This window comes from Streptococcus sp. SN3, from assembly GCF_030439905.1.
Genome location: NZ_JAQFJF010000003.1, coordinates 287283 through 475937 on the forward strand (window position 1 = coordinate 287283; position 188655 = coordinate 475937).

The 188655-nt window shown below is 43.5% G+C and carries 183 protein-coding genes, 12 tRNA genes, 1 other RNA gene and 4 pseudogenes (1 of these 200 cut by a window edge); 24 read left to right on the forward strand and 176 right to left on the reverse strand.

Features of this window, described 5'->3' with window-relative positions; all coding sequences use genetic code 11:
* Together PCY71_RS08235 and galU are read left to right on the forward strand one after the other, a co-directional pair.
* On the forward strand, positions 1-800 hold the 3' portion of the coding sequence (locus tag PCY71_RS08235; RefSeq protein ID WP_048773874.1) for an NAD(P)H-dependent glycerol-3-phosphate dehydrogenase. 223 nt of this gene lie to the left of the window's left edge; 800 of the gene's 1023 nt are visible here — the last part of the coding sequence; its start codon lies beyond the left edge, outside the window; it ends in the stop codon at positions 798-800.
* Positions 801-816: 16 nt separating this feature from the next.
* Positions 817-1722 carry a UTP--glucose-1-phosphate uridylyltransferase GalU gene (gene galU / locus PCY71_RS08240; RefSeq protein ID WP_002893959.1) on the forward strand — a complete coding sequence of 302 codons (906 nt, stop codon included), beginning with the start codon at positions 817-819 and terminating at the stop codon, positions 1720-1722.
* Between the two features lie 97 nt (positions 1723-1819).
* Here galU and PCY71_RS08245 read toward each other — a convergent pair whose 3' ends face one another.
* The 21 genes and pseudogenes from PCY71_RS08245 to PCY71_RS08345 form a co-directional block, all read right to left on the reverse strand.
* Positions 1820-2503, reverse strand: coding sequence for a rhomboid family intramembrane serine protease (locus PCY71_RS08245; RefSeq protein WP_002902117.1), 684 nt, complete (start codon positions 2501-2503; stop codon positions 1820-1822).
* Positions 2484-3023: a 5-formyltetrahydrofolate cyclo-ligase gene (locus PCY71_RS08250; protein WP_002902115.1), complete on the reverse strand. Its 540-nt coding sequence runs from the start codon at positions 3021-3023 to the stop codon at positions 2484-2486. Before PCY71_RS08250 ends, PCY71_RS08245 begins: the two co-directional genes overlap by 20 nt.
* A 20-nt stretch (positions 3024-3043) precedes the next feature.
* Positions 3044-4177 (reverse strand): N-acetyldiaminopimelate deacetylase, encoded by a 1134-nt coding sequence (locus PCY71_RS08255; protein WP_002902113.1) that lies wholly within the window; start codon positions 4175-4177, stop codon positions 3044-3046.
* Positions 4178-4254: 77 nt separating this feature from the next.
* Positions 4255-4953: a 2,3,4,5-tetrahydropyridine-2,6-dicarboxylate N-acetyltransferase gene (gene dapD, locus PCY71_RS08260; protein WP_048773873.1), complete on the reverse strand. Its 699-nt coding sequence runs from the start codon at positions 4951-4953 to the stop codon at positions 4255-4257.
* 456 nt (positions 4954-5409) lie between these two features.
* Complete coding sequence (locus PCY71_RS08265; RefSeq protein ID WP_048773871.1) at positions 5410-6306, reverse strand: hypothetical protein; 897 nt, start codon at positions 6304-6306, stop codon at positions 5410-5412.
* A 226-nt stretch (positions 6307-6532) separates the two neighbouring features.
* Positions 6533-7422: pseudogene (locus PCY71_RS08270) on the reverse strand (hypothetical protein).
* 72 nt (positions 7423-7494) lie between these two features.
* Positions 7495-8478 carry a hypothetical protein gene (locus PCY71_RS08275; protein WP_002908579.1) on the reverse strand — a complete coding sequence of 328 codons (984 nt, stop codon included), beginning with the start codon at positions 8476-8478 and terminating at the stop codon, positions 7495-7497.
* 72 nt (positions 8479-8550) lie between these two features.
* A complete protein-coding gene (locus PCY71_RS08280) occupies positions 8551-9858 on the reverse strand; it encodes a hypothetical protein (RefSeq protein WP_048773869.1) in 1308 nt (435 codons plus the stop codon).
* Between the two features lie 508 nt (positions 9859-10366).
* Positions 10367-11380 (reverse strand): hypothetical protein, encoded by a 1014-nt coding sequence (locus tag PCY71_RS08285; RefSeq protein WP_048773867.1) that lies wholly within the window; start codon positions 11378-11380, stop codon positions 10367-10369.
* A 30-nt stretch (positions 11381-11410) separates the two neighbouring features.
* Complete coding sequence (locus tag PCY71_RS08290) at positions 11411-12346, reverse strand: hypothetical protein (protein WP_002917805.1); 936 nt, start codon at positions 12344-12346, stop codon at positions 11411-11413.
* Positions 12347-12425: 79 nt separating this feature from the next.
* The gene (locus tag PCY71_RS08295; protein ID WP_002917806.1) at positions 12426-13283 is read right to left on the reverse strand and encodes a hypothetical protein; all 858 of its coding nucleotides are present in this window, start codon (positions 13281-13283) and stop codon (positions 12426-12428) included.
* Between the two features lie 322 nt (positions 13284-13605).
* Positions 13606-13986 (reverse strand): PTS glucitol/sorbitol transporter subunit IIA, encoded by a 381-nt coding sequence (locus tag PCY71_RS08300; RefSeq protein WP_002902105.1) that lies wholly within the window; start codon positions 13984-13986, stop codon positions 13606-13608.
* A gap of 98 nt (positions 13987-14084) precedes the next feature.
* Positions 14085-15065, reverse strand: a complete 981-nt coding sequence (locus PCY71_RS08305) for a PTS glucitol/sorbitol transporter subunit IIB (protein ID WP_009660130.1) — start codon at positions 15063-15065, stop codon at positions 14085-14087.
* A 16-nt stretch (positions 15066-15081) separates the two neighbouring features.
* The gene (locus PCY71_RS08310; RefSeq protein ID WP_002899205.1) at positions 15082-15624 is read right to left on the reverse strand and encodes a PTS glucitol/sorbitol transporter subunit IIC; all 543 of its coding nucleotides are present in this window, start codon (positions 15622-15624) and stop codon (positions 15082-15084) included.
* Entirely contained in the window at positions 15621-16118 is a 498-nt protein-coding gene (locus tag PCY71_RS08315) for a transcriptional regulator GutM (RefSeq protein ID WP_301412523.1), read from the reverse strand. Before PCY71_RS08315 ends, PCY71_RS08310 begins: the two co-directional genes overlap by 4 nt.
* Positions 16118-17944 carry a PTS sugar transporter subunit IIA gene (locus PCY71_RS08320; RefSeq protein WP_301412535.1) on the reverse strand — a complete coding sequence of 609 codons (1827 nt, stop codon included), beginning with the start codon at positions 17942-17944 and terminating at the stop codon, positions 16118-16120. The genes PCY71_RS08315 and PCY71_RS08320 overlap by 1 nt, the downstream gene beginning before the upstream one ends.
* A gap of 62 nt (positions 17945-18006) precedes the next feature.
* Positions 18007-18807 (reverse strand): SDR family oxidoreductase, encoded by an 801-nt coding sequence (locus tag PCY71_RS08325; RefSeq protein WP_301412524.1) that lies wholly within the window; start codon positions 18805-18807, stop codon positions 18007-18009.
* Between the two features lie 182 nt (positions 18808-18989).
* The gene (locus tag PCY71_RS08330; RefSeq protein WP_048773862.1) at positions 18990-20339 is read right to left on the reverse strand and encodes a glucose-6-phosphate isomerase; all 1350 of its coding nucleotides are present in this window, start codon (positions 20337-20339) and stop codon (positions 18990-18992) included.
* Positions 20340-20742: 403 nt separating this feature from the next.
* Positions 20743-20841: signal recognition particle sRNA small type (ffs, locus tag PCY71_RS08335), an RNA gene on the reverse strand.
* Positions 20842-20869: 28 nt separating this feature from the next.
* Positions 20870-21340 carry a tRNA adenosine(34) deaminase TadA gene (gene tadA, locus PCY71_RS08340; RefSeq protein WP_002902098.1) on the reverse strand — a complete coding sequence of 157 codons (471 nt, stop codon included), beginning with the start codon at positions 21338-21340 and terminating at the stop codon, positions 20870-20872.
* Positions 21341-21583: 243 nt separating this feature from the next.
* The gene (locus PCY71_RS08345; protein WP_002920377.1) at positions 21584-22876 is read right to left on the reverse strand and encodes an adenylosuccinate synthase; all 1293 of its coding nucleotides are present in this window, start codon (positions 22874-22876) and stop codon (positions 21584-21586) included.
* A 297-nt stretch (positions 22877-23173) separates the two neighbouring features.
* On the opposite strand from PCY71_RS08345, the gene gshAB reads away from it, so the two are divergent.
* The 3 genes from gshAB (at position 23174) to PCY71_RS08360 (ending at position 27788) form a co-directional block, all read left to right on the forward strand.
* The gene (gene gshAB / locus PCY71_RS08350) at positions 23174-25426 is read left to right on the forward strand and encodes a bifunctional glutamate--cysteine ligase GshA/glutathione synthetase GshB (RefSeq protein ID WP_048773860.1); all 2253 of its coding nucleotides are present in this window, start codon (positions 23174-23176) and stop codon (positions 25424-25426) included.
* A gap of 235 nt (positions 25427-25661) precedes the next feature.
* Positions 25662-26507: a hypothetical protein gene (locus PCY71_RS08355; protein ID WP_002908571.1), complete on the forward strand. Its 846-nt coding sequence runs from the start codon at positions 25662-25664 to the stop codon at positions 26505-26507.
* A 24-nt stretch (positions 26508-26531) separates the two neighbouring features.
* The gene (locus PCY71_RS08360; RefSeq protein ID WP_002908570.1) at positions 26532-27788 is read left to right on the forward strand and encodes a toxic anion resistance protein; all 1257 of its coding nucleotides are present in this window, start codon (positions 26532-26534) and stop codon (positions 27786-27788) included.
* 76 nt (positions 27789-27864) lie between these two features.
* Here PCY71_RS08360 and PCY71_RS08365 read toward each other — a convergent pair whose 3' ends face one another.
* Entirely contained in the window at positions 27865-28683 is an 819-nt protein-coding gene (locus PCY71_RS08365; RefSeq protein ID WP_002908566.1) for an ADP-ribosylglycohydrolase family protein, read from the reverse strand.
* Positions 28684-28801: 118 nt separating this feature from the next.
* Between PCY71_RS08365 and hslO the strand changes: the two genes are divergently transcribed.
* Positions 28802-29674 (forward strand): Hsp33 family molecular chaperone HslO, encoded by an 873-nt coding sequence (gene hslO / locus PCY71_RS08370; protein ID WP_075202731.1) that lies wholly within the window; start codon positions 28802-28804, stop codon positions 29672-29674.
* Positions 29661-30641: a tRNA dihydrouridine synthase DusB gene (gene dusB, locus PCY71_RS08375; protein ID WP_002908560.1), complete on the forward strand. Its 981-nt coding sequence runs from the start codon at positions 29661-29663 to the stop codon at positions 30639-30641. Before hslO ends, dusB begins: the two co-directional genes overlap by 14 nt.
* Before the next feature lie 135 nt (positions 30642-30776).
* Here the strand turns inward: dusB and tnpA are convergent.
* The 10 genes and pseudogenes from tnpA to PCY71_RS08425 all read right to left on the reverse strand — a co-directional run bounded on the left by tnpA (position 30777) and on the right by PCY71_RS08425 (position 39916).
* Positions 30777-31241: pseudogene (tnpA, locus tag PCY71_RS08380) on the reverse strand (IS200/IS605 family transposase).
* A 194-nt stretch (positions 31242-31435) separates the two neighbouring features.
* Positions 31436-32185 carry a DUF6287 domain-containing protein gene (locus PCY71_RS08385; RefSeq protein WP_002908557.1) on the reverse strand — a complete coding sequence of 250 codons (750 nt, stop codon included), beginning with the start codon at positions 32183-32185 and terminating at the stop codon, positions 31436-31438.
* A gap of 161 nt (positions 32186-32346) precedes the next feature.
* Complete coding sequence (locus PCY71_RS08390; protein ID WP_002908556.1) at positions 32347-33135, reverse strand: NUDIX hydrolase; 789 nt, start codon at positions 33133-33135, stop codon at positions 32347-32349.
* Positions 33136-33189: 54 nt separating this feature from the next.
* The gene (gene pnuC, locus PCY71_RS08395) at positions 33190-34005 is read right to left on the reverse strand and encodes a nicotinamide riboside transporter PnuC (RefSeq protein WP_002908554.1); all 816 of its coding nucleotides are present in this window, start codon (positions 34003-34005) and stop codon (positions 33190-33192) included.
* 21 nt (positions 34006-34026) lie between these two features.
* On the reverse strand, positions 34027-35085 hold the full coding sequence (locus PCY71_RS08400; RefSeq protein ID WP_002908552.1) for an AAA family ATPase: 1059 nt from the start codon (positions 35083-35085) through the stop codon (positions 34027-34029).
* Between the two features lie 185 nt (positions 35086-35270).
* Positions 35271-35672, reverse strand: a complete 402-nt coding sequence (locus tag PCY71_RS08405; RefSeq protein WP_002908550.1) for a DUF4430 domain-containing protein — start codon at positions 35670-35672, stop codon at positions 35271-35273.
* Entirely contained in the window at positions 35656-36141 is a 486-nt protein-coding gene (locus PCY71_RS08410; protein ID WP_002908549.1) for a hypothetical protein, read from the reverse strand. Before PCY71_RS08410 ends, PCY71_RS08405 begins: the two co-directional genes overlap by 17 nt.
* Before the next feature lie 42 nt (positions 36142-36183).
* The gene (locus PCY71_RS08415) at positions 36184-36894 is read right to left on the reverse strand and encodes a DUF4272 domain-containing protein (RefSeq protein ID WP_002908547.1); all 711 of its coding nucleotides are present in this window, start codon (positions 36892-36894) and stop codon (positions 36184-36186) included.
* A 127-nt stretch (positions 36895-37021) separates the two neighbouring features.
* The gene (locus PCY71_RS08420; protein ID WP_002908546.1) at positions 37022-39451 is read right to left on the reverse strand and encodes an ATP-dependent Clp protease ATP-binding subunit; all 2430 of its coding nucleotides are present in this window, start codon (positions 39449-39451) and stop codon (positions 37022-37024) included.
* Positions 39452-39916, reverse strand: coding sequence for a CtsR family transcriptional regulator (locus tag PCY71_RS08425; protein WP_002899234.1), 465 nt, complete (start codon positions 39914-39916; stop codon positions 39452-39454).
* A 146-nt stretch (positions 39917-40062) separates the two neighbouring features.
* Here PCY71_RS08425 and PCY71_RS08430 point away from each other — a divergent pair, with 146 nt between their 5' ends.
* Positions 40063-40551, forward strand: coding sequence for a hypothetical protein (locus PCY71_RS08430; protein WP_172633371.1), 489 nt, complete (start codon positions 40063-40065; stop codon positions 40549-40551).
* Between the two features lie 99 nt (positions 40552-40650).
* Here PCY71_RS08430 and tsf read toward each other — a convergent pair whose 3' ends face one another.
* On the reverse strand, positions 40651-41694 hold the full coding sequence (gene tsf, locus PCY71_RS08435; RefSeq protein ID WP_002894014.1) for a translation elongation factor Ts: 1044 nt from the start codon (positions 41692-41694) through the stop codon (positions 40651-40653).
* A 72-nt stretch (positions 41695-41766) separates the two neighbouring features.
* The gene (rpsB, locus tag PCY71_RS08440) at positions 41767-42549 is read right to left on the reverse strand and encodes a 30S ribosomal protein S2 (protein ID WP_002894015.1); all 783 of its coding nucleotides are present in this window, start codon (positions 42547-42549) and stop codon (positions 41767-41769) included.
* A 307-nt stretch (positions 42550-42856) separates the two neighbouring features.
* On the opposite strand from rpsB, the gene PCY71_RS08445 reads away from it, so the two are divergent.
* Together PCY71_RS08445 and PCY71_RS08450 are read left to right on the forward strand one after the other, a co-directional pair.
* Positions 42857-42927, forward strand: a tRNA-Cys gene (locus PCY71_RS08445).
* A 129-nt stretch (positions 42928-43056) separates the two neighbouring features.
* Complete coding sequence (locus PCY71_RS08450) at positions 43057-43749, forward strand: hypothetical protein (RefSeq protein WP_002916678.1); 693 nt, start codon at positions 43057-43059, stop codon at positions 43747-43749.
* A gap of 230 nt (positions 43750-43979) precedes the next feature.
* Here the strand turns inward: PCY71_RS08450 and nusG are convergent, their stop codons facing one another.
* From nusG to pbp2a, 4 genes are all read right to left on the reverse strand, one after another.
* Positions 43980-44516: a transcription termination/antitermination protein NusG gene (gene nusG / locus PCY71_RS08455; RefSeq protein ID WP_002894018.1), complete on the reverse strand. Its 537-nt coding sequence runs from the start codon at positions 44514-44516 to the stop codon at positions 43980-43982.
* A 327-nt stretch (positions 44517-44843) separates the two neighbouring features.
* Positions 44844-45023: a preprotein translocase subunit SecE gene (gene secE / locus PCY71_RS08460; protein WP_002894022.1), complete on the reverse strand. Its 180-nt coding sequence runs from the start codon at positions 45021-45023 to the stop codon at positions 44844-44846.
* A gap of 9 nt (positions 45024-45032) precedes the next feature.
* Positions 45033-45185 (reverse strand): 50S ribosomal protein L33, encoded by a 153-nt coding sequence (rpmG, locus tag PCY71_RS08465; RefSeq protein ID WP_002894024.1) that lies wholly within the window; start codon positions 45183-45185, stop codon positions 45033-45035.
* A 68-nt stretch (positions 45186-45253) separates the two neighbouring features.
* Entirely contained in the window at positions 45254-47482 is a 2229-nt protein-coding gene (pbp2a, locus tag PCY71_RS08470; RefSeq protein ID WP_002894025.1) for a penicillin-binding protein PBP2A, read from the reverse strand.
* 176 nt (positions 47483-47658) lie between these two features.
* Between pbp2a and PCY71_RS08475 the strand changes: the two genes are divergently transcribed.
* Entirely contained in the window at positions 47659-48534 is an 876-nt protein-coding gene (locus PCY71_RS08475; RefSeq protein WP_048773147.1) for an RluA family pseudouridine synthase, read from the forward strand.
* Positions 48535-48608: 74 nt separating this feature from the next.
* Here PCY71_RS08475 and PCY71_RS08480 read toward each other — a convergent pair whose 3' ends face one another.
* The 36 genes from PCY71_RS08480 to PCY71_RS08655 form a co-directional block, all read right to left on the reverse strand.
* A complete protein-coding gene (locus PCY71_RS08480; RefSeq protein ID WP_002908535.1) occupies positions 48609-49583 on the reverse strand; it encodes an acyltransferase in 975 nt (324 codons plus the stop codon).
* A gap of 184 nt (positions 49584-49767) precedes the next feature.
* Positions 49768-50784 carry a UDP-glucose 4-epimerase GalE gene (gene galE, locus PCY71_RS08485; RefSeq protein ID WP_048773142.1) on the reverse strand — a complete coding sequence of 339 codons (1017 nt, stop codon included), beginning with the start codon at positions 50782-50784 and terminating at the stop codon, positions 49768-49770.
* Between the two features lie 452 nt (positions 50785-51236).
* Entirely contained in the window at positions 51237-52646 is a 1410-nt protein-coding gene (locus PCY71_RS08490; protein ID WP_301412525.1) for a lipopolysaccharide biosynthesis protein, read from the reverse strand.
* A gap of 10 nt (positions 52647-52656) precedes the next feature.
* A complete protein-coding gene (locus tag PCY71_RS08495; protein ID WP_048773135.1) occupies positions 52657-53742 on the reverse strand; it encodes an NAD(P)-dependent oxidoreductase in 1086 nt (361 codons plus the stop codon).
* Positions 53723-54445, reverse strand: coding sequence for a 2-C-methyl-D-erythritol 4-phosphate cytidylyltransferase (gene ispD / locus PCY71_RS08500; RefSeq protein ID WP_048773131.1), 723 nt, complete (start codon positions 54443-54445; stop codon positions 53723-53725). Before ispD ends, PCY71_RS08495 begins: the two co-directional genes overlap by 20 nt.
* Positions 54442-55767: an O-antigen polymerase gene (locus tag PCY71_RS08505; RefSeq protein ID WP_048773128.1), complete on the reverse strand. Its 1326-nt coding sequence runs from the start codon at positions 55765-55767 to the stop codon at positions 54442-54444. Before PCY71_RS08505 ends, ispD begins: the two co-directional genes overlap by 4 nt.
* On the reverse strand, positions 55767-56690 hold the full coding sequence (locus PCY71_RS08510) for a phosphorylcholine transferase LicD (RefSeq protein WP_002907804.1): 924 nt from the start codon (positions 56688-56690) through the stop codon (positions 55767-55769). The genes PCY71_RS08505 and PCY71_RS08510 overlap by 1 nt, the downstream gene beginning before the upstream one ends.
* Positions 56691-56695: 5 nt before the next feature.
* Positions 56696-57655, reverse strand: coding sequence for a glycosyltransferase family 2 protein (locus tag PCY71_RS08515; RefSeq protein WP_048773125.1), 960 nt, complete (start codon positions 57653-57655; stop codon positions 56696-56698).
* A 91-nt stretch (positions 57656-57746) separates the two neighbouring features.
* Positions 57747-58547 (reverse strand): glycosyltransferase, encoded by an 801-nt coding sequence (locus PCY71_RS08520; protein ID WP_002908528.1) that lies wholly within the window; start codon positions 58545-58547, stop codon positions 57747-57749.
* 44 nt (positions 58548-58591) lie between these two features.
* The gene (locus tag PCY71_RS08525; RefSeq protein WP_048773120.1) at positions 58592-59452 is read right to left on the reverse strand and encodes an NAD-dependent epimerase/dehydratase family protein; all 861 of its coding nucleotides are present in this window, start codon (positions 59450-59452) and stop codon (positions 58592-58594) included.
* Positions 59453-59458: 6 nt separating this feature from the next.
* Entirely contained in the window at positions 59459-60064 is a 606-nt protein-coding gene (locus tag PCY71_RS08530) for a sugar transferase (RefSeq protein WP_048773115.1), read from the reverse strand.
* Positions 60065-60079: 15 nt separating this feature from the next.
* The gene (locus PCY71_RS08535; RefSeq protein ID WP_002916690.1) at positions 60080-61882 is read right to left on the reverse strand and encodes a nucleoside-diphosphate sugar epimerase/dehydratase; all 1803 of its coding nucleotides are present in this window, start codon (positions 61880-61882) and stop codon (positions 60080-60082) included.
* A gap of 41 nt (positions 61883-61923) precedes the next feature.
* A complete protein-coding gene (locus PCY71_RS08540; protein ID WP_002905547.1) occupies positions 61924-62622 on the reverse strand; it encodes a polysaccharide biosynthesis tyrosine autokinase in 699 nt (232 codons plus the stop codon).
* A gap of 10 nt (positions 62623-62632) precedes the next feature.
* Positions 62633-63328 (reverse strand): Wzz/FepE/Etk N-terminal domain-containing protein, encoded by a 696-nt coding sequence (locus PCY71_RS08545; protein WP_002894051.1) that lies wholly within the window; start codon positions 63326-63328, stop codon positions 62633-62635.
* 7 nt (positions 63329-63335) lie between these two features.
* Entirely contained in the window at positions 63336-64067 is a 732-nt protein-coding gene (gene cps4B / locus PCY71_RS08550; RefSeq protein WP_002905549.1) for a capsular polysaccharide biosynthesis protein Cps4B, read from the reverse strand.
* Complete coding sequence (locus PCY71_RS08555) at positions 64064-65572, reverse strand: LCP family protein (protein WP_048773111.1); 1509 nt, start codon at positions 65570-65572, stop codon at positions 64064-64066. The genes cps4B and PCY71_RS08555 overlap by 4 nt, the downstream gene beginning before the upstream one ends.
* A 203-nt stretch (positions 65573-65775) precedes the next feature.
* Entirely contained in the window at positions 65776-66375 is a 600-nt protein-coding gene (nrdG, locus tag PCY71_RS08560; RefSeq protein ID WP_048773108.1) for an anaerobic ribonucleoside-triphosphate reductase activating protein, read from the reverse strand.
* Positions 66362-66889, reverse strand: coding sequence for a GNAT family N-acetyltransferase (locus PCY71_RS08565; protein ID WP_125342394.1), 528 nt, complete (start codon positions 66887-66889; stop codon positions 66362-66364). The genes nrdG and PCY71_RS08565 overlap by 14 nt, the downstream gene beginning before the upstream one ends.
* Before the next feature lie 9 nt (positions 66890-66898).
* On the reverse strand, positions 66899-67405 hold the full coding sequence (locus PCY71_RS08570) for a GNAT family N-acetyltransferase (protein ID WP_048773748.1): 507 nt from the start codon (positions 67403-67405) through the stop codon (positions 66899-66901).
* 9 nt (positions 67406-67414) lie between these two features.
* Positions 67415-67912, reverse strand: a complete 498-nt coding sequence (locus tag PCY71_RS08575; protein ID WP_048773747.1) for a GNAT family N-acetyltransferase — start codon at positions 67910-67912, stop codon at positions 67415-67417.
* Between the two features lie 52 nt (positions 67913-67964).
* Positions 67965-68105 carry a hypothetical protein gene (locus PCY71_RS08580; RefSeq protein ID WP_002911455.1) on the reverse strand — a complete coding sequence of 47 codons (141 nt, stop codon included), beginning with the start codon at positions 68103-68105 and terminating at the stop codon, positions 67965-67967.
* A gap of 1 nt (position 68106) precedes the next feature.
* Positions 68107-70302 carry an anaerobic ribonucleoside-triphosphate reductase gene (nrdD, locus tag PCY71_RS08585; RefSeq protein WP_048773750.1) on the reverse strand — a complete coding sequence of 732 codons (2196 nt, stop codon included), beginning with the start codon at positions 70300-70302 and terminating at the stop codon, positions 68107-68109.
* Between the two features lie 221 nt (positions 70303-70523).
* Positions 70524-72071: a hypothetical protein gene (locus PCY71_RS08590; RefSeq protein WP_048773746.1), complete on the reverse strand. Its 1548-nt coding sequence runs from the start codon at positions 72069-72071 to the stop codon at positions 70524-70526.
* A gap of 38 nt (positions 72072-72109) precedes the next feature.
* Entirely contained in the window at positions 72110-72253 is a 144-nt protein-coding gene (locus tag PCY71_RS08595; RefSeq protein WP_002899268.1) for a hypothetical protein, read from the reverse strand.
* Between the two features lie 177 nt (positions 72254-72430).
* Positions 72431-73966: a cardiolipin synthase gene (gene cls / locus PCY71_RS08600; RefSeq protein ID WP_048773745.1), complete on the reverse strand. Its 1536-nt coding sequence runs from the start codon at positions 73964-73966 to the stop codon at positions 72431-72433.
* Between the two features lie 194 nt (positions 73967-74160).
* The gene (locus PCY71_RS08605; protein WP_004184397.1) at positions 74161-74640 is read right to left on the reverse strand and encodes an SP_0198 family lipoprotein; all 480 of its coding nucleotides are present in this window, start codon (positions 74638-74640) and stop codon (positions 74161-74163) included.
* 57 nt (positions 74641-74697) lie between these two features.
* Positions 74698-75930, reverse strand: a complete 1233-nt coding sequence (locus tag PCY71_RS08610; RefSeq protein ID WP_002911445.1) for a folylpolyglutamate synthase/dihydrofolate synthase family protein — start codon at positions 75928-75930, stop codon at positions 74698-74700.
* 181 nt (positions 75931-76111) lie between these two features.
* Positions 76112-76423 carry a DUF1292 domain-containing protein gene (locus tag PCY71_RS08615; RefSeq protein WP_002894073.1) on the reverse strand — a complete coding sequence of 104 codons (312 nt, stop codon included), beginning with the start codon at positions 76421-76423 and terminating at the stop codon, positions 76112-76114.
* Between the two features lie 24 nt (positions 76424-76447).
* Entirely contained in the window at positions 76448-76867 is a 420-nt protein-coding gene (gene ruvX, locus PCY71_RS08620; protein WP_002911439.1) for a Holliday junction resolvase RuvX, read from the reverse strand.
* Entirely contained in the window at positions 76867-77133 is a 267-nt protein-coding gene (locus PCY71_RS08625; RefSeq protein ID WP_002894075.1) for an IreB family regulatory phosphoprotein, read from the reverse strand. Before PCY71_RS08625 ends, ruvX begins: the two co-directional genes overlap by 1 nt.
* Positions 77134-77310: 177 nt before the next feature.
* The gene (locus PCY71_RS08630; RefSeq protein ID WP_002894076.1) at positions 77311-77853 is read right to left on the reverse strand and encodes a hypothetical protein; all 543 of its coding nucleotides are present in this window, start codon (positions 77851-77853) and stop codon (positions 77311-77313) included.
* Positions 77854-77958: 105 nt separating this feature from the next.
* Complete coding sequence (locus PCY71_RS08635) at positions 77959-78531, reverse strand: SP0191 family lipoprotein (protein ID WP_002907741.1); 573 nt, start codon at positions 78529-78531, stop codon at positions 77959-77961.
* A 134-nt stretch (positions 78532-78665) separates the two neighbouring features.
* Complete coding sequence (gene spx, locus PCY71_RS08640; RefSeq protein WP_002894078.1) at positions 78666-79064, reverse strand: transcriptional regulator Spx; 399 nt, start codon at positions 79062-79064, stop codon at positions 78666-78668.
* 85 nt (positions 79065-79149) lie between these two features.
* The gene (gene recA / locus PCY71_RS08645; protein WP_002911438.1) at positions 79150-80298 is read right to left on the reverse strand and encodes a recombinase RecA; all 1149 of its coding nucleotides are present in this window, start codon (positions 80296-80298) and stop codon (positions 79150-79152) included.
* Positions 80299-80356: 58 nt separating this feature from the next.
* The gene (locus PCY71_RS08650; RefSeq protein WP_032913342.1) at positions 80357-81613 is read right to left on the reverse strand and encodes a competence/damage-inducible protein A; all 1257 of its coding nucleotides are present in this window, start codon (positions 81611-81613) and stop codon (positions 80357-80359) included.
* Positions 81614-82022: 409 nt separating this feature from the next.
* Positions 82023-82301: a bacteriocin immunity protein gene (locus PCY71_RS08655; RefSeq protein ID WP_223310420.1), complete on the reverse strand. Its 279-nt coding sequence runs from the start codon at positions 82299-82301 to the stop codon at positions 82023-82025.
* 598 nt (positions 82302-82899) lie between these two features.
* Here PCY71_RS08655 and PCY71_RS08660 point away from each other — a divergent pair.
* Positions 82900-83748 carry a helix-turn-helix domain-containing protein gene (locus PCY71_RS08660; RefSeq protein ID WP_125342392.1) on the forward strand — a complete coding sequence of 283 codons (849 nt, stop codon included), beginning with the start codon at positions 82900-82902 and terminating at the stop codon, positions 83746-83748.
* A gap of 9 nt (positions 83749-83757) precedes the next feature.
* On the opposite strand, the gene PCY71_RS08665 is transcribed toward PCY71_RS08660, so the two are convergent.
* Together PCY71_RS08665 and ruvA are read right to left on the reverse strand one after the other, a co-directional pair.
* Complete coding sequence (locus PCY71_RS08665) at positions 83758-84330, reverse strand: DNA-3-methyladenine glycosylase I (RefSeq protein ID WP_125342391.1); 573 nt, start codon at positions 84328-84330, stop codon at positions 83758-83760.
* A 10-nt stretch (positions 84331-84340) separates the two neighbouring features.
* Entirely contained in the window at positions 84341-84931 is a 591-nt protein-coding gene (ruvA, locus tag PCY71_RS08670; protein ID WP_301412526.1) for a Holliday junction branch migration protein RuvA, read from the reverse strand.
* A gap of 169 nt (positions 84932-85100) precedes the next feature.
* Between ruvA and PCY71_RS08675 the strand changes: the two genes are divergently transcribed.
* On the forward strand, positions 85101-85604 hold the full coding sequence (locus tag PCY71_RS08675) for a helix-turn-helix domain-containing protein (protein WP_002911432.1): 504 nt from the start codon (positions 85101-85103) through the stop codon (positions 85602-85604).
* Positions 85588-86109: an RDD family protein gene (locus PCY71_RS08680; protein ID WP_002911431.1), complete on the forward strand. Its 522-nt coding sequence runs from the start codon at positions 85588-85590 to the stop codon at positions 86107-86109. The genes PCY71_RS08675 and PCY71_RS08680 overlap by 17 nt, the downstream gene beginning before the upstream one ends.
* A gap of 35 nt (positions 86110-86144) precedes the next feature.
* Here the strand turns inward: PCY71_RS08680 and mutL are convergent, their stop codons facing one another.
* The gene (mutL, locus tag PCY71_RS08685; RefSeq protein ID WP_032913341.1) at positions 86145-88088 is read right to left on the reverse strand and encodes a DNA mismatch repair endonuclease MutL; all 1944 of its coding nucleotides are present in this window, start codon (positions 88086-88088) and stop codon (positions 86145-86147) included.
* A gap of 184 nt (positions 88089-88272) precedes the next feature.
* On the opposite strand from mutL, the gene PCY71_RS08690 reads away from it, so the two are divergent.
* Positions 88273-88713: a LytTR family DNA-binding domain-containing protein gene (locus tag PCY71_RS08690; RefSeq protein WP_301412527.1), complete on the forward strand. Its 441-nt coding sequence runs from the start codon at positions 88273-88275 to the stop codon at positions 88711-88713.
* Positions 88710-89180 carry a DUF3021 family protein gene (locus PCY71_RS08695; protein ID WP_004185130.1) on the forward strand — a complete coding sequence of 157 codons (471 nt, stop codon included), beginning with the start codon at positions 88710-88712 and terminating at the stop codon, positions 89178-89180. The genes PCY71_RS08690 and PCY71_RS08695 overlap by 4 nt, the downstream gene beginning before the upstream one ends.
* Positions 89181-89228: 48 nt before the next feature.
* Here the strand turns inward: PCY71_RS08695 and mutS are convergent, their stop codons facing one another.
* Together mutS and argR are read right to left on the reverse strand one after the other, a co-directional pair.
* The gene (mutS, locus tag PCY71_RS08700; protein ID WP_048773723.1) at positions 89229-91778 is read right to left on the reverse strand and encodes a DNA mismatch repair protein MutS; all 2550 of its coding nucleotides are present in this window, start codon (positions 91776-91778) and stop codon (positions 89229-89231) included.
* A gap of 78 nt (positions 91779-91856) precedes the next feature.
* Positions 91857-92294 (reverse strand): arginine repressor, encoded by a 438-nt coding sequence (gene argR / locus PCY71_RS08705; protein WP_002894105.1) that lies wholly within the window; start codon positions 92292-92294, stop codon positions 91857-91859.
* A 300-nt stretch (positions 92295-92594) separates the two neighbouring features.
* On the opposite strand from argR, the gene argS reads away from it, so the two are divergent.
* Positions 92595-94283 (forward strand): arginine--tRNA ligase, encoded by a 1689-nt coding sequence (gene argS, locus PCY71_RS08710; RefSeq protein WP_301412528.1) that lies wholly within the window; start codon positions 92595-92597, stop codon positions 94281-94283.
* 31 nt (positions 94284-94314) lie between these two features.
* Here the strand turns inward: argS and nrdI are convergent, their stop codons facing one another.
* The 4 genes from nrdI to malQ all read right to left on the reverse strand — a co-directional run bounded on the left by nrdI (position 94315) and on the right by malQ (position 99371).
* Positions 94315-94803 (reverse strand): class Ib ribonucleoside-diphosphate reductase assembly flavoprotein NrdI, encoded by a 489-nt coding sequence (nrdI, locus tag PCY71_RS08715; RefSeq protein WP_002908478.1) that lies wholly within the window; start codon positions 94801-94803, stop codon positions 94315-94317.
* Positions 94804-94865: 62 nt separating this feature from the next.
* Entirely contained in the window at positions 94866-95384 is a 519-nt protein-coding gene (locus PCY71_RS08720; RefSeq protein WP_048773721.1) for a hypothetical protein, read from the reverse strand.
* A gap of 181 nt (positions 95385-95565) precedes the next feature.
* Complete coding sequence (gene glgP, locus PCY71_RS08725) at positions 95566-97827, reverse strand: glycogen/starch/alpha-glucan family phosphorylase (protein WP_048773719.1); 2262 nt, start codon at positions 97825-97827, stop codon at positions 95566-95568.
* 32 nt (positions 97828-97859) lie between these two features.
* A complete protein-coding gene (malQ, locus tag PCY71_RS08730; RefSeq protein WP_048773717.1) occupies positions 97860-99371 on the reverse strand; it encodes a 4-alpha-glucanotransferase in 1512 nt (503 codons plus the stop codon).
* A gap of 435 nt (positions 99372-99806) precedes the next feature.
* Between malQ and PCY71_RS08735 the strand changes: the two genes are divergently transcribed.
* Both PCY71_RS08735 and pulA read left to right on the forward strand, forming a co-directional pair.
* The gene (locus tag PCY71_RS08735; RefSeq protein WP_048773715.1) at positions 99807-100790 is read left to right on the forward strand and encodes a LacI family DNA-binding transcriptional regulator; all 984 of its coding nucleotides are present in this window, start codon (positions 99807-99809) and stop codon (positions 100788-100790) included.
* 117 nt (positions 100791-100907) lie between these two features.
* Positions 100908-102983: a type I pullulanase gene (gene pulA, locus PCY71_RS08740; protein ID WP_048773713.1), complete on the forward strand. Its 2076-nt coding sequence runs from the start codon at positions 100908-100910 to the stop codon at positions 102981-102983.
* A 43-nt stretch (positions 102984-103026) separates the two neighbouring features.
* On the opposite strand, the gene thrC is transcribed toward pulA, so the two are convergent.
* From thrC to PCY71_RS08800, 12 genes are all read right to left on the reverse strand, one after another.
* Positions 103027-104511, reverse strand: a complete 1485-nt coding sequence (gene thrC, locus PCY71_RS08745; protein WP_111675145.1) for a threonine synthase — start codon at positions 104509-104511, stop codon at positions 103027-103029.
* Positions 104512-104623: 112 nt separating this feature from the next.
* A complete protein-coding gene (locus tag PCY71_RS08750; RefSeq protein ID WP_223310421.1) occupies positions 104624-105694 on the reverse strand; it encodes a LysM domain-containing protein in 1071 nt (356 codons plus the stop codon).
* Positions 105695-106140: 446 nt separating this feature from the next.
* Complete coding sequence (locus PCY71_RS08755; protein WP_223310422.1) at positions 106141-106764, reverse strand: V-type ATP synthase subunit D; 624 nt, start codon at positions 106762-106764, stop codon at positions 106141-106143.
* Positions 106761-108155: a V-type ATP synthase subunit B gene (locus PCY71_RS08760; protein WP_002902006.1), complete on the reverse strand. Its 1395-nt coding sequence runs from the start codon at positions 108153-108155 to the stop codon at positions 106761-106763. Before PCY71_RS08760 ends, PCY71_RS08755 begins: the two co-directional genes overlap by 4 nt.
* Positions 108142-109932 (reverse strand): V-type ATP synthase subunit A, encoded by a 1791-nt coding sequence (locus PCY71_RS08765; protein ID WP_048773706.1) that lies wholly within the window; start codon positions 109930-109932, stop codon positions 108142-108144. Before PCY71_RS08765 ends, PCY71_RS08760 begins: the two co-directional genes overlap by 14 nt.
* Before the next feature lie 164 nt (positions 109933-110096).
* A complete protein-coding gene (locus tag PCY71_RS08770; protein ID WP_048773703.1) occupies positions 110097-110792 on the reverse strand; it encodes a GNAT family protein in 696 nt (231 codons plus the stop codon).
* Positions 110793-110799: 7 nt separating this feature from the next.
* On the reverse strand, positions 110800-111120 hold the full coding sequence (locus PCY71_RS08775; RefSeq protein WP_002894448.1) for a V-type ATP synthase subunit F: 321 nt from the start codon (positions 111118-111120) through the stop codon (positions 110800-110802).
* On the reverse strand, positions 111107-112120 hold the full coding sequence (locus PCY71_RS08780; protein ID WP_048773701.1) for a V-type ATPase subunit: 1014 nt from the start codon (positions 112118-112120) through the stop codon (positions 111107-111109). The genes PCY71_RS08775 and PCY71_RS08780 overlap by 14 nt, the downstream gene beginning before the upstream one ends.
* A gap of 10 nt (positions 112121-112130) precedes the next feature.
* On the reverse strand, positions 112131-112721 hold the full coding sequence (locus tag PCY71_RS08785; protein ID WP_048773700.1) for an ATP synthase subunit E: 591 nt from the start codon (positions 112719-112721) through the stop codon (positions 112131-112133).
* A gap of 10 nt (positions 112722-112731) precedes the next feature.
* Positions 112732-113211, reverse strand: coding sequence for a V-type ATP synthase subunit K (locus PCY71_RS08790; RefSeq protein WP_002898768.1), 480 nt, complete (start codon positions 113209-113211; stop codon positions 112732-112734).
* 132 nt (positions 113212-113343) lie between these two features.
* Entirely contained in the window at positions 113344-115299 is a 1956-nt protein-coding gene (locus PCY71_RS08795; protein WP_048773698.1) for a V-type ATP synthase subunit I, read from the reverse strand.
* Positions 115289-115612 carry a hypothetical protein gene (locus PCY71_RS08800; RefSeq protein ID WP_011836319.1) on the reverse strand — a complete coding sequence of 108 codons (324 nt, stop codon included), beginning with the start codon at positions 115610-115612 and terminating at the stop codon, positions 115289-115291. The genes PCY71_RS08795 and PCY71_RS08800 overlap by 11 nt, the downstream gene beginning before the upstream one ends.
* Before the next feature lie 413 nt (positions 115613-116025).
* Here PCY71_RS08800 and PCY71_RS08805 point away from each other — a divergent pair, with 413 nt between their 5' ends.
* Positions 116026-116877, forward strand: coding sequence for a MurR/RpiR family transcriptional regulator (locus PCY71_RS08805; protein WP_048773697.1), 852 nt, complete (start codon positions 116026-116028; stop codon positions 116875-116877).
* 60 nt (positions 116878-116937) lie between these two features.
* Here the strand turns inward: PCY71_RS08805 and PCY71_RS08810 are convergent, their stop codons facing one another.
* From PCY71_RS08810 to PCY71_RS08995, 38 genes are all read right to left on the reverse strand, one after another.
* A complete protein-coding gene (locus PCY71_RS08810; RefSeq protein ID WP_048773695.1) occupies positions 116938-117267 on the reverse strand; it encodes a hypothetical protein in 330 nt (109 codons plus the stop codon).
* A 45-nt stretch (positions 117268-117312) separates the two neighbouring features.
* Positions 117313-118197: an ROK family protein gene (locus PCY71_RS08815; protein WP_048773694.1), complete on the reverse strand. Its 885-nt coding sequence runs from the start codon at positions 118195-118197 to the stop codon at positions 117313-117315.
* A gap of 33 nt (positions 118198-118230) precedes the next feature.
* Positions 118231-119148 carry an N-acetylneuraminate lyase gene (locus PCY71_RS08820; protein WP_048773692.1) on the reverse strand — a complete coding sequence of 306 codons (918 nt, stop codon included), beginning with the start codon at positions 119146-119148 and terminating at the stop codon, positions 118231-118233.
* A gap of 34 nt (positions 119149-119182) precedes the next feature.
* On the reverse strand, positions 119183-119833 hold the full coding sequence (locus tag PCY71_RS08825) for a DUF624 domain-containing protein (protein ID WP_002922731.1): 651 nt from the start codon (positions 119831-119833) through the stop codon (positions 119183-119185).
* Between the two features lie 21 nt (positions 119834-119854).
* Positions 119855-120307, reverse strand: a complete 453-nt coding sequence (locus tag PCY71_RS08830; RefSeq protein WP_048773690.1) for a YhcH/YjgK/YiaL family protein — start codon at positions 120305-120307, stop codon at positions 119855-119857.
* Positions 120308-120311: 4 nt separating this feature from the next.
* Positions 120312-121142, reverse strand: coding sequence for a carbohydrate ABC transporter permease (locus tag PCY71_RS08835; RefSeq protein WP_002905745.1), 831 nt, complete (start codon positions 121140-121142; stop codon positions 120312-120314).
* 16 nt (positions 121143-121158) lie between these two features.
* Positions 121159-122046 (reverse strand): carbohydrate ABC transporter permease, encoded by an 888-nt coding sequence (locus tag PCY71_RS08840; RefSeq protein WP_048773688.1) that lies wholly within the window; start codon positions 122044-122046, stop codon positions 121159-121161.
* A 95-nt stretch (positions 122047-122141) separates the two neighbouring features.
* The gene (locus PCY71_RS08845; RefSeq protein WP_048773686.1) at positions 122142-123461 is read right to left on the reverse strand and encodes an ABC transporter substrate-binding protein; all 1320 of its coding nucleotides are present in this window, start codon (positions 123459-123461) and stop codon (positions 122142-122144) included.
* A gap of 257 nt (positions 123462-123718) precedes the next feature.
* The gene (locus PCY71_RS08850; protein ID WP_002931787.1) at positions 123719-124855 is read right to left on the reverse strand and encodes an ABC transporter ATP-binding protein; all 1137 of its coding nucleotides are present in this window, start codon (positions 124853-124855) and stop codon (positions 123719-123721) included.
* Positions 124856-124868: 13 nt separating this feature from the next.
* A complete protein-coding gene (locus PCY71_RS08855; RefSeq protein WP_048773683.1) occupies positions 124869-125567 on the reverse strand; it encodes an N-acetylmannosamine-6-phosphate 2-epimerase in 699 nt (232 codons plus the stop codon).
* A gap of 376 nt (positions 125568-125943) precedes the next feature.
* Positions 125944-126945, reverse strand: a complete 1002-nt coding sequence (locus PCY71_RS08860; RefSeq protein ID WP_048773680.1) for an alpha/beta fold hydrolase — start codon at positions 126943-126945, stop codon at positions 125944-125946.
* A 116-nt stretch (positions 126946-127061) separates the two neighbouring features.
* Positions 127062-127742 carry a DUF6796 family protein gene (locus tag PCY71_RS08865; protein ID WP_048773678.1) on the reverse strand — a complete coding sequence of 227 codons (681 nt, stop codon included), beginning with the start codon at positions 127740-127742 and terminating at the stop codon, positions 127062-127064.
* Positions 127743-127824: 82 nt separating this feature from the next.
* A complete protein-coding gene (locus tag PCY71_RS08870) occupies positions 127825-127983 on the reverse strand; it encodes a shikimate dehydrogenase (RefSeq protein WP_075202705.1) in 159 nt (52 codons plus the stop codon).
* 202 nt (positions 127984-128185) lie between these two features.
* Positions 128186-130840, reverse strand: a complete 2655-nt coding sequence (adhE, locus tag PCY71_RS08875) for a bifunctional acetaldehyde-CoA/alcohol dehydrogenase (protein WP_048773677.1) — start codon at positions 130838-130840, stop codon at positions 128186-128188.
* Between the two features lie 365 nt (positions 130841-131205).
* A complete protein-coding gene (locus PCY71_RS08880; RefSeq protein WP_048773675.1) occupies positions 131206-131823 on the reverse strand; it encodes a hypothetical protein in 618 nt (205 codons plus the stop codon).
* Positions 131820-132428 (reverse strand): hypothetical protein, encoded by a 609-nt coding sequence (locus tag PCY71_RS08885; protein WP_048773673.1) that lies wholly within the window; start codon positions 132426-132428, stop codon positions 131820-131822. Before PCY71_RS08885 ends, PCY71_RS08880 begins: the two co-directional genes overlap by 4 nt.
* Positions 132425-133051 carry a hypothetical protein gene (locus PCY71_RS08890; protein WP_048773671.1) on the reverse strand — a complete coding sequence of 209 codons (627 nt, stop codon included), beginning with the start codon at positions 133049-133051 and terminating at the stop codon, positions 132425-132427. Before PCY71_RS08890 ends, PCY71_RS08885 begins: the two co-directional genes overlap by 4 nt.
* Positions 133048-133674: a hypothetical protein gene (locus PCY71_RS08895; protein WP_048773669.1), complete on the reverse strand. Its 627-nt coding sequence runs from the start codon at positions 133672-133674 to the stop codon at positions 133048-133050. Before PCY71_RS08895 ends, PCY71_RS08890 begins: the two co-directional genes overlap by 4 nt.
* A gap of 14 nt (positions 133675-133688) precedes the next feature.
* Entirely contained in the window at positions 133689-135314 is a 1626-nt protein-coding gene (locus PCY71_RS08900) for a virulence protein (protein ID WP_048773667.1), read from the reverse strand.
* Positions 135305-135664 (reverse strand): hypothetical protein, encoded by a 360-nt coding sequence (locus PCY71_RS08905; protein WP_048773666.1) that lies wholly within the window; start codon positions 135662-135664, stop codon positions 135305-135307. The genes PCY71_RS08900 and PCY71_RS08905 overlap by 10 nt, the downstream gene beginning before the upstream one ends.
* Before the next feature lies 1 nt (position 135665).
* Positions 135666-135938, reverse strand: a complete 273-nt coding sequence (locus tag PCY71_RS08910) for a hypothetical protein (RefSeq protein ID WP_002894417.1) — start codon at positions 135936-135938, stop codon at positions 135666-135668.
* A 21-nt stretch (positions 135939-135959) separates the two neighbouring features.
* On the reverse strand, positions 135960-137765 hold the full coding sequence (locus PCY71_RS08915; RefSeq protein WP_048773663.1) for an acyltransferase family protein: 1806 nt from the start codon (positions 137763-137765) through the stop codon (positions 135960-135962).
* Positions 137755-138180 (reverse strand): MORN repeat-containing protein, encoded by a 426-nt coding sequence (locus tag PCY71_RS08920; protein ID WP_002908432.1) that lies wholly within the window; start codon positions 138178-138180, stop codon positions 137755-137757. Before PCY71_RS08920 ends, PCY71_RS08915 begins: the two co-directional genes overlap by 11 nt.
* Positions 138173-138595 (reverse strand): low molecular weight protein-tyrosine-phosphatase, encoded by a 423-nt coding sequence (locus PCY71_RS08925; protein ID WP_048773659.1) that lies wholly within the window; start codon positions 138593-138595, stop codon positions 138173-138175. The genes PCY71_RS08920 and PCY71_RS08925 overlap by 8 nt, the downstream gene beginning before the upstream one ends.
* A gap of 275 nt (positions 138596-138870) precedes the next feature.
* Entirely contained in the window at positions 138871-139434 is a 564-nt protein-coding gene (locus tag PCY71_RS08930) for a nucleotidyltransferase family protein (protein WP_301412536.1), read from the reverse strand.
* A 40-nt stretch (positions 139435-139474) separates the two neighbouring features.
* Positions 139475-139771, reverse strand: a complete 297-nt coding sequence (locus PCY71_RS08935; protein ID WP_301412529.1) for a hypothetical protein — start codon at positions 139769-139771, stop codon at positions 139475-139477.
* Complete coding sequence (locus tag PCY71_RS08940) at positions 139752-140144, reverse strand: hypothetical protein (protein ID WP_301412530.1); 393 nt, start codon at positions 140142-140144, stop codon at positions 139752-139754. Before PCY71_RS08940 ends, PCY71_RS08935 begins: the two co-directional genes overlap by 20 nt.
* Entirely contained in the window at positions 140126-141406 is a 1281-nt protein-coding gene (locus PCY71_RS08945) for a hypothetical protein (RefSeq protein WP_301412531.1), read from the reverse strand. Before PCY71_RS08945 ends, PCY71_RS08940 begins: the two co-directional genes overlap by 19 nt.
* Positions 141406-141840, reverse strand: a complete 435-nt coding sequence (locus tag PCY71_RS08950; protein WP_239682250.1) for a hypothetical protein — start codon at positions 141838-141840, stop codon at positions 141406-141408. Before PCY71_RS08950 ends, PCY71_RS08945 begins: the two co-directional genes overlap by 1 nt.
* Positions 141841-141969: 129 nt before the next feature.
* Positions 141970-142968 carry a Holliday junction branch migration DNA helicase RuvB gene (gene ruvB / locus PCY71_RS08955; RefSeq protein ID WP_004185068.1) on the reverse strand — a complete coding sequence of 333 codons (999 nt, stop codon included), beginning with the start codon at positions 142966-142968 and terminating at the stop codon, positions 141970-141972.
* 560 nt (positions 142969-143528) lie between these two features.
* Entirely contained in the window at positions 143529-144575 is a 1047-nt protein-coding gene (locus tag PCY71_RS08960; RefSeq protein WP_048773654.1) for an aldose epimerase family protein, read from the reverse strand.
* A gap of 24 nt (positions 144576-144599) precedes the next feature.
* Positions 144600-145637: a tagatose-bisphosphate aldolase gene (gene lacD, locus PCY71_RS08965; protein WP_048773652.1), complete on the reverse strand. Its 1038-nt coding sequence runs from the start codon at positions 145635-145637 to the stop codon at positions 144600-144602.
* A 14-nt stretch (positions 145638-145651) separates the two neighbouring features.
* Positions 145652-146830, reverse strand: a complete 1179-nt coding sequence (locus PCY71_RS08970; protein WP_075202704.1) for an SIS domain-containing protein — start codon at positions 146828-146830, stop codon at positions 145652-145654.
* A 312-nt stretch (positions 146831-147142) separates the two neighbouring features.
* Positions 147143-147547, reverse strand: a complete 405-nt coding sequence (locus PCY71_RS08975) for a PTS sugar transporter subunit IIA (RefSeq protein ID WP_002894390.1) — start codon at positions 147545-147547, stop codon at positions 147143-147145.
* A gap of 11 nt (positions 147548-147558) precedes the next feature.
* The gene (locus PCY71_RS08980; RefSeq protein WP_002894388.1) at positions 147559-148383 is read right to left on the reverse strand and encodes a PTS system mannose/fructose/sorbose family transporter subunit IID; all 825 of its coding nucleotides are present in this window, start codon (positions 148381-148383) and stop codon (positions 147559-147561) included.
* Positions 148370-149275 (reverse strand): PTS mannose/fructose/sorbose/N-acetylgalactosamine transporter subunit IIC, encoded by a 906-nt coding sequence (locus PCY71_RS08985; RefSeq protein ID WP_002908421.1) that lies wholly within the window; start codon positions 149273-149275, stop codon positions 148370-148372. Before PCY71_RS08985 ends, PCY71_RS08980 begins: the two co-directional genes overlap by 14 nt.
* 25 nt (positions 149276-149300) lie before the next feature.
* Positions 149301-149777, reverse strand: a complete 477-nt coding sequence (locus tag PCY71_RS08990) for a PTS system mannose/fructose/N-acetylgalactosamine-transporter subunit IIB (RefSeq protein WP_002898809.1) — start codon at positions 149775-149777, stop codon at positions 149301-149303.
* Entirely contained in the window at positions 149774-151561 is a 1788-nt protein-coding gene (locus PCY71_RS08995) for a beta-galactosidase family protein (RefSeq protein WP_048773647.1), read from the reverse strand. Before PCY71_RS08995 ends, PCY71_RS08990 begins: the two co-directional genes overlap by 4 nt.
* Positions 151562-151700: 139 nt before the next feature.
* On the opposite strand from PCY71_RS08995, the gene PCY71_RS09000 reads away from it, so the two are divergent.
* On the forward strand, positions 151701-152417 hold the full coding sequence (locus PCY71_RS09000) for a GntR family transcriptional regulator (protein WP_048773645.1): 717 nt from the start codon (positions 151701-151703) through the stop codon (positions 152415-152417).
* A gap of 328 nt (positions 152418-152745) precedes the next feature.
* Here the strand turns inward: PCY71_RS09000 and dhaM are convergent, their stop codons facing one another.
* Genes dhaM through dhaK form a run of 3 tightly spaced genes read right to left on the reverse strand, consistent with a single transcriptional unit; the run spans position 152746 to position 154698 of the window.
* The gene (gene dhaM, locus PCY71_RS09005) at positions 152746-153120 is read right to left on the reverse strand and encodes a dihydroxyacetone kinase phosphoryl donor subunit DhaM (RefSeq protein ID WP_002898815.1); all 375 of its coding nucleotides are present in this window, start codon (positions 153118-153120) and stop codon (positions 152746-152748) included.
* Positions 153120-153698, reverse strand: coding sequence for a dihydroxyacetone kinase subunit DhaL (dhaL, locus tag PCY71_RS09010; protein WP_002908417.1), 579 nt, complete (start codon positions 153696-153698; stop codon positions 153120-153122). Before dhaL ends, dhaM begins: the two co-directional genes overlap by 1 nt.
* Positions 153699-153708: 10 nt before the next feature.
* Complete coding sequence (gene dhaK / locus PCY71_RS09015; protein ID WP_002908414.1) at positions 153709-154698, reverse strand: dihydroxyacetone kinase subunit DhaK; 990 nt, start codon at positions 154696-154698, stop codon at positions 153709-153711.
* A gap of 217 nt (positions 154699-154915) precedes the next feature.
* Between dhaK and PCY71_RS09020 the strand changes: the two genes are divergently transcribed.
* On the forward strand, positions 154916-155512 hold the full coding sequence (locus PCY71_RS09020) for a TetR/AcrR family transcriptional regulator (protein ID WP_002908413.1): 597 nt from the start codon (positions 154916-154918) through the stop codon (positions 155510-155512).
* Positions 155509-156075 (forward strand): NAD(P)H-dependent oxidoreductase, encoded by a 567-nt coding sequence (locus PCY71_RS09025; protein WP_002908412.1) that lies wholly within the window; start codon positions 155509-155511, stop codon positions 156073-156075. The genes PCY71_RS09020 and PCY71_RS09025 overlap by 4 nt, the downstream gene beginning before the upstream one ends.
* 44 nt (positions 156076-156119) lie before the next feature.
* On the opposite strand, the gene purB is transcribed toward PCY71_RS09025, so the two are convergent.
* From purB to purD, 10 genes and pseudogenes are all read right to left on the reverse strand, one after another.
* Positions 156120-157415, reverse strand: a complete 1296-nt coding sequence (gene purB, locus PCY71_RS09030) for an adenylosuccinate lyase (protein ID WP_002908411.1) — start codon at positions 157413-157415, stop codon at positions 156120-156122.
* Positions 157416-157438: 23 nt separating this feature from the next.
* Positions 157439-158005 carry a hypothetical protein gene (locus tag PCY71_RS09035; RefSeq protein WP_002908410.1) on the reverse strand — a complete coding sequence of 189 codons (567 nt, stop codon included), beginning with the start codon at positions 158003-158005 and terminating at the stop codon, positions 157439-157441.
* Positions 158006-158182: 177 nt separating this feature from the next.
* Positions 158183-158299 (reverse strand): annotated as a pseudogene (locus PCY71_RS09040) (viroplasmin family protein); the annotation flags it as partial.
* Entirely contained in the window at positions 158272-158661 is a 390-nt protein-coding gene (locus PCY71_RS09045; protein WP_048773641.1) for a hypothetical protein, read from the reverse strand. The gene PCY71_RS09045 and the pseudogene PCY71_RS09040, both read right to left, overlap by 28 nt.
* A 243-nt stretch (positions 158662-158904) precedes the next feature.
* Complete coding sequence (locus PCY71_RS09050; RefSeq protein ID WP_002908408.1) at positions 158905-159597, reverse strand: aspartate/glutamate racemase family protein; 693 nt, start codon at positions 159595-159597, stop codon at positions 158905-158907.
* A gap of 3 nt (positions 159598-159600) precedes the next feature.
* Positions 159601-159768, reverse strand: a pseudogene (locus tag PCY71_RS09055) (phosphoribosylaminoimidazole carboxylase).
* A gap of 40 nt (positions 159769-159808) precedes the next feature.
* On the reverse strand, positions 159809-160555 hold the full coding sequence (locus tag PCY71_RS09060; protein WP_032912354.1) for a hypothetical protein: 747 nt from the start codon (positions 160553-160555) through the stop codon (positions 159809-159811).
* A 9-nt stretch (positions 160556-160564) separates the two neighbouring features.
* Positions 160565-161656 (reverse strand): 5-(carboxyamino)imidazole ribonucleotide synthase, encoded by a 1092-nt coding sequence (gene purK / locus PCY71_RS09065; protein ID WP_223310429.1) that lies wholly within the window; start codon positions 161654-161656, stop codon positions 160565-160567.
* Positions 161643-162131, reverse strand: a complete 489-nt coding sequence (gene purE, locus PCY71_RS09070) for a 5-(carboxyamino)imidazole ribonucleotide mutase (RefSeq protein ID WP_101772133.1) — start codon at positions 162129-162131, stop codon at positions 161643-161645. The genes purK and purE overlap by 14 nt, the downstream gene beginning before the upstream one ends.
* Before the next feature lie 297 nt (positions 162132-162428).
* A complete protein-coding gene (gene purD, locus PCY71_RS09075; protein WP_111675114.1) occupies positions 162429-163691 on the reverse strand; it encodes a phosphoribosylamine--glycine ligase in 1263 nt (420 codons plus the stop codon).
* A 321-nt stretch (positions 163692-164012) separates the two neighbouring features.
* Here purD and PCY71_RS09080 point away from each other — a divergent pair, with 321 nt between their 5' ends.
* A complete protein-coding gene (locus tag PCY71_RS09080) occupies positions 164013-165968 on the forward strand; it encodes a GBS Bsp-like repeat-containing protein (RefSeq protein WP_301412532.1) in 1956 nt (651 codons plus the stop codon).
* A gap of 197 nt (positions 165969-166165) precedes the next feature.
* Here PCY71_RS09080 and PCY71_RS09085 read toward each other — a convergent pair whose 3' ends face one another.
* From PCY71_RS09085 to PCY71_RS09230, 30 genes are all read right to left on the reverse strand, one after another.
* Positions 166166-167146 (reverse strand): DUF4435 domain-containing protein, encoded by a 981-nt coding sequence (locus tag PCY71_RS09085; RefSeq protein ID WP_048773626.1) that lies wholly within the window; start codon positions 167144-167146, stop codon positions 166166-166168.
* Between the two features lie 16 nt (positions 167147-167162).
* On the reverse strand, positions 167163-168635 hold the full coding sequence (locus tag PCY71_RS09090) for an AAA family ATPase (RefSeq protein WP_048773625.1): 1473 nt from the start codon (positions 168633-168635) through the stop codon (positions 167163-167165).
* Between the two features lie 126 nt (positions 168636-168761).
* Positions 168762-170309: a bifunctional phosphoribosylaminoimidazolecarboxamide formyltransferase/IMP cyclohydrolase gene (gene purH / locus PCY71_RS09095; protein WP_048773623.1), complete on the reverse strand. Its 1548-nt coding sequence runs from the start codon at positions 170307-170309 to the stop codon at positions 168762-168764.
* A 1-nt stretch (position 170310) separates the two neighbouring features.
* Positions 170311-170775 (reverse strand): GNAT family N-acetyltransferase, encoded by a 465-nt coding sequence (locus PCY71_RS09100; protein ID WP_048773620.1) that lies wholly within the window; start codon positions 170773-170775, stop codon positions 170311-170313.
* 44 nt (positions 170776-170819) lie between these two features.
* Entirely contained in the window at positions 170820-171371 is a 552-nt protein-coding gene (gene purN, locus PCY71_RS09105; RefSeq protein WP_048773618.1) for a phosphoribosylglycinamide formyltransferase, read from the reverse strand.
* Complete coding sequence (gene purM / locus PCY71_RS09110) at positions 171368-172390, reverse strand: phosphoribosylformylglycinamidine cyclo-ligase (RefSeq protein WP_048773616.1); 1023 nt, start codon at positions 172388-172390, stop codon at positions 171368-171370. Before purM ends, purN begins: the two co-directional genes overlap by 4 nt.
* Positions 172391-172449: 59 nt before the next feature.
* The gene (gene purF / locus PCY71_RS09115) at positions 172450-173889 is read right to left on the reverse strand and encodes an amidophosphoribosyltransferase (RefSeq protein WP_002908393.1); all 1440 of its coding nucleotides are present in this window, start codon (positions 173887-173889) and stop codon (positions 172450-172452) included.
* Positions 173890-173987: 98 nt separating this feature from the next.
* On the reverse strand, positions 173988-177722 hold the full coding sequence (locus PCY71_RS09120) for a phosphoribosylformylglycinamidine synthase (RefSeq protein WP_048773614.1): 3735 nt from the start codon (positions 177720-177722) through the stop codon (positions 173988-173990).
* A gap of 19 nt (positions 177723-177741) precedes the next feature.
* On the reverse strand, positions 177742-178449 hold the full coding sequence (purC, locus tag PCY71_RS09125; RefSeq protein ID WP_048773613.1) for a phosphoribosylaminoimidazolesuccinocarboxamide synthase: 708 nt from the start codon (positions 178447-178449) through the stop codon (positions 177742-177744).
* A gap of 154 nt (positions 178450-178603) precedes the next feature.
* Positions 178604-178852, reverse strand: coding sequence for an acyl carrier protein (locus tag PCY71_RS09130; protein ID WP_301412533.1), 249 nt, complete (start codon positions 178850-178852; stop codon positions 178604-178606).
* Positions 178853-178854: 2 nt separating this feature from the next.
* Complete coding sequence (gene plsX / locus PCY71_RS09135) at positions 178855-179853, reverse strand: phosphate acyltransferase PlsX (protein ID WP_048773610.1); 999 nt, start codon at positions 179851-179853, stop codon at positions 178855-178857.
* Positions 179854-179858: 5 nt separating this feature from the next.
* The gene (recO, locus tag PCY71_RS09140) at positions 179859-180632 is read right to left on the reverse strand and encodes a DNA repair protein RecO (RefSeq protein ID WP_002922799.1); all 774 of its coding nucleotides are present in this window, start codon (positions 180630-180632) and stop codon (positions 179859-179861) included.
* Positions 180625-181797, reverse strand: a complete 1173-nt coding sequence (locus PCY71_RS09145) for a pyridoxal phosphate-dependent aminotransferase (protein ID WP_048773607.1) — start codon at positions 181795-181797, stop codon at positions 180625-180627. Before PCY71_RS09145 ends, recO begins: the two co-directional genes overlap by 8 nt.
* A gap of 179 nt (positions 181798-181976) precedes the next feature.
* Positions 181977-182819: a class B sortase, LPKTxAVK-specific gene (gene srtB, locus PCY71_RS09150; protein ID WP_048773605.1), complete on the reverse strand. Its 843-nt coding sequence runs from the start codon at positions 182817-182819 to the stop codon at positions 181977-181979.
* Between the two features lie 94 nt (positions 182820-182913).
* On the reverse strand, positions 182914-183483 hold the full coding sequence (locus PCY71_RS09155; protein WP_048773603.1) for an LPKTxAVK-anchored surface protein: 570 nt from the start codon (positions 183481-183483) through the stop codon (positions 182914-182916).
* A 313-nt stretch (positions 183484-183796) separates the two neighbouring features.
* Positions 183797-184762: a ribose-phosphate diphosphokinase gene (locus tag PCY71_RS09160; protein WP_002894321.1), complete on the reverse strand. Its 966-nt coding sequence runs from the start codon at positions 184760-184762 to the stop codon at positions 183797-183799.
* Positions 184763-184886: 124 nt separating this feature from the next.
* Positions 184887-186101, reverse strand: coding sequence for a peptidoglycan hydrolase PcsB (gene pcsB / locus PCY71_RS09165; RefSeq protein ID WP_048773600.1), 1215 nt, complete (start codon positions 186099-186101; stop codon positions 184887-184889).
* A 96-nt stretch (positions 186102-186197) separates the two neighbouring features.
* Positions 186198-186698: a rod shape-determining protein MreD gene (mreD, locus tag PCY71_RS09170; protein WP_048773598.1), complete on the reverse strand. Its 501-nt coding sequence runs from the start codon at positions 186696-186698 to the stop codon at positions 186198-186200.
* A gap of 1 nt (position 186699) precedes the next feature.
* A complete protein-coding gene (gene mreC, locus PCY71_RS09175; RefSeq protein ID WP_002901931.1) occupies positions 186700-187515 on the reverse strand; it encodes a rod shape-determining protein MreC in 816 nt (271 codons plus the stop codon).
* Positions 187516-187587: 72 nt separating this feature from the next.
* Positions 187588-187675: transfer RNA gene (locus tag PCY71_RS09180), tRNA-Ser, on the reverse strand.
* A gap of 9 nt (positions 187676-187684) precedes the next feature.
* A tRNA-Ile gene (locus tag PCY71_RS09185) sits at positions 187685-187758 on the reverse strand.
* A 33-nt stretch (positions 187759-187791) separates the two neighbouring features.
* Positions 187792-187862: transfer RNA gene (locus PCY71_RS09190), tRNA-Gly, on the reverse strand.
* 20 nt (positions 187863-187882) lie between these two features.
* Positions 187883-187955, reverse strand: a tRNA-Phe gene (locus PCY71_RS09195).
* A 5-nt stretch (positions 187956-187960) separates the two neighbouring features.
* Positions 187961-188034: transfer RNA gene (locus PCY71_RS09200), tRNA-Met, on the reverse strand.
* Positions 188035-188053: 19 nt separating this feature from the next.
* Positions 188054-188143: transfer RNA gene (locus PCY71_RS09205), tRNA-Ser, on the reverse strand.
* Between the two features lie 12 nt (positions 188144-188155).
* A tRNA-Ile gene (locus tag PCY71_RS09210) sits at positions 188156-188229 on the reverse strand.
* Positions 188230-188242: 13 nt separating this feature from the next.
* Positions 188243-188316, reverse strand: a tRNA-Met gene (locus PCY71_RS09215).
* Positions 188317-188321: 5 nt separating this feature from the next.
* Positions 188322-188395, reverse strand: a tRNA-Pro gene (locus PCY71_RS09220).
* Between the two features lie 20 nt (positions 188396-188415).
* Positions 188416-188489, reverse strand: a tRNA-Arg gene (locus PCY71_RS09225).
* Positions 188490-188520: 31 nt separating this feature from the next.
* Positions 188521-188606, reverse strand: a tRNA-Leu gene (locus PCY71_RS09230).
* Positions 188607-188655: the final 49 nt, after the last annotated feature.

Sequence of the window (188655 nt, forward strand, 5' to 3'; positions counted from 1 at the left end):
ATGCCGTGCTTTTTGTCGTGCCTACCAAGGTAACCCGTCTGGTAGCCAAACAAGTAGCTCAAGCTCTGGACCACAAGGTAAAAATCATGCACGCCTCCAAGGGACTGGAGCCCAATACTCACGAAAGGATTTCAACTATCCTGGAAGAAGAAATCCCTGCAGAGCTACGCAGCGAGATTGTCGTTGTCTCAGGTCCCAGCCATGCTGAGGAAACCATTGTACGCGATATTACCCTAATTACTGCTGCTTCTAAGGACCTAGAAACAGCTAAGTATGTGCAGGAGCTCTTCAGCAATCACTACTTCCGCCTCTACACCAATACCGATGTCATCGGAGTAGAGACTGCAGGCGCTCTGAAAAACATCATCGCAGTCGGAGCCGGTGCTCTCCATGGACTAGGCTATGGTGATAACGCCAAGGCAGCTATTATCACACGCGGTCTGGCCGAAATCACGCGTCTAGGTGTCAAGTTAGGAGCCAATCCTCTGACTTACAGCGGCCTATCTGGTGTCGGTGACCTGATTGTCACAGGAACCTCTGTCCACTCCCGCAACTGGCGGGCCGGCAATGCTCTAGGACGCGGCGAGAAATTAGCTGATATCGAAGCCAATATGGGCATGGTTATCGAAGGAATTTCCACCACCAAGGCAGCCTATGAACTGGCCCAAGAGCTGGATGTTTATATGCCGATTACCCAGGCTATCTACAAGGTTATTTATCAAAATTGTAATATCAAAGAAGCCATTTATGAAATTATGAACAATGAATTCAAGGCTGAGAACGAATGGACTTCGTTCTAATAGAAAGGAAATAATTATGTCAAAAGTTAAGAAAGCCGTCATCCCTGCAGCTGGTCTCGGAACCCGCTTCCTGCCAGCTACTAAAGCACTGGCCAAGGAAATGTTGCCAATCGTTGACAAGCCAACCATCCAGTTTATCGTTGAGGAAGCTCTCAAATCTGGAATTGAAGATATTCTAGTTGTCACAGGTAAATCAAAACGCTCCATCGAAGACCACTTTGACTCAAACTTTGAATTAGAATACAACCTCAAAGAAAAGGGTAAAGACGACTTGCTCAAATTGGTCGATGAAACCACTGGTATCGGTCTGCATTTCATCCGTCAGAGCCATCCGCGCGGACTGGGAGATGCTGTCCTTCAAGCTAAGGCTTTCGTAGGAAACGAGCCTTTCGTTGTCATGCTGGGCGATGATCTCATGGACATCACCAATGATAAGGCTGTGCCGCTGACCAAGCAATTGATTGATGATTACGAGGCTACTCACGCTTCTACCATCGCTGTCATGCAGGTCCCTCATGATGAAGTTTCTTCTTATGGTGTGATTGCCCCTCAAGGTGAAGGTGTCAAAGGTCTCTACAGCGTGGAAACTTTCGTCGAAAAGCCAAAACCTGAAGATGCACCGAGTGATTTGGCTATTATCGGCCGCTACCTGCTGACACCAGAAATTTTTGAAATCTTGGAAAAGCAAGCGCCAGGTGCTGGAAATGAGATTCAGCTGACCGATGCGATTGATACTCTTAACAAGACGCAGCGCGTGTTCGCTCGCGAATTCAAGGGCGATCGCTATGATGTCGGTGACAAGTTCGGCTTTATGAAGACTTCTATCGACTACGCCCTCAAGCATCCGCAGGTCAAAGACTCCTTGAAGCAGTATATCATTGACTTAGGTCATACGTTAGAGAAAAAACAAAGTAAAAAATAATTGATTCAAACAACTAACTTTGAAAATAAAATTTCAGCTATAAAAAAGAGGTTTTCAACCTCTTTTTTATATATCGTTAGTTATTTATACATACCTGTTAAATCAAGGAATGATGAAAGCCTAGAAAAATCAGAAGGGCGGCCAAGGCTAGATAGCCAAACAAGACTAGCCAGCGCTGAGCAGGTTTAAAAGCATTGCTTGAGCCTTTGATAGGGAGAATGACCGCACAGAGTATGCCACCAATCAAACCTCCCAAATGCCCCGCCAAGCTGATACTAGGCATGAAACTAAAGATGATATTGACCACAATCAAGGTCATATAAGACTGCCCCAGCTGCTGAATGTAGCTGTCGCGAACGACATAATGCAGGGTCACGATAGAGGCAAAAAGTCCAAACAAGGCGGTTGAAGCTCCTGCTGATAGAGCATCTGGACTGAAAAAGAAGACAAAGATATTTCCCATTAGGCCAGACATCATATAGAGCAGAAAGAAATTTCGTGAGCCAAAAATATCTTCTGCCTGCCGTCCAATAAAATAAAGAGTAATGACATTTACCACAAAGTGCTCCAAGCCAATATGCACAAAGATAGCAGAAAAGAGGCGCCATATCTGAATGGGATTCATGATAATAGTTGGAGAATACACTGCTCCAAATTCAAAGACCGTTTGTGCTTCAGCATAAGAAAAGCCACGTAAAATAAGCATCCCCACAAAGACAAGCGTTGTCAAAATTAGCAAAATACTGGTCACAGGATATTTTTTATCGTAGATGTAGTTCATAAGTCAACACTTCCTTTACTGCTATATCGTGATAATCGGGTCCAAAATCAGACTGTTGAAAACTATAGATGCTGCTGATGGATGCTCCTGCAAAATCAGCCAGATAGCGATCATAGTAGCCACCACCGTAACCAATTCGAAAGCCTTGAGAATTGAAGACCACACCCGGCACATGAATCAGATCAATTTCTGTCTTATCCACAGCCTCTTCACTTATCGGCTCCATAAGTCCAAATGAGCTTTTTTGCAGGCAACTTTCATCGTAATCCACAAATATCATCCGACCCTGGCCATAGGTCTTAGGCACTAAAACCCGCTTGCCGTCCAACTGAGCCTGTCTGATAAAGGCTGCAGTTGAGACTTCATGTGGCATAGAAAGATAGGTAGCGATAACCTGAGCTTTTTGATAAGCTGCTGAACTGAGCAAGTGCTGGGTCAGCCAGCTATCTGCCTGCTCTTTTTCTTTTCCTGTCAGTTTCTTCATCTGGTTCAGTACAGTTTGTCTCAGCTCTTTTTTCATGCAGCTCGTCCACCCTTTTCTTATCTTTCGTTGATTTTATAATCTAGGAATTTCCCAATCTTTTCAATAGCAAAGGGCAGTGCGGCCTCATCCGGTGTCATCTTGGGATGATGGAGGGCATAGGGACTATCCACTCCCAGCCAGAACATGACGCCCTTGACCTTGCTGAGCAGATAGCCAAAATCCTCACCTGTCATCGCCGGCGCAATATCAATCAGCTCCACTCCTTCTTCCTTCTGGAAAAAGTCCATCAGTTCACCTGCCAGATCAGGATGATTTTCTACAGGCAGATAACCACCTTGTTTAAGCTCCAAGTCCAATTCCAGACCGAAACTTTGGGCTATCCCCTCTGCTATTTCCCGTAAACGTTTCTGGGTCAAGAGGTTCATCTCCTGAGTCAGAGTCCGAATGGTGCCATGCAAAAAGGCCGTTTCTGCGATGACATTGTTGGTCGTGCCAGCATGGAGCGAACCAAAGGTTACAACCGCCCCCTCGATAGGATCGACATTGCGACTGACAATGGTCTGCACCTGGGTGATAAAGTAGCTAGCCGCCACCAAAGCATCATTGGCTTCATGAGGAAAGGCCGCATGGCCTCCCTTCCCCTTAAAAGTCAGCTTGACCTCACAGGTGCCAGCAAAGAGAGTTCCTCTGTTAGTCGCAATATCACCAACTTTGAGATCCGGCCGCACATGAAGTCCGTAAAATTCATCTGGCAGCCAGTCGCCAAAAGCACCGTCTTCATACATGAGCATTCCGCCAGCTTCATTTTCCTCAGCAGGCTGAAAGAGAAAGAGCAGATTGTGGGTAGGCTGAGCGCTCACAGCTTGTTCCAGCAGACCTAGAGCCACCGTCATGTGCATATCATGTCCGCAGGCATGCATGCGACCTTCATGAGTACTGGCAAAGTCCAGTCCTGTATCCTCCACAATCGGCAGACCATCAATATCTGTCCGCCAGCCAATCGTCTTATCTGGGGAACTTCCCTTGATAAAGACCAAAATACCAGTCCGCCAAGTTCGGATTTCCACAAAGTCTAGACCTGCTGTCAGTCCATCAATGACCTGCATCAGGTAGGCATGAGTCTTATATTCTTCCAGACCGATTTCTGGTATCTGGTGTAAATCACGGCGAATTTTCAGGTAATCAAGCATTGTTTCTTTCCTTTAAAATCTTGTCAGACCAGTCAAAGTGTTGGGCCGTACCCAATCAATTCAAATTTATGCCATCTTTAAAGAGTACGCAGAGCGTCTTCCAGAGCTGTCTTCTGCTGGGTCTTCTCGTCAATGGTCTTGATAACTCGTGCCGGAACGCCAGCAACCACTACGTTTTCCGGAACATCCTGGGTCACAATCGCACCAGCCGCAACAACGGAACCACTGCCAATTTGTACACCTTCGATCACAACCGCATTAGCACCAATCATCACATTGTCTCCAACGCGAACTGGCTCAGCGCTAGCTGGCTCAATGACTCCCGCCAGAACAGCACCAGCACCGACATGACTGTTTTTGCCGACAATCGCTCGGCCTCCCAGAATGGCCCCCATATCAATCATGGTTCCAGCACCAATCTCCGCACCGATATTGATAACCGCCCCCATCATGATGACAGCATTATCACCAATTTCAACTTGGTCACGGATAATAGCACCCGGCTCAATACGGGCATTGATGTCACGCTTATCCAAAAGCGGCACCGCTGAATTGCGGGCATCCTGCTCTATGACATAGGTCTTATTTTCCTCTAAGTTCGCTAGGAGTGGCTTAATCTCTTCCCAGTCTCCAAAAAGAACATTGCCTAACTTCACAACAGACCAAGGGATTGATCCGTGCAATTCTCCATCAAAGGTTACCTTGACCGGAGTTTTTTTCTTGGCATCAGCGATAAATTTGATAATTTCTTGAGCGTTCATTTTAGTAGCAGACATAGCTTTACCTCTCTGTTCTTTCTATTTCTTCATTTAGAGAAAGATACACTCTCTCCTAGCCATCCAATATTTATCTATTATAACACAATTCAGAAGTTTAGTTTGCACTTTATTAGGACGATACTTTTATTTCCTATTCAGAGGATTGAATATTTTTTAAATGAAGTTTCCTATCTTTATCCTCCGCACAGTCCAAATGACAGTAGGTTCTATCTAACATAGACTCAGATTAATACTCCTTGATTCCTACTTTATAATAAGTATTTGGAAGCTCCAATGTTTTAGGAACTCCCTAGATACCCGATTGTGATAAGGCCCATTGCGATTGGTTCCATCTATTCCCTAGACTTTTACTTCCCCAATGACTTTCTGATACTCTCATCAGGATTTTTCTAGTTCTATTTTCGCCAGCCTCTTGATTTTTAAAGAAGATTCTGGCGTTTCTGGTCTATCTTCTCAGACAGTGCTAGTCAGCAAACTTTTTAGACGGTAAAGCCCATTCACTTCGTCAAAATACAAAGAAACAGTCATATTGTCTGTGGTTGAGTAACTTAGACTAATTGAATCAACTTGCCCCTTAACTGATTTAGAAGCATAAATAGTTTTAGGCATCCCCTGTTCTGCTATGGCCTGTTTTACTTCCACTCCTTCTTGCTTATCTTGAGGAATAAGAGTTCGGTAATCATCGACCGATTTCGTAACTGGCCCCCAAGCATTACGGAATAGTCTAACGTATACTAATGAGAGCTCTGTTCTACCCTCAACATCCCTAAACCTTAAGGTAATATCTCCTTTCTCTCCTATTAATTTATATGTCAGTTCAACTAATTGGCTGCCTTTCACGCTATTATCTATGCTACCGGAACTAGCTTTTCCATACTTCTCGACAACATCCTGTGGAAGCACATTAGGTTCTTTCATCGTTTTTACCATCTGTAGTATATCTTCTATTTGGAAGTCTATTTGTCGATTCTCTTCTATAAGGTCAGAATAATCTTCAGTCAGCTTCTTTATGTTATCTTCTGATTCATTCTGAACTGTACTAGTAGACTGCGCTGATGACTGATTTCGTAATTGCTTGGATCTTGGCCACATATATGATACAAGTATTGCAAAACAAGTAATTAGCACTAGACCTGTAGAAACTACTAACAAAGAGGCGTATCGAGACTGACCTAAACTTGATATAAGTTTAGGTTTTCGACTACCTGCCAACTTTTTTTGCTGTTTTTCTTTAGCTGTAGCCTCAAAAACTTCCCCCTGAGGACTGCTATCAGAGAACACACTAGTTGCTTGCTTGTTGAATCCTGGCTTCTTTGACCACTCCCGTTGAACTTTCCGCCCTCTTCCCATGCTCTTCTCCTTAAATAAACCAAATTCCTTTTTTCTAGCAATTATTTTTTCAAAACAAAGAATACCGTCTGCCTACTTTTTCAAAATCTGACAAATACTATCCATTCAATTAAAATGAACCTTGGTCGCGCAATAGAGAATAGCTTCAGTTTTCCCCAATAATAAATACTCATAAGCGTCTCCGATTATTGCCTACCGATACTTTTCGCTCTCAAGGTATCTAACATCAGGTGATATGTTTTTCGTAAAGAAGATAGTCACCGGCCTGAGAAACGGTGAACCAGAGACTTACATGTTTCCCATCCTCCAACTTATATAAAACATTCAGCTTTTGACCACTCTCGCACCGGAATCAATTTTTATGTATTTTGATAAACCAAATTTTTCTAAAATTTCCTGATAGCTAGTTCCATCTTCGTTTTGAAACTCTTTACCAAGGACAAGATGTTCAAAATTTTCCTCTTTTAGATCTGTTCGGCTTTGAGCATGCTGCGAACTAGCAAGATTATAAGAATAAATACCTGACAATTGATATTCATTATTTATTTTTTCAAAGTAGAAAGACAAACGCTGCCGCGGTTCTTCTCGAGAATAGAAAAGACTCATGCGCCCAGCGGTCTGATTCAGGAAAGGAGCTAGATTACCTGACTGCGCTTTACCAAATTTCTTAACAATATCCTTGGGTGTTAGTCCGGACCCGCTTCGCTCATCAACATCACTTTTTTTCTGTAGTTGAAGCTGACTAATATCCTCATAAGTCCAGTCAAAATGATTATTCCCCTTATCCACATATTCGTCCAATACTCTCTGAGGGGATAAGAAATATTCAAACCGTTCCACCAAATAAGGAACTGACAAAAGCAAGAGGATAGACAAAAAAACTACTGATAACCACATCACTTGTTTATTAAAAAGCTTACGTCCAAGAATTCCTTTCCTGTCTCTCTCAACCGTAGTAGAGCTTTTGTTTTCCACCCTATTCTTCGCAAATTCTTGGTACTCTGCTTCAGTAATAGCTAGATTCTGTTCTCCTTGAACTTTTCCTGCTCTCTTCTGACCCTGTTGAAATTTAGTTTGACGCTTCTGACGCAGACTCTCCCAGTCTTTTCTTGCCATCCTTCTCTCCTTTATGAACCAACTATCATCCCCAAACAAATAATTCTAAACCATAGAATAAGAATCTTCTTATCAATAAACATACTTCCGAGTCAGTCGATAATCTCCTGTCTTTGATAAGGCAAAGTCTAAGTAAAGATAGCTTTTATTCGTCAGCTTATATTTGAGATAGACAATCGTTCTGTCTTTATAGTCTACAGACTTGTTGATAACTTGTGGCAAACCAAAACGCGACACCACATCTTGAATGTGGGCACCTTGTCCAAATTCGTCTGCTTTCAAATCCTGGAAATCTGCTTCAGTCAGCGTTTCTGAGCCACTTGAGTAAAGCGAGCTGCTCAGTTGGTTACCACGAATTGTGCTCAGTCGGTACTTGCCGTCAATTTTTTTGAACAAAAGACTAGCTGTTTGTTGTCCACTCGATTCACTATAAAAAAGATAAAGTGTATCGTCGCTACCGTTGTTACTCTCTCCTCCTGAAGTTGCCTTCCCAAACCGTTCGATAATTTCTTCGGCAGTTGGAGCGTCTTGTCCACTTCCTTGCTGTTCAGATGAATAGACTTGAAGAGCTAAGATATCATCAAATGTCCAAGCGAAGTTAGCTGCTTTCTTATCAACATAAGCTGTCGCTTCTTGAGAAGTCTCATCCTCAGGAACCTCCCATGAGCGAGATGATGTTTCCGAAAAAGAGTAACTCTCACTTTCCTTACTAGAGGACCAACTAGATTGATAGGTGTTGCGTTCCTGACTTCCCTTATTTGAAGAAACATATCGAAAAATAGGAATAAGCACCAATATCACTAGAAGAATTGCCCCGCTACTCCAGACCCACTTAAAATTTCTTCTTCGCTTCTCTACAAACTCCCCTTGCTTCCAATCAGTTTTTGTTTCGAGTTTCTGCTCCCTTGTTGGTAACTGTTGTGATTCTTCTTTCGTTTTATCAATATCAGGACTTATTTGAGGTTGTCGCTGCTCTTTTTTAGCTGACGCCGATTTACCTCCTGTAAATTTAGCTTTGTGCTGTTGTCTCAATGACTCTAAATCTCTTTTTTTCATCCATCCTCCTATTGTATTTTTTAAACTCTATGCTTTTAGCACCTTGAACAAAATTAGCTTCTACATCAAGCGCTAAGTGTTTGTTTCTCCTGCTCCATCCTCTAAACCAGAATTTTTTTCTAATATATAACCTTGAGAATCAGAGACTCCAAAAGAAAGATTAACTATTTGGCCATCAGATAACTGGTAACTAATAGACACTTTGCTAGAAGATATGTAATTTGTATAGATAGAAAGACTATCTGGCAATCCCAATTGACCGACAACTTCTTGGTAGGATTTCCCTTTCTCTATACCAGAAAAATCTTGACGAGTTAATTGAGAATTTCGATTTGGTAAACTGTTGCTGCTAAGATGATGACTAAACAGAGAATCTAATTTAGGCGTTCCCACACTACCGTAACTAGAAAAAGAAATTGAAACCGAAGCATTTGATCCTGCATCAGGATAATCTAAATTCAGTGTTATTATTTGATTATCATAATTATGTTCTCTCCCAGATTTCGCTTTTCCTAACTTAGCAACCACTTCATCTGCTGTTAAACGAGAGGCAGTTCCTTTAAAATCCGCAAACAAAAGTGCGATATCATCATAAGTGATATGGAACTGATAGTCTTCTCCAGCAATCAATTCTGAACGATTAGTAGAAGTTAAATCCTTTTCGCTGTTAGATGACGTTCCCCCCTGATAAATATCAAAAGAATCATTATAAATATTATTTGTTTTAGAGCTCGGATTGGAAACTAGCCCTGCAGCTCCTAGTCCTATGAGTAACATAAAAAACGCCCACATAAGTTTCCAACCCATAGAACTATCAGATGAAGTCTCCGAATTTTCCTTCCAAAAAGCCTCATTCTCTTCTTTTTTAGCGAGCTCCTCAGCACTAAATCTCGGACGAAGCTCATACTCTTCTGCTTCAGATACAAGTTCTGAGTCTGGACGATTAGTTTCATCCTTAAAATAGAGTGATTCTTTCTTCTTAGATTTCAAGGATTCTAAAGCAAAAATAAGGCGAGATAACTCTCTCTCCCTCAGGTGTAAGAAGTCATCTGACTCAGCCGTTGAAACTCGTTTAATCTCTGTTTCAGTTCTCAAGCCGTCTGGAGTCTCTGAAACATCCTGATAGCTTAACTGAGCCCTACTATCTTTGTCGCTTACATTAATTACTGGATTAGAAGAGGATTCATTGAACTCAATGTTTTCTATTTTTTCTACTACTTTTTTCTCAATCATTTGAGATTGAGCCAAAACCTGAGATTTCTCTTCTTCAGATTTTTTGGATTGTGATACAGAATGTTTGATGCCACTTCTTTTAGGCTGAACCTTGTTAAATTTTGATTTATGTTCCCGTCTTAAGGCTTCCAGATTTCTTTTTTCCATATATTCTCCCAATCATATTTTTTAAACTAATCAGCATTAGTAAGATAGCATTTGTTATTTATTTTGATAGATCTGCTCTAACAGACAGTCGCTAGCTTCTCTTTCTTCAATAAGCTAGAAATACCATATCTGTATCAATAACTTTTTTAAAACATCATTTACTATTTAAAATATTTTACAACAAAAATAACTAATGTGAGACTTTGATGAATAGTCCTTTTAACTTCTCAGTTCACCCTTCCTCTAAACACTTTGAAAAGGCAATGTTTCGCTAAGACAGTCTTGTTCCAGTATATCATATTTTGAACAGGTTTAGCTCTAAATCTACAAGGAAAAAGACACGAACTTTCGTCCGTGCCTAACAAAGCAATTCCAAACCATATACCAACGATATTATTTAATTCTTTCGTTCAAAATGTTCCCGCTGTTAGCATCAATGGTTATTTTAATCTTTTGCGTACCGTTCAGAGCTTCCAGCTTGTGAGATAAGCACCCCTATTCATTTATTCTATTTAGAAAGATTACTCAATAGATACTGTCCGTTTTCCTGACGGATAAAAGTCAAAGTTATCTCCTTATTTGAAGAGGTTTCATAGTTTACAAGCATCTTCGGCTCTGATTCACCATCCCCATAAACTGAGATATGTTGATATTCTGGGTATTCCTTGATTACTTCTTTAAAGGAAGAACCGCCCTCGCCTGTTTCCGCATCACCCGTCTTTAAGCTCTCTGTAATCTGGCTAGATACCTTTTTATTATAGCTGTCACTGCCGGGCATAATACTCATACCCTGAAGATGGTAGCTGCCATCCTCGTGTTTCATAAAGGTCAGAGTGGTATAACTAGAGTCAGGTAACCAAGACAATGAGAGCCCTTCTTCCTGAAACGTCACACTGCTGGCCAAGCCAAAATCTTTGACTACTTGTTCTGGGGTCAATCCTTCATCATCTGCACTAACAATGCTCAGCTTTTCAAGGTCTTTCACTTCCCACTCATATACATCATCTTTTGACGGAGCCACAAAAGAAGCAACATCGCTTTGATGTCCCTTTCGAGACAGACTTGGCACACTGCCGCCACTCATAAAATCATTTAGGAAATAGCCACCAAGACCTCCTAGCAATAGTCCCGCTGCCAGACCTATTCCTAAAAATCCTATCAGCTTGCCCGTACTATTTTTCTTTGGCTCTGGACTTGGCTGGCCAGCGAAGTTTGCAGCCTGCTGTGGTCCGGCAAAATTCTGACTTGCTGGATTAAATCCCTGAGGAATTGCTTCTTGAAAAGCGGGATTTCCCCAATTATCCTGCTGAGGCATCTGCTGCTGAGGAGTATCAAAAATTGGTTGCTGAACACCAAAATCTTGATTAGGATTCGGCATTTCAGGACTGCCTCCTTCTGTTGGGAAAGGCTGCCCCTCCGTTGAGTTAGCTGAAAATTGTCCTGGATCTGATGACTGGACTTGCTGTGGATACGGAGCCAATCCTTCTAAAGATTGTTCCTGCGGTTTATTTTGTTCTGGCATTGTTTCTCCTTTTATTATTTGAGTTCTATTTTATTTATTGGCAGTAGTGGACAAAAGATAGTTTCCGTCCTCCTGCTGAACGAAGAACAACCTATAAGTACCATCATTAGGAGCATCATAAGCCGCCTCCATAATGGTTTGACTAGTATCCTCACTGAAATCTTCATCTACACGAATAGAGATACTTCGCGGACTGCCATATTCCTTAAAAACATCCTTATAGGAAATGCCATCTTTACCAGTCTTTGCATCGCCTTTTTTCAATTTTTCAAAGTAATCAGCCGCCATCGCTTCGTCCTCAGCATTATGTTTGCTTCCTTCAAAGCGAATATTATAGATATGAAGACTATTCAGATAGAAACCATCTTTTTTCTTCTCAAAATCCAGAGAAGCAGTTTGATCTGTATAATAAACTGGCCAGTCCTCCTCATCATCAGAATCTTGAAGCGTTCCCCACTCTAAATCAAGGCTGTCACGAGAGATTTCTTCTTTTAAAGCCTTGCCATATTTATCAAGAATATCTTCCACTGAAGTACCATTCGTATCTGTCTGAATAGTATTGAACCGTAACTCTGACAAACTATCAATATCCCACTTGAACTCAGTAGTATCAGGGTCAATGTACTGATCTGATTGATCTCTCTTTGATTCCCTAGCATTTGCTAAAGGATGGAGCACAGGATATTCCCCTTTGATAACATCCGCTACTCCCATTCTATAGCCCCAGATTCCCCCTCCGATTAGTCCAAGACCAAGAGAGAGCAAGGCTCCGCCTATCAGGATTCCTTTCCAAGATTTATTCTTGGCCAAAGGTGGGGTTGGTCCCTGCGGACTTGAAACATGGCTCTGCTGAGGTTGAAAATGATGCGGGAATTTCTCTTGCGACTGAGCATTCTTTGAAGGCTCAAAAGAATGCTGTGTTTGCTGTTCTGTCAATCTTCTTTCCTCTTTCTTATTTATTTCCAATAGTCTTATCAGCTCTCTTTTAATAACGAAATACTTTGAAAGCAGTCAGTCACAAAAGATAAACTAAATAACTAAAAACTTACATTTCCTCTGACTTTATATATAAGAAATTTCCATCTGGCTGGCCTACAAACAATAGGTATTCATAACCATCTTCTGTTTTATAAGTCACCTCAGCAATCAGACGGTTGGAGATAATCTTATTATCCACATCACGCTCGCTTGTGATGACAATTTCTGACGGAACAGGATGCTTCTTCAGAACCTCTGATAAAGCTGTTCCTCCTTCACCCGTTTCCTTGTCTCCTTTTTTCAAACGTTCAAGGTCTTTGGGAGATAATACGCTCCAATCTGTCGTTTCCTTCCCTTTTCTATATTCTTTAAAAGAATCTCCAACTACCACTTGCCTCAGATAGTAGTTCTGGTCAACTTTATCAAATTGAAAAGAAATATTTTGCTCCTTATCCCTGACAGAAGGGCCCCATCGGAGTAACAGACGATTACGATCATATTCTGCTGAACTAGCCAAGCCATAAGTTTCAACGATTTGATCAGCCGTCAGACCTAATCCTTCATCATTTGTATAGCTCAACCGTCCCAAGTCTTTCAAAGTCCAATTAAACTGAACCGACTGCCCGTCTGTAGTAAAGCTGTCGCCATTTTCTTTGGCTTCCTCCTGAGCCTTACTTAAGCGTTTAATTCTTTGCATATCCTTATTTGTCTGCGCCTGCTTGCCGATAAAATAAGCTGAACCGCTGCCAATCAAAAGACCAATTATAAGAGCAAAAACTGAAAGTCCTATGACTTTTCCGATATTGCCTTTCTTATCAGGTAATTCTTGTGGCTGAATCTGCTGGAAATTCCCTTGCATTGGCTGGCTAGTTTGATTTTCTTGCCAAGTCCCTTGCACTTGACCTTGTCCATCTTTATCTGACATGGTTTTCTCCTTATAAATTTTGTTGATTTGTCATATTGCGAAAATATTGAAAAATAATGACAAATTTTACAATATTATAACATAAATTATTCTTCCAATCAAAAAGGGAGTGGGAAAGAACTTCAAACAAGTTAAAAAGTTCGTCTTCCCACCCCCGCACAGTTGATCAGGCAATCTTTGGGGCTTAAAAAGCGAAGGAAGATGCCAATCAACCACTGCGTCATCTATTTTTTCTAATTTAGACCCAAAAGCCTGGACTTTTGCCCAGGCTCTGAATCAAGTTTTTAGACTCTTATTTTTCTAGTATTCTTATTTAGATATTTTATCCTACTTGAGCTACTTCAAAAATCTGAATGGTAGAGCCTTTTTCAATTACTACTGCTTGGTCTGCTGCGACATGGAGTGTACCAGGAAGGCTCCCCTCTTTTGAACCATCAAAAGAAATCGTGATATGGCCCAGTCCAGTTAAATTTTTTTCTACTACATTTCCCACGGAACTAATCGAATATTCCTGATTATCTACCACCAGCTTGCCGCCTTCTAGTATTGAACCTAGCAGATTTTTGTTATCAATCTTAAAACAATACTCTGCTAAATCTTCCGGTGCTTCTTCTCCAAATAAAATGAGCATATTGGCATCTTGAATCATATTCTGAGCTTCAGGCCCTACTTGAATTACTTTAGCTTCAAAAATTTTCTTCATCTAATTCCTATTTATCCTTTCTCTAATTTGTCTTAAACTTATGCTTATAGATAAGTTTAACATAATAGTTGCTCTGTTTACGTGCATCTATCAAAGGTCTATTGATAAAGACCAATACTAGCTATCCAAGCTACTAGCACCCGCGGAACACCATTGAGAAAGCGTGAATAAAGCACAGAAGGGACACCAACCTCAACTGTTTCAGACTTGGCTTCAGATAGACCGAGTGCTACAGGAATGAAATCACAACCGTTTTGAGTGTTGATAGCAAATATAGCTGGCAGAGCCATTTGGGGCGGAATATTCCCTTTTCCGATTTCGACTCCAATTAAGGTTCCGATAATCTGACTGATAACAGCTCCGGGGCCTAACAAAGGAGATAGGAATGGCAAGGAACAGATAAAGCCAATCAAAATGAGTCCCCAGATGTTCCCCGCTAGGGGAACCATTAATTTTGCCAGCCAATTTCCAACACCTGAACCTTGAATAACCCCAATCAGCAAGGAAACAAAGGCCATGAAAGGAATGATTGTGTTGAGCATTGTTTGGATGGCTTCACGAGCAGCCTGGTTGAAAGTCGCAACGACCTTCCCAGCGCCCATCCCAATTCTTGCTACAATACTTGTTTCAGCTTTTTGCTCTGTAATTTTTTTACTAGTATCGTAAGTTGGCTTTTCTGTTACCACAGTTGTCGCTTTTTCGTCTTCATTAGCAGCAGAAATTTGATTAAGGCCAACTGCTGACACATAGATTTCCTCGGTGATATATTGTGCTAGAGGGCCACTTTTCCCTGTAGCGACAATATTGATTGTAGGGATCCCCTTTTTAGGATAAATACCGCAGCGAAGAGTACCGCCGCAATCCACGATTGCTAAAGCAATTTCCTCATCAGGGATAGAAGTTTTAAACCCGTTAACAGCTTCCATACCGGTCAAATCAGCAATTTTATCTACAATATCTGGCTTTTCTCCGCCGCCAGTGATATAGATAAATTTATGCTTAGCCTCACTAGGTGTAATGACCAAAGGGCCTCCGAAACCACCATTTCCTTTAACAACTTTTATACTCTTATATGACATAATTTCACTCTTTCTATCAATCAAACGTTTTACTCAAGGTAACTCCTTGCTGTTTTGCAACATAAGCAGTTGTAAAATCAGTTACCCAGCCACTTATAAAGTTCATGACAATCCCCACAAGCATATAACGAATTGCCAAATCCATTTGACTTAAGCCTAAAGTTTGAATCCCTGTCGCGATTCCCATCCATACAAACAATTCACCAGGATTGATATGAGGGAATACACCATTTGAAGTGTGACAGAATTGCATCTGGGCTGCTACAAAACCAGGTTTATAATATTCTGGTAAGAAACGTCCCATACTGATTGCCATAGGATTTCCCAGCATAAATGCTGAAATAAAAGGTAAAATCATATAACGGCTAATAGGATTCTTTGCGGAAATCTTAGCCAAAGCATTGACTTTTTCTTCTCCCAAGAAAGCGATAAGTGTATTCATTGCAATCAATAGCATCAAGACAAGCGGCACAATATTTGTCATCCAACTAATAAATGTCTCTCCGCCCAATTGGAAAAGTTTCATAAAACTCTCTGCAAATTTTGTAATGTGATTCATAACGAACTCCTTTTCTTATTTTTTGTAAAGAACTGCTTAATAGATAATTTTAAGTAATTGGCATAGAAAGCCAATCCCAGAAAAGAATTAGAAGAATTTGTCTCTTGCTCAATACCAGCCTCGTGCCAAAGATAAACCTTTCTAGCATCTTCTATAGCTTCTTGTAATAACTTATTTTCCTGTCTAACAAGAGGATTATACTTATCAAAATAATGGATATCTTCTCCAACAAAATTTTCCATGTTTTGAAAGCGTGCTAAGATAGTGACTCCCTGCATTTTGCTAGCTTTGAGAACTCGACCATTCTCATCAACTGCAAACATGACAATCGTACCAGATTTGATTTTTCCTGACTTCCTGCCAATCGCTACGCGCCCCAGTTTTCGGAGCATCGTATAGGTCTTATTGAAGTCTTTGAGTTGCTGCCAGCCGAGGAACATTTGAAATATATAAGCTGCCATGACAAATACAGCGAAAATTATTAGCGAATTCATTAAAATACTCCTTTGCTCTTAGAAAATGATAGAAACTCTGTCTCTGTTTCTACAGCCCTCAATGCTTCTTTCAAAGAAGACTCACCTGCGACTCTAAAAATATCGTCGTACACTTCTAGTAATTCACTTTCCATCTTGGTTTCAATTTCAGAAGGAATCGCAACCAAAAAGATAAATTCAATCAATTCATCGCCTTTTTGATAAGGCTCTTCCAACTTCCCAAACATCAAAATTGTCTTTGAATAGCCTTTATTAATCGTATGGGGAAAGGCAATACCCCCACCAAAAACAGTTGATTGCTTCCTCTCTCTTTCAAGAATCCGTTCTTTAAAATCTGCATCAATCATCTGAAATTTCTCTAACTCAGCTACCATTTTTAACAAATAACGCTGATAATTTTTTTCAGGATTCAAATAAATAAATCGCAAGCTTACAGTTTCTAGATTTTTTTGGTGAAAATCATTCGCCCGCTGCCATTCTTCTTGCAGCCATTGATCATCAAAAAGATGATTAACCTGTATTACTGGGGATTTAGAATTCTGATATTTCAGAGGCACTGTCGTGAAAATTGCAAAGTATTCCTGATCAAGATCGAAATTAAAATCCTCTTCAGAATACTGTGTGATATCCACATCATTTCCAAGAACTCGCCTGAGCTGCTGAATAATCATCGCAGCAGTTCCTCTGCCAGTCGTGCAGACTACAGCTATCTGTTTGCGAGAACCCTTCACGGTAGAGTTTTGCTTTCTTAAAATCATTTCAAAGTACAAAGCCAGATAACCGATTTCAGATTTTTCCAATTCGGAACCAAAAATGGAGGTCAGTTCTTCTCCAGCTATTTTAGCCATTTCAAAAGCAAACGGATATTGATTTTGAACCTCGCCATGAAATATATCATTAGCTTGCACATGGAAGATCAGTCTATTAATTAAAGAACCAAGATGAGGTTTGATTTCTTCGAACAATTCAGCTTCATCAAAGTGTACCAGCATTTTTTCTTTGACTTTCTGCACAATCTGGTGAAACACTTGAGTAAGCTGATCAGAGTGATAAGAAGGCTTGCTTAAAGTATCGATAAAACGGACATTAAACGGAAAACATAAGAAGTCTATCTCAAACTGACTTAGAGAAATTTTATAAGTCATCTCAATATGATAGATTAACTGCTCAGCCATAAGTGTCGATGTTAAATCATTCCTGTAGTAAGGAATAGGACAATCCAACATCCTAGATGAGTGGATGCGCTCCACTATAATAGAAATAGTCTTTCGAAGGAGATCCTGTGTTTCTTTGGGAATTTTATAGTCTTGAACCAAGGTCTCCAGAAAATAAGAGGTTTCCTCAGTTAGAGTGTTTCCTTCAAAGTAAGGAGCCACTTGATGAATATATAGCAAACGCAAATTCAACTCGCTGCCCAAAATCTCCAATCCTCGATTAGGTTTTCCTGAAATTGTGATGAAGTATTTCTCTGCTAAAGACTTGACCTGTTTCAAATCCTTATTAAGCGTACTTCTACTAACGCCTACTTCCTCTGCCAAATCGTCAATAAGAAGAGGGGAGGTTGACTCAATTAAACGTTTTAGCAAATAGGCAATTCTTTTACTGGAAGAATTAAAGTCACTTTCCTTTTTTAAACTACCAGATAAAATTTTTTCCAACTCTGTATAGTCATATACTTCCAATAATAGCTGATCATCCTTTGAGATAATCTGTATATTAGGAGCTAAAACATCATTTAATTGTTGGATACTCTTTTGCAAGGTTTGCATACTAATATCCAACTCTAAACGCATATCTACCAAGGAATAAGTCGGCTGCGAGACCATTTTTTCCAAAATGTTATACCATCGATTTACTAAAGTCAACTCTCTTCCTCACCTTCATTATTTTAACCGCGAGTCTTACCTCCGGCAATATTTGTAGTTACACCTGTAATATAGCTAGAACGGTCTGAAATATAGAAAGCAACGAGGTCGGCTACTTCCCGTAGTTTACCACTCCGACCTAATGGTGTTGTTGAAGTTGAAGCATATCCAGCTCTAATATCTTCGACAGTCTTTCCTCGTGTATAGGCAAGCGCTTCTTCATAAGTAAGTGTTCGAAGTCCTGTAGCTTCCATAATTCCTGGAGCAATTCCCACCACACGAACACCATGCTTACCAAGCTCTTTCGCCCATGAACGAGTGTAACTATATACTGCAGCTTTCGTTGCAGCATAAGCGCTTTGTCCTTCAGAGCCTTCTAGGCCTGCTTCAGAAGCCATATTCACAATCACACCTTTTCCATTTTTCACTAGAATCCGTCCTACAGTCTGACTAACCAAATACAAGCCCTTTTGGTTAATCATCGTTACTTTTTCGAATGTTTCATCATCTAGTTCATAAGGACCTTTAGGATTTTCAGCATCAATTAATAATCTAGGAATGTTAATCCCTGCATTATTAACCACAGCATCAATATTGCCAAATCTTTCCACTATTTTGGCAACACCCTCTTCTACTTCAGAGCGAGAAGTTACATCAACTTTTACAAATAATAGGTTCGGGTGACGTAAATCATTGTCACTAAGGTCAAAATTCGCTACATTAACACCTAATTCCAGCAATTCTTCAACGATTGCCTTGCCAATACCAGATGAAGCGCCTGTTACAAGAACTGTTTTGCCTTTTATGTTTAACCAATCATTCATTTTGATACCTCTCAAATTTTATTTACAAGGCAATTATACAGCGCTTTCATAAAATAATTAAGACAGTATTTTTTGAACTGTTCAAAAAAATAATAAACTAATTAAGAGGATTATACTAAAAAATCCACAAGAAATTAACTTGTGGATTTTTTTATTCTGAATGAACTCAAAATATATGAGAATCAAAGACGTGCATTCAACTCAGCCCCCAGCTCTTCAAAGCCTGGTTTCCCAAGAAGAGCAAACATGTTTTTCTTATAAGCCTCAACTCCTGGCTGGTCAAATGGATTGATACCATTCAGGTAGCCAGAAAGAGCAATAGCTAACTCAAAGAAGTAAATAGTATAGCCCAAAGTGAACTCATCTTGCTCAGGCAGGGTCACAAACATATTTGGCACTCCGCCGTCTGTGTGAGCTAACAGCACTCCATCTGTTGCTTTCTTATTGACAAAGTCAACATCTTTTCCTTGCAGATAGCCAAGGCCATCCAAGTCTTCTGCTAATTCAGGAATCAACACATTTTTGCGAGGCTTATCTACACGAATAACTGTTTCAAAGAGGATACGAGTTCCTTCTTGAATAAATTGCCCCAAAGAGTGCAGGTCTGTTGAGAAGTTGGCTGAAGTTGGGTAGATACCTTTTTGGTCTTTACCTTCTGACTCACCAGCCAGTTGCTTCCACCATTCTGAGAAGTATTGCAAAGATGGTTCGTAGTTAGCTAGAACTTCTGTCAAATAACCTTTACGGTACAAGATATTGCGTACAACTGCATATTGATATGCTTCATTTTCAGCCAACTTATCAGAAGCATAAGCCTTGCGAGCAGCATTTGCTCCTTCCATCAACTTGCTGATATCAGCCCCTGCAGCTGCGATTGGCAAGAGTCCCACTGCTGTCAATACTGTAAAACGACCACCAACACTATCAGGCACTACAAAAGTATCCCAGCCATTAGCATCTGCTTCAACCTTAACTGCACCTTTAGCGCGGTCTGTAGTTGCATAAATCCGTTTATTTGCTTCTTCCTGACCATACTTCTTAACCAAGAGTTCTTTGAAGACACGGAAAGCAATAGCAGGCTCTGTAGTTGTTCCTGACTTAGAAATAACGTTGACAGAGAAATCTTTGTCTGATACATAGTCTACCAAATCAGCCAAATAGTTTGAAGAGATAGAGTTTCCAGCATAGAGGATCTGAGGTGCCTTGCGTTCTTCTTTGCTTTGCAAGTTTACAAATGAATTATTCAAGAAATCAATAGCTGCACGTGCCCCTAAATAAGATCCTCCAATACCGATGACGATTAACACTTCACTATCAGATTGGATTTTAGCAGCCGCCTTTTGAATACGAGCAAATTCATCTTTATCATATTCTTCAGGCAAATTCAACCAGCCTGTCATTTCTGCTCCAGGACCTGTTCCGTTTCGTAGAGCATTATCTGCTGCAGTCACTTGAGGCTGCATATAATCTAATTCATGTGGTGCTACAAACTTATCCAGTACCTTTGAATAGTCAAATTTAATATGTGTCATGTTTATCCTCCAATTGTTCTTTTCTTTTATGATAACGCTTTAAGAAAAAATAAGCAAGTGCTTTTACTATTTTAAAACGTTTACATTTTTTATTCTATACTATTTTTCTAAATAAGCTAATCCTAGGACATAACTGAGAGCAATCGTTTGCGTAAGTCAACAAATTTTAGGCCTATTAAGAAGAATAATTTTGATTGACAAGAAAACCAATATGCTTCTTAAGATTGGATGTCAGCTGAATTCATTTCAGGTCCGTTCGAACTGCGTCAATGTACCTAAGTTCTTTTGCGTCCTTTGGACTTAATTCACTAAAAGACTCTATAAGGTTTACAGATTTTTCCCTTATGGGAAAAACTGCATCCATTGCTCTAAGATTCATCTGCGCCTTTCAGGCTTGATTCATTAAGAGCAATAGAAAAGAGCACACAGTTTACATCGCTTAGGGCTGCTGGATTCCTCCCCTGACCCGCTTCACGCAAAACTGTTGCTCCATTAATTAGTATAACACAAACTTTTGATTTTGGCTAATTTTATTTTTTCCTTCTCTGTCTGAAAAATTCCTGCATAATTTGAGCACACTCTTCTTGGAGGACACCTGTCTCCACTTCTACACGGTGGTTAAGGCGCTCATCTGTCAAAATATCATAAAGGCTACCAGCTGCTCCAAACTTCTGATTTGCTGCTCCATAGACAACGTGAGGAATGCGTGCCAGACCGATTGCTCCACTGCACATGACACATGGCTCAATGGTCACAAAAAGCGTTGTATCCAGCAAACGCCAGCTATTTTCGTGCCGATTTGCCTCTTCAATAGCCATAATTTCCGCATGCATAACAGCCCGCTGCAGCTCCTCACGTGCATTGTGACCGCGGCCGATAATCTTCCCCTCTTTAACCAAGACACAGCCGATGGGAATTTCATCATAAGCTAGGGCAATCTCCGCCTCCTTTAAAGCTTCCCGCATAAATGCTTCTTTTTCTTCAATCGTATAATTCATCATTATCTTTCTAAATCTCTAGTCGTCTATCCCATTATACCACAAGCCTGCCGCACTTCTCAGAAAAAGTAAAAGCCACCACTGGGGTGACTTTCAGGAGATTATTATGAAAAAGTTTAGGATTTTTAAACAAAGTTAGGAGGTCTTTGTTTATGCTATTAGCATAAAATATATATCTTAAATGAATCTTAATATGAAATTTTCTTACAAAAAAGCACAAGAAGCAATTTCCTTGTGCTGACTCTTTTATAAATTAGACCAGACGCTTTCCAAGATATTGGTCTGCTCACGGCCAGGACCGACTGAAAAGGTAGAAATGCGAACGCCAACCAGCTCACTCACTCGGCGAACATAGTTACGGGCATTTTCTGGCAAGTCTTCCAGACTGCGGACTCCAGTGATGTCCTCTGACCAGCCTGGCAGCTCTTCGTAAATCGGCTTGCAGCGCTTGAGCTGTTCCAGACTAGCTGGGTAATGGTCAATGCGCTGACCATCCAAATCATAGGCCACACAGATTTTCACTGTATCCAGACCGCTCAAGACATCGATGGAGTTAAGCGAAAGATTGGTAATCCCTGATACACGGCGGCTATGGCGCATGACAACAGAGTCAAACCAGCCTACCCGACGCGGACGACCGGTGGTGGTGCCATATTCGTGCCCGATATCACGAATGCGGTCACCAACTTCATCGAAAAGCTCTGTTGGGAATGGTCCATCTCCGACCCGACTGGTGTAAGCCTTGCAGACACCAACAACCTTGTCAATTTTGCTCGGACCAACACCGGAACCGATGGTGACTCCCCCTGCAACTGGATTAGAAGAAGTTACAAAGGGATAAGTACCTTGATCAATATCCAGCATGACCCCTTGAGCTCCTTCAAAGAGCACTCGTTTCCCTTGATCCAGCGCATCGTTGAGGATAACAGAGGTATCGGTCACATACTGCTTGATTTGCTGTCCATATTCATAGTATTCTTCAAAAATATCATCAAAGTTGATTGCTGTACTATCGTACAATTTCTCAAAGAGGCGGTTTTTCTCAGCTAAATTCCGCTCCAAGCGCTCTCTGAAAATGTCTTTATCCAAAAGGTCAGCGATGCGGATACCGACACGAGCAGCCTTGTCCATATAGGCAGGGCCGATTCCCTTGATTGTCGTTCCGATTTTATTGTCACCTTTTGCTTCTTCCTGCAGACGATCCAGCTCGATATGGTAAGGCAAGATGACATGCGCTCGATCAGAGATACGAAGGTTATCCGTCGTCACACCCTCCTCATGCAGGTAGTTCAATTCTTTGACCAGAGATTTGGGATTGACCACCATTCCATTTCCAATTACAGAGATTTTTTCTGGGAAGAAAATTCCTGACGGAATCAGGTGCAGCTTGTACTTCTTGCCGTCAATCACGATAGTATGGCCGGCATTGTCACCACCCTGATAGCGAGCAATCACTTCGGCATTGGCTGAAAGGAAGTCTGTAATCTTCCCTTTTCCTTCATCTCCCCACTGGGTTCCTACAACAACTACTGATGTCATAATTTTGTCTGAGCTGAAGCAGCTCTTCCTTTCTTGAAAAGCAGGCAGGAATCTCACCTGCGATTATGTTTTATACCTCATTATATGAAAAATTTAACAATTTTTCAAGGAGGGATCCATTCTTGATTTGCTTTTTCCCTTTTGAAAACGAATTAAATTTTCACAAAATCTGTATTTTCTGAAATTTAGCAGTTTATTAAAAATAAAAGTTCGGAATTTTTGTAAAATCGTAGCGAAAATTTGTTTTCTTTTTCTGTTTGTAATAGACTAAAATTACTATCATAGGACGGTGAAACGATGATGATTAATCAATTACTGCAGAAACTGGATACAGCAAGCCCTATTCTCCAAGCGACCTTTGGTCTGGAAAGGGAAAATCTGCGTGTGACAGCTGACGGACACTTAGCTCAAACTGCCCATCCGAGTCAGCTGGGTTCCCGCAATTTCCACCCGACCATCCAAACAGACTTCAGCGAGCAACAACTGGAACTAATTACACCTATCGCTCACTCGACTAAGGAAGCACGACGCTTGCTCGGAGCTATCAGCGATGTGGCTGGCCGCTCGATTGACCAGAGTGAACGCCTGTGGCCCCTGTCCATGCCACCGCAGCTGACTGAAGAAGAGATTGTCATCGCCCGTTTGGAAAACGACTACGAACGCCACTACCGAGAGGGTTTAGCGAAAAAATATGGCAAAAAACTACAGGCCATCTCTGGCATCCACTACAACATGGAGCTAGGAAAAGATCTGGTCACTTCTCTCTTTCAAGTCAGCTCCTACCATTCACTCAAGGACTTTAAAAATGACCTCTATCTCAAGCTGGCTCGAAACTTTCTGCGTTTCCGCTGGATTTTAACCTATCTCTACGGGGCAGCCCCTTTGGCAGAAGCTGGTTTCTACAGTCAGGAAATTTTCCAGCCTATCCGCTCTTTTCGTAACAGCGACTATGGCTATGTCAATGACGAGAATATTCAGGTATCCTACGCTTCTTTGGAACAATATATAACTGATATTGAAAACTACGTTCAGTCAGGCGAGCTCAGCGCTGAAAAAGAATTTTACTCAGCCGTTCGCTTCCGAGGACAGAAGCACAATCGCGCCTATCTGGAGCAGGGTATCACCTATCTGGAATTCCGCTGTTTTGACCTCAATCCTTTTGACCATTTAGGCATTAGCCAGGAAACCTTAGATACTGTCCATCTCTTTTTACTGAGCCTGCTCTGGCTAGATGATGTAGAAAATGTGGATGCGGCATTAAAAGCTGCCCACGACTTGAACCAAAAGATTGCTTGTAGCCACCCGCTGACTGCCCTGCCCGATGAAGCAGACAGCTCATCCCTTCTCCAAGCCATGGAAGAGCTCATCCAGCATTTTGAACTGCCAACTTACTACCAAGCCTTGCTTGAGCAGCTTAAGGAGGCACTTCTGAATCCTCAGCTTACCCTATCTGGTCAGCTCCTGCCTCATATTCAGCAGGATTCCTTAATGCCCTTTGGACTAGAAAAAGCAGAGGAATATCACCATTACGCTTGGACTGCTCCTTATGCCCTCAAAGGCTACGAAAATATGGAATTATCCACTCAGATGCTACTCTTTGATGCTATTCAAAAGGGGCTGAATGTAGACATCTTAGATGAAAACGACCAATTTCTCAAACTTTGGCATGGTCACCATGTGGAGTATGTCAAGAACGGCAACATGACCTCCAAGGATAACTATGTCATTCCTCTGGCTATGGCCAATAAAACCGTCACCAAAAAGATTTTGGCAGAAGCTGACTTTCCCGTTCCAGCTGGAGCAGAATTTTCTTCTCTAGAAGATGGACTGGCCTATTACCCTTTGATTAAGGACCGACAAATTGTCGTCAAACCCAAGTCAACCAACTTCGGACTAGGCATCTCCATCTTCCAAGAACCAGCTAGTCTGGAAGCTTATCGCAAGGCTTTGGAGATTGCTTTTTCAGAAGACCTTGCTGTCTTAGTCGAAGAATTTATCGCTGGAACGGAGTACCGCTTCTTTGTCTTAGACGGTCAGTGTGAGGCAGTCCTCTTGCGAGTAGCAGCCAATGTCGTCGGAGATGGTCAGCATACCGTGAGAGAATTGGTTGCCATCAAAAATGACAATCCTCTGCGCGGGCGAGATCATCGCTCACCACTCGAAATCATTGAACTGGGGGACATTGAACTGCTCATGCTGGCCCAGCAAGGTTATGGACCAGATGACATCCTTCCTGCTGGAGTCAAGGTTGACTTGCGGCGCAATTCTAACATTTCCACTGGCGGAGACTCGATTGATGTCACAGATAGCATGCACCCGTCTTATAAGGAACTTGCTGCGGACATGGCAAAGGCTATGGGAGCTTGGGCTTGTGGCGTTGACCTGATTATTCCTGACAGCTCTGCTATTTCCACAAAGGAAAATCCCAACTGTACCTGCATCGAGCTAAACTTCAATCCCTCTATGTATATGCACACCTATTGTGCTGAGGGACCGGGACAAAGCATCACCCCTAAAATACTGGCCAAACTTTTCCCAGAAATGGACTGATAAAACATGAATCGCAGGGAATGCCCTGCGATTTTTGTTTGAATATTTGAGAGAAACGAAGAAACTTTCGTTTTAGAAATGACGCTTGCTTTATTGATAGGAATCAAATGTCTTTTTGAATTAAGCAAATATAAAAAATGGTCTCAATATATAAAATCATTTCAATCTTTATCCTTCAAAAACCAGCTTTTATGTTAAAATAGAGATATCACATTGAGAAGAAAGAGCAAAGTCCATGTCGAGAAAAAAGGATGATTCTAACCAGCAACCAGAATGGTTTAGCTGGATTTGGATACTTGTATTTGTATTTGGTTCTGGAGCTGTAGCCAGCTATCTAATTCCCATAGCTATTCTGGGGGCTATCGGTTACGGAATCTATCGCCACCAAAGCCAGAAAAAAGTTCGGATTGAAGCAAAGCAAGCCAGCATTGGCCGTATTGAAGATTTGAAATCAGAAATTGGTCAGGCTGACCGCCGCATAAAAAAATTGGAAGCCTACCAAGAAGATGGGGACCAAGAAAGCTATCAGAATTTAGCTCTAGAAATTCTTCCCCAGCTAACCTATATCAAAAATGCTGCTAACGACCTACGAGGAGAAATTCCTGCTTCAGTCTACCAGCGGATCCAGACCAAAATTCGTACCGTAACCGATGAAATTGATGAACAACTGAGAAAGATTGAACGAGAGAAAAAACGAAAAGAAGCTCAGCCTAAGAAAACTAGTCTAGAAGAGCTAGCCCCAGAATTGGTCGCTACGGTTCGCAATATTCAGATTGACCATGAGGCCATTCTTCAAAAAATCTCTCAATCCGAAAGCAATAATAAGGAAGAGCTGACTGCCATTCATCAGTCCCAGATGGAGCACTACGAAGATATTTTAGAAGGTTACCTTAAAATCAAAGCTTCACCCAAAGATTTTTACAATGCAGAGGAGCGGCTAGCCAAGGCAAAAGCAGCTATCGAGCAGTTTGACTTGGACCTAGACGAAGCACTGCGCCAGTTAAATGAAGCTGATTTGAGGGACTTTGACATTAGCCTGCGCATCTTAGACAAGGAAAAGCAAACAGAAACCGGCTTTTAAGCTAGATAAACCAAAGGAGAAACTATGAGCCAAGAATTTAATTTTGATATTGATAAAATTGCTAACAATGCCATCAGAAAAAGCGACAAAACAACAGAAATCATCGAAGCCAATACGACTCAAGAAAATGGCCATCTAACATTTCTGGAAAAACTGACTCCTGAGCAACAGAGTGCGATTACGGCTAAAGCTCCGCAGCTTGTGGATAATTTCGTATCGGACCAAAATGCCTTGCTGGACTTTGGCCAATCTGCTGTAGAAGAGGTCAACGGCACTGTCAATCGTATCTTAGCCGAGCAGAAAAAATTACAGATTCCCCAGGTAGATGAGCTTTTAAAAAATACCAACAAGGAACTCAATGGCTTTGTCGCAAAATACAAGGATGCTCAAGTAGCAGAACTGGACAAGAAGCCTAATTTCTTGGAAAAACTCTTCAAACAGAGCAAAAACACTCTTCAAGAATTCTATTTTGACTCACAAAATATTGAGCAGAAAATGGACGGCATGGCTGCAACAGTCGTCAAACAAGAGGATGTTCTGGCTCGCAATATTGTTTCTGCTGAAATGCTGATTGAGGACAATACCAAATCGATTGAAAACCTAGTCGGAGTTATTTCCTTTATCGAAGCTGCTCAGCAAGAATCTGGCAATCGAGCGCTCAAGCTACAGGCTGAAGTTGCTCAGTTAGATATGACAACCGTTGACTACCAAGTCAAATCGCAAGAATTAGCCCGAATGACAGAGGTGATCAATACCTTAGAGCAACAACATACTGAATATGTCAGCCGTCTCTATGTAGCTTGGGCGACGACTCCTCAAATGCGTAATCTGGTCAAGGTTTCCTCTGATATGCGCCAAAAACTTGGAATGCTCCGTCGCAATACCATTCCAACTATGAAACTGTCTATCGCCCAGTTAGGCATTCTCCAGCAATCGATGAAGTCTGGTCAGGTAGCTGACGCTATCTCTAATGCGAATAACGCTGCCCTGCAAATGCTCGCTGAAACGAGCAAGGAAGTCATTCCTCAGCTGGAACGGATTTCCCAAAGCCCTACTATCGCTGTTGAGTCTGTCACTAAGCTGGCAGAAAGCCTCGTCGCACAAAATCAAGGCATTATCGAAGCCATTGATAAAGGACGAGAAAAACGTGCTCTGCTAGAAGCCACTGTTATCCAATCTGCAGAGACCATCAACAACTCTGTCAAACTTCGTGATCAAAAGATTATCCAAGCCCTGTTGGACCAAGGCAAGGAAGCCCAAAAAGAATTAACTACAGAATAAGTAAAAGAGCCTAGATGGCTCTTTTACTGTTTTACTTTTTAAATGATCAATACAGTCCTGTCTTCCGATTATCCCTTTAAAACAAGCAGCTTTCCAGCAGTTCTTTATTGCGCAGCTGGGCTAGCCAGTTGTCAGGAATCCCTTCCAAACCATAGATGATACCAGCCAAGCCGCCAGCAACTGCTGCTACTGTATCAGTGTCATCGCCCAAATTAACAGCTTTCAGGATAGTTTCCGGATAAGAAGTGCTAGTCAGCAAACACCACAGTGCTGCTTCCAAGGTATCCACCACATAGCCGCTAGAGCGAATGTCATCTTCGGTCAGCTCTGCTAAAGTTTGCAAACGAGCATAGGTCTTACTAGTCTCTAAGCCTGATAGTATTTCCGAAAGTTGCTGGCCTTTTAAGAGCCTACGAGCAATATCCACATAAAGCTGGCAGGCCTCTACGGAAGTCGCATGGGCATGAGTAATACTGGAAATAGCTTCAATATCAGACGGACTGGCTTCCGTAAAGCCTAGGGGCAGAATCCGCATCAACGAACCATTCCCATTGGAATATTCATCAGATAGGCCATGTCCTCTTGTCAAAGCTTCGCGAGTCGCATTTCCTACATCGAAGGTCAAACCATCTGGCGTGTAGGCTCCCTCGAAGAGCCAATGTTTAAACCGCTGCTGCATATCGGCAGGGTCGATCTTACCTTTTTCCCTGATAGAATCACAGGTCGCCAAAACAAGGCTGGTATCATCTGACCAAGTGCCAGCAGGTTGTTGATGGCTGCCATAGCCCACCATCTCAACTGCTTCAAAACTGCTACGGGGCAAGAATTCATACGGAACTCCTAATGCATCAGCCACTGCCAGACCATAGATTGCCGCTTTCAAAGATTGGTTCATGCTAGCCTCCTCTGCTTTTTATTTTATTATACTATTTTTGATTTTAAAATTCTTCCTAACCTCAAAAAACAAGCGCAGTCGCGCGCTTGTTTTTCTATTTTGTGTTAAAATAAAAGGTATGGACAAAATTATCAAAACTATCTCAGAAAATGGTTCTTTCCGTGCTTATGTGCTGGATAGCACAGAGACGGTTCGGACCGCTCAAGAAAAACATCAAACTCAAGCAAGCTCTACCGTTGCACTTGGCCGTACACTGATTGCCAGCCAGATTTTGGCTGCAAATGAAAAAGGCCAGACCAAGATTACCGTCAAGGTCCTCGGGACCAGCTCACTAGGCGCGATCATCACAGTGGCAGATACCGAGGGTAATGTCAAAGGTTATGTACAGAATCCCGGAGTAGATATCAAAAAGACAGCTACCGGCGAAGTTCTGGTTGGTCCTTTTGTAGGCCAAGGCGAATTCCTCGTCATCACGGACTACGGTACTGGCAATCCTTACAACTCCATGACTCCTCTCATCTCTGGAGAAATCGGCGAAGACCTAGCTTTCTACCTAACCGAAAGCCAGCAAACACCTTCCGCAGTTGGTCTCAATGTCCTCTTGGATGAGAATGATAAAGTCAAGGTTGCTGGCGGTTTCTTGGTACAAGTTCTGCCTGGTGCTAAGGAAGCCGAAATCGCCCGCTTTGAGAAACGAATCCAAGAAATGCCTGCTATCTCAAAACTGCTGGAATCAGATAACCATATCGAAGCTCTGCTGGCTGCCATCTATGGTGATGAGCCATACAAACGCCTGTCTGAAGAAGAAATCCGCTTCCAGTGCGACTGTAGCAAAGAGCGCTTCATGAATGCCTTGGCTACCCTGCCAAAGGCTGAATTAGAAGAGATGCGTGACCAAGACCAAGGAGCCGAAATCGTCTGCCAATTCTGCCAAACTGCTTATCACTTTGACCAAAATGACTTGGAGGAACTGATTCGTGACAAATCTTAATACCCCTTTTATGATCGGGAAAGTCGAAATTCCCAACCGTACGGTTCTAGCACCTATGGCCGGCGTAACCAACTCTGCTTTCCGAACCATTGCCAAAGAGTTGGGAGCAGGCCTGGTCGTCATGGAAATGGTCTCTGACAAGGGCATCCAATACAACAACGAAAAAACCCTCCACATGCTCCATATTGATGAGGGAGAAAATCCCGTTTCTATCCAGCTTTTCGGTAGCGACGAAGACAGTTTAGCCCGCGCAGCAGAATTTATCCAAGAAAACACCAAGACGGATATCGTCGATATCAATATGGGCTGCCCGGTCAATAAAATCGTTAAAAATGAAGCCGGAGCTAAATGGCTCAAGGACCCTGAGAAAATCTATAAAATCATCAACAAGGTCCAGTCAGTGCTAGATATTCCTCTGACAGTTAAGATGCGGACGGGTTGGTCCGACAGCTCACTAGCTGTAGAAAATGCTCTAGCAGCCGAAGCCGCTGGAGTCTCAGCCCTGGCTATGCACGGTCGCACCCGTGAGCAAATGTATACTGGTCATGCTGACCTTGAGACCTTGCACGACGTAGCCCATGCTCTGACTAAGATTCCTTTCATCGCTAACGGTGATATCCGCAGCGTCCAAGACGCTAAACAGCGTATCGAGGAAGTCGGTGCCGATGCCGTCATGGTAGGTCGAGCAGCTATGGGAAATCCCTACCTCTTTAACCAAATCAACCACTACTTTGAAACCGGCGAAATCCTTCCAGACCTCAGCTTTGAGGACAAGATGAAAATCGCCTATGACCACCTCTCCCGCTTGGTAAATCTCAAAGGAGAATATGTGGCTATCCGCGAATTCCGTGGCCTAGCTCCGCACTATCTGCGCGGTACTGCCGGAGCAGCCAAGCTCCGCGGTGCTATTTCGCAAACTGAAAGTCTGGCTGAAATTGAAGAACTTTTACAAATTCAAAAATCATAACCACCCGTCTAACGGTTGGTTTGCACCAGGGCTATAAGCCCGAATTACCAGCCAGCGCCTAAAGACGCTGGCTTTCAATTTGTTCAAGCCCCATTGCTCTTGACTCGTCACAAATCTCTCAAAGAGGTATTTGCATTACTTACCACTATCCCTAAAGGGATCCTCATATTCTTTTACACTCAATTTATCCAACGCTATATCATGCTTTTCCTGCTCTTGAATATATTTCTTAATTGTGGCTTCATTAAGTCCTACTGTACTCACGTAATAACCTTCCGCCCAGAAATGTCGGTTCCCAAACTTGTATTTTAGGTTGGCGTGTTTGTCAAACATCATGAATGCGCTTTTCCCTTTTAAATACCCCATAAAACTAAAAACACTTAACCTCGGTGGAATACTTACCAACATATGTACATGATCCGTCATCAAGTGACCCTCGATAATTTCAACACCTTTATAACTACATAGTCGATGAAATATTTCACCTAAACTATTTCGATATTGATTATGGATTACTTTTCATCTATACTTAGGTGTAAACACAATGTGATATTTACACATCCACTTTGTGTGTGATAAACTATGTGCCTTTTGCGCCATATTTTTCTCCTTACGCTTCACAATTGGCTTGAACACCTTTATTGTATCGCGTTTGGAGTTTTTTTGGTATAGCCTTCGATACGCACTCGCATAGCGGGTAGTTTATTTGTCTCGCACCTAACGGAGCGAGACAGACTGAAAGTCACAAAAATAAAACCAAGAGGAAGCCAATTGGACTTCCTTTTTTGTTCTGTTTAGGGTTGAGTCACCACAACACTTGTTACTGAGCCATCTGCTCCTGTTGTAATCTGCAGATTGGCATTGCCTTGCCCGCTTAACTGCGCATTGTATTTGCCATCATCCAGCGTATAGGAGTAAGAAGCGATGGAATAATTATCTGTTTTTCCATCTGCAGACTGGACTGTGAATTGACCATTACCTGATACAGTCACAGTATTTCCATTGGCATCCTTCCAAGTTCCAGCAGCGGCTGAGAAATCCCCATCCACCATAGTCAAGACACCTTTATAGCGAGCATTGCTGGCTGCCTGCTTATTCTGAAGCTGGCGATTGCTTTCGGGAGCTTGGGCTGGTTGAGTTGCTTGACTCTGAGTGTTTTGTCGACCTGAAGCTTGCTGTGGCTGCGGTTGTTGGACTTGAGGAGCTTCGACAGTAGACTGTTGCTGACTGGCAGGAGCTTGGGCTTGTCCAGGCTGGCTAACTGCTCCTTCTGAAGAAGCGCTATTGCTAACCTTAGGAGAAGCGCTGACCTTACTGGATGACGCAGCTTTTGAGCCAGAAGAAGCTTGAACAGTCTTGCTAGAACTAGCACTTGTTGCACTTTCTTCTTTCTTACCACATGCCCCTAAAAGCAAACTAGAAGCCAGAACTGCAGCTGCCATCATTTTTGTATAAGTACGTGTTTTCATCTTTTGTCTCCTTGTAACATAAAGAAATCTTTTTGTAACATTATTGTAACACTGTAATTTTTCTATGTCAATCATTTATGCAAAATTCTTAAAAAATTTTTTTACTCAAGCGAAGTTCTGTTTCTCAATCTGTTTCTTTTGTCATGAGAAACTCGCTCCTACATATCTATTCGTAATTAAAAACGAAAAAACAGGACAAATTTGTCCTGCAAGAGAAATATATGATCAGCTTTCTTTTAATCTGGTTTTTCTGCCTTCAGCCGATACACTTTTCTCGGCTTCTTCTTTGGCACGCGCTTAACGCCAGCCTCCTCTAGGTATTCTCCAAATTTCACTAGAAAATTATTGCTGACAATAGGTCGTCTAGGCGTGATGAGATTGACCAACTCAGTCCCTTCATAAACAGTAAACGGTGATTCCAGCAAATGGAGAAAAGTTGGATTCCAGTCCAGTCGCCCCTGAATCCGCTTGATAGATTCCAGCAGGATTTGGTAGTGGTCAAAGGCAAAGTCCTCTGCTGTCAGGAGCCGCTCACCGTCTCTAAAACTCCTTGTCTTAAAGTCTACATCAAGAAAGGTGACTTCCTTGGCATCATCCCCAGCTTGTACTTGGTCTACTGCTATGGCCGGCAGATAGACCAGATGGGCAATGGTGATGACCCATCCGCGTGGATCACGCCCTGGAGTAGATACCGTCATCAGCTGTTCCACCTTTTCCAGCGGTATCTCCAGCCCCACCTCTTCCTTTACTTCCCGAATGCAGGCCTGATAGGCATCCTCATGCTTGTCTACAAAACCTCCGACCAAAGCATATTTATTTTGATAAGGGTGAGCCTTGCGCTTGATGACCAAGAGTTTTATCTGACCTTCCACGAAACAGTAGGCTACCATATCCGCTGTTACGCTGGGCGTCTCGTACTTTGGCAAATCCTGTGTCTTGTACCATGCCAAAAAGGCGGACTCATCCGCCATGGTTTCATAGTACTCTTTTTCCGACATTCCCGCTGGGATATCCTGTTTGGTCATGAGTTTCTTCCTTTCCTAAGCTATTTTTTCTATCAAAAAATCTCAAATCTTAGTCTAAGCTTTCTTCACCGCCTTGGTCCACTGATACCATCCAACGATACTATTGAGGGTATAGACCCAGTACATGGCCTGGATATGAAGGTTGCTCCCCCACCAGAGATAAATACTGAAGAGATTGGTCGCAATCCAGAAGATCCACTGTTCGCGGTAGAGACCAGTCATGAGAAGCTGACCGATACCATTGGTCGCATCTGTCACGCTATCACGGAAAGGCCGGTGACTGTGAATGCTCTTATAAGCAAAGCCCATACCAATCCAAATCAAGGCAGTCAAGGCCAAATATTTAAGCCAGCCACGCCAGTCTAACTTCTTAGCTTCAAAATGAGATGGCTCTTCCTTATCTTGTTCATTAACCCGGTTGGACAGCCAAGTATAGAGGCCAATCGGCTGCATAATAAAGAAGTAGACCGTAGTCAGCACTTCTCCATAAAAGCTAGCCTGAAAAGACAATAGGAGGTAAATTGCTGAATTAACCGCTCCAAAGAGGTAATTGCTGGCCCGTCCCTCGGCTACTAGAATAACGCAAACGATGCCTGTCCAAGAAGCAAAGAGTCCCAGCCAGTCATGCTGCTCCTGGCCACTGGTGAACTCCAAAATGAAAGGCAGACTAGACAAAGCAATCAAGTAGAGCCATTGAGTCAAGCTACGCCCGCCAAATAAATCCTGCCAGAGCAATTTCGCGATTCCTTTTATCCCCTGCTTTTTAGCTGCTGCACAGACATTGCGGAAATTCCGAGCAAAGGTTTGAAATTTTTGTTTCAGTCCTGCGTAGAGAGGTGCAGGAGAGAGTTTTTGATTTTTTACTACCATTCTATTTTACCACTTTCTTTTTTAATCCGTTTGATAAATCATGTCGATCGCTTCTTTGGCCGCCTGATAATTATCCAAATAACTACCAGCTAGATAGACCGTCGGAATATGAGCCAAACACTGGTCTTTCAGCCTTTTTAGATGGCTTGAAAAATCACTGCGGATAGCCTCGTCCGCCATGCTCATATCACGAAAGCCATCGTTAACATAGGTGCCGATCGGCTCAGCAAAGAGAATCAAATCCCATTTTTCCTTGGACAAAATGCTGGCAAAGAGATTATCAAAAGTATCTGTTTCTTCGTCCTGAACCGGACTTTCTTTCAGATAGTAATCATAGTAAGCCTTAGTTACCAGCGAATTTGTATCAGCCACGACCAGACCACGGTTGGCGCTGCTGTCAATCAAGCGAGAAGTCTGAGCATATTGTCCTAAGAGCAGATAATAGTAGTCTTTAGGAGTCAGCTCATCGTCTCGCACGTTATTTTGAATCTGGTATTCTCGAGCATATTCCAGACTAACCGGAGCATCATAAAAGCGAGCCAAATCCTTAGCCAAGGTCGTTTTACCATTGCTGGCACTACCCATAATCAGCACTTTCTTGGTAAAGTGACGGCGGAAAGGCTGGGCGATATATTTCCAATAACGACTAGGATTTTCCCGAATCATCGTTGCTGAAATCCCAAACTGTCGCTCTTCCAAACAGGTTTCAAAACCACGCTTTGTCAGCTCCGCTTGATAGTCTGATTCTCCGACAAAGAAAATCAGTTCCTCGCGTTCTGAATCATAGCCCACCAACTCCAATAAAGCCGGCAGCCACTTGTCCCAACCCAGAGGATAGCGGGGAAAGGAAGTTTCATCTAGCTTATAAACCTGTGTTAACTCATCATCTGCGAAAGTCTCCCGCGTATATCGAAAACGCTTCTGCAGAGACAGACCCACTTTCTGCCCACGGTCTCCCTGATAACCAGAAACCACCACGCGCACCTTATCATAAGAACGCTTAGCCTTCTGTATCAAGTCGATATGCCCCTGATGCAAGGGAGCAAATGTTCCAAAGACGATTGCAATTTTTTCTTTCATACGTTTAACCTTTTTATTGTTTTTTATATTTTTATGCTTCTATGATTTTATTATAAACTATATTTTTCTTTTGTCAATGGTTTTTTATAAAATTTTATAAAAATACTTTTAAGACACTTTAAAACTGTATCAAGGGCACAAAAAAGAACCTAATGCCTTAAGCATCAGATTCTTTTTTACAAGATTTATTGCTGATAGACTTCTTGGTAGAATTCCAGCTTGTCTCCATCCTTGACAGTGATTTGATTGGCTGCCTTAGGAGCCATTTCTCCGTTGACCTTAAACATCCAGTAGAGGCCCTTTGCTTCATCTTGAGTATGACCGTCAATAGAAGTGATAAAACCATCTTTTTCTTCGACCTTATAGGCCTTCTTCAAAGCATCCATAGCTGTCTTTCCTTCTTCAACAGCCACCGTTTTCTCGCTCTTCTCCTGACCTTCTGGTGCAATACTGATGCTGATCTTCAGTTCCTTTTTAACAGAAGAATCAGCAGAGCTAGAGCTCTTGTCAGTATTTGTCTGGCTGTTACCGCAACCAACAAGGAGAAGGGCAAAAGCAAGTGTGAGCAAACTAAAGATTTTTTTCATTATAGAGCCTCCTTAAAATAGGGTACAAGAGTGGGTAAAAAAACAAGGTCGACAGTCCGTGCGCTATATTGAAAGTCAAAGCGTTGATAATCGCATAAGACCACCAGTGATAGTTGTACAGCAAGGCTGTCAGTGTATCGATGGCAATGCCATAGCCAAAGGATAGGAGAGCTGCTGTTATTCCCTGTCCCACTAGATTTAACCTAGGATAGAGCAGCCGCCAAAGGCAAAGAATCAGTCCAAAGGACAGCAACTGAAAGAGGACGATTGGGCTCATCCCCAAAAGAAAAGCTGATGTAAACATCGTCACAGCCATCACTAGGAGCGAAGTCGGCAAATCCTCAAAGATAACAATCAGGAAAAAGATAGCTGAGATAGGCTGCACATTGGGCAGAAAGGAAAATGCATAGCGAAAGGCCACACATAAAGCCGATAGGATGGCAATTTTAGCCATTTTACGAGCGGACAAAGGTACCTCCTTTTCTAATTGAGTGAATCAAGAGAAGTTGGACTAGGTATGCAGCTCAACAGCATCCCAGTCTTGGGCCGTATTCAGCCCCAGTAGCCAGTCAAGGCCAGACCGTCTCTCCAGAACAACACTTTCATCAAGGCTTGCCGGTGCTGGCTGGTCATGAATCCGAGCATCAACACAGGCCCAATGATAACGATAAATCAAATCATCTTCATCCAGTAATTCTTCTAAGCTGCGCGGTTGGCATTTACCCAGAAATTCCTGAAAGTCAACCGCACTAGCGACTGCATCAATAGCAGCATCACAATCACAAATCTTATCTGGAAACGGCAAAGCATCTACTAGACCCAAGTACCAAATCAGGGACCAATAGGCCTCATATTTCCAAACCATATTAATAATAGCTGCCGAGTCGGCACAATCTTCCAAGACTGCCCTTTCTTTGGGCGTCAACTCTTCCTGCACCCCGTATTGCTGCAGTTTATCCTGCAGCCAATGGCGGCTCTCCTCATTATAATTATTATTTTCGATATCCAAGGCCGCCTGAATAATCAAGAGGCTGGTAATAGCTCGACGCGCAATTTCTTCTAGCGAGCGCGGTCGCACCTGCTCAGCACCTTCGATAACTGGCAAATGCTCGATGTAAGGAATACCTTCCTTTTTCAAACGCTGGATACTAGCCGCCTTGCGCTCTTCTGGTGTTTTCAATTTGGCTTTCTTGCCAGCAAACAAATCTTTAAAAAACGACATCTCAGCCTCCAATCCTTCAATTTCCCAGTTTCATTGAATGATGAAATAACTGTTCGGTATCTATAGGTATGATTGCTATCAGGGATTAACCGCGAGCACTCAACTTTCCATTAAAAGACTGCACTTTCTAGGCCACTTCGAACTTGAGTTGGCCAGCCTTGACCCCGACCTTAAGAGTTTGACCCGTCATCAAATCTCCTGTCAAGAGGAGTTCAGATAGTTTGTCCTCTACCTGGGTCTGCAGAGTGCGGCGCAATGGCCGTGCCCCCATTTCCACATCGTAGCCTTCCTGAGCCAGCAGCTTAAGGGCACTAGCCTGGAACTTCAGCTCAATTCCCTTCTCAGTAAGACTGGCAATGAGCGGTTTGACCATAACCTTGACCACTTCCTGCATATCTTCTGCAGATAAGCTGTGGAAAACTACCTTTTCGTCGATACGGTTGATAAACTCTGGTCGATAAGCTTTCTTAAGCTCTTCCAGCATCCGTTTTTCCATATTGGCATGGTCCAAGCGAATATCCCGCGCTCCAAAGCCCACCGTCTTATCATCCCGCAAACTAGTTGCCCCCAGATTGCTGGTCATGATAATAATCGTGTTGGAGAAGTCCACCTTGCGACCCTTGCTGTCCGTCAGCTGACCATCATCCAAGACCTGGAGGAGGACATTGAAAATATCCGGATGCGCCTTTTCCACCTCGTCAAAGAGCAGGACAGAATAAGGTCGGTTGCGTACCTTCTCCGTCAGCTCCCCTCCTTCTTCATAGCCTACATAGCCTGGAGGCGCTCCATTGAGGCGGCTAGCCGCGAATTTCTCCATGTACTCACTCATATCAAAGCGGATGAGAGCAGATTCGTCATCAAAGAGACTTTCAGCCAAGGCCTTGGCTAGCTCTGTTTTTCCGACTCCTGTCGGACCTAGGAACATAAAGGAGCCAATCGGCCGCTTGCTGCTGCGGATACCAGACTGGTTCCGTCGGATGGCTCGGCTGATAGCTGAAATCGCCTCGTCCTGCCCAATCACGCGTTTATGCAGTTCTGTTTCCAAATTGAGGTATTTCTTCGCATCTGTCTGAGTCAGCTTCTGCACTGGAATACCAGACAAGCCACTCAGAGTAGCCAAAACATCGTCTTCTTCCACTTTCAGTTTATAGAGCTTGGGTTGCTGCTCTTGCTCAAGCAGTTGTGAAACCTTTTTAAAGTCCGCTGCCATCAAGGCTTGATCCACTGGCGTCAAATCCGACTGCTCGTAATTTTGCGGTCCTCTATTCTGCACTGTTGCACTGGCTTCGTCCAAAAGATCAATGGCAGAGTCTGGCAGATGCTTGCTAGTCAGATAGCGATGGGCATATTTCACCGCCGTCTCAATCGCCTGATCACTAATCTGCACCTTGTGATGGTCCTCATAGCTCTTTCTCAGACCTTGTAAAATAACAATGCTGTCAGCCATATTTGGCTCTTCTATGCTGACCTTGGCAAAACGCCGAGAAAGAGCCGCATCTTTTTCAATATGTTTCTGATACTCTTCCTGCGTCGTAGCACCAACTGTCCGCAGAGTGCCGCGAGCCAGAGCCGGTTTCAGAATATTGGCCGCATCCAAGGTCGAGTCAATACCGCTGCCAGATCCCATGATAGTATGCAGCTCATCGATGAAGAGAATGACATGACCATCTTCTTCAATGTCATTGATGATGTTGTTCATCCGCTCCTCGAAGTCTCCGCGAAAGCGAGTGCCAGCAACTACATTCATCAAGTCCAGCTCCAAAACCCGCATCTTAGCAAGTTCAGCCGGAACCTGACCAGCCGCTACACGCTGAGCCAGTCCTAAAGCCAGAGCTGTCTTACCAACCCCAGCATCGCCAACCAGCACTGGATTGTTTTTAGTCTTGCGACTGAGAATCTGAACTATTCGTGAAATTTCTTGATCGCGGCCAATGACGGGCTCCAATCGGCCATCTCTAGCCAGCTCCGTCAAATCTCGAGTGTAGTCTTCTAGCCCCCCGCTGGTAGAAGCTGGCATCCCCATCATATTGGCCATGGTCTGCTTAGCGGCCATTACTCCCTTATTCAGACTGCGAATAGCCTTGATATCTTCCTTGCCCCAGCCAGCTCGCTGCTCCAAGACCTTTCGCAAATCACTGATTTTCGGCCCCTGCTCTTTGTCCTCGTAGCTAAAGCCGGTAAATTCCAGAATACGAGAGGCCAAGGTACCCCGGTCAAATAGCATGGCCAGCAGCACATGCTCAGTACCTACATGCTTAGCCCGAACAGCTTCTGCAATCTGCCCCGCCTCCTCAAACAACTCCTCTAAGCGATAAGAAAAAGGCAGCAGCTCGAAGTGACCGTCTTTCTGATAAGCCTGACCAGTAATCTGAAAAGCCGCTTCTTCAAATCCATCAACTTCCACAGGAAACTCATTGAGAACTGAGCCAGCAACGCTGTAGGGATTATTAGCCAGAGCAATCAGCAGATGCCATGATTCCAGATAATCTGTCGTAAAATGGCCGGCCAAGAGCTGGGCTGCTTCCAAGCTTTCTATTAAGGCTTTTGAGTATTTCATTTATGATTCCATTCCTTTTCTGTCTAGTTGTTGTAAAATCTTTTTTAATATTCGGGCACGAATCACCGCAGCCCCATCACCCAAAATCGAGTCCGATGCTGTTGACAAGATTAGATTGCCCTCACGTTCAGTCATAATCTTCTCGTCAAAAAGAAGCTGAATAACATCTGTGAAAACCTGCTGGCTGACACGCTCCCCCACACTGTCGTACAGGCCGCAAAGCATCTGATGCCGGTCGGAAAATTCAATCTTTCCAATCCGAATATAGCCGCCGCCACCACGCTTGCTCTCGACGATATAGCCCCGACTTTCCGTAAAACGAGTCTTAATCACATAGTTAATCTGACTGGGAACCACCTGAAAAACATCAGCCAGTTCACTGCGTTTCAGTTCAACCATTCCCGCCTGAGCCAGAATAGACTTGATATATGCTTCAATACTGTCCGATGTGTTTTTTGCACCCATAACTTCCCTTTCCAGTTGAGAATTTCAGAATAAATTTCTTTTTTCCTTGCTTCTCTAACATTGACTATCTTTGACTAATATTATACCGGAAAAGTCTCTATTTTGAAAGAAAAAGGGATGACTGAAAGATCTGACAATTCAAACTAGTGAAAAAGCTTTGCTATACTTGTGTAACCGCTTGCTTTTTGCTTTTAAAGCGTTATAATATAGGTGGAAATCCACAAGGAAAAGACAGACAGAAACTCCTGCCTGCCAACTATCATCTAAACAAGGAGGATAATCCAATGAAAATGGATTGGCTCAACTATTCTCGTCATGTACTCAAATGGCTCTTTGCAGCTCTGAGTATTTTCACCATCTTTTCGGCTGACTATGTTGATATTCCTATCGGAGCTCTCATCGCCTGTCTTTATGCTCCCCTGCTCTTCGAACAGGAGCTGGTCAGCAACCGAGTCAAATGGTATAGCTTTCTGATTATGATGGTGGTTACTCTGCCCCTTTTGTTTATTACCAAAGTCTACCAGTTTAGCTTGACTTACCCCCAAACGACAGCTCTTCTCTTCCTCTTGGCAGTATTGATTTTTACCAATGGCTTGATTGCTCATAAGGAAGAAAGAGAAAAAGCAGCTAAGTGATGCTGCTCACCATTCTAAACTTGATGTTTAAAAACCTATAAAAAGGTCTGAGATTTTTTCTCAGACCTTTTTATCGTTCTATTTTTAAGCTAAAAACGATTAGTTTTGACCAAGAGCAGCAGCCATTGTTGCAGCTACTTCGTTTTCAAAGTCGTTAGCAGCTTTTTCGATACCTTCACCAACTTCAAAGCGAGCGAACTCAACTACTGAAGCATTTACTGATTCAAGGTAAGCTTCAACTGTCTTGCTGTCATCCATGATGTATACTTGTGCAAGAAGTGTGTATGCTTGGTCAACTTTAGTGTTGTCAAGCATGAAGCGATCCATTTTACCTGGGATGATCTTGTCCCAGATCTTTTCTGGTTTGCCTTCTGCAGCCAACTCAGCCTTGATGTCTTCTTCAGCTTGAGCAACAACTGCATCAGTCAATTGAGCTTTAGAACCGTATTTCAAGTGTGGAAGAGCTGGTTTACCAACCATTGCACGGCTTTCGTTGTCTTGATCGATGACATGGTTCAATTGTGCCAATTCATCTTTGACAAATTGCTCATCCAATTCTTTGTATGAAAGAACAGTTGGTTTCATCGCAGCGATGTGCATAGAGATTTGCTTAGCAAGAGCATCGTCTCCACCTTCGATAACGGAGATAACACCGATACGGCCACCATTGTGTTGGTAAGCACCGAAGTGTTGAGCATCTGTCTTTTCAATCAATGCAAAGCGACGGAAAGAGATTTTTTCTCCGATAGTTGCAGTTGCAGATACGTATGCAGCTTCAAGAGTTTCACCTGAAGGCATTGTCAAAGCAAGCGCTTCTTCGTTGTTAGCTGGTTTGCCTTCAGCGATTACTTTCGCAGTTGCATTTACCAAATCAACGAATTGAGCATTTTTCGCAACGAAGTCAGTTTCAGCATTCACTTCAACAACAGCGGCAACATTACCGTTTACGTAAACACCTGTCAGACCTTCAGCAGCAACACGGTCAGCTTTCTTAGCTGCTTTTGCCATCCCTTTTTCGCGAAGCAATTCAATCGCTTTTTCGATGTCACCATCAGTTTCAACAAGTGCTTTTTTAGCGTCCATGACACCAGCACCAGATTTTTCACGCAATTCTTTGACAAGCTTAGCTGTAATTTCTGCCATTTTTCTTCTCCTATTTTTTAATGTAAATAAAGGAGCTGGGCTGAGCCCTGCCCCTTTAGGTTAGTTTACTGATTATTCGTTTGAACCTTCAACAACTTCAACGATTTCTTCGATAGAATCTGCTTGAGTTTCAGTTGCAGCCAATTCTGCTTCTACTGATTCAACGCTATCTTCACCTTGACGGCCTTCGATAACAGCATCAGCCATTTTCGCAGTGATCAATTTAACCGCACGGATTGCATCGTCGTTAGCTGGGATGATAACATCGATATCATCAGGATCAGTGTTAGTATCAACCATGGCAACCACTGGGATACCTAATTTCTTAGCTTCCTTAACAGCGATTTGCTCTTTATGAGGGTCAACTACGTACATCACATCTGGGATGCGAGGCATATCTTCGATACCGCCCAAGAATTTTTCAAGACGAGCACGTTGTTTGTTGAGAAGAGCGACTTCTTTCTTAGGAAGAACTTCGAAAGTTCCGTCTTCTTCCATGCGTTTGATTTCTTTCAAACGAGCTACACGTTTTTGGATAGTAGACCAGTTTGTAAGAGTTCCACCCAACCAACGGTGGTTGATGAAGTATTGACCTGAACGTTCTGCTTCTTCTTTGACAGCGTCAGCAGCTTGCTTTTTAGTACCAACGAAGAGGATAACTGCATCGTTAGCAGCAGCATCACGCATAAAATCGTAAGCTTGGTCAGCATACTTTACAGTTTGCTGCAAGTCGATTACGTGGATGCCATTACGCTCAGTGAAGATGTACTTAGCCATCTTAGGGTTCCAGCGACGAGTTTGGTGACCAAAGTGAACACCAGCCTCAAGAAGTTGTTTCATTGAAATTACTGCCATGAGTAAATTCTCCTTTTTGTTTTTTTCCTCTTTTAGATTTCAGCTCGCAGAACCACCCGAGGGCAACAGTCCCACAATTCATCTAAAATGAGTATTTTGCCATTTACACGGCAACCTCTATTATAACAAAAGCGCAGCTCTTTGACAAGGCATTTACCAGATTTTCTTCCGCTAGCCACTATTCCCACTTCTCAGCAGAACATTTATTCTCCAAATTGTTCAGAATAGGAACATCTAATATTTTCTGCTTTGACTATGAAAGACTCTTGACGAAAGCAAGTATTTACGATAGAATAATAAGAGTCGCGGCGGTATAGCCAAGTGGTAAGGCACGGCTCTGCAAAAGCTTGATCGTCGGTTCAAATCCGTCTACCGCCTTCGTAAATATATTTCTAGAAGTCCCTCAAAGGGCTTTTTTATTGCATTTCCTATTGTTTCTAGCAAATTTTGCTGATATAATATTATAAAAACATCATTCATCATCAGCGAAAGGAAAAAAGATTGATTATGAAAAAAGTCAGCTTCTATGCCCTCAGCCTTCTCTCTCTGCTAGCTCTCTCAGCCTGCATGCCTGCCAAGCAGACACAGCAAAGAAAAAAGACGCCTAGCTCCCTCAAAGCTTCGAAAAGTTCAACCTCAACAAAGGAATCTAGCAAAAAAAGTTCCTCTTCTAGTGAAGATGATGAAGACTACTCTACTTCTTCTAGCTCTAATACTCGCAAGGACCCTAATGCTCAAATCAGCCTAATTGATCAGGGAGAGGCTCTGGAAGCTCTTGGGGATATCCCTGAAATTCCAAAATGGGCTGAATTTAAAACCATAAAAGTTGAGTCCCTTATAGGATCTGCTGGTCCTACTCCCAGCACCAAAGATGAGGTTGTCAGCAAAATGGGACCCGCTGACTCAGATATGGGAAGTGGCGGCTTTTGGCGAGGAACTGATTACAGCATCTTGATAAGTTTTAGTGACCAGGGAGCAGTAACTACCAAGACAGCCAGCCTACCTAATCCTAAGAAAATCAACAATCTCAAGGATGTGCAACCTGGGATGTCCGCGCAGGAGGTCGTTGCTAAACATGGACGCCCAGAAACAATCGCAGTCTTTGGCCACTCAACTGTTTTTGGATGGAAAGGTCAAGATGGCAAAGATTACAGCGTCATGTTCGATCAAGATAAAGTCTATCAGATTGTTGAACCGTAAAATGTAAATTTGCTATTTTAAACTTTAGATTTTATAGAACTCTATTAATTTCTCTACCCAGAACAATCAAATCGTTGGGGTAATGTCTACCTATCAAATGAAACAAACTAAAGACATTATTGACTCCGTCATTAAGGATAAGTAATCTCACACTTCGTTCCAAAAACACAAAAATCCAAGACTGAAAAAGTCTTGGATTTTATTTTTGACGAGGATAGCGGCTTCGTCAATTAAAGCTCTGCAATTTGGCTAAGATTAACTTCGGCCACGGTGTCATTACCAAACATGGAAATAATCATCTTGACTTTGTTATTATCAATCTCCGTAATCTTACCTGTATAGTCAGTAAAGGCACCATCGATGATTCGAACGGTATCCCCAACCTTGACATCCAAGTCAAATTCCTGCACTGTTTGACCCATGGAGATGAGAATGTTGCGAATCTCTTCTTCCAAGAGCGGCGTTGGTTTAGAGCGGTTTCCGTGTGACCCGACAAATCCTGTTACATTCGGAGTGTTCCGCACGACAAACCAAGCTTCATCTGTCATGACCATTTCCACCAAAACATAACCAGGGAAGCGATTTTCTTCGATTTCCTTGGTCTTGCCATTTTTCTCTACTTGCACGGTCTGAGTAGGGATTTCCACGCGCAAGATATTTTCCAGCATATTATAAGTCTGAGCGCGCTGCAAAAGATTTTCTTTTACCTTGTTTTCATAGCCTGAATAGGTCTGCAGTACAAACCAACCTTTGTCAAAACTGTCCATGAGTTCATCCTTTCCTAAATAAAAAAGCCTGCGGGCTTCTGCTTCTTTCTAGCCCTATTATACCATAATTTCCTCAAATGCAAAGGAATTTAATAACTATTTTCCTGACAAATCAAAGTCTTGCAATTCTGCCCAAAAATTCTTGAATCAGCGTTGTCTAGTATGAGAAATTTTTATTTCAAACGATGAATTATAGATAGATTTGATTTTTTTGAAATTGTCGGCGCGTAAATAAGGACATACGCCAAAAATCCCACCTACTGACAATAGGTGGGACTTTGAATGATATGGCTGCCGCAAGATTCTTCTCTATTTCTACTTCAGTTGTTAAGAGAAAATATTCAGAATCTGGAATAGACCGCTTGCCACTACTTTGTCAAAGATATAGATGATCACTACAAAGAATGCAGTGTATTCCATGACAGAGATAAAATCTGTCCATCTTTCTTTTCGGGTAGGCCAAGTTGTATCTTTCAATAATTTAAAAACGTCTTTAAAGAATTTCACAACAATCTCCTATCTAGTTTCTTTATGCAAGGTGTATTTACTACAATGCTTACAAAATTTATTAACTTCTAAACGCGTTGGTTTTGGAGTGCTACTGAGCTTAACCGAGTAGTTCCTAGAACCACAGACTGTACACGCTAGACTCGCTTTTTTTAATGCCATAACGCCTCCATCTTTCTTATTATAGCAGGATTCTATGCTTTTGACAAGCCGTTCAGCTCTTTTAAATCCTATTGAAACCAGCTGGTAACAGTATCCCAGAGATTCTTAGCTTTCTCAGGAATACCAGTGTCATCAATGGCTTTCTTGGCTTCATCCACCAGATTTTGAGCTCGGTCCTGAACGTCCTGCAGGAAGTCTTTGTTTTCAGTTGTAGTACCCGTTTCCTCCGTACCATAGGTGTCCACAGGGGCAATGCCGTTGGCAGCATAGGCATTCTTCTGCCCTTCAAAGGAAGTTCCTTCTGTATATGGCAGGATACTATTGGCAACATTTCGGAAAACCGCCGAGGCTTCATTCGCACTGGTCCCAGTTAGATAGTGGGTTTCATCAGTTTTTGGAAAGCCTAGCCACTGGCTGATAACCACATCCGGCGTATAACCAATAACCCATTGATCACCAGATAGATCTGGGTTAAAGTCCGTTTCAGTCGTACCGGTCTTACCAGCCATAGTATAGCCATACGGAGCCGCATAGATACCTGTACCGTTCGAGAAAGTCCCCAGCATCATGCTGTTCATCTTGTCAGTCGTTGAGCTATTGAGGACCCGAGTAGAGGTTTGGCGATGGGTCTTGACGACCTGACCGCTGGCATTTTCAATTTTTGTAATGAGATGGGCATCATTCATCACACCGCCGTTGGCAAAGACTGAATAGGCCTGCGCCATCTGCATTGGATTGGTTGTAACTCCGCTTCCTAGTGCTACTCCCAAAGTCTTATCAACCTTGTCCATATTCAGACCAAACTTTTTCCCGTACTCAAAGGCCTTGTTGATGCCTAGCTCGTCTACAGTTGAAACAGCTGGAATGTTCAGAGATTCTGCCAAGGCTTGATACATTGGAACTTTGGGGGAGCTTTGGATATTGCCGTAGTTGTTAATGGTATAGTCGCCAAAGGTGGTTCTAGTATTATCCAGCTCCTTATCTGTCGGCCAACCAGCAGCGACGGCCGGGCTGTATGCAACCAAGGGCTTGATAGTAGAGCCAGGGCTGCGGGAGGACTGGGTTGCATAGTTAAAGCTTCTGAAAGTCGAGCCTTCTGCACTATTGACTCGCCCGACTAGTGCTCGCACACCGCCGGTTTTTGGATCCAAGGCAACACTGCCCGACTCAGCCATAGTGCCATCTTCTGCTACAGGAAAGAGAGAGACATTGCTGTAAATAACCTGCATGCTGGCTTGGTAGTTCTGATCCAATTCAGTGTAAATGCGATAGCCATTATTAACAATCTCTTCTTCTGTCAAGCCGTAGTCATTGACCGCTTCATTGATGACCGCATCGAAATAGGACGGATAGCGATAGTCTTCTGACTTACCGGCATACGCATCAACCAGCTGACCACCGATTCCTACAGCGGCAGCCTGATCGGCTGTCCCCTGATCAATAAAGCCTGCAGCAACCATATTTTGCAGCACCGTATTACGACGATTGGTCGCATTTTCAACTGAATACAGTGGATTATAAATCTCCGGACCCTTGAGCATACCAGCCAGAACAGCCGACTGGTCCAGACTAAGCTGACTAGCCGAAACTCCGAAATATTTCTTAGAGGCATCCTCCACACCCCAGACCCCATTCCCAAAATAGGAATTATTGAGGTACATGGTCAGGATTTCCTGCTTGCTGTATTTCTTATTGATTTCCAGAGCCAGGAAAAATTCCTTGGCCTTCCGCTCAATGGTCTGGTCCTGAGACAGATAGGCATTCTTGGCCAGCTGCTGGGTGATGGTAGAACCCCCACCCGAGCGACCGGCTGTCAGGATAGCTAGGATAAAACGACTGTAGTTAATCCCGCCATTCTCATAGAAAGTCCGGTCCTCTGTCGCGATGACAGCATTCTGCAGGTCTTGACTAATCTCGGTCAGCTCAACATAAGTTCCTTTCTGACCAGACAGGCTTCCCGCTTCATTACCATCCTTGTCAAAGATGAGCGTGGTAGCTTTGAGGGCATTCTGCAAATCCTTGACATTGGTCGTCTTAGCCACATAAAAGAGATAGCCACCGACCACCAGACCAAAGGTCAAGCCGAGAATCAGGAATATCTTGGTCAGATGAAACCTGCGCCAAAAACGACGGATAGGGTGCTGAGAGAGAGGTTTCTTCTTGGTCTTGCCCGAACGGCTGAGTCCAGACTTAGCCTGCTCTTCTGTCAGCTCTACCTCCTCTGCTGCTTCTTTTTGAGGTTTCTGTATGGTAAAATAATCTACTAATTTTTCAAACAAATCTTTTAAATTCTTCATAAACCTTATTTTATCACCTTATTTAGGTGCAGACAAGAAAGTACCCTATTTCCCGTCTGATTTTTAGTTATTTTTAAGAAAAAGGGTATATTAAATAGCCGTTTAAAAGCCTCTGCAGCAAGTCTTATCCGACACTGCCTATTTTCAAAGTTATAGCTTTCTGCTACAATAAATGTATGAAATTTACACTGACTATCCCAGATGGACTGCCCGCCATGACAGTCAAAGAGCTGCTGGAAGAACAATTTCTCATTCCGCGAAAAATTCGGCACTTTCTGCGGACCAAAAAGCATGTGTCCGTCAACGGCCTAGCTATCAACTGGCAGACTGTAGTCAACCCCGGAGATGACATCTGCCTGATATTTGATGAAGAGGATTATCCTCAAAAGACAATCTTATTTGGAAATGGCGAACTCGTAGAGGAGCTCTATCAGGACCAACATCTCATTATCGTCAATAAACCTGAGGGTATGAAAACCCACGCTAATGAACCAACAGAGTTGGCCCTGCTTAATCATGTTTCTGCTTACGTCGGTGAGACCTGCTATGTCGTTCACCGGCTGGATAAGGAAACCAGCGGTGCTGTCCTCTTTGCCAAGAATCCCTTTGTCCTGCCCATCCTCAATCGACTGCTGGAAAAGCGAGAAATCAGCCGTGAATATTGGGCTTTGGTCCAAGGCAAGTTCCCAGCTAAAAAGCTTATCTATAAAGACAAGATTGGCCGCGACCGCCATGATCGCAGGAAACGGCTGGTCGACCCCCGAAAAGGACTCTATGCAGAGACCCATGTGACTAGGGTCAAGCAATTTGGGCAGGCTGCCTTGGTCAAATGCCAACTCAAGACTGGACGCACCCATCAGATCCGTGTTCATCTAGCTCACCACGGACACCCACTTATCGGTGACCCCCTTTATCATCCGCAGCCCCAAGGGCGGCTTATGCTTCACGCCCATCGGCTGACCTTCACCCACCCTTTTACGCTGGAAAAAATCACCGTCGAAGCCCACTCTGACAGTTTTGAAAAAGTATTGAGCAGTCTGAACGCAAGATAGACTAAGAAAAGCAACAGTATGGTCTGTTGCTTTTAGTTTGGAGTCAAAGCGAGGATAAGCTATGACAGCTTACATCACTGAGCCGGAAGTGCACTGATAAGTCTGGGCCGGATGGCTTTCTGAAAAACTATGCTCAGCAAGTAAGACAGTAAGAAAATGATAAAAAAGCCAAAACTATAAATGGTATTCCGAGGCATTATCGACCTGAAAATGAAGATAATAAAAGGATGGATGATATAAATCATGGTGGCGTACTTTTTGGCAATATTATTCAAAATCGGAATATCAATATTGGTCCCGTTTCTGACCGCATAGAGGAAAATTGCACTGGAAGACAAAAGGGTACTGGGATAGAGGTCGTACTCCGTACCCATGAAACAGTACTCAAGCAAAATCAAAGCCGCTATTCCCAAGCCAATCGCCCATTTCCTGACAGAAGACAAGTCGTAGGCTAAAATCCGGTCCCGATGCTTGGCAAACTGCATGCCTAAAATGAAAAAGGGAAGCCCCATAAACAGGAAGTTGCGATAGTAAAATTCACTGTCTGTATTGAACTCGATACAAAAGGCCAAAACTAACAAGAATAAGGACACACCAAAGCTAGTTAAACGGTGGAAATGATTATAAAAAACCAGATAAAGCGTGTAGATATAGGAGATAGCCAGCAAATACCAAGTCGGTGTAGCAGCTGAACCAATCAAGTCTCTGGGACTGTTAAAGAGGAAAAAGTCTGCAAAATCAGACAGGTCTATAGATGCCATCTTTTCTGTTAGTTCTCTGGTCAGCACTAGGTTGACAAAATGCACGATTGTGTAAAATAGGAGACTGGCAGCTGTCAAAAGGAGCATCTGCTTGAGACGATACTTGACCTTATCCCTGGAAATATTAAAGGAAAAATAGCCCGACAGCATCATGAAAAAGGGAACTGCAAAGCGGGCCACAATTTGATAAAAAACGCCAAATTGCCCCGGCAGCAGAAAGTGTAAGGAAACAATACTAAAGCAAGCTAGGGCCTTAAAAGCGTGCAAAGTTGTGTTTTCAGTCTTCATGCAGACATTATAGCATGTTTATTATTACAGCTCATCAAGACCAGATTACACGCCCATTAAAAAACATATCAATTGATGACATTCTTTAAAAAGTTTTGCATCTGCAGGAGAAGACAGCTCTTATATAGAAAAACTCTTCTGCACTATTACATGAGAGTTTTATTCACCTGACTGATATTCTATGTTAGCTTTCATAGCCATTAGGATTTGAGCTTTGCCATCTCCAAGAATCTCGCATCATATCTTGGAGAGTTTTCTCAGCTTTCCAGCCCAAAATGTCATGCGCTTTGCTTGCATCAGCATAGCAAGTCGCCACATCTCCAGGTCGTCTATTCTTGATAACATAAGGAATTTTCACACCATTGACATTTTCAAAGGCCTTAACCATATCCAGTACACTATAACTAGTTCCTGTACCAAGATTGAAAACAGCGACGCCCTTGTTTTCTAAATTATGTTTCAAAGACAAAACATGGCCCTTGGCTAAATCGACTACATGGATATAATCTCGCACTCCTGTACCATCATGCGTATCATAATCATTTCCGAAAATGCTAAGCTCTTGCAATTTACCGACCGCAACCTGAGTAATATAAGGCATGAGGTTATGAGGAATTCCATTTGGTGCCTCACCAATCAGACCAGACTCATGAGCACCAATTGGATTGAAGTAACGAAGATTAGTTACAGACCAATCTGAATGTGCAAGAGCAAGATCCGTCAAAATCTGTTCCATCATCAGCTTGGTGTAACCATATGGATTGGTCGCTGAAATAGATAAATCTCCTGTCAAGGATGAACAATGATTCATTCCATAGACCGTGGCACTGGAGCTAAAGATAATATGTTCTACCTTGTGCTCTTTCATAACTTCAAGAAGAGCAATACCAGCACTGACATTATTTTCGTAATATTTAAGTGGTTCCCGCACCGATTCTTCTACTGACTTATAGGCCGCTAAATGAATGACTGCATCAATGTGATTGTCTTTGAAAATCTGGTCCATCAGATTTTTATCAGAAATCGAACCCTTGAAAAACGGAATATTCTTACCAGTGATAGTTTCTAAGCGCTCTAGCACTTCTGGAGAGCTATTCGAAAAGTTATCCACGATAATGGCTTCATAGCCTGCTACGACTAGTTCAACCACTGTGTGACTTCCTATATACCCCGCTCCACCTGTGACTAAAATTTTTTTCATAGGACACCTCTTCTTGCTAATCCTCAAGTTCTCTTTAATTTTACTATTGCAACTAACAGGTATTTCTCTTTCTAAAGTTGACCGCCGAATTCTGCACCTACTTAAAATACCAAAAACTAGCCCAATTTGCTATCCTAGCAGCTCTGCTCTCCTGATGCCTTTTGAAATCTCTTCATGGTAGAATAACTTGCAAAACCATTTATATTCCCAGGCATAAAGAACGGAATTATTTTAGCTAATTTCTAGTTATCCTCAAAAATACCATAATCCGCAATAAGTTACTGGAAAAATTGTCTTTCATTTCCACTATATACAATGTATAGTTCAGCAAACTGATTGTAGCCAGAGTAACTTTACAAGTAGCTTTGTATGCTAACGCTACATTACAAACCTAAAAAGCCCGGACAGGGCTTAGCGTTTAGATTGTTAAACTATTTATAATTTCTCGAGCATCAACGAGCCCGCAATTGTTGGAGCAGACCTTTCAAACTTTTGTATTTGTAAATGCTGTAGGTCAGATAGACAAATCCGTAAGCTGCAGCAGCTAGATAAACTGATAAAAACCAATTCGAAGCAATAAATACAAGCGTCATTAGCAACTCAACCCAGATATCTTTGACGACTTCGATCTGCATCCTCTTGGCTAAGATTAGCTCTGCCAGTATACTCCTAGTCGCCAGCAGCAGCACGATAGATAGTACTGTGGCATTCAGATTGCGCAAAGAAACTGCAAAAATCAAGGTAGTAGCAAAGCTTAAAAGCATGGCAATAACATTTACTTTAAAAATCTGCCTCTCCATTCGTAAGGCTTTTAAGTAGGTATTGATAAGCAGAGCCATCTTGCCCTCGTAGACAGACATAGGAAAGACCAGAGCCATAAATATCAAGGACTCTCTGTAAGCCGGCAGCCAGCTGTCCAAAGCTATTTTCAGGGGATAATACAGCAAAAGCACACCAAACATAAGAACCATAAGGACATTCCGCAACTGATTGTAAATCTTAGGCAACTTGCTTTCGTCCGTCCGTTTCAAAATCGGAAAGATGACCAAACCGATAGCGTTGATAAAGGTCATCAGCAGATTGGAAATGCTCAGGGTCAAGGATACTTTCCCAAATGTAGCAATGTTCCATACCTTTTGAATCCCCATTCGAACCGTCCCGATAATGAGCATACTGGCTACATTGGATAGCATCAGCTTGATCCCGACAGCAATATTGCAAACCGTTTCCCGTACATCAAGCTTAAACTGATGGAGAGGTCGCAGAGCCATATCTCGGCATAGATACATGGCATAAAAAAGAGAAACAACTCTACCAATCAAATCTGCATAGACCATAATCTTGAAGTCTCGAAAACCCATGAAAATAAAGACTAGTAAGAGCAGTAAATAGAGGAGTCGGTCTCCACTGACAACATAGGAACTTTCCTTTAGTCGATTAGTCATCTGCAGAATGTACACAAAGAGAAAGCGCAGATTGGTGACCAACATAGTATAAACCAAAAGTATAAAAACAAACCGACTGCTCTCATCTCTAATAAAGGCAGAAGTTCCTAAGAAAAATAAAATTCCAATCCCTGTCAGATAGATCAAAAGCATGAGAAACTGAGAGAAAAACTTTTCTTTATCCAGATCGGCATACTCTAAACCACCGTAGCGAAGGTAGATTCCGTCCACCCAACCCAGATGAACAAAACCGGCATAGGATAAATAAAAAATATAGAGTTGCCAGTAGCCATACTCCTCTACACCCATAATCTTAGGCAAAATCAAGACAACCAGAGAAGAAACTATTACTGTCAGCAAATTGGACAAGACAACATAGGAAAAATTAGCTATTATTTTTTTAAATCCACCAGACAAATTTGCCCTCCTATTCCTTCCTATCTGCTGCCATGCTCTCAATCAACCGTAAAAACATGGTTTCTAAATCAGTATGAGCTTGCCAGCCCAAACTCTCAAGCTTGTCCGTATTGAGACGAATCTTGACTGTCGGATTATATCCTAGCTTTTCCACATCATCTGCCAAATCAAAGACCAACTTCGTTTCATTGCTACCACTTCGTTCAATAACCATTTCCGCCATCTCACGAATGGAAATAGCCGTCTCTTTATTGGCGACATTATAAGCTTGACCTGCTTGGCCTTTCAGCAGAATGTAAAATATGGCTTCAATAGCATCTTTGGTATAGCAGTAGTTCCGAACAGTCTCCCCTTTAGTTCGGAGAATAATATCACTCTTTTCAAGGACAGCACGCGCAAACTGCGCAAAAACTCTGTTGTCTTCATAGCTCACACCTGGGCCAAAAGTTTGTGACAAACGAGCCATTTTCACTGGCACCTGATACTGATGACAATAGCCTACACACAAGGACTCTGCCATGCGCTTGCTTTCCGAATAACTGCTACGGACACTGGTTGGATCCAAATAACCGTAATCTTTCTCGTTAATGCTGGAAGCATCAGGACTTGTCGTCCCATAGACTTCCAGAGAAGAGAGATAGACCATACTGTGAACTTTCTTATTTTTAGCCAGCTCAAGCATTTTTTTCGTTCCATTTACGGCTAGATCAATTGTCTCCACAGGATGCTCAACGAAAAAAGAGGAGTCCGTCGCACTGGCTCCATGGATAATATAATCCAAATCCTCCTCTATCTGCCAATCTGACAGCAAGTCAGCATACACTAGCTGCAGATTGTCACTATGTAAAAAATCTTGAAATAGATCTTCCGCTTTTTTCTGATTTCGCGCCAAGGCCACTACTCTGATATTGGCATCGTACAAATCATTTAAAGCCATCAAAGCGGAAATGCAGTGTCTGCCTATAAGTCCGGTTGCTCCGGTTACCAAGACTGTAACATTTCTCAACTCTCTAAGAATAGGACTGACAGCAGCTAGCTCTTCCATATCCTTTTGTAAAATCGTATTTTTTCCCATATCAACCAAAAATTTGTGCATTTTCACGCGCTTCGTAAATCGCTCTAAAGATATAAAAATCAGATGGAGTCGTAATTTTGATATTTTCGCTGCCCCCCATGACTGTATGCAGAGGGAGACCAAAATAACGAGCCAACGTCGCAGAATCCGTCATATCAAACTGATTCTCTGCCTGGGCTTTTAAATGCAGGGAGTAAATCTTTGAAAGCGCAAAGGTTTGAGGGGCGACAGCTGTCTGACAAGTGGAACGCTCAATAACCTGATTAATAACATCCGCCTCATCGACCTGAATGACCGTTTCGATAACCGGCTTAACCGTAATAGCTGCCCCATACTTTTTGGCTGCCTCAATATTTTTAGAAATGATTCCCCCGTCAATCAAGGGGCGAACACCATCATGAATCAAAACATAGTCGTCATCGTTCTTGTACTTTTCCCGTAAGATAGATAGACCATTAAAAATAGACATTTGTCCAGTCTCTCCACCAGGAACCACTTGACTGACTTTTTTAATATTGAATCGAGCTAATAAATCTCTGCAATAATCCAGCCAGCCGTCTACACAGACAACCACAATGTCCGATACTGCCGGATGGTCTTCAAAGTGCTCAATCGTATGAATAATAATAGGCTTACCGTGCAACTCTAAAAACTGCTTGGGTAAGGTCTTGGTATTCATGCGGCTGCCTGTGCCGCCTGCGAATATCAGAGCTGATGTCGTCATACCGATACTTTCCTTCCTCTCGTTGTAAATCGTACTCTACTCAGTAAATCAGCTGCCATATAAATCACAAAAGCATAAATAATCCGATTAATATGGGTTGTCAGCAATGACAGCAACGTTTCCTGAAAGAATGAAATGACCAAAGGATACGCAAATAAAGCGAAAACAATAACCTTTAGCGGGGTGAAATAGCGTTTTTTGATAGAATAGTAGAAACTTCCGTAAAAGAAGCCATATAAAAGCTGAAAGATAAGGACTGAAAAATAACCAAAATCCTTGATAAAGTAGTAATAAATTGTGTAAACATTGGTTTTATCGTCGTTAAAATGAACAACAGGCAGGAAAGGTGTCAACTCATGGCTAGACAGACCGAGGGATTTCAATGTTCCATAGATAGCAATAAGAGTATTTTCTCCAAAGACTTGATTATCGCTATAAAGAGTAGGATTTTTCAGATAATAGTCTAAAGCCTGAATGGGAGAACCCATATACTTAACCAAATTATCCAAAATTCCGAACTCTGCTCGACTATCCACTCGATTGAGAACAAAGGTTCCAACCGCCATAAATAAGACAAGGAATACAAATCCAATTATCAGCAAAGAGCGAAAAAGCTTCACACCATACCTGCTATCTCTCCACGAATAATACTTCGAGAAAAACAGCATATACACAATAGCATAGCCTGCAACCAAGCCCAGCAACTCCGTACGTCCGGTAGACAAGAGGGAAACACCTAAAGAAATCAGACTAACCAGCAGTATCTTGCCCTTGTAGAAAATGCCATCTTTTCCTGAAAAAAGAGATTCACAGAAAAAGTAGAAGAAAACAATTCCTAAGGAAAAGTTAACTCGCAGCAAATTGAGGCTAAGGCGACTAAGAGAGAAATCATAATTTGTAGTCATATGCCGAGCCAATTCAATAGTTTTAAACAATCCCCCAGGTACCTGCTTGCTCTGTGCCGCCAAGTAAAGCAAATCGGAATAAATAAACCTGACCGCATAAGCCAAAAACAAGAGAACTAAAATAATGAAAAAATTACTCACCTTTATTTGACTTGGTTTGGCGTCCAACTTTCTCTCAGCAAACAAATTCGATGACAAGAGGACTCCCATTAAAAAAATGGCATTTCCAACAAAGATAACAGTGACCGTTATCAGAGAAAGTCCCTCTCCCCATTTGGATGAATAAAATGCAGTAAAAATGCTTGCTATCATCCATATTGCCAAATATATAAAAGCCGGGTTAGCATAGTCTCTTCCTACTGTTTTCATTGTCAAAAACAATAGGAAAAGGCCACCCAAAATTAGTAAAAAAACCATTATCTTCCTTCTATTAATTCAACCCAATTATCTCTCAATCTGACATGACGTTCTGTCTGTTCTTTTCTTTCAGGCGGTGTCATGTAATCACCGTAGCGATTGGTCAGATACTTGTCCGCATCATTGGGTCCATCGAACTCATAGCCTTCGAAGGAATACTTCTTAGCTGGATAGAAACTTTCATAGTCAATAGTCTCTCCCAAATAGCCTTTTACACCATAAGCAATGGTTATTTTTGAAGTCTTCTTATTAGACTGGATGAGTTTTTCCATCAACTTATACATATTAGCCGGCCCCATGATAAAAGAAGGGAAGCCTATCAGTCTTCTAATCCAAAGATTTTGTCTGAGTTCTTTGGATTCTTTAGCCATATAGGTCAGATGCGGAGTAAACTTCGTATAGCAGCGTGAGCTATTGTGTGACAAATCCAAGGCTCTGAATAGAAGACCCTTGAGCTTGCGAAGCATGTTATTCTCTGGGACAAAGTCAATTGGCAGCATATCAAGATAGAGATGTTTCTTTTTACTGAAACCTTCTCCCAAAACATCATAGTAGGTCAATGACTTGCTCTGCAGCTTTAGAACCTTAAAGACACTGTCTGTCGCATCCGCAGGAGAAATCAGCTCGAAGTCCTCGCTGTCCGCAAAGATTTCCTGCAGACGATTGTAGTCCTCTCTGAACATCACTAAGTCGATATCATCGTCCCAAGGGATATAGCCCCCATGTCGCAAAGAACCAATCAAGGTCCCTGCAACCATGTAGGAATGAATATGATGCCGACGACACTCTGCATCAAATTTTTTATACATTTGTAAATAGGCTTTTTGTAAAACCTTTAATTTATCATCCGTAATTTTCTGATACATGGGGCTGAAGCGTTCTCCCAAAGCCAACTCCCATTCAATCTTACTGGTTCCTCTCATTTTTCTTACCTCCCAAACTTTTTCAATAATCTCCTAGCAACTCCATTCAGTGAGTAGGTGTATACCAAATCACTGATGAAATCTTTTATTGTTCGATACTCCCTTATTTGAAACATCAGGCCCAAAGCCCAAAATGGATTTCTAGACTGTAATAATTTCAGTCTAAGATTGGTCAAGGCCAAAGCCCTAGCAAGCTGGCGATGATCCGCCTCAGAAATCTGGCGCTCTTCTGCGATTTTTTGCACGGACTCATAGCGACTGATGACCTTCTGTAAATAGTTAATCCTAGATAACCTTGTTTTATTAAAACTGAGCGACGACGCAGACTGGGTTACATTTGCCTGATGAATGCGATGCTGATCTAGTAGCTGGTCCAAGCAAACAACTTTTCCATACAATGGAGCCAGCATACCAAATAAAACATCATGATAATCAAATCCAGGATAATCCGTATACTGCTGCTGCAAAATATCTGTCAGTACCGACTTTCTAAAAGCTGTCTGATAACCTGACGGCCAATTTTTCAGGAGCCAAGCTAGATTTCTTTCTGGCCTTTCTCCTGAAACCTTGGGCTCCTTGATGACCTGACCATTTTGATCAATCAAGTAAGACTGGCCATACACCATAGCAGCACCTGTTTCTAACAGTACTTTCTGCAAGGCAGCTGTTTTATCAGGCAACCATTTATCATCCTGATCAGCGAAAAAAACAATATCATGCTCAGCCAAACTCGCTAATTTTATAAAAGTTCGATAATGACCCAAATTTTCCTGATTTTCAATTAGCTGCCAATCAGTCAGTTGGTGCTTGGTGATGTAGTCCCTGATTAGCACCACTGTCTGATCTGTCGAACAGTCATCACAGATAATGACCTGATCAGGCTTCAGCTTTTGAGTGCGGATAGAGTCTAGTTGCTCCAAAATAAAATCCGCCCCATTATAGGTCGCCATCACGACAGAAATCATTTCTCCCTCCTTCCTAAACTTTTCATCCTATATCCCCCTAACTTTTAGCTTTCTCCCTGTCTAAGCTAGACTGCTCTGTCTGTGAAGAAGATTACTTTCTTCTAAGCAGATACTTATAAATAAACGCTTTTATCCAAATAGGCGTTCCCACAAAAGCACGAATCATCAACATATTTTGATAATATTGTCCTCGGTTCAACATACCATGTGACAGCAAAAAAGTATTGACTACTTTCCAGCTGGCAATCTGATTTGTCTGGCTTCTTCTCGTATGCATGCCATTTCCGACACGAGCATAAACCAAGACCCGATTAATATTAGCGAAACGACATCCCTGAGCAGCCATTCTCGCCCAAAGATAATAGTCTTCCACTAAAGGCAGGGGCTTGTAATTGCCTGCTTTTAAAACAGATGATTTCTTGAAAAATACCGTCATGTGACAGAAAGGATTTCTCCGCTGCAACCTTTTGATAATCTCTTCATGAGAAAGCGGCATTTGTTTCTCTGCCACTATTTGATCTGGTTCCGCGTCAAATTCTATGATATTGCCACCCAGAACATCTAACTGCGGATGCTGCTCAATATAGTCCACTTGTTGCTGAAAACGGTCCGGTGTCGCAATGTCGTCTGAATCCATTCTAGCAATCCAGTCATAAGAGCAAGCCTCAACTCCCCGATGCAAAGCTTCTCCCAATCCGACATTTTCCTTTAAGGGTAGAACTTTCATCTCTGGAAATGTTCCCTGGAAATCTTGAATCGTCTGATAAAGCTCTTCTGTCAGCGGCCCATCCTCTACAAGGACAAGCTCATCTGGCTTGCGGCTCTGCTCTATAAGAACGCTATTTAGACTCTTTCTTAAGAAATCGGGATTCTCCTTCTGATAGACAGACATCAATACCGAAAATTTCACTAACAATCCCCCCCATTCATCCTAAACTAGTTTCCCTTCTCCGTCTTCTCAATAGACCTCCTAAAATCTGCTACCTGATAAGACTGAGGATAGCTAGACATCTCTTTTTCATAAGTTAAATCCGAAAACAGCTTATTCAGAGTCGAAACATGGTGAGACAGTCCTTTTAAAATCCAGTTAAATGCAGGCAGCAAGGCTACTCTCTGGCCATGAGTCCGTTTTATTTCTTTGACTAGCTGAGAGGTATTGACATAGTCCTGATTTTGAGGATAGAAGACACCACTGTCTTGATTCTGAACAATCAGTCTGATAAACTCACAAAGGTTATCAATATAAATCATACTACGTTCGTTCTGGACCAAAGGGAAAACTGGTAGTTTCTGAGCCAACTTTGACAGTCGCTTATAATTTCCCTTAGCTTGATAACCATAAACCATGGGCGGTCGTAAAACTGCCAATTTGAAATCTTCGCTCTCCAATTCCGCCAGAAGTTGCTCAGCAGCTAGTTTGCTTTTGCCATAAAAAGAATCAGGACGCTCTTCTGTATCCTTTGTGATAACCCGATCTCCCAAAACTTCGCCATAGACGCTCATGCTACTCATAAAGATAAACTGTTTGACGCCTTCGCGTTTAGCCTTTTGAGCCAATTCATACGGTAGCTGAGTATTGACTTGATTATATTCCGACTCCATCTCTTTTGATGGGTTAGAGATATGGACAATCGCCGCCAAATGCAAAATTACATCAAAAGACGAAAAATCTTTCTCCTTCCAGGTTTCTCCGCGGACGTCCAGCTCATCAACCTGAACATCCTCCCGTGAAGAAACATACCTCTTAAAGCTCCGGCCGATATAGCTACCCTCTCCCGCAATTAATATTCTTTTCATCAGCCTTTAATCTTTCTTTTCCATATTTCCCGTGCCGCCTTCGACAACACCTTCGCTCTTGGCCACACTCTTAATGGTGCCAAAGAAACAGCGGACATCTAATCCAAAAGACAAATGCTGGACGTAGTAGCCGTCCAATTCAGCTTTCTTGGCAATCGGCAACTCATCTCGCCCGTGAATCTGAGCCCATCCCGTCAGACCTGGCAAAACATCATTAGCTCCATAGCGGTCTCGCTCTTCAATCAAATCATACTGATTCCAAAGAGCCGGTCTTGGACCTATGATACTCATGTCACCGACAAAAATATTCCAAATCTGAGGCAACTCATCCAGAGATGTCCTCCTAAGAAATTTCCCAACCTTTGTAATCCATTGCTCAGGATTTTCCAGTAAATGAGTTGGGGTATCTTTAGGGGTGTCAATTCGCATCGTTCTGAATTTCAAAATATAGAAGTGTTTCTTATGCAGACCGACCCGCTTCTGTTTGAACAAAACTGGTCCTTTTGAATCCAATTTAATAGCGAGTACTAGAAGCAGAAAAAATGGTGATAAGACAAGCATTCCTAAGAATGACAAGACTATATCTAATGTTCGTTTAAAAAATTTATACATGATTATCCTAAAAACTTATTGCTGTGCAAACTTTACCAGGCTATCCTTGAGGTCATTTGCACCAAGAGTCAGAAGAGAGTCCACATAGGAATCCACCTCTATCTTAGGCAGCGACTGAACATTCCCTACAAAAATCTTTTCATAGACTTGATCATTGACCTTTTCCTTGGCAGACAAGAGCTCTTCATAAAGTTTTTCGCCCGGTCGAATGCCTGCTTCTTGAATCTGAATCTCCTCTTCAGTATGGCCGCTGAGCGTGATCATCTTTTTAGCCAAGTCCAAAATTTTCACAGGCTCGCCCATATCCAAGACAAAAACCTCTCCCCCTTGCATCAAGGCTCCAGCCTGAATCACCAAGCGGCTGGCTTCTGGTATCGTCATGAAATAACGTGTCATTCGAAAGTCCGTCACGGTGATAGGACCTCCCTTAGCAATCTGCTCCTTGAACAAAGGAACAACACTACCTCGGCTGCCCAAAACATTCCCAAAGCGTACGGCTGAGAAAAGAGTCTTTCCTTCTTCATTTAAACTGGTCACGACCATTTCCGCCACACGCTTAGTTGCCCCCATAACATTAGGCGGATTGACTGCCTTATCTGTAGAAATCATGACAAATTTCGCGACACCAGCTGCCTTTGCTGCTTCTGCTACATTTCGCGTGCCATAGATATTATTTTTGACCGCTTCTGTCGGATTGTACTCCATCAAGGGAACATGCTTGTGAGCAGCTGCATGATACACTCGATCAGGACGATAGGTTTCCATAATATGGAAAATTCTCTCTCTATCTTGAATATCTGCAATGATTGGAATCAACTCAATATCATCTTTATAACGGCTTGACAGCTCCTTGTGAATCAAATAAATTGAATTTTCTCCATGACCTAGAAGCAGGAGCCTTGCTGGGCAGAATTGAGCAATCTGACGGCAAAGTTCCGAGCCGATAGAGCCACCGGCCCCCGTAACAAGCACTGTCTTGCATTTAAGATTGGACTTCAAACTTTGCTGATCCAGCTTAACTTCTTTACGTCCCAACAGATCTGCAATATCAATTTCCTGAAGTTTGCTGACAGATAGTTTCCCCGTAATCACCTGTTCATACTTAGGCATGGCATTGACCTTGACCTCCGTTTGTTGGCAATACTCTACGATTCGCTCGTAATCATCCGGAGCCAATGAAGGAATGGCAATGACAATTTGTTCGACTTCATAATTTCCCACAATTTCAGGTATCTGCTCGGTTGTTCCTACAACTTTTACTCCATGAAGATAGGTATTTTGCTTATTCTTATCGTCATCTACAATCGCGACTATCTTTAAATCTTTTGATTTTTGCTGGGCTGTCTTGATAAAAAGACTAGCACCATCCCCTGAACCAACAACAAGGGTTTTCGTCCCATCTACTTTCTTTCCCAGTAAGGCTGACGGGTGCTGCACGAATTCATGAATCTCCCGCCAAGTCAGCCTTGAAGCAATAACCAACAAAAAAGATAGCAGCATAGAAAGGACGATATATCTACTGTTTGTGGATTCGTAAAAAATTTTCTCTGCAATGTATACAATTGAGTAAGCTCCTAAAATTGAGCCCCCCACTCGAAACATTGTTTTGTAATCTGTATACCTTGTAATGGTAGAAAAGACATTCGACAGTGTTGCAAATGTCAAATACAATACAATAATCCCCATTAAAATAGAGACAAAAGATAAATCCGTTATCCCGACATATTTTGCTAAGAAGAATTTTGAAATCCCCTGACTTATACTGAGCAAAATAATATCAACAATAATTAAGATGACTCTTTTTCTCGCTCTTGTCATGTTCCTAATCTCCCAATTATCCTAAAACTCTTTAATCCCTATTATTTCCCATAATTGCCATAGCTGCCGTATCCTCCATAAGTTCCGTAGGCACCATAGCGTTCCAAATCAATGTTATATTTATTGAGGACAACACCTAAAAAAGGAGTTCCCGTTTGTTCCAACTGCTCTTTAGCTTTCATGACTGCTTTTCGTTTGATATGGCCTGCTTGTGTCACCAAGAAGCTGGCATCGCATTTCTGAGCGATGATAGCCGCATCAATGACCAGACCAATCGGTGAAGTATCTACGATGATGTAGTCATAGCGGACACGCAGGTCAGTCAAAAGCGCTTCAAACTGCTTGCTTTGCAAAAGCCCAGTCGGATTAGGTGATACTGGACCAGACAAGATCACATCTAGGTTGTCCAAATCTGTATCGTTGATGACTTCATGCAGGGCAGCCTGTCCTGACAAATAGTCCGTCAGTCCTGATACTTTTCTCTGACTGCTAAACACACCGGACATGACTGAGTTGCGGATATCCGCATCGATCATCAAGGTCTTATGACCAGCTCTGGCAAAGGCGGCCGCGAGATTCACTGAGGTTGTAGACTTTCCTTCATTTGCCGTCACCGAGCTTATTTCGACCATCTTGATATTGGCGCCGCTCAGCTGTACATTAGTACTTAGAGCGTTGTAGTATTCCTCGGTTAGTTTGACAAGGTTCCTTTTTTTCCTAACTAATTCTAAGGTTGCCATTTTCTCTCCCTTACATTCTGTTCATATCTGGGATAACGCCCAATAACGTCAAGCCCATGACTTCTTCAATGTCCTCTGGCTTCTTCACCCGATCATCCAGGATTTCTACAGCGATGATAAAGATCGACATCAGGACGCTGCCCCCTAAAAATCCTAAGATAACATTACGCCGAATATTTGGTGAAGAAGGCTCTGCTGGGACTGTTGCTTCTTCCAAAGTTGTCACATCAGAAACTTTTGTCACCTCGATGATTTTCTCAGCGGCGATATTCCGAAAGGCATTGGCAATGCGTGCCGCTTCCTCTGGATTGTCATCTTTAACCGTAATCGAAACGATACGAGTATCCGCCGGAACGGAAACGGTGATGTGACGCGTCAGCTCTCTTGGTGACGTTTGCAGTTTCAACTCACTAATTGCCTGTGACAGAACCGCCTGTGACAGAATGATTTCTTTAAAATCCTTAACAAGGTATGAACCCGCCTGCAGGTCCTGATTAGTCAAAGCTGCCTGTGTTTCGTTCTGACGGCTGACCACATAGATGCGCGTGGTACTCTGATACATTTTCTTAGCAATAAAGACGCTGTAGCCAAAAGCCAGCAAAGAAAAGAGCACAGCTCCCAATACGATGGTGAACTTTTTCAGCCATAAGGCTCTGAGCAAGGACAGAATATCGATTTCTACGATTTGCTTTTCTTGTTTTTCCATTTTTCCCCTAAATCAATTCATTTTTCAATAATAATGCTTGGTTGCCGCCAAAGAGGGCCTCTGCCCGGCGGGAACCGTATTTCTTAGCGACGATGTCAAAGGCCTCCTTCATAAAGGGCGGTCTCTGGCTTAGATTGTGCATGTCGCTGGCAACAAAGTGGACTAAGTCCTTCTCCAAAAAGAACTGAGCCCGTTTTTTCATAAATTTATGCGAGTCTCCAAGCAGCTTGGGCTTCAGAACACTGGAGCTATTAATCTGAGTATAGCAGCCCATATTAATGAGTTCCTGCACCTTCTTTTCATCATTTTCCAGGCAGTGATAGCGCTCAATATGAGCCACGACCGGTGTTAGACCTAAGCGCAGAATCTGAGCCAAACCTTTATGGATGTCCTTATAAGGAGTCGCCATGCTAAACTCAATCAGCACATAGCGTGTGCCAGCTAGACTGGGGAAAATCCCCTTTTCCAACTTATCCGCCACATCACTGGTGTAGTAAATCTCTGCCCCATAGAGAACCGTCAAGTCAGGCGCCACAAGCTCTGCCAGTTCTTTTACCATTTTAAAGTTAGAGCTAATGGTCTCTTCAGGCGTTTCAAACATGCCCTTTCTGCGATGAGAAGTAGAGATAATAGTCCGAACTCCCTGTCGATAGCTTTCTTCCAGCAGTTTTTTAGAATCCTCAAAATTCTTAGGACCATCGTCCACATCAAAGATAATATGAGAATGGATATCAATCATGGTGTTTTTCCTTCCATTACCTGCTGAATCGCTGCCTTAGCATTATCAAGGCTTTCTGGCTGGATTTCCATCATGTAGAGATTGGAATCTGGCATAGCGTAGGATGGTAGATCCATGCGTCCGTTTCCGCTGATAGCTTGTGACTGAACTTGATAGCTTCCACCTGACTCCAGCTGGGTATTGACCAGATTCATAAGAACAGGCAGCTCCATATTGGTCTGGATAGAATCCTGCAAGCCGGAAATAATCTCGTTGTAGTTCTTCAAAGCACTGGTTGAAGTCAGCTTTTTAATGACTGCTTCGATAACCTTTTCTTGATTTTTTCCGCGGTCATTGTCACCACCCTGAAGGGAGTAACGCTCGCGAACAAAACCTAGTGCCTGATCTGAGTTCATATGGACTTTCCCTACTGGGAAATGATGATTGCCGTGTCGGCTGGTAAATTCTTGGTCATTTTCAACATCAATCCCTCCCAGCAGGTCTACCAGCTTGAGGAAGGAAGTGAAGTTCAGACGAACATAGTAGTCAATGCGAATGCCGTATAGATTTTCCAGAGTGTGGACAGAAGCATCCACGCCATAAATCCCAGCATGGGTCAGCTTGTCCATCTGTCCGCCTCCTCCATCTGCAATCGCCACATAAGAATCACGAGGAGTCGTAGTCAAGAGGACTTTCTTGGTCTTGCGATTAACTGTCATGATGATATTGACATCTGAGCGTGAGACAGATGAGATAGACCCATAAGTGTCAATACCGCTGACATAGATATTGAAGACATCCGCATTGGCATCATCCCTGCGCTTGCCGGTCTCTACTTGACGAGTGATTTTATAAGTATAGATTTTCTTTATCTTTGAAGCATAATCAGCATCGTGAGAAGCCAGCATATCTCCAAATGAACTATTGAGGGCAATGGCCTCGGTCTCTTGATTGATGAGTGCCTTGTAAGCTGCGATATAAGACGAGCTGTTTTCCACTGTGAGTTCTGTCTTTTTAGTCTTCTTGATGTGGTCCAGAAGAGCCGTTACATTGTCCTTGTCTCCATTTTCAGTCGGAGCCGTCAGCTTCTGCAGCTGAGTCACATCTGATTTATCGCTGTCCGCCCGGACATAAACGGCCATTTCAATTTCAGAGTAATTTGAGGTGGAGTTCACACCTCTAGATAAGTCCATCAGCTCCTTGACCCCGTACATGGCTCCTGAAGATACCAGCAAAGTCACAAGCAAAAGTAAGGTTGTCAGGACTTTGAACTTATTTTTCCATACAAAGAAGGCTGCCAGTAAAATAACAGCCGCCAAAAGAGCAGACAAAATAAGGTTCAGGTGATGAAACGCCAGAACATTATTTTTAAATATAGAAAAAATAAGCAAACCTGAAACCAAGCTTACCAATGTCAGTAAAGCTGCATTAAAGAGCCTCAGCTTCTTCCCCTTTTTAGAAGCAGGCACATTTCTCCTATGATGATTCATAATTCTCCCTTTTTCTCCCCTGAGATATAAATACATTTTATTATATCATAAATGCATTATGATACACTAAAATATTTAAAAATATTTTAGTTTTTTTCAAATTTTGTTGACAAAAAAGGACAGTCTGTATTAATTTTCAGTAAATTCCTTCTTCATTCTCGAAAAACCGATATTTTATACTGTTTTTGGCAACAGAAAAAGAGGTGAACCCTCTTTTATATCAGTATTTTACTTGTTTTTTAAAGTATCTTATCTCTGTCAACTTGCTCATAGGCCTGCAAGCCATCATTGAGCTTCTCCCAGATGATAACCTTGCCTGCCTCAAGGGATTTCTGCACATCGATGATCCGCTGATTGGAAGAACCGCGGAACTGCAGCATGAGATTCTTCTTGGTAAGGTCAAAACGGCCATCTACTAGGATGTCAATCAGACTCAGCAGCTCCAGCTTATCCTCCGTTTCCAGCATCATCTCCTCCCAGGTGTAGCCCGTCCAGGACCAGATATCCTTGTCTGGAAGCTCTCTCCGAATCCGCTTGACCAAGGGCAGGAGAATGCCTGTATTGAGAAAAGGCTCGCCGCCTAGGAGGGTCAGCCCCTGCACATAGGGTTCCGCCAAGTCTTTCATAATCTGATCCTCCAACTCTTGGGTATAAGGAATGCCAGCGTTAAAAGACCAGGTTGCTGCATTATAGCAGCCCTCACAGTGAAACATACAGCCACTGACATAGAGGGAGTTGCGGACACCTTCGCCATCTACAAAGTTAAAAGCCTTATAGTCAATGATTCGCCCCTTGCTCAGCTCCTCACTTTTCCATTCTTGAGGTTTAGGATTGTTCATCTTCATCCTCCAAATCAATCCAGTAGCGCTGACTTCTGTCGATTGTATTTTCGTAAACACCGCCAGCAGAGAGAATCGTGCGTCGACTGGCTTCGTTGTCTTCATCGCAGGTAATCAGCACTCGTTCCAATCCTTGTTGCTTTCGGGCCTCTGCCAGCCCTAGCTCTAGCTGCATCTTAGCCAAGCCCTTTCTGCGTTGACTGGGGCGGATAGAATAGCCAATATGCCCGCCCTCCACAAATAATTTGTCATTCAAAGACAAGCGCAGAGCTAAAAAGCCCAGAGGCAAGCCGGTCTCATCAAAGGATAAAAATTGAATGGCAGGAACCCAGCCTGCTAGCAAATTAGCAGCATCCTCCTGCTGCTCTACAATCTTTAACCAATCCTCATAATCCTTTGCTCGTTTCCAAGTGGAGCCCATGCCACCGTGCATATAGGATTTTGCTGCATCGAACTCAGCAATCATCTCTAAAATCGCATCTTTATCTTCCAAAGTTGGTCGTCTTAGCTCCATGCTCCCTCCTTAATTGACATCAATCCAGTAGCGCTGACTTCTGTCGATTGTATTTTCGTAAACACCGCCAGCAGAGAGAATGGTGCGACGACTGGCTTCGTTGTCTTCATCGCAGGTAATCAGCACTCGTTCCAGTCCTTGCTTTCGAGCCTCTGCTAGTCCTAGCTCTAGCTGCATCTTAGCCAAGCCCTTTCTGCGTTGACTGGGCCGTATAGAATAGCCAATATGCCCACCCTCCACAAATAATTTGTCATTTAAGGACAGGCGTAAAGCTAAAAAGCCCAGAGGCAAGCCGGTCTCATCAAAGGATAAAAATTTGATTGCAGGAACCCAGCCTGCTGGCAAATTGGCAGCATCCTCCTGCTGCTCTACAATCTTTAACCAATCCTCATAATCCTTTGCTCGCTTCCAAGCGGAGCCCATGCCACCATGCATATAGGATTTTGCTGCATCGAACTCCGCAATCATCTCTAAAATCGCGTCTTTATCTTCCAAAGTTGGTCGTCGTAACTTCATAGGCTTTCCTCAATCTATATCAATCCAATAACGCTCTTTCCCGCCTCGAATATCCTCTAAAGCCCCGCCATTCGCCAGAATCACTGACCGGCTGGCAGCATTATCACAATCGCAAGTCACTAGGACTCGTTTAATATTTTTACTTTTGGCTACTTGCAATCCTTGTCGCAGCTGCTCTTTGGCCAATCCTTTCCCACGCGCAGAGGGACGGATACTATAGCCGATATGCCCGCCTTCTTGGAGCAAATAGTCATTGAGCCGCAAGCGCAGATTGAGAAAGCCCACAGCCTGACCATCCGCAGCAAAAGAGATTAGTTGGATGTAAGGCACAAACCCTTGCGGCAAGCCTAGACCTGCCTCAGCTAGCTGAATAGTCTCTAACCAATCCTCATAGACAAAATCCGCTCCGCCAAAGAAGCCATCCTGCCGACTACCAGCTGCTTCAAAGTCAGCCAGCATCTCTAAAATTTTTTCCTTGTCTTCTAGTTTCGGTCGTCTCAGCTCCATAGTGCCTCCTGATACGAAGAGAGTGAGACCGCCTTGCGCCCCACTCTGACTTCTATTCTTTCTTGTTCTTTTCTAAAAATTGCTGACGCAGTTTGGCCAATCGTTCTTTCTTACCGCTGCCACCCTGCGAATGTTTTTCATGGAAACGCTGCACCTGAGCCTTTCCTTTGTCGTCCAATTGATACTTTCCCATCTTAATTTCCTTCGTACTTAATAGTCGAGCCATTCATGTGCTTGACCCGAGCTGATATTTCCTTGTGTCGTCCATTGACCATTGGGCGGGCTTGCGGATTTCCTAAGTAACCGCAGGTCCGCTTGACCACATCGACCGTCTTGGGATCGCTGTTGCCACATTTTGGACAGGTGAAGCCCCGCTCGGTCGGCGTGAAATCTCCCTCAAAGTTACACTTGTAACAGCGGTCAATCGGTGTATTTGTACCTAAGTAACCAACTCGGTCATAGGCATAGTCCCAGACAGCTTCCAGTGCCTTGGGATTTTGCTGAAGAACAGGATATTCACAGTAATGGATAAAGCCGCCTGAAGCACCCACTTCAGGATAAATCTTCTCAAAGTCCAGCTTTTCAAAAGGCGTTGGATTCTTGCGCACATCGTAGTGGAAAGAGTTAGTATAGTATTCCTTGTCAGTAATATCCGGAACAACGCCAAACTTCTCTGTGTCCAAACGGCAGAAACGGTCCGTCAGACTTTCAGATGGTGTCGAGTAAACAGAGAAATGATAGTCATACTGATCTGACCACTCTTGCACCCGACGCTTCATATCTTTGACAATAGCAATCGTAAAGTCCTTGGCTTCAGGATTAGTTTCCCAGTCGCCGCCGTAAAAGACTGCTGCCACTTCATATAGGCCGATATAACCTAGGGAAACCGTCGCACGACGGTGAGTAAAGAGCTGGTCAACCTGATCATACTTGCCCAGACGTTGGCCAAAAGCCCCATACTGATAAAGAATCGGTGCATTGGCTGGACTGGCTTCCTTTGTCCGCTCCACTCGGTAAACCAAAGCATCCTCAGCGATATTCATCCGCTCATTAAAGAGTTCCCAGAATTTATCCAGATCCCCCTCGGACTCAAGCGCAATCCGCGGCAGATTGACAGTAACAACACCTAGATTCATACGGCCGGAGTTGACTTCCTGACCATTTTCATCCTTCCAGCCTTGCAGGAAAGAACGGCAGCCCATCGGCACCTTGAACGATCCAGTCAAGTCGATAATCTTGTCATAGGAAAGCACATCTGGATACATGCGCTTAGTGGCACACTCTAGAGCCAGTTCTTTGATGTCGTAGTTAGGCGTTCCCGGCTCGAGATTGAGTCCACGCTTAAGGGTGAAAATCAGCTTAGGGAAAATTGCTGTGCGGTGCTCGCTTCCCAGTCCCTTGATACGGATATTGAGAATGGCCTTTTGAATTTCCCGCTCAAAACGATTGGTCCCAAGACCAAAGCCCAGCGAGGTAAAAGGAGTTTGACCGTTAGAGGTAAAGAGAGTATTAATCTCATACTCCAGCGACTGCATGGCATCGTAGATGTCCTTCTTGGTCTTCGCCCAAGCGTACTCTTCCTGCTTATCCGGCAAAACCCATTGCTCCGCATCCTTAAGATGCTTTTGGTAATTAAGCTTAGCATAGGGCGCCAAGACTTCGTCAATCCGGTCCGCTGAGCAACCTCCATACTGACTCGAAGCCACATTGGCAATAATCTGCGAGATTTGCGCCGTCGCAGTCTGGATAGACTTGGGACTCTCTACTTCTGCATTCCCAATCTTGAAGCCATTTTTCAGCATGCCGTCAAAGTCAATCAAACAACAGTTCGTCATTGGCGTATAAGGGCTGTAGTCCAAATCATGGTAGTGGATGTCCCCCTTCTGGTGGGCATTGGCCACATGAGGCGGCAGCATCTTAAGCCCAATGGACTTGCCGACAATCCCTGCGGTCAAATCCCGTTGGGTATTGAAAACATCGCTGTCTTTATTAGCATTCTCATTGACTACTGTACGATCTTTGTTGAGGAGCTTGTCAATGGTAAAATTGATATCTGTCGCTTTTGAGCGCTCAAAATCCCGTTGGGTGCGGTAAGTGATGTAGTTCTCTGCAATGGCATATTCCTTGGCATTCAAAAGCTCATGCTCAACGATGTTCTGAATCTCATAGATTTTGACATACTTAGCGAAGCGACTGCTGATTTCTGCCACAATGCGGTCTGTGATAGCTTCTAGCTTAGCTTCCAGCATCGGATTCAGCGGACCGACTTCCTGAGCTGCCCGCACCATAGCCTTATAGATCTTTGACACATCAAAAGCCACCCTACGGCCATCCCGCTTCTCCACATAAATCGCTGGAGCAGTTTCAAACTTCTCTTCCCTTAAAATCATCATGAACACTTCCTTTTCCTGCCCTTAGGACAAATAAAGCCTCTTCAGACCAGATAGCTAGGGAGATATTTCTAGGAATTCTCCGATAGCTCTTCATCCAAAGAACAGTATTTTTTAAATAAGTCGATACAAGTCTCATTATAGCACGTTAAAATTAAAAATCAATATGTTGTGGCAAAAAAGTTAATTTTTAACTTTAGACACAACATATTGATTTTTTACTACTTGAGTTGATAAAGCTCGAAATGGTTGAGTTTGAGGTCGGTTTCCTTGTAATTTTGGGAAATTAACTGCTTCACATCCGACAGCAATTTGACATCATTGTTAACCAAAATATACTTGGGCTGGCTGTTTTCAAGTCCCTTCTGAAGACCTAGACGATTTTCAGCCGTTCCCACATACAAAGTTGGAGACAAAAGAGAAACAGCTGATAGGCGGCCACTCTTTTGATACAGACTAGCCGAGGTATCCCAAGCATAGATAGCATCCCCATCCTTGGTCTTTTCCTTAATGTACTGGGCCGCTTCACTTCTTTCAGCAGATACACCGTTGGAAAGGATATACTCATTCACCAAAGGATAGCCAATCAGATAAAAGATGGCTAAGAGCGGCAGAAAGAACTGGCCTGAGAGATAGGAAGTCCACATGGTAGGGCGACGGCGATCCCGGCGGTGACGCCCTGGTGCCTGCTGCTTGCCTTTATTGAACCACAAAGCAAAAAGAATCATGGCAAAAGGCAGGGCCGGAAGCAGTTGATAACTGCCTTGATCTGGCAGGATAAAAGCTGCAAAGACAGTAATGAAGAGTCCTAGCAGACCGATAAAGCGCAAGACGCGCAAGCTGGTTGCTTGCCCCTTTTCCCTTGAAAAGAGATTGGCACCCAAAGCAGAAATGAAACCTAGACCAACCGTCAGCAAGCCATAATAAACTAAATTAGAAATACTATGACTGCCAATCAAGCTGATGGAATCCCAAGTATAGGTCACCTGACTGATAGCCTGGCCAAAGGTTCGATTAGCAACAGTAAAATAGCCGATAGGATAAAAAATCACTGAGAAGCCAAAGAGACCAGCTAAAAGCTGATAGAAGCCTCGAGCCGCACGCTTGGCTGCGATATTGTAGACCAAAAGCACCAGAGCAGTCAAAGAATAGAAGACTAGGCTGGAAACCGGATCAATCATAAAAGCAAGAGCTCCAAAAGCTCCATAGATAATGAACTTTTCATCCTTGATTGAATCCTGCAGATAGCGCACCAAGAAAGATAGATTCCAAAAAATAAAAGGCAGAACAAAAATACTAGAGTAAAGACCGCCAAATCCAAGAGCAAAGACTAGCAGGTAAAAGAGCAGCAGGAGGCTGCGCGATAAATCCTGTTTAGGCTGTAAGAGCACCAAGGTCTTGTGCAGGAAAAGTCCAGCCAGCCACAGAGCCAGCGTCTGAAAGACCATCCACAAAAGCTGCCCAAAAGCTAGACTGCTGGTCCAAGCCATCAGATAGTAAAGCAGGCCACTAGTTCCATATATTTGCGAATAAGGCACCTGCCCCTGAGCCATGGCCCAACCGGCATAGAGATTCTGACTTTGTAAATTCGTTGCTAGATTGGTCAAAAAAGGATTGACCACACTTAGCAGGCTGATAGCCAAACTGCACAAGAGCGTCAAAAAATAGGGCGTCGGCTCTGGCTTGGTAATTTTTTGCTCAGACCTTTCAGCCCTAGTCAGCTGTTCCTCTGAAACCTCTAAAACTTTTTCTTCCGTTGTATCATGCATATAAAATATTCTCCTTGATATCAGTCCCATCTAGTATATCAAATTCCTGTCCTCCTGTCAGCTTTCTCTTGCCCCTTCTTCTGAGCATTATAGCTTCTAGCCAGCTCCTCCAATTCTCGAAAACAGCGGTATTCTCTCGTTTCATAAGCAAGCGGCTGACTGGAAATTTTCTCCATTGTCATCTTAAAAAATTCCTTTATTTTTTACATTCGTAAAAATAAAGCAAAAATCCGTCCCTACATAAAAGCAAAAATGACAAGAACACATCTCAGCACGATTAGTAAAAGTACATGCAAAAAATCTGAGACTTCCGCCTCAGATTTTCTGTATATTACTGCAGAACTTGTTCACCTCTGGCATTAGAGCATAGGGGCAAAGAGCTGCATGATTTCTTTGATAAAACGACGATACCAGCTGCTATCAAGATTTTCAGGAAGAATTTCCTCAGAAGCTTCAAAAATTGCTTCAAAATCTTCCTTGATAGCTGGGATACTCTCCGTATGGTACATCAGGACTGCATTTTCATAATGGTGCACCAGACTGCGGTAATCAAAGTTAATCGTCCCTACCACAGCAAATTCATCATCGGCCACCACGTTCTTACTATGGATAAAACCTGGCGTGTACTCAAAGATCTTAACCCCTGCTTCCATCAGATCCGGATAGGCTCCGCGAGTGACAATCTGAATCAGCTTCTTATCCGGAATGAAAGGAGTCACGATGCGGACATCCACTCCCCGCATAGCAGCATTCTTGATATCCTCCGTCAGGTCATAGTCAATAATCAGATAAGGCGTGGTAATGTAGACATAGTCCGTAGCCTGACTGATAATATTTTGATAGACCGTTTTGCCAACCTGACCCTTATAAATAGGCTTAGGCCCGCTACCATAGGGAATGTAAAGCCCTTTGCCTTCGACAGCTTTATTTTCCAGATGGTACTTGTCAAAGTCTGTGATTTCCCCGCGGTTGATGTACCAGTTCATGAGAAAGAGTCGCGTCAGAGCCTTGACTGCCCGACCTTCCAAGCGCACACCGCCATCTTTCCAGTGGCCAAAACGAACAATATGATTGATATACTCGTCGGCCAGATTGATGCCGCCAGTATAGCCAACCTGACCGTCAATCACCAAAATCTTGCGGTGGTCACGGTTGTTGTAGGATACCGTCATTCGCGGAATCACCTTGTTAAACCGATAAGCCTCAATGCCCATCTTGCGCAGCTTACGGGTATAATCGCCCGGCAAAGTGGCCATGCAGCCAATATCATCGTAGAGCAGTTTGACTTCAACGCCCTGCGCAGCTTTTTCGACCAAGATTTCCAGAACACTGTCCCACATCAGCCCTTCATCGATGATATAAAATTCCAGAAAAATGAATTTCTCAGCAGCCCGCAGGTCAGCCAGCATGGCCTCAAACATCTCCTCACCGATGGGAAAATAGCGAGAAGCTGTACCGTCATAGACATCCGCATTATTGTCCATACTCAGCAGCGACTTGATAATACCATAGGCTGACTTGTTTTTCTTTTTCAGCTGGACACGAAGATCGTAGCTGTTGTCCTCACGAAATTTCATAGAGTCCATATTTTCCAGCTGAATCATTTCCTTTTTAGACAACCGTCGCTCACCAAACATCAGATAGAGCAGGAAGCCAAATACGGGTACCACAGCAATCAGGAGCCAAGTCACCTTGCTCTCCGGTGGCATATTGCGGTTGACAATCGCTAAAATGGTTCCAATATACAGGAAAACAATCATCGCTACTGACAGCCAGTTGGGTGCAATCTCATTAAAATAGAAGAACGCAACAAAGACAAAGACCAGCTCCAGCAGCATAATAATAATACTGAAACCGTATTTTGACATTAATAAGCGGAATTTCCTGAAAGTCATACACTCTCCTATCTCATTGCATATATTCTAGTATATCAGTAAAACTGCCTTAAAACAACGTTTATATCAATGCAAATCGTATTTCTGGTGGATGAAAATTCAAGCACAGCTTTTGAATACCACTATCCTCAAAATTTCACTGCAAGATTCTAACTGCTAAAAGGAAAAGCCCTATTCAAGACAGGGCTCTTTCATCATTGTTTCGTAAAGACCAGTGTGTCATCATCATAAGGCTCTTGGGAAAGATCCTCAATTGTCAGCTGATTGCCCTCAATGCGATAGCGCTTGACATCATCTCCGATGATCATGGTCTGGTTGGTAGCATCAATCTGAACCTGTTCAATCTCCTGCTCACCATCCGACTCGACCTTAGTCAGCTGGCCAGTGGTGCCTGAAATCTGCAAGGTCAGCTGATCACCTTCATGACTTGTATGGTAGCTGCCATCCAGCTCGCCATTGGCTGCTTGCTCGGAAGAGGAGGCTGAAGCAGATGAGCTACTATTGGCCGCACTAGACGTGCTAGCTACCGACGAAGACTCTGCTGGCTTGCTGGAAGCGACTGACTGAGACTGAGAGGAAGGTGCCGTCTGGTTCTGATTAGAACCGCAAGCTGCCAAGACCAAAACAGCCGCAGCAGTTAGACCCGAAAAGATTAACTTTTTAGAAATTGCCATAGTGTTCTCCTTTTTCTTCTGTCTTTATTGTACCAAAGCGGGACTCTGGCGGTCAATTTATAAACTTGTCAAATAAGCTCTGATTTCCGCAATAAAATAGAGAGAGCCCGTAATGAAAAGCAGCTGATTATCGTTTTGCCTCTCCTGAAAATTCTGAATAAGCTGCCGATAATCCTCTATGTATAAGAAGCTTTCCGCTTCAGCTTGACCAAGGGAATCTCCATCAGAAAAGGAAGTAACCGTCAACTGAACATTTGGCAGAGCCTCTCGCAGATAAGACAGCATAGCGCTATAGTCCTTACGCTTGAGAGCACCGAAAAGAAGCAGGCACTCTTTGTCATTCTGGCTCTGGATGAACTCCACTAACCTTTCCAGTGCAGGAAGATTATGGGCCCCATCAAGATAAATACCTGGACTTGCTTCTTCCAAGCGCCCTGCCCATCGAGTCTCCTGCAAGGCCGTCCGAATCTTAGCAGAATCTATTTCCCAGTCTTGCTGCTGCATGAAGAGCAGGAATGCCTGCAGAGCCAACGCTGCATTTTCCTCCTGATAGCCTCCCTTGAGGCCCAGTTCAAGATTGGATAGGGTCATAGTCGAATTGGAAAAAGTCTGATGTGCCAGAGAAAAATCGCGACTATACTGATAGAGTTCTATTCCCAGCTCCTGAGCTCGCTGTTCACAAAGCAATCGCGCTTCCTCTGGCAGGGGTCCGATGACCGCTGGTCGCCCCGGCTTGAAAATCCCTGCCTTTTGCTCCGCAATCGCCGTCAAGCTCCTTCCCAGAGTCTCCTGATGGTCCAAGCCCACAGAACTGATGACCGCAATATCTCCCGTAATGACATTAGTCGTGTCTAAGAGTCCGCCGATCCCCACCTCAATTAGGGCTATGTCCACTTCCTGCTCCTTGAAATAGAGAAAGGCAATCAAGGTCAGAATTTCAAAATAGGACAGCTGGTCATGACTTTTGAGCAGTTCTTGCTCCATCTTTTGCACCTCTTGACCCAGACGGATAAAATCAGCTGGAGCAATCGGTTGACCGTTAATACAAATTCGATCGTGAATACTAATCATATGAGGCGAGGTAAAACTCCCTGTCTTGCGACCATGCCCCGCAAACAGCTGACGCATGAAAGCAATAGTAGAGCCTTTGCCATTTGTACCAGTTACATGAATCGTTGGATAGCTCCGCTCAGGATTCCCCAAAAGAGTCACTGCCTGCCGCATCCGCCCTAGACCCGAACGAAAGTTTAGACCAATTCGGCTGTTCAGCCATTCTTCAATTTCATTCATTTTTTTTACCTAAAAAAGAGCAGCGAAGCAGAACTCAAATCTGAATTGCAACTCGCTCCTCTTTCTAATCTTTATGATATGAGATGGAAAATAGCCAAGCCTTGGCTACTTCCTTCCTCTGTCAAGTTCAGCTAGCACTTGCCTGCACTTGTCCATTTTTGGAAGCGAGGCTAGGCCAGTATTACTCTTCCATAAAGCTGTTGAAGACTTCTTCAATCATATCCCACTCAGCATCTGAGTCCTCTGGGATTGGCTGCAGGTCGCCTTCTGTGCCATCTTCATTTTCAGTAAAGGAATAAGCTTGAATCTCTACCTCACCGTTCTCATCTTCTTCCGCATTAGCCGGAATTAAAAGAACATAATTCTTGCCAAACTCTTCCTTACCGTCAATGGTCAAAAGAATTTCAAATAAAGTTTCGTTTCCTTGCTCGTCAACCAAGGTGATTAATTCACGCTCTTCATGCTCGTGGTCATGGTTATGATCATGTGTCATACTAGTGTCTCCTTCATTTCTTTTCTAAAAATTTCGATCCAGATAATTCTGCAAAATCAGCTGCGCCGCCAGCTTATCAATAACTTTCTTACGCTTGCTGCGGCTAATGTCCGCCTGCTCCACCAGCATGCGCTCAGCAGCCACTGTCGTCAGGCGCTCATCCTGATAGTCAACCGGCAGGCCAAATAGCTCAGCAACCCGCTGGCCATAAGCCTGACTAGCCTCCACCCGAGGCCCGCTGGTATTGTTCATATTCTTAGGCAGGCCAATAACGAACTTATCAACCTTATACTCTTTCACCAGCTCGCCCAAGCGCTCTAGGCCAAATTCGCCCTTATCTTCATGAATCGGAATAATCTCCAGTCCTTGAGCCGTAAAACCAAGAGGATCACTAATGGCAACCCCAACCGTTTTCGAGCCCACATCTAATCCCATAATTCTCATTAGAGATCGACGCCTTGTCCTTTCAAATAATAACGAACCAACTCCTCAACAATCTCATCGCGCTCGTATTTGCGGATTTGATTGCGGGCATTGTTATAGCGAGGTACGTACGCAGGATCGCCACTGAGTACGTATCCCACGATTTGATTGATTGGATTGTATCCTTTTTCATTGAGCGACTTGTAGACATCGGTCAAAGTCTCGCTAATTTCCTTTTTATTTGAATCATCGAGATTAAAACGTACTGTTTCATCTGTAAATCCCACAATTACACCCTCTTTCTTTAGAATATCCCTATTATAGCATAATTATAGGCTTTTCACAAATTTAATTCACCTGAATTCTCCTAATTTTTCAATAAGCTTTAGCTAATATTTATCCGAAGTCTAGCTCTGAAATCCAGCAAAAATCCAGCTCTCTTCAGAGAACTGGATGGAAACTTCCTAATTTGAAGCCGGCACTTCCACGCCGTCGCTTCCCTTAAACTTGTTGAGCAATTCTTCTGGAGTCAGGGTCTCGATTTGCTCAAACAGCTGCGCGTAGTTTGGAAGCTTTTTGGCTGCTTCGTAGTCTAGATTCTCCGGATCGATAGTCATCTCCAGAGAAATCTCTTCCGCTGTCATATCTGTTTTCAAATCAAGACCGGTGATATTCACCGCCTCTTTCAGCCCCAGTGCTTCCTCGATCAAAGACAGCATTTCCTTCTTTACAGTGGAAACATCCTGTTTTGACAGAGCTTCCTTGATGTTGTCAGGAATAGCCTTGCTGACATGCAGGACAACCTTATCATACTTCTGTCCGCTGTAGCTGACTGTTAAGATTCTGGTTTCTTTTCCATGTTCTAATTGCTTCTCAGTTTTATAGGACTTAGTGACAATATCTCCTTTTCCAGCTCCTCCCTGTGAGGATGAACTGTTATTTGACTGCTGACTGCAGGCTGTTAAGATTGCCAAAGCTGCCAGCAAAAAGACAATTAATTTTCTCATGTCTTATCTCCTTCAATATTGAGCTGATTTTATCATATCATTATAAAAATGGCGCTGTCAAACTGATTGTCACTCTGTCATTAAAATGTAATAAAAAAGAGCAGCTTATTTCTGCTCTTCTGCTCCATTCATCAGGAGATTGTTGATATATTCTTCTGGCGTCAGCTTAATCATTTCTTTGAGCTTGAGATTTTGAAAATAAGGCATAGACGCTGCTTTTTCGATATCTAGGCTCTCAAAATCATAGGTAGAAGTCATTTTCAGCTCGTTCTCATTCAAAATTGTCACTGAGCCACTAAAGCCTTGAAGTCCACGAGCCTGCACATAGTCTGCATCCTGCTCCAGCGACTCATTGAGCGACTTCTGCGCTTCCTCCAGTCCCATCTGCTTGATAGCTTCTTTCATCTCATTATCAGTCGCGGTCAGCCTTTCAATAACCAAGCGTTTAAAATGCTCCCCCTGATAAGTCACTGTCTGGCTCTGCTGGTTTCCTCGTTCATCCTTTGGAAAAACAAGCGTCCGAGTAATCACTTCCTGCTGCTTGGCATTATCAATGATAGGCAGATTATTGCTGATCTCTTTCTTGTCAGCCGCATTCGAATTTGTCTCTGTCTTTTTATGTCCACAGCCTGCTAGCAGTGCCACACTCAATCCCAGTCCTAATAAAATTTTCTTCATCTTCCATCCTCCTCAGAGATATTGTATCACAGTTCTGCTCCTTGTCAATCCATCCAGTCGCCAAAGCCTCTGTCAACCTAAACAAAAAGAAGAGCCGAGATTCTCTTCCCGACTCTTTCAGTTATATTCAAAGATTAGAGAGCTGCCCGCAGACGAGCTTCTGCATTTTCAACATTGCGAACAGAACGTGGCAGAAAAGCACGGATATCATCTTCTTTGTAACCAACTTGGAGACGTTTATCATCCACTAAGATAGGGCTTTTCAAAATACGCGGGGTCTCCATGATGATGTCAAGAACTTCGTTGACACTCAACTCTTCAATGTCAACACCCAAGCCTTTAGCATAGCGGTTTTTTGATGAAACAATGCTCGCGATACCATTTTCTGTTTTAGTTAAAATATCCAGAAGTTCTTCTTTGGTGATGCCTTCTTTGCCTAAATTTTGTTCTTTATAAGTTAATTGATGAGCGTTTAGCCAGGTTTTTGCTTTTTTACAACTAGTACAACTTGAGACAGTATAGATTGTGATCATGTAAGTACTCCTTTCGCTACACGATACTAATATCGTAGTCTATTATATCACAAAAACCATCGGTCTTGCGACCTATTTTGCAAAATTACTCTTCAATTTCGATGGCATCGTCCAAATCCAGAGTGACTTCTTCCATCGTTTCTACAGGACTGTCAGCCTTGTTGCCAACCACTTCTGCCAAGTCATCGCCTTCAATCAAACCATAGCGTACACGAACCTGGCGGTCAATTTCATCAAAGACTTCTGGATGATCAGCCAAGTACTTCTTAGCATTTTCAGATCCTTGACCAATCTTTTCATCATTGTAGGAGTACCAAGCACCAGCTTTTTTGATGATATCCAAATCAGTCGCAATCTTAATCAACTCACCTGTCTTAGAAATACCTTCCCCGTACATGATTTCTACAAAGGCTTCCTTGAATGGCGGAGCTACCTTATTTTTAACAACCTTGATCTTGGTTTCTTTACCAACATTGGTATCTTTCTCATCACCAGTTCCCTTGATTTGAGTATTACCACGGACATCCAAACGGACAGAAGCATAGAACTTCAGTGCACGGCCACCTGGTGTTGTTTCAGGATTACCAAACATAACGCCAACTTTTTCACGCAGCTGGTTAATGAAAATCGCAATCGTCTTCGTTTTGTTGATAGAAGCAGACAGCTTGCGCATAGCCTGGCTCATCATCCGAGCCTGCAAGCCGACATGGCTGTCACCAATATCGCCATCGATTTCCGCACGTGGTACTAGGGCTGCAACGGAGTCCACAACCACCAAGTCCACCGCACCTGAGTCAATCAGCTTACCAGCAATTTCCAGTCCCTGTTCACCAGAGTCTGGTTGAGACAGCAGCAACTCATCAATATTAACACCCAGAGCAGCCGCGTATGACGGATCCAAAGCATGCTCAGCATCGATAAAGGCTGCGATACCACCTTCTTTTTGCGCTTGAGCAACTGCGTGAAGAGCAACGGTTGTCTTACCAGAAGACTCCGGACCATAGATTTCAATAATCCGTCCCTTAGGATAACCCCCAGCGCCAAGAGCAATATCTAAAGCCAAAGAGCCAGAACTCATAACTTGAACCTTTTGCTCTGCCCGCTCGCCCAGACGCATAATGGCTCCCTTACCAAAATCCTTTTCAATGTTTTTAAGAGCATTATCCAAGGCTTTTTGGCGCTCATCGCCGAATTTCTTTGAGATTTCGTCTAATTTTTTTTGTTTCTTTGCCATTTATTTCTCCTGTTTTTTCTAAAATATCTTTTGGCCATCTTCGTCATTATACCAAAAATCAGCTATTTAATAAAGTTTTTCGTACTAGGTTGAAGGCGTGCAGAACAGCAATTTTCCTCACATCACGACGACTGCGTCCAGCAATATTGACCTTAATAATTTCCGTTCCAGCAGCGCTAGCTAAGCCGATAAAAACAGTCCCTGCTGGATGATCTTCCAGTGACTCTGGGCCAGCCACACCTGTCAGACTGACAGCTAGGTCACTTTCGGTCAGCTTTCTAGCCTGCTCTGCCATTTTCCCAGCCGTAAAAGCTGAAACGACACCGTGCTTCTCCAGGTCTCCCAACGGAATATCCAACATCCGGCTCTTTTCCTCCATGCTGTAGGTGACAAAGCCACCTGAAAAAATGGAAGAGGCTCCAGCAAAATCAGCCAAAGTCGCTTGAAAGAGGCCAGCTGTCAGACTCTCTGCCGCTGAAATCGTCTTCCCTTGACTCTTCAGCAACTCAAAAGCCACCTGTGCCAAGGAATTGTCATCCCCGTAACCATAGAAAATCTCTGACAAGGGCTGTCCCTCAAAAGTCTTATGTTCCAAAATTTCCTTTTCCACAGCCTCGAACTTGGTGTCAGCTTCTGCCTGACTCAAGGCCTTGGTGGACAATCGCAAAGTAACTTCCCCTGTCTTTGCATAAGGAGCAATGGTGGGGTCACTCTGCTGCTCAATCATCTCTGACAAAATAGTCACTAGCTGACTCTCTCCGATACCAAAGAAACGCAGCACCCGTGAGTACAATTTCTGACCTGTGGATAAGAGGGGAACCAGCTCATTATTGACCATAGGTTTAAGCTCGCTAGGCGGGCCAGGCAAGACTACATAGGTCACTCCGTCTGCTTCTAACAATCCTCCAACAGCTAAGCCGGTCGCATTTGGTAACGGCGTCGAGCCTTCGACCAGCTGAGCCTGACGCTCATTGTTAGGTGTTCGAGCATAATCTGGTCGGCTAGCAAAAAAGCAATCTAGCTTTTCCACAGCTTGTGAGTCAAAATTAAGCTCACGCCCTAAGAACTTAGCCAAGGTCTGCTTGGTCAAATCATCCTCTGTTGGCCCCAAGCCTCCTGTTAGAATAATCAGATTACTACGCCTTTGGGCAATTTCCAAAACAGAGAGGAGACGATTTTCATTGTCCCCCACTGCTGTTTGAAAATAGACATCAATCCCCAGACTCGCCAGTTTTTCAGATAAAAATTGGGCATTGGTATTGACAATCTGACCTGTCAGAATCTCGGTGCCCACAGCAATAATTTCTGCTTTCATAGAACCTCCTATCTTACTATTCGGAATTGGCTTTATTTTATCACAAAAAATCTTAAAAAAGTTGATTTTCATTTCAGGAAATAAAAAGAACTGTCAAGTTCCTTGACAAACTTGTCAACATACTGTGGAAAACTTTTAAGAATGACTGGTGTTATGCAGAATAACTGGATTGTTAGGGAAATGCTATTGGCAAATGGTTTGAATCTTTTTATAATGGAGAGATAAATTCCAATAAAAAGAGTTTGGGACAAAAAGATTTCAATTTTTAAAAATCTTAATTATTAAGCCCTTCAAATCTATAATTAAATACGAAAAGCGAACAAAGCAGAATTCTGATTACCAGAAAACTAGTTTTGTTCGCTTTTTATATTTGAGGTTGGACTTTTGTCCCAGGTTCTTTTAAATACAACTAAAACCAGCTAAAAAAACTAATCCAGCCCCTGTAAAAATTACTTTCCCTTTGCAAGAAGGTCTGTAAGTCTACTAATTCTTTTGAAGGGGCAGACAATAGATACTGATTTAAAAAAGGGATTAGACGGACACACTCAATTGAAGCATTCTTACCATTTTCAATCTTATAAACAGTAGATAAGATTAGCTGTGAAAATTTCTCATCCTTTTTAGTCGTATCTAAATGGTATACTTCTTGCAATAGATGTAAAAGCTCTTTTTCTTTAGCTTTTCTCACAGCAGCTACCTCCTTATCTATAAACACGCGGTACCCACGGTCCGTATCTAGCCCAACCATCAAACATAACATTTACCATGTGCTGTAAAGTGGGTATTACTTGAACCATTTTCCACTCACCTGTATAAGGATTATAATAAAAATCATAAGGTTTCGCTGTATATCTATAGTAAAACTGATTGGCCGGGTCAGTATATCGTGGAACCTCTCCTTGTATTTTTACCTCTCCGCTGTTCACTATATCAGCTCTGATACTTGCTACAGGTGCAAATAAAACAAATACCAACAAAACAACGGAATAAAACCATTTTATTCTGCTTTTCCTCATTTTTAGTACCTCACTGACTACTTGTTTTCAAAGGTAATATAATTTAATGTAAAGTCTTATTTAGCCTTTTGGGCTCACCCTCCTCTCTTTCATATTTAGACCTATTCCCAAGGCCACCACCATGGAAATACATTAACAATAATCATTACTAGCAAAATAAATTTGCGCTTTGTTTTTCCCACCTTTGCCCTCCTTTTTATTTCATGATATACTATTTTAAAATATTTTTTCAAAATGTAGCTTTTAGTAACATTTTAAAAAGGAGTTCTTATGCGCTGGGATTATGGAAAAATCTATAAAGAAATTAGGAAATCAAAAGGGTTGACTCAAGAAGAAATTTGTGGAGATTTTTTAGCTCGCTCAACTTTGTCACGAATTGAAAGCGGACAAGTCGTGCCAAAGTTCGATACCATGATTTTTTTACTTCGCCAGATAGATATGACACTAGAAGAATTTAAATACATTTGTGATTATTATCAACCTAGTCAGAGACAGAACATTTTAAATTCTCTTTACAACCAAGGTGAGTCTATTGTAGGGACAGAAGGTTTGTTACAACTAAAGAGAGAATGCGAGGCATATCTATATAAACATTCCGATATTCCGATTAAACATGCTTTAGATAGCATCAATATTACTATTCATCTGAGACAAAATGGAATTTCTGAGACAAAAGAAATTAATGCTACTACCAATAAAATTTGGGCGTATTTAGAAAAACAGGACACTTGGTATGAAAGTGATTTTCGACTGCTTTCTACCATCCTTTATTTCTTCCCTTTAGAAAATATCAAACAATTTACCCAAAAGATTTTAAATAGCATAAAAAAATACCAATCATTTCGCAATGGGAATAATCTACAAATCGGACTCTTAGTCAACCTTTCTACCATCTATCTTTATAATGGATTAAAGAGAGAATGCGCTGAAATTACTACGTACATTTACGATTTGTCAAAAAAAGAAAAACGTTATGATTCCCTCGGGCTTTCACAGATTCGACTTGGAATTTGCAAAAATAATAACGAATTAATAAAAAAAGGGATTGCTCTACTACAACTTGCCGATGAAAAAGAGCTAGTAAAATCTCTAAAAGAAGAAATTGAAAAATACCGTTGAGAATCTTTTTCAAACGGTATTTTTATGTGGATTAAAGTCACAATCATTTTCATGATCATTGATAAGGCCAGCTGCTTCTAGGAATGAATAGACACAAACGGGACCGACAAATTTGAAGCCCTGCTTTTTCAGCGCCTTGGACATAGTTTCTGACAGCTCTGTCTTGGCTGGCGCTTCCTCGTAGTCCAAAATTTCATTGTCAATAGTTTTGAAATCTACAAAGGACCAGACATAGTCATTAAAAGAGCCAAACTGCTTTTGAACAGCCAAAAAAGCTTGGGCATTAGCTCTGGTTGCATAAATCTTCATCTTGTTACGGATGATGTCGGGATTGCCCAACAAACCATCCAGATCTGCATCCGTCATCTGAGCAATTTTCTGGGCATCATAGAAATGAAAAGCTTCCCGAAAAGCTTGACGTTTATTGAGAATGGTCTCCCAAGAAAGTCCAGCCTGATAGGTCTCCATGCAGAGCAATTCAAATAACTTCTGATCATCATGGAGGGGCTTGCCCCACTCCTCATCATGATAGGCCACATATAAAGGGTTGTTCATCTTTACCCAACCGCAGCGTTTGGTCATATTTGGTCTCCTATTTCACCAACATCTTAAGAGCAGACTTGATATAGTTTTCTGCTGTATCCGTCGTTCCTTCAAAGAATTTCTTGATTTTCTTGAGTTCAGCAGCTTTGTAGCCCAGAGCCAGCATAGCTTCCATGGCTTCCTCCAGCTCCTGATTATCCGCAGTCTGGACGGGTGCCTTACTTTCTGCCATACCATCCGCCGCCACTACCTTTCCTTCCAAGTCCAGCACCATCTGCTGGGCTGTCTTCTTGCCAATCTTAGGAAACTTGGTCAGGTAGGTGATGTTTTTCTGCTCAATGGCTTGCACTAAGCCAGCATTATCATCCGCCGCAATGATAGCCAGAGCAGACACTGGGCCGATACCTGAGACTGAAATCAAGCTGAGAAAGAGTTGCTTCTCCTCCTCGGTCGCAAAACCGTACAGGAGCTCCGCATCTTCTCTCACTACTTGGTGAACATAGACCTTGGCTTCCTGATGAAGCTGCCCTGAGTAAGCATAGGGGTTGGCCACATGAAGAATATAGCCGATAGAGTTGACTTCCAATACAATGTATTTGGCTGTGATTTTACTGATGATTCCTTTAAAATATTCGTACATAATCTTCCTTCTTGTTGTATCATTTTGCTTATCTAGTATATCATATTTTCTGTCTAGAAACTGCAAACAGAAGTGCAACTAGCGGTTGACAAAATATACAGGAAGCTGTATTCTCAAGATAACTAAAAGCTGTTAGGATAGAGTTAGCAAAGAAAAGGAGGCTGCGATTATGAAACTCGCTGATAAATTATTTGAACTAAGAAAAGAAAAAGGCTGGTCACAAGAAAAGCTAGCTGAACAAATCAATGTCTCTCGCCAGAGCATTTCCAAGTGGGAGTCTGGCCAAGCGCTGCCAGAGCTAGAAAAAATTGTAGAGCTGAGCAAAATATTCCAGGTGACGACAGATTATCTGCTTTTAGAAGAAAGCGACAAACCAGAAATAAACCCCGTCCTCTCAGAAGACGAAAAGAACCGCTACTATAAGGAAGTGAAATCTTATAGCTTTTGGCAGGTTCTGTATATTTTTGTATCAGCTCTGGCTATCTTTCTCTTTTTCGCAGGTTCTAGCTTTCCAGCAAAATTTACTGCCCTGGTCTGGTTGAGCTTTTTCCTCTTAATCGCATCAGCAATGGCTATTAACAAGGCGCTAAAGATTAAGAAAAAGTATCTGGACAAGGTTATCGGCCTTGATGATTCTAAGAAAGAAGGTGCTCAAGATGAAACTAAAAACTGACAATCCCATACCTGCCAAAACTCGTCTGAAAGAGCTGATTGGAGACTGGCTCTTCATCTCATTCTATCTCATTTCTCTTTTTTTACTAGCTATGGGCTTTTACAATCTGGTTCTAGGAGGCATTCCTGCATTCACTGAAGCTCAGAGCCAACTTCTGGGTTTTTCTACCTCAGTCCTGCCTCTATCTATCATCTTTGCTTGGCTAGACTATCGAAAAGGAAGTCTTGGCAAGCGTTGGGCAGGTTTACAGTTGGTTTACAAACATAGGAGCCTTTCCCACAGCCTTTTGCGCTCTGCTATCAAGTTTTTCCCTTGGCAGCTGGGACATATGGGAGCTATCCGTAGTGCTTATCAAGCAGATGCCCTGTCAATTTTCTTGTCAACTTCAGCAGGGATTCTCTTCTTGATCTTTCTGCTGATGGGACTGCTTCGCAAGGACAAACGCCATCCAGCTGATTTACTTGCTGGAACGCAAGTTCAGCTCAAAAATTCAAAACAGCTCTAGTTCTATGACTAGGGCTGTTTGATCTTCTATACAGTTTAGTATTTCCCCAACTCCCGCAGGCTAGTATGATTTTCCTGAATGCGGCGGAACATTTTTTCCATATCCGACTTGGTAAAGTTGACTAAGACCGGTCGGCCGTGTGGGCAGTTGTAGGGATTGTCACACTGGGACAGCTGAAAGAGCAAGTCACGCGCAGAGTAGTCATCCAGACTGTGATTGGCCTTGATGGAGCGTTTGCAGCTCATCATAATGGCTAGCTCTGCTCGATATTTCTTGATAGAAACTTCCTTGGTCAGGAGAAGCATATCACACATCTCATAGATACCTGCTTCAATCTCCTCTTCCTTAAACCAAATGGGATGCTCACGGAGGATAAACTGGTTGGCTCCATACTCTTCTAAAAAGATGCCAGCGTCTTCTAACAGCTCTATCCGCTGCTTGATCCGCAGTATATCGTCCGCTGGAAATTCAAAGATATAGGGCACTAAGAGCTGCTGCTGGCTATTGTCCACATCTCCAATCTTCTCCCGATAATACTCATACTTGACCCGCTCCTGGGCAGCATGCTGGTCAATAATGTAAAGACCACCCTTGCCCTGAGCAAAGAGATAAGTGCCATGCATCTGGCCGAAATATTCTAACTCTGGGAAGCTTGACTTCTCTTCCTGCTCCAACTTATCCACAGCCCGCTCCAGACTGACCTGATCAAGCTCTGGATGGTCTAGTTGGTCATAGCTAACTGGCTTTCTCTCTGCAAATTTGACCGAAGTTGGTTGTGGCTCTGCTTTTTCATTTGTCGCTTCATGAATAGGCTCCGCTGATTCTTCGAAGGATAGCTGCTGCTCGGCCACCTGTGGCTTGAGGAAGAAGTCATTCTGCTCCTTATCGTAGTAGAGGCGATTTTCTTTCAGCGGGAGGCTGGTCTGTTCGGGCTTAGTCGCACGCTTAACAGTTGATTTGGCTAGATTTTCCAAAGCATCCGGGATAAGATCCTGCTCCTTGAGACTGGTTGCAATAGCTTGCGAAATCAAGGCCATGAGTTCCCGCTCTTTAGAAATTCGCACCTCTTGCTTGGTCGGATGGACATTGACATCGGCCAGATAGGGGTCAATCTGAATATTGATGACCGCGAGTGGAAAGCGACCTACCATAAGCTTGCTGCCGTAGCCGTCCAAAATAGCGCGATTGAGCAGGAAATTCTTAATGTAGCGGCCGTTGATGAGAATGGTAATATAATTCCGATTCGCACGAGTCAGCTCAGGCAAACTGACATAGCCACTCACTTCAAAATCCAAATCCGATGCAGAGATTTCCACCATTTTCTTAGCTGTTGCCAAACCATAGATTCCTGCAATAGCCTGACGCAGATTACCACTGCCGGCAGTCCGTGTCATTTCGCGGCCGTCACTGATAAGGGTGAAAGCCACTTCCGGATGGGCCAGACTAAGCCGATTAATCACATCAACGATATGGGACAGCTCAGCCTGCTGACTCTTCATATACTTGAGCCGGGCGGGAGTATTGAAGAAGAGATCTTCTATCTTGATTTTCGTTCCCACCGGACTGCTGGTAGGCTCATGCTCTTCAATTTCACCGCCTTGGGCAACTAGCAGGGTCCCGTGCTGGCCGGCTTCAGTCGCTGTCTCAATGGTAAAACGCGAGACAGAAGCAATGGAAGGAATGGCCTCGCCCCGAAAACCCAGTGTCCGAATCCGAAAGAGATCCGCCTGCTTCTTGATTTTACTGGTAGCATGGCGTCGAAGGGCCAGAGGAACATCTTCGTGGTCTATGCCTTCGCCATTATCCGTTACCTGAATGCTCTTGAGTCCGGCCTCCTCGATTTCGATGGTAATCTGGCTTGCACCCGCATCAATTGAATTTTCCACTAGCTCCTTGACCACGCTGCTAGGCCGCTCAATGACTTCACCGGCCGCAATCTGATTGGCTAGAATTTCTGGAAGTTCGATAATTTTTGACATCTTTTTCTCCGTATTTGTTCTGCTATCTATTATAACACATTGGGCTCTTTCTATCAGAAGGAAGCCTTTTCTCAACCACTATACTCTCAAGCCAAGCCATATAGACACAAATAGCTGCCACATAGACAAAAGGGCTTGTTTTCTCTGCCGTGTTGCGGTTTAATAAAGGTGAAAGGAGGAAGTTATGAAAGTTAAGCTAAGAATCGATTCTCAAGTTACCGAAGACTCCGTCAGCATTGAGGCTCGCCTCATGACAGAAAATATTCAGGAATTGGTCCACTTTGCGCAACATCTGGGTAAAGAGGACAAGATCCATGTCAAGAAAGAAGACGAAATCTATCTGCTGGACGCTAAGGAAATCCACCGAATCTATACAGAAAACCGTCAGGTTCGGGTTCGAACAGCAAAAGACAGCTATAGAGCTCAACAAGCTCTTTATCAGTTGCTGCAGATCCTGCCGGAGTATTTCCTGCAGATTTCTCAGTCGGAGATTATCAACAGCCGACAAATCAGCCACCTCAAGCTGACTCCAAATGGTCTGATTCAAATATTTCTGAAAAACGGTGATCAGACTTACTCGTCCCGCCGCTATCTCAAATCTATCAAAGAAAGGTTGCAATTATGAAAACTCGTCTTAAAGAACTCTTTTTCGGAGGGATTGGAGGGATTTTCATCGGTCTCTTCTTCTCCATGATTGTTTCTTATTTTTACAATCCAGCTTATCTACCGCTTCATCCTCGCTCTCCTATCGGCCACTTCTTTTTGAGCCAGCATGTCCATGTTTCCCTCATCATGCTCTACTGCATGCTTATCTGGTTTATCATGGGAGCTATTTTCAGATGGAGTGGAAGCTTCTTCCAAAGAGACTGGAGCATCCTGCGCTCCATCGCCAGCCACTTTGGCGTGATGATTCTAACCTTTGCACTTTTGGCTAATCTAGCTGGATTTTTCCCAAGAGAAAAAATACTTAGCCTGACACTAACTGCCGTCGGGGAATTCACCCTCATCTATCTAATCATTTCAGGTGCCATCTACTACCGCACTTACCGCAACATTCAAAAAATCAATAGCGGTTTGTCTAGAAAATCGTGAGAAATAAAAAGAGCAGACTTGTTAATTTCACAAGTCTGTTCTTGGTTTTTACAACTTCTTCTTGAGCTCGGCTACCACCGCCATGACTTCCAGGGGAGTCATATTGTAGATGTCCAAGTCTCGGAGTTCAGTCAGGATTGGATTTTCCGTTCCTTCTGCGAAAAGAGACATCTGCTCCGCCACTTGTGACTGCTTCGGTCTGGATGCAGCAGGAAGCTCTGAGCCTAGTCCTGTATCCTGACTCTCCAAATGGCTCAAAATGTTGTCCGCCCGCTCCAGTAATTTCTCAGGAAGTCCGGCAATCTTCGCCACATGGATTCCGTACGACTTGTCAGCCGGACCAGGCTCAATCTTATGCAGGAAAGTCACCTGTCCGTCCTTTTCCAATGTTGCCACATGGACATTTTCCAAATGCTCCAAGCTATTCTCTAAGGCTGTCAGCTCATGATAGTGGGTAGCAAAGAGGGTCTTGGCTCCAGTATAATGATGAATATGCTCAATAATAGCCTGAGCCAGCGCCATCCCATCGTAAGTCGCTGTCCCACGGCCCAGCTCATCAAAGAGAATGAGCGAACGCTCGCTGGCCTGTCGAATGGCCCGATTGGCCTCCATCATCTCCACCATAAAGGTGGACTGGCCAGATACCAAATCATCCGCAGCACCGATACGAGTGAAAATCGCATCGAATAGCGGCAGACTGGCAGACTGAGCAGGCACATAAGAGCCCATTTGTGCCATAATGACGATGATAGCCAGCTGGCGCATATAAGTCGATTTCCCGCTCATATTCGGCCCGGTAATCAGCTGGATGTCCGTTTCCTGGTCCAGCAGAATACTATTTGGAATGTAGCTTTGGGCACCCATGACCTTTTCCACAACAGCATGCCGACCTTTTTCAATCTGCAGACAGCGCTCTGCAGTAAAGACGGGGCGCACCAAATGTAGTTGCTCTGCTACCGCAGCAAAGCTCTGCAGGACATCTACAGCTGCCAGCGTTTGTGCCAAGGCCTGCAAGCGCTGGATGTATTTGCCAGCTTCCTCGCGAATCCGCATGAAAATCTCGTATTCCAAATTAGCAGATTTTTCACGCGCCTCCAACATCTCTCCCTCAATCCGGGCCAGCTCCTCCGTTCCGAAACGCTCCGAATTTTTCAGGGTCGCCTTGCGGAAGAAATGACTGGGCACATGAGCCAGCTGAGAATTGGTCACATGGAAATAGTAACCATCTTTTTTATTATAATCAATCTTCAAATTGCTGATGCCACTGTTAGCACGTTCTTTGACTTCCAGCTCCGCAATCCATCCAGTCCCCTCCCTCAGCACAAGCCGATACTGATCCAAGGTTTCATCAAAACCGGTCTGAATGATATTGCCCTCAGTGATGATATGGGGTGCATCCGGCGAAATGGCCGAGCTAATCAAGCCCGCCAACTCTGAAATAGGATCCAAACCCTCAATCAAACGAGCTAGATGCGGGCTGCCGATTCCTTGCAAGATAGCCTTAATCTGAGGCACATTGCCCAATGTTGCTGCCAACTGCAGCAGATCCTTGGGATTGGTCTTGCCAAAAGACACCCGACTAGCCAACCGCTCGATATCATAGACTCCCTTGAGGCTCTCCGTCAAATCACTCCGCTCAAAGAAATGATCCAGAAAAACCTCGACGACATTCTGCCGCTGGCTAATTCGCGCTTCATCAATCAGCGGACGCTGGATCCAAGAGCGCAGCATGCGGCCGCCCATGGCCGTCTTAGTCTCGTCCATCAGCCAATAAAGACTGCCGTGCTTCTTGCCCGAGCGAGCATTTTCTGTCAAATCCAGACTCGCCTTGGTGGCATAGTCCATTTGCAGAAAGTCCTTGATTTCATAATGCTGAGCCTTCTTTAAATGGCTGAGCTCCCTCATCTGGGTCCGGTGCACATACTCCAGCAATTTCCCCGCTGCCTGACGTTCCATCGGAGACAGTTCCTCTCCCAGCAGCTGGACATCATCCAAGGCCGTCTGTACATAGGACAGTAAAAGGTTCATCTGCCCAGCCAAGACCTGCTCTTCAGCTTCTGGCAAGGCATAGCCCAGCACCACTTCCCTAGCCTTCAAATTACGGATTTCCCCGCAGACCAAGGCAAAGTCCTCTAGACTGGTCACCTGAAACTCACCGGTCACCAAATCCATATAAGCCAGACCATAGAGGCCATCTGAGTAATCCAGAGCCACCAGAAAGTTATTGGCAGAGTCCGGCTTACTGGAGTCCACCACCGTCCCCGGAGTGATAACCTGAACAACCTCCCGCTTAACAACTCCCTTGGCTTCCTTGGGATCTTCCATCTGCTCCGCAATCGCTACCTTATAGCCTGACTCGACCAAAACATCAATATACTGCTGTGCCGAATGATAAGGAACTCCGGCCATGGGAATGGGATTTTCTGCATTTTTATTTCGGCTAGTGAGAGAAATCTCTAAAATCTGGGCGGCATTGACCGCATCATCATAAAACAACTCATAGAAATCCCCCATCCGAAAGAGCAAGAAAGCATCTGGATAGTCCTTTTTGATATCCAAATACTGCTGCATGCCTGGCGATAACTTTTCTACTGCCATCTCTATCCTTTCTAAAAACAAACGAGGTCAGGACATCCGTCTCAAACCTCTCCATTTTTCCTGAAAAAACTGTGACTCTTACATCACTTCCTGTATTTGCTCTTCAATCTCCTGAGCAGCCGCCTGATCCCGGCAAACCACTAAAAGAGTATTGGCACCCGCAACGGTTCCCAGAATACGGCTATCAAACGAGTTATCCACAACATTGGCCAGCACTGTTGCCTCTCCTAGGCCCGTACGAAGAACCAGACTAAACTCTGCCCTGGCTACACTCTCCACATGCTTGGCTAAAAACTCTATAAAATCAATCTCTTCAGTCTCATGCGCCAAAACATAATAAGTCAGCCCCTTCTTCTTAACCTTGGTCAGGCCGATTTCACGGAGGTCACGCGACAGGGTAGTCTGTGTTACATAAATCCCTTGCGCTTCCAGACGATCCTGAATCTCCTTTTGCGTTCCTAGCTTTTCCTCCTTAATCATCGTTTTGACTAACTGATGACGGTCATTCTTTCTCATTTTTACCTCATTGTTGAATATTTAGAAGCTGCATTCATGAAGGGCACTTCAACGGACAAAAGACTGCTTCTCCATCAATCTAGGCAAAGATTTGCAGGAATACTGAGAATAAACAAAAAACTTTAACGAAGAGTAACAGGGAAGGAAGCATTTAGATGAAAAGTCCATCTATAAATACAGGTTCTTATCCCTCTTATTATATCAGAAAAATTCCTATTAGCCCAAAAATTATTCCCAAAAAAATTGAAGATTCCTTGAAAAATGTGATAAAATAATAACAAAAGACACAAAGGAGCAAATATGGATAACAAACAGTTGATTGCCGGCGAATTGGCCAAGGTTATTGACAGCCTTGATCAAGACGCTATTTTAAATTTATTGGAGCAGCCAAAGAGCTCTGAACTTGGTGATATCGCCTTCCCAGCCTTTTCTCTGGCAAAGACTGAGCGCAAAGCTCCTCAAATCATCGCTGCTGACATCGCTGAAAAGATTGATACAGCGCATTTTGATAAAATCGTTGCGACTGGCCCTTATGTCAACTTTTTCCTCAGCAAGGCTGAAATTTCTGGCCAAGTTATCAAAGAAGTCATCAAAGACGGAGCTGACTACGGCCAACAGAATGAAGGAAATGGGGAAAATATCACCATTGACCTGTCCAGTCCAAACATTGCCAAGCCTTTCTCAGTCGGCCACTTGCGTTCTACTGTTATCGGTGACGCTCTTTCCAACATCTTCCGCAAGATTGGCTACAACACCATCAAAATCAACCACTTGGGAGACTGGGGCAAACAGTTTGGCCTCCTGATGGTAGCTTATAAGAAGTGGGGAAGCCAGGAAGCTGTTGAAGCTAACCCTATTGACGAGCTCCTCAAACTTTACGTGCGTATCAATGCCGAGATTGAAAACGACCCATCTCTGGATGAAGAAGGCCGCCTTTGGTTCAAGAAGCTGGAAGATGGCGACCCAGAAGCAACTGAGCTCTGGCAATGGTTCCGCGACGAAAGTCTGACAGAATTCAACCGTATCTACGAACTCCTAGGTGTCGAATTTGACAGTCTAAACGGTGAAGCCTTCTACAATGACAAGATGGACGAAGGGATTCAAATCCTCGAAGAAAAAGGTCTTTTACAGGAATCAAAAGGAGCTAGCATTGTAGACTTGGAAGACTTTAACCTTCCGCCTGCTATGATTAAAAAATCAGACGGCGCTACCCTCTACATTACACGGGATATTGCAACAGCTATCTACCGGGCTCGCACTTACAACTTTGTCAAAAATGTCTATGTTGTAGGTCAAGAGCAGGCCAACCACTTCAGACAGCTTAAAGCCGTTCTGAAAAAGATGGGCTTTGACTGGAGCGATGACATGATTCACGTTGACTTTGGTCTGGTGACTAAAAACCGTCAAAAGCTGTCTACACGTAAAGGAAATATCATCCTTCTCGAACCAACTCTGTTAGAAGCTATCAGCCGGGCTAAGAGCCAGATTGAAGCTAAAAACCCAGATTTGGAAGACAAGGAAGCTGTTGCTCGTGCAGTTGGGGTAGGAGCAGTTAAGTTCTACGACCTCAAAACTGACCGCCGCAATGGTTACGACTTTGATCTGGAAGCTATGGTTTCCTTCGAGGGAGAAACAGGCCCTTACATCCAGTATGCCTATGCTCGTATCCAGTCTATCCTGCGCAAGGCGAACTTCCAGCCTGATGCAGAGGCTACATACAGCCTGAACGATCCAGAAAGCTGGGAAATTATCAAGCTGCTTCAAGACTTCGGTCGCGTTGTCAAGCGTGCTGCTGATAACTATGAGCCATCACTGATTGCCAAATACGCTATTAGCTTGGCTCAAGCCTTTAACAAATATTATGCGCACACGCGGATTCTGGATGAAAGCCCTGAACGCGACAGCCGTCTGGCTCTCAGCTACTCAACAGCTGTTGTCCTCAAAGAAGCTCTACGTCTGCTAGGAGTAGAAGCGCCAGAAAAGATGTAAGCTTAATTTAGAACATCAAAAAACGAAAACCTCACTGGTTTTCGTTTTTTTCAATATGATAGAGCTCCTCAATAATCCCCGCAACCTTCTTAATGTCTCCCAACATGCCGCGCATTTCAAAATCAGCCAAAACCGGAAATCCGAACCGCTCTGAGTATTGCTTGGCTGTCAGACAGTATTGGTTGTTAAAGTTACGATTGCCGCTGCCAATGACCCCCAGACACTTGCTGGCATTCTGACCATAGGCGATAAAATCCCCTACATCGGTTGTCAGAATTTCTACATCGCCATTGTCCACACCATTGCCACCCTCCAGATAAGTCGGCAGAAAAGCGATAAAAGGATTGTCCATTTCAAAAAAGGGAATTCCTTCCTTTACCAGGTCTTTGATATGAATCTTCTCTACTTCTAGGCTTGGATGCTGCTCCAGCAAATAGTCTGTCAGCCGACGGACGAAACTCTCTGTATTGCCGCTCAGGCTGATGTAAACCAAGGAAACCTTTGTCATTTTACTCTCCATTCTAAAAAATAACAGATATTGCTTCTTAAAATTGTAAGCACTTATCTGTTATTTGTCAAATCTTATTCGTTTGCAGCTAGTTCTGCTTTTTCAGCCTCTTTTTGCTGCTGGATTAGCTTAAAGACGACGATGGAAAGATAAATTAAACTGATAATAAAGCCCAGCACTGTTCCTAAAAGAAGACTGTTTGAATGCGTTGCAATGTTCTCAGGGCTTGTAAATACCTTGCCAACAATCCCTTTCGATGAAATATAGACGTAAACTTGAGATAACAAACTGACTAGTATATAAACGATATAGCTAATATTAGCCATCTGCAGATTTTTTCTAACCAAAAAGACGATAGATGCTATTAACAGAGCCGTCATAACGAAAAAAATCAGCATATTCATTCCATTACGAAGAAATTCAAAATAAAGTCTATTAAACTGATTTGTCTGATCACTCAACTCTTTTGAGAAATTTATTTTTGTATAATCTACCTCAGAAAACTTGGAGAAAAAACGACTCCATACTCCCAGTAAAGTTCCGATTGCTGACAAGCCCAGCAAAACATAAAGATAAATTGGTTTCTTTTTCATGAACGCCTCCTGTAAAGAAATATTTTCACTTATTATACACCGAAAAGAAAAAGCTGACAAGACCGAGAGGTTTTCACCTTGCCAGAAGCCCACACAATAGCTAAATCCTTATTCATTTCTTCGACTAAAAAATCAAAGCCGAAACACTGCTGTCTCGGCTTTTGTTTTGATTTAAAGAATATTAGCTATTCAAGTGCCATACTTCTTCTTCGTATTGAGCGATAGTACGGTCAGATGAGAAGAAACCAGCTTTGGCGATATTGACGATAACTTTGTCCATCCAAGCATCGCGGTCTTCATAGTCAGCCAGCATGCGCTCTTTGACTTGGATATAGTCTTCTAGATCCAGCAGGGTCATGAACCAGTCCTTGCTGATCAGTTCATTGTAAAGACGTTCCAAGCGTTCAGCTTTACCAACTGCCAATACTTCATCGCTGACGATAAAGTCAACCAATGGCTTGATAGCTTCACGTGCATAGTACTCACTAGATTTGTAAGCAGATTTTGCGTAGAGGTCAATAACAGTCTCAGAATCTTCACCGAAGATGTAGATGTTGTCTTCGCCAACCAACTCTGCAATCTCAACGTTTGCTCCGTCCATTGTACCAAGAGTCAAAGCACCGTTAAGCATGAACTTCATGTTACCAGTACCAGATGCTTCCTTAGAAGCCAGGGAAATCTGCTCAGAAATGTCACCAGCTGCAATCAAGAAGCTAGACGCTGTAACGTTGTAGTTTTCTACCATAACTACTTGCAGATGTGGAGCCACTTTAGGGTCATTAGCAATCACTTCTGACAAGCAAAGGATGAGGTGGATGATGTCCTGTGCAATCGTGTAAGCAGGAGCAGCCTTACCACCGAAGAAGACAGTGATTGGACGAGCAGGGATGTTGCCAGCCTTGATATCCAGATACTTGTGGATAACGTACAGAGCGTTCATTTGTTGGCGCTTGTACTCATGCAGACGCTTGATTTGGATATCAAAGATAGATTCTGGATTGATTTCCACACCTTGGGCTTCCTTCAAGTGACGAGCCAATTTACGCTTGTTGTGAGCCTTGATGCCTTCCAATTTTTCTTTAACATTTGCAGCGCCAGTGAATTCCAACAAGCCTTCGAGCTTAGTTGCATCATGGTGCCAGTCGCGGCCCAGCAACTCATCTAGGTAATGAGATAGACGTGGGTTGGCATGCATGAGCCAGCGGCGGAAAGTAATACCGTTGGTCTTGTTATTGAATTTTTCAGGGTAGATATCGTAGAAGGCTTTAAGCTCAGAGTTTTTCAGGATTTCTGTATGCAGAGCAGCAACCCCATTGACACTGTATCCGTAGTGGATATCCATGTGAGCCATGTGCACACGATCGTCCTCATCAATGATTTGCACTGCTGGATCTGCGTATTTAGCTTTCACGCGCTTGTCAAGCTCTTTGATGATTGGTACCAGATGCGGTACTACTTCTTTCAAGAATTCCAAAGGCCATTTTTCAAGAGCTTCTGCCAAAATCGTGTGATTCGTATAAGCAGTCATCTTCTGTACGATGGCAATTGCTTCATCCAAATCCAAACCACGCTCTGTCAAGAGACGAATCATTTCTGGGATAACCAGAGATGGGTGGGTATCATTGATTTGGATGACAGCGTAGTCTGCCAAATCATGCAGGTTGCTGCCTTTTTCAATCGCTTCGTCAATAATCAGCTGAGCACCATTTGAAACCATGAAATACTGTTGGAAGATACGGAGCAATTCCCCTTGCTTGTCACTATCATCTGGATAGAGGAAGAGGGTCAAGTTGCGAGCGATATCTGTCTTATCAAAGTCAATACCGTCTGTGATGATATCCGCATCCACTGAGTCCAAATCAAAGAGACGAAGACGGTTCTTAGTTTCTGTCTTGTAACCTGGCACATCAATATCATAAAGAGTAGATGTCAGGGTGAAGTGAGCAAATGGCACTTGGTAGCTGCGACTAGAGCGAACCAACCAGTTTTGCTCTGTCAGCCAGAAGTTAGGAATTGTGGTCTGTTCGTTGTTTTTCAAAACCTGTTGGAAGAGACCGAAGTGGTAGTTCAGTCCTACACCATCACCATTGAGACCAAGTGTCGCAATAGAGTCCAAGAAGCAGGCAGCCAGACGGCCCAAGCCTCCGTTACCCAGAGACGGCTCCAACTCAACTTCTTCTACTTCAATCAAGTCTTTACCAGCATCTGCCAACTCTTGCTTCACATCATCGTAAAGTCCAAGGTTGATCAAGTTGTTAGACAAAAGTTTACCAATCAGGAATTCAGCTGAAATGTAGTAAAGTTTTTTCTTACCAGTATTAACTGGCTTTTGAGCGCTGGCTAATTTAGTGTAGTTCAAAAGAGCCAGGTAGAGTTCTTCGTTGCTGCAATCAGCAAGATTTTTTGAATAAGTATTTTTGATATAAGTTTGTAAGTTTGACATGATTACTCCCTTCAAGTCTAATTAGCTGTTCTTTATTTGTTAATTAAATCGGTATTCATACGACGGTAAGTCTTAGTCAAGCTATAAAGCTCACCTTCGACAATTGGATTCAGCTCTTCAGCTGTCATCCGCCAAGTCCAGTTCCCACCAATTGTGGATGGATAGTTCATCCGTGCTGCACTGTCTAATTCCAGCAGGTCTTGCATGGTTGCAATGGCCATAAAGCTGACTGAAGCAAAGATTGTGCGCAGCATTGCATGAGGTACTGTTTCGTACTCCTTACGGTTGGTGTACTGAGCCATGTACTGGCGAGTAGCGTCGTCAATCTCATCCTTGTACCAGCCCAGAACAGTATTGTTATCATGGGTTCCTGTATACATGACTGAGTTGTTTGGCGCTAGATGCGGGCTGTCGATGCTTTCATCATCAGGATTGAAGGCAAATTGTAAGATTTTCATTCCTGGGAAACCAGTGCGCTCGCGCAACTCGATCACTTCATCCGTCATAAAGCCTAGGTCTTCTGCGATGATATTCAAATCACCCAAGGCTTCCTTAACCGCTGCAAAAAGCTTGTAGTCTGGACCTTTGACCCACTTACCAGAAGCAGATGTTTCTGAGCCAGCAGGTACTTCCCAGTAAGATTCAAAGCCGCGGAAGTGGTCGATACGGACAATGTCGTAAATCTTGAAGCTTTCACGCAGGCGCTCAATCCACCAAGCATAACCATCCTTATCCATAGCTTCCCAGTCATAGATAGGATTGCCCCAAAGCTGGCCAGTTTCTGAAAATTCATCTGGCGGACAGCCTGCCACACAAGTCGGCTTACCAACAGCATCTGTCTTAAAGAAGTGCGGCTGTGCCCACACATCGGCACTATCAGCTGCCACATAGATTGGCATATCTCCGACAATCTCGATGTGATGTTCATTAGCATAGGCTTTTAATCTTAACCACTGCTTAAAGAAGAGATACTGGGTTACACGATGGTAGGTCAGCTTGTCAGCCAGCTTCTCACGATAAGAAGCGAGACTAGCAGCCTCACGGCGACGGATAGCTTCATCCGGCCACTCTGTCCAAGCTAGATTATCAAAATGCTCCTTGATAGCCATGTACTCAGCGAAAACTTCCAACCAAGCTGCATTTTGCTTCACAAAGCTCTCATAGTCAGACAGATCAGCTGCTTTCAAGAAGCGAGCTACTGCTTTCTCCATAATTGGACGGCGAGCATCAAAAATCTTTGCATAATCCACTTTTCTAGGATCATCTCCAAATTCAGCTCCCTTGACATCCGCCTCGTTCAGCAAACCTTCTTCTATCAGAATATCAAAATCGATAAAGTAGGTATTCCCCGCAAAAGCAGAGAAAGACTGATAAGGAGAATCACCATAACTGGTCGTTCCCAGTGGCAAAATCTGCCAATAGCGCTGCTTGGTGCGAACCAAGAAGTCTACAAAATCATAAGCACTTTGGCCAAAAGATCCGATACCGTACTTGCCCGGAAGGGATGAAATGTGCATGAGCACGCCGCTTTGACGTTTTTTCATTTTGTCACCTCGTTATTTTTCCTCTACGCCTTTTTATTTTTACTTAATGCAAACGTTTGCGTCGACTTGATTATAACCTATTTTTTTTTTTAGTGCAAGGGGTTTTTGAGATTTTTTTCAATTTATTGGTTTAAGGATATAATGCTCTTTTAGGACTCTCTTACAGCCCCAATTATTTGCCGTTTTTCTCTTCTTGCAAGCGTTCTCTTTTTGTGTTAAAATGTTCTTACAAACAGAAAACGTTTGCGTTTACTGAGAAACTGCTTTATACTTGTCTCTTCAACCATAATAGTTAGGCAATATCACTGGTTATAGTAGCCATTTTGGGCATAGGTTTGCATGACTCATAGAAAGCAAGTGCTTCTACTACTAGATTTAAAATAGTTGATGTTATAGAAAGGATTTCCAGCAAATGCAGGCCTTTAGGAGGTTTTTATGCGAGTTACTATCAAAGAAGTCGCAAAACTAGCAGGCGTGTCGCCCTCTACCGTGACCCGCGTCGTACAAAACAAATCAACCATCAGTGAAGAAACTAAAAAACGGGTCCGTGCCGCTATGAAAGAGCTGGACTATCATCCCAACCTCAATGCCAGAAGTCTGGTCAGCCAGTCCAGCCAGGTCATCGGCTTGGTCCTGCCGGACGACTCAGATGTCTTCTATCAAAACCCTTTTTTCCCAACTGTATTACGGGGGATTTCTCAGATTGCTTCTGACTATGACTATGCCATCCAGATCAGCACGGGGCAAGACGAAGAACATCGCTTGGAAAATATGAAGCAGATGATTTTGGGCAAGCGAGTTGACGGACTGATTTTCCTTTACTCCAAGCAGGACGATCCTTTGGTCGACTTTGCAGTCAGGAACAACTTCCCTTTCCTTATCCTAGGGAAAGCTGTCTCACCTTTCATCTCTCTAGTGGACAACGACAATATCAAGGCTGGCTATGACGCAACCAGATATTTCCTTGACAAGGGCTATCAGAAAATTGCCTTTCTGGCTGGGAATAAGGAGCTGGTTGTTTCTCAAGATCGTTACACAGGCTACAAGCAAGCCCTGAATGAAGCAGAACGGCCTTTGGATGAACGCATTATCAAATTTGCCTTCGGTTTCCTTCTGGAAGACAACAGTTACAAGATTATGGAGGAGCTGCCGCTGGATGAGATTGAAGCTATCGTAACCTCTGATACCTTGGTAGCAGAAGGAGCCCTGCACTATCTCAAAGATCAGGACTACCAGATTCCCATTATCACCTTTGATTCTATCAAACCGCGCATTGATGTGGATGCCTATATCGATATCAATGCCCTCGAGCTTGGGAAAGAGTCTTTCCGGACCCTCTTCCAGATCATCAAGGACAATAAAGAAGACAAGCAGATCTGCTATCGCCAGCTGATTCCGCATAGCATCAGCACTCGCTAATCCGAGTGCTTTTGCTCATTCATCAACGATTCACATATCGGCCTTGTCCTAACCTAGGGAAGAGCCTAAACTCAAAACAATTACACGAATAGAAACTGACAAAGAAAGAGGAAAAACATGGCCTTTCGTATTTTTCAAGCCTATTTAGATGACGAAAATATCATCACCATCGAACTGGAAAAGAGCTTTGAAGCCTACTCCATCCACTTTACACTGGAAGACAAGCACAGCTCCAGCCCTTTGACCATCAAAAATATCAACAATCAGGAAGAGCGGATTATCTACACCGTGTCGGCTAATGAGCCCATTGACCTGACGCAGTCCTACAAGGTCTATGACCAGGATCGCAACCATACTGACCTGCAGTACCGCCATATCGTGAAAAAGCCTATTTTCGATGAAATTTTTGACTATGCAGGCGACGATTTGGGAGCTCAATACAGTCCCCAAGCCACCGATTTCAAACTCTGGGCGCCGATTTCCGAAAAAGTCCTCCTGCATCTCAAAGACCAGGTTCACCATCTCAAACGTCTGGATAAGGGAGTCTGGCATACCCGGATTGAGGGAGATTTAGAGGGAGCCTCCTATTCTTATCTCCATAAGATTAATGGCAAATGGATTGAAGTCCACGATTCCTACGCCCTATCCTCAGATGTCAATTCGGGCAACAGCTATGTCATTGATTTAGAAAAGATTAAAAAGCCTATCAAACGAGCAAAAACACAGTTGGATCCGACAGAAGCCGTCATTTATGAAATGAGCGTCCGCGATTTCTCTATGCAGAAAGAAGCTAGCTTCTCCTATCCTGGGAAGTTTGCCTCGCTGAGCGAATCTCCAGTCGTCCACGGTCAGAAGTTCGGTCTGGACTATCTGAAAGAGCTAGGCATCAGCCACGTGCAACTTATGCCTGTCTACGATTTTGGCAGCGTTGATGAAAAGCATCCTGAGCTCGTCTACAACTGGGGCTACGACCCTGTCCAATATAATGTCCCAGACGGCAGTTTTGCCAGTGACCCACGAGACCCTTATGCCCGCATCTTAGAGCTACAGGCGGCCATTACTGCCTTCCACAATGCTGATATCAGCGTCATCATGGACGTGGTCTACAATCATGTCTATGATGCCAATAGCTATGCTTTTGAAAAAATCGTGCCCGGCTATTTTTTCCGGCTCAATGATATGGGCTACCGGACCAACGGGACCTTCTGTGGCAATGATGTAGCCAGTGAGAAAGCCATGGTTCGCCGCTATATCAAGCAGTCGGTCAAGCAATGGGTCAGCATCTATGGCTTTGACGGTTTCCGCTTTGATCTGATGGGGATTTTAGATATCCAAACCATGCAGCAGATAGCTGACGAACTCAAGACGCTCTATCCTAACATCTACCTCTACGGCGAAGGCTGGCAGATGGATACTGGGCTGGCAAGTGAGCAATTGGCCCATCAGTACAATGCTTCCCAGCTGCCAGATTATGGATTTTTCAGCGATCATTTCCGCGACAGTCTCAAGCAGACCATCGCTCAAGGCCGGCAAATCGAGAGCAAGACTCCTGCCAGTCAGCTTGAAAACGTCCTGACAGCCAATGTCGGACTAAAAGGCGAGGCTCACTTCATAGCGCCCCAGCAGGCTATTAATTATGTGGAGTGCCATGACAATGCAACGGTTTTTGATTACTTTGATATCGTCAACCCTGCTATCACCTTGCGGGATCGGCTGGCCAATTCGCGGCTGGCTCTCCAACTCGTCCTGCTGGCTCAAGGTGTTCCCTTTATCCACAGCGGTCAGGAATTTTTCCGGACTAAAAATCTGATTGACAACACCTACAATATGCCCGACGAGATCAATAAACTAGACTGGCTGCGCTCCCTGCATTACACAGAGGATATTGCTTTTCTTAAAAAGCTGATTTCCTTTCGCAGGGCACATCCGCTGCTGCATCTAAAGACCAGCGCCGCTATCAAGCAAGCCTGTCAGGTCAACTGGCTGACAGACAGTCTATTGGAGTACAAAATTCAAGACAGCAAAGCGAGCATGACCATCGTCATCAACTTCAGCAGCCAAGAGGCTGTCTACGAAAACAAAAACAAGCAAAAGCTGCACCTTCAATATCCAGCCATTGATGTCCAAAAACCAATTGCACCGCTAGCTGACAGTTACAACCTAGCTGGCAAGCAGTTGATTGTTTTGAAATAGATTATAAAACATCAGCCAATGAATAAGCTGATGTTTTTGTTTTTTATAATCCCAAGTAATCCTCGACTGCTGCCTGCATTTGGTCTGCAGCGACCGTCGTTTTGTGGCGCACTGGGGCTGTTTCTAAGCCGTCCACAGCTGGTGGCAGGGCTACGCCAGAAAGTTCGTGCAGTTGCTCCAAAGCCTCGAAGTCACTAAGTCCTGACTGACCAGTCACAGCCTCAACAGCCACGACTGGGAATTTATAAGGGCTAGCGGTAGACGCGATAACAGTCTTGCGCTGATCACCTGTCTCTGCCAAGTATTTTTGATAGACAGCGGACGCAACGGCTGTATGAGGGTCTTCGATGTAGTCAGATGCTTGATAGACCCGCTTGATTTCAGTTACTGTTTCTTCTTCTGTCGCATAATCAGCCGCAAATAGTTCCAAAATCTCAGCGTCAAAGTCCGTTAGTTCATACTGTCCATGCTCATTCAGGGCCGCCATCAAGGCCGCTGTTTTCTCAGCGCTGTTACCAGACAGATGGAAAATCAAGCGCTCCAAGTTAGAGGAAACCAGAATATCCATGGACGGACTAGACGTCACCTTGAAGCTTCGCTTCTTGTCATAAACCTTAGTCTTGAAGAAGTCAGTCAGGACATTGTTTTCATTTGATGCGCAAATCAGCTTGCCAACCGGCAGACCGATTTGCTTGGCATAGTAGGCCGCCAAGATATTGCCAAAGTTCCCTGTCGGAACTGTAAAGTTGACCTTGTCTCCTGCTGTGATTTCTCCCGTCTTCACTAGCTGAGCATAGGCATAGACATAGTAAACAATCTGCGGCACCAAACGGCCGATATTCATGGAATTAGCAGATGACAACTGCAGCTTATGCTCCAAGAGACGAGCTCGTAGGTCTGTGTCATTGAACATGTGCTTGACATTGGTCTGGGCATCGTCAAAGTTGCCATCAATGGCAACCACATGCGTATTGGCACCTGTCTGGGTCGTCATTTGCAGCTCTTGGACCTTGCTGACACCATCTTTCGGATAAAAGACGATAATCTCAGTCCCAGGAACATCCGCAAAGCCTGCCATAGCCGCCTTGCCTGTGTCGCCAGAAGTCGCCGTCAAAATGACAATTTTGTTTTCCAAGCCGTGCTTTTTAGCTGCAGTTGTCATCAACTGAGGCAGGATAGACAAAGCCATGTCCTTGAAGGCAATGGTCGCTCCGTGGAAAAGCTCTAGATTGTACTGACCATCCAGCTTAACCAAGGGAGCGATAGCCGCATCATCAAACTTGCTGTCATAGGCATGGTTGATACAGTAGTCCAGCTCTTCTTCAGAAAAATCGTCCAAAAAAGCAGACAAAACCAGCTTGGCTACTTCCTGATAAGAAGCGTCTTTGAGCTTGGCAAAGTCCAAATCGACCTGCGGATAGGTAATGGGCGTAAAGAGCCCGCCATCTGTTGCCAAGCCTTGTAGAATCGCCTGGCTGGCTGTTACTCTATTCTTTTCGTCGCGTGTTGATTGATAAACTAAGGTCATTCTCTCTCATCCTTTATCTGTAGTTCGCTTTATTATACCAAAATTTATCAGAAAATTCTCGCCTTTTCACAGAGAATATCAGAAAAAGCCCATTTCTGGGCTTGTATCCATCTTATTCATTCATAGATACGTGAACGTGGTCGTAGTGATTTTCAGTTACACTACCACGATCTGGCATTTGGTTCCAAGTATTAGCTGGTCCATAAATGCTTTCAAATGGTGCATAGAACTGCTGCTGCCAGATAACATAAGAGATTCCTCTTTCAGTCATGTTAGAAGTAACATCTGCTGCGACCTGGTTTCCTAATTCAGTATTGTCACCAACGATAAAGTCAGCTGCCAAGCCCTTACCATGATCTCCGCTATCGCCTGGACGATAGAGACTAAATTCTGTAATGCCATATTTAGCTGCTATCTCTTCTTTCAGAGCTGCAGTTTGTGGCTGAAGACCTTCATTAGCAGGATTGTTAGTCGTCACGCTTGCAGCATCTGTTACAGCTGGAGCATTGTAAGTTGTTGGCTCAACAGCGGCAGTTGCTTGACTGACTTGATTTTGTCCTAATTCAGTCACTTCTGGAGCTGCCTCTGCTGGCTGTGGCGCTGCTTCTACAGGAGCTGCTACATTTTCTTCCGCAGCTGGGGCTGCTTCACTTGCAACTTCTGCTACTGGGGCAGGAGCTTCTTCTGCAGGCGCTGGTGCTTGGTCTGCTGGAGCTGCAACAGCTTCCTCAACAGCTGGAGCTGGAGTTTCTGCTGGTTGAGCAGGAGTTGCGGGTGCTGCTTGCTCAGTACCAAAAATCTCGTCAGCTGTATAACTTTCTGTTACATATCCTGCGTTATTTCCTGCTTGGTAGCTTTGGATTTCTACAGAGGCAATTTCATTTTGTCCATTTGTTGTAACGGTCAAAACAGTACCTGGGAAAATCAAGTCAGCATTGGCAATTTGATTGATTTTAGCCAATTCAACAAGGTCAATATTCATCGCTTGAGCGATATTTCCTAAAGTGTCACCATATTGAACAGTGTACGTTTGTTGGTTTTCATTGCTCGTAATATCCGCTTTAATTTGCTCAACTGTTCTGGCAGTCCAGTTTTGTGGCTGCTCCTCAGCTCGTGTTGTCAACAAAGGCAATGCTGACAAAGCAACAGTTGAAGCCAAAAGTAATTTCTTATTCATTTTCATATGCAAAATGCACCTTCCTAATCATTCATGATACGAAAACCATCTTACCATAAATCTTCTAAGAAAAAAGCCTTTTTCGACCTATTTAACAAAACTGTCTGCCCTCTGTAATATGGAGATTTTCTTGTAACATATAAAAAAAGGCAAAAAGCAAAAGAACCCCGTTTAGAGAGGTTCTGTTTTTTCTTTTGGGCTTGTTTGAACTCCTAGTATTCTGCTAAGTTAAACTCGACCTGAGCTCTGGGCAAAAAAGATAAAATCTCCTAGAAGCTGTCGCTTCTTCGCCTATTTTCCTATTTTTGCTGTGAATAGATCTATTCAGTCTAGGTTAGCTCAGCTAAATCGAGCTTCGGCTAAAAACTCGGAAAAAAGAGAACTGGACTTGGATTCATAGAATCCATCGCCCAGTTCCTATTTTTCAGTCGTTTTTTTAACGCCTACGCATCTTACTTCACCTTCATCATTCGGACGAGGCTGGCTCGTTCGGCTTCTTCCAGCTTCATTTCGATGTAGTAGATGGTTTCTTTGAGGTCAGGGATGGTAGCATACTCTAGCCCGTTGACCCGACGGCGGGTTTTCTCGATTTCATCCGCCATAAGCTGACAGCTTTTCTCAATTTCAGCCAGTCGCAGCAGGTCAGGAAGCAGATCGCTCATGCTTTCAATGGTTTCATCCATCTGGCTATTAGACGCCACATAGCTATAAACCACGTCTCCCTCGTCATCAGTATGCGTATTGTCAATATGGGCGTACATCTTGGGCACACGCACACTCATGATATTCTCAGTTTCCACATGCAGATTGACCTCCCGAGTGGGCACAGCGAAAATCTCCTCAACCATGAGGTCGCTCTCCAGCGCCTTAGCCATGACAAAATCCTGCAGATGACCGACCAGAGCGGATTCGACCTTTTGGCGAAGCTGATTGTTCTCACGGACAGACTCAATGAAGCGCCGCATCAGCTCATCCCGCTTGTCCTTGAGCAGTTTATGCCCACGGACAGCCGTTTTGAGACGGGCTTTTAAGTTATTCAGCTCCATCCGAGTCGGCTTGACATTGAGTCGCGTCATCTTTCTTCCTCCTTGGTCTGCGGCAGGTATTGGTCAATCATATCGTCCTTGATCCGCTTAAGTTCTGTTCTTGGCAAGATGGACAGGAGTTCCCAGCCTAGATCCAAGCTTTCCTCAATGGTTCGGTTGGTCTGGAAACCTTGATTGATGTATTCCTGCTCGAAGCGGTCGGTAAAGCGTACATAAAGCTTGTCTGTTTCGGACAGGGCGGATTCCCCCAGAACAACAGCCAACTCCTTAGCCTGCTTGCCTTGCGCATAGGCGGCAAATAATTGGTTCATGGTTGCGGCATGGTCACCTCTGGTCTTGCCCTCACCTGAGCCCTTGTCCTTGAGACGAGATAGAGATGGCAGGACATTGATGGGCGGACGATAGCCGCTGTTGTAAAGGTCGCGTGAAAGGATAATCTGCCCCTCTGTAATATAACCCGTCAAGTCTGGAATCGGATGGGTAATGTCATCCTCTGGCATAGACAGGATCGGAATCTGCGTCACAGAGCCTTTCTTTCCGACCAGACGTCCAGCCCGCTCATAGAGGGTGGACAGGTTAGTATAGAGATAGCCCGGATACCCACGGCGGCCCGGCACCTCACGACGAGCTGCGGAAACTTCCCGTAGGGCTTCGCAATAGTTGGTCATGTCAGTCATGATGACCAGAACGTGCATGTCTTTTTCATAAGCTAGGTACTCGGCTGCTGTCAGGGCAATCCGTGGCGTCGCAATCCGCTCGATAGCCGGATCATTAGCCAGATTGATAAAGAGCACCGAACGGTCAATGGCTCCTGTCTCCCGGAGGTCATTCATGAAGAACTCGGCTTCTTCAAAGGTAATCCCCATAGCCGCAAAGACCACGGCGAAGTTTTCATCAGAATTAAGCACGGTAGCCTGACGGGCGATTTGAGCAGCTAATTCCTTGTGGGGCAGACCAGATCCGGAAAACACTGGCAGTTTTTGCCCCCTAACCAAGGTATTGAGGTGGTCGATGGCTGAAATACCGGTCTGGATAAACTCATCCGGATAGTCGCGAGCTACTGGATTGATGGCTTGACCGTCAATATCCAGATATTTTTCTGGCAAGATAGCTGGGCCGCCATCAATCGGCTTGCCCATCCCATTGAAAATCCGGCCTACCATGTCTTCTGACACTGGCAGCTCTAGCGGACGACCTGTAAAGCGGACCTTGGCTTTTTCCAGATTAATACCGCTAGATCCCTCAAAAAGCTGGACCATAGCCTTGTCTTCTTGGACTTCCAGGACCTGGCCCTGACGCTTGCTGCCGTCATGCAGCTGGATTTCTACCAATTCATTGAAATGCACGCCAGCGACTTGGTCGACAATCATCAGAGGGCCGACAACTTCACTGACGGTGCGGTATTCTTTAATGACGCTCATTGTCTAGTCCTCCTTGGGCAAGAATCTGGTGCAGAGTTTCCTCGATAGTCTGACTGAGAGCCTGAATTTTTTCCAGCTGGTCTTCATGGATAAACTTACTGCGGGCAATTCGGTCACGTAGCTCCACTGTTCCTTCCATGATTTCCCGGAAATAAGCCCCCAGCTCCAAGGCACGATTGGCCTCCGCATCGAAGGTCAGAATATTGCTCAATAAAGCTACCTGTTTTTTGAAAGAAGTATAGGTGTCCACATCATCAAAGGCATTCTGCTGCAGGTAGTCCTCACGAATCATCTTGGCTGCATTCATGGTCAGTCTGTCCTTCTCAGACAAGGAATCCAGGCCCACCAAACGCACGATTTCCTGCAGTTCGCTCTCCTTTTGCAGGATATTCATGGCCTTGGTCACCTTTTCTGCCCAAGCAATCTTCTCATGCTGGTCGATATAGGCTCCCACTTCGTCTAGGTAGAGCGAGTAAGAGCTCAGCCAGTTGATAGCTGGGAAATGCCGGCGTTGAGCCAGCTGGGCATCCAAGCCCCAGAAGACCTTGACAATCCGCAGGGTATTTTGCGTTACCGGCTCAGAAATATCTCCACCCGGAGGTGATACGGCTCCTATAGCAGTTATAGAGCCTTCGCGAGCAGTCGAACCGAGTGTCTTGACCCGGCCAGCCCGCTCGTAGTACTCAGCAATCCGGCTGCCGAGATAGGCAGGATAGCCTTCGTCACCCGGCATTTCTTCCAGACGGCCGGACATTTCCCGCAGGGCTTCTGCCCAGCGAGAGGTGGAGTCCGCCATGATGGCCACGGAGTAGCCCATGTCACGGAAGTATTCTGCAATCGTAATCCCTGTGTAAATCGACGCTTCCCGAGCCGCCACCGGCATATTGGAGGTGTTGGCAATCAGCACCGTCCGCTGCATGATGGACTGGCCTGTCGTTGGGTCAATCAGTTCTGGAAATTCATTGAGTACATCGGTCATCTCATTGCCACGCTCGCCGCAGCCAACATAGATAACGATGTCAACATTGGCAAACTTGGCCACCTGATGCTGAACAACAGTCTTACCGGCTCCGAAAGGTCCTGGTACGGCTGCTGCTCCGCCCTTGGTCACTGGGAAGAAGGTATCAATGACCCGCTGACCTGTCACCAAGGGCTCAACTGGAATCAGCTTCTGAGCAAAAGGACGCCCACGACGGACCGGCCATTTTTGCATGAGAGTCCCTTTAAAGACAGACCCGTCCGCCTGCTCAATCTCGTAAACAGTCTCTTCAACAGTGAAACTGCCAGCTGAGATATTAGCCAAGCGTCCACTGACGCCGACCGGCACCATGATGCGGTGCTCTACCAGATTGGTCTCCTGAACCGTTCCCAGAATATCGCCAGCCTCAACCGCATCTCCGACAGACAGACCTGGAACAAAATCCCACTTAGCCTCTCGGTCTAGATTTGGCAGTTGGACACCGCGGACGAGGAAGTCGCTCGCCGTGATGGTCTGGAAACGCTCCAAAGGCCGCTGAATTCCGTCAAACATCTGGGAAATCAGGCCTGGACCAAGTTCAACAGACAGAGGACTTCCGGTCGTGATGACCGGCTCTCCTGGCCCCAAGCCAGAAGTTTCTTCATAAACCTGAATAGAGGCTTGGTCCCGCCGCATTTCGATAATTTCACCGATCAGCCCCAAATCGCCAACCCGGCAGATATCCTGAATATTCGCTTCCTGCATCCCTGATGCCAGCACCAGAGGACCAGAAACTTTGATAATCTTTCCTTGACTCACAATCTTCCTCCATTCTTGGGAGATTTTTGTTCCTTCTCCATGAAAATCAAAGAGCAAACTAAGTAACAGTTTGAAATTCATTTCCAAAGAGTATTTTTTGATTCTTGCCGCGAGTTTGAAATTCTTCTTAGCTAACTCTAGGGCAAAGATTGTTACTTTTTATTTTAAAAATCAGATAAGGATTTTATTTGCCGGCCCTTTTCGTCGAAATTGTCTGGGCTCAGCCATTTTTCTAGACGGCTCTTGACGGTCGGCCAATCCCTGTCAATCATAGACAGCCAGTCCGTGTCTCGGTTGCGCCCCTTATATACAACAGCCTGACGAAACCTGCCTTCATAGGTGAAACCAAGCCGCTCTGCTGCCCGCCTTGAAGGCTGATTGAGGGCATCGCATTTCCATTCATAGCGGCGATACTCCAGCTCTTCAAAGACATAGCGTGCCAGTAAGTACTGGGCTTCCGTAGCCAGTCTGGTGCGCTTCAGTTTGGGCGAATAGGTCACAGCTCCCACTTCAATGACACGGTTATTTCTGTCAATCCTCATCAAGGCAAAAGTTCCTAGAGCCTTACCGCTCTCCTTATCCACAATCGCATAGTGAAAACGATCCTGTGCTGCCAGCATTTGATCTAGCTTCTGGGACCATTCTGCCTGACTTTGGGAAGGATTTTGAAAAAGATAGGTCCACATATCCGCAGGAGAATCCGGTCCATACACTTCATACAAATCCGCTCCATGCTTGTCCTTGGACAAACGCTCGATAATAACATACTGGCCTTCAATTCGCTCCAGATTGGGTAATTCCCCCAGCTGAAAATCCGGCAGAGCATCCCCAATGGGTTGACCTAGTTGATTGATTCGCATAAAAACCTCACAATATATCTTGTCCGACAGCCTTTTCGACATTTTCATGAATCCGCGAAAGAGCCAGTCCCGTGCTCCCCTTATGGGTAGGAATGAGCACAAGAGCAGGAATCTCCAGCTGGTCATAGTAGGCCAGGGTTTCTGGAATATCCGCAGCCATATCCTCCGTCAGATAGATAATGCCGAAATCTTCACGGGCGAGCCGACGCAGGGTATTGACCGTCTCCTGAGCTTCTTTCACTGGAAAGGTCTGAAAACCAATCAGCTTAAAAGGGAGGATGGTGTCGCGATTCCCCACGACAGCAATCTTGTAGCTAGTCTTGTCCATAAATCGGTCGCATCCTTTCTCTGATAAGCTCTACTGGCAGCTGATTGTCCATACCGGTCAAAATCAGCCGCAGATTCTTGACTTCCAGCTCCTTGCCCAGCAGATAGCGGGCCAGAGGAAGCGGGCCATCTGTCTCAAACTGACCAGTCGCCAGCAACTTGGCCTGCAAGAGGTCCGCTAGATATTCTAGCTCTACTGTCGTCAAGGTCTGGTTCCTCATTTTCTCCTCATAGGAGCGCAGATCCAAATCGTAACCACAGGGATTGATCTGGCTGAACCATGTCAAGAAATCTCCCTGCTCTGCCATGGCAATCCAGTTGGCAGCAGAGAGGCTCCCTTCATCAGACAGGAGCTGCCTCATAAAGCTGTGCGGTTTCTCCAAGCCAACAGCCCGCTTGACCGTGATGGCATTGTAAAAATCAATAGTCAGATTCACCAGCTGCAACAGACGGTCATCTTCCAACTCCTGTGTCAGGCGCTTGAGATGCTGGAAATAAGCCATATCCATGCCAATCTCCAAGACGCGCACATCCTGATAATCCTGGTATTCCTGCCAGGTCGCAAGCACCTCGTCCAGCATGAAATCTGGACAATACTCAGCCGAAAAGGCCATGACTAAGTGCTCCAAAACCTCCAGCGAATAGGTCCCCACTGGCATCAGCAAATGCTCCAGGGACTGACCTGTCGCCCGACCCTTGAGAAAAACTTTGAGATTGTGGTAGGTATAGCGGAGCGTGAAAATCTCCACCAGCTCCTTACTAGGACTAATCTCAAGCGCCCAATTATAGACGGAATACAAATGCTTCATCAGTACTTGCTCAATGGCATTGAGATCCTTAATCGCTTCAGAATCCATGGAGTAGACCGTTCCCTGCAGAAGAGCCGAACGGCTGGCAGGATCGTCAGCCTGCAGCAACTGATCATATTGCTGGGGCGTCAAAAAGGAAGCCTCCTGCACACTAATGGCTGTATTGACTTGAGAGAAGCTTGTTTCACTCATGGTCCGCCTCCTATTCTGCCTGATCTTTGAAAATGTCCTGAGCCAGACGGTAACTTTCCTCCTGCCAGACAGAGTCCAGCAAGTCGCGATAGAGATAACTATCATCCACCCGTCCTTGGCTTAGCACAAAGCCTGCCTGAGCGGCTATGGACTGGTCTGAAAAGTGTACTTGCGGAAAGGATTTTTTCAAGTCTTCTAACTGGCTGGAGCTGAATTTCCCAGCTGATAGAGCACCGAAAGTCAGTGTCAATTCTTCCTCTGGGTATTTAGCCAGGACACTCTTCAGAAAATGTTCCTCTTCAGCTGATGACCATGCCGCCATCTGAGCATAAGCCTCTTCAAAAAGCTCTCTGAGAACCCGCTGCTTGATAACCAAAGTAGACTGGCGCTTTTGATTTTCTAGCTGCTGAATTTCGCGCTGACTGCGCCGGCTGATTTCTTTTAGCTGCTGCTCCCGCTGTCCAAGCTTTTGCCGAACCAGTTGGGTCTCACGTTCCTTGGCTTCATGCTCTATTTTCTCAGTAGCCTCAGCCAAAAGCAAACGCCCCTTTTCGTGAGCCTGCTCCAAGACAGAAGCTTTGAGATCTGATATGTCAGACATAAAAGCCTCCTTACTTCACATTCAGAACCATGATGAAGGATACAACGAAGGCCAAGATGGCGTAGGTTTCAACCATGGCCGCTAGGATAACCCCTTTCATGACCTCTTCCGGACGCTTGGCCAAAATCTGAATACCAGCTGTCGCCACTCGTCCTTGATGCTTGGCTGAAAAGTAACCAACAATGGCAACTGGCAAAGCTGCTAGGAAATAGGCTACTCCTGACTGCAGAGCCAATTCCGGCTTGATATTAAAGAAGACGGTAATCCCGATAACAAAGCCATAGAGACCTTGGGTACCTGGCAAAAGCTGTAAAATCAAAGCTTGAGCGAATTTTTCCGGCTGCTCTTTCAAGAGGGCTGCCGCTGCCTGACCAGTGCTTCCAACACCTAGAGCTGAGCCCATTCCGCTGAGAAAGACCGCCAAAGCTACTCCCAGACCTGCAAAAAAGGCGCCGCCGTAAGTTCCAAAATATGATGCTAAATGTTCCATGATTTACTCCTATGAAAATGCTGTAATCGCCGTAAAACCAACAGCTAGTTGAATGAATAATACTTGTTTTGATGTTGTAGAAAGTGTTTTTCTAAAGATGAGCTTCTCATCTCTTAACATAGTTCCTAATCTTTATTTCTTGCTTTGCTGAACGTATTTTTCGCTAGGCTTGAGCGGAGTGAAAGGCTTGCCACCGCCGTCATAGAATTTTCCGAAGAATTCCACGAAAATCAAACGCGCTCCGTGCACATAGCCGGACAGAAAAGATAGAAACATATTGACCAGATGCAAAGCAATAAAGAGCAGAATGCCAATGCTAAAGCGAGCGACAGGTGGAAAGAGGCTGACAATCAAGTTAAAGGCCGAGCCAATGCTGGCTCCCGAAAGCCCCAGAGCCATCAGCCGCGTAAAGCTGACAAGATCTCCCACATAACCGCTGACATTGTAGAGATTAAAGAGACCTGACCCCAATCCTGCCAAGCTCTTAGCACTGACAATGGATACTGCCAGTATACCCAGAGCGTTGATGATGGCCAGCCATTGACCAATCGTTGCTGCAAAGGCCAAGGATGGGAAGAAATTTCCCAAGGCCAAGAGTAGCAGCCCCAGCAAAATCAGCACCCAAGCAAAGCCTGCATTATAAGCTTCTGCATAATCTTTGAGGCGGATATTTTTCAGACCGCTGAGGAAGAGGCCAGCCAGCACTGTAACAAAGCCAAAGACGACCGAAATAACCAGAATCGTCATGGCGTCGGAGCTGGTGCTAATGAGAGCGAAGGGCAGTTCAAAGCCAAAGAAAGAACCATAAACCAGCCCCCAGATGATGACTGCCACACCCAGCAGGCGGAAGAATCGCAGATTCTTAGCCAGTCCCGACTTGACATGCAAGAAGTGCAGCGCCAGACTGGTGCCCACAAAGAGCAAAAGGCCGTAGCCGATGTCGGCAACCATCATGCCAAAGAATACAAAATAAAATAGGGAAACGACAGGGGTTGGATCCTTATCACCATACTTAGGCAAGGAATACATCTCTGTCACTAGCTCGAAGGGCTCCACCAAGGCATTGTTTTTAAGCTTGGTCGGAACCTTATCTTCCTCATCCTGTCGAATCTCTCTGGTCTGGATGAGAATGCTCTGACCAAACTGCTCTGTCAAGCAAGCCTCAAGAGCTTGAACTTGATTGCTTTCGATCCAGCCTTCCAAGGCTGCCAGATTTTGCGTGCTGGCTAACTGATTCTTACTTTCTTGACGGGAGGAGAGATTGCAGAGATAGTTCAGTTGAACCTTGAGCTGGTCCAGTTCATTCTTGGAAGCTGCCAGACTCTTGGTCATAGCTTCCGCCACAGCCTCCTGCTGTCGAATGTTGGCCTTGAGCAGGGCTATCCGCTCAGCAGGCAGTTCCGCGTGGTCATACTCAAAAGGCTTAAAGCCATACTCTTTCAAGATTTTGCGAACATCTTCCAGAGAGCCTGTCTTGTAAAACATAAGAACCCCATGCTCCGTATCATCGGTAAAGACTTCCTGAAACTTCAGGTCAGGATGTGCTCCCAGAGCCAAGCGCAGAGCATCGTCGTCGGTATTAGGAATCGTCCCAATCAAAGCTCCCAGATGGCTGAAAGTCGCAGCTGCTTGCGGTGTTAGCTCCAGTGGCTCCCACTTCTCCAGCGCAGCCACTTCTAAGCGATCAGCTTCTATCTGACCCTTGGCCTCTTGCAAGACCCTGAGTTGCTTACTGATTCCTTCTAATAGCGCAACCTCATCGCGAGCCTTCCCTGCCTGCTCTAAAGCAGTAAAGGATAATTCTAAAGGCTCTTCTTTTAAGGATTCCAGCAGTTTCTTTTTCGGCATAAAAGGCTCTAGCTCTGCAATCAGCCTCTCGAGCTTTTCCTGACGACCGAGCAAATCCTGCTGAGATAGCTGCTGATCCGGCCGGCCGACTAAAGCCTGCTCAAAAGCTGCCTGCCAGTCCTCTTCCTGCCGCAAGTCATGAATCTGAACCGACTCTAAACCCTGTAGGTAAAAGAGAAGCTGGTCCAGCAGTTCCTTGGGCAGAAGCAGAGACAGCTGCCGCATTTGACTAATGGCCATAGGCTTCTACCACCTTCTCTACAATGGCTCGCGCCAAGTCTGCTTTTTTGTCTGTCAGCGCTGCCGCAACCTTGTCCTCATTTTGCTGGGTTGTCTGCTCCAAGTCTTGCTGCAGGAGCACCAACTTTTGTTGGGAAGACGCGGTTAATTCCTCTGCCAGCTTCTGCGTTTCATTGTCATAAGTCAGAGCCAGCTGCCTGAGATCTTCATCTACTTGCTGTCGCAGCTCCTGAGTCTGCGTTCTGTAGCCCATCAAAACTTCTTCTGCAGCAGTCTCAATTTCCTGCATTTTTTCAAGTGTTTCATTGGCCATCTATTCACCCCCTCGTTTTCAAAAACCTTCGAAAACGGATTTTAAAATCTGCATTCCTGGCTGACAGTCCAACCATCTGGCAAATCATCTTCAGGAATACAGCTTCGTACTTGCATAAATTATAACATATTTTCAGAAAAACAGTCAGAGATTACTAAACAGGCATCTCAAACTGATAGGAAAAGCCGATATAGATTTGATTCATTTCAATACTTACAAATCAGTCTCAACTGTACACTCTTGATAAGTTTCAGTCTTGCAAACGGTTTATTTGTCTATAACTATGTTATAATATAAACACATTCTAAGACAAATATAGAATAGCAGAAAAGTAAAAGTGGCTTCAAATGTACTTTCCAACCAGAACAGCCCTTAAACTTTTACTAAACATTATCCCATAAGAAAGTGATTTTATGAGTCAGCAGAATATCTTGGCCATCATTGAGAGCCATCTTGACAAGATGACCGACTTGGAACAGAGGATTGGTCACTATTTTTTGGATCCAAATAGTATTCAAGAGGATTTATCCTCTTTGCAAGTCGCTCAAACCTTGCACATTTCTCAAGCAGCCTTGACCCGTTTCGCCAAAAAATGCGGCTTTAAAGGTTATCGGGAATTTAGCTTTCAATATTTACAGGACCTACAAAAGGCGCAAACCGAGTCGGATAATATGCAAAGCAGCTTATCCCGTCATGTCTTGTACAACTATAATCAAATCCACCAGCAGACAAAAGAACTGATAGATGAGGAAAAGCTGGAGCGAGTGGCTCAAATCATAGAAGAGGCAGATCGAGTTTATTTCTTTGGAACAGGGAGCTCAGGCTTAGTAGCACGTGATATGAAGCTGCGCTTCATGAGACTGGGAGTCGTTTGTGAAGCCCTAACTGACCAAGATGGCTTCGCTTGGACAACTAGTATTCTGGACAAGAACTGCCTCGTTATCGGATTTTCTCTATCCGGACAGACCCAGTCCATCATTGACAGCTTGATTGACGCTAAAAATATGGGAGCAAAAACCATCTTGGTGACAGGACAGCCTGAAAAGATTCAAGAGGACTTCACTGAAGTCGTTCCTGTTGCTCTTCAAAGCAAGCCTGAGTTTATCCTGCGAATTTCCGCACAATTTCCCATGCTTCTCATGATTGACCTCATCTATGCTTTTTTCCTCGAGATTAACCGCGAGAAGAAAGAAAGAATCTTTAACAGCTATTGGGAAAACCAGAAATTGAATGGCTACTACCGTCGAAATATTCACAAAAGATAAAAACGAATCAGGATTTTCTGACTCGTTTTTCTTTTTCGGTCTAACTTTTTCCTCTTTCTTTCACAAGGGAAGGATTGGCCCGTAGATTTCTAATTGGGGCTGAACTTTTTCCATATGAAAGGCATCGTAGGCACACCACTTTTGATACGTAGTCTGCTCCAGTTTGAGGCTACTAAGACCAATTAAAAAACTAGCACTTTTATGAAATCTTTCAAGAGCAATGAGAAGACAGTTATCCAGAGCCTTGGTTTTCTCCAAACTCCTCAAAATTTCTGCTAAGCACTTATAAAAGCGGATTTCATCACTTGACCGAATTGTCTTCTTTTGAAAATCTTCCATCAAGGAACCTAGAAGCTGAGCAGCTTCCTGAATGAAACTTCTTTCTGTCATTTGATTTTCCTCTTGAAAGACAAGGAACCTGAGAAAAATCTCAGGTTAAACTTGTCTATTTTTGAAATGATAGTAGGCTCCAAACATACCCGCAGTATTTTGATGATGAGCAAAGGCCAGTTTGGTTTTGTCAGCAATACTTGGAACCAAAGCATCCTGCAAAACCGCCTGAATACGCGGTCTAAGAATAGCTTCTTGTCCCATAATGCCGCCTCCTAGGATAACAACTTCTGGATTAACAACATAGCAGATATTGGCAATTCCTTGACCTAGATAGCCAACCATGCGATCGATGCCCTCGATACAGAGTTTATTGCCCTCAGTTGCTTCTTTGAAAATCCGACGGCCATTCCAATGCTCTGCGTCTTCTCCGTGTAGCTCAGCCACATAATTGACTAAAGCAGTTGTAGATGCCACATCCTGAAAGGCTCCGTCTGGTAGATGCAGGTAACCGACCTCACAAGCAGAGTTACTAAAACCATGGAAGACTTGACCATCTACGACTAGACAGCCTCCAATACCTGTACCAATCGTCAAACAAAGGGCAATCTTGGCTCCCTTGCCGCTGCCCGACATAGCCTCCGCCAAGCCAGCACAGTTGACATCATTTTCAATCTCACAAGGCAGGGAGAATTTTTCTTCCAGCACTTTTTTGAACTGGGTGCCAGCGTAATTCGGAATCTGTGGCCCGGCATAGAAAATTTCACCCTTGTCTGGATCCACCATGCCAGCTGAAGAAATACAAATCCCAGCCAGAGGTACTTTTTCTAAATAGGCTGCAACAATTCCTTCAACTTTCTGCATAATTCCCGGACCGCCTTTGCGGGCCTCCGTCGGCATTTCATGTGCTTCCACCAAGGTTTCCGCCTCGTTGATTAAGCCATACTTGATATTGGTGCCGCCAATATCAATAGCAACATAGTGTTTCATAGCACACCTTCTCTCTAGTGTTTATCCTGTTGCTTATAAAAATTGCTCCTTGGTTTGTCTAATCAACTGAGCAGCTTCTTCCACAATTGGCCGATCACTTTCCTGCACTGGTGTCAGAGGAGAGCGGACAGATCCGATGGTCAAGTCTTCGTTAATTTCCAAAACACCCTTAATAACAGCGTACATATTGCCATGGGCGCTGGTTAATTTTCCGATGATGGCATTTATCGCATATTGCAACTCTTTAGCACGTTCCAATTCCTTGTCAGCAATCAGTTGATTGAGTTTGAGGAAGAGTTCTGGCATAGCTCCGTATGTACCACCGATACCGGCGGCAGCACCCATAAGACGGCCACCTAAGAATTGCTCATCTGGACCATTAAAGACTACATGATTTTCTCCCCCAAGAGCTACAAAGGTCTGAATATCCTGCACCGGCATTGAAGAGTTCTTCACACCAATCACGCGCTCATTCTTGAGCATTTCCTTATAAAGACTAGGAGTCAAGGCTACACCAGCCAGCTGAGGGATATTGTAAATCACGAAATCAGTATTAGGCGCCGCCGCACTAATGTCATTCCAATACTGGGCAACCGAATACTCTGGCAGACGGAAATAAATCGGCGGAATAGCTGCAATAGCATCGACACCTAAACTTTCCGCATGACGAGCCAGCTCCACGCTGTCTTTAGTATTGTTACAAGCCACGTGGGCAATGATGGTCAGACGCCCCTTAGCAACTTTCATCACTTCTTCTAGAACCCGTTTTCGGTCCTCTACACTCAGATAGATACACTCGCCCGAAGAACCGTTGACATAAAGACCTTGTACGCCCTTGGCGATGAAATATTCCACTAAAGCGCGAGTCCGCTCCGGGCTGATTTCACCCTCCTCGTCATAGCAGGCGTAGAAAGCAGGAATGACACCTTGGTATTTGGTCATATTTTTCATTTTCTTTTATCTCCAAATCTAGAATTTCTATAAATTAAGGCTTTTCGTATTTGGCAAAAATCTTTTCTAAAACAGTAATCTGCGTGAAGGCCAATCCAGCAAAACCGATTAAAACAAAGAGCGATAGCCCTAGTAAAAGTAAAAGTCCTGAACTAAGAAGCACTGTCAAAATAGCTACTAGAATAGCTATCATCAGGAAAAACCAAGGAAAGTTAAGACTGAGCAAAACTAGACTAGTCTGTAACCCACCTATGAGAGACTGCTCAAATCGGCCAGCCAGTGGATAAACACACAGAAAGAGCGCTGTTGTAAAGATAAGAAGAGCAAAGCAGGCAACTTTCAGTATTTGAAAAGGCAGAGCCTCCTGACCCCAGATAAGAAGGAGGTCAAAAATACTGATAGCAGACAGCATCAGCTCCAGCAGGCCCAATTTGAAGCCCAACTGCCAATTTTCTCGGAAGGCCTTGATATAGACAGCCGTTACTTTTACACGACGACCGCCTTTGATCTCAAAAAGAGTTTGATAGAGGCTTAGCTTCGCAATACCAATGGTTAGAAGAGGCAGAGATGTCAGCAGAAAAAGCAAGTTTACTGTCGCTAAATCAAGGATTTTCTCACAAATCTGCATAAAGAAATTATCCGTATCAAAAATAGTCTCTATCAATCGGGCACCTCTTTTATCCATTGCTAGCCTCCTTTTCAAATATTAATCCAACAAAACTTTAAACACACATTTTTTAACTGTCTCTTCTCTGCCAGCAAATTGATTAGGCTGGTGGGCTTCTTCTGGCAAAAAAGCAGCAAAATTGAGACCGTCTAACAAGAGCGGATAAGTCTGTTCGCAAACAACAAAACCAATATCTCGACCTTCATCATAGGCTTCCTGAACTTCTCTAATCTGACAGCCGTATTGGATCAGCTCATGCCCTTCCAAAAGAAAGTGCAGGTCCAAGTATCTCTGGTGGAATTCAAAGCTTTCCTCTTGCTGCTGACTGAGAGTATTTTCCTGCAAAAAGAAGAAGACCCTATCACCATCTACTTCATAGCGCCCTGAATTTAGATTAGATACATCGTGACTCAGGAGATAATCAATAGCTGTATCGATATTTTTGTGAATCCCTCGATAGCGAACGAGATTCTCTAATTGATCAAAAATCATATTTCTATCCTTTAACAGCTCCCATAGTGATTCCTTGTGTGAAGGATTTTTGGAAGATGAGGAAGACCGCCACAATTGGCACTGCAGCCAAAGCTGCTCCAGCCATAATGAGGCCATAGTTGGTTGCCATTTCAGCCTGCATGGTCGCAACCCCGAGAGAAATTGTCAGATTCTGCCGAGATGTCAACATAACCAATTGCATAAAGTAGTCGTTCCAAGTATTGATAAAGGTGAAAATAGCTAGAGCCGCAAAGCCCGGTTTGACAATCGGAAAAGCAACACTCCAGAAAGTCCGAATTTCGCCACAACCGTCGATTTTAGCAGACTCAAGAAGCTCTGTCGGGATGTTTTCACTGAACTGCTTCATTAGAAAAACTCCGAAAGGCCAGCCAACCAACGGTAAAATTACTGCTGCCAAGGTATCGTGAATTCCCATGAAATTAACAATACGCACTAGTGGTACCAGTACTACTTGCTTAGGCAAAGCCATGGCCGCAATGAAGATGGCAAAAAGAATCCGTTGACCATAGAACCGCTTCTTGGCCAAAACATATCCTGCCAAAGAAGACGTGGCGCAGACCAGAAACATGGTCGCAAGCGAAATGAAAACACTATTCCACATCCATTGCATGGCTGGATTTTGCACCATCAATTGCTGGAAGTTTTCAACCGTTGGCATTTTTGGCCACCATTCTGGCGGAATGACAATCGTTGCTGGTTGAGACTTGAAAGCTCCTGTCAAAATCCAATAGAAAGGAAAGACAAAGAGGATGGTTAATATGGCCAGAACAAAGCCTGATACCACCTTAAAAACGTTCATTTTTTTAGTTTGCATCTTCTTTCTCCTTTCTCTAGTATTCTACATCGTTTCCAAGAATCTTGAATTGGGCGAAGCTGATGATGGCAATCATGACTGCTAAAAAGACTCCCATTGTATTAGCATAGCCGTATTCAGATAACTTGAAGGCTTTTTCATACAGATAGTACATGAGCGTACTGGTTGAGTAATTAGGTCCGCCTGATGTCAAGAGCTGAATCAAGGCAAAACACTGGAATGAGTTAATTGTAGTAATGATAGCAATGTAAAGGGTTGTTGGAAGCAGGCTAGGCCATTTGATCTTCCAGAAGACTTGCAATTCTGTTGCACCATCCACTCGCGCAGCCTCAACTAGAGAATTGTCAATATTTCCCATAGCTGCGATATAGAGAATGATAGGTTGACCCACAGAAGTTGTTAAGAGAATAATGATAATCGCTAGCAATGCCCAATGTTTATCCCCAAGCCAAGAAATATTTTGATTGATGACATGGCCTGACTTCAAAACAAAGTTCAAAATACCAGACAGCGGATCGTAGATCCATTTCCATACGACCGTCACAGCTACGCTCCCTGTAACAACTGGCAGGAAGAATACAAAACGGTAAAAGGAACGAGAGACAGCATTCATCTCATAAGTCTGCGAAGCCACAAACAAAGAGAAGAGAACTACAATCGGCACAGAGCCGACCACGATAATGACCGTATTAATCAGCGATTTCATAAAGACCGGATCTTTAAACATCCGAATATAATTATCAAATCCGACAAAAGTAAAGGAGGTCATCGTATAGTTAAAAAAACTAGTAACAAAACCCATAATCATAGGTGCCAAGACAAATACCGTGAAAAATATCAGAATTGGAGCTAAAAACGCGTATGATACTAGGGTTTCTTTCATTCTGATTTTATTGACTTTCACAATGAGGTACCCCTCTTTCAAGATTTTCTAACAAAATCCCCCTTTTTCTACCTCTAGAAACTGTCAACAGAAAAAGGGGAGGATTTCACATTTGCTTATTTTTTAGTAATTGTTTCGTTTGCTTTTTCTGTAAATGTCTTCAAAGCAGGTTCAACCTTTTCATCACCATTGGATACAGATTGGAGCATTGGGAACCAAAGAGTTCTCATTTCCGCAAAGCCATCAATCGTGTTGTAATATGGTGAATAGTACTGAGTCCATCCACTGATGGTTTCCATACGTTTATCATCATAGAGTTTTCCAAATGAAGTACGAACTGGGAAAGCACCTGTGCGAACTACATTCTTAGGTCCCCACTCTTTGTCATCAGCAATAAATTGGACGAACTTCTTAGAAGCTGCTACTTTCTTTTCATCTTTATTGTTAAAGACTGCAAATCCGTTTACAAGATATTCAAGAGCTGGTTTGCCAGATTCTGATGGGAACGGTACTTCCACTACATCGACTTTGCTGGCTTCTAAAAGTTGTGCTTGAATACCATTTTGAGAAGGAGCCCAAAGAAGAGTGTAGGATGTTTGGCCGTTAGCAAAGTTTTGAATATCTGCTCCACCATCATATTGAGAGCCGTTCATCATCAAACCGTCGTTAATCCAACCAACTGCTTTTTCCAGTCCTTTGACAAACTTAGGATCGTCAGTTGTGTATTTGGTAACTTTTTCGTCTGTAATAGATCCGCCATAAAGATTAGCGATGAAGGCACGAGTTCCTTGGTCTCCACCTTGACCATTACTAAAGAGGGAACCTGGAGTATAGCCTTTATCTTTCAGAGCTTTCAGCACTTTTTCAAAATCAGATGTTGTCCAGCCTTCCTTGACAAGATTTGCTACACCGGCATCTTCCAACATTTTCTTATTGAAAGCCATATAGAATGGAGCAGAGCTGATAGGATACATGTAAGCTTTGTCTCCTGCCTTGCTGGCTTGGATAATATTATCATTATTGACATCTTTGACAAAGTCATCAGTAAATAGATCGTTCAAATCAGCTAATTTACCATTTTTTCCATACTGAATAATCCGACCTGGTGCATCAAATAAAACATCCGGTGCTGTGCCCGCTTCGATAGCTGTCGTAATCTTTTCAGGACCAGATTTAAAGTCAATAGTTTCCAGATTGACATGAATATCTGGGTTCTCTTTTTCAAAAGCCTCGATAATTGATTTTTCATAAGTTCCAACACCATCGTTGGCATTTTCCTGTGTGAAGACTGGGAAAGCCCACCAAGTAATCTCTGTTTTGCCAGAATTACTGCCAGAGCTAGCTGTTTTATCTGATCCGCCATTGTTTCCACAAGCTGCTAAAGAAATAATTGCAGCACCTGTCAATAACGATGCGAATAATTTTCCGAATTTCATATTCTTTTCTCCTTAAAAATGAATTTCTCTTAAATCTAGTCCTTTTCTTTACAAAAACTGAGAGGCTTATTTGTCTTTGTTTTTCCAGTTTCAAGTAAGGATTGGACCTGGTGACAGACATGGACCTGTTAGTCCTTCTTGTTTTACTGTTTCTTCAGAACAGTAAATAAGTATTTTTAGAACCTTAACTCGATAAATTCACTCCCTTTTAATAATTCTCTTTTTAAAGATAGCGTCTTCATTTTTATTTAAAATTCTTAGATTTTGATTCTCTCCTGACTATCAAAATCAAATATATGAGCCTTAGGCATCTTAAAGGTAAAGCGAATTTTAGAGCCAGGCTCCAAATAGTTAGAAGCTTCCACTTTGGCTGAAAATTCTTGTACGCCAGCCTTACAATAGAGAACAGACTCGCTGCCTAGTAACTCAGAAACGGTGACTTCAGCATCTACAGTGCTATCTGGAAAAGTATCTTCTACTATCAACTCAGCTGAGATATCCTCTGGTCGAATGCCCAGTATCACTTTCTTTCCTTGATAGCCTTTTTCTTCTAGGATTTTACGCTGACCGTCTGGGAGTCCAACAGCAAAGCCTTGTCCATCTGTAAGCTGATTGCCCTCTAAGTTCACTTCAAAGAAATTCATGGCTGGACTGCCGATAAAACCTGCCACAAATTTATTAGCTGGCTCGTTATAAAGTTCCTGAGGCGTACCGATTTGCTCGATTCGGCCGATAGTACCTGTTCCTGCTTCATTCTTAGTAGCTGACATGATAACGATGCGGTCAGCCAAGGTCATGGCCTCGGTCTGGTCGTGGGTTACATAGATAGTCGTCGCTCCGATACGGCGGTGAATTTTTGCGATTTCTGCCCGCATGGACACGCGCAGTTTAGCATCCAAGTTAGACAAGGGCTCATCCATAAGGAAGACCTTGGCATCACGAACAATCGCCCGCCCCATAGCTACACGCTGACGCTGACCACCAGATAAGTCGGCCGGTTTACGATCCAGCAGCTCTTTCAGCCCAAGGATTTCCGCCGCTTCCTGGACTCTTTTGTCAATATCAGCCTTGTCATACTTGCGAAGCTTAAGTCCGAATGCCATATTGTCATAAACAGTCATGTGAGGATAAAGGGCATAATTTTGAAAAACCATGGCGATATCCCGATCTTTAGGAGCAATGTCATTGACAAGGTTTTGATCAATATAGAGCTCCCCTTCTGTGATATCCTCAAGTCCTGCAATCATCCGCAAGGTTGTTGATTTCCCGCAACCGGAAGGTCCTACAAAAACGATAAACTCCTTATCCTTAATATCCAAATCAAAATTTTCAACAGAGTAAAAATCACTATTAGGATATTTTTTATATAGTTTATTTAGTGTTAAGGTTGTCATTCATCTACCTCACTTATTTTAATCCTGCAACAAAGCGCTCTGTAATTTCTTTAGGCCGAGTAATGGCTCCTCCGACAACGATGCCTCTTACACCCAAATCATGTATCTGCTTGGCTTGACTCGGATAGTGAATCTTTCCTTCAGCGATGACATCAAAGCCTGCTTGGCACAAGCGGCGGATAAGCTCAATGTCTGGTCCGTCAACCTTAGGGCTGTAGGAAGTGTAGCCCGATAAGGTCGTGCCGACAAAGTCTACACCAGCTTCTACAGCAGCAGCGGCTTCCTCATAGGTGCTGATATCTGCCATCAATAGCTGATGGGGATACTTGGCCTTGACCTGCTTGATGAAATCCGCAATTGTCAGGCCATCATGGCGCTCCCGCTTGGTACAGTCCAGAGCAATGACTTCAATATCCAGAGCAGCCAACTCATCCACTTCCCGCATGGTAGCCGTGATAAAAGGCTCTTGTGGCGGATAGTCGCGTTTGATAATTCCGATGATAGGCAGAGAAGTTACTTCCTTAATCTCCCGAATATCGCGAACGCTATTAGCTCGAATACCTACAGCACCGCCCTGCTCAGCTGCCTTGACCAAGAGAGGAATCACTCCTCCAGCTTCCGTATAAAGCGGCTCCTGGGGCAAGGCTTGACAGGAAACAATGATGCCGTCTTTAATCTTAGCTATCAAGTCATCTTTTAAAATCTGTGACATGAATATACAATCTCCTTTCGTAAGACATCGGTCTGATCAGATAGTCTAACAACTACCTAGGACCTCAGGTGGAGCAGAGAAGAAGGCGCAAACAAATATTTTTACGTCCTTATCCTAGACTCCATTTTTTAACTCGAGTATTTCATAATGTTATTATAAATAATTTTTAAAGCGCTTTCAATATTGTTTGAGATTTAGATTATAGTTTCCGAATTTTCCAGAAAAACAGAAATTCCTGAAAGTACTTTCAGGATTCCGTTTTGTAGAAAAGCCAATGAAAGAGCAAGCAAACTTCTAAAAAGGTTCTCACTTTCTATACTCCCTCAGGCAAGTAAAAAGGGCTAGGCAAAGGCCTAGCCCCAAAGGGGGACAAATATTATCTCTCGGATTTAAAATCCGAAATGAGAGAAAGTCTTTTTATTTTGGTTCCGCAGAGCCAGTTAAAGACAGTATCGCTGACACGGACATTCATAGCCTCATGCCCATACTCAGGCAGGAGATGATACTCCTTTTCTCCAGCCAAGCGGTTATAAATGGCAAATTGTGTGATAGGATAGCAAACATCATCCTCCAGACCAATAATCATCTGCACTGGACAGCTAATACGATGGGCCAGATTTTTCACGTCAATATAAGCAAGTGTCTGCAACAACTGCTCTTCTGTCTCATGAAAAGGATCATGGAATTTGAAATAACGAAAGAGCTCATCATAGGCTTCACTGGTATTGCCAATCTCCAAAACCCGTCTAAAGTCAGCAAGGAAGGGATAGATGGCTACAGTCTGCTTAATCCGAGAATTTAAAGCAGCTGCTACCAAAGCCAAGGCTCCGCCCTGTGAACCACCAAAACTAGACAAACGGTTTTCATCCACAAAGTCCAAATCAGCCACTAGCTCGACCAAGGTGTAAACATCCAGATAGACATCCTTGAAAAAGAGCTGATCCGGTCCATCTAGAGCCCCGCGGATAATATGTCCTTTAACAGTATTGCCGCGAGCTTCTCTATCACCATCCATTGAATAGCCTGACTGACCACGCACATCCATCGACACCACACCCCAGCCCGCTGCCGTATAGGCCAGCATATCAGACCAATCCCAGCCCTGCCCCATATAACCGTGAAAATGAAACAATACCGGAACTTTTTCTGATAACTTAGGCACAACTAGCTTAGCGTAGATTTGTCCACCGTTTCCAGACTTGAAGGTTAGCTCATAGCAAGTCGCATATGCAATTTGAAAATCTTTTTCCAGCAACTGGTAGTCCTGAGGCACTTCCACCTCCGCCACTTGTTTATTCCAAAAGGCATCAAAATCGTCGGGCATTTCATCTCTTCCGCGATAATGTAACATTTCTTTAAGTAAAGTAGGGTTTTTCATGTCTTATCCTCCCAACGATTCTTGAAACCTCTTTCATCATACCATAGAAAGAGGAAATCTTCAATAGGTTAATATATAGATTTTCTGTTTTTTTTGAAATTTTACCGATTCACCTCCTAAGAACCTATATGAAGCAGGAGCAGTAAATAGAACAAACTAAATCCTATATTTAGGCCAGCTCCGTTAAGGTAGGGACGTCCGATTCTCAGCTTTTCTACCAGTAAGATAGTCAACAGACTGAGAGGTAAAGGACTCAGCAACCCCAGATAAGTAGGCAATATTGTCTGACCGGTAACTATTAGCAGTGAGTAAACGAGCCAGCCTAGACCGGTCAGAGCGATAGCTGTCCGCCAGGTTATATCTAGAAAGAGCACTGCTTCATTGATAAGCTCGCTATCTTCGTCTGAGCAGACCTGTCCACCGCTTCGTTTATAAGCCTTTTTGCTGATGATCCCAACGTAGTAAAAGGCCACATGTGCCACTGGCGACAGGGCAAATCCAATTCCTAACAAGGCTATTGACAGATAGGCCCACAAGCCCTTATTTGTCAAACCAAAGAGAGCATAAAGCGAGACTAACATAAGAGGGATTGAGAAGTTAGCCACCAGAGCGCCCAGACGCAGCCGACCGACAGAGCCAGACAGCATCAGCATAGCCAGCTTCTTATTGCCAATCCGACTCTGCTCCGTAAAGGAAGCATAACTTTTCTTGTTTACCTCAAAGCCAACCAGCAGAATATCCCCCAACAACCAGCAAAGACCACTCAACAGCCCAGCCCATAAAGATAAAAAAATCACATTGCTCTCCTTTTTTCCATTGTCCCCTTATCTTAGCACAAAAGCTCGCTCAATAACAAGTAGTTAGAAGGTTTACGTCTTTTTATCCCAGCAAGCTCTTTTCGTTAAGAGATCTAGCACTCACGTCGCTACGCTCCTCAGCATCAATGTCTCTAAGCCCGGCTTCGACCGACGGTCTTGCCTCGCTATGTGTTTCTTCAAGGTATATAGCTTTCTTCCTAACGGACAAAACTGCATCCACTGCTCTATAACTCAACTTTGTCCTACGGACACGTTTCGTTAAGACACATAGCGCTCACGTCACTACGCTCCTCAGCATCAATGTCTCTAAGCTCGGCTTCGACCGACGGTCTTGCCTCGCTAAGACACATAGAAAAATCCCCTACCAAAGGGTAGGGGATAACCGACAAACTGTCTTATTTTTAATTAAGGAAGCTATTCGCTTATTTGCGGCGTCCTGGGCGTTCCTTGTAGCCATAGTATGCGTCTTCGATGATTTCCTGCATGTGGTCAACCATTGGAAGGCGTGGGTTGGCTGGAGAGCATTGGTCTTCATAAGCAAGGAAGGCCAATTCGCGTGAATGTTCTTTCCATTCTTTTTCGTCAATACCTTGAGCCTTGAAGTTCATTTCGATACCGACACGTTCTCCCAGTTCATAAACAGCTTTCGCAAATGATTCAACACCTTCTTCTGGAGTAGAAGCTGGCAAGCCAAGCATACGAGCGATGTCTTGGTATTTCTCATCCGCACGGTAGTAGTTGTACTTAGGCCATGTCGCTGTCTTAGCTGGACGTGTACCGTTGTAGCGGATTACATATGGCAGCAAGATCGCATTGGTACGACCGTGGATCGTATGGAACTGAGCACCAATCTTATGGGCCATAGAGTGGGAAATTCCCAGGAAGGCATTGGCAAAGGCCATACCAGCGATAGTAGAGGCATTGTGCATCTTTTCGCGAGAGTGGAAGTCAGCGTTCTTAACAGAGCTTTCCAGATTTTCAAAGACTAGTTTGATCGCTTGGAGAGCCAAACCATCTGTAAAGTCGCTTGCCATCTGAGATACATAAGCTTCTGTTGCGTGGGTCAGCACGTCCATACCAGTGTCTGCTGCAACAAATCCTGGAACAGTCAGTACCAGAGCTGGGTCTACGATGGCTACAGTTGGAGTCAGAGAGTAGTCAGCGATTGGGTACTTACGGTTGTTAGCCTTGTCAGAGATAACGGCAAACGGTGTTACTTCTGAACCTGTACCAGATGTTGTAGGGATTGCGATAAACTTAGTCTTCTTACCAAGCAACGGGAATTTGAAGGCACGTTTACGGATATCCATGAATTTTTGCACAAGATCACGGAAGTCCACTTCTGGTTGCTCATAGAAGAGCCACATTACTTTAGCTGCGTCCATTGGTGAACCACCACCAAGCGCGATGATTGTATCAGGTTTGAAGGTACGCATAATCTCTGTACCACGTTCAACTGTAGTGATATCTGGATCTGGTTCTACGTCTGCAAAGATTTGGTAAACAACCTTATTACGACGAAGATCAAGTTGTTCGATGATACGATCTAGGAAACCAAGCTCTACCATAGCATGGTCTGTAACGATCATGACACGTTCCACATCACGACATTTTTGCAGGTATTGGATAGAGTCACGCTCGAAGTAAGTTTTTGAAGGGAGTTTCATCCATTGCATATTATTTCTACGTCTTCCTACTTTTTTGATGTTCAAGAGATTCACAGCACTAACGTTATCACCAACTGAGTTGCGACCATAAGATCCACAGCCCAGAGTCAGTGATGGCAGGAAGGCATTATAAACATCTCCGATACCGCCGAAAGTAGAAGGTGAGTTGCAAATAACACGGATAGCACGGACAGCCTTACCAAATTCCTTGGTCAACTCTTCGTCCGCTGTATGGATAGCGGCTGAGTGACCAAGACCATGGAATTCTACCATTTGACGGGCTTTTTCAACACCGTCTTCACGGGATTCAGACTTGAGCACAGCAATGACAGGTGACAGTTTTTCACGTGTCAACGGCTCTTTTTCACCAACTTCTTTACACTCTGCAGCCAAGATATTCGTATCTTCTGGCACGCTGAAACCTGCTTGCTCTGCAATCCAAGTAGCTGGCTTACCAACGATATCCGGATTTAGCTTAGCACCAGCACAGTTCTTGCTATTTGCCTTAGCACCGAAGCAGAATTCTTCCAAGAGAGCTTTTTCTTTCTTATTTACAAAGTAGGTATGATAAGATTTGAACTCTGCTACAAATTCATCATAAACTTCCTTGTCAATGATAACCGCTTGCTCAGAAGCACAGACCATACCATTGTCAAAGGACTTAGACATAACGATATCATGCGCTGCTTGACGGATATTAGCGGATTTTTCCACATAAGCTGGTACGTTTCCGGCACCAACCCCAAGAGCTGGCTTACCACATGAATAAGCTGCCTTCACCATTGCGTTACCACCTGTCGCAAGGATTGTTGCGATTCCTTCGTGGTTCATGAGTGCAGAAGTTGCTTCCATAGATGGCGCTGTAATCCACTGTACACAGTTTTCAGGCGCACCTGCTGCAATCGCTGCATCACGCACGATTTGTGCTGCATGAGCAGAAGATTCTTGAGCTGATGGGTGGAAAGCAAAGATGATCGGATTACGAGTCTTCAAGGAAATCAAAGATTTGAAAATCGCTGTTGAAGTCGGGTTGGTTGTTGGAGTAATTCCGCAGACAACACCCACTGGCTCTGCAATCAAGGTCAGTCCAGTCACATCATCTTCTTCAATAACACCAACTGTCTTCGTATGGCGCATATTATTCACAACGTGTTCACAGGCGAAAAGGTTTTTCGTTGCCTTATCTTCAAAAACTCCACGGCCCGTTTCTTCATAAGCGTGCAGAGCCAACTCACCGTGGGCATCCAAAGCTGCTACAGAGGCCTTGGCTACGATGTAGTCCACCTGTTCCTGATTCAGCTTTCTCATTTCCTCAAGTGCAACCAGACCTTTTTGCACCAATTCATCGACATGCTTTTGCGCTGCCAAAGCCTTGTCTTCTTGTTCTACCGTTTTCTTCTTTTCAGCCATTCTATTCCTCCAATGGTTTTGCCTTAGGTTAGACGAAGAACTCTAACCTTTGTTAAATATTTCACAATTCAATTATAACCCATTTAATGATTTTTGTAAACACTTTCACTTAACATTCACAAACTTTTCTCTATTAATTTGTGAAATAAATAACAAATTCGCCGATTTTACAGTCTATAATTTTAGTTATTGTGAAAAAATTTTTTACATTTTAAAGATTTCACATACTTTTACTTTCACATAATATATGAAAACGCTTTCTTTGCTTAGGTATAAAAAGCTCGGACGAACCGAGCTGATCATTACTTTATAAACATCATAAACATCTAAAAAATGAACCTTAATTTCTATTTTAAATGATAATCTCAATCGTCATCATAAACACGTTCACCATTTATTTTGATATATTCTTCACGTTTCCGATCCAATTCTTCCCAGATGGGGTCGTCAATAGCATCCATCGTCTGAATTTCTTCCAAACTCATCTCATTTGCTTCCTCAAAGGTCAAAGATAAGATATCTTCTTGCTTTTTCTTGAATTCCTCGATTGTTAGCCATGTTTTCTTATCATCTTCACTAATTTGACCGTCAATCGCAGTCGCAATTTCAAGTGCCATAATATACATAGCTCGTTTATCAACTGTTAAAACATCCCGATAATTTGAAGCAATTCTTAAATATTTGCCCTTTTCTCTACCGTCGCTTTCATAACTTCCCTCATAATCCAAATCAATATTTTCATATTTTTGGGAATTGATTGCACTGCCACCTTTAACCTTGACATCTTTCCAACGAGAGCCACTTGCTCCCCACTTATCTAACCGCAAAGATAAATAGAAGTCATTTTGCAACATCTCGTCATCCCCGACATTTGAGAAACTTATTTTTTGGCCATTTCTTTCTTTAAACCACATTTTCCATGCGAGTTCTCTGTAGCCAAATGGCACTTTTCTAGTATAATCACCATTGATGTATAGTCTCATAAATCTGAGATATCGCCTCCATGTGCTAGTATGTATTCTTTTCGACGAGTAGCTTCTTCCTCCCAAAGAGGGTCGTCTACAATATCCATCGTTTGAATTTCTGTCAAACTTAGTTCTTTTGCTTCTCCAAAAGTTAGAGATAGAATAGCCTCATGTTTTCTTTTAAACTCCTCAATTGTCAACCAGCTAGCCTTATCATTTTCGCTAATTTGCCCGTCAATCACCTTTGCAATCTCAAGCGCCATAATATACATAGCACGTTTATCAACTGTCAAAACTTCCAGATGGCTGGTTAAAATTCGGAGATAGTCCCCCTTTTCATTATAATCTGTAGCAACTGCATCTTCAAAATTAATTTCAATACATTCCTTAATATGTGAAAAGAGTCTTCGTACCCCTTCCTTTAGGGGGACACTAGACCATCTCTTATCAGCAGTGCCTTTCCTCAAGGATAAATTTGAGAAAAAATCTTCTTGTAATGCATCATTGTTCCCAGCATTTGAGTAAGAAATTTGCTCATCTTCTGGAAACCACATTTTACCAGCAAGTTCTAAATAACCATAAGGTACTTTTTTTGTGTAATCGCCTTTTAAATATAATTTCATTCGTCCTCGTCGTCCAACTCTACCTCTCCATGGATTTTAATGTACTCCTCATTTCTGCAGTCATCTTCTTCCCAAACTGGGTCTCGAACATCATCCATAAACGGAATTTCTTCAAGGCTCAGCTCATTAGCCTGTTCATAACTCATCGAAAGGATATCTTCATGCCGGTTTTTAAATTCCTCCACACTTAACCAGCTCTCTTTATCATCTTCGCTAATCTGACCATCAATGGCAGTCGCAATGTCAAGTGCCATAATATAGAAGGCACGTTTATCAACAGTGAGAAGTTCAAGGTGGGTAGAAGCTAAACGTAGACAGTCTCCTTTTTCTCGATAGTCTGTTGCTGGATTATCTTCAAAATCTAATTCAAGTTTTTCATATACATGACTTCCAAATTCGTTGGTAATCCCTTCTTTCAACCGAACATTATTCCATCTACTATCATGCATCCACTTATTCAATTTCAAGTGAATAGTTGGGTCTGTTTTAAATGGGCGAGTATTTCCAAAATAAGAAAAATCTACTCGCTTACCATCTTTAGTATCAAACCACATTCTCTTCGCTAGTTCTAAATAATCAAACGGAATTTCTTTGGTGTAATCACCTTTTAAATATAATTTCAATCTTCTTCCTCATCGTCATAAACTCGTTCACCATGGATTTTGATGTATTCTTCATGAAGCCGTTCCTCTTCATCCCACAAAAGGTCCTCTACAGGTTTCATACTTTTCAGTTCCTCCACACTGATATCAGTTGCTTGATCGTAGGTTAGTGATAAGACGTCCTTGTGCAACTCCTTAAAAGTCTCTACATCAATCCAGGTCTCTTTGTCATCCTCACTAATCTGCCCATCAATAGCAGAAGCTATCTCGACTGCCATGATATACATAGCACGTTTATCAACCGTTAAAATATCTGTATGTGTCGTAGCAATCCTAAGGTTTTCTCCACGTTCTCTCCCATCAGTAATAAAATCATTTTCAAATTCCAATTGAATATTTTCATCAGAAAACGAATTCCAAGGATCGCTCTTGTCGTATGGTATATGATTCCATCGTTTATCATTAAATCGCCATTTATCAAATTGAACTCCAAAAAAGAAATCATCTTGTAACATCTCATTATCACCCACATTAGAAGTAGTAATCAAATGGCCATTCCATTCTTTAAACCACATCTTCCAAACAAGCTCTCTAGTAGTAAATGTTATTTTTTTCTTAAAATCACTTTTGATATATAGTCTCATGTTCTCTCCTAATTTCAGTAATTATTTTGAAAAGTTTTCCAAATTCTATCTACAATTTCATTTTTGACACTCTCATTAAGATTTTTCAGTCTCCTTGTTTTATTTACCCAATTCATTACTGAATTTCTATCTGATATTTTTCCTATATCAATATGCTCATCGATAGAATACCCCGACTTTCCACTTCCAGATTGAACCTGGAACACTCCATCACCATTAGTACCACTAGTTGGCTCCCAATCCACACGAAGCTTCACTTTTCGATTTCCTACTCGGGCTTCAATTAGTTTACCACCTCTGCCGGAAATGGTCTTACTCGTCGGTTTATTTGCCTGCCAGCTGTTATAGTTACTAGCTGCACTGAGGGTAACTCCTAAATTCGCTGTATCAATTTCATAAAGAGTTCTAGCAACTGACAAAGTCCCATCTACAACTAGGCCTTCTGCAGTAATATACCCTGCTTCTACAGCTGCTGCTGCTACTAGCGCCGAGCCACCTCCAGTTAGTGGAGCCCACTCCAAAGCAAAAGCTGCTCCTAGAGAAGTACCAGCATAAATACCAAGACCAGCTAAAATTTCTACTACTCCCTTAGCCAAGTCAACAGAATTAGCTTCAAAATTTTCTTGAATAAGTTCTTGGTATTTTTCATTGACCATTCTCGTATAAGCACTATCATACTTTCCATTTTTTAGTACAGAAAAGTTATCATCTTTTTGATAATGACGATCCTTATAAGCTCTAAAATCAAAAATATCAATTATATTGCCTTCATTGTCAATCTTTAGAGTATGATTATAATCATCAACAATCTTATCCCATTCTGAACGCGGTTTCCCCTTTAACTTTTCCTTGAGTTGACTACGATAATAGGCATCCCCTTCATCCGATAGCATCATATTCCGAGAAGCTTCTTGAATCAATCGTTCTTTAGGCTCTAGATATTTTTTCTTCGAAATAGTCTGAATCTTCTGAGCCTTCATCTTAGTAGACCAACTCATATCTATACCATCAGTAGAGTAATTACCCTCACTGTCTACCAATACCTGACTAAGCTGCGTCGCTCCTTGGATAGCTAAACCCAAAACCTGCAGACTATCTGTGAAATACTGGGACACCTGATCCACAAACCATTCCAGTTTGTCTATTTTTTCTTGAATTTCTCGAATACCGATATTTAGTTGAGTTTCAACTTCCATTAAAGCAGATGTCTGAGATAAAAGGTCTCCCAACTTACCTGTCAGCAGAGCTCCTGCATTACGGAAAAAATCTTGATTATCTGCAATCTGCTTTTCTACTTTTGCCAGTTGCTCATTTTTTATTTTCAGCTGTTCCTTCAGTAGATCCAAGTCCAATTCGCCATATCCAGCCACCTCGGAATCAGCACTTTTATAGGAAGCAAGCTCTCCCTGAATATCATCAATAGCCTCTTGCAACTTCTTGATGGCAGGGATGATTACCTCAGTAAATAAGCCTTTCCCCGCTGTATAAGCCGCTCCCTGCAGCTCACCCGACTCCAAAGAGGCAATCAGATGGTCGCAGCCACTAGATAGACGATCGGTCACTTGATTGGCTACTTGAAGGTTGCTGGTCATCGCTTGGATAAGCTGGGCTGAATCTGCTGCACTATATTTTACTCCCATGGCAGACTATTCCTTTCTTTGGTCAGTTTGTCTCGCTCTTCTTCCATAGTCTTTCTTGTTTGACGACTGAGCTTTCCAAGTTCATCCATCTGAACATCCACATAGTTCTTAACCTGTCGGTTAAGATACTGAGTTTCTGATAAATCACGACTGAGGGCAGCAGAGCTTTGAGGGTGTTCATAAAGTAGATGTTCCATTCGGGTCGTCAAGTATTGGAAATCCGTCGCAAAATTCGCCAGGGAAATCTCGTATTGACGTTTCATCGTCATAAATTCGTCTTCTTTTTGGTCGACTTTGAGGATTTTTTCGTAAAGTGCCTGGCGTTCTTTTTCGCTTTTATCTGCCTTCATCTCAACTCTCCCAGCGCTTGGCTTCCTCTATATCGCGTTTCTCAATTTTTGCAGCAATTTCTGGAAATTTATTGGCCTGAGTCAGAACAGCTGAGCTGAAGTCACTGACAGCCTGTAGCATTTGATTGCAGGCCTGACGGCCAGCTTCCATCCCAGCAATCCCTGTTGTATAGGAAAATTCGACTTGTTGATTTTGTGCATTGCTAGTATCAACTCCAACTAGCTCACTGATAGCAGAGCCAGCTGAAATGGCGCTTGATTTAATTTGTCCCATTGTTGCTTCTCCTTTTGGAATTTATGGTTTCACATTGCCAGAATTTGCTTCATCTATGGCTTGCTTAATGGTATTGGCATAGAGAGTTCCCCCCTCAATGATGGACTCTGAGTTTGAGCCAAAGTGGACATAGTCTGTCCCTTCCCAAATCTGCGGATTTTCGATAGCAGTTTGATGCCAGTCAGCCACAAAGACATAGTCGTACTTTTTGGCTAATTCCAGCTCATACTCCCGCTGCTGGGCTAAAACACCGCCCTCTGAGCGACCGTCATAAGGGGTCACGAGGATCAGTTGATGTCCCTTAGGCAGGCTGGAAACATACTCATCCAAAAGCTCATTCGAATAACCAGACGAATTGGTCCCGAGAGCCAGGACAACCTGCTTCTTCAGTACTCTATTAGCAATATCTGTCTTGTAGACCTCTAAGCCTGTGCTCAGACTGCGGCTAACGACAGTATCTAGCTCGATTCCTGGCAAGATCTGCTGCAATTGATCGCTTGAGCGCAGGGCAACCGAGTCACCAATCATGGTAATTCCGTCCGCCACATTATACTCAGTCGCCTTGGACTGATCAACCTGACTGCGAGTTGTCTGCATCTTAGTGTCTGCTTGATTCAGAGCATTGACAATCAAACTTTCCTCAAAAGCTCCTACCTTGGGTGCTGTCACCGAGATAAAGAACATAATCAAAGTCAGCGGAATCATGCTGTAAAAGATTGGCCTAGTAAGAGACGATAGATCCATCTTGGTCCCCATGATAACTGGCTGACGACCAGCAAGAGTTGGCTCCAAGATATAGAAAGACAAGGCTGCAAAGGTAAGAGACAGCAGCGTGGTCAAGAGAACAGCCAAACCGTTACTCATCAGCTGGCTAAAGATAATATAGAATGGCCAGTGGAAGAGATAAACACCATAGCTAGTATCTGCGATAAAGTTGATAAGGCTAGGTTCCTTCACATCTGGGAGCTTGTCATGCAGCATCCTGGCAGCCAAAATCATCAGACAGGCCAAGATAGTCGAAATCAAGAATCCTACCAGGTAGGTCCAAAGGTTATCAAACTTGAGTAGGAAGCTGAGCAAAAGCAAAACAGCTGCACTGCCACCCATAATTCCTAGCACTTGCTTGAGAGCCAGCTTTTCTTCCAGCATCTTAAAGCGACTGCTGACATGGCCGACGCCAGATAAGGTTGCTAGGATGCTTCCTGCAAAGAAAGGAAAGACGTGGGTCAAACTTGAGAAATAAATGTCAGAGTAATTCTTAGTGGTCAAAGCACCAGCAAACATTGATACAAAGCTGAGCAAAAAGAGACCTGCAGAAACTAGTGCAATCATGCCGCGATAGCGGGCCGTTGACTTGGCAACCTTGCCCAAGCCCCAAGCAGCCAGCCCCCAAAGAACATAATAGTGCACTTCTAAAGCCAGACTCCAAGTGTGGATCAGGATGTGCGGCACAAATTGACTCTCATAACTGCCGCCTGAGAGCATTTCATAAAAGTTGGTCACAAAGCCCAAAGCAGCCGCAATCTGCGTCCCAATCCCAGCCACAAAATCCTTACGGATTAAGAAAGTAAAGGGCATAACGACTAAAATCATAAAGACCAGAGGCGGTACAATCCGATAAAAACGCCGTTTGAAAAAGCCTTGGATATCGATTTCTTTCTTCTTGGCAAACTCGTCAATAAGCAGAGATGTAATCAAGAATCCAGAAAAGGTAAAGAAGATATCCACGCCAATAAAACCGCCAGGGAAAACGCCCTGGAAGTAATGATAAAGCAGAACTAGAAGCAGCCCCGTGATTCTGACGAGCGAAAACCATTTAATGCGCATTTTGATAAATTCCTTGTTTAAACGTTCCTTCATAAACGACATTGCCTTCTGTCGTTAGCTTTCCTTGTCCGTCGGCCTGACCCTTGCTGAAGTCCCCTTCATATTTCCAGCCAGCCTGCGAGGTAAAAGTCCCTTTGCCGTCAAAGATGCCATTGCGAAATTGACCGGTATAACTATCCCCATTTTGAAAAGTCATAGTCCCCTGACCGTTCATCTTCCCGCGAACCAAGGTCCCGTCATACTTGATCTTGCCCTGATCCAGCGTTAAAACGCCCTTACCAGGAATCCCCGAGGTAAAGACCAGAATAGCTGACAGCACAATAACCGTTACAGCCAAAAGTTCTAAATTCTGCCGGGTCAGATAGACCTTGTATTTATCGTAAAATTCTTTTACTTTATCCATATTCCTATCCATCCAAACGCTCCAGCCACTTCTTGCAGCCAGCCAAGACCAAATCATAGGTTTGATCAAAATCTCCTGTGTACCAAGGATCTGGCACACTTTCTTCCTCAAACTGATAAATTTTATACTGAAAATCCTCGGGCGCCATCCGCTTCAAATCTCGGACATTGCTTTCATCCATACCGATGACGTAGTCAAAATCCGCAAAATCCGCTGCCGAAATCTGCTGAGAAGTCTTGTCCCTATCATAAGAAATGGCATATTTCTCAAAAATAGCCTGTGTTCCCTGATGAATGGGATTGCCGTGCTCCCAGCTTGAAGTTGCCCGGCTCTCGATTTTCAACTGGTCTGTTAAACTCTTCATGACAAACTCTGCCATCGGACTGCGGCAGATGTTGCCCAAACATACAAATACAATTTTCTTCATAGAATACCTCGCTATCTATTATAACAAAATAATGGCAAAAACTAGCCCTGAATCGTTTACAGTTTCCTGATTCTCGTTGAAAACTGGCAAGCCCTACTCCTATTATGTCTGAAAATAGCAAAAAACCACCGTTTGGTGGCTTTTTGTAGGGAGATTATTTTTTAAAAAGAAAAAAGTTTTAGGAGTTAAGTTAATTTCTTAACTTGGTTATAGTATAATATCCATTTCTTAAAACTTCCTTAAAATAACTTAAACATTTTACTCTTAGCTTATACCTATTTATCAGGATAGTGATATTCCAGCTGCGGCCAGCGTTTCTGCCAGTTCTTCTTAGCCAAGCGCTCAGCATAGACACGCTGACGCTCCTTATTTTCAAGAAAATGAGGAGTCGGTCTAACCTGAAAGTTTAAGATATCCTCCAAACCATAGGGTGCAAAAAGTTCCAGTTTATCATTTGCCAGCAAGCGCAGTCCGATAGCCGTGCAGCGCTCAGGATACTTACTCATGGCTTCGCGAGCATTTTTATAAGGCGCTGTTCCAGGACTATGGCGGTGCATATAGGCTTGATTTCTCAGTTCCCATTGATACTGTGGCCAGTCTGCCTTGAGCTTGGCTTCCAGCTCTACCGTCTCTGCCTCAGCATAAGTCGGATCAAAGAAAATGACATCTACATCCGTGTCTGGGTCAAAACCTGGTCGCTCTGACAATAGATTCCAGATAAAATTCCTCACACATCCAGCTGCTAACCAAGAGTCCTTGAGCTCCAGACTGCGAATAATTTCCAAAATTGCTCGGATGTCTGGATCTTGATCCAAATAATTTAAAACAATCTGTTCAATTTTCGTTTCATGTTGGATATTAGTATCCCCCTTCACTTTATCACTTACCTATATCATCATATTTTACTAGCATATTGGGAACATACATTTCTAATCTTTTTAGGATATTACCCCGGATAGCCGTATCCATCTGACTACTGATATTGGTAATAGTTGTCTTTGTCTCAAGGGCAATTTGCTTGGCTCTAGTCTGAAATTCTTTCTTCACTTTTTCACGAGCTTTCTGCGCAGCCTGAGCTTCTGCTAATGCACGCTTGCGTTCCATTATCCTTCGCATCTCTTTCAAAGCAAATTCATATTCCTTGTCTGTATAATATTCATTTATTGGAGTTCTCATATCTCTTCCTCATCTGATAATATTCTTCTTCTAGCTTATCCCTGTTCTTTCGGAAAGCTTTTTCGCATTCGAGTTGTTCTTCATCTAATTTTATAGTTTGTCGATTATAAACAGTTTGGGATTCCAACATTAGATTTTCCATGTTAGAGAAATAGTCCTGCATATCTTCGGAAGAAACCGAAAAACCCTCCAAAACATAGGTCATTTTCTCTATTTCCTCATTTACTAAATGCCCGAATTCTCTGAAGCGTTCATAAAGTTCTTTCTCACTCCTCTCAAATAACTTTTTTTCATGACGATATTTATCTTCAAGCTCAGTCAATTCTCGTTCTTTTCTGTTTACATCTTCCCAAGTTACATCTCTTTTTTCCATCGTTTAAATTCCTCCGCCAATCCTGCGTCTGTTGCCAGTACTTTTTCAATAGCCTCCTGAAGTTGCCCGTTTAGTTGCTCAAAAGCTGTTGCTGAATCAGCCATTTTAGCAGCTTGATAATTGGTTTCACTCTTAAATCCATCTACATATTGGTTTTTTGTAACACCTTGACCAGCATAGATGGCTTCTACTTCTTCAATAGACAATTCTGTATAGTTAGTAAAGTCAATTTTAGACCAAAGATTCGATACTTGATTGTTTGCCTCTTCAGATAAATTCAATAACTCTTCCGCTCCAATACGCGCTGCGTTCATCATACTAGAAGACAAAATCTGTCCTTGTACAGCATCCAGATAAATCTGTTCTGCTCCACTAATACGATTGGAAGCCCACCTCGTTTTCAATTCCTTATAACGCTGCATTCTACCCAAGCTATCAGCATAAGCCTTATAGACCCCGCTGACTAAAGGTTTACCTCCCTTGCTACCAATCACCTGTCCAGTTACAGGGTCAAATATCCATTCATCGATTCTATGACTAGTTCCATCTATCCAATATATAGTTCTGGGAATAGAATTTGAAATATCATTTTGACTAGTAAACCATTCAGGATGATTAAAATCATTATAGCGGACTACGTCATCATTCTTTCTACGGTAATCCACAAACATAGCAGAGTTCTTTTCAAGAAACTGTTTTTCTTCCTCAGTCAAAGCTCCATATTTAAACCAAGCATTAAAAGTGGTTGTTGGAATATGATACTTAGCCCCCAATTTAAGCATGTATGCTCCTTGAGAATAACCAGATAATTTACTTACTTCATACTGAGGATTATCCATAATCTCTTTGACAAATTGATCCGCCACCTTATATTGAGGAGATAAGTTTGTTTGTCTGGCTTCAACTGCACCAGCGACATCACGCGTAAGCGGACCCAACTTGTTAACTGGACTTTTAGGATCCGTTCCTGCCGCAATCACTGCCACACTCTTATAGTCTGGTAGTCCGTTAACAATTGGCGCAACAGCCATGCCATCAAAACCAGTCTTAGAATCCACCTTAGTCGCAATAACACGAAATTCCTGACCGTCTGAAGTCGTAATAGTGTTGGTTTCGCCTTTTTTCAATTCACTATCTGGTTTAGCAGAGACAATGTTTGTTCTATTTTCTTTACGCTGTGCGTACTCTGGATTAACACTATAAACATTCGGGCCTTGGTTTAATTCATTGAGTTGCTTATCTGTATACATGTATGTAGTCATCACTGCTCCTCCTCTGACCCATCCGAATATCTAACTTTCACTTTTGATTTAGTTAAACCTCTCCTAGACTCTAAAAAATGTTGAAATTCTTCATCTTCATTATTATATACACCTATCCTAATTTTTTTAACATTTTTATCAAAAGCTAAAACGTGTTCCTTTAACGTCCCATCAAAAAATTTGAGCTTCACATCTGCCCCCCACGCTTCTGAAGGAATTGAGGTATATGATGGATTCGAAATATAAATTTCCTCAATTCCCTCATAAGAATTCTTCAAAGCCTTTACTAGACTGACTTCATACTCTCTGTTGCGACGCTCTTCTTCCGATTTTTTGTTCAAGGTAAACATATAAATAACTCCTACAGTAATGATAGTCAATAATACAATAACAATGAGCCATTTGAATCTGCTCATATATCTAGATTTTGCCATAAGATTTTTTCTCCTTTAGCTATATTATACTATAATTTTTAAAGCAAAGTATAATAGAATAATGTTCTTTAGAGCCAATAATTCTACGATATATTGTTCTGACGTATGAAAAAAGAAACAACGTTTCCGTCATTCCTTCATATACTCATATCCTAGATGCTCATAGGCTTTACGGGTAGCCACGCGCCCAGTCCGAGTTCGCATGACAAAGCCTTTCTGAATCAGGTAAGGTTCATACATGTCCTCTACTGTTTCACGCTCCTCAGCAATATTGACCGAGAGGGTTCCCAGCCCTACCGGACCGCCACCGTAGACCTCAATCATAGTCTTCAAAATCTTCTGGTCCACATAGTCCAGCCCCTCTTGATCCACATCCAGCATGGAGAGAGCTTGGTCGGTTATCTTATCATCAATCAGGCCATTGCCCATAATCTGCGCGTAGTCCCGCACCCGCTTGAGCAAACGATTGGCAATCCGCGGTGTGCCTCGGCTACGCAGAGCCAGCTCCTTCGCAGCCTTGTGAGTAATATCCATCTCAAAAATCTCTGCCGTCCGCTCGACGATTTCCGTCAAGTCACCAGCTTCATAATACTCCATGTGACCGGTAATCCCAAAGCGAGCCCGCAGAGGATTGGACAGCATGCCTGCCCGAGTGGTCGCCCCAATCAGAGTGAAAGGCGGCAAATCCAGATGGACGCTGCGACTGGTCTCACCTGAGCCAATCATAATGTCGATGTAAAAGTCTTCCATAGCGCTATACAGCACTTCCTCTACCGCCATTGGCAAGCGGTGAATCTCATCTATAAAGAGGACGTCGCCCGGCTCAAGGTCATTTAAGATCGCAACCAAATCACCGGACTTTTCAATCACCGGACCTGAAGTCTGCTTCAGATTAACGCCTAGTTCATTGGCAATGACAAAGGCCATGGTCGTCTTCCCCAGACCCGGAGGGCCAAAAAGCAGGGTGTGGTCCAGCGCCTCATCCCTCAGCTTGGCCGCTTCAATAAAAATCTTCAGTTGGTCCTTGACCTTGTCCTGGCCGATATACTCCTGTAAATACTGGGGACGCAAGGTGCGCTCCACCAATTCCTCATCACCCATTAATTCATTGTCTAAAATTCTACTCATAGAACTATTATATCAGAAAATAAGGCAGAGGAAGCAAATCTAATTCGCGTCTGAACACAAAAAAAGACCACCGGATTGGGTGGCCTTTATGGGAGATTATTATGAAAAAGTTTAGGATTTCTATCAAATAAAGTTAGGAGGTCTTCATTTGATACTCATAGTATACTGCCCCTAACTTAAAGAAACCTTAACTTTGTATAACGTATCCTTTAAAATTTAACATTTGAGTTACAATCCGATAAACATCCTGTCTTATTCTAAAATTTGAGCAAAAAAAGACCACCGGATTGGGTGGCCTTTATGGGAGATTATTATGAAAAAGTTTAGGATTATCAAACAAAGTTAGGGGGCTTCATTTGATAAGAATAAGTATAGCAGCCTTAGCTTAAGAAAAACTTAAAGTAAAATTCAGTTAGCAAAAAAGATTTTGCTTTTGATAGTGGAGCCTTTTTCCTTGCTTAAGATTAGCTACTTATGAAAACATAGTCTCTGAAAACTGGACCAAGAAAAACGGCAGAAGGAGGTACTGCCGTTTTTTGTGCTCTTTCGCGATTGTTTCTTTATAAAGTTGCTGGTACATCAGCAAAATACACCGTCCTGCTGGTAAAAATCTGACCGGCCTTGAGAATGACATCTGACTGCTGGCTGCTGTGAATGGCATCCGGCAGGGCCTGGGCTTCCAGAGCCAAGCCATTATGCTGAATCATAGGCTGGCCGTCAAACTGAACCGAATCATCCACACAATTCGCTGAATAAATCACTAAGCAGGGCGCCTGAGTCTCAATAGTCAGGCGGCGGCCCGATGCTGGATAATAGAGCGTCCCTGCCTGATCTCGGCTTGGGTTTAGAGCAAAAGGATGATCCAAGCCAGATACCAGCTGGATTTGCTCATCGGTCGCATCGAAAATTTCTTTAAGGGAAGCGCCCTTGGTCAGCTTCTTGACAAAGTCACGCTCTGCATCAGCCTTTTTTTCAGGAAGGCCGTCAGCTGCGATAGGATAGACACCACCAGTATTGAGCTGCAGGATATGGTCATCAATGGGCTGATTGAAACGACCTGACAGGTTGAAATAGCTGTGGTTGGTCGGATTGACCAAGGTATCTTGATCTGTCTGGACTTGATAGGAGATTTCCAGCTTGCCCTTCTCTGTCAGGGTATAGGAAATCCAGATTTTCAGATTGCCCGGGAAGCCGCCAGTTCCGTCAGTCCGCTCTGTATAAAAGGTAAGTCCGTCATTACTGACTTCCTCTACTTCAAAAACGCTACTGTCCCAGCCGCTGGATCCACTATGGTTGCAGTTTAAGCCATTATTGGCCTCTAGCTGAAAGGTCTGACCATTCAGATCAAATGTTGCACCAGCAATACGTCCAGCAACTGGACCAATGCTGGCTCCGTGCTTAGGGCTGTTCCCAATATAGTCCTCAAACTGATCAAAGCCAACGACGATATTGTCAAAGTGATTATTTTTATCAGGAGTGACATACTGGATGACGGTCGCTCCGTAGTTCATGACTGTCAGTCGATAACCTCGATCGTTTTCAAAAGTATAAGCCAGAATCTCCTGACCGCCCAGCTTGCCAAAAATGGATTCTCGGTAAGATTTCATACAAAACCTCTTTTATCTATCCTGCTAAAAATCACGAACTTGCCAAGTCCTGTCTTCAAAAGGCAGGTCAAGCTTGTCCACCCAAGACACCGCTGTTTGGCGCAAGACTTGATTAAGATCCTCGATATTCTGACGGCCTGTCTCGTCCAGCCACGCTTGAGCTGCTGCAGCTCCCTCTTGGGCAAAGACTGAGACTGCATCCTTCCAGGTAGCCCGTCCACACAGAACGCCGTTAAACTGTGAGCCCGCTTCATGGGCTAGCCGCAGCGTTTCTTGGAAAAGCTCGGCACTGACACCAGCGCTGAGGAAAATGAAAGGCAAGTGCGTCGCATCTGACTGTTCTTTAAAGAAAGCTCGGGCTTCCGTCACGCTGTAGACTGGCTGAACTCCTTCTTTTGTGAAGCCCTCGACAAAGTTCATATTGACCGGCACTTCAACCTTTAAGACATCTACATGATAGCGGGAATCTGAAAAGAGTTTGACTGCCTCGTTGACCTTATGCGGCTTAAGCTTGGCATAGTTAGCGTCCAAGACACTGTCACTCTTAGCGTCATAGGTCAAAATCTCCAGAAAATAGGGAATATCCTCAGCTAAGCATTCACTGCCCACGCGCTCAACCCAGGCCTGCTTGATATCGTTGATTTCTGGCTTGTCGTCCACATCATAGTAAATCAAGACCTTAACGGCATCTGCGCCCATGTCTCGGATGCGACTAGCTGACCAGTTAGGCAGCAAGTCCGGCAGGCGGCCCTCGGCTGTCGCATCATAGCCGGTCTTCTCGTAGGCCACTATTAGCCCACAGGACGCAGCTCGCAGCTCGGCTGCTGGCAGACCGAACTCCGGATCCAACAGGATGGAGCTGGCATAGGGCGTCAGCTGACTAGAGATTAATTCTTTAAACTGAACCAGAGCTTGGTCACCAGATGGCGCATCTTCTCCGCTGGCCAGCATTTTCTTGAGCGAGCCACGCTGGTCAATGGCCAAAGCCCCGATAATCCCCTGCTCGTTTGATAGTTTTTTCAAATGGCTCACTTTTTTGTGACTGATTTGTAATTTCTCCATAACTTTTCCTTTTCTTACTGCCCAAAAGGGTGAATGATAACTCCCTGTACTACACGATTGACCGTGCCTGTCGGAGACGGTGTATCTGGACGGTTTTTGACCTTGAGCGAGGACAAGAGGGCAAAGAGCTGAGCGTAAACAATGTAAGGGAAGATGCGATAGCTATCTCCCAGAGGCTCTTGGGTACTTAGCACTACTTGCTCGACTCCTTCCAACTGCTCCTCCCGGTCAGTCAGCATCACCAGCCTGCGGACAATCCCGTCACCAGCCACTTCCCGCACCAAATCCAAATCATAAGCCTTGGTATAGGCATCTGCCGAACCAAAGACCAGAACGACGGTGTCTTGGTTAATCAGCGACTTAGGTCCATGCCGGAAACCGACTGGGCTTTCGTACATGGTCGCAATTTGGCCGGCTGTCAACTCTAAAATCTTAAGCTGGGCTTCATGTGCCAAACCAAAGAAAGGCCCTACCCCCAGATAAATGACCCGACTGAAATCCAAATCAACCAGCTGCTGCACATCTGCAACGCGGCCTAAAACATCTTGACTGAGCTGAATCAAAGCCGCAACCTTAGCTTCCTTCTGGTCTAGTTCAGCCCGGTCAAAGACCAAAAGGGCTGTCAGCATCATAGAGCTGAAGCTAGAGGTCATGGCAAAGCCAGCATCATTAGAAGCTTCCGGCTGCAGGAGCAAAAGATTCTTTTCATCACCTTGGGCCTGCTGGGCTAGCTTGCCTTGGACAGCACAAGTAATGGTAATCTGGTACAAGTCATCTACCAACTGCTTGGCCAAGTCCACGGTCGCTACACTTTCTGGGGAATTTCCGCTGCGGGCAAAGGAAACCAGTACCGTCGGTACTTCTCTCTTCAGATGCACCAAGGGGTTGGCCACGATATCTGTCGTTGCAATGGCGTTGAAATTCCATTTGCGCTCATCATAAATCTGCCTAAAATAAGGAGTCAAAGTATCTCCGACATAGGCTGATGAGCCAGCTCCGGAAAAAATGACCTTGATGTAGTCATGTTTGTTCTCGATTTTTTTCAGAAAAGCAGCGATAGCTGTGGCTTGAGCCTTGTAACTGTCAAAGGCTTCCTGCCAAACCTCAGGCTGCTGATAGATTTCTCTCGTTGTGATGTCAGCCCCCAGACGCTGCAATTCTTCCTGTGAATAATCTAACATTCTCTTTCTCATTCCTTTCCATTATTTTGAAAAAAGGGGGAGCGAGACAGAAATCCAGAAAATCCAAGATTTTCGGCTCGCTGTCCCACCCCCGCGACGATGGCTAGGCTTGAAATATGCTTTTAACAAGCTTTTTCAAACCAGACAGCGACTGCATTTTGCAATGCTGAACCATCCATTTCCCTAGGCCAAGAGGCATCTCCCAAATTCCTCTTAGACCAGTATGCTTGAATCATCCACTGTAGTAAATCCTCACCTATCAGCAATCTCCCATCTGCTGACAGCGCAAGGACTTGACCTAACTAGAAGTGATTGTTCAAGCTTTTATTCATCTTCATCATCCATTAGGCCTGCTAGAACATCATTGACCTTAACAATATTCTCTGCTGCCTTGGATGGATAGCTGACTTCTGCTCCAGTCAAAGAAGCGTTAATAAACTCAATGACCATGGGCAGATTGACCCCCGCATAAAGCTCGATATCCTGTCCTTCCATAATGAAACGGCTGACTACATTACAAGGAGTGCCCCCCAAGAGATCCGCAAAGACCAAGTAATCCTCAAAATCTTTGACCGTCTCTAAGAATTTAGCTGCGAAGTCTTCTGGACCTTCCTCCGGAAGTAGGGCTACTGCATGGATGTCTTCCTGAGGCCCCATAATCATTTCCGTAGTTGTTTTCAGCTCTTCACAAAAGCGACCATGACTAACTAAAACTAATTTCTTACTCATAAATCACTCCATTATTCTGGTACTTGTCCCAGCAGGAAGTAGCCGATAGCAGAGAAGCTTACTGCCATGATAATGATAATGAAGATAGCCTTAGTAGAGTTCATTCCTTTCTTGCCCAAGAGCCAGAAGATAAAGCCTGTAAAGACTGCTGGAATCAAACGTGGGAAAATCAGATTCATCATGTCTTGGAAATCAATAGCTTTTTCACCAATCTTCAGCACCCATGAAACTTCAAAGTTAATCATAGTCGCAACAAGAGCTCCAACCATGAAGATACCCAATACAGAAGCCGCTTCAACAAGAGCTGTCAAAGTGCTTTGCATGTTGGTGATGAGGTTGACCCCTTCTTTGTAGGCAAATTCTAACTGTTTCCAACGGAAAATATCATAAGCAACTGCTACAGCAATCCAAAGGAAAATTCCCCAAGGCTGGCCTGCAATAGCCATGGTAGCAGCGATAGATCCCATGATGGCTGGCACAAGAGAGCCAAAGATAGAGTCTCCAAGAGGAGCAAATGGTCCCATAAGACCTGTCTTGATACCATTGACCGCATCTTTTGATTTAACACCGTCTTTTTCTTCCATAGCTAGGTCAAAACCTGCAATAATGGTGTGGAAGAAAGGTGATGTATTGAAGAATTGCGTATGCAATTTCATCATTTCTTTCAATTCTGGTGTGCCGTCTCCGTACATTTTGCGCAGCTGAGGCAAGAGCATGTAGAGATAGCCAGAACCTTGCATCCGCTCGTAGTTCCAGCCTAATTGGAAAGTGAACAAGCTGCGTTTATTGATTTGTTTAAAATCTTCTTTTGTTAATTTATAATTAGAGTTCGTCATCTTCAATTTCCTCACTTTCTGATTTTGTACTAGCAGCTGGAGCAGCAACTACTGTTCTTTGGCTGTATTTGAAATGCTGTACTGCAAGGAAGATACCAAAGATAGCTACACCAATCATAGACAAGCTTTTGAAGTTGTTGGCAAATGTGATTGCAGCATCTTTTGGAAGAGTTCCAACAATACTAGATACAGCCCCACCCAAAGTTTGAATGTTTGAATAAAGCACAGTCAACATAGCCGTCAAGCCAAAACCAAGAGCTAAGTAGTGAAGATTACGTTTAACTGGAAGGTAACGGAGCAAGATAGCAAACCCGAGTCCTGGAAGCATACGACCAGCCAGCGTCAAACCTGCAGCCAACCATTTCACACCAGCAACACCATCTACTATCGCTTGAACAAATGTTCCACCAAATGCCAGAGCCAGAAAGACTGGGAGGGCACGAGACAGAGCCCAAGGAAGTGCACCTAAGAGATAGTTGCGTTCAATACCTTTATAGTCGAAGCGCTCAATTGCTGCATCCACACGGTGCGCGAAATAAGTCGTTGTCATACGGCCCAAGATATCGAAGTAAGTCAGCAAAGTTGCTACCGGTACTGCGATTGTCGCGATAGCCAACTCTGGCTTAATGCCTTGTGCTACGGAAAAGGCTGTCGCAAGAACGGCACCTGATGTCGCATCAATACGAGAAGCTCCACCAAATGTCCCTACACCAAGAACGAACAATTGCAGGCTACCACCAATAAACAAACCGGTCACTGGTTTCCCCATAATCAAGCCAGTAATAAAGCCAGCAAATACAGGGGATCCTGCTGACGAAACGATGGTCAACTCATCACAGATTTGATAAGCTGAGTACAAAGTGAGTAGTAAAATTTGCCACCATTGTATCATAACAATGTCCTCCTAAAATTTTGTCTTATTTTAATAACTTCATGAAATCCTCAACCGGATCGTTGGGAACCATTTGCGCGGTCAGTTTGACTCCTTTTTCGTGCAGCTTGTGAAAGGCTTCAACATCTGCGTCTACCACGTTGATAGAGCGGGTAATGGAGCGAGTTTCATCTGACTGAGACATATTGCCGACGTTCAGCGTTTCCAGCGGAACACCAGCTTCGACCAACCGCAGGAAGCGGTCTGGCTTGCGAGCGACAATCAAGAGTCGCTGCGAATCATACTTTCCAGCCAAGATATTTTCTGCTGCCTTAGCAATCGGCAAGACACTAAGTTTCACACCAGCTGGCGTTGCGAGCTTGAGTCCGCTCTTTTCGATAGCATTTTCAGCTACCTCATCGTCAATCACCATAATGCGTGAAATGTTGAGCTTGGTAGTCCAAAGATTGGCTACCTGTCCATGGATTAAACGTCCATCGATACGTGCACCTACTATTGTCATAGATTTTCCCCCTTTATTGTTTTAAATGTAGGTTGGTTAACTAAGTGAATGGTTTCGCTGTAGATCCCTTCTGTCTCAAAGATAATGATGCGATTGTCGCCTTCTCTGAGCAGGCTGTGCGGGATATAGAGCGATAGGGTCGGTCCGACATTCCAGAAACGGCCAATGCTGACACCATTGACAAAGACGACGCCCTTGCCAAAGTCGGACAGTTCCAGATAAGTATCTTTAAGCGCTTTCATTTTAAAGTCAAAAGCGTAGAAAGCTGGTTGTTTTTCTTGCCACCCTTTTGAAAAGTCTATCTTTTCTGGATGGTCCAGCGGAAGCGGATAATGCTGCCAGTCAAGCAGGAAGTGCAGATCCTTGCAGACACCCGTACGAATGCCCTTCTGTTGGGTATCTGCCAAGAGTTTGTGCCCATAATTGACCCGGCCCATATTTTCCATCAGAATGTCAAGCTGGTGCTCTGCCTTTTTCTGACCGTCCACCATAATATCCTGACCGATTTCTGTCTGGTACTGGGTTGCTATGTGCTGACCGTCCACATAGAGCTGCATACGGTCGCGGCCGTCAATGACACGGAGTCTTTCCTGATCAGCATCCCAACTAGCCCAAGTCCGATAGAGCAGGTAGCCGACATTTTGCCCCAGCTCCTCCATCTTCATCGGATAGAGACTTTCGATAGGCTCTGCCAAGTCAGGCAGGGTCTCAAAGAGACTGACTTTCTGACTGAGCGGAATATTCCTGAGTTCAAAAGACTCTTTCACCAAGGGCTCCATCTGCGGATACTCTGGATAATGCTCTTTCAGCATCCTCTGGACTGCATAGTACTTGTCCGTCGGATTACCACGCTCATCGAGTAGAGCATCGTAGTCATAGGATGTTACCTGTGGCAGGTCAATGACTCCTCTGGCCGAACAGCCGTTCATAAAGCCAAAATTGGTACCGCCATGAAACATATAGAGATTGATTGAGCCCTGCTGGAGCACTTCGTGAACAGCTTGAGCTAGTTCGTCTGGATCTCGCTTGATGATAGGTTCTTTCCAGCGATTGAACCAGCCGTCCCAGAACTCCATACACATGAGCGGCCACTTTTTGCCATGCTCATCAAAGAATTCCTGCATCTGAGCAAAATTGTAATCTGCCTTAGAGCCGAAATTTCCTGTCACAAAGACATCGTCATCAATCAGCGTACCCGCTTGAAGGGTAGCCCGCCAAGGTCCGTCTGAAGTAAAGAACGGACAGGTTACACCTCGCTCCTCCATGAGCTGTCTGATTGCTTTTAAGTAGGCCTTGTCTTCTCCATAAGAACCGTACTCATTTTCCACCTGCATCATGAGGATGTTTCCCCCATTGTCCAGAAGTCTTGGAGTCAGTCGCGGCAGCAGCTCGTCATAATAGCTGGCTACAGCCTGCAGAAAGGCCTCATCTGATGAGCGGATGCGCATATTTTCATTGAGCAGCCAGGCCGGCAGACCACCGAACTCCCACTCCGCGCAGATAAAAGGCGAAGGGCGGATAATGGCATAAAGTCCCAAATCCTGAGCTGTCTGTAAAAATGCCTCAATATCTAAAATCCCTTGGAAGTCAAAGACACCTTTTTGGGGTTCGTGCATATTCCAGGGAAGATAGGTCTCCACCGTATTAAAGCCCAGAGCTTTGAGATTATAAAGGGAATGATACCAATCCTCAGGCTGTACCCGAAAATAGTGAATGGCTCCCGATAAAATCTTAAACTCCCGATCATCCAAACAGAAGGAATGACCAATTTTGAATCTTGCCATCTGATGCTCCCTCAATTATAAAACCGCTTTCATCTCTTGTTAATATTAATATAATAAATTTTTGCATAAATGTCAACATTTTTTTTAAAAATATGTTAAAATCTTAAGTAAGAGAAGTAAAAAAAGAGAGGTGAACAAAATGGCTATTCCAAAATACCAACAAATCAAAGATGAGCTCAAGCAGCAAATCATTTCTGGCAAATTTGAAAATGGCGATAAGTTTTACACAGAGGCTGAGCTGATTCAGATGTTTAATGTCAGCTCCATTACTGTTGTCCGCGCTTTGAATGAACTGGCCAACGATGGCTACATCATCCGCCAGCAAGGCAAGGGAACCTTCGTTTCACGTGCAAGAAAGCACAAGCTGGTGGAATTTTCTGACGTTGAGACCTTCCCTATCCAAAAAGATAAGGTGACTGTTCTCTCCATTAAACGCGGGAATGACCTGAAAATCTTGGATAAGCTAGAACTAGCACCAACACAGTTCTACTATAAGATTGACCGGATCAGACGGACTGGCAATAAAGTCTATATCTATCACCAAACCTATATCCCTGAGCAGTACATCAATCCTAACTATCCAGATATGGACTACTACAGCTCTATCTACAACCGCTTCAAAACTGACTACCACATTCACATGAATGATGAACATTTTGAAGAGACCAACGAAATTGTCTTCCCAACACCAAAAGATGTTGCGAAAGTGTTGGAAGTTGATACCAACTTCCCAACCGTTCATCAGGTAAAAATTACCCAGCTGGAAAGCACAGGACAGATCTTAGAGTACAGCGAAACTTACAAACGCGGTGACTTCTTCAAGATTAAGTTCATTTCCTGCAATCGGGACCACTAAGATTGAAAACGATGGCTTCTAATCGGCTGTCGTTTTTTGTTTCATCTTGTGTACTTATATCTATTATAAGTCTATCTATACCAATTTGCAATCCATTCTAAAAACTTTTGTTCATTAAAAAGCGAATAGTGTCAAAAATTAAACATATACTATAAATTTGTCCTATTTTTAATCAATTTAAAGAAGAAAAAATTAAGAAATACTGGCTATTTCCCTGAAAATTGGTACAAGGATAAAGCAAAAAAGCTGGGATTAAATCCCAGCTTTTTGATATAAAATGTTCCTTATTTTTCAATTGAAGTCGTTTATTAAGTCTTTAGAAAAACGGCTATTTTTTTATTTCTAATTCACGGACCTGAAGCAAAACATTAGGCAAATCTGCCCCAGCCTGAAGAAGGGCAGCAGCCGTATAAGCGCCCTCTACCAAAGGAACATTATTGATAATGATTTCCTTGTCAGAAAAGTCTGCGACCATTTCTAGATTCATCCGAGCCGAACCCAGATCGAAAAAGGCCAAAATAGTGTCCTTGTCATTGGCATCTAAAGCTGCCTGAATCCCTTCAAAGCTGGTCCCAATGCTACCGTCGTCCAACCCGCCCACATAGCTGATGGCCACATCTGCCGCCACCTGCGAAATGAGGTCAAACAAGCCTTGGGCTAGGTTTTTGGAATGGGAAACGATAAGAATGCCAGTATCTGCCATCAGTCTGCCTCCGTTTCTAGAAGAGCCTCAAAGAGGAGACCAGATGAAGCCGAACCGGGATCGATATGACCGATAGAACGCTCACCGACATAGGAAGCCCGCCCCTTGGTCGCCTTCAAATCCTTGGTCGCTTCCACTAGAGAACCAATCTTTTCATGCGTCAATTCTCCAGACTGCAGAGAAAGAGGAATTCCTGACCAGACATCCACCATGGTCTTCTCACCAGGCACAGCCTTGCCCCGCTTCTGAATCATGTCCAGTCCAGCTTGGATGACTCCTGACAAGTCTTTGCCGTCTTTTTCAGCTTTGGCCATGCCCATGAAGGCCGAACCATAAAGAGGCCCGGAAGCACCGCCGACCTTGCTAATCAGCTGCATGGAAACAACCTGAAAAACCTCAGCCGCACTGGCAAAATCCTTAGCAGCTAGACTCTCTACTGCTGCCGCCATTCCCCTGACCATATTGGCACCATGATCGCCATCTCCGATGGGAGTGTCGAGATCAGACAGATAGTCTTTCTGATTCTGGATCTTTTCGTTAAACAACTGCATCCATTTTTTTGCTCTTGCTGCGTCCATAAGCACCTCCTTACCAAGCGGCTGTCGTGACAGGACTGTTGAGAGCTGTCAGCCAGTCTGGCTGATCCAGCTGGATAAAGGTCAGAGAAATCCCTGCCATATCAATGGAAGTCATGTAATTACCCAGCTTTTTATAGACAACTTCGACTCCAGCTTCTGCCAAAAGATTTGCTACATCGGCTGCAAAGACATACTGCTCCATGAGCGGCGTTGCCCCCATACCATTGATGAGGATCCCAATTTTCTTGCCAGATTTGAGCTCAAAGGACTGACTGAGCTTCTCGACCAATTCCTTGGCTAAGTCCTTAGACGGCTGCATCTTTTCCTTGCGATAGCCGGGCTCACCGTGGATGCCAATACCGAACTCTATCTCATCATCAGCCAAAACAAAACCAGGCTTGCCGACTTCCGGTACGGTTGCTCCGCTCAGAGCCAAGCCGACCGTATGGATATTTTTGACCAGCTCGTCAGCTAGAGCCTTGATTTCAGTCAGAGATTTGCCTGCACGCGCCGCATCCCCTAGAATCTTATGGACAAGGATGGTACCAGCCACTCCGCGGCGGCCTTGCGTATAGAGGCTGTCTTCCACTGCGATATCGTCATCTACGACGACACTAGCCACCTCAATCCCTTCCATCTCAGCCATTTCCTGAGCCATTTCAAAGTTCATAATGTCACCGGAATAATTCTTAATCACCATGAAGACCCCAGCACCCTCATCTGCTTCCTTGATAGCCTGCAAGACCTGGTCAGGTGTGGGTGAAGTAAAGACCGCTCCGCAGATAGCAGCCGACAGCATGCCCTCACCGACAAAGCCAGCGTGGGAAGGCTCATGACCACTGCCTCCGCCAGAAATCAGGCCAACTTTACCTGTCTTCTCACTCTTGCGGGCAATGATGTCAAAGCCCTCCACCCGATAAACCAAATCGCTGTGGATATAGGCCAAGCCGTCCAGCATCTCGTCCACAACCGCTGTTGGATCGTTGATAATTTTCTTCATAGGTGTCCTCCGTTTCTCGGCGCTTCTTTATAATTGAACAATTTGCCCTAAAAAGAAAGCGCTATCATTTCAATGTTATTTTAACATTTTATCTTACCGAAAGCAAATTCTGCCACATCCTAGACTAGAAGAAAGCATCAAATTATTTGACAATAAAAAGTAGACAGTGTATACTAAAGATAGATAAGTAGACAGTGTATACTTTAGGAGAAAATGAATGAAACGCAATACTGCCCAGCTGAAAGAACAGCTCATTCAAACGGGGATTGAAGAAATCGGAAAACACGGAATTGAACAGCTCTCGCTCAGGACTGTTGCCAAGGCCTGCGGTGTAACTCACGGCAGCCCTTACCGCCATTTTGAGAGCAAGGAAGGCTACCTCAAGGTGGTTTTGACCCAGCTTTCGCTCTTTCTCAATCAGGAAATCAATGAAAAGATTGATGCGACAGGTTCTGCGCGTGATCAGCTGACCCAGCTTGGTCTTAATTTCATTATTTTTGCCAAGACCTATCCTCATTTTTTCGAAGCTCTCTTTATCAAATTTCCTTTTAAATATATGAAGGTGACTCAGGACACCATTCTCTTGGAGTCTGATCTGCCTGGATTTGATAAATTTAAGGGGCTTGTTTTAAAGCTTCGTAAGGAGGAAAATTTTAGCAATAGCGAAGCGGAAAGTCTTTTTCACTTTTGGAGCTTTATCACGGGTCTAGCCGTTCTGGCTAACAGTCCTATCGGACAAGACCTTGACCCTCAAGCTATCCAAAGTACTATCGAGCACATGCTTGACATTTATATCAAAGGAGAACGATTATGAAAACCTTGATTATTTACACCTACCCCAGCCCAACTGGCTTCAATGCTGCTATTCTCAAAGAAGTTCAAAGCAACCTTTCTAAGAAGCATGAGGTGAAAACCTTGGACTTGTATGCTGAAAATTTTGACCCGATTTTGCGCTTTGACCAAGAGCATAGACGCCGTGACCTGCATAAAGACCCCGAAATGGCCAAATACCGAGATTTGATTACTTGGGCAGACCACCTGATTTTCATTTTCCCTATCTGGTGGAGTGGTATGCCGGCCATTCTCAAAGGCTTTATCGACCGCGTCTTTGCGGCTGACTTTGCCTACTCTTATAAGAAAGTCGGCATGCAAGGCCATCTGCAAGGCAAGTCCGGCTGGATTATCGTCAGCCATAATACACCAAGTTTTGCCCTGCCTTTTGTCCAAGACTACGGCAAAGTGCTTAAAAATCAAATCTTGAAACTTTGCGGTATTTCTCCCGTCAAACTGACAGAGCTCAACGGAGTAGAACGTAAAACAGACCAACAACGCCAAGAAATGCTCAAGAAAATCGGGCAGCTGGCCAGTCAAATTTAAGATAAAGAAAATAGGCACTTCTTACGAAATGCCTATTTTCTTGTTTAATCCAGTCCCACGCGCTTGAAGATTTCATCTACGCGCTTGGTGTAATAAGTTGGATTGAAGATTTCATCAATCTCCTCTTGAGTCAGACGGGAAGTGACTTCTGGGTCCGCTTCGAGCAGAGGCTTGAAGTCCACTTGATTATCCCAAGACTGAGCAGTCTTTGGCTGCACCAAGTCATAAGCCTGCTCCCGCGTCATGCCTTTTTCGATCAAGGTCAACATAGCCCGCTGGCTGAAGATAAGACCAAAGGTTGAGTTCATGTTCCGCTTCATGTTTTCTGGGAAGACGGTCAAGTTCTTGACGATATTGCCAAAGCGGTTAAGCATGTAGTCGATGAGAATGGTCGTGTCCGGAGCGATAATTCGCTCAGCAGATGAGTGGGAAATGTCGCGCTCATGCCAGAGAGAGACATTCTCAAAGGCTGTCACCATGTGACCACGAATAACACGCGCCAGACCAGTCATATTTTCAGAGCCGATTGGATTGCGCTTATGCGGCATAGCTGAAGAACCTTTTTGCCCCTTGGCAAAGAACTCTTCCACCTCGCGCTGCTCAGACTTTTGCAGACCGCGGATTTCAGTCGCCATGCGCTCTATAGAGGTCGCAATCAAGGCTAGAGCTGAGAAGTATTCAGCGTGGAGGTCACGTGGCAGGACTTGAGTCGATATCTCCTGCGGACGGATGCCTAATTTCTCACAGACATAGCTTTCTACAAATGGCGGAATGTTAGCAAAGTTCCCAACCGCACCAGAGATTTTCCCGGCTTCTATACCGGCAGCAGCAATCTCAAAACGCTCAATATTGCGCTTCATTTCGCTGTACCAAGTCGCGAGCTTAAGACCGAAAGTCGTCGGCTCCGCATGCACCCCGTGGGTCCGTCCCATCATGATGGTGAACTTGTGCTCCCGCGCCCGCTCTGCAATGATGTCGGTGAAGCGGCGCAGATCCTCACGAATAATGTCATTGGCCTGCTTGTAGAGGTAGCCGTAGGCCGTATCCACCACATCGGTCGAGGTCAGGCCATAGTGCACCCACTTGCGCTCTTCACCCAGCGTCTCAGAAACCGCACGCGTAAAGGCCACCACATCGTGGCGCGTCTCCTGCTCAATCTCCAAGATGCGGTCAATGTCAAAGCCCGCCTTCTCACGAATCAAGGCCACATCTTCCTTGGGAATCTCACCCAGCTCAGCCCAAGCCTCGTCAGCCAGAATCTCTACCTCCAGCCAAGCCTTGTACTTATTTTCCTCAGTCCAAATGTTCGCCATTTCAGGGCGAGAGTAACGGTTGATCATGTTGTTTCTCCTTAAAAAATTTTTTAATCTAACAAACCAAACATACTAAATGTATTAACAACATATTCCGGCTTGATATAAGGTAAATGAGATTGAATAACGCCACTTGGTAATTTCCCAACTCTAGTAACACCTCTTGCAACCTCATTTAAAATATTCCCAACATCTTCTTCATGATAGTAAATATTATCTGGTTCAATAGGGGGCATAAGAAATTGAAAATCATTTATATCTATGTTCATAAGATTCAAAAATTCTTCGTTTACTTCTAATTCTAGTATAATGTTATATTTTATATCGAATTGCTTCCACAAAGATTTTATTGATCTTTTGTTTTTTTGAACAAAGGAATAGAAATCGTCAATTCCTACAACTTCACCATTAGAATCCATTTGTGCAAAACAAAATACCAATCCATTTAAATGTGTATTATTAAGAGTACAAAATATATTCAAGAAAACATTATAAAGTCCAGCCATTGCAGGAATTTGCTTTAAATATTCACTTTTATCAAAATTAGGAAAATAAATTTTATCATTTCTTAAAGTCTCAAGAACAGTTTTATCTTGAACAGTCCAAAGTCTCATCATTACTCTCCTCTTTAGAGTTTTATTATAGGGGTAGATAATTTATATATATTCTTTATCTTTTATATAATGGTTAAGCCAACGAATATCAATATATCAGAGTTTTAATTTTTAAAAATGAAATTTTTAGATGTAGCCTTATATATTATTCATTTTTTACAATTCTAAAGACCTTGAGTTTAAAAATTCTTCAGCTTCAATATATGTTTTAAACGATTTATAAACTGCTCCTGAGAACCCTTTTACCTGTTTCTCGGCTTCTTCCCATGTTATGTATATTCCCGAATATGTATTAATTCGTAAGCTTTTTTACTATAATATTGTGATAAAACATCTTCTAAAATTAACATTCTTAAATCATTATACGACTCAACAAAATTATTAATTTCTTTATCTACTAATTCGAGTTGCGAAATATCATTTTCATCTTCAAGGTGTAATATCAATACAAAAAATTGCTTTAAATCTTTTGTTTCTCTTTTTTCAATAAGTTTTAATTCATACTTAAAATACTTTTCGTTGATACAAGTCGAATCAGATTTAAAAGATAACTTTGTTGCATTTTCCAATGATTCTAATAATTCTTTTTTAGAGTTGTGCAATACTCTATTTGAGCTATTAGGTTCTGCAATAATTAAATATTTAGAAATTCTATCCATATTATCCCCTATGATACTCCAAAAATATATTTATTTTTAAAAGAATAAATTTCATTATAATAAACTCCTGTTTAGTCACCTAAGTTATATCGCTGACTTTATCAATTAGTCATCCTTGCAGGGGTAATATAACACACCTTATAATTAGGGTTCTATCTTACTCCCCAAATTCCTTCACCTCATCTGGCTTATCACTAAACAAGATTACATGTCCCATTTTGCAGTTGCACTTGTCTTCTATAATCATTTATTTACCGCCCACTCCGCTGCTTTCTCTGCATGGATCACTGTTGTGTCGTAAAGAGGCAGGTCAGTGTCGGATTGCTTGACGAGGAGACCAATCTCGGTACAACCCAAGATAACAGCTTCTGCGCCAGCTTTTTTCAAATCATCTATAATGGTAAGATAAGTCTGCTTTGAGCTTTCTTTGATATCCCCTAGACAGAGTTCGTCATAAATGATCCGATTGACCTCTGTAATACCAGCTTGGTCTGGAATCAGCACTTCTAACCCAGACTCTATTAATTTCTCCTTGTAAAAATCTTGGGTCATGGTGTACTTAGTCCCTAGAAGACCGACTTTTTGAATACCGTCAGCCAACAAGGCCTGCGCAGTTGCCTGTGCAATATGCAAGATTGGAATCGTAATCTTTTCTTGTATCTGCGGAGCAACCTTGTGCATGGTGTTGGTGCAAATAACAATGAAATCTGCACCAGCTTGCTCCAAGCGCTGAGCAACATCTGCCAACAGTTGACCGCTTTTCTCCCAGTCTCCGACTGCCTGATAATGCTCAATCTCTGCAAAATCAACACTGTAAAGCAGAATTTTAGCAGAATGCAGGCCACCCAGCTCTTTTTTGATGGTTTCATTAATAATTTGGTAGTAAGATGTGGTACTTTCCCAACTCATACCACCAATCAGACCAATAGTTTTCATAGGCTAATTAAACTCCTCCTTACTTATCGCTACCGACGGATAGTGTGGCAAGCTACTTAGATCCGTATCCAAAGGCAAATCATAGATAGCCAGATAATTGTCTGGATATTGAATCTTTAATTCCTGATATTTGGCTTTTACTTTTTCATGGTCGGCACTGGCAAATTAGATCTAAATAGCTTAGAAATTATTGATATAAGTGTTATACAACTTAATTATTTAAATATTTAATAATCATTTCTGTTACAATTCTCACAGGATTTTGTTCAATATTATAAAATGCGTATCCCAGTAAGATGAATAGTGATATACAATAAAAAGCTACAAAACTTTTAGATGATATTTTTAGATTTTCCTTTTTCTGAAATACAGATGTTCCTTCACAAAGTAAAACAAATAAAGTCATTGTCAAAATAGAAAAAATTGAAATATTTCTGATTCTATCAATTTTAAAATTTGTAAATAACTTTAAAAATTCCGGCATAGGAGCTAAAATTGATTCAATGGTTGATTGTAAGCCAGAAAACTTACTAAAATCAATTTTTGTATTTGTTTCCCAAAATTCTTTTACATTGGTTGGTAAAAAATTTAAAAGATAAAAAACTACAATACTTGCTGTTGGAGGAACCAGTTCAAATCTATAGTCAATTCCTAACCTCCAATATCTTAAAATTTTTATCAAAGAAATTACCATTATTATAAAAATCATTAACTTTCCTGCCAATGAATAAAAAAGGTAAGTTCCAAAAAATATCAAAACAGCTATAATCAGAGGAGCATAATCGTTATTATTTGTTGATTTAGAATTATTACTTTCTTTGATATTCTGAGTAAAATAATACTTATCACCAATATCAATATTTACCGATGGAGTAGATGGTTTGAAAAGAAAAACAACACCAATAAATGACATGATTAATTCTAGAATTGGCACAACATAATTAATAAAAATTTCCAAAGCAACCTCCTAAAAATCAATCCCTTCCCCAAACTCAACCACGCTATCCGGCACATCACTAAACAAAGTCACATGCCCCATTTTACGGTTGTGTTTCGCTTCTATTTTACCATACAGGTGGAGGTGGGCGCTTGGATTTTCTGTGACATATTTTTCAGCGGCCGCGACATGCTGGCCAAGAACATTGAGCATGACGGCTGGTGCATGCAGGTGGATAGCTGGCAATGGTGCTCCGAGAACGCCCAAGATATGGGTATCAAACTGCGAGAAGTCGCAGGCTTCGATAGAGTAGTGCCCAGAGTTGTGTGGCCGTGGGGCAATCTCATTGACGATGATATCATCAGCCGTCGCAAACATTTCCACGCAGAGGGTTCCAGACAAGTTAAGTTGTTCTGCGATTCGCACCGCCATGGCTTGGGCCTTGTCAGCCAGACTATCCGAAATGCGGGCTGGCACAATGGTCTTAGATAGGATATTGTTTCGGTGAATATTTTCCTGAACTGGGAAAACCGTAACATCCTTGCCATTTCCAGATACGATGACAGAAATTTCAAGATCAAAGTTGACGAATTCTTCCAAAACGCAGTCTGCTGAGTCAGCTAGTGCATAGGCTTCTTCCAAGTCTGCTTCTGAACGAATGACCTTTTGACCATGTCCGTCGTAGCCACCTGTCGCAGTCTTGAGAACATAGTTTTTAGACAGGTCAATATTTGCCAATTCTTGGCTAGAAGTCACGACCTTGTAGGGTGCCACGGTGACTTGAGCCTTGTTTGCGAGAAAGTCCTTTTCAAAAATCCGATTTTGAGAAATGCGGAGCAGGTCCGTCCCTTGAGGGAGCTGACCATCCTTGATAACGGCATCCAAACCGTCCGCATCGACATTTTCAAACTCATAGGTCAGGACATCGCAACGCTCAGCCAGCTGACGCAGAGCATCCACATCGTTATAAGGCGCCACGATAATCTCTGCCACGCGAGAGGCTGGGCAGTCCGCCGCAGGATCCAGCGCGATGACCTTATGCCCCATGTAGATAGCATAAATGGCCATCATCTGGCCCAGCTGACCGCCACCGATGATTCCGATTGTTTTAGATGAGCTCATTGCTAGACTCCTCAGCGATTTTTCCTTGTTCTTCAGCAAAATCCGCTAGCGCTGCTGCCAGGTCTTGGTCTTCAATGGCCAAGATTCGCAGGGCAGTCAGAGCAGCGTTTGTCGCTCCCGCTTCCCCAATAGCCATAGTTGCAACTGGCACACCGCCCGGCATCTGCACAATCGAATAAAGAGAGTCCAGACCACTGAGCGCGCGTGATTTGACCGGTACGCCGATGACAGGCAGGGTGGTTTTAGCCGCTACCATTCCTGGCAAATGGGCTGCGCCACCTGCACCTGCAATGATGACCTTGATGCCACGACTGCGGGCTTCTTCTGCATGCTGAAACATGAGGTCAGGCGTGCGATGAGCAGAGACGACTTTCTTTTCGTAGGCTACACCGAAGCGATCTAAGACTTGGGCAGTTTTTTGCATAGTTGCCCAGTCGGATTTGGAGCCCATGATGATGGAAATAATTGGTTTCATTGTTAATATCCTTTTTCTTTTTGATAATGGTTTTAAGTAGTGGGTCAGAAGCAAACCTTCGGGTTCATTCCTAAAATTTGAGCCCGAAGTCTCAAATTTTCCCTAGACCAGAACATACACTGTTCTGGTCTTTTCACCACGGCGACCTTTATCGTATTTAGCGACTGCGTCGCCTAAGCTAGCGCTAGTATGAAAATGCTCGAAAAAATTCTCAGAATGACAAGGAAAAGCGATAAAGTTCGAGCTGAAGTTCTTCAAGGGGCTTTAACACAGTCAATCGTAGATTTTAGAAGATTTTTATTTAACCGCCTTGCTTCCTATGTCTGTTCGGTAAAAGAGGCCTGTTGTGTCTTGTTTTTTTAGTTGGTCGTAGATTTTTTTCTGCGCAGCTGAGACGGTATCTGCTGTGGTAACCAGCATGTACACTCGGCCGCCATTTGACAGCAGTGCTCTGCTATTTTCCGCAAACTTAGCCCCAGCATAGTAGGTGATGATGTCGCCGTCTGTCTTGTCCGGCAGAGGCAAGCCTTTCTCATAGTCCAGCGGGTAGCCATTTGATGCGACAACCACGCCAAGTGTCACCCCCTCATCCAGCCAAGTGATAGCAGGCTCTTTCTTGTCCAAAATGTCCGTGATGTTCTGCGCAAAATCAGACGTAAGGCGCGGCAGGATAATCTGGGTCTCTGGGTCGCCAAAACGCGAGTTGAACTCGATAACCTTGGGACCATCGGCTGTCAAAATCAGCCCAGCGTAGAGCACGCCAAGATAAGGTCGGCCCTCAGCTATCATGCCTTTGAGAACCGGCTTGATAATCGTCTCAACTGACTGATCCACCACGCTTTGTGGCAAGTGAGGCACTGGCGCATAGGCTCCCATACCGCCTGTATTGGGCCCCTTATCCCCATCGTAGGCCCTCTTGTGATCCTGAGCCGTCGGCAGGATGTAAAACTTGTCGCCATTGACAAAGGCAAAGAGGGAGAACTCCTCGCCGTCCAAGAACTCTTCGATAACCACACGCGCACCACTGTCGCCGAACTTATTGTCCAAGAGCATATCGTGAGCTGCTTCGACTGCCTGCTCCACGGTCTCCGCTACGACCACACCCTTGCCCAGAGCTAGTCCGTCCGCCTTGACCACGATAGGCGCTCCCTGCTTTTCGATGTAGGCTTTGGCTTTCTCAAAGTCGGAAAATGTGCCATAGGCTGCTGTCGGAACTCCGTATTTAACCATGATCTCCTTGGCAAAATCCTTGGACCACTCCAGCTCCGCTGCTAAACGAGATGGGCCGAAAGCCTTGAGCCCAGCTTGGTTAAAATCATCTACAATTCCAGCTGCCAGAGCATCATCCGGACCGATAAAGGACCAAGCAATATCATTCTCCTTGGCAAATTCGATTAGTCTGGAATGTTCGGAAATTCCAATGTTTACTAAATCCAACCCATCCAAGGTCATCCCGTCATTTCCAGGTGCGACAAACACCTGCTCCACACCCTGAGACTCCAATAACTTCTTAGCAATCGCGTGCTCACGACCGCCTGAACCAACAACCAAAAGCTTCATAGCTGAGATACCTCTATGTTCATATCATAGGTGCTTACGCACCGAGCTAACACATCACGTAAAAATCACCGCATTTTTACGAATTATTTATCTAAATTATATCACAATCGTTCGTTTTATTCCATTCTAATGGGAAAAAGAATATCTCTTCTATAATGATTGCCGTAATTATTGTTGGCTTCAGCCTTCTCCTTCTTGAGTGGATTGTACCCATTTTAGACAGAAAATATTCAGGGCTTGTCAAATTTACTATCATTTTCAAATAAGTTTTCCGAATAATACAGGTGGGCCCATCCAAAACCATTCTCACAAAGGAGTTTTATGAAGAAATATCAAAAACTGTTTTTATTATCCGGAGCTGTCCTAGGTCTCTTTGCAAGTCACTCTACAGCTCATGCGACCGAAACGCCTGAATCTGAAGTCAAAATTCTAGGCCCCACTGATCGTGCCAGCAATGTCGATGTTACTCTGAACGATCGTACAGCCTCTATTAGTTATACCCGTTCCCAAGCTCAAGAACCTCATCGTATTCTCCATGCTGTTTGGTCTGACGAGAACGGACAGGATGATATCAAATGGTATGAAGCACCGTCAACAACTACCACTAACACTGACATTGACCTGAGTAACCATCCAGGTTACGGAACCTTTCATGTTCATACCTATATTGACCTCTATGGAAAATTAATTGGGCTGAATGGAACAACCTTTACTCTCGATAAACCAGCCATTAATGTCACTACTAATATCCTAGGGAAAACTGCTCAAATCCACTTTAATCGCAACAAAGACCAACTAAATTCCAATATTTTACATGCTGTTTGGTCTGACGAGAACGGACAAGATGATATCAAATGGTACAATGCAGGACAAGATATTACTGAATTTGAACTTTCAAATCACAAAGGCTATGGAACTTATCACATTCATACTTATGAAAATAAAGATGGTAAGATGATTGGCTTAAACGGGACCACTTTCAATTTAGAAAAACCTAATCCTACTGTTGAAACCAGCTTCCCTCAAACTGGTATCATGGAAATTACTGTCAAAAATGTGCCAGCCACTATGTATAAAGTAGTTCTTCCTACTTGGTCTGATAAGAAAGGGCAAGATGATCTACAATGGTATGAAGCAAGCAAAAATCCAGATGGTAGCTACAGCGCTCGGGTGGAACTCAGAAAGCATAACTACGACACAGGGATTTACAATATCCACCTTTACGGTGAAAGTTATGTTAAGCCTGACTTAACAGGTCTCTCAGGGGCTACTGCACAAATTGATAGTGGAAAATTGCCTTCTGAAGAGGAGCAAAAGCCACTTTTTACTATAGAAAATATCAACCCCAAACAAGGAACCTATACTGTAAAAATCACTGAAACAGCTTTATCTAAGCCCATAAAGTCTGTCCAAGTTCCCATTTGGAGCACTAGCAATCAGAGCAATCTTAAATGGTATGCAGCCACTCCTAACGGAGATGGCTCCTTCAGCGCAACCTTTGATATCCGTAATCACCAGGCTTTGTCTGGAACCTATAACAACCATGTGTATGTCACCTATAAGGACGGCAGTGAGCATAGCTACGCAGCAGATGCCGTCTCAATGTCTACCGACCAAATCCAAGCCAAGGTTGCAGTCAGGAAAACTGAGGCTAATCGCTATGAGGTGACAGTGACAGACGCCTACGGAGATGGCGATATTATTCTGCCGACTTGGTCAGAAGTCAATGGGCAAGATGATATCAAATGGTATACCGCCAATAAGGTCGGCAATGGAACATACAAGTTTACCGTAGATACTCAGAATCACAAGGGGAGCGGTCTATTTAACACCCATGTCTATCGTAGAAAAGCGGGACAGTTAATCGGCCTGACTGGAACTAGCTATCAGGTTGAGAAATCAAGCGTTCAATCAGCTAATATTCAGCCTAACTATGCCGCTGCTAATGCGACAACTTATCCTGTCGGTCAATGTACTTGGGGAGCCAAAGCTCTAGCTCCTTGGGCTGGAAATTACTGGGGCAACGGCGGTCAATGGGCAGCTAGTGCCAGAAGAGCTGGATTCCGTACCGGCAGTACACCTGAGGTTGGTGCCATCGCCTGCTGGGATGACGGTGGCTACGGCCACGTTGGTGTTGTGACTCATGTCGAATCCAATACCCGCATCCAGATTCAAGAGTCTAACTACCTCGGCAAGCAGTACATCAGCAACTTCCGTGGCTGGTTTGACCCAACTGCTTCCTACTGGGGTCGCCTGACCTATATCTACCCTAAATAAGTCGCTTTCGCATTCCTCAAAATCACTTCAAACCAGTGCTTTGAGCAGACTGCTCCTGCTTAGTTTATTCATGAATTTCATTGAGTATAAGTCTACTCAAAAATCCTCGGCTCATAACGAACCGAGGATTTTTTATGTCTAAAATTTGTCGCTTAAAATTATAACTATTTTTTATAATATTCTCCATATAATATAAACTAGGTAAAAGTCAGACAACATTTTCTTTTCAAGTAGTCATTCAAGCACTCAGGCGTATCTGCACAATTAGTAAACACTGTCATTATAGCTCTATCATCAATAAAAAATTGTTTTTTCAGAATACCTCCACTCTTACCTTCTACGGATAATATAAACTCTTTTAAAAACCATAACAACTGTTTACCTCTAGAATAATCCTCTATGTGAACACGGTATTCCTCTATATCATTTTCGAAAGTGTAGCGTATGTGTTCTCGTCTATCTCTAAAAATAGATAACTCCGAGACATAATCTCTGCCATTCTTTTCACTACCTTTTTTAATTTTCTCACTTAGCATTTTCTCATACATACTTTCAAAAAAATTAAAACTTATATCTTCCACTAATAATTCTATCTTTTTTTCATGCTTGATTTTAACTATTTTATCTGCATTATTTTTTAACCCCAACAAATCAAAGTCTATTTTGACCTCATTTAATTGACAACAAATAGCCCATAGATTCATATCCGTCAGATGTTGAATAAATTCTTTATATCTTTCATTAAAAAAATCTAATACCTTGCTAAACTCTGGATCATCTTCATTTATCCCAAAATGTGTTTTCAGTATTCTCTCGATTACTGTATGACTTACGTAAAAGTTTTCAATTGAGTATTTTGGAGTCATATATACATCCGAATCTAGCCGGTATCTTTCATAGTCTTTATCTATAAAAAATAATTTATTCTTTAATTTATAACCCTCCTCATGAGTAAATTTATCAACTAATTGTAACACTTTGCTCTTACCACCAACCTCATATGCGTTATAATTGTTAGTAAAATTTCGTATTCGACAATCATAATACTGCCTATCTTTTCCTTCATAAAATACAAAATATCTATTGGGATTAATCTTAGCATCTCTCGTATACCTTTCCCAAATAACTGAGGATTCTGTCAAACTTTCTAGGTGGTTTTCTATTGTTACTGATTTCAAATTATCCCCCCCTTATTTAAAAAGGTAATTCATCATCATTATCATCATTTAAAAAGAAAAATGAAAATTCGTTATCACTATTTTGTGAGTTTTCTTTAATACAATCGTCAATCTCTTCTGCATAATCTAGGAGATTTCTATATATAAATGGAGAATGAGTTACTGTTAATAAAAATCTACACTTATTTGCTTGAGAAATATCATAAATAAATTCCTCCTGCCATGGAACAGATAAAGATAACTCAGGTTCATCAAACAGAATAACAAGTTCTTTTTCATCTTCTAAAAATATCTTAGAAAAGGTAGAAATTAATTGTTTTTCTCCCGATGAAAGATTACTTAAATTAATAATATCTTCAACTCTTTCCCCATACTGATCATTCTTAAATATAGTTTCCCCTTTGCTATCAGTCCTTTTTATATCTAACCTTAACGACTGTGGATTATAATAAAATTTTTTCCTAAACAGATATTTATTTACTCTTTTATTAAAATCATTAATTCTACTATCAATGACCGCCAAAGTTTTGTAATTTTTAAGAATACTTGAAACTAGATAATCAAGATATTTATCTTTGTGCAATTCTCCCTTATTTATCTTACTTAAAATTATAGATTTAGTTTCTTTAGTTATTTTATCCCCTAATCTAGAAAGAGCAATATTTACTTCTTCAGGATCAAAATTTTCACCAGAAAGTTTAATATTTTCTCCATTAGAGAAAGTATTTAGTAAACCACTCGTCATATTATTATAACGTTCGTTAGTTTCTTTACTAATCTTATTTAATAGTTCATCTATCCTCTGCTTAACATCCTCCATACCGAAATGGATTAATTCACCACTGGATTTACTATTAAACGCTCTTCCCCCAGGACCTACATTTTCAGGCTCTGTCTTTAGTTTGACTAGATCTTCCTCAATCCTTCTATAAGTTGGGAAGTATAAAATTTTATACTTATTTTTTAATTCCTCTATATAACCTATTAGTTCCATGTACTCTGCAGGATTAATTCTCTCTAAAACCTCAACCATGAGTTCTTGAATAAGAGGTTTAGGATAATTATGTAATGATGGATATTTTTCATATATTTTTCGTACTTCGAAATTAAATAAAAAATCAGTCGAAGTCTCTAATTTCAATAGTTCGTTCATCAAATTTTCGTCTTGTTCAATTTTATTGATTAATTCATCAACTATATATTTCGGATATCGTCCCTTACGACTTCTGACTACTGAATTTATCTGTGTAATATCACTTTTAGTTATTCTTACACTTTTTTTTCCTTCGAATTCAATTTCAAGACTCTCAAAAATATATTTTGATAATCTTTCATAGTTTAGATCAAGCAAATAATACAGCATCGAAAGAATAGTGGTCTTACCAACACCATTTTCACCAATATAAATAGTTTTATCATTTTTAAAATTCAACTCAACATCATAATAATTATGGAGATTATTAATTTTAAATTTCTCAATTAAAGGCATATAATTCCTCCTTATTAGTTTTATTTATTACAATTATATCAGAAAACAAGCCTTTCGGCTTGCTTCCTACAAATATTATTATACCCAATTTTAATTATTTTACTTTTTCCTGATACTTTTGAATTCTCAATGCCTAAAATGCCGTACGCCAGTGAAAATCATGGTCAAGCCATACTTGTCAGCCGCTTCGATAGACTCCTCATCACGGACAGAACCACCCGGCTGGATGATAGCTTTGATACCAGCCGCCGCAATTTCTTCGATATTGTCCGCAAAGGGGAAGAAGGCGTCAGAAGCCAGAGCAGCACCGTCAAGGCGATCTTTGGCTTGCTCAATAGCAATCTTGACAGAAGCCACACGGTTGGTCTGACCGGGACCGACTCCCAGCACCTGACGGTCATTGGTGATGATGATACCATTAGATTTGACATATTTGACGGACTTCCAAGCAAATTCCAAAGCCATACGCTCCTGCTCGTTCGGCTGGCGCTTAGTTACGACTTGCCAATCAGCTGGATTTTCCTCGATAACATCTTGGTTTTGCACGAGGAGACCACCCAGAACACCTGTCACTTCCTTCTCTACTCCAGAAGCTGCCTGCGCATCAAAAGCCAACTCCAAAATCCGCAGATTTTTCTTTTTATTGGTCAAAATCGCTAGTGCTTCTGCCGTGTAGCTCGGTGCGATGATGATTTCCAGGAAAATACCGTGCATCTTCTCAGCTGTCGCAGCATCCACCTGACGGTTGAGGACGACAATCCCACCAAAGATGGACACTGGATCAGACTCATAAGCATAGTCCCAAGCTGTCTCAATATCATCCGCCTGACCGATACCACAAGGATTCATGTGTTTTAGTGCCACAACAGTTGGCCGATCCTTGAAATCTCGAATAATCCGAATAGCCGCATCTGCATCGCGAATGTTGTTGAAGGACAACTCTTTCCCATTCAGCTGCTTGGCCGAAGCAATGGAATAGTCCAGTGGCAAAGCAGTCTGATAAAAATCAGCGTCCTGCTGGGGGTTTTCACCGTAGCGCATGGGCTGCTTGAGTTCATAGGTCAAAGTCAGCTTTTCAGGCTTGCTTTCGCCCACCTGATTTGTGAAATAGTCCGCAATCAAGGCATCATAAGCTGCTGTGTGACGGAAAACCTTGGCTGCCAAACGTTGACGCGTTTCATAGGTCGTTTGGCCATTTGCTGCCAACTCTTCCAGAACAAGAGCATAATCAGCTGGATCTACAACAACCGTCACGCTGGCATGATTTTTAGCCGCAGAGCGAAGCATAGAGGGCCCACCGATGTCAATATTTTCCACCGCGTCCGCATACTCTACACCTGGCTTGAGAATGGTTTCTTTAAAAGGATAAAGGTTGACCACCACAAGGTCAATGAGCTCAATCTGATTGTCCTTAGCCGCTTCCAAGTGGCTATCTAAATCCCGACGAGCCAAGAGACCTCCGTGAATGTTTGGGTGGAGGGTCTTGACACGGCCATCCATCATCTCTGGAAAACCAGTCACATCATCAATAGCAACGGTGCCTACTCCTTCATTGTCTAGAGCCACCTTTGTTCCACCGGTTGAGATGATATCCCAGCCTAATTTTTTTAATTCTTGGGCAAATTCTACAATGCCTGTCTTGTCTGAGACACTGATCAAGGCTTTTTTCGTCATTCTATTCCTCTTTCTTTAGATCCAAGCGCATAGCGACTTCGTTATTTTCTTCTATAAATCCTGTTTCCTGAAAACCCAGACTAGTCAGCAGGTGCTTCATTTTTTCATTTCCAACCACATAATCTGCGATAATATGACTGCAAGCTCTATCCATCTGAGCCTCTTTGATCAGAACTTCCAAGGATTTTCGACCATAACCTCTTCCTTGGTACTGCTGACCAATCATTATCCGCCAGATAAAGTATTCCGCTTCATCCTTGTCTATTTCCAGCAGAAGAAAGCCAACCACTTGCTTATCCCAATAAATTGCCATCGGAAACACATCTTCATTTTTCCGGTAGAGCCATGCGTCAGCTAAAGAGCGCACATTTGGAGCCACGAAACGTGCTCGTTCATCAGCATCAGATATTTTCAAATCCAGCACTGCCTGAAAACTGCTCTCATCTACTAATTTCAGCTCAATCATTTTTCCTCCTAGCAAGATTGCACAATCAAAACTTGATTTACTTCTTACCTTCTCCACACCCCTAAACTCTCCAGCACTTGAGGATAGAGCTGATACTCGGCGGCATGGATGCGTTCTTCAAAGCTGTCAATCGTATCATCAGCTAGTCGCGGCACGCGCACTTGCTGAATGATCTTGCCTGTGTCAACGCCCGAGTCCACCCAATGAATGGTCACACCGCTCTCAGAGACACAAGCCTGCCAAGCATCCTCAATGCCATGAGCCCCTGGAAATTCGGGCAGGTAGGCAGGATGAATGTTGATAATCCGGCCTTCATAAGCACCAAGCAAGGTCGGCCCAACAATTTTCATGTATCCTGCTAGGCAAACCAAGTCAATCTGGTGCGCTTCTAGTAGGTCTACAATAGCTTGCTCGTAAGCCTCCTTACTATCAAACTCTCTAAGCTCAAAGGCATAGCTTTTGACACCTAGCTTATCCGCCCGCTCGAGCACATAGGCATCGCGATGGTCTGAAAAGACAAATTCAACAGGAAACTGCTCAGCAATCACTTGGAAATTTGATCCATTACCCGAAGCAAAAACGGCAATTTTTTTCATTTGATAAGGACACTTTCATTTTCTTTTTTGACAATCCGGCCAACTTCATAAACAGTCTCGGCAAGAAGTTCTTTGACACGATCCACATTTTCAGGCGCTACAGCCAAAATCATCCCTAGCCCCATATTGAAGATTTCAAACATTTCTTGGTGCTTGATGTGACCATATTTTTCTAAGGCCTTAAAAATCGACAAGACTGGAATCTTGTCTTCTTCAATCTCAGCAGCCAAGTCATCGGCAAACATGCGGGGCACATTTTCGATAAAACCGCCACCAGTAATATGGGCAATCCCATGAACCAGCTTTTCCTTAATCAGCGGCAGCAAAGCCTTGACATAGATACGAGTCGGCTCAAGCAACACTTCCTTGAGTTTTTTACCTTCCAATTCTGGCAGTTCTTCCTCACCAGTATAGTCCGCAAAAACACGGCGCACAAGGGAATAACCATTTGAGTGAATGCCACTGGAAGCCAATCCCAGAAGGACATCGCCCTCTGCGACTTTAGAGCCGTCAATAATCTCTGACTTTTCAGCAACCCCGACAGCAAAACCAGCTAGGTCATAATCATCTTCACCGTACATACCAGGCATCTCAGCGGTTTCCCCACCAATCAAAGCAGCTCCAGACTGAACGCAGCCTTCAGCCACACCGGCAACAACTTGCTCCAGCTTTGCTGGTTCATTTTTCCCAGTGGCAATATAGTCCAGGAAGTAAAGGGGCTCAGCTCCTGCAGCAATGATGTCGTTGACACACATGGCTACACAATCCTGCCCAATGGTATCGTGCTTGTCATACTGAATGGCCAACATAAGCTTGGTTCCGACCCCATCCGTACCAGAAATCAGCACTGGCTCCTTGACCCCAGTCTGAGACAGGTCAAACATGCCACCAAAGCCACCCAACGCCCCCATGACGCCAGCCCGCTCTGTACGTGCTACATGTTTTTTGATTCGCTCAACAACTTCATAACCTGCTTCAACATCCACACCGGATTGAGCGTATGCATTTTTATTTGTCATAATTTTCTTCCTTACTCTTATTTTTGAAAAAGATTGCGACAAGAACCGCTGACCTCGTTTCAATAAAAACTCGTCTTCTCCTTCAGGCTTTCCAGATAGCGCTCTTCATAGTCATAGAGCGGAGTTGGGTACTGACCGTCAAAATAAGCCACACAGAGTCCGCCATTCGGAGCATCCGTCTCAATACCGACGGATTCAATGAGGCCTTCCAGAGACAGGTAAGTCAAGCTGTCAGCTCCGATAATCTCACAGACCTCATCAACCGTATGATTGGCCGAGATGAGCTCGCGCCGATTCTGAATATCAATGCCGTAGAAACATGGATATTTAAGTTCTGGACTGCCGATAGCCACATGGACTTCAGCTGCACCTGCATCTCGTAGGAGCTGGACGATACGTCGGCTGGTCGTTCCCCGCACAATAGAATCATCCACCATGACCACGCGCTTGCCCTTGACAATGCTGGAAACAGCAGATAATTTCATACGAACTCCTTGCTCTCGCAACTCCTGCGTCGGCTGGATAAAGGTCCGTTGGATGTATTGATTTTTAATCAGGCCCATTTCATTTGGCAGGCCAGACTCTTCGGAAAAGCCAGAGGCCGCTGACAGGGAAGAATTAGGCACACCGACAACGATATCTGCCTCATGTTGGAATTCCTGAGCCAGTCTGCGGCCCATTCGTTTGCGGGCTGCATGGACATTGACCCCGTGAATGACGCTGTCCGGCCGAGCGAAATAGACATATTCCATTGAGCAAATAGCCAGCTGGGTATCTGTCGTATAGCTGTCGTAGGTCACGCCTTCATCATCGATAATCACGATTTCCCCTGGCTCAAGGTCGCGCACCCATTCGGCACCCACCACTTCAAAAGCACAGGTTTCACTGGAAACGACCCAGGCCCCATTTTTCATGCGGCCGATGGACAAAGGACGAAAGCCATTAGGATCCAGCGCAGCATAGAGCTTGTCCTCTCTCATGATGAGGTAGGCAAAGCCGCCCTGAACTCGTCTCAAGGATTCCTTGAGCTTGTCTAAGAAATTTTCCTGCTTACTATGGCGAATCAAGTGCATGAGAATTTCCGTATCAGATGAGCTGGCAAAGATGGAACCCTTCTTTTCCAACTCCCGTCTCAGTGAATGGGCATTTGTCAGATTCCCATTATGCGCCAAGCCCATCTGCATATCATAGAAACTGAAGAAGAAAGGCTGGACATTGTTGATGGAGGCCCCACCAGACGTCGCATAGCGGACGTGGCCGATGGCTGCTTCTCCTGTCAGATTATCCAAATCTGCTGGGTTTCTAAAAACCTCTGCAACCAGCCCCAAATCTCGGTGGCGTTTGAGCTTTCCGTGGTCGTTTGACAGGATGCCTGCTCCTTCCTGACCGCGGTGCTGCAGGCTATGGAGTCCGAAATAGGTGACCTGAGCCGCCTGTGGATGACCCCAGATTCCAAAAATACCGCACTCTTCATTCAGTGACTTTACTTCGTATGTCATTGTTTTACCTAAATTCTTTTGTCTTGTAAAAGGGAGAAAACCTGGCCTAACAGGCCAAGCAGACTCCTTCTTTGATTGCTTGCTCTTGCAAGCCAGCTTTATTCTTGACTCGCTTGGAAATAACGAACGGCGCTTTCAAACAATTTCTGGTCTTTCTGACCTGGAATATTTTGGAAAAGGCCGTCTTCATAACGTTCTGAGTGACCCATCTTCCCGATGATTTGGCCGTTCTTGCTCATAATTCCTTCGATAGCGTAGAGAGAGCCGTTTGGATTATACTTGCTGTCCATGCTCGGCTGACCGTCAAAGTCTACGTACTGACTCCAAATCTGACCATTATCGCGCAGCTCAGCAAACTCCTCAGCCGTCACAACAAATTTCCCTTCACCATGAGAAACCGGAATGGCATGGATATCTCCCACTTGCACACCAGCCAGCCAAGGCGAGTTGGTATTGACAATGCGGGTTTCAACCATCTTGGCCACGTGCTGGTTGGCATCATTGTAAAAGAGAGTTGGACTGCTAGCCCCTGCTTCTTCAAAGTTTCCGTAAGGAAGAAGACCGGATTTAACCAGAGCCTGGAAGCCATTACAGATACCAATGATGAGACCGCCGCGAGCGATAAAAGCATCAATGGCTTTCTTAACCTTCTCGTTGAGAAGGATGTTGACAATAAACTTAGCTGACCCATCTGGCTCATCTGCAGCAGAGAAGCCGCCTGCAAAGAAGATGATATTGGCCTTGTCAATATTGTCAACCATGCTGTCAACGGACTGAACAATAGCTGCTTCATCCAAAGTAACGAATGGAACTAGATTGACTTTAGCTCCAGTTGCTTCAAAGGCTTTGGCTGAGTCATATTCTGAGTTGGTTCCAGGGAAGACTGGAATATAAACCAGCGGCTCCGCTACTGTCTCTTTGGCTTTGATAACTGTATCAGAGACAAGAGCTGGCACTTCTTCAATAACTGTTTCCTGTTTAAATTCTGTCGGGTAGATAGGATCTAGTCGGCCTTCAAAGCTTGCCAAAAGCTCTGCTCCCTCAAGCTGGACACCATTAACAATCAGTGTAAAGTCTGGCTTGGTCTGACCAATCTTCACTGCGTCTGGAATATCCTGCTTCGGACTAGTAAAGACAAATCCGCCCAGCTGCGCCTGCAAAACGGAAGGCAGATCAGCAACATCCACTTGAGCACCAATACGATTACCGAAGCTCATCAAGGCCAGACTCTCTGCCAGACCACCGTATTTCACAGTGGCTGCTGCTGTAATCTGATACTTGGACTGAATGGCCGCAAAATTTTCAAAGTTATTCTTGATTAAGTCAAAGTCAATATCCTGAGACAGGACCTGTCCTGGCAGATAGTAGATAGACTCTCCTGCCGCCTTAAACTCTGGAGACAGGATGCGCCCAGCAGTTGAAGTAGTCACGCCAAAAGCTACCAAGGTCGGCGGCACGGTCAATTCTTCAAAAGTTCCGCTCATGGAATCCTTACCACCAATAGACGGCAAACCGAGCTGAATCTGAGCTTCAATTGAACCAAGCAGAGCAGAGACCGGCTGTCCAAAACGCTCAGCCTGCTTGTCCATCCGCTCGAAGTATTCCTGATAAGAGAAGCGAGCCTTGGACCAGTCCGAACCAGCAGCAACCAGGCGAGCTGTCGCTTCAATCACTGCATAAGCTGCTCCATGATAAGGTGACCAAGCTGCCACATAAGGATTGTAGCCCTGCGCCATCACAGATACTGTCTCTGTCTTGCCATGCTCAACTGGCAGTTTCTGCACAGAAGCCTCAGTCGGCGTAATTTGGTAGCGCCCGCCAATTGGATGATTAACAGTAGAACGGCCAACAGAGCTATCAAAGATAGTCTGCAGACCCTTTTGACTGGTATGATTGAGGTCGCTGAGCAAGCTCTTGAGGTCCTGCTCCAAAGTCGCTTTAGAAGTTACAGCCTGCCCTGGTAATGCTGCTTGGGCATCCACAACCTTAGCATCCACAACCACGCGCACACCATTAGTGTCCAGAAAACTCCGCTCAATATCAACGATGGTTTCCCCGTTCCAGTGCATAACCAGATTTGGCTTTTCTGTCACTTTAGCCACAACGACTGCCAGCAGATTTTCCTTAGCTGCCGCAGCGATAAATTGTTCCACATCTTCTGGGCGGACCACCACAGCCATTCGCTCCTGCGATTCAGAAATCGCGATTTCTGTACCATTAAGTCCTTGGTATTTGAGCGGTACCTTGTCAAGGTCAATTTCCAGCCCGTCTGCCAATTCACCAATAGCTACGCAGACTCCGCCAGCCCCAAAGTCATTGGATTTCTTGATGAGACGAGTCACATTGCCATCGCGGAAGAGGCGCTGAATCTTGCGCTCCTCTATAGCATTTCCTTTTTGTACTTCCGCACCAGCCGTCTCCACAGACGCAGCTGTCTGTACCTTGGACGAGCCAGTAGCTCCACCAACACCATCACGGCCTGTCTTACCTCCCAGCAAGATGACCACATCACCTGCTGCTGGTTTTTCACGGACAACATTTTCCTTAGGAGCCGCACCGACAACCGCACCCAGCTCCATCCGCTTAGCTACAAAGCCCGGATGGAAATACTCACGGACATAGGTCGTTGCTAGACCAATTTGATTCCCGTAAGAAGAATAGCCATGCGCTGCTGTTTTTGAAATGACCTGCTGAGGGAGCTTGCCAGCCCGCGTTTCAGCAATCGGTTGAGTAATATCGCCCGCACCTGAAATCCGCATAGCCTGATAAACATAAGAACGGCCAGAAAGCGGATCACGAATGGCTCCGCCGATACAGGTCGCAGCCCCTCCAAAAGGTTCAATTTCTGTTGGGTGGTTATGGGTTTCATTTTTGAACATCAGCAGCCAAGGCTCCTTGATACCATCCACATCCACTTCAATCTCCACTGAGCAGGCATTGATCTCATCAGACACTTCCATGTCATCCAGACGGCCATTAGCTCGCTCGTAGCGCCCAAAAATAGTCGCCATATCCATAAGAGTCTGCGGTTTGTCACCACGTCCCAGCTCATCGCGCATAGACAAGTATTTATCATAAGTGGCCTGCAACTGCTTTTCAAACTTAGAAGCCGAAAAATCAATCTTCTTCAACTCCGTCTCAAAGGTCGTGTGTCGACAGTGGTCAGACCAGTAAGTATCCAGAACCTTGAGCTCGGTCTCCGTCGGGAAACGGCCAATCGACTTGAAATAGTCCTGAATGAAGAGCAAATCTGCCACTTCCATAGCCAGACCATGCTCCTGCTTGTAGGCCTTAAAGTCCGCTTCCGTATAGTCCTTAAAGAAGTCTAGAACCGGAATGGTCTTATCTGACTCGGAGAATTGCTCCAGCTGGATCGGCTGCTCAATATCTTTAAAGCGTGAATCAACTGGATTCAGCAAGTATTTCTTGATCGCTGCTAACTCGCTGTCTGAGATGTCTTTATTGACCAAATAAAGCTGAGCGGTCCTCACCAGAACATCTGTCCCAGCGCCGAGCAAAAAGAGAGCCTCCTGAGAGCTGGCTGCCCGCTGGTCAAACTGCCCCGGCAGCGCTTCGATGGCAAAAAACGCTGTCTCTGCAAGTGCAGCCTCTACTTCCTCCGCCGTCAGCAATCTATCTGTCACTTGCTCAGAGAAAATATGCTTTTCAGCCCGAGCGACCAAATCTTCTGCCAGATGAAAGACATCATAAACTTGAATCATCCGAAGATCTGACAATGTTTTCAACTGAAGATTATGCGTCAGCTCTCTCACCAAGCTCTGTGACTTCACACCGAAGTTGCTCTTCTTCTCTACAAAAATACGCTTGTCCATGATTTTTCACACCCTGCCCTTACTTAATCGCCTGCAATTTTTCCCAAACAACCTGATAGACATCTGTCAGTTCACCAAGTCCGCGCCGGAAAACATCCTTGTCCATGTGATGGCCTTCCGCATCCCAGAGGCGGCAATTGTCTGGTGAAAATTCATCTGCCAGAATAATCTTGCCATCTTTGTCAAAGCCGAACTCTAACTTAAAATCAATCAATTTCAGTCCGATTTGGCGGAACCAGTCTGACAAAAGCTCGTTGATTCGACGAGTCTCCTCTTTCAAAAAGGCAATTTCTTTATCGCTGGCAATCTTCAAGAATTCCACATGCTCATCATTGATGAATGGATCGTCCAAATCATCATTTTTGTAGTAAAATTCCACAATCGGAGTTTCAAGCGCGATGCCCTCTTCTACTCCAAAACGCTTGGAAAAAGAACCTGCTGTGTAGTTGCGCAGCACCACTTCCAAAGGAATAATCTCTACTTTTTTATTTAGCTGGTCCGTATCCGAGACCTTCTCAATAAAATGCGTCGCCACTCCAGCCGCATTGAGTTTCTCAAAAATAAAAGATGAAATCTGGTTGTTGAGCACTCCTTTACCAGCAATCTGCTCCTTCTTGACTCCATTAAAAGCCGTTGCCTGGTCCTTGTAGCGCGCCAGAATGACTTGCTCATCATCTGTAGAGAAAATATCCTTAGCCTTTCCCGAATATAACAACTTATTAGACATTTTAATATTCGCCTTTCGTGGTTTTATACCCTCATTTTATCATCTTTGAATACATTTTACAAGAAATTCCGTATAAACTTTCTGTATTCAGTTAAAGAAATCGTTTCCTTTCCAAGATACGAAAAAAAGACCGGAAGATACCGATCTTTGATTTTTAATGTTGCTTCTTCAGCTTCTCGTGGATATAAGCCACCACATCGGAAATTGTTTTGAAATTATCCATATCCTCATCAGGAATCTCAATATCAAAAGCTTCTTCCAGATTGATGATAAATTCCATCAAATCAACAGAGTCCACTCCCAGCTCCTCTTTCAAGCTCAGTTCTGGAGTGATATGCAGCTTGTTGCTGTCATGTTCTTGAATGATTTCGACAATTTTTGCATAAATTTCTTTTTCGCTCATGTTTACTCCTTTGCATCTGAAAATTCAACGACCGATTTACCAACAACATCTGTTTCCAGCATGGTGCGAATCTGACGAATCGTGCTATAAACAGCCTTAGCATCGCTAGAGCCATGCGTTTTGACAACAGGCGCTTTCAAGCCGAATAGAACTGCACCGCCTGCACTAGAATAGTCTAGACTATTTTTGAGCCCTCGCAGGCTATCCTTGAGCAACCAAGCTCCCAATTTAGCTTTGAAACCACCGCCTAAAATAGACTTCTTCAGCTGACCCATGATACTGATAGCAGTTCCTTCGATTGATTTCAGAACAGCATTACCAGTAAAGCCATCTGCAACGACAACATCCGCCACATCATTCATCAAATCACGCGCTTCTACATTGCCGATAAAGTTAAGTGTCGAATCCCCAGCTAAAAGCTCGTAGGCTTCCTTGCGCAGAGGGTCGCCCTTGCTACTTTCTGTTCCGTTATTCAAGAGACCCACCCTCGGCTTCTTGATTCCTCGGACATTTTCAGCATAGAAAGAACCCAAAGTCGCATACTGGTGTAAATGATGGGCTGTGTTTTCAGCATTAGCTCCCAAATCCAGCATATCAAATCCCTGACCTCCAACCGTTGGCATAGTAGATAAGAGCCCCGGTCGGTCAATATTCTTGATACGCCCCACGATAAAGAATCCTGCTGCCAAAAGTGCTCCAGTATTTCCAGCAGATAGCATAGCATCTGCTTCCCCTGCCTTCACAGCCTTGGCTGCCAGTACCATACTAGCCTCTTTCTTCTGACGGATGGCCTTGGTCGGCTCGTCGTCCGAGTCAATCTTCTCCTCCGTGTGGATGATGCGGATCCGCTCACCAGCAGTCAGATAAGGCTTGATTTTCGCTTCATCGCCATAAAGGAGAATTTCAATATCCGAAAACTCCTGTACCGCTCGATTAGCTCCTTCCACCAGAGCCTGAGGGGCATTGTCCCCTCCCATAGCATCAACAGCTATTTTTTTCATTCGATTTATTCCTCGTTCTTATCTTTTAAAATGCTTCCCCAGTCTCCCAGAGAATCTATAAATTTTTTGGATTTGAGATGGATGCCGACATATTCATCATAGAGCAGATCGATAAAATCCCGCAGCTGCTTTTTAATATCTGGCTTCAAAGAAATGGTCTCCAATTCGCTAAAGCGGACCGCCTGAAATTGGTCCAGCAGAAAAGGAAGGTTGGGATTTAGATGACAGCGGCGTTCATCCTGATGGTAATGCTCAGGGCAAAGGACTCCGCTATATTTGAAAGAGAAGTCAAAAGGCAAGCCCGTCCGATGACAAAAAGCACAGTCATGGAAGTTCAGCGAAACCCCAAAACGTGACAAAATTTGAATCTCAAAGATATTGGTCAGCACCTCATAGTCCAGACCATTATTCATCAGCTCCAGGGTTTTCTGCAGAAAAGCAAAGAGAGCAGGATCCGGCTGATTGTCCTGAAGACTGGCATCTGCCAAGGCCGCCACATAACTGGCATAGGCCATGATGAATAAGTCCTCATTGATGCGGTGATAGGTGACTACATCCTGATAATCCTCGATATAGCTAAGACCATCATCATTGATTTTCATCAGCAAGTTCGCCGCAGTCAAAGGCTGAATGACGGGTGCTAGCTTGGACTTCCCAGCATGCTTGACGAAAAACATACGCTTACCAGCCTGTTCCGTAAAAATCTTGACCAGCTTATCATCCTCACGGAAATTACGGTTATAGAGAACCAGACCTTGACTTGTTAGAGATTTAAGCATAGGCCTCCATGTAGTCCTTGAGGCGCTTCAGAGCTTCTCGAATCGTCTCCATACTAGCCGCATAGGACAGACGGATATAACCTTCCCCGTATTGACCAAAAGCTGCTCCCGGGATCAAGGCCACAGCCTTCTTCTCTGCAAAATCCTTCAGAAAAGCAAAAGAATCTTGATTATAACCATCTGGTATCTTAGCAAAGATATAAAAAGCCCCGTCTGGTTTGATAATCTTAAAGCCTAGCTCAGCCATTTTCCCTATGATATAATCGCGGCGCTGTATATACTCAGCCTTCATTGGCTCCGCATCATCTTTCCCAACTATCAGGGCTTCAATGCCTGCAAACTGAGCCATGGTATTGGCTGCTGTTACGAGATACTGATGGCTCTTAATCAGCTGAGCAGTGAAAACTGCTGGAGCAAAGATAAAGCCCAACCGCCAGCCAGTCATGGCATGAGACTTAGACAGGCCGTTAATGACAATGGTTTGGTCTGGCAGATACTCCGCGATGGAGACATGCCCCTGCTCTGTATAGGTCAGCTCAGAATAGACCTCATCGCAGACCACAAAGACTTGGTATTTTCCTAGGACATCCGCCAGAGCTTTTATCTGCTCCCGCGAATAAGTCACGCCGGTTGGATTAGCTGGATAATTGAGAATGACTGCTTTTAGCTGCTCACCCTGCTCCAAAATAGCTGCTTCCAGCATCTCTGGAGTGAGGACAAAGTTATTGGCCGTTGTATCAATCTCGACAATCTCTGCCCCCACTAGATTGACAATAGGCTCATAGCCTGGATAAGCAGGAGCTGGCAGCAAGACCTTGTCTCCTTCTTCTAAAATAGCTGTCAGCGTAGCTGACAAGGCCTCTGTCGCCCCAATTGTGACCAAAACCTCATCTTCTGGGCGATAGTGCAGATTGTACTTTTCTTTCACAAAGCTGCTAGCCGCCTGACGCAGCTCCAAGAGACCGCTCATACCAGTGTAGTGACTTTGATTAGCATCAATCGCCGCCTTGGCTGCTTCGTTGATATGATCCGGTGTTGTAAAGTCCGGCTCCCCTAAGGTTAGCCGAAGAACTCCCGGAATAGCAGAAATTGATTGGTCAAACTGACGAATCAGCGAAATTTCTATTTTTTCTAAGTTTTTATTAAATTTCTTACTTAAATCCATACATACCTCCAGCCGCTCAATAGAACTATTATACTATAAATGCAGAAGCATAGCAAAAGCTATTACATGATTTCTTATGCAGAAAAAGGACTAAGCTTGCACTTAGTCCCTTTTTTCCTTGCCTTAAAATTCTTCTCTGGCAGATAATGGATATAGCCACATCTCACGTGACTGGCCAATCAACGAGTCGGAGTATAGGTCAATTCCTTGCTATGCTTGGCCAGAAAATCTGGCAGTTCTGAATCAGGAATCTGCCGCAAATAAAGGTTAGAACGAATTGTGTCATCTTCCTCACGGCAGGTTGAGAGAACCAAATACCGGTCACTCGCCTTAATCTGGATCTTAGGATCCTTAGTCCGAGCTGCTTCATAGATATTTCTAAGCTGAGTCGTAAAGTCCTCATCATCCTTAAACTCCGTCCGATAAAAAGCTGTCTCTTCCGGCACGATAACCAATCCCATAGCTTGATAATAATACTTACGCTCAGGAGTCTCAATCACGACATATCTATGTTTGTCAAAATAATCCTGACGATCATAGTAGTTGACATCATTAAACATGCGATGATCTCCTGCCTTGCTACCCCGAGCATGCCCGAAAAGCCAAGTCAGACGATCGCTGAAATCTTTATGATTGTCCTTATCCATAAAGACCGCTCCCATATAGGGCTCTTGCTTTCCTTCAAAAGTCTTCAGCAGATAAGTCGCATTATCTTTCGTTTGCACCACTGGCTCATCCAACTGTGTACCAGGAGCATAGACATAGCCTATCGTTTCTGAATTCACAGCCTTCAGTTTAGCAAAACGTTCTGCTAAATAATCCTTTTCTGTCTGACTTGAAGATGCAGATGAGCTTGACGTTTCAATCCTGCTAGGATGCGAAACTCGAAGCTTGCTACCTGATACTGATGAACGGAAAGAATAAAAAACAGAAACAATAACCAGAACAACTAGCAGGAGGCAGATGCCAACAACAAGGAGCTGTTTCTTATTCGAAGCTTGACTCCTATCTTTTTCTTGCATAATCTAAAAATCCTTTATTTTTCATTTTTTACAAAAAATATCACCGAACGAAGGCTCAGTGATATTTAGGCGTTAGCACAAATTAAAGACAGAATTATTTGACTGCACTTGTCTTAGGAAGTGACTTTTCTTCAGAATTTTCCTCATTTTCCTTGTTCTCTTCTTTTGCTTCCGGAGCTTTTTTTGCTTTATTTTCTGATTTTTTAGCCTTCTTTTTACCTGCTGCTGAAGAGGATGCCGCCGAAGATTGAGACGGTGCTGGAAAAGTTGGAACTGATGAAGAGGCTGTGGAGTAAGGTGCTGCCGAATAAGCCGGTGTAGATGGATCTGTAGTAGATGGTGCCACTGAAGGCTGATCCGCATTAGCCGACTCTCCCTCACCAATAACAAGAACTTTGTTACCAGCTTGATCCTCCATCACAGCACTTTTGCCAACCGGAGCTTTCTTAGCTTCAGCAACTTGCTGATCCAAAGCTGATTGTGCATCTCTATAGGCCTGCAATTCATCTATAACTTTATTAGATTCTGAGTCCGTACTGCCTTGGGGAACTTCATTATTATCAATGTCATTAACCCAAAGACTGGCTGTACCCTCAGCAAATACTGGTGCAGCAGCCGCGAAAAGTGAAAGGGCCACAGCACTTGAAAGCAAAACCTTTTTCATTATCTCATCTCCTCGTTACTTTTCAAAAATAATTGTAACTCCCCGTTACCTAATATTACCTACTATTAAGTATAGTTCGAACTCTAAAAAAAGTCAAGAATTTTACTACATAAAAATTTCTAAAATCAAAGAATACCAAGGGATGAGACAAATTGTCAATTTACCAACTATTTAAATGGTCATTTATTTATATTTGAAACATCAAGTAATTTGAGTTTTCTTTCAAAGTGAATGTTGGACTTTTTTAAAAAAGATAGTAGGAATAAAATAAAAAAGAGGCCAGAAATCAAGTATCCCAGCCATATATCTCAGATTATTTTTTACCTATTTCAAACAAGGGTGACAGCGGCCGTTTTTCATGAATACGGACAATGGCTTCCCCTAAAAGATGCGCAATTGAAATCTGCTCAATCTTATCAATCAAGCGCTCTTGAGGCAGATAAATTGTATCCAGCACAACCAATTTTTTAATCGCCGACTTTTGGATATTATCCATAGCTGGACCAGACAAGACTGGATGCGTACAGCTAGCATAGACTTCTACAGCCCCTGCTTCAGCGAGAGCGTCAGCTGCATGGCAGATAGTCCCTGCTGTATCAATCATATCATCAATTAAGATACAAGTTTTTCCTTCCACCTTACCAATGATGTTCATAACTTCACTGCTATTCATCTTGTCCACACTGCGACGCTTATCAATAATCGCAATCGGGGTTTTCAGAAACTCTGCTAACTTACGAGCCCGACTCACACCACCATGGTCAGGACTGACTACCACATAGTCTCCTCCTGTCATATTACGGCGTTCAAAGTAATCAGCAATCAAAGGTGCACCCATCAAGTGATCCACAGGAATGTCAAAGAAGCCCTGGATTTGCGCTGCGTGCAAGTCAATAGTCAGCATCCGATCCACACCAGCAATTTCCAACATATTAGCAACTAATTTAGATGTAATTGGCTCACGAGCTCTAGCCTTGCGATCCTGCCGAGCATAGCCATAGTAAGGCATGACAACATTAATGGATTCAGCGCTAGCCCGTTTCAAAGCATCTACCATAATCAAGATTTCCATCAAATTATCATTGACTGGCGAGCTGGTAGACTGCAAAATAAAGACGTGTTTCCCGCGAATAGATTCTTCAATATTCACTTGAATCTCTCCATCAGAGAACTGACGAACAGTTGATTTCCCAAGTGGCAATCCAATCTCTTGAGCAACACGCTGCGCTAATTCTTGATTAGAAGAAAGAGCAAAGAGTTTTAAATCAGAAAAAGACATGATTCCCTCCAGATTCTAAATCGTCTTTCATTGTCCAATTACAACTTTTCCCAACTACCATTGTAACTTTTTTCAGTTGATTTTTCAATTAAAAATAAAAAACGCCAGAGGCGCTTTTTACTGATTAGTTCGGATAAATATATGAAACTGTACCTTGTGCAGTTGTTGGGTTAAACCATCCACGGTAGTTACCGATTGATTGTTGTCCAAGGTAGTTTGCTTCTGATACTTGGATGCTTGTAGTAGATTGAACAGCTGTTACTACTGCAACGTGTCCGTATCCACCATCAGTCCAACATGCAATCGCTCCAACTTCTGGCTGTGAACCAACACGGAAGCCTGCTGCTGCTGCACTTGCAGACCATTGTCCACCATTACCCCAGTAATCGCCAGCCCAAGGAGCTAATGTCTTAGCACCCCAAGTACATTGACCTACTGGATAAGAAGATGCAGATGAGCTATAAACTGGTCTATTCGCACGGGCAACAGATTGAGTTACTGCAGGTGCTGCTGGAGCCGCTGCTTCAGCTGCTGGAGCTGAATTAACAACTGCTTGAACCTGAGCTTGCAGGGTAGTATTTCCTGAAGCTTCAATTGCTTGGCGTTTTGATTCTTGCTCTGCTTTATAAGCTGCTTCACGAGCCGCTGCTTCTGCTGCTGCTTTTTCAGCTGCTGCTTTTTCTTCAAGAAGAGAATTCTTTTCGTTTTCAGCAGTTGCTTTTTCAGCTGCAAGGCTTGCCTGAGCCGCTTTCAGTTCAGCTTGTTTTGTTGCCAAAGTTTGCTCGTCATCAGCTAACTTCTCTTGGTTGGCAATTACAGTATTGATAGCTTCATTATTCGCAACTTGCTTTTCAGCAATTACTTCTTTATCTTTCTTTTGTTGTTCCAGCATTTTGTTATTTGCTGAAACAATTTCGCTCATAGCTGCTACACGAGAGATAGCTTCTGTGATAGAGCTAGAATTTACAACTGTATTGATGTAGCTAGTAGCAGTTCCATTTGTTTGAGTACTGCGTGCTTGATTTGCAAGTGACTCATTACGAGCAACAATATTTTTAGACAGTTCGTCAATCTCTGCAGAAAGTTTTGCAGATTCAGCAGACAATTTTTCATTTTCTGCTTTAAGCTCTTCTTGTTGCTTTTGAATAGCAGATACTTGGCCTTGAATCTCGTTAACTTGTGCTTGAGCTGATTGTTGTTGCTCTGTCAAACTATTAATCTTGCTGTCTTGTGCAGCAATCTTTTCATCAGTTGTCTCCGCTTTAACGCTCACAAGTGCAGCTCCTTGTGAAAGGATAACCGTACTCAATAAAATTGATGTGAGTAGTTTTTTCTTCATAAAAATAATACACTCCTTCTTATAAGACATTAACTAGTATACCAGAAAATGCTGTATCATATGTTACGCCTTTATTACATTTTTATTTCTTGTTTATCATAAATACATTTTTTCGAAAATAGGCTGAAAAATGAGGAATATCAGGCTATTGAGAAGGATAGTCGGTACCAGACTGCTAAGGACAAAATCCTGTAAATTCAGACTAGAAAGATTCAAAAATACTGCAAAAGCAAAACTAGTTAATTCAAATAAAAATACAAGAATCAAAACAGATAAAAAGCGAGTAAATGTATTTAAAAGCATAGTTGAACTAGACTGACAAACCAAGAGACTTAAAAGAGGAAAAAGAATAAGAGCAATACCGATGGTATGAAAATAGTAAACATCATAAATCAACCCCAAACAGCAAAATAAGAGAATATTGTAGTTTCTAGAGAGATTGATGGAAACAAAAAGCATGAAAATAAAGATAAAATGACTGACTAAATGCCATTGTAAAGGCAGAATATTAGCCAGAAAAGTCGAAATTTGTCCGTCTATCAATAAGACAAAAAATAAAATAATAGGAGTCAAAAGATGTTCTTTAATATCTCTCATATCAGTTCCCTACCAACATTACAGCACGGATATCCGACAAATCCGCAGCTGGCTTAACCAGAACAATCTTGTTTAACTGATCCTTAGCCTCAGACACGGAAAGTACCTTACCGACAGGAATATTTTCTGCATTATAAGCACCCAAGCCACTGGTTGCCACCTCATCTCCCTCTTTTATATCTTCAGCACTATTTAACTGACTGATGATATAAGCAGAGTTTTTTGCATCATAACCCGTAATAATCCCATAAACTAGACCAGACTTAGTTTGAATTCTAACAGAAATTTTAGTTGAGTTTTCCTCGTTAGTCAGTAGAGAAACCAAGCTAGACTGACTACTAGTTTCAGAAACACTTCCGACCAGACCACCATTAGCGACTACTAGCATAGCATCTGTCACATTATCAGATGTCCCCTTGTCAATAGTCAGCTCATTTTTCCAGGATGCTGGCGTACGGGCAATCACTTCGCTGGCAATTTGTGTTTGATTTTTATCAGCCTCTTTAAATTCCAGAAGTTTTCGTAACTGCTCATTCTCATCTTCTAAGGAATCTGCCTTCCCAGCCTTTTCCTCAACCTCATAAAGATTTTTCTTGAGCTGCTGATTCTCTCTATAAGTAGACATCAAATCTGACATTTCTTCTTTTTTATCAGCTACAAAAGCAAAAGGAGAGCCGACAAGTCTATCTACCAATGAAATAATATTTGAAGTAGTTGATACAAACCAACTAGAAGAGGTAGATAGGATGAGTATCGTCATTGCAACAACTAATACAAAAAAAGAAATTAGAAACTTAGATTTTTTAAATCGATTCATCAGAAAAACCTCACTAAACAGGACGAGAAAGTATAAGAAAAGGAGATAGCAAACGCTAAACTCCTCATTATACGGAGAATGGGGGATTCGAACCCCCGCGCCGGTAACCCGACCTAACGATTTAGCAAACCGTCCTCTTCAGCCTCTTGAGTAATTCTCCAATATTTAATGGGCACGAGTGGACTCGAACCACCGACCTCACGCTTATCAGGCGTGCGCTCTAACCACCTGAGCTACGCGCCCAAGTTTGAAAACTTGGTATGAACTTTCGTTCAAAGCGGGTGACGAGAATCGAACTCGCGACAACAGCTTGGAAGGCTGTAGTTTTACCACTAAACTACACCCGCATCACCACTATGATAATGTATGGCGCGAGACGGAATCGAACCGCCGACACATGGAGCTTCAATCCATTGCTCTACCAACTGAGCTACCGAGCCAATTATTGCGGGAGCAGGATTTGAACCTACGACCTTCGGGTTATGAGCCCGACGAGCTACCTAGCTGCTCCATCCCGCGTCATTACTATTCGTCCCTAAGGAGGATGTGGGATTCGAACCCACGCACGCTTTTACACGCCTGACGGTTTTCAAGACCGTTCCCTTCAGCCGGACTTGGGTAATCCTCCAAGATAACACTATGGACCTTGTAGGACTTGAACCTACGACCACTCGGTTATGAGCCGAGAGCTCTAACCAGCTGAGCTAAAGGTCCGACAAGATCATTATAGCGGCGAAGGGGATCGAACCCCCGACCTCCCGGGTATGAACCGGACGCTCTAGCCAGCTGAGCTACACCGCCATCTATCGGGAAGACAGGATTCGAACCTGCGACACCTTGGTCCCAAACCAAGTACTCTACCAAGCTGAGCTACTTCCCGAACTTAAGTTATTCACTTAATGCACCCTAGAGGAGTCGAACCTCTAACCGCCTGATTCGTAGTCAGGTACTCTATCCAGTTGAGCTAAGGGTGCTCATCTTCTTCTACTGCCTCTTACAAGTCTATGCCGAGGACCGGAATCGAACCGGTACGATCGTTACCAATCGCAGGATTTTAAGTCCTGTGCGTCTGCCAGTTCCGCCACCCCGGCCGCCTCAAGCGAACGACGGGATTCGAACCCGCGACCCCCACCTTGGCAA

Excerpts from the sequence above, each read along its gene's own strand:
- galU (WP_002893959.1), top strand. The coding sequence starts at position 817 with ATGTCAAAAGTTAAGAAAGCCGTCATCCCTGCAGCTGGTCTCGGAACC.
- PCY71_RS08245 (WP_002902117.1), bottom strand. The coding sequence starts at position 2,503 with ATGAACTACATCTACGATAAAAAATATCCTGTGACCAGTATTTTGCTA.
- PCY71_RS08250 (WP_002902115.1), bottom strand. The coding sequence starts at position 3,023 with ATGAAAAAAGAGCTGAGACAAACTGTACTGAACCAGATGAAGAAACTG.
- PCY71_RS08255 (WP_002902113.1), bottom strand. The coding sequence starts at position 4,177 with ATGCTTGATTACCTGAAAATTCGCCGTGATTTACACCAGATACCAGAA.
- dapD (WP_048773873.1), bottom strand. The coding sequence starts at position 4,953 with ATGTCTGCTACTAAAATGAACGCTCAAGAAATTATCAAATTTATCGCT.
- PCY71_RS08265 (WP_048773871.1), bottom strand. The coding sequence starts at position 6,306 with ATGGGAAGAGGGCGGAAAGTTCAACGGGAGTGGTCAAAGAAGCCAGGA.
- PCY71_RS08275 (WP_002908579.1), bottom strand. The coding sequence starts at position 8,478 with ATGAAAAAAAGAGATTTAGAGTCATTGAGACAACAGCACAAAGCTAAA.
- PCY71_RS08280 (WP_048773869.1), bottom strand. The coding sequence starts at position 9,858 with ATGGAAAAAAGAAATCTGGAAGCCTTAAGACGGGAACATAAATCAAAA.
- PCY71_RS08285 (WP_048773867.1), bottom strand. The coding sequence starts at position 11,380 with ATGCCAGAACAAAATAAACCGCAGGAACAATCTTTAGAAGGATTGGCT.
- PCY71_RS08295 (WP_002917806.1), bottom strand. The coding sequence starts at position 13,283 with ATGTCAGATAAAGATGGACAAGGTCAAGTGCAAGGGACTTGGCAAGAA.
- PCY71_RS08300 (WP_002902105.1), bottom strand. The coding sequence starts at position 13,986 with ATGAAGAAAATTTTTGAAGCTAAAGTAATTCAAGTAGGGCCTGAAGCT.
- PCY71_RS08305 (WP_009660130.1), bottom strand. The coding sequence starts at position 15,065 with ATGTCATATAAGAGTATAAAAGTTGTTAAAGGAAATGGTGGTTTCGGA.
- PCY71_RS08310 (WP_002899205.1), bottom strand. The coding sequence starts at position 15,624 with ATGAATCACATTACAAAATTTGCAGAGAGTTTTATGAAACTTTTCCAA.
- PCY71_RS08315 (WP_301412523.1), bottom strand. The coding sequence starts at position 16,118 with ATGAATTCGCTAATAATTTTCGCTGTATTTGTCATGGCAGCTTATATA.
- PCY71_RS08320 (WP_301412535.1), bottom strand. The coding sequence starts at position 17,944 with ATGGTCTCGCAGCCGACTTATTCCTTGGTAGATATGCGTTTAGAGTTG.
- PCY71_RS08325 (WP_301412524.1), bottom strand. The coding sequence starts at position 18,807 with ATGAATGATTGGTTAAACATAAAAGGCAAAACAGTTCTTGTAACAGGC.
- PCY71_RS08330 (WP_048773862.1), bottom strand. The coding sequence starts at position 20,339 with ATGACACATATTAAATTTGACTATTCAAAGGTACTGGATAAGTTTGTA.
- tadA (WP_002902098.1), bottom strand. The coding sequence starts at position 21,340 with ATGATGAATTATACGATTGAAGAAAAAGAAGCATTTATGCGGGAAGCT.
- PCY71_RS08345 (WP_002920377.1), bottom strand. The coding sequence starts at position 22,876 with ATGACATCAGTAGTTGTTGTAGGAACCCAGTGGGGAGATGAAGGAAAA.
- gshAB (WP_048773860.1), top strand. The coding sequence starts at position 23,174 with ATGATGATTAATCAATTACTGCAGAAACTGGATACAGCAAGCCCTATT.
- PCY71_RS08355 (WP_002908571.1), top strand. The coding sequence starts at position 25,662 with ATGTCGAGAAAAAAGGATGATTCTAACCAGCAACCAGAATGGTTTAGC.
- PCY71_RS08360 (WP_002908570.1), top strand. The coding sequence starts at position 26,532 with ATGAGCCAAGAATTTAATTTTGATATTGATAAAATTGCTAACAATGCC.
- PCY71_RS08365 (WP_002908566.1), bottom strand. The coding sequence starts at position 28,683 with ATGAACCAATCTTTGAAAGCGGCAATCTATGGTCTGGCAGTGGCTGAT.
- hslO (WP_075202731.1), top strand. The coding sequence starts at position 28,802 with ATGGACAAAATTATCAAAACTATCTCAGAAAATGGTTCTTTCCGTGCT.
- PCY71_RS08385 (WP_002908557.1), bottom strand. The coding sequence starts at position 32,185 with ATGATTGACATAGAAAAATTACAGTGTTACAATAATGTTACAAAAAGA.
- PCY71_RS08390 (WP_002908556.1), bottom strand. The coding sequence starts at position 33,135 with ATGACCAAACAGGATATCCCAGCGGGAATGTCGGAAAAAGAGTACTAT.
- pnuC (WP_002908554.1), bottom strand. The coding sequence starts at position 34,005 with ATGGTAGTAAAAAATCAAAAACTCTCTCCTGCACCTCTCTACGCAGGA.
- PCY71_RS08400 (WP_002908552.1), bottom strand. The coding sequence starts at position 35,085 with ATGAAAGAAAAAATTGCAATCGTCTTTGGAACATTTGCTCCCTTGCAT.
- PCY71_RS08405 (WP_002908550.1), bottom strand. The coding sequence starts at position 35,672 with ATGAAAAAAATCTTTAGTTTGCTCACACTTGCTTTTGCCCTTCTCCTT.
- PCY71_RS08415 (WP_002908547.1), bottom strand. The coding sequence starts at position 36,894 with ATGTCGTTTTTTAAAGATTTGTTTGCTGGCAAGAAAGCCAAATTGAAA.
- PCY71_RS08420 (WP_002908546.1), bottom strand. The coding sequence starts at position 39,451 with ATGAAATACTCAAAAGCCTTAATAGAAAGCTTGGAAGCAGCCCAGCTC.
- PCY71_RS08425 (WP_002899234.1), bottom strand. The coding sequence starts at position 39,916 with ATGGGTGCAAAAAACACATCGGACAGTATTGAAGCATATATCAAGTCT.
- tsf (WP_002894014.1), bottom strand. The coding sequence starts at position 41,694 with ATGGCAGAAATTACAGCTAAGCTTGTCAAAGAATTGCGTGAAAAATCT.
- rpsB (WP_002894015.1), bottom strand. The coding sequence starts at position 42,549 with ATGGCAGTAATTTCAATGAAACAACTTCTTGAGGCTGGTGTTCACTTT.
- PCY71_RS08450 (WP_002916678.1), top strand. The coding sequence starts at position 43,057 with ATGAAAAAAGTCAGCTTCTATGCCCTCAGCCTTCTCTCTCTGCTAGCT.
- nusG (WP_002894018.1), bottom strand. The coding sequence starts at position 44,516 with ATGGACAGTTTTGACAAAGGTTGGTTTGTACTGCAGACCTATTCAGGC.
- rpmG (WP_002894024.1), bottom strand. The coding sequence starts at position 45,185 with ATGGCATTAAAAAAAGCGAGTCTAGCGTGTACAGTCTGTGGTTCTAGG.
- pbp2a (WP_002894025.1), bottom strand. The coding sequence starts at position 47,482 with ATGAAGAATTTAAAAGATTTGTTTGAAAAATTAGTAGATTATTTTACC.
- PCY71_RS08475 (WP_048773147.1), top strand. The coding sequence starts at position 47,659 with ATGAAATTTACACTGACTATCCCAGATGGACTGCCCGCCATGACAGTC.
- PCY71_RS08480 (WP_002908535.1), bottom strand. The coding sequence starts at position 49,583 with ATGAAGACTGAAAACACAACTTTGCACGCTTTTAAGGCCCTAGCTTGC.
- galE (WP_048773142.1), bottom strand. The coding sequence starts at position 50,784 with ATGAAAAAAATTTTAGTCACAGGTGGAGCGGGGTATATAGGAAGTCAC.
- PCY71_RS08495 (WP_048773135.1), bottom strand. The coding sequence starts at position 53,742 with ATGCACAAATTTTTGGTTGATATGGGAAAAAATACGATTTTACAAAAG.
- ispD (WP_048773131.1), bottom strand. The coding sequence starts at position 54,445 with ATGACGACATCAGCTCTGATATTCGCAGGCGGCACAGGCAGCCGCATG.
- PCY71_RS08505 (WP_048773128.1), bottom strand. The coding sequence starts at position 55,767 with ATGGTTTTTTTACTAATTTTGGGTGGCCTTTTCCTATTGTTTTTGACA.
- PCY71_RS08510 (WP_002907804.1), bottom strand. The coding sequence starts at position 56,690 with ATGAGAGGAACCAGTAAGATTGAATGGGAGTTGGCTTTGGGAGAACGC.
- PCY71_RS08515 (WP_048773125.1), bottom strand. The coding sequence starts at position 57,655 with ATGATTTCTGTCGTGATGGCGACCTATAATGGGGCGGATTTTATTTTG.
- PCY71_RS08520 (WP_002908528.1), bottom strand. The coding sequence starts at position 58,547 with ATGTCTGTCTATCAGAAGGAGAATCCCGATTTCTTAAGAAAGAGTCTA.
- PCY71_RS08525 (WP_048773120.1), bottom strand. The coding sequence starts at position 59,452 with ATGAAAAGAATATTAATTGCGGGAGAGGGTAGCTATATCGGCCGGAGC.
- PCY71_RS08530 (WP_048773115.1), bottom strand. The coding sequence starts at position 60,064 with ATGTATAAATTTTTTAAACGAACATTAGATATAGTCTTGTCATTCTTA.
- PCY71_RS08535 (WP_002916690.1), bottom strand. The coding sequence starts at position 61,882 with ATGACAAGAGCGAGAAAAAGAGTCATCTTAATTATTGTTGATATTATT.
- PCY71_RS08540 (WP_002905547.1), bottom strand. The coding sequence starts at position 62,622 with ATGGCAACCTTAGAATTAGTTAGGAAAAAAAGGAACCTTGTCAAACTA.
- PCY71_RS08545 (WP_002894051.1), bottom strand. The coding sequence starts at position 63,328 with ATGGAAAAACAAGAAAAGCAAATCGTAGAAATCGATATTCTGTCCTTG.
- cps4B (WP_002905549.1), bottom strand. The coding sequence starts at position 64,067 with ATGATTGATATCCATTCTCATATTATCTTTGATGTGGACGATGGTCCT.
- PCY71_RS08555 (WP_048773111.1), bottom strand. The coding sequence starts at position 65,572 with ATGTATTTATATCTCAGGGGAGAAAAAGGGAGAATTATGAATCATCAT.
- nrdG (WP_048773108.1), bottom strand. The coding sequence starts at position 66,375 with ATGAACAATCCTAAACCTCAAGAATGGAAAAGTGAGGAGCTGAGCAAG.
- PCY71_RS08565 (WP_125342394.1), bottom strand. The coding sequence starts at position 66,889 with ATGGAGCTAAGACGACCAACTTTGGAAGATAAAGATGCGATTTTAGAG.
- PCY71_RS08570 (WP_048773748.1), bottom strand. The coding sequence starts at position 67,405 with ATGAAGTTACGACGACCAACTTTGGAAGATAAAGACGCGATTTTAGAG.
- PCY71_RS08575 (WP_048773747.1), bottom strand. The coding sequence starts at position 67,912 with ATGGAGCTGAGACGACCGAAACTAGAAGACAAGGAAAAAATTTTAGAG.
- PCY71_RS08580 (WP_002911455.1), bottom strand. The coding sequence starts at position 68,105 with ATGGGAAAGTATCAATTGGACGACAAAGGAAAGGCTCAGGTGCAGCGT.
- nrdD (WP_048773750.1), bottom strand. The coding sequence starts at position 70,302 with ATGATTTTAAGGGAAGAGAAGTTTGAAACTGCTCCAGCGATTTATGTG.
- PCY71_RS08590 (WP_048773746.1), bottom strand. The coding sequence starts at position 72,071 with ATGCATGATACAACGGAAGAAAAAGTTTTAGAGGTTTCAGAGGAACAG.
- PCY71_RS08595 (WP_002899268.1), bottom strand. The coding sequence starts at position 72,253 with ATGACAATGGAGAAAATTTCCAGTCAGCCGCTTGCTTATGAAACGAGA.
- cls (WP_048773745.1), bottom strand. The coding sequence starts at position 73,966 with ATGACTTTCAGGAAATTCCGCTTATTAATGTCAAAATACGGTTTCAGT.
- PCY71_RS08605 (WP_004184397.1), bottom strand. The coding sequence starts at position 74,640 with ATGGCAATTTCTAAAAAGTTAATCTTTTCGGGTCTAACTGCTGCGGCT.
- PCY71_RS08610 (WP_002911445.1), bottom strand. The coding sequence starts at position 75,930 with ATGAATGAAATTGAAGAATGGCTGAACAGCCGAATTGGTCTAAACTTT.
- PCY71_RS08615 (WP_002894073.1), bottom strand. The coding sequence starts at position 76,423 with ATGACACATGATCATAACCATGACCACGAGCATGAAGAGCGTGAATTA.
- ruvX (WP_002911439.1), bottom strand. The coding sequence starts at position 76,867 with ATGAGAATTATGGGATTAGATGTGGGCTCGAAAACGGTTGGGGTTGCC.
- PCY71_RS08630 (WP_002894076.1), bottom strand. The coding sequence starts at position 77,853 with ATGAGAAAATTAATTGTCTTTTTGCTGGCAGCTTTGGCAATCTTAACA.
- PCY71_RS08635 (WP_002907741.1), bottom strand. The coding sequence starts at position 78,531 with ATGAAGAAAATTTTATTAGGACTGGGATTGAGTGTGGCACTGCTAGCA.
- spx (WP_002894078.1), bottom strand. The coding sequence starts at position 79,064 with ATGATCACAATCTATACTGTCTCAAGTTGTACTAGTTGTAAAAAAGCA.
- recA (WP_002911438.1), bottom strand. The coding sequence starts at position 80,298 with ATGGCAAAGAAACAAAAAAAATTAGACGAAATCTCAAAGAAATTCGGC.
- PCY71_RS08650 (WP_032913342.1), bottom strand. The coding sequence starts at position 81,613 with ATGAAAGCAGAAATTATTGCTGTGGGCACCGAGATTCTGACAGGTCAG.
- PCY71_RS08660 (WP_125342392.1), top strand. The coding sequence starts at position 82,900 with ATGCGCTGGGATTATGGAAAAATCTATAAAGAAATTAGGAAATCAAAA.
- PCY71_RS08665 (WP_125342391.1), bottom strand. The coding sequence starts at position 84,330 with ATGACCAAACGCTGCGGTTGGGTAAAGATGAACAACCCTTTATATGTG.
- ruvA (WP_301412526.1), bottom strand. The coding sequence starts at position 84,931 with ATGTACGAATATTTTAAAGGAATCATCAGTAAAATCACAGCCAAATAC.
- PCY71_RS08675 (WP_002911432.1), top strand. The coding sequence starts at position 85,101 with ATGAAACTCGCTGATAAATTATTTGAACTAAGAAAAGAAAAAGGCTGG.
- PCY71_RS08680 (WP_002911431.1), top strand. The coding sequence starts at position 85,588 with ATGAAACTAAAAACTGACAATCCCATACCTGCCAAAACTCGTCTGAAA.
- mutL (WP_032913341.1), bottom strand. The coding sequence starts at position 88,088 with ATGTCAAAAATTATCGAACTTCCAGAAATTCTAGCCAATCAGATTGCG.
- PCY71_RS08690 (WP_301412527.1), top strand. The coding sequence starts at position 88,273 with ATGAAAGTTAAGCTAAGAATCGATTCTCAAGTTACCGAAGACTCCGTC.
- PCY71_RS08695 (WP_004185130.1), top strand. The coding sequence starts at position 88,710 with ATGAAAACTCGTCTTAAAGAACTCTTTTTCGGAGGGATTGGAGGGATT.
- mutS (WP_048773723.1), bottom strand. The coding sequence starts at position 91,778 with ATGGCAGTAGAAAAGTTATCGCCAGGCATGCAGCAGTATTTGGATATC.
- argR (WP_002894105.1), bottom strand. The coding sequence starts at position 92,294 with ATGAGAAAGAATGACCGTCATCAGTTAGTCAAAACGATGATTAAGGAG.
- argS (WP_301412528.1), top strand. The coding sequence starts at position 92,595 with ATGGATAACAAACAGTTGATTGCCGGCGAATTGGCCAAGGTTATTGAC.
- nrdI (WP_002908478.1), bottom strand. The coding sequence starts at position 94,803 with ATGGAGAGTAAAATGACAAAGGTTTCCTTGGTTTACATCAGCCTGAGC.
- PCY71_RS08720 (WP_048773721.1), bottom strand. The coding sequence starts at position 95,384 with ATGAAAAAGAAACCAATTTATCTTTATGTTTTGCTGGGCTTGTCAGCA.
- glgP (WP_048773719.1), bottom strand. The coding sequence starts at position 97,827 with ATGTCAAACTTACAAACTTATATCAAAAATACTTATTCAAAAAATCTT.
- malQ (WP_048773717.1), bottom strand. The coding sequence starts at position 99,371 with ATGAAAAAACGTCAAAGCGGCGTGCTCATGCACATTTCATCCCTTCCG.
- PCY71_RS08735 (WP_048773715.1), top strand. The coding sequence starts at position 99,807 with ATGCGAGTTACTATCAAAGAAGTCGCAAAACTAGCAGGCGTGTCGCCC.
- pulA (WP_048773713.1), top strand. The coding sequence starts at position 100,908 with ATGGCCTTTCGTATTTTTCAAGCCTATTTAGATGACGAAAATATCATC.
- thrC (WP_111675145.1), bottom strand. The coding sequence starts at position 104,511 with ATGACCTTAGTTTATCAATCAACACGCGACGAAAAGAATAGAGTAACA.
- PCY71_RS08750 (WP_223310421.1), bottom strand. The coding sequence starts at position 105,694 with ATGAAAATGAATAAGAAATTACTTTTGGCTTCAACTGTTGCTTTGTCA.
- PCY71_RS08755 (WP_223310422.1), bottom strand. The coding sequence starts at position 106,764 with ATGACGCGACTCAATGTCAAGCCGACTCGGATGGAGCTGAATAACTTA.
- PCY71_RS08760 (WP_002902006.1), bottom strand. The coding sequence starts at position 108,155 with ATGAGCGTCATTAAAGAATACCGCACCGTCAGTGAAGTTGTCGGCCCT.
- PCY71_RS08770 (WP_048773703.1), bottom strand. The coding sequence starts at position 110,792 with ATGCGAATCAATCAACTAGGTCAACCCATTGGGGATGCTCTGCCGGAT.
- PCY71_RS08775 (WP_002894448.1), bottom strand. The coding sequence starts at position 111,120 with ATGGACAAGACTAGCTACAAGATTGCTGTCGTGGGGAATCGCGACACC.
- PCY71_RS08780 (WP_048773701.1), bottom strand. The coding sequence starts at position 112,120 with ATGAGTGAAACAAGCTTCTCTCAAGTCAATACAGCCATTAGTGTGCAG.
- PCY71_RS08785 (WP_048773700.1), bottom strand. The coding sequence starts at position 112,721 with ATGTCTGACATATCAGATCTCAAAGCTTCTGTCTTGGAGCAGGCTCAC.
- PCY71_RS08790 (WP_002898768.1), bottom strand. The coding sequence starts at position 113,211 with ATGGAACATTTAGCATCATATTTTGGAACTTACGGCGGCGCCTTTTTT.
- PCY71_RS08795 (WP_048773698.1), bottom strand. The coding sequence starts at position 115,299 with ATGGCCATTAGTCAAATGCGGCAGCTGTCTCTGCTTCTGCCCAAGGAA.
- PCY71_RS08800 (WP_011836319.1), bottom strand. The coding sequence starts at position 115,612 with ATGGCCAATGAAACACTTGAAAAAATGCAGGAAATTGAGACTGCTGCA.
- PCY71_RS08805 (WP_048773697.1), top strand. The coding sequence starts at position 116,026 with ATGAGTCAGCAGAATATCTTGGCCATCATTGAGAGCCATCTTGACAAG.
- PCY71_RS08810 (WP_048773695.1), bottom strand. The coding sequence starts at position 117,267 with ATGACAGAAAGAAGTTTCATTCAGGAAGCTGCTCAGCTTCTAGGTTCC.
- PCY71_RS08815 (WP_048773694.1), bottom strand. The coding sequence starts at position 118,197 with ATGAAACACTATGTTGCTATTGATATTGGCGGCACCAATATCAAGTAT.
- PCY71_RS08820 (WP_048773692.1), bottom strand. The coding sequence starts at position 119,148 with ATGAAAAATATGACCAAATACCAAGGTGTCATTCCTGCTTTCTACGCC.
- PCY71_RS08825 (WP_002922731.1), bottom strand. The coding sequence starts at position 119,833 with ATGGATAAAAGAGGTGCCCGATTGATAGAGACTATTTTTGATACGGAT.
- PCY71_RS08830 (WP_048773690.1), bottom strand. The coding sequence starts at position 120,307 with ATGATTTTTGATCAATTAGAGAATCTCGTTCGCTATCGAGGGATTCAC.
- PCY71_RS08835 (WP_002905745.1), bottom strand. The coding sequence starts at position 121,142 with ATGCAAACTAAAAAAATGAACGTTTTTAAGGTGGTATCAGGCTTTGTT.
- PCY71_RS08845 (WP_048773686.1), bottom strand. The coding sequence starts at position 123,461 with ATGAAATTCGGAAAATTATTCGCATCGTTATTGACAGGTGCTGCAATT.
- PCY71_RS08850 (WP_002931787.1), bottom strand. The coding sequence starts at position 124,855 with ATGACAACCTTAACACTAAATAAACTATATAAAAAATATCCTAATAGT.
- PCY71_RS08855 (WP_048773683.1), bottom strand. The coding sequence starts at position 125,567 with ATGTCACAGATTTTAAAAGATGACTTGATAGCTAAGATTAAAGACGGC.
- PCY71_RS08860 (WP_048773680.1), bottom strand. The coding sequence starts at position 126,945 with ATGAAAAACCCTACTTTACTTAAAGAAATGTTACATTATCGCGGAAGA.
- adhE (WP_048773677.1), bottom strand. The coding sequence starts at position 130,840 with ATGGCTGAAAAGAAGAAAACGGTAGAACAAGAAGACAAGGCTTTGGCA.
- PCY71_RS08880 (WP_048773675.1), bottom strand. The coding sequence starts at position 131,823 with ATGAGACTATACATCAATGGTGATTATACTAGAAAAGTGCCATTTGGC.
- PCY71_RS08885 (WP_048773673.1), bottom strand. The coding sequence starts at position 132,428 with ATGAAATTATATTTAAAAGGCGATTACACAAAAAAAGTACCTTATGGT.
- PCY71_RS08895 (WP_048773669.1), bottom strand. The coding sequence starts at position 133,674 with ATGAGACTATATATCAAAAGTGATTTTAAGAAAAAAATAACATTTACT.
- PCY71_RS08900 (WP_048773667.1), bottom strand. The coding sequence starts at position 135,314 with ATGGGAGTAAAATATAGTGCAGCAGATTCAGCCCAGCTTATCCAAGCG.
- PCY71_RS08905 (WP_048773666.1), bottom strand. The coding sequence starts at position 135,664 with ATGAAGGCAGATAAAAGCGAAAAAGAACGCCAGGCACTTTACGAAAAA.
- PCY71_RS08910 (WP_002894417.1), bottom strand. The coding sequence starts at position 135,938 with ATGGGACAAATTAAATCAAGCGCCATTTCAGCTGGCTCTGCTATCAGT.
- PCY71_RS08915 (WP_048773663.1), bottom strand. The coding sequence starts at position 137,765 with ATGCGCATTAAATGGTTTTCGCTCGTCAGAATCACGGGGCTGCTTCTA.
- PCY71_RS08920 (WP_002908432.1), bottom strand. The coding sequence starts at position 138,180 with ATGGATAGGAATATGGATAAAGTAAAAGAATTTTACGATAAATACAAG.
- PCY71_RS08925 (WP_048773659.1), bottom strand. The coding sequence starts at position 138,595 with ATGAAGAAAATTGTATTTGTATGTTTGGGCAACATCTGCCGCAGTCCG.
- PCY71_RS08935 (WP_301412529.1), bottom strand. The coding sequence starts at position 139,771 with ATGAGAACTCCAATAAATGAATATTATACAGACAAGGAATATGAATTT.
- PCY71_RS08940 (WP_301412530.1), bottom strand. The coding sequence starts at position 140,144 with ATGGAAAAAAGAGATGTAACTTGGGAAGATGTAAACAGAAAAGAACGA.
- PCY71_RS08945 (WP_301412531.1), bottom strand. The coding sequence starts at position 141,406 with ATGACTACATACATGTATACAGATAAGCAACTCAATGAATTAAACCAA.
- PCY71_RS08950 (WP_239682250.1), bottom strand. The coding sequence starts at position 141,840 with ATGGCAAAATCTAGATATATGAGCAGATTCAAATGGCTCATTGTTATT.
- ruvB (WP_004185068.1), bottom strand. The coding sequence starts at position 142,968 with ATGAGTAGAATTTTAGACAATGAATTAATGGGTGATGAGGAATTGGTG.
- PCY71_RS08960 (WP_048773654.1), bottom strand. The coding sequence starts at position 144,575 with ATGAAATCTTACCGAGAATCCATTTTTGGCAAGCTGGGCGGTCAGGAG.
- lacD (WP_048773652.1), bottom strand. The coding sequence starts at position 145,637 with ATGGAGAAATTACAAATCAGTCACAAAAAAGTGAGCCATTTGAAAAAA.
- PCY71_RS08970 (WP_075202704.1), bottom strand. The coding sequence starts at position 146,830 with ATGAGAAAGAGAATGTTAGATTATTCACAGGAAGAATTGCAGCGTCTG.
- PCY71_RS08975 (WP_002894390.1), bottom strand. The coding sequence starts at position 147,547 with ATGAGTAAGAAATTAGTTTTAGTTAGTCATGGTCGCTTTTGTGAAGAG.
- PCY71_RS08980 (WP_002894388.1), bottom strand. The coding sequence starts at position 148,383 with ATGACGAACTCTAATTATAAATTAACAAAAGAAGATTTTAAACAAATC.
- PCY71_RS08985 (WP_002908421.1), bottom strand. The coding sequence starts at position 149,275 with ATGATACAATGGTGGCAAATTTTACTACTCACTTTGTACTCAGCTTAT.
- PCY71_RS08990 (WP_002898809.1), bottom strand. The coding sequence starts at position 149,777 with ATGACAATAGTAGGTGCACGTATCGATGGACGTTTAATCCATGGACAG.
- PCY71_RS08995 (WP_048773647.1), bottom strand. The coding sequence starts at position 151,561 with ATGGCAAGATTCAAAATTGGTCATTCCTTCTGTTTGGATGATCGGGAG.
- PCY71_RS09000 (WP_048773645.1), top strand. The coding sequence starts at position 151,701 with ATGGCTATTCCAAAATACCAACAAATCAAAGATGAGCTCAAGCAGCAA.
- dhaM (WP_002898815.1), bottom strand. The coding sequence starts at position 153,120 with ATGGCAGATACTGGCATTCTTATCGTTTCCCATTCCAAAAACCTAGCC.
- dhaL (WP_002908417.1), bottom strand. The coding sequence starts at position 153,698 with ATGGACGCAGCAAGAGCAAAAAAATGGATGCAGTTGTTTAACGAAAAG.
- dhaK (WP_002908414.1), bottom strand. The coding sequence starts at position 154,698 with ATGAAGAAAATTATCAACGATCCAACAGCGGTTGTGGACGAGATGCTG.
- PCY71_RS09020 (WP_002908413.1), top strand. The coding sequence starts at position 154,916 with ATGAAACGCAATACTGCCCAGCTGAAAGAACAGCTCATTCAAACGGGG.
- PCY71_RS09025 (WP_002908412.1), top strand. The coding sequence starts at position 155,509 with ATGAAAACCTTGATTATTTACACCTACCCCAGCCCAACTGGCTTCAAT.
- purB (WP_002908411.1), bottom strand. The coding sequence starts at position 157,415 with ATGATCAACCGTTACTCTCGCCCTGAAATGGCGAACATTTGGACTGAG.
- PCY71_RS09035 (WP_002908410.1), bottom strand. The coding sequence starts at position 158,005 with ATGATGAGACTTTGGACTGTTCAAGATAAAACTGTTCTTGAGACTTTA.
- PCY71_RS09045 (WP_048773641.1), bottom strand. The coding sequence starts at position 158,661 with ATGGATAGAATTTCTAAATATTTAATTATTGCAGAACCTAATAGCTCA.
- PCY71_RS09050 (WP_002908408.1), bottom strand. The coding sequence starts at position 159,597 with ATGAAAACTATTGGTCTGATTGGTGGTATGAGTTGGGAAAGTACCACA.
- purK (WP_223310429.1), bottom strand. The coding sequence starts at position 161,656 with ATGAGCTCATCTAAAACAATCGGAATCATCGGTGGCGGTCAGCTGGGC.
- purE (WP_101772133.1), bottom strand. The coding sequence starts at position 162,131 with ATGAAACCAATTATTTCCATCATCATGGGCTCCAAATCCGACTGGGCA.
- purD (WP_111675114.1), bottom strand. The coding sequence starts at position 163,691 with ATGAAGCTTTTGGTTGTTGGTTCAGGCGGTCGTGAGCACGCGATTGCT.
- PCY71_RS09080 (WP_301412532.1), top strand. The coding sequence starts at position 164,013 with ATGAAGAAATATCAAAAACTGTTTTTATTATCCGGAGCTGTCCTAGGT.
- PCY71_RS09090 (WP_048773625.1), bottom strand. The coding sequence starts at position 168,635 with ATGCCTTTAATTGAGAAATTTAAAATTAATAATCTCCATAATTATTAT.
- purH (WP_048773623.1), bottom strand. The coding sequence starts at position 170,309 with ATGACGAAAAAAGCCTTGATCAGTGTCTCAGACAAGACAGGCATTGTA.
- PCY71_RS09100 (WP_048773620.1), bottom strand. The coding sequence starts at position 170,775 with ATGATTGAGCTGAAATTAGTAGATGAGAGCAGTTTTCAGGCAGTGCTG.
- purN (WP_048773618.1), bottom strand. The coding sequence starts at position 171,371 with ATGAAAAAAATTGCCGTTTTTGCTTCGGGTAATGGATCAAATTTCCAA.
- purM (WP_048773616.1), bottom strand. The coding sequence starts at position 172,390 with ATGACAAATAAAAATGCATACGCTCAATCCGGTGTGGATGTTGAAGCA.
- purF (WP_002908393.1), bottom strand. The coding sequence starts at position 173,889 with ATGACATACGAAGTAAAGTCACTGAATGAAGAGTGCGGTATTTTTGGA.
- PCY71_RS09120 (WP_048773614.1), bottom strand. The coding sequence starts at position 177,722 with ATGGACAAGCGTATTTTTGTAGAGAAGAAGAGCAACTTCGGTGTGAAG.
- purC (WP_048773613.1), bottom strand. The coding sequence starts at position 178,449 with ATGTCTAATAAGTTGTTATATTCGGGAAAGGCTAAGGATATTTTCTCT.
- PCY71_RS09130 (WP_301412533.1), bottom strand. The coding sequence starts at position 178,852 with ATGAGCGAAAAAGAAATTTATGCAAAAATTGTCGAAATCATTCAAGAA.
- plsX (WP_048773610.1), bottom strand. The coding sequence starts at position 179,853 with ATGAAAAAAATAGCTGTTGATGCTATGGGAGGGGACAATGCCCCTCAG.
- recO (WP_002922799.1), bottom strand. The coding sequence starts at position 180,632 with ATGCTTAAATCTCTAACAAGTCAAGGTCTGGTTCTCTATAACCGTAAT.
- PCY71_RS09145 (WP_048773607.1), bottom strand. The coding sequence starts at position 181,797 with ATGGATTTAAGTAAGAAATTTAATAAAAACTTAGAAAAAATAGAAATT.
- srtB (WP_048773605.1), bottom strand. The coding sequence starts at position 182,819 with ATGCAAGAAAAAGATAGGAGTCAAGCTTCGAATAAGAAACAGCTCCTT.
- PCY71_RS09155 (WP_048773603.1), bottom strand. The coding sequence starts at position 183,483 with ATGAAAAAGGTTTTGCTTTCAAGTGCTGTGGCCCTTTCACTTTTCGCG.
- PCY71_RS09160 (WP_002894321.1), bottom strand. The coding sequence starts at position 184,762 with ATGTCTTTTTCTGATTTAAAACTCTTTGCTCTTTCTTCTAATCAAGAA.
- pcsB (WP_048773600.1), bottom strand. The coding sequence starts at position 186,101 with ATGAAGAAAAAACTACTCACATCAATTTTATTGAGTACGGTTATCCTT.
- mreD (WP_048773598.1), bottom strand. The coding sequence starts at position 186,698 with ATGAGAGATATTAAAGAACATCTTTTGACTCCTATTATTTTATTTTTT.
- mreC (WP_002901931.1), bottom strand. The coding sequence starts at position 187,515 with ATGAATCGATTTAAAAAATCTAAGTTTCTAATTTCTTTTTTTGTATTA.